Source organism: Pseudomonadales bacterium (assembly GCA_024234435.1).
Lineage (GTDB): Bacteria > Pseudomonadota > Gammaproteobacteria > Pseudomonadales > Porticoccaceae > JACKOF01.
This window is the reverse complement of record JACKOF010000001.1, coordinates 634,088-864,773: the sequence shown is the minus strand read 5'-3', so window position 1 is coordinate 864,773 and position 230,686 is coordinate 634,088. Positions and strand designations below refer to the sequence as shown.

The following is a 230,686-nucleotide window of genomic DNA, read 5'->3' as shown; positions in this document are numbered from 1 at the left end:
GCTTCACCCAGTCGCCCCGAATCATTTCCGGGCGTCCCACTGCTGCCACCAGAATATCGGCTTCACGACATAGTGCTGGCAGGTCTTGGGTTCGGGAATGCGCAATAGTCACTGTGCAGTTTTCCTGCAATAACAACATGGCAACGGGTTTACCCACGATATTAGAACGCCCCACAATCACAGCATGCTTGCCGGACAGATCATCGCCCAGATAACTTTTTGCCAATATCACACAACCCTGAGGTGTGCAGGGCACCAAAGCTCCCTTCTCACCGTTCATCAACCGACCGGAATTCATGGCATGGAACCCGTCGACATCTTTCTCGGGAGAAATTGCTGCAATAATGACAGACTCATCAATGTGCTCAGGCAAAGGCAGCTGCACCAATATGCCGTGTACTGAATCATCACGGTTGAGCTCATCAAGTTTTTTTAACAGCGCTTCCTGGGTGGTGTCCACCGGCATTTTGAATTCAAAACTGGCCATGCCTGCTTCGATAGTCTGCCTGCCTTTATTGCGAACATAAACCTGGCTGGCAGGATCTTCACCCACCAGAACCACAGCCAGCCCGGGAACAATGCCCTTTTCCACCTGAAGTTTCTGAACTTCCTGCTTAATGGATTCGCGCAATTGCGCTGCTACCGCTTTACCATCAATCACTGTGCTCAATTAAAATGCTCCCGTCACTCATATAGCTCTGCCCAACCCTCACATCAAGAGAGTTTCCAAAGACGATATTTAACCACAAAACGGGGGGATGCAGTCCGGGATTTACACAGAAAGAGCATACATATGTTGTGCTCTCAATGTATTCAGCCAGTTTTTTCCTGCTCTTTAATCACGTAGAATCAGATCCCCCAAATCACGCCAAAATGCTCATCGATGACAGTCCAGCAAGCGATATCCGAACAACACACCCCTATGATGCAGCAATATTTACGCATTAAAGCTCAACACCCGAATGAAATGGTGTTCTATCGCATGGGCGATTTTTATGAGCTGTTTTTTGATGACGCCAAAAAAGCCGCTCAACTGCTGGATGTAACACTTACCAGCCGTGGCAAATCAGCTGGCGAACCGATTCCAATGGCAGGCGTACCGCACCACGCGGCTGAAGGCTATCTGGCACGGCTGGTCAAACAGGGGATTTCTGTTGCAATCTGCGAACAGATTGGTGACCCGGCAACCAGTAAGGGGCCCGTGGAGAGGCAAGTTGTCCGCATTGTAACGCCCGGCACAGTGAGCGATGAAGCGCTTTTGGACGAGCACAGGGACAATTTGCTCGCGGCCGTATTTTCTACAGAAGATTGTTTCGGCATTGCCAACCTCGATATTGGCAGCGGCCGCTTTCAGATACTGGAAGTCAAGTCAGAAGAAGCGCTCGCCAGCGAATTGCAGCGCCTGCGTCCTGCAGAACTGCTGATAAACGACAATTTCCTGGCACCAGATCTGTTAGAAAAGTTTAAAGGCTTACGCAGACAACCACCCTGGGAATTCGAACTCGACAATGCACGACGGTTGCTAAACAAACAGTTTGGCACCAAAGATTTATCCGGTTTTGGTTGCGAGCATTTAACCACAGCAATTTGCGCGGCAGGCTGTCTGCTACAGTATGTTCAGGCAACGCAGCGCACATCGCTGCCGCATATCCGGGCCATTAGTCACGAAAATCTGGATCAGAGTGTCATGCTTGATGCCGCCACAAGACGCAATCTGGAGCTGGACACAAACCTCAATGGCGGCATTGAAAACACGCTGCTTTCGGTACTGGATAACACCACCACAGCAATGGGTGGCCGCCTGCTCTGCCGCTGGCTGAACCGACCTTTACGGGATATTCAGTTACTGCAGCAGAGACAACAGGCCATAGCCGCATTGCGCACCAATTATATTTACGAATCTCTGCGTGAATGGTTGAACCAGATTGGCGATATGGAACGTATTCTTGGCAGAGTCGCACTGCGTTCGGCAAGACCAAGGGACCTGACCCGCTTGCGGGAATCATTGGCCGCATTACCGGGTATTCAGTCCACGCTGAAAGACAGCCCGTCCAACCACCTGGCAGGTTTGTGCCGGGAAGCAAACACGTTTCCCGAAACAGTCAATCTTTTATGTCAGGCAATTGTCGATAATCCACCGGTGGTCATTCGAGATGGCGGTGTTATCGCCACAGGTTTTGACTCTGAACTGGACGAGTTTCGTAGCCTCAGCAGTAATGCCGGACAATTTCTGGTGGATCTTGAACAGCAGGAAAAAGCCCGCACAGGGTTGTCCTCCCTAAAGGTCGGTTATAACCGCGTGCATGGCTACTACATCGAAATTTCCCGCGCCCAATCCGGGCAGGCGCCTACCGAATATATTCGCCGTCAGACGCTAAAAAATGCCGAGCGGTTTATTACGCCAGAACTCAAACAATTTGAAGACAAGGCTCTGAGCGCCAAAAGTCGCGCCTTATCGAGAGAGAAGGCGCTCTACGATGAGCTACTTGAGACACTGAATGAAAATCTGCTCGCCCTGCAGATGTCTTCAGCGGCTGTCTCCGAGCTGGATGTTCTGGCAAATCTGGCAGAGCGCGCAGATACACTGAATATGGTACAACCGGAACTGGTGGCTGAAAGTGGCATAAATATCTGCCATGGTCGTCATCCGGTTGTTGAGCAGGTTCTCGACTCCCCTTTTGTCGCCAACAGTCTGCAGCTGCATGATGACCGCCGAATGCTGATTATCACCGGTCCGAACATGGGCGGTAAATCTACCTATATGCGGCAGGCAGCATTGATCGTTCTGTTGGCCCATATCGGCAGCTGTATACCAGCAGAAAGTGCTGTAATCGGCATGGTTGACCGTATTTTTACCCGTATCGGTTCTTCCGACGATCTGGCTGGCGGCCGCTCTACATTCATGGTGGAAATGACAGAAACCGCCAACATTCTCCATAATGCGACGCACCAAAGCCTGGTACTGATGGATGAAATTGGTCGTGGCACCAGTACGTTTGACGGCCTTTCCCTGGCATGGGCCTGTGCAATCCAGCTGGCCGATCAGGTAAAAGCCTTTACCCTGTTCGCGACCCATTATTTTGAGTTAACCCGGCTACCGGAACAAATCGATGCCGTTGCCAATGTCCACCTTGATGCTTCGGAATACAATGATTCCATTGTGTTTTTACATGCTGTACAGGAAGGTCCAGCCAGCCAAAGCTACGGCATCCATGTAGCAAAGCTGGCAGGGATTCCCGCTGAAGTACTGGCTCTGGCCAGGACTGAGCTGGCCGCGCTGGAAGCAGGCGCCCATTCGACCACAACTGTTACCCTACCCACATCGAATGAGATTGCTGACTTGCCGCGTCAGAATGACTTATTTGGTGACCCCAGAGCAAACGCACTATTATCCGCACTTGAACAGTTTGAACCGGATGATTTAACACCCAGGCAGGCACTCGAAAAACTATATAGCCTTAAACAGTTGATCAATGATAAGAAAGCATAAAACAGATCATTTTATTATTGTATAATTCTCCGCCGTTAAGCGGAGTCCGCTTTTGTTAACCTGAATTTCTGTTTGGAGAACAGCCACATGACGTTTATCGTTGGGGAAAACTGCATCAAGTGCAAGTACACTGACTGTGTTGAAGTCTGCCCGGTAGACTGCTTTTATGAGGGACCAAACTTCCTGGTTATTCACCCGGATGAATGTATCGACTGCGCCCTGTGCGAACCGGAATGCCCGGCAGAAGCAATTTTCTCGGAAGATGAACTACCTGACGATCAGCAACACTTCCTGGCGCTGAATGCCGAACTCGCCGAAGAGTGGCCAAACATCACCGAGATGAAAGAAGCACCGGAAGATGCTGATGAGTGGAACGGCGTACCGGGCAAGCTGGAACACTTGGAACGTTGATCGCCTTGCGATCGCCCTTTTCGTTACCTGACATTACGCTAAAAACCGGCTATCGACGCCCAGCCAACGGGGAGTCTATAAGCCGGTTGCGGCACTTGTGCCCCTCTGTTTTGTACTCACCTATTCTGCCGACTTATTTCTGGTCAAACAGTATTTTACTGTCCAGGCCATGGCGTTTCATGATGTCACGCAGCTTGCGCAAAGCCTCTACCTGAATCTGGCGCACCCGTTCACGGGTCAAACCAATTTCAAGCCCGACACTTTCCAGAGTTGAAACATCGTAGCCTCGCAGACCAAATCGGCGTGCAATGACTTCGCGCTGCTTTTCAGAGAGTTCTTCCAGCCAGATTTCTATGGAGTCGTGCAGATCATCGCCTTCTGCAAGTTCTTCAGGGTCAGATGGGTGCTCGTCTGCAATGGTTTCCACCAACATTCTGTCACCCTCCCGGCCAACGGGCACATCAATTGAGCTGACCCGTTCGCTATGCCTGAGCATACGTGAAACCACCTCAACCGGCTTATTCAATAACTGTGCAATTTCTTCTGCTGTTGGATCATGATCCAAATCCTGAGCCAGTTTTTGAGAAGCCTTGAAATAAATATTAAGCTCTTTAACGATATGAATTGGCAGGCGAATCGTTCGCGTCTGATTCATCAGCCCACGCTCAATGGTTTGCCGTATCCACCAGGTGGCGTACGTGGAAAAACGGAACCCCATTTCCGGATCAAATTTTTCCACCGCGCGAATCAGACCCAGATTACCTTCTTCAATCAAATCCAATAGCGACAAACCACGATTCACATAGCGGCGTGCGATTTTTACCACCAAACGCAGGTTGCTCTCAATCATCCGCTTGCGGGAAGATTCATCTCCCTGTAGCGCTTTGCGGGAATAGAAAACTTCCTCTTCCGCTGTCAGTAGAGGAGCATAGCCGATCTCTTTTAAATAGAGGCTGGCCGCGTCAAGAACGGTTTCCGATTTACTGACAATTTCATGATCTTCGAGAAAATCATTTTCTTCCAAGTCTGACATGACTGCTTCCTGCTGACATCTATCTGCAAAATTAGCCAATATACGCGAATGACCAGTGTAAAACACAAAGAACAACTGTGCTATGTCATTCATGTTACCGTTTAGGCAAATAATATCGCGGGTCTACCGGCTTCCCATCCTTTCTGATCTCAAAATACAAGCGGCGGTTGTTAGCATGATCACCACCAGCCTCAGAAATCACCTGACCTGCCTTTATCTCCTGACCTTCCTTGACAAGAATTTTACGATTATGTGCATAGGCGCTCAGGTAAATTTCGCTGTGCTTGATAATGATCATCTTGCCGTAGCCACGCAAACCACTACCTGCATAAACCACTACACCCGGCCCTGCAGCCACAACCGGTTGTCCGGGTCGCACCCGAAGATCGATTCCCTTAAACAAGGCATCCGCATTAAACTGCCGGGTAACAGACCCTGGTACCGGCCACTGCCAGCTCCACCGGGGCGGCAATGCGGCAGGCTTTGAAACACTGACAGCAGATGAGGCTGTTTTTACGGAGGAGTCCCTGCCAGTCTGCTGACCCGAAGTTTTATCCTTGCTAACCGGTTTACTCTCATGGCTCCGGGGAATAGCGGGTGAAGGTAATGCTGGCAAATGCGTGGTATCAAGCGTCAGGCGCTGGCCCTGGTAAATGGTATAGGGCTTTCGCAAACCATTGGCCCGGGCCAGTTTGTGTACATCTTTCTCATAAGACCAGGCGATGGAAAACAATGTGTCACCCTTTGACACATAGTGGACGTTGATTTTGTTACTGGGTGGAGGTTTACGGCTGTCTATCGGTGCCGGTGGTGGAGAGGCGCAACCTGTCAGCGTCAGTAAAACGACCAGCAAAAACCAGCCATAGCTCTTCCACCTTCTGGCCAACATGGGCTAGAGTCTCTGCTGTTGACTGCCGGTCAGCCCGCGGGCACTGCGATCACCGAGGTACTCCAGACCAAACACCAGCAAAGCGCCAATAATCATAAGGCCAATTGCCTGCCAGGTTTGCGGGGCAATACCGGTCAACTCGAAGTAGTCACCGGGCAATACCAGCCGGTGTGACAACACAACCTCCTGTCCCTTGCCATTAATAACGACCTCCAGAGATTCTTTCCAGGGCCAGACGATTAACAGCGAGCCAGACAAAAAGCCTGTCAGAACCGCAATGGTTGGCGAATGAAACCGTTGCAACAGCCATGACAAAAACCGCGAAAATAACAGCAAACCACAGGCACAACCCAGCATAAACGTTATCAGCACAGGCACGTTGACATCAGCAATGGCCTGAATCATGATCGAGTACATTCCGATCAGCAGCAAAATAAAACTGCCGGATATTCCCGGTAGAATCATGGCACAAATCGCCAAGGCACCAGATAAAAACACTACCCACAAATCATCACTAACCTGAAGCGGAGGCAAAAAGGCAATGGCCATGGCAACCAGTGCTCCGAGCCATAATCCAATCCATTCCTGCAATCGCAATCCTGGCAACTGCCTGAAAATATAGATCACAGAAGCTGCAATCAAACCAAAGAAGAATGACCATACCAGAATGGGGTGTTGTGCCAGGCCTATATTGACCAGTCTGGCGAGGCTGGCAATACTGGCGATAATGCCGGCAAATAGTGTTAACAGAAAACTACCGTTAATTGCCCGCCAGAAAGCTCTCACTCCTTCCGTTTTAAGTATTTTCAGAGCGTGCAGATTGACTGCGCGAATACTGCCCAGTAACTCCTCATAAATCCCGCTGATAAAGGCGATGGTGCCGCCAGAGACACCAGGCACCACATCGGCAGCCCCCATGGCAAATCCCTTTGAAAATAACAGCACAAACTGTTTTGCTGTTCTGCTGTTACTACTCAAAAAATGCTCCTCAATATCTATTCAAAAAAAGCCAAAAAACAGCAGCCGAAAACCTGTATCAGCGCGTTACACCACTGAGCAAGGGCACAAAGCGCACATTCTCAGCAATGCTTTCCTGAAATTCCATGGAATCGCCCTTGCGAATAATCACTCTCAATTCCTGAACACTACCGGGCCCTACCGGAATAACCAGAATGCCATCCGGAGCCATTTGCAACAACAGCTCGCCGGGAACCTGTTCCGGTGCAGCGGCGCTCAAAATGGCATCATACGGACCATACTCCGGCCAGCCAAAACCGCCGTCGCTGTGATTGAGCCTAACGTTTCTGAACCCCAGCATCCGCATCCGTGAACGCGCCTTGTCAAGCAGTGGTTTTATGCGCTCGACACTGAATACCTTGTCCACCAACTGGGCCAGAACAGCTGTCTGATACCCGGAACCGGCGCCTATTTCAAGTACCCGCTTGCGTGGACCAAGAGACAGTATTATCTGGGTCATCAGCGCCACAACATAGGGCTGGGAGATGGTTTGCGAATACCCTATCGGAAGTGCGGTGTCTTCATAAGCGCGATGGGAAAGGGCTTCATCGAGAAAGATATGCCTGGGCGTGGTTCGCATAACATCCAGTACTCGCTGATCGGTAATTCCCTGATCCTTGAGTCGCTGAATCAATCGCTCGCGTGTGCGCTGCGATGTCATGCCAATTCCGCCAACTTCGATTGAATTCAAGCCCTACCCCTGCATTTTTTAATGTGTATATATTTGCCTATCTGACCGGTAACTTCTGCAGGCCGCAACTATACCATAGCCAATTCAGCCGAGTATAAGCCCTGTTAAAGGGGTCTGGCTATTTGTTTCAACACAGCAATTTCACGCAGCACTGCGGTAGCGTAGGCACCGGCAGGCAGAGTAAAAGCAAGCTCAAGATCCTCGCCCTGTTGTTGCCATGAAAAACTGGCTGGCGTTAATACCAGCGGCCGCCGTTCCTGTTGCAGGCCGCTGAACTCCAGTCCACTGCACCAGTGTTGCCAGCCTTTCAGAATATTCTTCTCCAGTTCCGCAACGATAGCAGGTGCAGAACTTCTCCCCCGCCCCCACAACGGCCCCTCAGCCACAGTCTCGCCCTCAAGGCACAGATTCCATGTTCGCCGCTTTACCCTTTCCGCCAGCACAAGATTAAACAGGTATGAACGCGCTGCAGAAAGGTAGAGACCGCCCCGTTGCTGCCACCCATTCTTTCCCTTGCGGTGACGACGGCTCTGATCGGCAGCTTCCGACAATAACCGGTCAGCCTCCTGCAAGTTACCTGCATTGAAACCAAAGCGCTGCTCACCAAAATAATGGGGTACACCCTGCTCACCAATTGTCTGCAAACGGGCATCAAGCCTCTCAGGGTCAACCCCAAACTCGCGCAAGCGGATGACAAACTGATTGGACTGATGTATGCCGCGGCGAAGTTTTTTGTGATGCCGTGTTGTCGACAGCACGTTGATGTCATGACCCAGGGCCAGCATTCCCGGCGTCTGACGGGTATGCACACTGAACCACTGGCGGGTTACCGCACGCCGGTCTTTCAGGCCACAATAACCAACAGCATTTTCATTAACACCCAGTGACTCGGCGAGCAATCCGGCGACCCAACGGGTATTCTGATTGCGTTTTTCTATGTGCAGACAAAGATGCTCCCCCTCACCTGCCGGTGAAAAACCCAGCACCTCATTAACCTGAAAATCCTCCGGTTCACGTCGAAAAACAGCTTCTCCGCAAACAGAACCATGAGCCCGAGGAAAATCAAGGGGGCCACCCAGAAAGTCATCAGGTGAAAAACCGGCAGCGCTTCTTTCAGATTGAACAGTCATTTCCGCGCAAGCAGTACAATTGCATGGCAGGCAATTCCTTCTCCCCGCCCCTCGAAGCCAAGTTTTTCCGTGGTCGTTGCTTTTATATTCAGCTGATCCGAATCACAGCCTATATCCCCGGCCAGATTATTCATCATGGCAGTGATATGAGGTGCCATTTTAGGCGCCTGGGCGACCAGCGTCATATCGGCATTGACCAGCTGATACCCCTTACCGGTTATCAAACCAATCACCTGGCGCAACAGGGTGCGGCTGTCGGCGCCTTTATACTGAGGATCAGTATCCGGAAAGTGTTTGCCAATATCCCCTAACGCCGCTGCCCCCAGCAGGGCATCACACAGGGCATGAATCAAGACATCGCCGTCAGAATGTGCAACCAGACCCTTTGTGTACGGAATCGATACCCCGCCAAGAGTAACCCGATCACCACTGCCGAAAGCATGGACATCGTAGCCAAAACCAATTCTCATTTTCATGCCTCTTGCCGTTAAATGTCACTCGCTGTCTGTCCCTGCTGCGTCGCCTGGAACTCGATAATGGCTGTTGCTATGGCAATATCTTCTCGCCGGGTAATCTTGATGTTGTCACGGCTTCCTTCTACAACCAGAGGTGTGAGGCCCGCTTTTTCTACTGCCCCGGCTTCATCAGTCACACTGCTGTCGACACTGGCCAGGGCTTTACGAAGCACTGCGTATCTGAACAATTGCGGGGTTTGCGCGGACCAGAGCCGAGTACGGTCTTCAGTATTCCGAATCTGACAGGAATCCGGCTCTACTCTTTTAATCGTATCGCTTACCGGTGTTGCCAGAATACCACCAACCGGGTGGCCAGCAAGCGTCGCTATCAGCCGCCGGATATCGGAAATTAACACGCAGGGCCTGGCCACATCATGTACCAGCACCCAATCGTCCTCCCCGGCTTCAGCGGCAAGGGATGCCACCGCTGCGCGCACCGAGTCGGCTCGTTCATGGCCACCATGCACCGTGCGAATTTTCGGATGCCTTGACAAAGGCATTTGTTGCCAGCGCTGATCCGCCTTGTGTACAGCAACGACAACGGCCTCTGGCTCGAGCGACAAAAGCCTGTGCAACGTACGTACAATAATCGGCTCACCGGCAAGCCGGTGGTACTGCTTTGGTGTCCCGACACCAAAGCGACTGCCGGTTCCGGCAGCGGGCACAACAACCCAGGTTTTCATCGCCCGGTCTTCATTAAAGATTTCATTGGGACTTCTCACTGTTTTCTTTTTCCGGCTTTTCAATCACCATGTAGAAGGTTTCTCCTTTTTTCACCATGCCCAGATCCTTTCGGGCCAGCTCTTCGACACCTTCCAGACCATTTTTGAGGTCACTCACTTCATTGGCCAGCACCTGGTTGCGGTCCCGTAAATGCTGGTTTTCTTCAAGCTGTTCAGCCACCTTATTCTCCAGCGCCACTTTTTGGGCGAGACTGCCCTCACCAACCCAAAGACGGTACTGGAGCAACAGAAAAAGTACGGCAAGAATAATCGTCAACCAACGCATCGGGTGATTTTACCGAACATCTGTCCGAACACCACAACAACATCTTCTTTGTGAGGCCCCACGACACATTTCTCTGCATCGAATTGACAAATAACCTCGCTGGTCGAAAGAATAATATTCCTTGTATATACTCTGTACAGTCAAAAAGGGAATTGGAGCAAAAAATGAAACGCATTGTTATCTGCGCTGACGGCACATGGAACCGACCGGAAAAGAATCTCGATAAAGACCACCCCACCAATGTTCTGAAACTGGCTCGCGCCATCAAACCGACAGCACCACAGCAGGTTTCCCAGCAGGTTTTCTACGATTGGGGGGTTGGCTCTTACTACGACCCGGTCATCGGCGGAGCCACTGGAAAGGGCATCAATAAAAACATTCTCGACAACTACCGCTATATCGTGCAGAACTACTCACCTGGCGACGAGCTGTTCCTATTCGGTTTCAGCCGGGGAGCCTATACCATTCGCAGCCTCTGCGGGCTGATCAATAACTGCGGTATTGTCAAACGCCCGGATGCACGTCTGATTCAGGCTGCTTTTGATCATTACAAGAAACCAGGAAACGCTTATCACCCGGACGGCGAGAAATCTCTCGAATTCCGCGCACAGCACTCTCATCCCAGCCGCCAAATAGCCTTTGTCGGCGTTTGGGATACCGTTGGCGCGTTGGGTATTCCGTTTTCCTTTTTGGGACTACTGGACAAAAAAGACGAGTTTTACGATACCAAAATAGGCCCCAATATCGCCGTTGCCCGCCACGCCATGGCCATTGACGAACTGCGCTCTGACTTCGAACCTACTATCTGGCAACAACGCGAGAACATGGATTTAAAGCAGGTATGGTTTGCCGGAGTACACAGCAATATCGGCGGCAGTTATCCACCGGATAAAAACGGTGGCCTGTTATCAGACATTCCCATGCAGTGGATGGTCAAGGAAGCTAAGGCGGCAGGCCTGAGTATTGAGCAACACCTGGGGCAGAACCTTCAGCCCGACCCAAATGCAACACTGCACAATTCCCGCAAGCATATTTACCGTTCCAGGCGCCCCTACTATCGCCCGATTAAGCATGCTGGCGAGATACTGATACACCAGTCAGTGCAACAGCGCTGGCAAAGTAACGAAAAATACCGGCCTAAAAATCTGCAGGAATACCTGCAAGACAACGACTGGCCTCAACTGGTCAGCTAGGCGAGTCTATCAGGAGAAAAAGATGGGTACCTTTGACGTTATCATCATGCTGGCAGGCGGTCTGCTGATCATCGCAGGGCTGGTATTATTCGTTTCCGGAAAACGGGAGACCGGCAAAAACAATGTCGAAGCATTTGGCATCAAGGTAGATGTCAGCAATCCGTCCATTCTCCTGATTGCCCTCGGCGTTATTCTCCTGCTGGTACCCCGTTTATTGCCTGACAATAGCTCCGACTCATCCGTAAACACTACCGGGGAACAGACCCTCGGCAACAACGCGCACCCTGGCACAGTAATCCGGAATCAGACTGTCCACAGTCAAGCGGCAGAGGCTACTGCCGCAGAGAAACCGACACCACCATCGTTACCCGCACCAGCAGCGATACTCTTACCCAGTGGTCACTACGAATTGATCAGCTACCAGGAAAACGGCATTTTTGCCAACGGCATTGAAGGCGTCATGGCCATGCAGCCCTCAGGCAATAACGCTGTCAACTGGACAGCGCAGCTGGGCGGCTATAATGATTTCGGACAAATGATGGTCTACCAGTACGCAGGCTATATTCAGAAACGCGGTGGTAACTGGGTAATGATGATTACCGGCAGTACCGAGCCAACGTATATCAACCAGGGTGAAACCCCACTTCAGTTAAGTCTCACGGAAGATGAAATGACCATGCAATATCAGTATCTGGGATCACTGATCACCCTGGCGTGGGAAAAAACAGACTAAAAGCGCAAAATCAGTGCGCTAAAACTGGTTAAGTACCCAGCCTAACACCAGCACCTGAGGCAATGTCACCAGCGGTAAAAACAATGCCACTTTCCAGGAACGGGTCAGATCCCGTATGACCATAATCTCTGTATAGTCTGTGGCAACACCAGCCATCAAAAATGTAAAGCCGTTACCCGGCGCAGCTGCACGGGTCACCAGATCAGCGGCAATGGGTGTCGACCCCTCCGAGCAAACCTCAATCACTGTAGCGGCTATCAGGGTTAGTAATAAACCGACAACCGTTGGACCAAATAGCGTCTGGTAAGCATCCATTGGCACAAAGGCACGAATCAGTGTGGCGAGCACAATGCCAAACAAGAGCCAGCGAAAAACCATTCTTGAATCGCGAATACCATCCAGCAACACACCCGTCATTCCCTTCGGCGTAAACTTCGCGCTCTTAATCAGGGCCAGTAACTGTCGGCCAACAGGCTCGCTATCACCATCCAGCGTTATTTGATTGGGATTAGCGGGCAAAACACCTCTGGCCACAATTCTGTCGAAAATAATCCCGGAAACGATACCAATAGCCATCGATAGTAAAATATAGGCTAACGTCCATTGAAATCCGATCAAGGCAATCATAATGATCGTCAACGACAACGAGTTCCAGGGGCTGGCAATCAGAAATGCCATCAACTGTCCAAGACTGGCACCCCGCTCATAGAGCTTTGTGCCCACCATCAAAATACCGTGACTGCATAAATCGAGTAATACTCCAGCCAGCGTCGCCCTGACAATGCCTTTAGCCGTGCCGCCCTGCCCAAGGGCAGACATCACCAGTTCCCGGGGCACTCGCTCCAGCAGGCCAACAAAGATGACCGCCATCAGCAACCCCCACCACATCGTGTTGATCAGCTCGTAGATACCGGATGTCATGGTAACGAGCCAGCGCGGTAGGTCGGGATGACCATCGAGTAACCAGTAAAGTATATAGCCGGTCAGAACGATAAGACCCGAGCCCCACAGTAAATAATCGGGGTGGGAACGTCCGGAATCTGCCCCCTGCTCAGAGGGACAGCAACCCGGGGTAACTTTCTGTTTATCTTCCTGAGGCTGCTGTGGTTCTTTTGTATGACAGCAATTACTCATAACCTTTCTCCCCATCAATACGAGCAAGCGAGTCGATAATCGTACAGCTGGCCTCTTCATTGTTAGGACACTGACCACTCATTTCTTCCAGCACTCTCTTCATGCTCTGCAATTCGACGATTCGCCGCTCGATCTCCGTCAGCTTTTCAGCTACCAGCTCATGCACATCACTGCTGCGCCGATCTGGATTCTTATAAAGCCCCAACAGGGTTTTACAGTCTTCAAGACTGAAGCCAAATTGACGTGCATGACGCAAAAAATTCAGCTCGCGAATTTTATCTTCGTTGTATTCACGATAACCATTCGCACCTCTTGATGATGGCGTGATCAAACCAACACTCTCGTAATAACGAATCGTTTCGCTGCTTAGTCCACTTTGTTTTGCGGCATGGCCAATATTCATGATTTTCCCGAATAGTCTGAGAACCGAATATGTTATAAACCTTAAAGTAACTACAAGGTCAAGCAGTTGTGGTACAAATGATCAGATAACAAACCGTAGACCGAGTCGACAAGACGAACACAAACCTATAATCCACTTTAATATTTTTTAATAACTATTTATTTTATATAATATTTTTTTACTAACAATAATTTACTAAATCAACAGAGTGACACTCCTGGATTTACCTTTAATGCTCCGTCACGGCCAATCTGTTTTTGTCTGCACCGCTATTCCTTGAGAGGCCAACTGAGGTAAACTCTGCTGGCAACATAAACACCGCACACCGAGTACACAGCCACCCTATTCCTTCACCCCCCCTAAACCGAATCATGAAATACCTGCTCTGTTTTTTACTGCTTATTTCTGCCTCATCGGGACAAGCAGCAACGCTTCTTGTGCTTGGTGACAGCCTGAGTGCTGCTTATGGCATGGAGGCAGAGAAGGGCTGGGTCAATATATTCCAGAAGAAATGTGACAACGACTGCCAGATAATCAATGGCAGTGTCAGCGGCGAGACCACTGCCGGTGGACTGGCACGCTTACCCGCTTTACTCAGGGAACATCGGCCCGATTACGTGCTTATCGAACTGGGCGGCAATGATGGGCTACGCGGTTACTCCATTGCAACCATGAGTAAAAACCTGCGAAAAATAATCGAGTTAAGCCGCAAACACCAAAGCAAACCACTTTTGTTCAGCATGCAAATTCCGGCCAACTACGGCAAACGCTATACCGAGCGCTTCCGGCAAGCCTATCCCAAACTGGCAGCGCAGCAGCAAATCCCGCTGATTCCCTTTATCTTTGAAGACATCATGTTGCAACCGGAGATGGTCATGCAAGACGGTATTCATCCAACCGAAGCTGCCCAACCATTGATCGCTGAAAAGATGATGGATCAGCTGTTACCCATTCTGAATGGAACACAAGCGGCAGATATTCAGGCCAAGTAACGCGATCTCTGCTAGAATTCGCGCCTTTGTTTCTGGCCAGATGCCCTGAAAATATGAGTCTTATTCAACTTGACGATATCTCCATCGAATTTGGCGACGTGCCTCTGCTATCTCATTCAGATTTGGCTGTGGAACCCGGAGAACGCATTTGTCTGATCGGTCGTAACGGCGCCGGAAAATCCACACTGCTGAAAATCATTACCGGACAGATTCAGCCAGATCATGGAGAAATTATCAGACGCAAACACCTGCGTATCAGCCAACTGGAACAAACCTTGCCCGCCGATATAAATCGCACAGTCCCCGATGTCGTACGTGAAGGCCTGGCGGAACAGCAAGCATTGATAGATCAATTCAACGTATTGTCGGCACAAGAATTAAACAAACACGACTTGAAAGAGTTGGAAGCATTACAGACGCACATCGAATCCGGCGGTGGCTGGAATATCGACCAACAGGTAGCTACCATTATCAGCCAACTTGACCTGCCAGCAGACAAATCCCTGTCAGAACTCTCCGGAGGGTGGCGACGGCGAGTAGCGTTGGGCAAGGCACTGGTCTCCAACCCTGACTTACTGTTGCTCGACGAACCCACCAACCATCTGGATATCAGCACCATCGAATGGCTGGAACACAAAATTCGCGGTTACAAAGGCAGTGTTATATTCATTACTCACGACCGCAATTTCCTGCAAAAGCTCGCTACCCGCATTGTGGAGATAGATCGCGGCAAACTGGTGAGCTGGCCCGGCAACTACCAGAATTATCTGGAGCTGAAAGAAAAAGCCAACGAGGAAGAAGATACCCGCAACGCCCTCTTCGACAAAAAGCTGGCCGAGGAAGAAACCTGGATTCGCCAGGGTATTAAAGCCCGCCGCACCCGCAACGAAGGCAGGGTCCGTTCTTTAGAGGCTATGCGGGAAGAACGCGAAGGCCGTATAAAACGTCAAGGCAAAGCAAAAATCAGCGTCGAAACCGCCGAAGCCTCAGGCCGCAAGGTGATTGAGGCCCGCAGCCTTTGCCACGGTTACAACGGCGAACAGTTGATTAACAACTTCCGGATCAAGATCATGCGCGGAGACCGCATAGGCCTGATCGGTAACAACGGGGTCGGTAAAAGCACCCTGCTCAAAATCCTGCTGGGCCATATAGAGCCGGATCAAGGCTCGCTGAAAATGGGCACCAACCTGGAAATCGGTTACTACGATCAGGTCGCACGCGAGCTCGACCCGGATAAAACCATTGCCGAAAACGTGGGTGAAGGCAAAGACTACATTAAAATCAATGGCAAGGACCGCCACATCATAGGATACCTTCGCAATTTCCTGTTTGCCCCCAAACGCGCAATGACACCCGTTAAAGCACTTTCAGGTGGTGAGTGTAATCGCGTCGCCCTGGCCAAACTATTTACTCGTCCCACCAATCTACTGATTCTAGATGAACCCACCAACGATCTTGATGTGGAAATGCTTGAAGTGCTTGAAGAACAGTTGGTGGAATATGAAGGCACACTGATTATTGTCAGCCATGACCGGGACTTTCTCGACAACGTCGTTACCAGCGTACTGGTCTTCGAGGAAGACGGCGTAATACAGGAATATGTTGGCGGCTACAGTGATTGGGCACGACGCGGCAAACAACTGAAAATTGCTGACACTCAAGATCACCCCTCAGGCCATATCGTCGACCAGGCACGCACAAAAACCGAAACACAAAAGCAAAAGGGAAAGCTCAGTTACAAATACCAACGAGAGCTGGACGAATTGCCCGCAAAAATCGAACAGCTGGAAGCTGATATTGCGCGGCTGGAAGAAATTACCGCAAACCCGGATTTTTACAACCAGCCCTTTGCCGATACACAACCCGTTCTGGACGAACTCGCCGAAAAACAAAACTGGCTTGATGTCGCCGCAGAACGTTGGGTTGAGCTGGAAGAAATGGGGCAAGCCATAAGCTGACAGCAAAAGGTTCTTTTGAGCTGTTATAGCGACAAGTCGACTGTTAAAATACAGCCGTTATCCAACTTGATATTCGCAAGCCAGGAACCCGGATGAAGCCCCATGTCTATTACTTTTGCTATCTCTGAATGGTCCGGCTGGGCGCCTACAGACTCCTCTTACGCGGACGACACAACAGGCCTACGCATTTCAGACGCTCCTGATGTTTCGTTAATCCCTCCGATGCTTCGACGGCGGTTGAACTTGCTGGGCCGATCCTGCGCCAGCGAAATAATGAAACATAGCGCGCCCAAAGAGAACGTTCCCCTAGTTTACTGTTCACAGCATGGAGACATTACTCGCACGGTCGGCATTCTTATGGCACTGGCTAACAACGAACCCGTCTCTCCAATGCATTTTAGCCTTGCCGTTCATAACGCGATAACCGGCGTTATGTCAATCCAAAACGAAAATAGAGCAAATATAAGTGCGATCGCAGCAGGCCAGGAAGGTTTATTACCTACAATACTGGAAGCTGTCGGTATATTATCCATCGAACACCCAAAAGTGCTCTGTGTTATTTGTGACGTACCCTTGCCCGACATTTATCAAGAACACGAGGGTAAACCGGAAACAGCATTTGCTGTGAGCTTTCTCTTGACCCGGGATCAAGGGACATTGATCGAACTGAAGACAGCCCCAACAACGCCTACGGCTCCACTCTCCCCTGTTGGAAGCGCATCAATACTGCCATTAGACTTTATTAATTTTCTCTCATCCGGAACCAAGATATTCTTATTCCCTCACAACGGTTGTAACTGGAGCATCCGTAAGGTCTGAAATGCATGCTCTAATAAGAAAATTGTTCTATTACTGGAGGGTTTTAGCAACAGGTATAGCCTTCACAACATTTGGAATAGGAGGCATTACATTACCTGTTTTTGCCTTGGTTTTTTTTCGTTTTATTCCTGGATCCAAGCAGCAGCAACAGTCCCGCGCCCGACTATTAGTACACTACACCTTTAAGGCCTTTATCTACTTTATGCGATTCCTTGGCATTCTAAGGTGGAAAATCGATGGGCTTGAAAAGTTGCAGCGTAGCGGGTTGCTCATATTAGCTAATCACCCGACATTACTTGATGTTGTCTTTCTGGTGGCATTTATTCCCAACGCTACCTGTATTGTAAAAAGCCATCTGCTGCGCAACCCTGCAATGCGTGGCTTTGTGACCCTGACCGGGTATATTACCAACGATAAAGGTGAAAAATTAATTCAAAGCGCTAGAGAGTCCTTTCACCAAAGTAGCTCTCTCATTATTTTTCCAGAGGGAACAAGAACCCAGGCCAACAACCCTCGTCCGTTTCAACGGGGGGCAGCCAATATAGCGATTAGAACAAGAACCAATATCACGCCTGTCAGGATTTATTGCAACCCTCCGACATTGAGCAAAGAAAAAAACTGGTATCAAGTGCCCGAAAAAACATTCTTGATGTCATTCTATGCAGGCGATGATATTTCTATCAGTCCTTTTTTAGAGGATAATAGCTCCCTTGCAGCCCGTAAACTTACACGACATTTAGAAAACTACTTCAAAGAGGAAGAATACCCCGATGGATGTGGAAGCACTACAACTTGAACTCAAACAAATGATTATTGACACTCTGGAGCTTGAAGATATCACCCCTATTGATATTAGTAGTGACGAGCCACTTTTTAATGATGGACTAGGATTGGACTCTATCGATGCACTTGAACTAGGCGTTGCATTGCAAAAGAAATACGGGATCAAATTGGAAGCGGAGTCTGAAGATACAAAACAACACTTTGCCAATATTACCAGCTTGGCAGCATTGGTTAGCAACTACGGGAGATAACCAAGATGGAATCGAGAGAAAACATCTACAGGAAAATCGTTTCCATTATGGAAGAGTTATTTGAAATAAAGCCTGGCGATATTACTGAAAGCGCCCAGTTATACGATGACCTTGATATAGACAGTATTGACGCTGTTGACCTCGTTGTTGAGCTAAAATCCTACACTGGTAAAAAAATTGCGCCAGAAGATTTCAAATCTGTTCGCACAGTTGGAGACATCGTTGATGCAGTGTGCCACCTTTTAGACTCTGAATAGTTTAGAGGATGATCAGTTTTTCTCTCTTAACACGCACAGCAGTCGGTCTGGCATTTATTCTTTACCCGTTACTGGTTTACCTGGGGCTTCGCTCATTCGAACCACGCCTTATCTCTTTTATGCTTGTAGTGTTGATTGGCATACGTTTTGTTAGCGGGGGGAAAACTGAAAAAACCCTCATTTATTGGGCAGTCGCTGCATCTCTCTCGGTCGGGTTCACACTTCTAACAGGGTCTCGATATGGTTTGCTTTTCTACCCTGTACTGATCAATATCACCTTTCTATGCTTATTTTTAGCCAGTTTATTAAACCCTCCCTCTATCATTGAAAAGCTGGCCCGGTTGAAAGACCCTGATATTCCGCACAGTGCAATTCCTTATACACGCAAGGTAACTATTGTCTGGTGCTATTTCTTTTTTATTAATGGAGCCATTGCCTTCATTACCGTTTATCTAAATGAATACTGGTGGCTGCTTTACAATGGATTGATTTCCTACCTGCTCATAGCATTATTAGTAACAGGAGAAATGCTTTTCAGGCGAAAAATTATTGAGCGGCGCCATGATTAAAACACTGCTAGAGCTGTGCTTTGAAACCCAAAGCTATTCTCAGGATCATCCAGTTTGCTATCGGGGCAAGCAAGTGCTTTCCTGGGGGGAGCTTCAAAAGAAAACAACAGTCTGGCGCCAAAATCTCTCATCAGTATCGGATCAAAGAATAGCCGTTTTTTGCAATGATGGCTTTGACTTGATATCGGCACTGCTTGCTATCTGGCAACTGGGAAAAACCGCCATTATTCCGGCAAACACCCTCCTAACAACAATGGATGCACTTTCAGATCAAACGTCTACATTCATTGGTGATTTTGATATATCGAACAGATCAACTCTGGCCTCAGTACCCTCTGAATTACATGATGCTACCCCTGAAACAAGATCAGCAATAGACACCGCAATCATACTGTTCACTTCCGGTTCCAGCGGCCAACCAAAACCCATAGCCAAAACTTTTGCACAATTAGACGCTGAACTGGCTATATTGGAAGCTGAATGGGGAGACAAACTTAAGAACACACTCTTTTTAGGCACTGTTTCTCACCATCACATGTTCGGCCTGCCCTTTCGCTTGCTATGGCCTCTTGTTTCTGGTCGATTGTTTGTCGCCGAAGAACTGGACTATCTGGAGCAACTGGAAAAATGGGTTGATACTCCGCTGACGTTTATTACCAGCCCTGCTCATCTGGAGCATTTGCCAAAATTTGCTGACTGGACAGCAATACGACAAGCTGCAATCCGTGTTTTTGCTGCGGGGGCTCCGCTATCTGCAAATACAGCAAAAAGCAGTCTGGAGCATTTTGGCAAGCACGTTACCGAAATTTATGGCAGCACTGAAACGGGAGCGGTTGCCTGGCAGCAGCAGTTAAAGCAAGCCCGATGGACTCCAGTTCATGGGGTTGAAATAAGCAAAGCTGACATTTCCGATCACTTATTGGTAAAAAGTCCCGCCATCAACCCAGAAGCCTGGTTTGAAACATCTGATCGCTGCAAAATTTTCCCTGACAACCAGTTTGAGCTTAATGGTCGTACCGACACTATTGTTAAAGTCGCCGGGAAAAGAGTTTCCCTGACGTTGATTGAAAATCAATTACAAGCTCACCCCCTGGTCACATCAGTAAAACTGGTATTGCTCTCCAACAAAAAATCTCGTATTGGCGCAGTTGTCCAACTCAATGCAAAAGGCAACGAAGAATTGGTCGACAAGGGTAAGCGAAAACTGGCAGCGGCACTGACCAAAGATTTGGATAAATTAGTGGAGAGTGTCGCTATTCCCCGTTTCTGGAGATATGTGTCTCAAATCCCCAAAGACAAACAAGGGAAAACAACCGCACAGGCTCTCTCATCCCTGTTTTTTTCCGAGCAGCAACCGCGACTACCTACAGTTATTGAAAGCACCTGCTCAGACGACAAATGTTTACTCACTTTAACAATCCCCGAAAACTTATACTATTTTTCAGGACACTTTCCAGGAAGCCCCATCCTCCCCGGAGTGGTGCAAATAAACTGGGCAAATCATTTTGGCAACCTGTACCTTCAGGAGCTCCACAAAAAACAGCGCAAGGGGTCAAACCGGTTTCTCAGGCTTGAGGCCGTGAAATTTCAGCAAGTAATTACTGCAGGAGGAATACTTCAGCTCTTACTGACATTCAATCAAGACAGCGGGAAATTGACCTTTACGTATTATTCAGAAAAACACCATTATTCCAGTGGTCGAATGGTGTTTTCCCATGACTGACAACACCACATTGCTATCATTCAGGCCGTGCGCTATTGTTCCTGTATACAATCATCCCGACAAGCTCACAGAGCTCGCCTCTGCAATCACCAACACTTATCAGTTACCCATTATTTTTATTGATGACGGCAGTACACAAGACTGTCATCAAATTATGGCGTATCTGGCCCAACATAATTCAAATATCTCGGTTGTGACACACCAACACAACCAAGGCAAAGGTGCTGCAATAAAAACAGGATTACATCACGCTAACAACCGTCAGTTCAGTCACGCACTGCAAATTGATGCTGATGGCCAACATAGCACTAGCGATATTCCAAAATTCATTCAGGCTGCTATTGCCGCTCCTGACAGATTGATCGCAGGATACCCGGCCTACGACAACAGCATACCCAAACTTCGATATTATGGCCGTTACCTCTCCCATATCTGGGTATGGATCAACACATTGTCTACAACAGTAAAAGATTCCATGTGCGGATTCAGAGTTTATCCTATTGCAGCCAGCTGCCAATTAATCAAAGATGAACCCATGGGTAACAGAATGGAATTTGATGGCGAATTCATTGTTCGCTGGTTTTGGCGTTATGGTCAACCAACTCAGTTGGAAACAAAGGTTATTTATCCTGAAAACAACCTTTCAAACTTCCAATTATTGAAAGATAACAAACTTATTTCACTCATGCATGCCCGACTATTTTTCGGGATGTTAGTACGGCTGCCAAAGTTGATTTCGGCTAAGTGGAGAAATTCGTGAGCAGCGGGAAGCATTGGGCTACCATCACCGAAGCCGGAACACTTTTGGGCATGAGGATATTGATTTTCGCTTACCGCATCGGGGGTAATTGCTTATTAAAAATTTTCTTGGCCCCTGTTATCGGGTTTTATTTCATATTCCACCCTGCTGCCAGAAAAGCCTCTCAAGAGTTTTTAGTCCGTGCTCGTCAACAGGGCGCCGACATACCCGTCCCCCGCTGGTGGCATAGCCTGGCGCATCTGTGGCAATTCGGCATTGCTATCGTCGATAAGTTTGCCGTGTGGATGGAACGAATTACCTTGCAGGATCTGACAATATCAGGGTCCGAAATAATTGAAGACCTATTAGAGAACAAACAAGGCGCTGTCATTCTTATATCTCACCTGGGCAATTTCGAAATTTGTCAGTGCTTCTCAAAAAGACACGAGGCAATAAGAATCAGTGCATTTCACCACACCAAAAACTCGGAAAAATTCCATGCCTTTCTCAAGCAGTTTAACCAAAAGAATCAAGTGGAAATTCTCCAGGTAACTGAAATTGATACGGAGACAGCAATCCGGCTCAGCGAAAAAGTCAGTCATGGCGAATTTATTGTTATCGCTGGCGACAGAATTCCAGTTGCCAACAAGAACGGCACTTTCCCAATAGAGTTCATGGGGGCGCCAGCCCCTTTTCCAAAAGGGCCATTTGCTCTGGCCACTGCATTAAAAGCGCCTGTTTTATTTTTGACCTGTATAAAAAAAGGTAGTGGCTTTCATGTCACTTTTGAACAACTGAGTATTCCTCAGTCAACAGGCCGAAAAAGTCACAGACAGAAAATCGAGCGACTCGCGGCCAGTTACGCCTCTCGTCTGCAATATCACTGCCTGCAGTCACCATTCCAATGGTTTAATTTTTACTCTTTTTGGCAAGACACAGAGCAATTCACTACCCAAACATCCAACTCAACCTCTGTAACCGGCAGGCACAATTAATGACCAAATCAGTTTTTGCTCGTGCAAAAGTAAATATTGAAATACCATTTCACGATGTTGACGCAGCCGAAATAGCATGGCACGGCCACTACGCAAAATATTTCGAAATCGCCCGCTGTCAGTTGCTTGACCAAATCGACTATAACTATCCACAAATGAAGGAATCAGGATTCTTCTGGCCCGTTATAGATATGAGGGTTCGTTATATCGCCCCGACACGATTCCAGCAAAAAATAACCGTAGAAGCAATGCTTGTTGAGTGGGAGCACCGCCTTAAAATTGACTACCTGATTTGTGACGCGACATCAGGTCAAAGACTCACCAAAGGGTATACCTGTCAGGTAGCTGTTGGAATACATGATAGGGAAATGCTTCTGGTCTCTCCTCCTGTTGTAGAAGAAAAGTTGAAAATCAAGAGATCACTCTAATGCATCGATATTTGTTCATTATTACCATCCTTGTCTGCACCTCTCTCCAGGCAAGTGTGGTCAATCAACTTCAACAGCACTCTGCAAAAATAGCATCTGTTTCCGGCACTTTTGAACAAACACGAAAAATTGCTGTTTTACCCCTACCCCTTACGTCCAACGGTCACTTTTCCTACCATCGCGACCAGGGATTAATCTGGGAAACCCTTCACCCGGTGAAAAATACTCTAAAACTGCCAGGAGAGTCGAGCACAACCAACACAACGTTGGATCAACACAGCTTTATTTCAAAACTGATACTGGGGGTTCTCTCAGGAAACTTCCGCAACCTGGAAGACCAATTCACAATCAAACAACAGGAGCAACAACATTGGCAATTATTACTTACCCCAAAAAACAAGGATATTGCCAACCACCTGCAGCAGGTTGAGCTTCAGGGTACAGACTTCACCGAGCAAATAACGATCACGGAAACAAACGGCGATATCACCCGGATTACCTTTAAAGTTACGGCATTTGTGAACACAGACCAATAAAATGGATCGCGCCCAATTTCCTCTAAAAGCACTTTTGTGGCTAATACTGCTTTGCCTGTGTGCAGCATACAGTAGCTATAGGATTGCTAACGATGATGCATTCGATAGCAATATTTTGGGGTTACTGCCGACATCTGTTGCATCACAACAGCAAATAGAAATACAAAAGCACTTCCAACAGGCATTCGATAAAAGCTTTGTCATTCTCATTCAAGGAAAAACTGCCGAAGAAGGGCTGCTCCTGGCGGGAAACCTAAAGCAACAACTTCAGCAATCGGGCATTCTCACACTGGATGCCCTAATACCCTCCTATCCGGACTTGCTAAAAGCTACATATAGTCCTTACCGATTTCAATTACTTAACGCTTCCAGCCGAGAATGGCTGGAAAGAACCTCACCAAAGGACATCGCGCAACAAAGCCTGGAACAATTGTACAGCTTGGTTCCCGCTTACAGGCCATATAATTTCACAGATGATCCGTTTAATCTTGGTGGCCTCTGGGTAACTGGTATCCTCAACACAGGCGTGGCATTTGCCTTAACTGAAATACCTTCTATCGTTGAAAATGGAAATAACTGGTACTTAATAAAAGGAACCATTTCCGGTAGTCCATTTGATATGGACATGCAGCAAAGCATCACACGAACCATCTCAACATTCAGACAACAGCAACCCACACCCGATTATCAAATACTGCTATCGGGCCTCGTTTTTCACGCGTCAGAAGGCGCTATAACAGCTCGAAAGGAAATTTCCACTGTGGGCCTGGGGTCACTGTTTGGAATTTGCCTGCTTGTGGCGCTGGTCTTTTCATCCTGGCGCTCCACTGCAGCAATATTATTCACACTTATCAGCAGCAGCCTTATAGCTCTCACGGTTAGCCTATTACTTTACCCAAAGGTGCATTTGGTAACACTGGCTTTTGGATCCACGTTGCTGGGATTAGCCGCAGATTACTGCTTTCATTTTCTGGTAAAGTACCGTTCTACAAAAAATGCCCGAAAAACAGGCTATTTACTCAGAAAAGGGCTGTTATTTAGCGCAGGCTCCAGCATTTCCGCTTACCTGGTACAGCTGTTTTCACCCTTTCCCGGCTTACAGCAGTTCGCCATATTTCTCGCCTCCGGACTGGCCGCAGCCTGTTGTTCTGTATTTTTACTCAGTGCTGTTTTCCAGGATAAAAGCACACAAGGCTTTGCGTATTACTCATCGATATACAAACGGAAAATAGAACCGTTCTATCAAAAACTCTCTGCTAAACGAGCGGTAATCCCTGTTCTTCTGACATTTCTGCTCATAGCGCCCATCTATCTCATCTTGCAAGAAAAAAATGATGACCTTCGCCTGCTGAACAGCTCAAGTCAGTCTCTCATTCGCTCAGAGCAAAAAGTCCAGCAGCTGCTTAACGTTGCGGACGGCCAGCGATACTTCGTTATCACGGGAGACAGCAGCGACCTTGTGCTTGAAAATACAGAAAAGCTTAATGCCAAAATCAACCGGATGCTGCCAGGTACAATGACAGCCATGTTTTCCGCATCAAGCCTTATTCCTTCGGGGCAGCGTCAACACGCAGATTATAAGTTAGTAATAGAGAAGTTGTATTCAGATCAAGGGGCACTTCCGTTACTGTGTCAAAAACTGGAAATAGATTGCTCAAGCTTCCGCACACCAGCTTATCCAGGCCAATTGAAAATTGAGAATCTGCCTGCTGATATCATTCAGCAGTGGCCCATATTGTCATTACTAAAAGAAGAATACGGCGTGATGTTAATTCCATCTACAGTTCGTTTTTCGAAGGAGCAGATCCATCAGCTAATCGAATCAACAGAAATCACCTACAGTGATCGAGTCGCGGAGCTGTCCGGTGTACTGCAAGACTTTCGTATACAGGTCAGCACGTTATTAATCTGCTTTGGCGTTTTACTAGCCATTGTCAGCTGGGTATTATTTAAACATAGCGGAGTTACCATAGTGCTGCCTTTGGTTATTTCTATACTCTCAGCACTGATCGTAGCATCATTGGAAGGAATAACCCTGTTTCACATACTCGCGTTACTGTTAGTTGCAGGTATCGCAATAGATACAGCCGCATTTTACCTGCACCCTGGCCTGGATAGTGACACATGGCTGGCATCGACGCTGTCATGCCTGACATCGTTACTGGCTTTTGGTTTGCTGACGTTTAGTGAGATTCCGTTACTTCATCAGTTTGGGCTTGTTGTATTCACAGGGTTACTCAGCGCCTGGCTGATCACTCCACTTATTATATTCATTACAAATCACTATAGGCAGGCAGCACATGACGACAACTGATATTGCAATTATTGGCGCGGGACCAGCAGGAGCAGTCGCAGCAGCCCTGCTTTGCAAATCAGGGCACCGCGTTACCATTCTGGAGCAGAGCCATTTCCCACGCTTTTCTATTGGCGAAAGCCTGTTGCCACAATGCATGGAATTTATTGAACAGGCAGGCATGCTGGATGCGGTTACTGCCGCAAACTTCCAATTTAAGAATGGCGCAGCATTTGCGCGAAATGGGCAAAGTGGCAGCTTTGATTTCTCTCAAAAATTTACACGAGGACACAGTAATACGTTTCAGGTGGAGCGTGCCAGGTTTGATCACATCATCGCAGAGTGCGCGGAACAAGCCGGTGCAGACATTCGCTATGGGCATAAGATTACAGATGTTTCATTCACGGAGAGTGGTAGCTCCGAGTTGGCAATATCCTCAGATCAGGGGGCAGCATATTCGCTAAAAGCAAAATTTCTGTTAGACGCATCCGGTTTTGGTCGTGTATTACCTCGGTTACTTGATCTGGAAACACCCTCGGACTTCCCCTCACGAAAATCCATATTCACACATATCAAAGATAACATCTCTGATGAGAGCTACGACCGAAACAAAATTTTGATTGTTATTCATCCAGAATACAAAGACGTCTGGTACTGGTTAATCCCGTTCAACAACGGGCGTTGCTCAATAGGTGTCGTCGCAAAGGAGGAGTTCTTCAACGCAAGCTCTCTTTCCGAAGATGAGCTGTTAAAATCGGCTATCTCTGCAAGCCCTGACCTCTGCAGCCTCCTTCAGAAGGCTGAATACGACACGCCTGTGCGTATGATTAAGGGGTATTCCTGCAATGTAAAATCGCTTTGGGGAAAGGGGTATGCCTTACTGGGGAATGCGGGCGAGTTTCTGGACCCGGTATTTTCTTCAGGTGTCACAATCGCAATGAAATCGGCAACATTAGCGGCCCCGCTGGTAAGCAAAACACTGGCAAACCAAACAGTCGACTGGGAGAGTCAATATGCCCTGCCGCTAAAAATAGGAGTTGACACTTTTCGCAGCTACGTGAGCGCTTGGTACGAAGGTTCTCTGCAAAACATTATTTTTTCCAAAAATCATCAACCAAAAACCCGTGAAATGGTCTGCTCAATTTTGGCAGGTTATGCATGGGACACAGAAAACCCCTTCGTAGAAAAACCGGATCGACGTCTAAAAGCATTAGCCCAAATATGTCGCGCCTGATTCTTATTATTTTCTTTTTCCTGTCTGTTGCTTGCCAGCACAATCCATCGCTGCCAACAATAGCCACCCCCCCCTTGCCAGGCAGCAACCAACTGGCTTGTTGCTGGCAAGCACAAGAATCACTGGAAATTACTTTTCATGATAAACAGTTCCAACTGAACGCCGTTGTCGCCGTAGATACCCAGATGAATGCGAAAAAAAGGCAGCAAAAACTGACTCTGGTCCTATTTAATCCGCTTGGCCAACGTATATTAACTATCGTGCAACAAGAGCAAGAAATTTCCACCCTGGTTTCCCCTCAATTAAAAGATCCCCTTCCCGCAGAGCTACTGCTGGCGGGAGTTCATTTGGCATACTCCAACGATTCAGCCTGGTCCGAAATCGGGCCAAAAAACCGTACAGGCTGGAGCATGAACACTACTCATACAGAATCAGGTGATGTGGAAAAAGTTTTGAGTTACCGGAGTCGACCGATAATATCCATGGTCACCACGCCCAATGCTCAAAGTAGGCGCATTCTTTATTTTGCAGATCATAACGCAGTCATTAAAATAACCACATTAACGAGAAATCCTTTATGACTGACTGCCCTGAATCCGTATCTTCCGGACCTATTTACCTGAATGCTGTTGAGTTGATCTGCTCCCTGGGATTAGGCGCCAGTCAAGTGTCCAACAATCTATTTGGGACTATTCCACAACAAGGGTACCTGTCATTATCTGAGCACTATACTCCCGGTAAAAAACTGCATCTGGGACTTGTTAGCAACGATCTGCCAACAGTACCCATAGAAAGCGAAATCTCCCGTAACAATCAGTTTCTAACCGCCTTAGCCAACCCTCTGCTACCCGCCATTGACAAACTTAAAGGTGTGTTCGGCCCGCATCGTATTGGCGTTGTTGTAGGTACCAGTACTTCGGGAATTGCAGAAGCAGAAAAAGCACTGGTTTATCGCAACCAGAATGGCGTTTTCCCTGACGATTATCACTACAGAAAACAAGAGGTATCAGCACCGTCCCGCTTCCTGGCGGCTTATTTAGGCGTTACCGGTCCAGCCTGGACAGTTTCAACCGCTTGTACCTCCGGGGGAAAGGCACTTGCCTCCGCAGCCCGATTATTGAAATTAGGTGTTTGCGACGCGGTTATCGCGGGGGGAGCTGATACTTTATGCAGAATGACAGTGGAAGGCTTTTCATCGCTTTCCGTTCTCGATAGCGATATCTGCAATCCGTTCAGCCGCAATCGAAAAGGTATTAATATTGGCGAAGGTGCCGCATTGTTTATCGTTACCAGAGACGAAGGCCCTGTAAGGCTTGCAGGTTATGGCGAAAGTTCCGATGCCCATCATATTTCAGCCCCTCACCCCAAAGGGGTCGGCGCTGAATCAGCGATGCAGCAAGCACTGGATATGGCGGGCATAACAGCAGAAAGTATTGATTACCTGAATTTTCACGGCACAGCAACTGAACAAAACGACAAAATGGAGGCAATTGCAGCGTATAAAGTACTCGGCAATGACATCGCCTGCAGTTCAACAAAACCGCTAACGGGGCACACGCTTGCTGCAGCCGGATCTATCGAAGCCGCCTTTTGCTGGCTAGGCCTGCAACGCAACGACGGTCTCATCCCTCCCCACCTTTGGGACCATGAACCAGACCCTGACCTTCCGGTTATGCATGGTTTGGCCAAAACATCGCTCCCGGCAAAAATGAAAATGGCTATGAGCAACTCCTTCGCGTTTGGCGGCAATAATATTTCACTGATTCTGGCTGGCGAATAATGGATTCCACTTTCAATATTCTGGATGTCATTCCTCACGACCAACCTATGTCTTTACTGGACAATATACTTGAACACAACGAAGCAGGACTTACTGCTGGCGTAACTATCACCAATCAATCACTATTTGCAGAAGATCAAGGTGTACCCTCCTGGGTGGGTGTTGAATATATGGGGCAAGCCATTGCCGCATATGCAGGCGTTTGTGCCCGCAAACAAAATCAACCGGTAAAGATCGGTTTTCTGGTTAGCGTTCGGCGTTATGAACCTGGTTGTGCCTTTTTCCCCATAGGCTCTCATCTTGAAATACATGCAGAACCTATTACAGACAGCGACACTGGCTTGCAAGTTTTTAACTGCAGAATAAAAGGCACGAATATTGATATTCGTGCAAACCTCAATGTGTTTATGCCTGATGATCTCGAAGCTTTTCTTGAGGGAGAAAAATAATGGAGCAAACCGTGCTCGTTACCGGTTCAAGCCGTGGCATTGGCAAAGCTATAGCGTTAATGCTGGCAAAAAGTGGTTATACAGTGGTATTGCACTGCCGAAGTAACCGTGATGATGCTACTTCCCTAATGAGCGACATCGCCCAACAGGGTGGCAAAACACGTCTCTTACAGTTTGATGTATCCGACAGAGCACAATGTCGGCACGTTATTGAAAAAGATCTCAGTGATCACGGCGCCTACTATGGCGTGGTATGTAATGCAGGCATCATTCGCGATAACGCATTCCCGGCCATGACCGGAGAAGAATGGGACAATGTCATCCACACCAACCTGGACAGCTTTTATAACGTACTAAACCCGATTATCATGCCAATGGTACGCAGGCGTTCACCAGGAAGAATTATCACCCTGGCCTCGGTATCTGGGCTTATGGGAAACCGGGGGCAAACGAACTACAGTGCAGCCAAGGCAGGTATCATCGCTGCCAGTAAATCATTAGCGCTTGAACTGGCCAAACGGGAAATCACAGTGAACTGCGTAGCGCCAGGTTTCATTGAAACAGACATGACAGAAAAAGCACCTGTAAAAGAGGCATTGGCCCTAATCCCGGCTCGCAGAGCAGGTAAAGCTCATGAGGTCGCCAGCTTGGTTAAATATCTGATGTCCGCCGAAGCAGCCTACATTACTCGTCAGGTTATTTCTGTAAACGGAGGTATGTGTTGATGCACAGGGTTGTTGTTACAGGTATGGCAGGCATCTCTCCTATTGGCTCAGACTGGTCAACTATTGAAGACAACCTCCGTAGCCTTCGGACAGGTATTAAATACATGTCTGAGTGGGAAATGTATCCGGACCTGAGCACCCGTCTTGGTGCTCCAGTGACAGATTTCCAGAAACCCGCACATTATTCACGCAAACAAACACGCAGTATGGGTCGTGTTGCACTCATGTCCGTTGTCGCAACAGAAAATGCTTTAAAGCAGGCAAATCTGCTGGACAACCCGAATATACGGGATGGTCGCATGGGTGTCAGTTATGGCTCATCTACCGGCAGCACAGACGCTATAGCAGATTTTGGCAATATGCTTCTCAACCATGCCAGCAGCAAAATAAACGCTAACTCCTATCTCAAGATGATGAGCCACACCGCTGCGGTTAATATTGATGTATTCTTTGGACTGAAAGGCCGGGTGATCCCTACCTCCAGTGCCTGCACCTCGGGTAGCCAAGGTATTGGCTACGCCTACGAAGCTATTAAATACGGACATCAAAAACTGATGGTGGCTGGTGGCGGAGAAGAATTATGCGCTACTGAAGCCGCCGTATTTGATACCCTCTATGCGACCAGTACTCGCAACGATCAGCCAAGAACCAGCCCCCGCCCCTTTGACAAAAACCGTGATGGACTAGTAATTGGTGAAGGTGCTTGCGTACTCATTCTTGAAGAACGCGAGCATGCATTGGCCAGAGGTGCAAAAATTCTTGCAGAAATAGTTGGTTTTGGAACCAACTCGGATGGCAGCCATGTAACCCAGCCACAATCGGAGACCATGTACAAAGCAATGGAAACTGCTCTTATGGCATCCGGCCTCAACCCCGAAGATATTGGTTATGTCAGTGCTCACGGTACTGCCACGGATAGAGGCGACATTGCCGAGACACAAGCAACCTCCCGACTATTGGGTCATAACGTGCCTATTAGCGCCCTCAAAAGCTTTACGGGGCACACATTAGGCGCTTGTGGAGCCCTCGAGTCCATGGTGGCTATTGAGATGATGAACAATGACTGGTTCCACGCAACCGCTAATCTGGACGATCTGGACCCGGACTGTGAAGGGCTTGACCACATCACAGGTCGAGGTCGTAACATGCACGTAAATTATGTTATGAGTAACAACTTTGCATTCGGAGGGATTAATACTTCACTGATTTTCGCGCGAGTTAAATAAGATATCCAAATAAAGGGAGCTATTATGAATATCAGAATACTTTGCACTCTATTTTTCCTGTTATCCCATGTCACTCTGGCAGCAGAGTTAACGCCAGAGGGGTATGTCAAAGCTTATTCTTCGGGAACAGAACAAGAACAGAGTATCAACGAATCATTAGCATGGGCAGGACTATCCGACCCGGAAATATTCGATCCAATAGAGCAGCAGTTGCTCAACGCATATCTATCCAAACAAAGTAAAGACAAAATCGACTATCTTTCCTGGCTTGCAAAGGGCTTGGGGTTTTCAGGTAATCCGAAATACATTCCATCTTTAACAACCATTGCTAAAGATGCCAAAAGTAAAAAATTACGTCGTCATGCAGAAAGTGCTCTCGCTATTTTGAGCAAATATCAACAATGGAACCCGATTATTGCACCTGATGCCGGTATAGGGCTTCCCTATCCAACAACCAGCCAGCGATTGAAGAACATGCTGGATAGCAATGATATGGAATTAATTCGGGTTGCAGCGAAGAGAATGTATCTCAGCCGCATGTCAGATCACGAATTAATTTCCACTGCGAGTAAACTAATAGAAAAGCACTATCAATCCGACGGAGACAAAGTTTTTATCGATACCGTCGCCTGGCTCTGCAAGGCTGTTGCCAACTCCAAAAACCCGCAATACAAACCACTTATCGAACGTGTATCAACATCAGCCAACAACAAAAAACTGCGTAATTACGCGAGAAAATATCTCAATTACTACAACTGACAACCCGTTGTGTTACAAAGGATAATTCACGTTGAATCTGGAGCTTATTGACAATAATCTCTACACAATTAATCAAATTTCGGTCAAAAAGGGAGACTTTACCAATGAAAAAACTGATTCTGGTTATATTTATTAATCTGTTACTCATCCCCGCCTCTTTTGCAAGAGACGACATAGGAAGCTACGCCATCGCAGATGCCCTGGCCATCGAAGAATACAAAAACTTACTCGGCAACGAGATAAGATTCTATTTTGGGACCAACAAACCCAAAAATATTCAAAAAATTTATGGTGAGTTCGGAACCAACAAAAAAACAAATGCCTTCAACAAAACAGATAAAGCAGCATGCCAACGCGCATTCATATCAGCATTGATCTCTCTGCGAGATCGCGCCCTAAGAGAAGGAGGCAACGCTGTGATCAATGTCAAATCCAACTACAAAGGCACATTAACTTCAGATAACACTACGTTCCGTTGTGGTGCTGGCGCCATAATGGCGGGGGTTGCATTAGTCGGTACCGTTGCCCAGGTGAAGTAGTAACAAGCATCGCAATAAACGCTAACAGTCCGTCGTTATCTTTCCAAACAACCCGCGTGTTAATTGGTAAGAGATGATCCTGCCAACCCGTTCTGGACGAACTCGCCGAAAAACAAAACTGGCTTGATGTCGCCGCAGAACGTTGGGTTGAGCTGGAAGAAATGCAACAATAGCGAACCTGAAGCAACCCCCAACAGCAACCCGGCACCCACCCACTGCCGGGCAATGGCTATACGGAGATTAGAATGGATCCTGTCTCACAAGGCGTACTGGGCGCAATTGCTGCGCAAACACGCGGTTCTCAGGCAACTCTCGCCAAAGCCGGCTTAATAGGTGCTATTGCGGGCATGGCCGCCGATCTGGATATCCTTATCCATTCCACCACAGATCCACTATTAAGCCTGCAATACCACCGCCACTTTACCCACTCCCTACTATTTATCCCCATTGGTGGCTTGCTCTGTAGCCTGGTGCTCTACCCTTTATTGGCCAAACGATGGGGCATTCAATTCAAACTCACACTGCTCTGGTGCCTGCTGGGTTATGCCACCCACGCCCTGCTCGACAGCTGCACCAGTTACGGCACCCAACTACTGTGGCCATTCTCCAATCATAGAGTAGCCTGGGACAGTATTTCCATCATTGATCCGCTTTTTACACTACCTCTGGTAGCGCTTACCATCTTCGCCTCAATACATAAGAAACGCCGCTATGCCATTGCCGCCATCATTTGGGGAGCGACCTATCTAAGTGCAGGCTTTATTCAACATGAGCGAGCAGTCACGATGGGTTATCAGCTGGCAGACTCCCGTCACCACAACGTGCAACGCCTGGAAGCGAAACCCAGCTTCGGCAACCTGCTTCTCTGGAAAGTCATTTACGAAGCAGACGAGCGCTTTTATGTAGCCGCCGTCAAACCGGGGCTGCGTAACACCGTGGTCTGGCAAGGCAGTAGTATCAACAAACTCAATATTAGCCGCGACCTGCCCTGGCTCAGCCAGCAGTCACAACAAGCCAGAGATATACAACGCTTTAGCCAGTTTTCAGCAGGGTTCATCGCCCTTGACCCAACTAATCCGCATCGCATTATCGACATGCGTTACTCCATGCTGCCACATCAGATAAAACCCCTGTGGGGAATAGAACTCAAACCGCAGGCCAGCGAAATCCAGCATGCCCACTTTTACACAGAACATAGCAACAGAAAGCTCGCCCTGGCGCAATTATGGGGGATGGTTTGGGAATGATCATTGGCTTCATACAAATTGATAAACGCATCGCAACGAATGCACTCAGCCCCCCTAAAGAATCTCGCTATCTCCCACTTTTCTAAGCTGCCTGTGCGGCAGTGAACAGTGGTTAAGCCGGGCCAATACTCTGGCTTATTTTCTAAGCTGCCTGTGCGGCAGTGAACAGTCGGGCACAACGCCGCAGGCTACATTAGCTTTTCTAAGCTGCCTGTGCGGCAGTGAACGGTTCGATGATGCGCGCCGTGCTCATTACAACTTTCTAAGCTGCCTGTGCGGCAGTGAACTGTGCCCAACACCAGATTCAGAAATCGCAAATTTTCTAAGCTGCCTGTGCGGCAGTGAACGACTCCATCGCGTACACATATTCGACGCGACCTTTCTAAGCTGCCTGTGCGGCAGTGAACCGGTGTAGCAACTCCCAAACATATGGTTTTCATTTCTAAGCTGCCTGTGCGGCAGTGAACAATGATTTTTTTGTACGTCAGATCGGAGTCAATTTCTAAGCTGCCTGTGCGGCAGTGAACAACATTAATCCCTAAAGCAGCCAACGCCTCCATTTCTAAGCTGCCTGTGCGGCAGTGAACGTACCCGTCCCTGTCACCGAGCCATCCGTGATTTTCTAAGCTGCCTGTGCGGCAGTGAACTAGCGGCAGAATCATTGCCGCTATCTGCTGCATTTCTAAGCTGCCTGTGCGGCAGTGAACGCTCAGAGGGAAGAGCGAGAGCTGTTGATTAATTTCTAAGCTGCCTGTGCGGCAGTGAACGAAGCCAGAGCCTTCCTTATCGCCGACCGTTTTTTCTAAGCTGCCTGTGCGGCAGTGAACTTACATTCGAGGCTACCCCAATGAATGTAGGCTTTCTAAGCTGCCTGTGCGGCAGTGAACGTACATGGTGCCCATGTAGTCGGTAATGGTTCTTTCTAAGCTGCCTGTGCGGCAGTGAACCATACAGTGATTCATCAACGTCACCGGGGACATTTCTAAGCTGCCTGTGCGGCAGTGAACGCTTGAAGCATCATGTTTTATCCCTCTTTAAATTTCTAAGCTGCCTGTGCGGCAGTGAACAGCAGGCGCAGCCTCTGGCTGTCGCGCTGACTTTTCTAAGCTGCCTGTGCGGCAGTGAACTTTGCTCTTTGCTCACTACAGCGCTGTTGGGTTTTCTAAGCTGCCTGTGCGGCAGTGAACTTCGTAGTCAGGAATTTTTGTCGGCAGACCGATTTCTAAGCTGCCTGTGCGGCAGTGAACGGTCAGGGCGCTCTAGGCCGAGCCGGGTTGCTTTTCTAAGCTGCCTGTGCGGCAGTGAACTTTACAGTTTCTTTTACTCGCAGTCTTTCGTCTTTCTAAGCTGCCTGTGCGGCAGTGAACCGTCTTTAATGCCATGCTACTCTCCGCTCACTTTTCTAAGCTGCCTGTGCGGCAGTGAACAATGTCTCGCAAACCCGGCATCGGTTATCAGTTTTCTAAGCTGCCTGTGCGGCAGTGAACATTCTCACAAGCTCCGACTGCGGATATTCCGCTTTCTAAGCTGCCTGTGCGGCAGTGAACCATTCATCGACATGCCAATTTCACTGCCGTGTTTTCTAAGCTGCCTGTGCGGCAGTGAACCATACAGTGATTCATCAACGTCAACTGGGACATTTCTAAGCTGCCTGTGCGGCAGTGAACTGGGATGAAATGGATATTGAGCAACTGCTACATTTCTAAGCTGCCTGTGCGGCAGTGAACTTTGGCATGTGTTTTTCGGGCTGGCTGATGCCTTTCTAAGCTGCCTGTGCGGCAGTGAACTAATCCAGCACCAGACCGGCTACCACTGACGCTTTCTAAGCTGCCTGTGCGGCAGTGAACAATTTTGTCTCATGTCTCGCAAACCCGGGATTTTTCTAAGCTGCCTGTGCGGCAGTGAACGCCACAAGCTGGCCAGCGATGGCACCGAGTATTTTCTAAGCTGCCTGTGCGGCAGTGAACGAAGAATGCAAAAATCTCTGTGTAGAGTATCTTTTCTAAGCTGCCTGTGCGGCAGTGAACTATAACTTTGAACAATAATTAAGGATTTGAGATTTCTAAGCTGCCTGTGCGGCAGTGAACGCGGTCGTTTTCTTCTTGCGCCTGAATGTATATTTCTAAGCTGCCTGTGCGGCAGTGAACACGGTCGGCCCGTTAATTTGTTCTGTAAGGTTTTTCTAAGCTGCCTGTGCGGCAGTGAACTTCTCGTTTTGTTTCCTTGTGGCGGTTACTTTTTTCTAAGCTGCCTGTGCGGCAGTGAACTGAGAGCGGGTGGTATCAATCCGATTCTCGCGTTTCTAAGCTGCCTGTGCGGCAGTGAACATCCCGCGAATCATCAAGCACCCTTTCACACTTTTCTAAGCTGCCTGTGCGGCAGTGAACGCTGTGCTGAAGTTTTGCGGGCCTTTTGTGTTTTTCTAAGCTGCCTGTGCGGCAGTGAACCTCGGTACTGCTGGACAGGATCACATACGAATTTTCTAAGCTGCCTGTGCGGCAGTGAACATTGGCGCTGCTGATCAGGCAATGACGGTGCTTTTCTAAGCTGCCTGTGCGGCAGTGAACGACCTAAGAGAATGAAACCCTGGCCGATTAATTTTCTAAGCTGCCTGTGCGGCAGTGAACGGCCAATGGTTGACATTGAGCGCCGATCTGAATTTCTAAGCTGCCTGTGCGGCAGTGAACTTTCATCTTTGCTTGAATAGAGAACGCTGGCATTTCTAAGCTGCCTGTGCGGCAGTGAACGCAAATAGGAGGCCCGGCGGTAACGGTTTACCTTTCTAAGCTGCCTGTGCGGCAGTGAACTCATAAAAACGGCTTGCTTTGTGATCTTCATTTTTCTAAGCTGCCTGTGCGGCAGTGAACAACAACGACGAAATAACAAAAGCGCCAACAAATTTCTAAGCTGCCTGTGCGGCAGTGAACGCACAGGCACACCGGATAATGAGCGAGTATTTTTTCTAAGCTGCCTGTGCGGCAGTGAACGTCAGCGAAATCGATTCCGAATAATATTGCGTTTTCTAAGCTGCCTGTGCGGCAGTGAACGGTTGTAGGTATCTAAAGAAAAAGCCCCGACTTTTCTAAGCTGCCTGTGCGGCAGTGAACGGCGATTTCTTCGCCTTTGCTGTACAGATACATTTCTAAGCTGCCTGTGCGGCAGTGAACAGCCCGTTTAAGGCGTCCCAATGCCACGGCTTTTTCTAAGCTGCCTGTGCGGCAGTGAACAGCACATGCAGGGGTTGCTGCTTTGGTCGATGTTTCTAAGCTGCCTGTGCGGCAGTGAACAAATCGGTGTGTTCAATCGAGCGAACACGCTGTTTCTAAGCTGCCTGTGCGGCAGTGAACAATAACCTGTTGTTGCTGTCGCTGTTGAGATCTTTCTAAGCTGCCTGTGCGGCAGTGAACGCTTGCCGCGTTTTCTGAGCACATAATCAGCGTTTCTAAGCTGCCTGTGCGGCAGTGAACTTCAGTCGTCACAGCGACAACTCGATCCATGGTTTCTAAGCTGCCTGTGCGGCAGTGAACGACAACGGAATTTCGTGAAGATGTTGATAGTTTTTCTAAGCTGCCTGTGCGGCAGTGAACGACCGCCACCAAAAGCTGCACTGGCACCCGGCTTTCTAAGCTGCCTGTGCGGCAGTGAACAGCCAGTGAGAGGGCTGTAGCATGGCATTAAATTTCTAAGCTGCCTGTGCGGCAGTGAACACCAGTATAGAACACAAAAAATTAGTTACAACAAGCACTTAAGGGGTTTAGCCAGCAATAACCCAAGTTTTTCAGCTAAATTGTAACTATATGATTAAGTTGGATTTTTAAAAAACACCAAAAACATTGGTTGTTATTGGTTCATGTAATCTTCTAATAGGGTTGCGGCCCAGTCAGGCAATGGTTGCCGCTTAACTACAAGCTCACGCCCCCGTAATTCAGCCACTTGGCTAAAGGGGTTTTCAAAACGGGAGTTGTCAAGAATGTAGGCTCTATCGCACAAGGCCAGCGCCAGCTTAATGTGTTTTAAGGTGCGCGGTACTCGCTCACTGACTTTATTTGATGGAACAAAGTGCCCACCCTCTTCCACACGTTGTGAAACCCTGGCGTTGTTCAGGTCGGTATTCTCAAGATGGACAAACACTAAAATTACTTCGTATCCCAGGGCTTTTGCCTGAGCAGCAAAATCAATTTTTGAGGGATGGGAAAAAACCGTTTCAAAGCAAAATGTGCGGCCATCTTTTAATAGTTGCAGTCGAATTTGCTCGGCAATTTTCGCCGCTTCATAGCTGCGCTGTTCCATCTCTTCGGGAAACAGCTCTTTTGCCAAAACATCTGCATTTACAAAAGGCATACCAAGTGGCTGAAGCTGGGTTCTGTAAAATGTCGTTTTACCGGCTCCATTACCACCAGCAAGCAGCCATAATTGCTTTGCCTTGCTCAACGTATGGATTCTTCCATTGGGATAAATTCACCCTCTTTGAATTGGCCGACGATTACATCGCCATTTTGATCAATACGCTCCAACCAGCCGGGATATGTCGATGAGGCCTGATAACGAATGCGAGCGTTTGTAACGCCACTCGATAGTGTTCCGCTCTTGCGCTGACTTTCCAATTTGCCAAACACCGCATCCGGATCAACTCCTGTGCTCACAACCGGCTCAACATTCAATTTCGCCAAACCTGTTTTGATGGCTAACACCACATCCGGGTCAAGCGTTGAAGAAACGGACTGCCCCAGGGCAGCCCAATATTCGATCTGCTCAGCGGTACTGCGGTGGAAGCGTTTGGCTGCTAACTCCGCAGCCTGCATTAAATCCTGCTGCAAACGAATGGGGGATGAGGCTTTGGCCATAATCAGACTCCTAAAGGTTTAACCGATAAAACTGTAGCAGATTGCTACAGTTTTGGCTATAACGGTTAAAACCAGGGTACTGTGGCGGTTTTGGAGAGGCCGTAGGCATTAAATTTTCCCTCCACCTCCTCACCACTTACTCTACGTTGAATAAACAGCAAAAAACGAGACTGCCCTGTACTGTGGCTTTTCAGTGCAACATGGGGGCAGATAATGTTTTCTCGATATTTTGCTGTTACCGCTTGCTCCCGCTCTGCTGTCCAGGTGCCATTCTCCTGATTATGCTTTCGCCAGCGTTTGATTCGGCTTTCGCCTTTCACATGTAAGCGCTGAAAGATTGCATGGCCATTGATTCGATCAGGTACAGCGTTAACCTCTGTCACCAGCGCATAACTGTTAATCGTAGGATTTTGACAAAGCTGATGGCTTAGCTGTTCCAGCTGTTGCCTTCCCCCATGAAAGCGCAAAATTCCGCCTAAAGTTCTCGCTTGCCCGTAACCGGGAAAACTTAAACCTACATCACCCTCAAACGCGGGTAGTAACCCATGTACTGTCTGCATCAGTTGGGCGACCACGGCGGATTGTAGCAATTCCGCGTCGGGGATGGCTTTGAGTTCAAAGTAACTGTCCATGCTTACTCCTTGCCACTAGCGCCAAAGACTCCACCGCGAATTAACACGGCCATCACATAATGTTGTTGCTCCAGGCTGGGGAGTTGGTCATCCAGAACCCATTTGTCAAACAGGCTGTAAAAATCCTGTTTTTGTTTTGGCTGGCGAAATGCCGTACCCAAGGTCGTTACTGTGCCATAGGGTTCAGCAGCTATGGGGAATTGTGCTTCTGGGTACCAGGTATCGATGGTGCGAATGGCGTTGCTGATTTTTTGCGAGTGCATACCGGCAATATCTTTCTTTTGATAAAGCACTTTGCTTTTGTCTTTTCCAGTATCAAGGATTAACTCCTGTGAAGGGTAAACTTCCTGCCCATAGCCCATTTTTACTTCTGCCTTTATGTAGAAAATGACAAAGGCCTCGCCCTTTAAGCCTTGCGCTATCAGTTGGGCGATGGGAGCGACGGCTTCATCTGCTTGATCAAAACTGGTAAGGCTCAGATTTTTCGCATTTGCTATCTCGGCAATAGGGTTACTACCATCGGCATTCAGGGAAACGGTAAGTTTGATGGTCTCGGCACCTAAGCGGTTGCGCCATAACCAGCGTGCATTGGCAATATTACAGGCGTAACGGCGAGCGAGTTCACCAACACCCTGTCCGGCTAAGTAGCTGTCTACCACGCTCAGCAGTTTGGTTTGGTAGTCCTGATCATTACAAACACTGGGCTTGCCAGTAAATGGCAATACTTTGCAACTCCACTTCACCAATAAGGTATCGCAATCGTGGTCAAGAGAAGCTACGTCTACAGTTTGCAGATTAGGTTTTTCAATTTCAGCGTCTAATTTTACTGGGTCATTAGCGATGGCCGCTTTTAAACGGTTACTAATGGTGCCCCTAACCGATTTGGTTTGAATGCCCACCGGCCTGCGTTGGTTGCCTGATGCGCTATCTAACTGCCAAAAATAGGCATCAGAAATATCCAGGTTGCGCTCAAACGCTAGTACGGATGCTGTTGTTAAAGTCATGATTACTCTCCTTGATGGGCTTCAGTTGTTTGGGTAAAAAGATAAAGGTTGTCGCTTTGGCTATTACGCCAAAAGCAGTTTGAAAATTGATTGGGCAAGCGACGGGGGAATACCCATTTGCCTAAACTGTAAATAGTCTCAACATACTGGCTGGAATATTCAGGGTTGCGGTTGTTCTCCAGTCGTCCTGCATCAAATACGGCTGCAAGCCCCTGATAACCGACAGGCATGGGTACCAACCAGCCCCTGCCGGTTTTTTCGCTGCGTGTTTTCCAGCCGCTTTTTGTGTTGGCTACCGGCTCATGATGAAGAGCAGCCACTTCAATAAGAGCATCCAGCGCAGTCGCCTCTGGTGCTGTTGTTTGCATTTGATGGGTAATGTCAATCAAATCCTCTTGGGCGTCCATCAACACAAACGCAGGAAGTAGTGCTTTTTTAATATCCTCTTCATTGGTATAGCTATAAAGCTGCACACCCTTTATGGCGACAACGCTTCCCCCTGCTATGCGCTGCTGAAATACCAATGCTTTGCATTGCTGCTCGATGGTGGCCTGATCATCATCAATATCCCTTGCAGCTTGTCTACTGGCGGATACTTCTAACACCAGGCTAACGGTGAGATGCGCTTTTCCTTCTTCAATAATGGAAGCCGTTTTATCGTCTTTCTTGATGGGGTTTCGGCTTTGGTTGAAGGTGTAATCGGTATAGGGGTGTGGTCTATAGCGCTGAACGTGTATCTCATGGCAAGCGACCAATACACCGGAAAGGTCAACCTCCAAGCAGGATTGCATCAACTTGCGATTAAGAGCATGAATCGCCCCCATAAAACCCGATAGTGCCGGAAAGCCATAGGTGATGGGGCTTGAAATGGCATTGGCCCCTTCAATCTCAATACGATCCAACAACAGATAATGACTGGCATGGCTCATATAAATAACTCCTTGCCTGAACGCAGGCTGGCTTTAATGGCCTGCTCGATCTCACGCTGCCATTCAGTAAATTCGGTATCGCCAAAATAGCTGGCAATATTTTTAAATCGTTTTTGCAAACGCTGATTAAGCCAGAGGGAAAACAGCTCTACGATTTCCTGAACCCAGTCGCTTTGTTCACGGTTTTTGGCAAACTCTTCTTCACCTTCAAGCCGGACGCGGTATGGGTCTAGCCAGTATTTTTCGGCCATTGATAATTGGTAGTCTTTACTCCAGCCTGCGGTGTATGAGGTTTGAATGGTTTCAACTAATTTGAATATGCCTGCAATGATGAGATCCAGCGCATCTTTACGGGCATCCCGCACATCCACCGTGTTTTTTTGTTCCGCTACGACTTCATACAGTTCTTTTAAGCCGAAACTGCAACATTGCGTCAAACGCTGTTCAAATAAAGTGGTTTGAGTTTTATTGAGGCGATAACTTTGTTTGCTATCCAAGCTGGGAGGAAGCGAAGAAAGCAGGTAATTACGGCCACTTTGCTTGCTGGTAAGCTGGCTGATATTTTGCGGCTTGGTACCGCCTAAACGAACCACAGCCACATCAGGTATCGAAACATAGGCTTGGTGATCGGCCGATTTTTTCTTTCGACTCTCTCTTGCCTGCTTATTCTCATCGCTAAACCGCAAATTATTTAGGCTGCTAAAAAACTGGCTGGTCAGCGCCGATGGATACAGTGGTACCAAGGTACAGTAGTTGTCTTCTGCTATGGCCTCTTCCAGTGGCCAGAGTATCTGTTTATTACGCTCGTGAGTGGCTGGGCTTTCTACCGGGTTGGTTAGTGCCTTATAAAAATTGTCAAAGTAGGTATTTGATTTTTCTTCGTCGGCACTCAAAGCCTTTTTTACCGCGGGGTGCTGTGCCTGTATAAGGTGGCGAATTTTGATGTCTTTGGTCTCATCCACCCAGGTTTCAAAAAAGGCCGCCAAGGGCAGAGCGGCAGCATTACCATTGGCATCCACTGGCAAACTGGCCAAGGTTTGGGAGCCAATCAGGCCTTCTGGCAAAGGGTTATCGGCCTGAAAATTCAGGTTATCCCCTTTAGAATCAGGATGGATACCTTTGGAAATATGGGTGCCAAAACGAAGCTGGCCTGCCATACGCTCGGCGGCATCTTGCATCCAAACCTCCAAGCTGTATTTTTCCTTGAGCTTGGCCAGATTTTCATCAAGCTGTGTAATTTTGGTGGTATCCTTCGTCGGGTCTAACTTGGCAAGCGCCTTTAAATCCGGTTCCTGCTTTTTCTCCAACTGCTCATCGAGAAACCGCCGAACGGCTGTTTGAGCCTGATTTTCAGATATATCTTCCATCAACTTTCTCCTTTGCTAATTCTTTCATTTTGTCACCGCCAAAACCCCAAAAACGAATCATAGAGCCACCTACCTTCAATCTCTTCCAGCCGGACGCTGGCAAATTTTCTTGCGGTTTTGGCTAAATTTGGCGGGTCTTGCTGCTCGTCTATTTCCTGTAACGCTTCATCCAGATCAGTTTTTAGCCAGGAAGTAACCTGAGTATTGTCAGGTTGATATGGCGAGAACTGGATTTTTTTCGATTGATAAACACAGTCTTCCAGGCTTTCCCAGGCGGATTCGGCAAGAGTGAATTTGTAGCCGTTTGGGTCATCTGTAACAGGCAGACAAACATAATCCTGTTGCGCTCTGTCGTTTTGGCGAAAAGGGCTGATCTTTTGCAGGTGTGCCGAGGCGCGATTGCCGTTATCTTCCCGCCAAAAGGCACTGACAAAGTTATTTGAGTTATTGAGCAGGTCTTCCATTACCCCGTGCTCCAAATCCGTCAGACTGGTTTTGGTGTGCAACTCCTCGGCACGGGCAATGCGGGGTATTGAATCCACCCGGCTTAGCTGTTGTTCTGTTAATAATTCGGAGCAATTGTGGGTGCTTAGCTTAAATTTTGGTGGTTCCTGTTGCTCAAAGCCGGGGCGGGTAAAAGCTACTTGATTGTTGCCAAGCCCAAGCATACTGCTGCTCATAACGAGGATATTGGTGGCTTCGGCAACTTTGTCTGGCCTGTGCCGCCACACCCGGCCAGCTAGCTGTATCAGCGAGCGCATGGAGGATGGCTCGACGATTGCCCAATCGTAATCGTGATCGCGGCCAACCTCGGCGACAGGGCTGGCGACAACAATAAACAGATGGTTTTGGGCGGGGTTGGAAGCCAGGGCAGCCGTTACTTCGTAATGATCAAAAATGGATTGATTGCCACTACGGCTAAGGATTCTATCCAGCTTTTGTTCCAGTGTATTACGCAGTACCAGTAACTGTTTGGCATGGTAACAACAGAGGTGAATATGGGTATTCCCTTCCAGTTCTGTTTGTTCAAACAGCGCCTTTACCAGTTTGATAATGGGTTGCACATTGGCCATGCGAATCAAGCCGATACTGGCGCGCTTACCCGTTTCAGCGCAGGTTTCGGCATGATCACCGTGCAATTGAGTCGCGCCATGCAATAAAACTTTCGCCAGTGCCGCCATATTTACTTTTTCATTTTCTTTGGGCGGTGGTAACTCGATGGGTAGTATTTTCGCCTGCCTTCTCTTGGGTTGCTTCTCTAAATAGCGCACTCTTCTGGTAACAAATTGTTGGTGGACTTGAGCAAACTGGCCGGGAGCGATACACAGCTCTGTGGTTTGCTGATCTTCATCAAACCAACCACAGGGAACAGGCAGGTTTGGATTTAACCCCATTTGGCTATTCCAGATTTTTCGCCCGGCAGCATAAGCCTGATAAAGCCCGGTGACTAAATCAGGTGTTAGGGTTGCAGAGGACAGTAGTAATTTGCTGCCAAACAAACCGGCCAGATGCACTAACCGTGAGAGGGCTGGCAAATCACGCTGATCAAAATCGTCCGGCTCGTCCAGCACCAAATCACTGGTCAGCAACCGTAATACGGGAGCGATGTAGCGGCCGCCCCGGCTGCATTCCGATGCCTGCATAATGTGATCGACCGTACAGGTCACCACGGGGGCGTAGAGCAGCTGGCGGGTTTTGTGGTCAGCGGTTAACGTGTCAAATTCACTGGGCAGGCTGCTGCCATCCAGCCAATCGCCTTTATCGAACAGCGCTTCCATGGATTCACTGCCCATATCTTCAGCGTTAAGCTCTTTCGCGTCCTCTCGTCGCTCTCCCATTTCGAACAATTCACGGTTTGCTGCCCCTCCAACCAGTACTGCCAGCTGCTCGTCATCCAAGTCCAGCTTTGCCCGCAGTGCTCGCCCGGTTTGCAATGTAAGCACTCGCAACCCCAGGGCAATGGTGAAGCGAGCACCACTTTCCTGATTGCCCAGCGCATACATGATTCGCGCATTGGCAAGGGTTTTACCACGCCCAGTTGAGGCCATATTGACCCCGAAAAAACCTTGCTGTTGTGCTTGTGGCCGAAGCTTTTGCGCCAATAGAAATGACTTGTTTTGCCATAAATAACCCTCTGCTCGTGTTTGAGCTAAAAAGGGGCGATGTTTATCTGGCAAGCCTGTAAGTCGAGCATTTAGATTGGGGATCACCAAGGCTATTCGTGAAGCAAAATCCGCTACGCCGATAAGATGCTCATCCAGTGCTTGTTTGAGCGTGCGGTTTTTATCGGTATTGGCAGCCAACTTACCGATAAATTCAGTATCGCCTTGGACGCGAGCTTTATGCTCTTTGGGCAGGCTTGAATAGTTATGGTCGGCCAGCATTAAGCAGAGGCGCGATAGGTGCATCAACAAAGGATCGGAAATAGTTTGCTTGGCTAGTGCCTGCAACGGCGCATGATCGCGCGCTTTTCTTGCCCAACGTTTTATTTTTTTCTGCCAGCTTTTGCTGGCCATAATGATTTCTTTTAGCTGCCAAAAATCCTGGCTATTGCCAGCATTGGCGTTTTTTACCCATTGCTCAAATGGAGCCAGATCAGCATAGAATTCTTTCATGATGAAATCTTCACCCCAACCTCTCTTGCTTTGTTGTTGTTGAGTTCTAACTTGGGTTTTGAAGTAGTCAAGTCCATAGATGGGTAGCCTATGGTGAGTAACGATTAACCAGGCAATCAACTGAGCTAATTTAGGTAGTTGATCCAATCTCTGCGGTTTTGAACCCGCTACAGAATCATTAGGCATCCGATTTAACCAGTTTGGATTTTCAGCCATGAATACATCAAAATTGATTAGCCTATTTAGCCACGCTTCATCAGTGTTGCAGCCATCAATCATTGCCTGAAATAAGCGGAGGGAAATCCATTCATGCCGGTAGGGGTCGCCCTTTTTACCTGCAGCGCTATTCAGCAATTTTTTTTGAAAACCTACGGTGGCCTTACCAATGTCGTGTAAAAGTCCGGCCAGCACAGCAACAATTTGTATACTGCGCCCGTGCAGCCAATTGTTTTCCTCTTCCGTTGAAACATTGGGCTTTTGTGTGCTGTTCACAGGCACCATTCCCAATTCGTTAAATTTCCGACGATTCCCCACCACCCACACCAACTCACTTCTCGCCCGTGACCGTATCCAATGACAACTCACCGCCGTATTTTTGGTGGCGGTTTTACGCAGCAGTTTTTTAACAGCCAGCAGGCCTTCCTGGGTGATCACTGTTTGCCACGTGTTGTCGCCAATTCGGTCAGCGAAGGCATCCAGCACCCGGCGGGTGCGGTTGAGGGCTTTCTTTTCGCATTGTGAGACGAAGGTGACCATCATGGTTATTTACCTTTGCTCCCACTATCGTTCTTTTCATTCCATATAAAACCAATGGGTTTTTTCTTTGGCTCTGGTGGTTTCATCAATTCCCGGATGGCGTCAAACACTACTTTAAATTGTTCATCATAACGGTGTTCCAGGGCATCCAACCTTTGGTTTAGCTCTGCGTTCTCGCTTAGAATTCGCCTGATACGAACGAAGGCACGCATGATTTCGATGTTGACCTGAACGGCTTGAGGGCTGCGCAACACGCTGGATAACATGGCCACGCCTTGCTCAGTGAATGCATAGGGAGGGGTTCTTCTACCACCCCAACTTGAGGTCACAATTTGTGACCTCAAGTTGTTAAACTCTTGTTTTGTAAGGTGAAACATAAAGTCATCAGGGAATCGATCGATATTTCGCTTTACTGCTTGCAACAGAACTTTTGTCTCGACGCCATACAGTTCCGCCAATGCGCCATCTAGCAGCACCTTTTGCCCTCGAATCAGCAGAATCTGCTTTTCAATTGCGATCATATTATTCATGGGTTCCTTCCCAGTTGGTTGTTAATGCCACCGTTTTCACCTGCTCAAACATAAAATCCAGCGCTTTGTGGTCGGTAAAGGCTTGCAGGCACTGTTGGCGAAATTCCTGCTCTGTAGCGTTTTCTTTGGCGCAGATAAAGGCCCAGGGCAGTACGATGGCATCTTTAATTAAATCGGCTATATCGAATACCAGTGCGCCTCTGCGAGTCTTGCCGTGCATGACTGCAAAACCGTGAGGGATGCCAAGTACCCAGAGCGTGGTAGCGGCCAGACCATAGGCCAGATAGTTGCCGTGATTGAGAAAGGCGTTGGCACTATCGACTTGAGAGCCGCTATTGTCGCGCTCGCGGGTGAAGTCACCGTATTTTGTGCAGTTAGCGGCGTATTTATAGAGTTGCTTGGTAAGCTCGGCTTCGCCCTGTAACAGGTAGCTGACTTTTTGTGCTGCCTGAATTTTGTTGCGACTGCTATTTAAGGCGTTTTGTATTACAGGGCTGTTACTGTCGAACCCTTCTGTTTTAAGGTCGCGGTCTTTTGCCCAAAGAGTTTGCAGATATTGAATGCGTGCCGACTGAAAGTGTTTGGCGGCTTGCAGGCGTTTGTCATCTTCAAACCAGAAGCTCATCCAGCCTTGCAGGTATTCCGTGGGTCGGTATTCACTTTGGGGGCTTAGCCATTCGATTTCAGTGGCCATGAGCAGTGGTGTACCGCCACCCCCACAAAAGCCAACCATCACACCAGCCGACGCCAACATTCGCATAGCAGCCTGGGTGATTGACGTACCGGTTCCCAGTAACAGGCAGGTGGTGTTGGCGATGGGAATATTCCAATATTGGTTTTCTTCTTTCGCTTCGGTCAGGTACAACACACGTCCATCTTTCTGCATGACACGGCATTTTTCCAGGTAATAGATATTGGCGCGCTTGGAATGAAGAATGGCTTTTAAATCGGTGAGTTGTTCCATGTAAATTCCCTTTTGTAACTCATTCCTATTTTGCGCCTCATGGGTAGACAAAACTCGTCATGGATGTTTGCACAGTACTCTGGATTACTTCACTACATTCGCAATGGCGCGTTTCTTTTGGATTGCTTCGTCGCTTCGCTTCTCACAATGACTGTGTTTTTACATATCACAACCACCCCAACCCTTTGCCCAGTTGTAGCTCCAAACCCTGTTGCAATCTGCTTTGCAGTTTTTTACGCAATTTGACAGGTGCCTCCACGTAGACATGCGGTGTATGGCGAAGCAGGTCCTGAAGCAGCTCGCGATCATCGGCATAGGGAATGGTGAGCAAATATTCCCTGCCTTGCCACTCTCCTTTTTGTTCCGGATGCCACTGCTGGAGGGCGATTTCCCGGGCTATTTCTCGTGAGAAGCGTAATTTGGCAGTGTGTTTTGCTTTGCCTGCAAAAATGCCGTAGCTGTTGGTGAAGTGTTCATTGAGTAATGCTTTGTCGATCGCGTTTGCGGTTGTTTTGTGAATCTCTGCTCTGGTAATACGGGCGATGGAGAAGGTTCTCAGCTCTTGCCGGAGGTGGCACCAGGCGTCGAGATACCAGTTTTCACGGTAGTGAATGAGGGTCTGTGGGCTAACCTCTCGCTGAGTTTGAGTGCCATTGTAACTGGTGTAGTGCAGGCCGATGACTCGTTTCTTCAGTAATGCTTCGCTGACTTTGCTGAAAATTCTGCCAGGTAGTTGGCGGTGGGCAATGGGAAGCACTTTGATATGGTTAATAAATGCACTGGGGCTGATACCACGGGCTTTGAGCAAGGCATTAACTTCTTTTTCTATAACACCAATTTCGTCATTAAGTAAGCCGTTGCCCAGGTTTTCCAGCAGGTTGATTAACAGGCTGAGGGATTGCAGTTCGTCGCTGGTAAGCCAGAGGCCGGGCAGCTCAAACAGGTGGTTGGGGTCTTCTGCGTAGTACCAGCCTTTTGCAGACTGATCATATTCAAGTGGGGCATCAACAATTTTCAGGTTCTCTATCAAGCGCTGAATCTGTCGCTCAGAGCATTCCAGCTCTTCTGCCAGCACCCGTTTGGGTACAGGAAGCCGTCTGGATTTGAGTATTCGGTGAAGTTGCTGGATGCGATCAAACTTGTCCAAAAAATCTCTCCATGATCAGCTGGGGCGCTTCCACTTAACGCTTCACCTACATTAAAACCAATTCGGAAGCCATGGGGATGCTAATGTAACAGAGCTAATGTACATTCGTTCAGCCTTGTGAAATCTGAAATGATTTTTTGACCTTTTCAAAGGCGCTCAAATCTCGCTCGAAGTAATGAATGACCGGTGCCTGATAACTCACTTCGTAAAAACCATTCGCATCGACACTGCCGTACGCATGTAGACGATACCTCAGCCCGTCCGGGGCAATCAGCAAGGCACTAACCTTAAACCCCTCTTTCCCTCCAAGAACTGCTGGCTCCTTACTTTCAACTTCAATTGTTGCACCTTCATTCTGCTGGCGGAACTCGGCAATGTAGTAGTCCATCAGATCTGTTATCAGCATATCGGGGGTTAATGCTTTCTTGGTTTTTCTGAATGCTTTTTGCAGACTATATTTCACTACGGTGATTCGCTGGATACTCAAGCCATCTTTCGTCACCATAAAACCGTCCACACCCGGATGAAACCTCATCCAGCCACTTGGCAGATTCACACTAAATCCGTTTTTGCTAACAGCTTCGCTTCCGGGTTTCACCTGACTCCAAATAGTGCAGCCAGACATAATCAACACCAGAAAAACCAATACACTTTTTTTCATTCTTATTCCCCTGATTTTTTCTTGTCAATCATTCTTAAATATTGCTCGACAAAACCTCTGTCAGGCGCGTCTTGCGTCACGTTCAGGTACTGTTTGAAATCCCGTTCGGCCAGATCATAATTCCCCAGCTTCAAATGAGTAATACCTCTTGGTTTTAATACTGATCGATCACCATTGGATAATTCATATAAAGAATATTGTTCCAGTGCTTTTTCGAGGTCGCTCTCTTCTGCCCTTAGTCGGTATGCCTCACCCAGGTAAAAGTAACGTGCATGACCGTAACTCCGGGCAAGCCCGTCGTTCTCTAAAATGGCAATCACCGCGTTATAGCGACCTTTCTCAATTTTTTTATCCAGAACATCAATGCGTAGCTGCATCAGGGTATTGAGAAACTTTTCCTGAGAAATTTTTCCACCGTTGTTTTCAGTTTTGCTGGCAAGCTCGTTGAAATTCCGTATCCTTGCCTGCAATTTGGGGTGCGATGAAAAGAAAAAAGGTGCTTTGATGTCTTCGGCTTCAACCTCTCGCAGTAAGTGCTCAAATGTTTTCCTGGCTTCACTCACCTGATAGCCTGCTCGTTGAAGACGCTTAAACCCTTCCAGGTCGGCTTCGGTTTCATGCTCTCGGGAATAACCTGTCACTGCTGAAGCGAACGTCACCTCTGCCAACAGTGGTATTCCCAACATAGAGATAGCCATCATCCAGCCTGCTGCCTGATGAAAATGTTCCCTTTGACGTGCCGAATGTTTGTTAAGAAAGTGGACGCCCTCGTGGGCCAACACTGTAGCCAGTTGTGCCTCGTTTTGCATAACACCCAACAAACCGCTATTGATGTAGATACTGCCATTGGGCATGGCAAACGCATTGAGAACAGGTTTTTTCAGTGCTCTTACACGAATATACCCCCGGTACTCAGGGAACAACTCATCCATAATGCCCTGCAAGTAAGTATCAATTTCATCAGAGCCAAGTAATTGACCACTTTTGCGAATGGCCTCTTCAGCTTTTTCAGATTGATGCCAGAGTCGTATTTCACCCTCAGTAACAGGCTCTATTGTAGAACCCGGTGTATAGTTGGTAACAGTTGAAGAGCAGCTGACAATTAACAGAAATACAGCAACGATCAGGAACTTCTTCATGCCGCTTCATCAATCTTTTTCTGGTTTCTGGCTTCAAATCTGAGTCTTTTCTCCTCCGCTTTTTTTTCTCTGGCCAATTGCTCTTTGCTTTTTGGTTTTGGCGGGATTTCAGCGGGAAAACTCTCCAGGGTTTTAGACATCATGAACCTTGCTTCCCTATCTGTTCTCAACCCTCCTCCCGGATTGTAGGTAGTATTCGTCCAGATGATTTTCCCCGTATCCAGATCAATCAGGCCAACATGAATCAAGGCATGCCCCATTGGCATGGCGACACCGAATACCGCTGCCATAACTACTGCTGACGCGATTCTGCCGCCCGAAGAAACACTTTCATCCCCAATCACAACTAGCACTGCATCGGCTTCAAGCTCATCTTTCATCAAAGCCAGACCATCACCAATACGCATATCCAGCTTATCTCGATGGGCTTTCCAGGCGGGTTGCCTGTAGGTGGAAACAAATTCCAGAGAGAGTCGTTGGTAAAGAGCAAGATGCTCGTCAAGGTAATCCTGCTTGTCATCAGGAATTTCCTGCGCTTTCCTGATATCCAAAGTAGATGATGCGGTGCCTACCAGGTCCGTTAAGTAAGCATCAATATTTTTAGTGGCTTCGTCTGTCCACTCCGGCACTTCTTCCAGACTGGCAATACCCAGCTCATTAACGGTTACCTCAGGTTCGAGAACCGCCACTCTCATGCCGTCGAATTGTTGATTTTTTGCAGTATGCAGAAATGGAGATTGTTGAGCGCAGCCGGATATTGTTATGGCAACTGCTGTTAGAAATACTCTGAAATAGTACGTCATCATCATCCCCTGAATATTGTTATTTCCCGCCAGCCAGCCTATCAAATTAATTTTGCATGAGCTACACCATAATGGTATTCACCAACAATTGTAGCGATTCCCTACCCCGCCAGACATTCACATCCAGTTTGTAAACCAGACTGACTTTTTCGGCCTGATGGTTGGGCCAGCAATCTGTATCAATGTTGAATGCAATGGCATCGATAAGCTGTTGGCCATGGCTATCGAGAGCCAGCGTCAGTTTCAGGTGTTTTTCACCCACAATACGCTGTTGAACGATAAAAAACTCACCTTCAAAAAGTGGTTCAGGAAAATGTTGCCCCCAGGGTCCGGCTTCGCGAAGCTGATGGGCTGTGTGCAAATTCAATTCATCCCTCGCGAGCTCTCCGTCTGTCAGGATTTCAGCTTCAAGGTCCGAAGGTGACAATTGGCGGCGCACTTCTGTGTCGAAAGCTTCTTGAAAGGCCGTGTAATTTTCTGCGGAAAGACTCAGTCCGGCGGCCATGGCATGACCTCCAAACTTACTGATCAGCCCCGGGTTTTGACTGGCTACGGCATCCAGCGCATCGCGTATATGGAGGCCCGGAATGGATCGGGCCGAGCCTTTGTATTCTTTGTTTTCGCCGTCTGTATCAGACTCAGCAAATGCAATCACGGGGCGATGAACACGGTCTTTAATACGCGACGCCAACAGGCCAACCACGCCCTGATGCCAGTTCGGATCGAACAGACAAACACCCCAGGGCAGCTCTTGCTCATCGAGGTGCAGCTGTTCGAGTATCTGCAAACCTTCCCGTTGCATTTCAGCTTCGATCAGTCGGCGATCGCGGTTGAGTTCATCGAGCTGAACAGCATACTCCCTGGCAAGGTAACTATCCTCCTGAAGCAAACATTCGATGCCGATAGACATATCGTCGAGACGGCCAGCGGCATTAAGCCGCGGCCCAACAGCAAACCCCAAATCGGATGCGACCAGATGTTGACGATCCCTGCCCGCCAGTTCAAGTAGCGCCAGAATACCCGGGCGGGTCCTCCCGGCACGAATACGTTGCAAGCCCTGATACACCAGCACACGATTAGTTTGATCCAGAGGCACAACATCGGCTACTGTTCCGAGAGCCACCAAGTCGAGCCAGTTAGCCATATTCGGTTCGGCAATACCGTTGTCGCTGAACCAGTTGTTTTCTCTCAAGCTGGCTCGCAAGGCGCTCATTAGATAAAACAGCACACCTACTCCGGCAATATTCCTTGAAGGGAATTCACAACCAGTCTGATTGGGATTAACGATGGCGTCAGCATCGGGAAGCACATTGCCAGGCAGGTGATGATCTGTAATCAACACTTTGATTCCTGCGTTCTTGGCCGCAGCAACACCGTCAACACTTGAAATACCGTTATCCACGGTAATAATCAAATCCGGCTGTTTTTGCCAGGCCAACCCGACAATTTCCGGTGTGAGCCCGTAACCGTATTCAAAGCGGTTCGGCACCATGTAATCAACTTTTTCCAATCCCATCGCCCGCAGGGCCAGTACTGCCAGTGCGGTGCTGGTGGCACCGTCAGCATCAAAATCGCCGACAATGAGAACAGACTCTTGTTTCGTCATGGCCAAAACCAGCAGTTCAACTGCTGCATCCATGCCCTTCAGATTTTCCGGACCGGGAAGCTGGTTGAGTTGGCGACTCAGCGCTGTGTCAGAGCGGACCCCCCGTGCCGCGTAGATACGCTGTAACAGGGGTGGCACCGCATCGGAAAAAGAAACGCCGGAGGGGTCTACACTCCGGCGTTTTATAACGATTGATTGCGCGTTATTCATTCGCTAGGCAACAATATTAGCGGCCATAAATTGATGAACTGCGGCGATATCATTGGGCCGTATTTCATAACGCTCTTCACGCGTAAACAGATCGGTCATATGATGGGGTAAATCCGGATCTTTCGGATAACCTGCCTGACGAACCGCTTCCGGGAATTTAGCAGGATGTGCTGTTGCCAGGCACACCATGGGAATATCATTACGCCGACGCGTTTTTCTGGCGGCCTCAACACCCACAGCCGTATGCGGATCAAGCAGATATTCGGTGTTTTCCCAAACTTCCGCTATCACTTTTACCATGGCCTCATCATCGAGGCGGTAACTGCTGAACAGCTCACGTGCTTTCGCTAGTGGTACTTCGGCAAGTTTCAGCTGCTTCGTTTTTTTGAAGTTGGCCATCAATTCAGAAATAGCGGCGCCATCGCGATCATGCAAGTCAAACAACATCCGCTCGAAATTACTGGAGACCATAATATCCATGGAAGGCGACAGGCTGTGAATCAGTTCTTTGGTACTGTGATCATTCTCACTGATGCAACGGTGTAAAATATCGTTGGCGTTAGTTGCAATGACCAATTGATCAATCGGCAGCCCCATACGCTTGGCAAGGTAACCGGCAAAAATGTCGCCGAAGTTGCCGGTGGGCACCGAAAAAGACACCGGGCGATGCGGTCCACCCAAAGCCAGTGCAGAATAAAAGTAATAGACGATCTGGGCCATGATTCGAGCCCAGTTGATGGAGTTAACAGCTACCAGTTGGCGGCCTTCAGGCAAAAACGACTGATCGCCAAAACTGGCTTTCACCATATTCTGGCAGTCGTCAAAATTACCCTGCAGTGCAATGTTGTGGACATTTTTATCCAGCACAGTCGTCATCTGGCGGCGCTGCACATCGGAAACCCGGTTATGCGGGTGCAGAATAAAAATGTCTACATGATCACTATGGCGACACCCTTCAATGGCAGCCGAACCGGTATCACCTGAAGTTGCACCCATAATAACCACACGCTGGTTGCGCTTGGTCAGCACGTGGTCCAGCAGATTACCCAAAAATTGCAGTGCAAAATCCTTGAATGCCAGCGTCGGCCCCTGAAACAGCTCCAGAATAAATTCGTTGTGAGCTGTCTGCACTAATGGTGCAATAGCGTCGTGACGAAAAGTGCTGTAGCTTTTATCAATCAGACTGTGCAGGTCGTCATCTGTGATCTCACCGGCCACAAATGGCGACATTATCTTGAATGCCAGCTGCTGATAGGAAAGCCCGGCCCAGGAAGCCATCTCTTCGCGAGAGAACTGCGGAATGGTTTCCGGCACATATAAGCCGCCATCACTGGCCAGCCCAGCCAGAATGGCCTCTTCAAATGTCAGTGCTGGCGCCTGCCCGCGGGTGCTGATGTATTTCACTGTTTTTCCTGTCTTTGCTCTTTAAACGCTACGGTCTTTAAACCTGTATGTATGTTTCTTTCAATCTGCATCAATGCCTTCAATCCTGGCGAGTGGCGAAGACTCAGCCCAGGGATTCTACCCGAATCCGTACCACATCTTTGGCAATCGCCGACAACGACTGGATGCGGTCTACCGCGTCATCCAGCTTCTTCTCGATAGCCCGGCTGGTCAGCATAACCAGTGGCACATGATTTTGCCCTGCTTTTCGCCCTTTCTGTATAACGGCTTCAACACTGATACCGGCATCACTCAGGATCTGAGTGATTTTTGAAAGAACACCCGGCTCATCCAACGCTGAAATCCGCAGGTAATAAGCTGTTTCAACATCCGCAATAGGCAAAATATTAATGTCGTTCAGCTGATTGGGTTGAAAGCCCAAATGCGGTACACGGTGTTCAGGATCTGCCGTCAAGGTCCGGGCCAGATCAATGATGTCCGCAATGACCGAAGAGGCTGTCGGTTCAGCTCCGGCTCCGGCTCCGTAATAGAGTGTTGGCCCTACTGCATCGCCTTTCACCAGCACGGCATTCATCACACCGTCAACATTGGCTATAAGGCGCTCTTCAGGGATCAGCGTAGGGTGAACTCTCAGCTCGATACCACCGCTGCCATTTGAACTGCGACGGGCAATGCCCAGATGCTTGATACGGTAACCCAGCTGCTCGGCGTAAGAGACATCCTGCGGTTCGATTTTGCTAATACCTTCGGTAAAAACTTTTTCAAACTGCAGAGGGATACCAAACGCCAATGATGCCAGAATCACCAGCTTATGGGCGGCATCAATACCTTCCACATCAAATGTCGGATCTGCTTCAGCGTAGCCCAGCTCCTGTGCTTCTTTCAGCACATCCTCAAAAGCACGAGCTTTATCTCGCATTTCGGTAAGGATAAAATTGCCAGTGCCATTAATAATACCGGCCAGCCACTCAATCTTGTTGGCTGCCAACCCCTCCCGAATGGCTTTGATAATCGGTATGCCGCCAGCAACTGCAGCTTCAAAAGCAACCGTTACCCCTTTCTCTTTGGCAAGCGCAAAGATTTCATTACCGAATTCAGCAATCAACGCTTTATTGGCTGTTACCACATGTTTGCCATTTTCAATGGCTGTCATCACCAGCTCTCTGGCAACCGTTGTGCCGCCAACAAGCTCCACCACAATATCGATTTCAGGGTTGTTGGCTACCTCGAATATATCGCGGGTAACGAGTATATTGCCGAGGTCGCAGTTCGGATTATCCCGGCGGGCGCCCACCTGAACAATACTGATTTCGCAACCGGCACGAGCGTTAATAGATTCGCTATTGCGAGTCATCACGTTAAAAGTACCACTGCCAACGGTGCCAAGACCGCAAATGCCTATTTTGACGGGATTCAAAGTTAAACCTATAGATATGACTGGCCGGAAAAGAGCGCAACCTTAATGCTGGCAGCCTCGACTGTCAATGTGATCAATCAGTACAGAATTCAATCCGGCAGACAATGCAGCCAGATCAGGCAAGGTCATAGGGAGATAACTGTACTGTTACTGGATTCCCATCATCTTGAGTAGCTCATCCGCCGGGCGGTAACCGGGAATCAGGCTGCCATCTTCCATCACCAGGGCAGGCGTTCCTGTTACACCAAGCTCTTGCCCCAGTTCATACTGGGCAGCCACCGGATTGTTGTCACAATCCTTTGTCTCAATACTCTTGCCTGCTTTTAGGTCTGTCAGGGCGGATTGCCGATCGTCCGCACACCAGGCAGACGATATCTTCTTATAGGAGTCTGAACCGATTCCCGCGCGGGGAAACGCCAAATAGCGGACCTCTACACCACCCAGAGTCAGGCCGGGCAATGATTCATTGTGCAGTTTTCGACAGTAGCCACAATCCACGTCGGTAAAGACATAGAGAATCGCTTTGGTTTCATCAACGGCAGGAAAAACAATGCTGTCTTTGATATCAATTGAAGATATCCGCTCCTTACGCAATTTTGCCGCCTCAATATCTTCTACAGGCACAAACATGCCCGGCCGCGCCTGAAACATTTCACCACTCAGAATGTAGTTCCCGCCTTTACTGGCGAACAAAAACTGAGTGCCGTTTACCCGCACCCGGTATAACCCATCGACCGGTGTTGTTTCCACATTGCCATAGCGCAAATCGGGCCGCGACTGGGAAAGCTTACTGATAATAGCCTGTGCGACCTCAGGCGCTGCTTTTTCGGCATAAACAACGGGCGTTATCAGCACGGATAATACGAGTAAGGCCATCGCTTGTAACTGTTTTGACATGGAAAGAGTTCCCGGAATTGAAAGCAGTGAAATATCAATATTGGAGTCTATTATCTATCAGGCGTTCCCTCAACCGATTACCGCGCGAAAAATCTGTTTTAGGCATTAAGAAGAAACTGATGTCTGATGTAAGGAGATTTCAGCCCCGGGGGTGATGCTGCGCATGCAGCGACTTCATACGGCTGGAAGCAATATGGGTATAGATTTGGGTTGTGGAAAGATCACTGTGGCCCAGTAGCAGCTGCACCACACGCAAGTCGGCACCATGGTTTAGCAGGTGTGTTGCAAAGGCATGACGCAAAGTGTGCGGTGACAGCGGTTTTTCAATGCCCGCCAGAAATGCGCATTGCTTGAGGCGGTGCCAGAAGGTTTGCCGGGTCATCTCCCTGCCCCGTGAGCTTGGAAACAGTACATCACTCTGCCCTGCTTTCAATAATTCAGGGCGGGACTCTCTTAGGTAGCGGCTCAACCACGACATTGCTTCTTCTCCCATCGGTACCAATCGCTCCTTGCTGCCCTTGCCAAAGACTCTGACAACCCCCTGGCGCAAGTTTATCTGGTGAAGTGACAATCCCACCAGTTCGGAAACCCTCAAACCACTGGCATACAGCACTTCGAGCATGGTTCTATCGCGCAATCCCAGGGGTGTAGAAACATCAGGGGCCTGCAACAGGGCTTCCACATCCTCTTCTGTCAGGCTTTTGGGCAATGGCCTGCCCAGTTTCGGATTATCTACCTGCGCAGCAGGATCGCTTTTTACACGCCCTTCACGGATCTGATATTGGTAAAAACCCCGCAAGCAGGAAAGCAGCCGGGAGGTCGAGCGTGCCGACAGCTTCCGCTTAAATCGATAACTCAAATGAGATTGCAAAATAGCCGAATCCACAGATAGCAGTTGTACATCTTTCCCTTCCAGCCACCGTGTAAATAACACCAAGTCGCGTCGGTAGGAAGACAGCGTATTGTCACTTAAACCTTTCTCCATCCAGATAGCATCCAGATAGCTTTCAATCAGAGTCTCATGGTTTTTTGAGAGACCTGTAGAACGATTTTCAGAAGGTTTCATACACTGAATACCAGAATGACTTGCAGGGAATCATAGCAGAGTTCATTTCTCCGCGATCACCACCTGCATCATCGTCATCCGTGTGCATCTCTTATGGTTACGACTCGTTCCGGTGCGGTTCGCTTTGCTGAGGCGTCACCTGCTGACCGGACAGTTGTTTTCCGGTTTCCGTCTTGTAAGACTGAACCAATGGCAACAGCGCCTGCCACAGAGAGACCGATTTCAACAAACTTTCTGTGGCGTGGTGTACTTCCCGGTTGACGTTTAGCAATGTGGATAATGAAGGTAACTCGTTGTCCTGCAACTGCCCCCGCTGGTAAACACTCTGGTTCATTTTCTCTTGCTGCAAATCATTTGCCACATGCAGGACGCTCAGTTGCTCCGATATAAACTCGGTATTGTGGAATTGCACAATCAATGGTAGCAGTTGTTGATAAAGTTGCTGCTGGAATTGACGCTGCTCGGCATAAATCCAGCCTACGGAACCTGTTGTACTGCGTCTGAGTGCTTCAGAAATCAGTTCCAAATCATGGGATATATCTCTCAGCGTTTTGCAGGCATAAACAATCGCGCGGGTCATTTCTATCAATCCTGTCAGGCAGCGGGCATCCGATTCAGATAACTTTTGCTGCTGAAGCCTGAAGGAAAACTGCAGGATATCCACTTCCTGCTGTTTGATTTTCTCATACGCCTGTTGCGGATCTTCATCAGGGTCTCCATTCGATAACAGTTGCACAGCCTGCTGTATATCTGCACTCAGTTTCAGACTGGATGGGGATAAGGCAAAATATCGCAGGTTGTTGACAGCCGAGATCACCCAGAGTCTCTGTAGATGGTCGCGAAGTGCCAGCAACGCTGCTTCGGGCACCTCTACGGGAATATTTTTCAGACTGGCGGCACCGTCCTCTACAGCCGCAAATCGGCTGGCTATCCAATGTGTGTACGGTTTGAGTAGCGGCAAAAAAGCCAGGACCCCGGCCAGGTTTATCAGGCTGTGAAATGCAACCAGACTGTAAAGCGGGTCCTCAATACCCAACAGGCTGACCATGGCAGGCAATAATGGCAAAAACAGCACAAATGCCACCAGATCAACGATCAGATTAAAAACCAGATGAGCCAACGCCAACTGCCGCTTGATTACCGCGCCGGCAATACTGCCAAGCAGCACGGTGCTGGTGGTACCTAAATCCGCACCAATCACCAGCGCACCGGCTTCAGAAAGACTGATCAGGTCTGCGTGTAATGCCGCCAGTGTCATCATGACGACAGCCGAACTGGACTGAATCAGCGCAGCGGCGATGATACCGGCGAGCAGATAAATTACCGGGTGATAACCCTGTAACAGACTGATATCCCAGCTTCCAGGCAACGCGCTGACACTGTCTTTCATCAAGGACAGACCAAACAACAAAAGCCCTATCCCCAAAATAATCCTGCCCCACTGAAACAGTTTCGATTTGGCAGAAAACAACACCTGACTCAGCGCCCCAAAACCAAAAAGTGGCATCGCAATCGAAGAGAGATTCAATTTAAAACCAAGAGTGGCAACAATCCATCCGGTAAAAGTGGTGCCCAAATTGGCGCCTACCAATACGCCAATTGCGTTGTATAAGGGAATGATACCGGCACTGGCAAAAGCCAGAATCAATAAACTGACCATCGAGCTACTTTGCAGAACTGCCGTAAACACAGCCCCCGAAAAAGCGCTTGAAACGGGCGAACCGGTGGAGTGCGACAGCCAGCGCTTCAGACTCGCATCACTGAGTGATTGAATACCCTTCTCTAAGTGAAACATGCCATAGAGAAAAACACCCAGGCCGATGAACATTTGTAAAAATATCGCAATCATCACTCTTCAATATTGACACACCTGTACACAGGGCGCCAAGCATAGCTCCATTGGCGACTGTGATGTGGTGTCAGTCGCTTCACAAAGAAAAACCCCGCAACGGCACCGTTACGGGGTTTTCTGTATTTATCCATATGCCGGTACCAAGTGGTATCCGGCAACAATGGCCAGGCTTAACCGAGCTTTTCCTTGATTCGGGCTGCACGACCGGAAAGTTCGCGCAAGTAGTACAGTTTGGCCTGACGCACATCACCGCGACGTTTAACGGAAATGCTGTCCACCAAAGGACTGTATGTCTGGAAGGTACGCTCAACGCCCACGCCGTTGGAAATTTTGCGCACAGTAAATGCCGAATTAAGACCGCGTTTGCGTTTGGCAATCACCACACCTTCAAAAGCCTGAAGACGTTCACGAGTCCCTTCCTTCACTTTCACCTGAACGACAACAGTGTCGCCCGGTGCAAAAGCGGGAATTTCTTTTTCCATCTGCTCGGCTTCAATCGCCGCGATGATCGGGTTTTTGCTGCTCATTTGTATGCTCCTTTTAAAGCGTTGTTGGTGGCATGCCACCTTGTTGAGTAGCGTCGCGCTCAAGAGGAAGACGTCTGGGCTGTGGTTACAACATCTCAAAATACCTGAAACGATAATCACCAACTACCGGTTAATCTTCTTTTGCCGACTCTTCTTTCAATAACTCCGGCCTTCTCTGCCGGGTTCTCTTCAATGATTGCTCTCGCCGCCACTGTCGAATCTTTTCATGGTTGCCAGACAACAATACCTCCGGCACCTGTAAACCCTGGTACTGTTCCGGCCGCGTATAATGGGGGCAGTCCAGTAGGCCCCGGGTTCCTTCCGAGAACGAATCCTGCTGTGCAGAATCCTGATGCCCCAGTGCACCGGGCAACTGACGGATCACTGCATCGAGCATCACCATGGCTGGCAGTTCACCGCCACTCAGCACATAGTCGCCGATGGACCATTCCTCATCGACTTCCAGTTCTATCAGGCGTTCATCGATACCCTCATAACGTCCACAGACAAATATCAGGTTACCGTTCGCCACTTTTTCAGCCAGATTGTTAACCGCTCGCTGATGAAGCAACCTGCCCTGAGGCGACAGAAAAATAACCGTGCTGTCAGCCTCTGACCCTATCCACTTGCGTGCAGCACTTATGGCGTCGCGCAACGGCTCTATCATCATCACCATACCAGGGCCACCACCGTAGGGCCGGTCATCCACTGTCTGGTGCCGATCACTGGTATAGGTGCGCGGATTAAAGTGCGCCACTTCCAGCAACCCCTGTTTAACAGCCCGCCCTGTTACGCCGTAATCGGTAACAGCCGTAAACATTTCCGGGAACAGTGTGACAATGGCTACCTTCATGTTCTCAGCCTCCGCACAAAGCCCCGTTCAAGCCTGCCCCGAAGCAACCGGCTTTGAAAATATGGGATTTAAAAATCAGGGTCCCAATCCACTTCTATTTTAGAAGTGTCCATATCAACCTTCAGCACTACCTGGTCAGTATAGGGAATCAGGCGCTCCCGCTCATCAATACTGCCCGCAACACCTTCACCGGTCACCACAAGAACATCGTTAGCGCCGGTTTCCATCAGATCGGCAACAACCCCTAACTGATCTCCATCCCGGGTTATAACTGTCAAACCCTGCAGCTGGTGCCAATAAAATTCACCTGCTGGTAACTTCGGCATATCTGCTTTTTCAATGTAGATATCCTGTTTGCAACGCAGCTGGGCTTCATCGCGATCATCGATACCTTCCATGTGGATCAGCAAGCCTTTCGGTGAGACCCGGTGCTGATCAATTTTCAAAGTATCCCAACCATCAGCAGTTCTAACCCACAGCGGACGGTAATGAAGCAGGTTTTCTGCCGGCTGAGTGTGAGAAAAAACCCTGACCCAGCCTTTAACACCAAAAACCGAGGTTAAACGACCGGCAATTACCGGATCTCTCGGTTTCAACACAGCGGATACGCTACAGGCAGCAGGAGTTCAACCGGCTATCTGAGCGGTTAAGCCCCGGCGACTTCTTTGATCAGTTGATTGACGCGATCAGAAACCTGGGCGCCTTGACCAACCCAATGCTGAACACGGTCAGTATCAATGCGAAGACGCTCTTCATTACCGCGCGCTACCGGGTTGAAAAACCCCAGACGCTCGATATAACGGCTGTCACGAGCCTTGCGGCTGTCAGTTGCATTAATGTGATAAAACGGGCGCTTCTTGGAGCCACCGCGAGCCAATCGAATTGTTACCATGAAGATACTCTTCTCTAAAGCAAATGTTTAAGTTCTGTGTCCACTGTTACCGTGCAACCCGATGAATTGTTAACAAATAAAACCAGGCCACCCGAAAGGCGCGGGATTATAGCGAAAAGCCGGAATGATGTATAGCAAACACCGGAAGTATTATTCAGCAGAAAATCAGCCAGTTACCGAAACCCGAAAACAGTGCCAGGACGACCAATACCGCAACTGAAAGCACCCCTATCAGGGTATGAATGCGAGGTGCTCCAGGCAAGGCGAGCCCTCCGCAACAACGAATCATTCACTTTAGGCACCGCGAGCCCAATGGCGATTTCACCTCGCTTGCGAACAGAAGCCGGGCGGCCCGGTCACAACAGGAAAATACAGGAGCTCTCTTTCGATGACAGATTCACGATTGCAGATACAGCCTAAAAAGGAAACTTCCCTCCCGGAGGCATACCACCTGGGGGCATGCCTCCGGGAAAACCGCCAGGCATATTGCCACCCATGCCCCGCAACATTTTCTGCATGCCCTTGCCTTTCATTTTCTTCATCATCTTGCCCATCTGTTTATGTTGCTTGAGCAGGCGATTCAGGTCCTGAATGGTGGTGCCGGAGCCGTTGGTGATACGACGCTTGCGCGATCCGTTAAGAATATCGGGGTTGCGGCGCTCGGCGGCTGTCATGGAATCAATAATGGTTTCCATGCGTCCGAACTGGCTGCTCATATTCGCCTGCTGGGCCATCTGCGCCACATTACCCATGCCGGGAAGCTTATCGAGCAGGCCGGACATACCACCAAGGTTTTTCATCTGCTGTAACTGTTCGCGCAAGTCCTCCAGGTCAAACTTCTGACCTTTAACCACTTTGCGGGCAAGTTTCTCCGCTTTCTGGCGATCAACCTTTTCCTCAACCTCTTCTATCAGTGATAGCACATCGCCCATGCCGAGAATGCGCGAAGCAATACGATCCGGGTGGAAGGGCTCCAGCGCATCGGTTTTTTCACCAACACCGAGGAACTTGATCGGCTTACCCGTCACTTCCCGAACGGAAAGTGCTGCACCGCCGCGAGTATCACCATCAACCTTGGTAAGAATGACGCCAGTTAACGGCAGCGAATCGTTAAATGCCTTGGCCGTATTAACGGCGTCCTGACCAATCATGGCATCAATCACAAACAGCGTCTCAACCGGGTTCAACGCTTCGTGAATCTGACGAATTTCGCTCATCAGGTCTTCATCGATATGTAACCGTCCGGCAGTATCCACCAGCAGCACATCCATGAAGCCGGTTTTTGCTGCAGCCAGCGCGTTATTAACGATATCCACCGGCTTCTGATCAGCAGAACTGGGGAAGAATGTCATCCCTACTTCACCGGAAAGCGTTTCGAGCTGCTTGATTGCCGCCGGGCGATAAACATCAGCGCTGACTGCCATCACTTTCTTGTTGTGCTTTTCTTTAAGGTGCTTCGCCAGTTTTGCTACCGAGGTAGTTTTACCAGCGCCCTGCAGACCCGCCATAAGGATGACGGCTGGTGGCTGCGCAGCAAGATTGAGTGCCTCATTGCTCGCCCCCATCATCCGTTCAAGCTCTTTCTGAACAACTTTAATAAATTGCTGGCCGGGGTTAAGGCTGCGATTCACTTCCTGCCCTACAGCAGCCTGTTTAACCTGATCGATAAACCGTTTCACTACCGGCAGGGCAACATCAGCCTCCAACAGCGCCATGCGTACGTCGCGCAGGGCATCCTTGATATTGTCTTCGGTGAGATGCGCCTTACCGGAAATTTTTTTCAGCGAATGGGATAAACGGTCCGTCAGATTTTCAAACAATGCCATGGGAAATGATTCTCATATACCAGAATTTCAGAGGGCACGAAGTATAACCCAGTTGGCCCTCTGGCTCACCACCCCCGCCGTTCCAGAGGCAAAACCTTTCCGGCGCGCCATTTCTGTGACAAACTCACGTCCTTGTTTTCTGACCGATACCAGCGAGAACCAAAGCAGCAATGCAAGCCATGACTACCGCAGCAGTCGCCATCGCACTTTATCTCTGTGCCACCCTGTTCCTGGGGCTTCAACTACGCCGCCACCCCAACCTGAACATCAGGCCGCTGCTGGCTTTATCCTGTCTTGCACTGCTGTTTCATGCGATTTCAGGCTATCAATGGATTGTCACGGATGAGGGTTTTGATTTCGGCCTGCTGCCCATGTCTTCAGCCATCTTTCTGACGATGAATACCATTGTCCTGTTCAGCAGTCTGCGTAAACCTCTGCACAATCTTTTTCTGTTGTTATTTCCGCTCACCTCTCTGGTCCTGATCACTGTACTGCTTTCAGGCACACCTCATCTCTCATTCGAACCTTACAAGCTGGACGTTCCGGCAAAAATCGGCACCCATATCATACTGTCAGTGCTTTCCTACAGTGTGCTGACCATTGCCAGTTGTCAGGCGCTACTGCTGGCATGGCAAAACTGGCGGTTGCGCCATCGGCATTTGGGCGGATGGCTGGGCAAAACAATTCCTCCTCTGCAAACCATGGAAGAACTGTTGTTTGAAGTGCTATGGTCAGGGTTTATCCTGCTCACCCTGTCGTTGATTACTGGCCTGCTGTTTTTCGACGATTTTTTTGCCCAGAAACTCGCCCATAAAGCTGTTTTCTCGATCATCGCCTGGCTGTTTTACGGCATTCTTTTATGGGGCCACCACCTGAAAGGCTGGCGCGGCAATACCGCAATCAGACTGACCCTGTCCGGCTTTATCGCTATAGCGCTGGGCTACTGGGGCAGCAAGTTTGTACTGGAAGTACTGTTAAGTTAGCCGCAAATTGACGGTTATTATTGCCATTCGCTGCAAAAGTCTTCAACATTACCCGTTTTTAGCCCCGCGAGGTTTACCCTTCTTTGAATGACGCACCCATATGGCTGCTATTTAGCATACTCGGCGGCCTGCTCTTACTGTCAGGATTCTTCTCAGGCTCAGAAACGGCCATGATGGCACTCAACCGCTACCGGTTAAAGCATCTTAGAAAGAAGCACCGGGGCGCACGGCGTGCCTACAAACTCCTGAAACGCCCCGACCGCCTGATCGGGATCATTCTGATCGGCAACAATATGGTCAATATTCTGGCATCCGCCATCGCCACTGTTATCGCTATCAGACTCTACGGTGACGCCGGTATCGCCGTTGCCACCGTTTTGCTCACCCTTGCCGTGCTGATTTTTTCCGAGGTCACACCCAAAACACTGGCTGCGCTGCACCCAGAAGCCATTGCCTTTAAGGTCAGCCATGTATTGCGACCTTTGCTGGTGATTTTTTACCCCATGGTCTGGGTGGTCAATCATTTCTCCAACGGGCTGTTGCGCGCCTTTGGTGTCAACCCGAATGCGAAAACCAGTCACAGCCTGAACAGGGATGAATTGCGTATTGTCGTGGATGAATCAGGCGAGCACCTGCCGGAACACCAGGATATGTTGATCAACATACTCGACCTGGAAACCATGACGGTCAACGACATTATGGTGCCCAGAAACGAATTGGTTGGTCTCGACCTGGAACTCGACCTTGAGGCACTGCTGGATATCATTATCAATAGCGGCTACACCCGCCTGCCGGTCTATCAGGGCGACATCAATAATGTTGTAGGCATCCTGCATATGAAAAGGGTCACTCGTCTATTGAGAGAAGGCAGTGAAGCACTGACCAAAGAGGCCATTAAGCGCTTCTCTGTCGAACCCTACTTTGTCCCAGAGAGCACACCGCTGAATAAGCAGCTGTTCAATTTCAGGCATGCACAGAGACGCATAGGCCTGGTCGTGGACGAATATGGCGAAATCCACGGGATGGTGACACTGGAAGATATCCTCGAGGAAATTGTAGGTGATTTCACCACTAATCAGGATGAAGAAAATGCCGACGAAATTGTCCGGGAAAATAAAAACTGCTATCTGATTGACGGCGCCGCCACTATCCGCGAGATCAACAAGGCTACCGGTTGGGAATTACCCACAGACGGACCAAAAACCCTCAACGGACTGGTACTGGAGCAACTGGAAAGCATACCAGCTGGCAATGTGAGTTTTATGTTGGACCGATACCGGTTTGAAACTGTTGAAATTAACGACAAGATGATTGATAAAACCCGCATCAGCCGTATCCTGTTAGCGAACATGCAGATGAGTGATGCCGAAGAAGATTAATGCCTGTTCACCCGCAATGATCTACCGCGATTGAATGCGAACACCGGTATTTCGCCCCGGAAAAACACTATCTTGACTCCCGACTGCCTCAGGCAAAAGGGTTTTTCTTGCTGGCTCGTTCATTCGCCTTTTCAAGCACCTGCCGTTTTTCGCTATCTTCCATCAACATCCATTCAGTAATCTCTTTGGCACTGCGATAACAGCCAACGCAGATATCGTTTTCGTCCAGCGCGCAGATAGACATACAGGGGGAAGGAACTGTACTTTTACTCATAACAGCTTGATATTGAAATAGCGATTGGCGAGGCGCCATTCTACGCGGTTGTGGGCAGCCAGACCAGCGGGGCTTGGAAAACAAGCAACACAAAGGGTCAGGTTGATATGGACCGGGAAAACAGCTCGGTAAACTCTTCTGCGGCAACAGGCTTGTTAAAGTAGAAGCCTTGTAATTGATCACACACATTATCGCGTAAAAAATCAGCCTGATCCTTTGTCTCGACCCCCTGGGCCACTACCGTCAAGCTCAATTTACGCCCCATGGCAACAATAGCCTGTGTCAACTCTCTGTCAACATTGGTTGTGGACATGTCACGGACAAAATTGCGATCAATCTTGATAACGTCCAATGGAAACTGTTTGAGCATGGAGAGGGAGGAGTAACCAACACCAAAATCATCTATGGCGATACGAACCCCTATTTCTTTCAGGCTGTTCAATACCTGCACAACCCGCTCGCCCCGGCTGAGCAGAATACTTTCGGTTATTTCAAGCTCCAGCAAATTCGCATCCATTTCTGTTTCCCTTAAAACAGAGGCAATATACTCAGGTAGCTCGGGATCAAAAAACTGATGTGCAGAAAGGTTGATTGCAACACTGACTTTGGGTAATCCCTTTTTCTGCCACGCCACATTTTGTCGACAGGCGGTTTTGATTACCCATTTTTCAAGGGGAACAATTAACCCCATCTCTTCCGCCAGAGGAAGAAAGCGCAGCGGCGCAATGACACCCAGTTCAGGATGCTCCCATCGCAACAAAGCTTCCATCCCTGTAATTCGATTAGCACTAATATCCCATTTCGCCTGATAATGGAGGCTGAATTGCTCGTTTTTAAGCGCAAGTCTCAAGCTCGATTCCAGTGTCAGCCGCTCCAGTGACTGTGAATGCAACTCCTGGGAATAATACTGAAAGGTATTTTTTCCCTCCTCCTTCGCCTGATACATGGCAATATCGGCATTTTTTGTCAGGGTTTGCTCATCCAGTCCGTCAGCTGGGTAGATGCTGATACCAATACTGACTGTCACCCGACATTCCTGATCAAAAAGAATATACGATTTGGAAACGGCACTGATCATCTTTTTTGCCACAGAAGACGTGTATACCTCGTCGGTAACCGACGGCAATACCACCACAAATTCATCACCACCCAACCGAGCGACAATATCACTGTCCCGCAAACACGACTTCAGCCTACTGGATACATCCTGCAGCAACTGGTCGCCCGCATCATGTCCCAACGTATCATTGATATATTTGAAGTGGTCCAGATCAAGAAACATAACGGCCAGCTTTTCTTCACTGCGCCGTGCTTGCTTAATGCTCTGATCAAGCAGCTTGCTGAAGAGACTGCGATTGGGAAGTCCCGTCAAGGTATCGTGATAAGCCAGATACTCCACCTGCTTCGCATACGCTATTTCCGCCTCGACTTCGCGTTTACGTATGTCAGCAATCTTGTGGCTCAACCACCACAACAGACCTATGACTAACAGTAAAAAGGCATTAATAATAGCTGCCCGCCAACGATAGGTTGCCGCCTGTGCATTAACGTTTGCCATCTGCTCTTCAAACGATAAACCAGCAATCACAGCAAGCGGGAAATCATACAGTTCCCGCGCACTTGTATAGCGTGCAACACCATCCCCATGGTTATCAGTTAATTCAACCAGGGTCTCAAAAATATCTGACTCTGGCACAAAAGAGCGGTAATCCGCGAAACTGCCGGCCAGAACGGTATCCCCGATTCTCCACGCTCTGAATTGACCATCCTTGCCAAGCAATCCCAGCAGGCCGTGATTACCCATTTTGTCCGACTCATAACTGCTGGTAAAAAATGATGCTGCTAACGAAGTCCGCCTGCTCCTGATTTGAGTGAACGACACCTAGCGTACCAAAACCACGCAAGGAAAAGGCGAGAGTGTCACCCCACTGCCAGGTGGCGGCAAAGGTGTGCTGGAATCTTACAGTCAGTACCAGAATCAAAAGACACCGCAATCCGAAAGACTGGTGGCGTATACGTTGAGCTCCACAATTCTGCATCGTAATAACTACTCACTGAGGGTCATTATTCTTATGCTCTGGATTAACTCTAGACTAATGACATCCGCTCATCAATAGAGTGTTTCAAGACTGATACAGCAAACACCGATCAAAGGCACCCGGTTATTTCCATGCTTCGGCACTAAAACTGAATAAACCTTCCCAAACTAGCCATACCAAGACAGGCAGGCCTCATTCTCGTGGTGCATCAGACATATTTTCGGAACCAGCGCCCGTCTTTTCAAAGAACCTTACTACTGACGCTGATTCATCTTCACCTGTTGAGCGGTAACACTGAAATCCGGGTATGCCAGTTGAATACCGGCACCGAGGGCTTTATTGAGCACATCCACCAACACGCCAAGAGTAAAACCCCAGATGCGAAAGCCATGATAGATATAACAGGGCATGGTGAGGTTGTAATCGGCACCCACAAACTGATCTGTGGTGATATTGCTCTGGTCGAGAAAATACGACAACGGCACTTGAAACACAGCATCGAGTTCATCCGGGTTTGCCTGTAACTCTGCCTCCGGGCTCACCAGACCCACAAAAGGTGTAACATCCATATTGAAACGGGTTGTCTGCGAGGGCCAGCGTGCAATCACTTCTATCTGGTCCGCCTCCAGGCCAATTTCTTCATGGGTTTCCCTTAGAGCGGTCGCCAGCAGATTATGATCTTCCTGATCGCGCTTGCCTCCAGGAAACGCCACTTGCCCTCTATGTGAATTCAACAGCTCTGATCGTTTGGTTAAGATAACAGACGGCTCGGCGAAGTCCCGTGTCAAGGGAACCAATACCGCAGCCTGATTCGACAGCCAGTCATCGTGGTGGCTGTGACCAGTGGCATACGGTTGAAAATATTCTGTGATTCTTTGTAACATGAATTCCCTGTATTTTTACTACCCGTTTGTTTCGTACTTTCCCGCTCTACAACGTGGCAACTCAAAATAGTGACTCTGACAATTCTTCTCTCAGCCCTATGCCGTATATACTACAACTTAATTGCAGACAAATTGCAGCCGATTATTAATTGAAACCCGGAATCATGAACTATTGCAGCCAGTGTGGAAAACCCATTTCACTTAAAATTCCGCAGGGAGACAACCGCGAACGTCATGTTTGCGACCACTGCGAGACCATTCATTACCAGAACCCGCGCATTATTGCGGGCTGCATCCCCTCGCAGGAAGACAAAGTGCTACTGTGCAAACGCGCTATCGAACCTCGCCACGGCCTGTGGACGCTGCCAGCCGGGTTTATGGAAAATGGTGAGACAACCATTGAAGGCGCCTTGCGTGAATGCATGGAAGAAGCCCGAACCAGCATAGAGGAACCTGCCTTGAGCTGCATTTATGATATTCCCCATATCAATCAGGTGTATATTTTCTACCGAGGCCCACTAAGCGACAAAGGCTTTGCCCCCGGAGATGAATCCCTCGAGGTTGAACTGTTTACTGAAAGTGAGGTGCCCTGGAATGAGCTGGCCTTCCCTGTTGTTGAACTGGCACTTCACTACTACTTTGAAGATATGAAACGAGGCTTGTTTGAAGTGCGGACGGGGAGTATCGAGAGACCCTGGAAGTGGATTCGCAGCTGAGTACGTTTCCGCATCAGTGCCTGCGCGATCCCCCCGCAAAACTCACACTGAAATATGGCATAGAGTCATAACGCATGTATAAGTTGATATTTTTCGTGCCACCGGATCATCTTGAAATCGTCAAACAAGCCGTATTTGATACCGGTGCCGGACAAATCGGCAATTACGACCAGTGCTGCTGGCAAATATTGGGAGACGGACAATTCCGCCCGCTGACCGGCAGTAAACCGTTTATCGGCTCACAGGAAACTGTTACATCGGTACCGGAATATCGGGTAGAAATGGTTTGCGCCGATAGCCTTATCGCAGAGGCTGTCACCGCTCTGAAAAAAGCGCACCCTTACGAAGAACCCGCCTTTGATGTCATCAAGCTGTCGTTGCCTGCCATTGACGAGTAGGCTTTAATCCACAAACAGGCGCGCATTGCGGAACATCCGCATCCAGGCCCCATCCTGCCCCCATTCATCGGGATACCAAGAGTTGGTGACTGAACGAAATACGCGCTCGGGGTGCGGCATCATAATCGTCGCCCGACCATCGGCACTGGTGACACCACTGATCCCCATAGGCGAACCATTCGGATTGGCGGGATAGGCTTCTGTTACATTCAAATGGTTATCCAGATAACGTAACGCCACTGCACCCGATGCGCTGAATATCTGTGCGTCGTGTTCGTTTGCAAACTCGGCTCTACCCTCACCATGTGCTACCGCAATGGGCATATGAGAACCGGCCATATCGCTCAACAGCACGGAAGGTGATGCTTCCACTCGTACCAGTGATACCCGCGCCTCAAACTGTTCAGAGGTATTGCGAACAAAACGGGGCCAGTGATCCGCGCCAGGAATCAGCGCTTTCAGGTTGGAGACCATCTGGCAACCGTTACAAACCCCCAGAGTAAACGTGTCTTCCCTATGAAAAAACTGTTCGAACTGGTTGCGTGCCTGAGCATTAAACAGAATGGTTTTTGCCCAGCCTTCACCGGCACCCAGCACATCACCGTAGGAAAACCCGCCACAGGCGACCAGTCCGTTGTAATCGGCCAACTGAACACGGCTGGAAAGAATATCGCTCATATGAACATCAACCGCTTCAAACCCGGCACGATCAAAAGCAGCCGCCATCTCGACGTGACCGTTAACCCCCTGCTCTCGCAGAACCGCCATTTTGGGCCTGATACCGCGGTTGATATACGGTGCCGAAATATTGTCGTTAATATCGAAACTGAGATGCGCACTGAGCCCAGGATCACTCTGTAACAGCGCATCGAACTCCTGCCGGGCACATTCGGCATTGTCGCGCAATGATTGAATGCGGTAACTGGTTTCACTCCACATCCGTTGTAATTCGGCACGGCTGTGGCTATAGCGGCGCTCATCGTTGGCGTATATCTCGATACTGTCAGACGAATTCAGTGTCGCTACCGTGGAGACAGAAATACCTTCCGCTTCAAAACGCGCCCGCACTGCTTCAGATCGGTTGCTCGCTACCTGAATCACCGCACCCAGTTCTTCACTGAACAGACGTTTTAGCAGTGCTGAAGGCGAATCAGCCTCTAATGAGATCGTCAACCCGGTGTGTCCGGCAAATGCCATCTCCACCAGCGTTATGAATAAACCACCATCTGCCCGGTCATGGTAGGCCAGCAGCTCCCCATCGTGATTGGCGGCCTGAATCTGCTCGAAAAAGGCTTTCAGTTTCGCTGCACTGACCACATCTGGTGTCACATCACCCATTTGTCGATAAACCTGCGCCAGTATTGAACCACCGATACGGTCCTGCCTCTCACCCAGATCAATCAGTAACAACTCGGTCGGCCCACTGCCTGTTTTCAGCTGCGGTGTCAGGGTTTTGCGTACGTTCTGTACCGGAGAGAATGCCGTGATAATCAATGAAACAGGCGCTGTTACAGCTTTCTCTACCCCGTCCTCCTGCCAGGCAGTGCGCATGGACATGGAGTCTTTACCCACCGGAATGGTCAGACCGAGCTGGGGGCACAATTCCATCCCCACCGCTTCTACCGTACGAAACAGTTTTTCATCCTCACCGTTATGCCCGGCAGCACACATCCAGTTGGCTGACAGTTTGATATCGGAAATTCTGGCGATATTGCTGGCGGCGATATTGGTAATTGCCTCACCAATGGCCATCCTGCCGGAAGCCGGTGCATTCAACAGAGCTAGCGGCGTGCGCTCTCCAATCGCCATCGCTTCACCGGCATTACTGTCGTAAGTAACGGTGGTGACAGCACAGTCGGCTACCGGTACCTGCCAGGGGCCAACCATCTGATCGCGGTGCACCATGCCCGTCACACTGCGATCACCGATAGTGATCAGAAAGCTTTTACTGGCTACCGCGGGGTGCTGAATTACCCGGGAAATAGCGTCTTCCAGATCAATCGGCGCAATATCGAACTGCTCGGTCTGAGGCTCTACAGTCGTTGCATTGCGGTGCATTTTGGGCGGCTTGCCAAATAATACTGACATCGGCAGGTCAACAGGTCGGGCATCAAAGTGCCGGTCATTCAGAACCAAACACTGTTCGCTGGTAGATTCACCCACCACGGCATAGGGGCAACGCTCACGCTGACAGATACTTTCAAAACGAGTCAGATCTTCTGGCCGAACCGCCATGACATAGCGTTCTTGCGCCTCATTACACCAGATTGCCAGCGGCGACATGCCCGGCTCATCATTAGGCACATTGCGCAGCTCAAAAGTACCACCACAACCACCATCTTTTACCAGCTCAGGAAAAGCATTGGACAAACCACCCGCCCCGACATCATGAATAAAAGCAATGGGGTTCCGGTCACCCAGCTGCCAGCACTGGTCAATGACTTCCTGGCAGCGCCGCTCGATCTCCGGGTTCTGGCGCTGTACCGACGCGAAATCCAGATCCTCGGAACTGGAGCCGGAAGTCATGGATGAGGCCGCACCCCCGCCGAGGCCAATCAGCATGGCCGGTCCACCCAGAACAATCAGCTTACAACCAGCATCAAACGCCGGTTTGTCCACATGTTCTTCGCGGATATTACCGTAGCCACCGGCAATCATTATCGGCTTGTGGTAACCTCGACGTTCGCCATCAAAATCCATTTCAAAACTGCGGAAATAACCGCAGAGATTAGGACGACCAAACTCATTATTAAACGCGGCCCCGCCAATAGGACCATCAATCATGATATCCAGCGCTGTGACTATTCTTTCCGGTTTGCCGTAATTTACTTCCCAGGGCTGCTGATAACCCGGTATTTGCAAATTCGATACGCTAAAACCGGTCAATCCCACTTTCGGTTTGGAGCCCCTGCCCACCGCACCTTCATCTCGAATTTCACCGCCGGAACCGGTACCTGCTCCGGGGAAAGGTGCAATGGCCGTCGGGTGATTATGGGTTTCCACCTTCATCAGCAAATGCACAGGTTCCTGATGAAAGCCATAAATCTTTGTTTCCGGGTCCGGAAAAAACCGACCCGCTTCATGCCCTCTCACTACCGCAGCATTATCAGAATAAGCAGATAAAACGTCTTCACCACCCAGTTGATAGGTGTTTTTGATCATGCCAAACAGGGAAATCGTTTGCGCTTCCCCATCAATAGTCCAGGAGGCATTAAAAATCTTGTGACGGCAGTGTTCGGAGTTCGCCTGCGCGAACATCATCAATTCCACATCGGTTGGATTGCGGCTCAATTCAACAAAACTGGCCACCAGATAGTCGATTTCATCATCGGCCAGTGCCAACCCCAATTCGACATTGGCAATTTCAAGCGCAGATCTGCCACCGGAAATCACATCCACCGAAATCATTGGTTGCGGCTGATGGTGCTCGAACAGTGCTTCCGCCTGATTAACCGAATCCAATACAGTCTCGACCATACGATCATGCAGCTGGTTACTGATTAACCTGGCGTGCTCTTCACTGAAATTACCTACAACGTAATAGGCAACCGCCCTTTCCAGGCGCTTCACCCGATCCAGTCCGGCGTTATGGGCAATATCGGTCGCCTTACTCGACCAGGGAGAAATGGTGCCTGGCCTGGGTATCACCAAAAAAAGCTGCCCCTCCGTCTGCTGGGCTGCCACCCGCGGCCCATAACTGAGCAATGCAGTTAACTCAGCGATATCTTCCGCACTGAGTTCGCCTTCGACATCGACCAGGTGGACGTACTCTGCGTAAACACCTTCAACACCCGTTACCGTTTTTCGCAAACTTTCAAAAAGTTTCTCTTTTCTAAAGTCTGAAAGAGCTGGAGCGCCGCGAAAAGTCAGCATGTAGGCCTCGAATCTGGTTAATGGTTACAGAAATTTTGAAGGCCGATATTGTAAAGTAATTGACCGGCAAGCGGCAGTCTCAATACGGTTTTCTTTACCTTTCGGTCTTGCTCTCGTCCCTTCGAGAACAAATTGGTTGAATGGCTTCTGTTCTGCCTCTAACCTAGAGCCCTGTTAAACCACTTACCAACTCGCTGAAAAAATAAATAGTTGCTCGGTTTAAGGAGTTACAAGCAACAAATATGCGTGGCTTTCACTTTCATCTAAGGCGAACCACCAAGCGCATGCTGTACGCCTGCCTGTTGTTTGTTGCCGCCCTGACACTCTCCACCAGCAGGGCTCCGGGAACACTTGAGGTTATTCAAAACCGTGGCGTACTGAGAATCATCACCATTCCCGGGTCCACCACCTACTTCGAAGATGGCAAAGGCAAAGCCGGATTTGAATACCTGCTGACCAAAGCTTTTGCCAGGCACCTTGGTGTAAAGCTTGAAATATCGGTAATGGAAAGTGTGAACAGCGCATTGATTGCCGTTGGCACCCCTGTGGGTGATTTCGCCGCGGCCGGACTGACAATTACCCCTGAGCGAAAAAAGCGGTTTCGCTTCAGTATTCCCTATCATCACACAAGCGAACTGTTGATCTACCGGCAAGGTGAAAGACGGCCAACATCCGTCGCAGATCTGAGAAACGGGCGTTTACTGGTATTAAAAGGCAGTTCGCATCTGGAGCGATTGCAACAGCTAAAACAGCAGTATGAAAACCTGAGCTGGGAAGAGCTCGATGAAGACATGCTGAGACTGATGCAGCTGGTACACGAAGGTGAAACCGATTTTGCTATTGTCGATGCCAACGCCTACCGGGTTGACCGCAGCATTTACCCCAAAGCAAAAGCCGCATTTGACATATCCCCCCCACAACCTCTGGGCTGGGTCTTCCCGCAAAATGGTGACGGCTCACTACTGAAAGCCGCCAATCAATTTTTGAAAGAGTATGAAAAAAGCGGCAAACTGAGCAAGCTTTGGGACCAATTCCTCGGTCATACCAAGAAGTTCAGTGTGGCGGGCTCGCAGTTATTTATGAGCCGCATGAATTCACGCTTGCCTAAATATCAGGGGATGTTTAAGGAAACCGCCGACAAATATGCAATAGACTGGTTACTACTGGCAGCGATCTCTTATCAGGAGTCACACTGGAACCCCAAGGCAAAATCCCCCACTGGGGTGCGTGGCCTAATGATGCTGACATTATCAACAGCCAAAGAGATGGGGGTCAAAAAACGGCTCGACCCCGAACAAAGCCTGGACGGAGGTGCCCGTTATTTCCTGAAAGCAAAGGAAAGGATTCCTTCACAGATCAAGGAGCCGGATAGAACCTGGTTCGCTCTGGCGGCCTACAATATAGGGCTCGGTCATCTGGAGGACGCGCGAGTGTTAACTGATCGTGCCGGGAAAAACCCCAACCTGTGGAGTGACGTAAGCGAACACCTACCTCTGTTGCAACAGAAAAAATTCTATTCGACTGTCAGGCATGGTTATGCCCGCGGCAAAGAACCCGTGCAATACGTACAGAATATTCGTCACTATTACGACATTCTGAAATTACATATCAGGGAATCTGAAAAACGCCAGGAGCGGGAAAGGATGATTGACCTGCCATCCAGCAGCAACCTTGGCAGCGACTCTCTGTTATCACTCTAGGGGCTGTTCACACTAATTGGATGCCGCTCAGTCCCCAGCTTACTAAAGCCAAACGACACTCCTAGCGTCTGCGCTGAAAAAACGTTTTTAGCAACTGGCTGGATTCATCAGCCAGCACGCCACCCACCCAGGCAATACGATGATTGTAGTGACCGGCATCCAACAACTGTAAATGACTCTGCACAGCGCCCGCACGAGGCTCCGGTGCACCAAACACCAGCCGCCCTATTCGTGCATGAACCATCGCGCCAAGGCACATGGTACAAGGTTCAATACTGACATACAGAGTAGTGCCGGAAAGTCGATAATTACCCAGCTTCGCAGCAGCATTGCGCATGGCCACTATTTCCGCGTGAGCTGTTGGGTCATGACCCAAAATCGGCTGATTCCATCCCTCAGCCAGCAACTCACCATCTTTTACCACAACCGCGCCCACTGGCACTTCACCGTGCTCACTTGCCATGTCTGCAAGCCTGAGTGCGTGTTGCATCCATTGCAGATCACTGGGTGTATAACCTGAAAGCATTGTCTCTACTCGTCAACAGGCAAGAATATGGCTATTACTCAGCCTCATAAAAAGGAATCCAGAAGTTTGGGTAGATACGCCCGGGTGAACTCTTTTCATTAACTCTGGCCAAAGAATTATTCCGACATTATTACTCACCACAAACGCATCGTCATCACCGTAGAAGATATATTTACGTGCGTGCAGTACGAACCCTGGCGACAGAATCGATACTCCTTTAGCGAATGACGTATTGCACCTTTTTTTGGTCAAGGCCTGAAAACCTGCCTAAGAACCAAAATCAAAGACCTTTTCAAGACAAAGATGCCTGATTTTTCAGATTGATATTTCCTTGATACTTCTCTGACATCCTCTTGGTTCAACCTGCTGATAATTCACTCTAATCATCACGAAAGTTAGTGGTGTTCAAACACGAATTGATAGAGGCAGCCTTTTGGAAATAAAGAATTTACAGTTCCGAGCCCCCGCCAGGATATTAACCCTGATAGTTACTGTTTATCTGCTGGTTATGTTTAATGGCCGTTTTTTCAGAACAGTATACGAGCTACACGGTATTGGAGGCGTGGATAGCTGGCTGTACATAATAAGTCTTTTTTTCTTCTTGGCAGTGCTAATTAACTTTTCCCTCACCATTCTGGCAATACCCTGGCTGTTAAAGCCCACGCTTATCTTTATATTGATTGTTTCCTCACTGACCTGCTATTTCATGGAAACGTATAACATCCTGATTGATAAAACCATGATTCAGAACACGATGGAGACTGATATCAGGGAAAGCTGGGAGTTGTTAAGTTTTAACCTGCTAACCTTTGTTGGACTGTCCGGTTTAATACCCGCCGCCCTCGTTTGGAAAATCAAAATAGATTATGGCAACTCCAGAGGGTTTGCGCTTGAGAAACTGCTCATTAGCATCATCACAATTTTGATAGCTGGCTTTATTGCTCTACTGTTTTATCAGGACTATGCGTCCCTGTTTCGCAATCACCGCTATATCCGTGACCTCATAGTGCCAGTTAACTACGTTCATTCACTCAATGCCTACGCAAAACAATTTCTGCCAAAGAACACCCCGGAGTTTCAGTCCATTGGGCTGGATGCACATGTCACCGAAAGCTGGGGCTTACCTACTGACAAGAAGGTAGTCACCGTGATCGTAGTAGGTGAAACAGCCCGCAGCGCCAATTTTTCTCTTTACGATTACCCCCGGGCAACCAACCCTGAATTGAAACGACATGACATCATCAGTTTTAGCCAGGTTTCTTCCTGTGGTACCTCCACAGCCGTATCTCTGCCCTGCATGTTTTCCCATGAAGGCCGTGATATCTACAATGAGCGACAGGCCCGCAACTCGGATAACCTCCTGGATATACTGCAAAGGGCAGGTTTGGAGGCTGTCTGGATTGATAATAATTCCGGCTGCAAAGGGGTGTGCAACCGGATAAAACATCTGAACGTTTCCCCAGGGGATAACATCAATTTCTGCAAGGGTGCCGAATGTTACGACATGGTGCTAATCAGTAAATTGCAGCAAGCTATCGAAAGCTCGGAAAAAAATATGGTCATTGTCATGCATCAGGTTGGCAGCCATGGTCCAGCCTACTTCCTGCGCACACCCGAAGAGTTTCAAAAATTCAAACCCTTTTGCCATACCAATCAATTACAGGAATGTAGCCAGCAGGAAATTATCAATGCCTACGACAACACTATTTTATACACCGACCATGTTTTATCTGCCGTCATTGACTTTCTTGACTCCAGAAAAAATGTTCTGGATGCCAGTATGCTCTACGTATCTGACCACGGCGAATCACTGGGCGAGAACAACCTATACCTTCATGGCATTCCCTATTTCATGGCTCCCGAGGAGCAAACCCATGTCCCCATGATCCTCTGGCTCAGTAATAATTTTGCCAAGCGATTCTCTATTGACAAAACCTGCCTGCAAAATAAACGTCAGGAACGTTTAAGCCATGACAATCTGTTTGACTCCATGATCGGTATGCTCGGTGTTCAAACCAGTATTTATCAAAGAGAACGCGATATTTTCGACAGTTGCCGAGGGGCAAACAGCACTGATTTTCCTTTAGCAAAGCATCAAGCCAGCAAGGGTGTTGAATAATGCCAAAAAGCAACCCCCGCAACACAGATAACAGCCGGAGTCCCTACAAAGGTACCCAGGGCATCAAAAGACTGACAAATGCAACGGGTTATTCACTCAAAGGATTTTGCGCGGCGTGGCAGCATGAAGCCGCTTTTCGCCAGGAAGCTCTGCTTGTGACGGTCTTAATACCACTGGCATTTTTCGTTACTGAAAACAGTCTGGAGCGACTTCTCCTTGTGGGCAGCTTATTAATAGTTTTACTAACCGAATTATTGAACTCTGCCCTTGAAACCGTCGTAGACCGAATCAGTTACGAGCATCATGAATTAAGCGGCAGAGCCAAGGATCTGGGATCCGCGGCTGTTCTTGTCAGTTTGGCAATCGCAGGCATAACCTGGGGGATTATCCTGCTGTGAAAAAGTTTTATTTCTACCATGGCTTATTACCTCTTCTTTTGCTGCTGCTTGCTACTCTGTGGCTGGATTATTTTCACTTTGATTTTATTCTGTCAGATCACCTTTATGCGGTTCAGGGTTACAACTGGAATTTGAAGGAAAACTGGCTGCTAGAAGGCATTATTCACAGAGGCGGCCGTATTTTTGTAGGCGTTTGCATCACCCTCAACCTGTGCGCATTGATTACCACCTGGTTTGTTTCTTCAATGGCCAACTATCGCCGGGGGCTAATCTATCTATTAACCACCGTACTTGTTTCCCTAGTGGTTGTTTCCGGATTAAAGGCGATTACGCATATAGACTGCCCCTGGAGCTTTCAAGTCTATGGTGGAGAAAAACCTGTACACCCGGTTTTTGCTTCCATTTTTGGCACGGGAACCGGCCGTTGCTTCCCCTCCGGTCATGCCAGTGGAGGTTACGCATGGATCGCACTCTATTTCTTTTGCCTGCTTTGTAAACCCAGGTGGCGCTTTGCGGGTCTGACTTTTGGTTTGTTATTGGGAGCAATATTTGGATTTTCCCAACAATTTCGGGGGGCTCATTTACTGTCGCATGACATCTGGACCGTTGGCATTTGCTGGTTTACTGCTCTGATTGGTTTCATCTGGACAAGTAAAAAACCGATTCATGTGTGCCAAGCAGAGGTAGGAGGTTACAATCCGGGTTATGAGTGATTTATATCCGGCAATCCGGTGGTGTCCTGCAAGGGTTTTCAGTGAAAAACAAGTACCGCTTACTGATCGTTGAAGATCATCAAAAACTGGCCGAGAATCTTTATGAATATCTCGGTGATCAACATTATGAGCTGGATTATGCAGCTGACGGTCTAACCGCACTTCATCTGCTGGCAACCAATAGTTATGATGTTATCGTTCTGGATATTATGCTGCCCGGAATCAGTGGGTTAACGCTTTGCCAGCGAATTCGTCAGGATTTACAGTCTTCCGTGCCCGTTATTATGTTAACTGCCCGGGATTCTATCGAAGATAAAACAAAGGCATTTAATAGCGGCGCTGATGATTATCTGATCAAACCTTTTCACATGCGCGAACTTGAACTTCGCATCCAGGCTTTACTCCGCCGCGGCAGTGTCGACCAGGACTACCTGAGAGCAGAAGATCTCACCTACTGCCCCGGAACTCTTAAAGTCTCATTTCGAAATAAAGCCGAAGTCACCCTGTCAGGTTACAGTGCAACGATTTTTGAAATTCTTGTTCGGCAATATCCAAAGTTTGTCAGCTATCAGGAGTTCAGCCGAAAACTCTGGGGCATTGATGATGGTGACCCAAACACAGTTCGCACCCATGTTTACGGGTTGCGTAAAACCCTAAAAGAAGCTTTCGGCCAGGATGTTATAAAAACATTACATGGTCGTGGCTATGCCCTTCACCTCATTTAGCAGGCAAGCCATGATCAGCTCACTTTCCCGACGCGTAAAGCAAATATTCATTCGGGTATATTTGCTCAGTGTTAGCATCGTACTAATATCTACCTGGCTATTACTGGAGGGGCTGGAAGAAACCACACTTGCAATTGACAAGCAGGCAGAAATTGAACATTTCCTGAGCCGCCATGAAACCGACAAAGTCGTCCATGCTCAGTCGGCTATGCTAACCATCACCTACCTGCCAGCAGATAGTTCACCCTATGAACACCTGCCCGTTATATTCAATAATTTGCCCGTTCCTTTTGATGGCGATGTCGAAATTTTGGGTAAGGAGTACCGAATAATCATCAATCGGATTCCGGAAGGCACCTACTATCTGGCCAAAGACTTAAGCCAGTTTGAACAATATGAAAACCTGATGGTCACTGTGTTGCTTGCCCTTGCCGGGCTATCCATTATTTCAGGGATTGGTTTTGCATCATTGATCAGCCACAGGATTGCACAGCCGATCCAGGCTCTCACACAAGATATCATGCATATCAAACAGGGACGCAGAGAAACCTACCTTCCTGCTATCTATAAAGATAGCGAACTCAATGAAATTTCCCGAGCACTCAACAAATATCTCGACGAAATAGACCAGCTTGTCAAGCGTGAGCGTTCCCTGATCACCATGGCCAGCCATGAACTCAGAACACCTATCGCCGTTATTATGGGAGCCGCCGAGGTTATTGAGCGTCGTCAACAGCTTAATGGGGATGACCAGAAAACCTTGCAACGAATCATCGCATCGGCAAACACAATGTCTGCCAATGTTAACGTGCTGCTAAACCTGATACGACAAAGCAAAACGGAGGCAGACACGGAATCATTCTCTCTCAACACCCTGATCGACGAATGGGTAGCGGCTATAAAAATCGCAGACCCTGCGGCCTCAGAGCGAATAGACATTGTAGCCAAGCATGATGCCATGATCTCTGCTAACAGAAATATGGTACGGATCCTTTTTAACAATCTTGTTAATAATGCACTGAATCATAACCAGGGTAAGGTCTGGATTGACTTCTCAAATCAGCACGTAGAAGTGCGAGACCAAGGCATCGAGGCCATTAATAAGCAGGATTCTGAAACAACAGACACCACTACAGGGCTCGGTTTATATATTGTCACCTTGATTTGTGAACATCTAGGCTGGGAGTTTTCCCTGAAAACGTTACCAGGCGGAGAAACCTGTGCCAGGGTACTTTTTGAATAAAGGCAGCAAACAGCTTTTTTGATTATTCTGACAATGATTACTCCGACACTAATGCAGACATCATTACCCCGATTGTTTAAAGCTGTTCTCAATATTGACACCTGATACGATAATCCGGTTTACCTGAAAGCAGCCACCAGCTGCCGGGGCAATTCACCGGCTGAAACCGCCCTGCAACCCGACGTATTTTGCCCTGACCCTCGGCTTTAAATACAATTTTGGATCATCGAGTTACTGCTGCGGTTGAACCCGGCCTTTCTGAAAACCTCTGTACGTAATCAAGCGTAACGATCCATCCAGCCGAGAAAGCTGTTTGCGATCGTCAGTTGAAGCATTGAAGTGCTGCGTCCGCAAACCCCTGCAAAGTTAGGCAAGTTGCACGTGAACGGTTTGTTGTACGGGATAGATCGGCGGCCCAAATTGATTATAAACCGCCACATCCGCCGCATCACGGCCATACCCGACAGCTACATACCCACCCTTTTTGAACTTCTGTGTTGCATCAAAAGTGTACCAGCGATCAGCAACATAGGCTTCAAACCAGGCATGTAGCTCCATGGGTTCAAGGCCATATAAATAACCAACCACCATTCGAGCAGGAATGCTTAGACTTCTGCACAGGGCTATGCCCAGATGAGCCAGATCTCTACATACACCCGCTTTCTGTTGATTCACTTCAGCTGCAGATAAGGAAGAGAAGCTGCTGGCTGGCCGAAAACCAATACTGGTATTTAACCAGCGCTCGATTTCTGCTACCTGATCATAACCGGGTTGTTGATTTGTCGTTATTTCAGATGCCATATCGCCAAAATGATCAGATTCACAATAGCGGCTGGGCAACAGATACTTAAGCACCGCGTCTGGCAAGTTTTGAATATCAACAAAATGGCCACCAAATGCTTGATCGACATTGTCAGCCGTCATAATTCTGGCAGAGGTATAAATGGTAAAGTCACCTGAAGGGGCGATCAATCGCTGGCACAGGTTGCCATAATCATCGGTAAATTCAAAAGCTGGAACACTGGGATATAGCAGATACTCTTCACTGGCAATCCACTGTTGTGCACCGCTCCTTGGTCGAAGCATCAGAATAAAGGGCGTAGGCACATCAATGAAAAATTTTAATTCACAGCTTGTCTGCAACCACATATTGAGGCCTCTCTGTTTTAACAATACCTATGGCATCGCTGTTACCCAGACATTGACAACCATTTTCGTGCCAGATGGCCCATGAAAAGACCCTGCGATGGGCGGCACCGATTCCGGCAATCTCGCCACAGCAACAGTAATATGTTCAGCCCCGACAATGTTGCCAATGGTTGGGTCAAAACCTTTCCAACCTGCGCCAGGAATAAGCACCTCTGCCCAGGCGTGGGTAGACCCTGACTGACCGAGAGGATTGGTGGTCGCATCGGAATAAATGTAGCCGCTGACAAATCGTGCTGCAAAACCCAGCTGCCTTGCTGCAGCCATAAAAAGACAGGCTGAATCGCGACAGGAACCTGAGCCAAGGGATAGGGTTTGCTCGACACTTTGTACGCCTTCCTCTTCGCGTCTTCGGTAGGTTAAGGTTTGATAGATACGCTGGTTTAGTCGAAGCAACAAGGCGAAAGTTTGAATTTTCTCGTCAGGCTGCCAAATATCATGAATCCAGCTTGTTAGCAGGTTGGTTTCTGCCGTATCGGTTGATTGCATATAAGGCGACAACAGCACTTTATCTTCATCGATATAGCTGAAGGGATAATCGACCGCATAATCAGCAACCAGAAAGTCGTGAGGGGTCTGGTCATATTGCTGAATAATGATCTCGCTTTTTATGGTCAGATTTTGCGTGCTGCCGTTGAATGTTGCCGTGGCAACTGAATTTCCTTCCACATCCCGGTGCCAGCGCAATGTTGCCGCTGGAAAAATATCCAACGCCGAACTTTCTATACGCAACTCATGCCCCTCCCTTGGCCGCAATCGCAAGGTGTGCGGTAACAATTGCACTGACCCAGAAAAGTTGTACAGAGTCTCATGTAGAATTTTGTAACGTTTCATTTGACCTTCGCCACCCTAACCTCCACCGATTTCACATAACCCCCGGTTTTCACGATAAGGTTCATTACAGCGCCAGCCACTCCCCATCGAATCGATATGCGCATTTGCGGGGATAATAATGAGCGAGCAGACCATAGCCTTTTTTTCAAACCCTCTGACACACCGCCAATCATTGCCTCCATCTTTCAAATAAGCATTCTCCGGAAGGACAATTCTCGAGCACGTGTCTTCATTTTTTTGATACCCTCGCACACATTGCCAATTTTCCCCGCGCCGATCAAGGAAAGCGTTCTCGGGAATTTTCAGGGCAATGCAGGCACTGCTACTTTCCTTGTAACCTCTCATGCACTCCCAACCTTTATCGTAGGACGAATCGGCTGCATAAGCATTGGCGGGGATGACAACCAGCCTGCAGCTATTACCGATTTTTTTGTAACCTTGTTCGCAATCCCAACCTAAACCATAGTTTGATTCACTTAAAACAGCGTGTGCAGGTATATCAATTTTAACGCACTGAATTCCTCTAAAACCGCTTTGCTTAGGCTTGTACCCCCTCTCGCACTCCCAACCCGTACCATATTGCGCATCAACCAAATAGGCATTAGCAGGAACATTTACCCGTTCACAAGCATCATTGCTCTTTAAAAACCCCCGATTGCATTTCCAATCTGATCCAAATGAATCGAGATACGCATTTTTCGGTATTTTTATCACCAAACAGCTATTGTTGGTTTTTTTAAATCCTCTCTCGCAATACCAACCATCTCCATAGCTTTTTTTGTAGGCATTTGCTGGCAGATCCAAAACATCAGCTTGTGCCCACAACTTACCAACAGAAGTCATCAACAATACAAGGATGGTTGCCAAGGTAAATAGATGTGTTTTCAATTTCATACTGGTAATCCGTTCTTGTTAGAAGAAGAAACTAATGACGCACCTTGTCGAGAGATATAGGCTTTTGTAACAAATGGCGAGGTCATGGCACGAACCAATTCACTGTAATTAAGCGGGCATGCTTACAGCATTGTGCCAATACATCAGCAAGGTCTTTGCAAATGGGTATATTGTTGGTTTTGTCATCCAGTACCGTGCCGCTATCAAGCCCGAATTTTTCGCTGTCGATAACAGAAACGATTGTGTACTTCTCGAAATGACGTACCAGTCCGTTGGCTGTTTTGCCGTCTATTGCAGCGAAGTTGCCTTCGCAATAAACAATAGCGGTAGTTACTCGCTGATGGGTACGCGATGGCTTCAATGGCAAATGCTCTGCATCACCTTTGGGCATTACTGACTGTTCGATAATAGATAAACTGCCTAATTTTGCAGGCATGGTGGTTCCTTGAGTACAGACTCAGGAGGCAACCAGATCGTGCCGACCAGAATTAGCCGAATGTCAACGAGAAGTCCCGCTAAGTGAAAATACCGCGGGCAAGATATCCCGCTGGTTGGAAGTGAGAGTCCACCTTAACACAAGCACCGGCTGACGGATATGAGTGTGAATGATTTGTAGTTTGTATGTCAGGCGAAACACCTGGTATGGCGAATGGCCTGTTTAATCTGGGGAATCAATGGCGGTGCAATACTCAGGTTGCGTATACCAGATTGTAACAACCGCGGAATATGTTCAGATCTGCCTGCCAGTTCCCCGCACAAAGAAAGTGGTATTTCGGGTGCATCCTGGCTGGTTAGTTGTAAAAGCCGGAAGATCGCATCAGATGCATCGTTAAAGTACCGCTCCACGGCGGCATTATCCCGGTCAGCCGCAAAGGTATATTGTGTCAGGTCGTTGGTACCAAAACTGAAAAAGTCGACATGCTTGGCGATGGCTTTTGCTGAAAGTGCCGCTGCCGGTGTTTCAATCATGGCCCCTACTGATGGAAGCTCTGCAAGCCCCATGTTTTCACCGAGTTTCATTAGCTGTTCTTTCACCATTAAAATGTCCCCGGGCAGGGTAACCATTGGGATGAGTACACGAATATCGAATTCTCTGGAAAGTTCCAATATAGCGGCTAATTGCGTAGTCAAAAGCTCGGGATATTCCAATAAAAACCGAATGCCACGTCGCCCTAAAGCAGGGTTGGTTTCTGCCATAAAACCAAGAAAAGGCAACGGTTTATCTGCACCAATATCCAGTAGACGTATGCATATACTGTGACTCTTTGCCGCTGCCAGAGTCTCACGCATTTCACTGAGAAGCTCTTCCTTGTTCGGCGGAACGCTACGCCCCAGATAAGCCTGCTCAATACGATATAAACCGATACCATCAGCACCATTACGCATGGCTTTTTCCGTGTCATCCCGGCAACCTACGTTGGCCAACACAGAAATAGAAACGCCGTCTTCTGTTATTGCTGGACGCTGTGCATGAGTCCGCGCGGTCTCAAAAATCTTGGCTTTAGTTTTAATTTTTTGCTGGAAAAGCGCTTTATCATCAGCATCAGGCCTAATCGTTACCGCTCCCCTATCCGCATCCACTAATACCCATGTGTTGTCGGGTATGTTGGCAAACAATTCCGGAATACCCGTAATGGCTGGCAGTCCTATCTCCCGCGCAAACAATGCTGCGTGGGAGCCTGAGCTACCATATTGTAAAAGCACCGCAGCAATAGGCCGCCCTGCAAGAAAAATTGTATCGGAAGGCAGCAAACGCGATGTCGTAAGTACACAATTATCAGGAATTTTATCCAGTGAATGAACCGTAATACCAGCCAGGGCATTCTGCAATCTGATCGAAATGTCGTGCATATCGTCGCCTTTGTCCCTGGCCACTTGGGACTCCATCAATAAAAATCGTTTTTCCCAGCGAAGAAATACGGTCTTTACTGCACTGCTGGCACTGACTAGGTTTTCCGCAATTTCCTTGCGCAGCTCATCTCTTAGCACGCGGTCATTAACCATCAGTTGATGTGCGCCGAACACTTCGGCCAGGCGTGCATCAATCTGTTTTTCTACACGTGTGGCCAACACCAGCAGATCGTCAGAAATACTGGCTGTAGCCGTATCTAGGCGAGAGAATTCATATTCAATGCCATCCCCGGTTAGCGGTTCGGGCACATCGATTGGCCCCAGTAAACCATAGTGAAGATGGGTCAGGCCTTGGGAAAGTCCCGGGGATATGGATTTTCCCCTCAATATCAATGACGATGATGTGCGAGCCTGGTTTTCTTCTTGATTGATAATCACTATATCAATACCCCATCATGCTCAAAAGCGTCGTTGGCGGATTGTTTTTAGAGTGTCCCCATGCTGTTGATCCGATTGTTATTCTTTGCTTTTTTTGCTGCCTTTTTTTCTTTCTGGGTCAGCAATGGCTGCTTCTTTGTCTCTTTATTACTTTTCTTTTCCTTACCCATAAATTTCTACACCTGTTTATTGTAGTACATGGTTTAGTTGTAGCCGCTTAGTTGCGTTTGCCCTTAGCGGGGCTCATGCCTTTGAGGAACTTGAAAAGATCACTGTCGGTGGATAACACGATAGTAGTGCTGTCGCCGATAATAACGGGATAGGAGGCCATCGTACGGGTAAATTCGTAAAATTCAACAGCCTGGGGGCTCTGATTATAAGCACTGGCATAGATTTCCGTCGCCTTGGCATCGGCCAGGCCTCGAATTTCCTCTACCTGACGATAGGCTTCGGATTGAATTTTGTTGAGATCCCGCACCCGATTACCACGTATTCTCGCCGCTTCACCATTACCTTCAGAAAGAAAACGTTCGGCAATCTGCCTGCGCTCACTGATCATGCGGTCATAAATTTTAGGCCGCACGCTTTCGTTGTAGTTAATGCGTTTAAAGCGAATATCTAACAACTCAATACCAAACACGCCGACTTTTTCAGCCGCCGCTCGGAATATTTCCTGTTCAACCAACTTTCGCCCTTTCTCAATGGGCACTAAAGCTCCCATCGTAGGCCCTTGCTGTTCGGTAGAAGGCAAAATAGCCTCACCAAGAACCGTGGTATCGATTAACGGTACCCGATTTTTAGTCGTGCGAATAATTTCTATTAATTCGTGTTTAGCCACGGCGTTTCGCGTTTCACTGCCGAGGATATCGTCCAACCTTGACTGCGCACTGCGTTCATCACGCAAGCGTAAAAAATACTGTAGCGGATCAACAATGCGCCAGCGGGCAAACAAGTCGACAGAGATATACAATTTATCTTTTGTCGGCATATCCGAAGGCGCGCCATCCCACTCAAGCACCCGCTTGTCGATGGGATTAACCTCTTGCACAAAAGGCACCTTGAATTTAAGGCCAGCTTCCGTAACCGGCTCGCCAACTGGCTTACCAAATTGGGTGATGATGACTTGCTCGACTTCATCAACGGTATATATCGAACTACCTAAGACAAACACACCAGCAAGAAGAATGGACAACACCGCAAACATCGTTAAGTTTTTCATTGTTTGCGCTCCTTTTGCCCATCGAGGTTAAGCAATGGCAACAGGCCAGACATGGCATCGTCCATCAATACTTTTGATTCTATTTTCGGCAGCACATCTTGCATGGTTTCAATGTAAATGCGACGGCGAGTTACTTCCGGTGCTTTTTGGTATTCAGTAAACAACGCATTAAAGCGCAAGGCATCACCTTCGGCTTCATTGATGCGCTTGAGACGATAACCATCCGCTTCGCGGATACGCTGATCTTTTTCACCCTCGGCTAGAGGAATGACTTTGTTATATTCCCGCCGCGCCTCATTAATAAGTTTTTCTTTCGATTGCTGCGCCTGGTTCACCTCATTAAAGGATTCCTGCACAGGCCTGGGCGGATTAATATTTTTTAACTGCACCTGATCAATGCTGATACCCATCACATACTTGGTGGATAGCTCCTGCATTTTGACCAGCGCTTCAATTTCAATTTCCTGCCGACCGATAGTAATCACTTCGTCCACGGTTCGATCACCTACCACTTCACGCATCACCGATTCTGATACAGAACGCAGGGTTTCACCGGGTTCACGCACTTCAAACAAAAATTTGACCGGATCTGATATACGGTATTGAACTACCCATTCCACCAGTGCGGCATTGAGATCACCGGTAACCATTTGGGTTTCCCTTACTCCATCGCGTGCACCCTGATAAGGATCATAGGCACCCTGGGTGGCAAAACCAAACTCTTGTTTTAACTGCCGTTTAACAGGAACAATAGTCGCATTATCAATACCCAACGGCAGCTTAAAATGTAGACCCGGTGGCACTTCTTTGAGATACATACCAAACCGCTGCACCACAGCAACCGAATCACTGGGCACGGTGTAATAGGCCGACCACAGACTTAGACCTATTAGCAACATAATGGCAAAGGTAAATAACCCGCCAAAGCGTCCACCTGAATTTTTTCCTGAGCCACCTCCTGAAAATAATCTTTTTATCCGAGCAATAGCTTGAGCCACTATTTGGTCAATATCCGGAGGCGATTGGGGTCGAGATCCCCATTGGGTAGCAGAACTATCATTTTGAGACGGCATTAAAAAGCCTTTCGGTAGGGACAGGCAAAATTGACTGTTCCCTTACATATTGGGGCAGATAACCTGTTTACAAGGCGAGAAGTGAAAATACCCCTTTCGGGAAACAATAAACCTGGTCAACACTCCTGTTCGAAGGAAGCGGATTAACCCCTGCGGCTACGTCACTGCCAAGCGTCACCTGACGATACCAGATGAGTGCCTGCCTGTGATGGTCACTTCTGCTGCCGCAAGCGGTTTGCAGAAAACATCACAGGTTACCCAGGAAACACCATTACAGACGATGTATTTCTGCTCGCCCGCTGCGCCCAGCACTGCCTGCCATTTAATACCCGTCGGAAAAGCCGCCGCGACCACGCAGGCCGGGGTCTTTTACCTCGGTCACAATTTGCTGCGGGTTCATTGTCGGTACATTGCCGGTACATTGCACAGCCTTTCAAAACCGGCCAAACGCTGATAATTTTCCAAACAGAGTGGATCACCCTTTCCTGCCCGCGCAAAGGTTAACCGTTGCTGGTTTTTCAAATAGGGGGCCTGCACTGCCCATCGTCAGTGGTATGGCCATAATCAACTGACAACACATTAGGCTCATAGCTTTCCAGCTTGTGCCCTCTCGCCTGAGGCAGATTCAGTGCCTCGGCAATACCGGAAGTGACATCCGCTGGCACATGGCCAAACTGCCATTATCATTCGTGCAGAACAGAGAGTAACAGCCCTTCGAGTGATTCATACTACTCTCAAACAGTCGTCAACGCTTTTACATGGTCTTTACGATTCGGCTTTATGCGGGTCTGTTGATAACTGCTGATAAATGTTGGGCATGAAAACGAATATGATCTTCAATAAAGGTCGCAATAAAGAAGTAGCTATGATCATAACCTGCCTGCATTCGGATATTCATTGGATAATCTGCTTCCATTCCAGTTTTGAGTAAGAGTTCCGTCTTTAACTGCTCCTGCAAGAAATCATCTGCATCACCCTGGTCGATCAGTATTGGCAGATGTTGCGTAGCCGATCGAACCAGTTCACAGCTGTCGTACTGCTGCCAGCTTTCCCTGTCATTGCCTAAGTAATGACTAAAGGCTTTTTCTCCCCAAGGACAATTACTCGGCGATACAATAGGTGAAAACGCTGAAACCGATTGGTATTTATCAGGATTTTTCAGGGCAATAGTCAACGCACCATGCCCTCCCATCGAGTGGCCAAATATACCGGAACGAGCAATGTCAACCGGAAACTCGCTTGCCACCAAACCCGGAAGCTCATCAACGATATAATCGTACATCCGATAATATGTTGCCCAGGGTTGCTCAGTTGCATTCACATAGAACCCCGCGCCCAAGCCAAAATCATAAGCACCGTCTGGATCATCGGGCACCCCTACCCCTCTGGGGCTGGTATCCGGGGCGACAATCGCCACCCCGTACCTTGCCGCGAATTGCTGTGCTCCGGCTTTGGTAACGAAATTTTCGTCTGTGCATGTCAGGCCAGACAGCCAGAACAACACCGGCACCCTGACACCGCCTTCAACCTGTGGCGGTAGATAAACCGAAAACACCATCTCGCAATTAAGCACCCGCGACAGGTGCTTATACCGTAACTGCGATCCACCAAAGGATTTATTAGCACCAATTTGTTCTATCGTCATCAGTACAGTACCACCGAACGGATACTTTCACCGCTATGCATAAGGTCAAACGCTTTGTTGATATCCTGAAGCGGCATGGTGTGGGTAATCAGCTCATCGATATTGATTTTACCGTCCATATACCAGTCAACAATTTTGGGGACATCTGTACGCCCCCTGGCACCACCAAAGGCAGTACCGTGCCATGAGCGGCCGGTCACTAATTGAAAAGGACGAGTAGAAATTTCCTTGCCAGCACCCGCGACACCCACAATACAACTACGGCCCCAGCCTTTGTGACAGCACTCAAGCGCCTGACGCATAACCTCTACGTTACCAATGCACTCAAAACTGTAGTCGACGCCGCCACCCGTCATTTGCACCAGATGATCGACAATGTTTTCGACCTCATTGGGATTCACAAAATCTGTCATACCATACTGTTTTGCCAACGCCACTTTTGAGGGGTTCAGATCAATGCCGATGATGCGAGTGGCTCCCACCATTTTGGCGCCTTGAATGACATTCAAACCGATACCACCCAAACCGAACACCGCAACAGTAGAGCCAGGCTCTACTTTCATGGTAAATGCGACGGCACCAATACCGGTTGTAACACCGCAACCGATATAGCAAATCTTGTCAAAGGGCGCATCCTTACGTACTTTGGCGAGAGAAATTTCCGGCAATACCGTGTAGTTTGAAAAGGTCGAGCACCCCATGTAGTGCAGGATTGGCTTGCCGTCCAGCGAAAAGCGGCTGGTGCCATCCGGCATCACGCCCTGCCCCTGGGTACTGCGAATGGCCTGACAAAGGTTCGTTTTGGGGTTTAGGCAATATTCGCATTCCCGACACTCGGGGGTATAAAGCGGTATGACGTGATCACCTGGCTTAAGACCTTTAACGGCTGGCCCCACTTCGACAACAACACCCGCGCCCTCGTGACCCAGTATCGCCGGAAATGCGCCTTCAGGATCATCACCTGACAGCGTGAAAGCATCGGTATGGCAAACACCTGTCGCCTTGATTTCAACCAGTACTTCGCCCGCTTTAGGCCCGTCAAGATCCACATCTACAATTTCCAGCGGTTTTCCCGCTCCAAACGCCACGGCCGCACGTGTTCTCATCTTTTCTCCCTCAGTTAAGCCATTTTAAAAATAGCACTATAGACTATATCGTTATCAATAATTACCTAAGCTATTTTACCGACACGTATATTGAGTGACAGACCACGAGCCTGCAAGATATCGACGTACATAGTCGGGATTTTCATCACAACAAGCAAAAACGGCATGTGTGATTCGAAATCAATGTAGCGTGTTGCAAAATAAATGATAACAACCACACCAGCGACAACGCTGGCAGCGTCGTAATGAGCAGCGATAGACGCTCCGTCTGAACGGAAAAATCACCCTGGAAACTGAGGTATTGGGAAAGCAATCAAGAGCCATGTGGCACCCATTGCCATAACAACGAATGACTACATAAATAGGCGACGGTAGCGGCACTTCCGGGCACAACAGTCCAACCGCCACCCCAAACAGAAAAAGCAGGAGAACGGGGCCAAAAGGGGGCGTGTTTACAATCCTTCATCGTGTAATTATTACGGAGGATAACAGCCTGTTGAAACACCCAGGCATTCAATGTTCCGGGTAGCATTTATCCTTTACCGGCAGACACACGGGCACAACCGACTGCAACCGCGAATCTCGTCCATTCTCAGGTGAGAAGAGTGGTCTATTTGAGGTCGTTGTTGAGGTCATTGGGCATAAGATGCGTATACGAGCGATCAATATCGGTCATCACCACACCCTGCAACAGGCTACTCGGTCCGGTTAGGTTTTCAATACGAATAATTGCTTCGATTTTTTCTTCTGAAAGTAGTTTTTCCTTGCGAATGAGATCAACAACACTGGCTCCCGAACTCAATGCAAGCCCTGCAATTCGCGTGGCATTCTCATAACCTATATGCGGACTGAAGACGGTGACGATGCCAATGCTATCGCGAACGGTATTGGCGCATAATTCACGATTTGCGGTAATACCTACAATGCAACGCTCTGTCAGCATAATAATGGCGCGGGTCATCATACTGAGCGAGCCTAACAGATTGTAAACAATCAATGGTTCAAAAGCGTTCAGCTGTAACTGGCCACCCTCGGCCGCCAGCGTCAATGCGAGATCGTTGCCAATCACCTGAAAAGCTGTCTGATTTACCGCTTCTGGAATAACCGGGTTCACCTTTCCTGGCATGATCGACGAACCCGGTTGCACTGGTGGCAAATTTATCTCGTTGAAACCGGCCCGCGGTCCACTGGACAGCAACCGCAAATCATTGGCAATTTTTGACAGCTTAACCGCCAATCGCTTTAACATACTCGAGAAAATCAAAAAAGCGCCCATATCAGAGGTTGCCTCGACCAGATGAGTCGCTGGTTTTACCGGAATTCCCGAAATTTCTGCCAGTTTTTTCACTGCCAGAGCGCCGTACCGAGGGTGTGTATTAATGCCTGTACCAATAGCTGTACCACCCAGATTGATCTCACAAAACAGGCTGGCGAGCTCGCCCATCCGGTCAATATCCTCGGACAAAGTGGTCGCCCAACCGGAAAACTCCTGGCCCAGTGTCATCGGAACCGCATCCTGAAGCTGGGTTCGCCCCATTTTCAGTACATCTGCAAATTCCTCTGCCTTAGCCTCCAGCGCTTGTTGTAAGGCGGATGTAGCATCAACTAGAGGATCATCGCTAAAAATGACGGCAAGACGGGCGGCGGTAGGATAAACATCGTTGGTAGACTGAGACATATTGACATCATTATTCGGATGTAAATATTGGTACTCACCTTTTTTATGACCAAGTAATTCCAGCGCGCGATTGGCAATGACCTCGTTGGCATTCATGTTTGTCGACGTGCCCGCTCCGCCCTGAATAAGGTCAACAACAAATTGGTCGTGTAACTTCCCGTCAACAATTTCCTGGCAAGCAGCAACAATAACCATCGCCTTATGCTCATCGAGCAGCCCCAACTCAAGATTGGCCTGGGCACAGGCCTGCTTAACCATCGCCAGGGCTTTAATCAATGGCGGATAATGGCTGATGGGTACACCGGAAATGTCAAAATTTCGTACTGCTCTCTGGGTCTGAATACCGAAGTAAGCAGCGGCGGGCACGGTTTCCTCGCCCAGTAAATCATGCTCTACCCGTAGCTCTATATCTGTAGTTTCCACATCAGTTTCCACGGATTATTCCTCTTGCTAAAAGTGAATGACCAGCAGGTCTGGATATAGAACGAATAACGCTCAAACGGCTACATCGCTGTTAACTTAATCGCCAGAAACTCGCAAACTGAAGCCAAATCCTAGAGCATAATCTGGCGGTACCCTGCATCAGTTCTAACACTGCGGCTTATCATTCTGAATGTATAGCATGACGCCTCTGGTTTTCAGTTACGACACCCATGGTAATGTAAATCCTCTAAGAAGGAGTATAGTCAATCATCATCAGCTGAAATTGAATCGGGCCGCCACCCTTTGTCATACTCGACTCACTCCAGTCATTGATTTTCAAGGTTCGCCAGGTGTCATACCAATACCGAACCCAACCAGAAAGCCGCGGACACCACGGCGTAAATTTTGCAGGTGGTAGCCACCCTCCTGAATGATCACGGAGGGAAGGTGCAATGCGCCTATAGCACGACCAATATTCCGCATGCCTTCCGAAGACACATAAAATGCACCGGTGGGGTCGCCTCGCATAATATCCACTCCCAGAGACACAACCAGATAGTCGGGAGAAAACTTTTTAATGACTCGAAGCGCTCTGTCCAGCGCCGTCAAATAAGCGGCATCATCGACACCTGGCCGCAGTGGGATATTAACGTTGAATCCCTTACCTTCCCCCTCACCCCGCTCATCTTCAAACCCGGCATAAAAGGGATAGGAAGACTCAGGGTGCCCGTGAATGGATACCGTCAGTACATCCTTGCGGCTGTAGAAAATATCCTGTGTGCCGTTGCCGTGATGGTGGTCAACATCAAGCACCGCAACCCGGCCCTTGCGAGACAGGCTATTGGCTGCAAGCGCCGCATTATTGAAATAACAGAAACCACCAAACACCTTACTCTCCGCATGATGCCCCGGAGGGCGACCGGCGACGTAGGTCATCTTGGACTTACCGCTAGCGACCAGTTTAGCAGCGGTAAGTGCCGCATTCGCTGATCGAGTCGCGGCCGCAAACACCGTGTTAGTGATAGGCGTTGAAGTGTCAATACAGAAATAGCCCGCACGCATGGGCCAATTCTGCGGCAAGCGGTCTGCATAACGAATAGGGAAAATCTCCGGGTAGACAATCTGTCCGTCCGGTACTTTCGTTTGGCTCTCTTTGAGAAAGTTAACCATGCGCTTATCGTGTATTTCAAGAATCGGTTTAAGGCCAAAATCCTCAATTTCATGACGAGTAATCGGCAAATCATTAAGCGCCTTGGCAATAGCGGCGACTCTCGCCGGACGCTCATAGTAGCCTTTAAAGGGCGAGTGACTGATATCGTTGGCTACGCCAGTTTCAATGAGATCAATGGCATGTTTCAACTTTGGCAGCGGTCCCGGCGACGGCGCGGGATAGCGTGGAGGCCGAATCAACACAGGATCATCCTTGATTGAGGCAAGCAGTGTTTTCAGCGGTTCCTGATCTGGTGCGAGATTGCATTTTGCCAGCATGATCCGAGCAACAACTGCCTTCAGTTTAGTCCGCGACAGCGGTGCAGTCTGACCAAGCCCATCGTGCAACAGCAAATTGGGGTCTCCCAGATTGGCCGACGTAATCACTCGCTCATATTGAGTACCGAGTATCGGTCTCGCGCCAAGGCGTTCGTAAAAAGCCATTCTTTTTTTGTTGTTGGGTAACAGCGACGCATCTACATTGGGGCTCGGTTCATCTGGCAAGCTGTCTAAAAACAACCGGGTGGCACCACGTTTTTTCAGATCATCCCGCATCGCTTCGTAAAGTGCCGCGCCAATACCCCGAGAGGCTTTTTCGGGATCACTGGCAATGTAATCGAGGTAGGCTGCCTTCAGATCGGAAAAATAAAATGATACGGTAAAACCAAGCACTTCGTCTCGAGCGCCGGTCGCTGCCAGAATGATGCATTCCCCTCCCTGCGGATGTTCGCCTCGTGCAAAGGCCTCTATTTTGTCTTTATAGGGGGCGTTGAATGGAAACGCCTTGCTAAAGACGGCTTTCAACCCCTCCAAATGGCGTTCGTATTGGGCATCCAGCCCCACCATAACCCGAACCATCTTCAACATGGGCTGCATTTTTCTCAGTAAACGTTACAATTGCAACGAGCAAAAAAACAAGATTATCTGCTATATTTCTGCACGTCATCGAAGAGCACTTATATCATGAAACAAAATTCGGATGCATCATCTTTTGATGAGTCGGACATATTTGTACCCGAAGGCACAACTTATAACCTGTTTCCGACTCCGATAAAGTTTTTCGAACTTGCTGAACAGGATATGAATACTGATCTTGCCGCATTTTTTACAAGCCATCCGCGCTTTAGACGCCGCGATCAGGCCGAGATGTCTGACGTAACAACGTTGATGGAGCACGCGAATGAAGCACCTGCCCTTACCCGATTGGAGAGCCTTTTTCTGGCATGCCTGAAAAACTATTGCCGCGAAATTGGATGGCAGGGCGAATTTGACCTTGCCATGCAAATGTTTCCCAATGTCGCACCGAAAGGCCACTATGTTCCCTCTCACAACCACGTATCCCATATTTCCGCCGTGTACTACGTGCAGACCCGTGTTTCTGACAAGCCGTTAATCGTCAATGACGAGTCGACACAAGACTACTGGCGACCCGACGAGGGGGCACTCATCTTGCACGACCCCCGCTTCAATGCCTCACTGCTGGGCGGCTGGCAATACCATACGAAAGTATTCCCCCGACCGGGCGTCATGATTTTCTTTCCCTCCTTCCTCTGGCACGAAGTGACCCCTCATAAAGCCGATGAGCCGCGCCTGTCAGTGGCTGCGAACTTTACGCTGACCTATCGCAATGTTCCCGAATATGAGCGCCACCAGATTTTTTCCTGCTAGGTAGGCTGCAGTCCAAATAAATTGGCCTGACGCCCTGTGACACAGCCTTCTTTGTTTCACTTAGGCAGTAACCTGCCCATGCAAAGATTTAATGGTGATTGTAGTAATCGCTTGCTCTATCACCACCATTGCCTTGCTTGTGCCGCGAAGTGAGCTAGTATCCGCTCTGTGCCACCATAACCGCATTGGCGAGAACAGAGGGTAAGTTATCATCTGCAAGGTGTAACTCTGCGTTATTGAAGCGTGCCAATCGTGCTAACTACGTCGTTTGCGGGCATCTGAAATAACGGTAGCCGACTTGCTGTGCGGTTGTTGTGTTTATCCCGATTTGAGCCTGAAAGAAAATCCGGAGCACTGGCGGGATCTTAAACGGTCAGAATGCCGCCTTTTTCGCTACCTGAATAGACTGGGCTTGCCTCAGCAGCCTAGTATTGGAGGTATCAGCCCAGGGCGGGTTGAACTGTATACCTAATTTGGCATATTGATGAACAAGCTGAACAGTACGATGGACTGGATTGATTTTCTAGCTGAGGGGCAAGCTCCGGAGTAAAGTCATCACTGGTGCTCATTCATGAGAGGTCGTCGAAATATCACCGAACAAAAACTTCCTCAAACAAGATAACAAGACTGGAAAGTGAGCATGAATCTAGACAAAATCATTGAAGAGCTACCAACACATATACAACATCTGCAAGGAAAGGGTCAGGTTGCCTCCTATATCCCGGCGCTTTCAGCCATACCTGGTCACAAGTTTGGTTTTTCATTGCGTACAATTTCAGGTGAACAGTTTACTGTCGGGGCCAGCGAGGAACGTTTTTCGATACAGAGTATCTCCAAGGTTTTTACCCTGAGCCTGGCGATCAGCTTTGTTCGTGACGAGCTGTGGCGTAGAGTTGGCAGAGAGCCTTCCGGCAGTAAGTTCAATTCATTGGTTCAACTGGAGTATGAGAAAGGTATTCCTCGCAACCCCTTCATCAATGCCGGGGCGATTGTGATTTGCGACATACTGGTATCGCAACTGGATGACCCCAAACAAGCTCTGCTTGATTACATGCGTGTACTCTCTGGTAGCTTCGATATTCAGTACGATTCAGAGATTGCACAATCAGAAGCCGAAACCGGCTTCATCAACAGAGCACTTGCCAATTTCCTGAAGGGAAATAAAAATCTGGTTAATGATGTGGACACTGTTCTTGATCTCTATTTTCACCAGTGCTCACTGAGCATGTCATGTAGCGAATTAACGCAAGCAGCATTTCATCTGGCCAATAAAGGTGTTTCTGACATTCTTGAAGACTCTGTACTGACTCCGGCTCAAGTCAAACGTGTCAATGCGTTGATGCTCACTTGCGGCACATACGACGAAGTCGGCGAATTTGCATTTCGCGTAGGACTACCGGCCAAGAGTGGTGTGGGTGGGGGTATTATTGCGGTGCTGCCTGGCGAATATTCAATCGCGGTATGGTCGCCGGAGCTGGACAGTTTTGGCAACTCCATCATGGGGGGCGCTGCCTTGGAATATCTGACTACCATGACCGGGCGCTCAGTATTTTAAAGCTGCGAAGATTACCGCTACTACCGCGCGGCCAGGCTCCTCAAGCTGGGGGGTCAACCCCACGATTTGTGCGGTAATGTTAATCCAAAACCAGACGTGGAATCACTCCCACTCGATTGTAAATAAGCATTTATTTTTCTTATTTTTCATACAGTTACAAATCGCCATATTCCAAATACCACGAAAAATACCATGCTCAGAAATTACTTGAAAATAATTTCATTTTTTACTGGTTAGCCCAGCCTTAAAGGGCAAGCACCAGAACAACCGAGTGTCCCCTATGGATGGGGTTAGCAAAAAACTCACATGCTGACGATGTTACAACATCTCTCCCCTTAGCGCCTCAAAGGGATCTCAGTCATTCTCGACAACAATGGCAAAATGCTCAGAGCGCTTCCCGGGGAGGCCGTCTTTGCGGAATCGCGTTTCCTGGCCGCCTGCATCCCGCTTGAGATCTAGTCGCTGTTCTTCTGTACTGACCCGCGCATAACCAATAACGCTCAAATTCCGCCCCTTTAATTTCGTTCACACTTAGTTTCCACGCAAAATAGATAAAAAAGATCCTTTTTGTTATGGTTTTCATATTTTTTTTGATGATGAGTGCACTACCGCAGTCTACGGGGTTCGAAAGCCCCCGCCTCAACACATCCCGGCAGGCTAAAAAGGATCCATTTCCGATCTCGTATAGGAATGGGCGCACCGCAAGACATTAGAAAACCTAGCGATTTAAGTGAGGATCGAACCTATGACAAGGTACGGCGATAGTATTGAAAGGATTCAAGCAACCCTGACACTGATGGTATGGATGGCGATCCTGTTTCTGCCCCTCTCACTCCAGGCGGCAACGCTAGAAGAAAAACGTGCCACAAGACTGGAACGGATGGGTGTGATGATCGGGCGCAGCGATAATTACGAGGTCTATTCAAATCAAGCGGAATTCAACAATGGCAAAGCGGTTTGCTCTATAGGATTAGCCGTTGCTGACAGGGCAAAAGCCGAAGCTGAATTCAATACCCGCCAAGAGGCTTTACGCCTCGCCCATGAACCAGAAGAGAGGCGCATTCAACAAGCTCTCACGGATATCGGGAATACGTTAAGAAGCCAAAAACTGAGTGGGCCAGAGGTCAAACGGTTGACAGAGGACATGGCCAGATTGATGGAGGAAAATAAAGACCTCAAGGCGCGCTATTTAGAACAAACAGACGCAATAGATGCATCGCGGAATGCTGCCATATCCAAGGCTGGTGCAACCAAAGTCGATTTCAATATACTTCATACACCATCTCATCCTACGCAAACAATATTGCCATTTTCCGGCGATCAACCCGATAACAGGTTTATCAAGAGCCTGAACGATATCGTCAGTTTGTTCCTGGGCACATGCGGCAAGACCAATGGAGCCTATAGTTCTCACTATTATAAAAATGCATTCCGCTACGGGGAGAGTGACAAGCCTGTTTTATCTTTTGGCTACGAGGTCGAAAACAACCGGCTGAACTTCAATCGCTGTGATACACCGGCTTGCCGTGCTATCAGATCATCACGGGGCATCACTGCTGATCCGCAGGAAAACCCGGAGCTAACCCTCGCGGGCTTTATCAAGGGCGAACTGCAAAAAGCCGAAAGTGCCGGAGATTACCGGAAAGCATTCGCTTATGAAGCTGGGCGTCGCGAGGGCATCGTCTACAAACTCGATCCCTATTGGGGGCGCTATGACGGGTTTGATATCGCCCGGCGCATCTTCGAGGGAGAGTTTGGCGAGTACCGCAATACACCGGAATTCAAAGCTTTCTACACTGGCTTGGCCATGTCCTATTCCAAACGCTGCAAAACCCATGTAAAGCAGTGGCAAACTTTCGAGCGTAACTATGATACCTATGAGGGCACCGACCATAATCTCGACGGATCGAGAACCATCCATACCTCTGAGCAAACCAAGACCTACCGGATTGATGCGCGGTTCGGCGCGCACTGGGCGCAGTTTGACTCCGACCTCAACAGGGCCGCTCTGGATCAGGGTATCTTTCAGGGCTTCGGGCTTGTGCTTGGCCTGCGCGGGGAGATGGAAACCTTTCTCAACAATCATGCCTGCGACAGCGCAACCATTCAACAGATGACCGGGAACTTCATCCGCGCGGCAAACGGCCAACCATCGGTGCAGCAGGCCGGGCTGCGTTTTGCCGGAGCGGCAACGGAAAGCGATGCACCCACAAAGACAGGAGCACCGCCACCGCCCTTTACCCCTGTCGCGAACGTGCAGGAAGCGAATGAAACTGTCAATGCAGCGGTTGCAGCTTTTGGCGGGAGCGGTCTATTCGGAGAAGACTGGAAAACGCCAAAAATGAGCGAGGAAGAATTTAGCGAAGAAGTGGAACGCCTTACCGTAGAGGGGCAGGATAATCTGAATCGCGCCGCACGGGATACGCAGCAATCACTGGATGAGCTGGAAGAAGCTACACGAGAAGCGGCACTGGCCCAATCCCAAAACAGGCAAAACATTGAACAGCGCCTGATCGAGTTGATCAAGGAACGCAGTCAAACGCCGGAAAATTCGCAAAGGTACAACGACCTGCAAAACGCCATCGAATTCACTATGCAGTATATGGGAATAACGGAAGAACCGACAGTCCCCTCCAGGAACAAGCCGTCTGCCCCCAAAACACGGGGTCAAAGCCAACAACCCCAACAAGACAGCGCACGTCAGACAACCGCAGACCGCCGAGAGCACATCCGCCAGATTGACCAGGAAACCGATGAGAAAGTCCAGGCTCTGATACAGGCACAGCATCAAGCGCAAGTCGAAGAGGCCGCAGTATTCATGGAGAAGATAACAACGGTTTCAGCAGATGAACGTACCCGTCTGCTCAAAGACTACGAGCAAAAGCAAAGAGCCGCTGGCGATCAATTGCGTGAGCAGGTTCAGGCTCTCAGGGCTGAGGCGAATGAGCTTAAAAGACAACTCTAATGGTGACGGGTTTAAATCTGTATTCGCCATTGTCAGTCTTTGCGCCCTGAACGCTGCCTGCTCGTCCCCTGCTCCATCACCGCAGGATACTCAAGGCACTAACGGGCACGTCCTGGAGATAAAGGATGAGGGAGCGCGTTGTTTTGAGATGTATTCAGGCAAGGGAACAGACGGCGCGAAAAACCAGTCCACAACGGTCTGCCCGTTTGTTGATCTCCGCCGGAAATCAGACGAAAGGTGAAAAATGGACGACGCGTTTAGTGGCATAAAATTTTTCATATTCGATGGCAACCCAATCAAAATCGTGTGGGAAGAAGGCATTATCACGGAGTGCTATCGCGTCGGATATAAAGCCAATAAACTCGTTCGCGATGACAGGTTGGCATATTACCTAACGATAGAACTCTGCCATCGGCACGAGATCAGCCAACATGAATTTGATAACAAAAGAAAGTCTGCTACAAGGTTAGAATGATTGATCATCATGGAGAAAATCAGACAGGCTTTCCCATTAGGTAACGGCAAATGGAGAGCTTTACATGTTACTGCATAAGATCACATTTTTGGTGGTATTCGCCCTTTCACTGTCGACATTGAGCACAGCCGCATCCTCTGCCAACACAACGGCTGAGAGCAACCTTAAAGCAGGTGTTACCAGCTATCTACTGGAGCGCCAAAAACAACCGCTACCCGATGCGTTTATCAGTGATTACTCAGAGTATCTGGCTCAACAACTGTCAGGTTCCCCTTATGTTGCCAGTGTTCTAGGCCACGCTTCGCGGCCAAGGAATGGCAAGCCATTTGTCGATTTAGGCATCATTGGTGATGCCCGTTATGGCGGTCTCACCCCGGCAACAACCAAGCAGGGCCTGAAAGAGTTAATCGAAAAAATCCAACTGGCCGATCCACTGGCCAACGCGATGTTCTACGATCTCTGGTTGGTTTCATCGCGGCCCGATGGCTTGTCTTTGCCTGCCGATATTGAATCCATGCTCTTAGCTCAACGCCCTTCCGGAGCGGGCGCACTGGCCAATATTGCGCTGATTGACGGCAATGCCATGCTCAGTGATTTGATTCAGAATTTCACACCAAAAAAACAACGGCGCCCGGCTTATATTGCAGCAGATACCTATCGGCAACCGCTAAGCGATGTTTATTTTATTAAGGCAGAGTATTTCCCGGATAACGGTGATACACACTACACCGAGCAGCATTGGTTTTGGCATGAATCAACCCCCAGCTTTTGGCCAGCGTTAACGACAAAACTCACCACTGTGGATTTTAATCGAATCCATGAACGAGTGAATTTACCACCGGCTTATGCCAAAAACATTACACGCCCCTCCGGCCCGTCTCTCCGCTTTACTTCCCATGGCCTGCTTAAAATAGACGACCCCATCATCAAAGAACCGGGCCTGGAGAGTGACTTGTACACGCCTTCAGTAAAAATCCAATCATTACTGGGTTACGCCATGGTTCAACCTTTGCATAATAACCGTAATTATTTTCTGTATTTCAATGACTTTATCAATGCTTACAGTGAGCGCTGTTCCACTTTTATCGAAAATAAAATTCGCTACACCACCCGCGCAGACCAAGTAACCACTCAAGATGGCTTTGAGATAGGTCGTGTTAAAGGTAAAGAGCACACTGTTTACGTCGATGAGCGTTATCTTCCTTATTACAAGGCATACACACAGCGGCTGAATACTATGCGGGCAGGCGACCTGTTTCGATTATTATCACGAGGACAAAACCAGGACGCCATTGCCAGTGGCATGTCTTTGATTAATCGAAAAAATGGCACCGTAGAAGCACTGATTGACACCGGTTGTGACAGCAAGGTTGTGCAAGTTGTCTATCGCAATATGTTGCATGAAACCGGGAAAATCTCGGCTGATACGTCACTTCGATATTGAGAAATTATTGGCGATGATTAGTATTGAAAACCAGCACGATGGCTTCTTGGATATGGATTGCACACAGGAGGAGTTTGACGCCATTAAAATCATGATCAGCCATGCTCTGGATAATTATGATCAAACAGAATTGTTTTACGCCAATATCGACCGCCAAGATATTGAAGACTTAAAAAAGGAATTAGCCATGTTTCATGACTTACCTTTACCACTGGAAGAGAAATATTTTTTCCGCCTCTTGGCCGTTATAGACAGTGCACATTCATTGATCATCCCAGAAATTTCTGATGAGCAGAAAAAAGATATTAATCGACAACTACAAGCGATCAGTATCGATAAGCTATTTAACACACTATAACTCACCTGAATCGCACACCTCATCGTCATGAGTCATATTTTCAGGCTTTAGTGGGCAGAAAATAGGGCAAAAAATAACGGGGCGATCATCACCTTCAACCTGACGATCACAACAGCTTCTTGGACCTTTCGCAGGCTCAGAAAGTGAAGACTGGCAAGGTACACTCTTTTGAGGCACTGAATCTTGTGGTTGTAGCTGGGGTTGCGCCTGACAGGCCACCAGGCAAAAAGCGATCAGTGCAAACAAAAAATGAGAGAACAGCCACCGGCCTATTATTTCCTCTTTTAACCATCTATTATGGCTTTTCAAGTCACCCTTCCCAATAGCTCTCTCAACCAATATTGCGACTTAACGTATTCGGTTTTACCGTCTTTTTTCCTTACTGACATCCAGTGCGGCTCTACTTCAGCCAGTAGATCAATGATGACGGCTTTACTTCCTACAGGCCAAAGAGGAACGGCTAAACCACTAAGGAGATAGGCAGAATTAAGCGCCATGAGTAAATCATCAGAACACATTCCCCAGATGGCAAAGTCTCGACGGTCATTCTGATTTTTAAGCAGAGATTCCTCATGAAAGATCACCCGATCCAGAATCCTTTCTTCTACTTCCGTATAAGCCTGCGTCCGGGAAAGTGCTTTATCCAAACGCTCCGATGGCATAAAGCATCGTGCCCAGGTAATAAAACGCTGACACTGTTCCTCATTGAGGTCGATAAGCCAGTAAGAATTGGACAAGGCACGCAATGGATAATGCTGCGCGCAACTAAAAAACAGTTCAAACTCATCTTCGCCATAGAACCAGTGCGCCATGCCGATAAGATCATCGACATCTTTATAGGAGTACTCTGCCAACGCGCTGTAGATCGCACTTTTATACTCATCCTGATTGAACAGGTTGGTTAAAGACTGTATTGAAGGCTTTAACTTATCGAGATGGTCCGGCCCTTCTCCGTCGGTTTCCCAATCGAAAAAGCTTGTCACAATCTCGGTGAGATGATGCAAATCACCTAGACTCAGTTGCAGCTCAGTCACATACTCAACAAATAGCGGCAGGGCTTTAAGCGCTTGGTCATAGACCAAGTCCTCTTGCCAGAAGATAATTTCAGCAATCATGCCGTACGCTTCGGCAAGATTGCGAATCACAGCTTCTCCCGGATTCCCTACTGCTAGAGTTTCGTAAAGTCCGGCGTCGTAAAGGGCCTCCAGGTAGGCTTCCATATTATCTACGATGGGATAACCAATCTCGCCAACGGTGTACAGCGAAACAGCAAGCGGGTGATGTGGCTGACTGGTTGGCATCGCTACAACTCACCTTGTGAAATCTGAGAAAAGCCTTTTCGATATGGCTTAGTGTTTAGGTTTCTTTGTTCGGCCACTCCGCCAACGGTCTTTTGACGATGCTGGCTGTTTATCATCTCGCTCTGTCGGCAACAGGCCTTTTTTTAGACCTCTGGCACGCGCTTTAATATTGGGCACCTGATCTGTCTGATCAGCACTCAGGGCATGATCCCCTTTGCGTTCTGATTGGGTTTTAGGATGACGAAAGACTGAACGCATGGTGTTTTATCCTGTTTTCTTCCATTAGAGCCTGGAAATAATCTATTTTCAGTAGTATCTCGGTTTGAGCAGTTTACCCTCTTTCGAAAATCCAACCACCCAGTCCGTAGTAGATATACACGCTACTCCATAAACATGGAGCGATTTTTGATCCACGATAGATGCGACCGTACAATAGAATTCAGATCATCACCTTTATAACTACTGAAAGGGCGTGCTTCAACGGCAAGTGTAAAACGCATGTCAAATGTGTTCGTGCCTTCAACGTTACAGGAAACGAGAAGTTCATAACCTTCAAAAGACAAAAAAATATAATATTCAGATTGATATTGGAGACCATTAGGATTGGGGCTGACTTCCAGCGGACTCTCATACCTCAACGCGTCTTCGGGCAGGCGCGACCTGTAAAGTGGATTGGCGAGAATGCCTTCGAACGCAGTAATACACCGCGGGCGGGCCACCCGGCCAGGTGCTATTCGAAAGCTCTCCCATTTCCCGGTAAGGACCGTTTCTCGCCTAATGTTTTTGCTTTCGTTGTCAGTTTGACCTCTCGCTGGCAAGGCGATAAGTGACTGCACTAACAAAGACGCGGCGAGTATGAAAGTAGAAACTCTGTGCATAAGATGTCTCCTGTGCTTCACTGCGTAACGCCTGAATCGAGAAAAATCTGAAAATTGCGATCAAACGCGATTATTCTGTAAGGCACATTCAGTTTCGTAAACCCAATACTTCTCCGTGCTGCCAGGACAGCTTCACCACAGGCTGCAAAATCACGGCTGTGAGTCATATCACTCTTATGGTCACCCAAATAGATGACCATCAGTTTCCAGTATCCATCCTGATCTTGCTGTGGAAAGGCAACCTTTCCAAGATAAGAGCCTGCGCACTCAACATCGGGACCTACAAGCTGGACAAATCGCTGCGCGAGAGTTGAACGACCTGCGGAGTGCGCAGCCTTCGCTGCCTCTTCCATGTCACGCAGTGCTTTTTGCTTATTCCGCAGGATGTCTGTTTGCGATGGGTGCTGTTCGCCTTTCATTGGCGTGATTTCGAAAAATCTACCGCATGTCAAAGTTTGCTCTGCGCCATTTGCTTCGGCCCGCACAGCATTGTGCATGGCAGAAATCAGCGTGGAGCGGTTCGTGACTTCGACAGTGTTTGCAAGCCCACAAACGCCGAGCTCTCGGTCATCATGAGCTAATTTCCCGATACCATATTTGTAGGTCTTTTCCTGACCTTCTTCGTCAATAATTACAGTCAGATACTTATGATGGCGCGTCTGCTCCGCATATTCACCCCGCACGAACGCCATCAGTACTGAATCTCCTTTGGCGTCGATTATCTTGAACCATTTTCCTTCTGGGACAAAAGTGACAGGCTGGCCTTCTCCTGTGCCAGCTTGAGCAAGCATTGCCATGTCAAAGCTTCCATTCCACGGATCTGTAAACTCTTGCTCATCAAACAAAAGTCTGTCGGACTCCCAGCACCCAGAAATTACCAAGACTGAAAGTACAAGTAATATTCGGCTCAAAATCACGGTCACATCTTCTTTTTCAACTTGGCAGTAATATCTTTCAGATTCGTACAGAATCTATTCTCCTGAATAGTCTCTGGAATTTCACTGAATCCGTCAAATAACCTTTTCGGTTATTACTCGTTCCATATGCCGGTCATCAGCTTTATACACTGACTGACATCGAGAACAACGAGCCCTTTCCGGATGCACGCTTCAGGCCGGATCGGTTGAGAGTGCATCCAATCTATAAGGCAGCGTCTTCTGACCGACCAAGAGTACAATTGACGGAAGAACGTCAACAGTTAATATATGATAGAGTCTCACAGACAGATGGAGACTTGTCTATGTCCTCGTGCACGCCTGAATTTGCGTACTGAGATTGAGCAAAAAAAGTCAGAAAGCACAAGAATGCCTCCAAAGATCCTCCACATCCTCTGGCCGTACCGATCACCAATTATGGAGAATTTGGGTATTCGGTTGCGGACAATATCGGTGCGTATATCAATGCTCTCTACGAGAGCAAGCTCTATGAAACGCTTGCGACCGGGCATCTCGGCGAAACGATCAATTTATCTCTGCCGCTGATCAAACTCCATGAGCTCCTGCTGTAGCTGTTGTTTGATGTTGGCAAAATAGGTCTGCATTTCCTCCTGTATTGCCTGGCGCTCGCCAGGGTTGCTGGCCTGCGCCATACGTTGCTGAAACTCCTGCATTTTGGTACTGACACGTGATTGCTGATCCTGGAGGAGTTGGCTACGATCTTGAAACTCAGCCGGTGAACCGCCACGAATTTTGGGAGCCCGGGCAGCCGGTTGTGATATCGTGTTCCTGGGTTGATGCTGAATTTTGGCTTGACGCTGCTGCCATTGCTCGATTGTTTCCACCTCATTCTTTTGGCGAATAGCCTTAGCATGGCGGCGTTCTTGTTGAATTTTGGCGGTAAACTCTGGTGCTGAAGGGCCGTTTTTACCGTATTTAACTAGCGGTTTTTTGTCGGTGGGATATTGGTTAGTGATGGCTGCTGGTTGCTGGCGAGCGTAGTTGATCATATTAGTTTGTGCTGTGATCAACTTGTCACTGTTACAGTTGCCTCGGGTAATGTCTTCAAGTTGATTGATGGTGCCAGTCAAAAATCCGAAGCTGCTGAATACCGCGTTGACGGGCCCTCTGGCGCTGTTTTGTTGCTTCATAACTTTTTTCAATACATAGGCGGTAGCCCAGGATTTTGCGGAGCCAAAGTAACGGTCGTAATCTTTGGCATAGGTGCTTTCTACCCAGATCAGCCGCTCCGGACCAAAGTCTTCATCGACCAGCACGCCGTTATCGTAGGTGCGTTCAACCACCTGTATCTTACGGCCTACGGGGTTTTGTATGTGGGCTTTGCACATATCGGAGTAGGCTCCAAACCAGTTTTCGAAATAGAAGCGAAAGAAACCATCATAGTCTTTGAGAATGTCAAAACGGCCTGCCGCCAGCACTTCGAACATGTCATTAGCATCGGTGATAGGGTGGTAATATTCCTTGTGCTTGAACTGCTGGGTACTGATATTCCATGGGTCATCGTCGGCGGGATTAAACTTGGCTTCCATAAAGCAGTCGCCATCGGTCTTACACAGATAGTCATCGGGCATGGGGTTTAAGGCATAGCGTATCTGCACAATACCAGAGCATTCATTGGTGTAGGCAGTTGAGATTTTTTTTGCAATAAAAAGATAGTCACTCATGGGGATAGGCTTGGCAGCCGCCCGCTCGGTGTTGTTTTGGTAAAGCGGTTCAAGCAGCAGAATAGGGTCTTTTTCACAGCCACCTTGGTATTGAATGCCTGCGGTGCTGAAGGGGCTCCGCATGTGCAAGGTGAAGACGTAAGCTGAGTCGTAATCCGTGGCGATCTTGCCATCTTGTAGACGCCAGCCATTGTCTTTGGTGAGGGTGCCAGCGTAGGAATAATCGTGCTTACGTTCGTTAATGGCATTAAACCTCAGGCGTATCACCTGCAATTGATCACACTGTTCCGCCAGTGATTGGCTCATGGCAGCTAGCGTGGCATCAATGGGTAAATCAGCGCCGCGACGAGATTGTGCAAATTTGCTTATATCTACCTTACGAACATCGGTCAGACTAATATCGACAGCCACCACCTCTGAACATACACCCCGAAAAATACCGCTGGTGCTGGTTTGGCTATCAGTTGCACTGACAAAAAAATCGCCAGGCTCGGCATTGCGGGCAAAGTTCTTTTCCATATGCACATTCACCCGGCCAACCTTGGTGTAGACCCGCTGGTCTGATTCCCATACCTTTTGCGCCTGAGCAGTCAGAGGGCTCAGCAGGCTGACGAAGAAGATATTGAATGCCAAAAAGAGTGTGGGCCTTTGATTGTGTAGCAGTGCCATAACAATATCCTTTTTTGCTATTATGACGTGAAAGAGATGTGCCTCTGAATAATCACTAGGAGCCTGTCGGACTTAGAACTGATCTACTGCGGCGTTAAATCGCCCCCTATTTTCGCGATTTATCGGCACATAGACACCATTATTCACCTCGAAACCGCAACAATATGGTCTCAATTTACCACTCGCCTTGCTACGATCGCCTAAATACAACAGACTCCAATAGAGATCGTAAGAACTTAGGGAAGGTACGCAGGTTCAAACCCCTGCCTGCCCGTCACTTTCTTTACTTATTTCCGCATGTTTCTCGCAGGACAACCTCGATAGATTCATCCCGTGTTTTCCAGTTACGCTTATCGCAATAGAAAACATTAGAGGTGTTATAGGGCGCGCCGTGGTCGTCACAAGATGTTAAATGCGCGTCGCAATCTATAATTTCCGGGCACCCCCACATTTCACAATTCTGGTAGTCGGTGACTTTTTTACACTCGATTATGTGCTTCATAGTTTCATCGCGGCACGCTTTCACTTGTTGGCTATACTTAACAGTACCCGCTGGAGCGCTTGCGGTGTTGTTACTACTGCTATTCTTACTGCCAAACTTCAGCATCGTTCCGATAGCTTCCCCCAGCTCGTAGGCCGTCATTTCTTTTTTAGGCTGTACGTCGCGTGCTTTTTTCTTGGCGACCATCAACTCGATCGCAGCTTTGTCCATGGCATCCATATCTTCTCTGGTACCGCCAATCAGCTTCAAGCCGTTCATATAAAATGTAGTGGGCGCTTGATACCACCTGAGCGCTCTATCTGTGTCTATTTCCACACCTTTACCGTAGCGATAAATATCACCGACTTCTCTTTGTGCGCGGACATGTCCCTTATTCCCGGCTTTTTCGAACCAGAAAAGGGCCTGCTGCATATCATATCTGGGGTTATTCTTATCCGTATATTCTTTGGCCAGTTCATATTGACCAACGGGATCAGTCGGTTCAAGCACGTTTTGTTCCGCTCGGGTCTGATTGGAGCCGGTCGTCTCAGGCTTTTTTTTGATTGCCTTAGGCAGCTCCAGAAAAGCCTCAGATGATCTGTATGGGGTATCCCATCCAGCGCCGCTTTTGCGATTCTCAGAAGCAGGTGATGCCTTGCCGGCAAGCGGCGCATCGGTGCGGTCATCTGCAAACACTGTAAGTTTGCTTTGGGCAAAGGCTATACCGAGTGCACCAAGTGCGGCCACTACAATCAGTGATTTATTCAAGAAGTTTCCCGAATTCACTCTTTAATACCTCTAAGAAAAAACCATGTTCATCGTTGAGCTGTGATGCCGTAAAGAAACTATCTCGCAGGGCCGCATCTGAACGAACAAGCTGCCCTCGACCCGTGAAATGGAGCAAGGCCGAGATTTACTTCCCATTGATAATCGCAAGCGCATCAAGGCTGTTGGTCGGGCAGACCGAGATAGCATATTTCATCCCCTTATAGACATCCGTTTCTTTGGTGCGTGCAGCCAACAGGCGGTCCAGCTCGGCGGGCTTCTGCTCGTACCAGAACGCATAACTCAGGGTCTTGTACTCGCCATTGTCATAGAAGCCGGTTGGGCCGTAATTGCAGTAGAGTACGGGATAGCCGCGTTTTTCCAGTTCGAGGCCGACCGTGCGCATAGCGGGAACCTGACGCCGGCCGTCATTCGCCATGCCCATACCGGTCCGGTAGGCGACCAAATTTTCATCATAATAGGCATATCCCTGCTCTTTGGGAGCGGGGTTGCGGGCGCGCGCAGCGATGGTTTCATCCATAAAGCGGCGGACGTCTGCGCGCTCATAGTCGGCGCTGGCTGCATCCGCCCCCGGAAACGAGACGCCTGCTCGTTGTGCAGACGACCGCCCATTCGCGCTGCGCCACAGGTTTTCGCCATATTGCCGAACGATCGGAGAGGTGCAACCTTCTGTGCGCAGGAAACGGGCTGTTTCCCGATCGGTAACGAGATCCTTTGCCAGCCCCGTCAGTGTTTCACCAATAAAAGAAAAGGGATTACGACCTTCCACCTCGCCCATGGAATTGACGATCGACATCAGGAAAGCGGAAGTATCCTTCTTGTACTTGATATCCCCCATTTTCTCAAAGGCTGTCGCAAACCGCGGAGCCATTTCAACGTAAGAGGAACTGGTCTGTGAGGTTACGCCATAACGCGTTTCAAACCAGGTTGCGGTGTAGGATTTCCGGCCTGCTGGCAAGTGAGGTTCGCAGACCTCATAGTACTGATACACATAGGTAAGGTAGGCTTCAGCAAATTCGGCTGGGTGTTCAATAAAGTGGAAGTTGCCTTCAATGATGTTGCGGGGCGTGTCGAAATTCGCATATTGCTTCCAATAGGAGCCGGGCTTGTAAACGATGCCGGAACGCCGGTCCGAGACCAGCTTGCGGGCGTAGGCATTCTGCAGGTCAGTCTGTATTTTTGCGGTCGCCGTCTTGTGGCGGTCAAACATGGCGAGGATCATTTTCCGGTCATCACTCACGCCGTCATCAACACGCTTGCGGTGTTCCAGAACGCTTGCAACAGTGATGCGTTCGACGGTTTCAGCGTGGCCGAGCAAGCCGTCCACCTCATAGGCCGGACGCCATGTTCCGCCACCGCCTTGTCGCTTCAGCCACATCCAGAATACGGCATCTTCAGCGGTGTCTGAATAGTCGAAATCCCGCGTTGTTTTCAGGTGCAGGCCCTGAATGTAGAATTCGACGATCACGCGATCCTTATAGTGTTTCCACATCGGATGCGCGCGCCATTCTGGAAAAACGCGATCGATATTGGGCAGGACATGGTTTGCAATACGGGCGATCTCATCCTCCCCATAGTTCAGGCCGTCCTGGGCCGGGGCCTCCTTCTGCGGCTTTGCTTTGGCTGGTGATGCATTGAAGAAGACGCCGTTTGCATCCGGTATGCGTTCGACAAAAATCTTTAATTCCTGTTCGTAGAGATTGGCCTGACGCGGACGACCATTGCGATGGGTGACAATAGCACCGTAATATTTGCCGCTGGCATCTTGATAGAGAAGACGGGCGTCCTGAATTTTGCGACTTTCCAGGCCTTCAACACGCTGAAAAGACTCACTTTCAACCAGAACATCAGCCGCGCGCTTTTGTGCACCAGACTTGCCATAGTCATCGGCCACACCGTAGGACTTTGAGGCCGCCTGCATCAATTCACTGGCCTTATCCTGCTGTCCGGCCGTCCGGGCCTGCTTCGCCTGCTCATATTTTATCTCGGCGTCATAGAACCAGTAGGCTGGGCTTTTCGCTGGGCCGCACGCGGCGAAGGACGTCAAAGACGAAGGGTCAAGACTTTTTCTGCCTGTGAAGTACCCAAAGAGGATTTCACATTGCGCCGTCAGTTGTTCATCGGACAGAAGCATTGCCTGTCGCCGCTGGCTGTTCTGCACAGGCCGGTTACTGGCGTAGGTAACTTGCGCCGTGCGCAGCCCTTCTCCTGTTCGAATATAATGCAGCTCCACACCCGATTGTTGATCGGTGCTCACCAACTGGGGCAGATTTGCCGCTTGCGACAATGCCTTACCGTGAAAGCGTACGATCATATCGCCGACCCGTAACCCAGCTTGCTCAGCGCTGCACGAAGGCTGGATCACGTTGACGACCAGACCGTATTTGTACGCTCCAGCGTTCGTCAACTTGCTGTTCCAGGCAGAGGCTCCCAGCTTCAAACAGTGCGGCAGCGTGGCCATCATGTGTTCGGCTATCCTCTGCGCAGCAGCCTGAGCCGACTTTTCAGAGACCTCTGACTGCGCTTGCAGCGGTAACGAGGTAGCCGACAACAGTAAAAATAATGAAACGGTGGCCGCAGCGGCTGTTATGTACATCTGATATTCTCCTTTGCTCGTCGTAACGACGGTTCCCTCTTTTTTTCTGGTTAGTACATCCCGGCATACGGAATAAAACAGTCGGTTCGAACCCTAAGGAATCTGCGTGGTGCATTAGGCGCGCAAATGAGTGCTGTCAGCCCTCCACCGTGAACCGCACCGGTATCAATACCTGTGGCATAGGGAAACTCTGCTGGTCCTTCGAGAAACGGCTGATGGCCAAATACAACATGTCCAAACCGGCCATCATACGTCTCTGCCCAGAATGGATCGTCTGGGCGCTGTGCGCCGAGGGCGAGAAACTCGCCTGAGGCTGCATCGACAAAGCGCGTACGCAAAACCCTTTCAAAGCGTTTTGCTGCTCGGCCGGTCAGGCGTCTTGCCTCGTCAATTGACGCAGGAAATGTGCTCATGGTGCCAGGAATTCCGCCGTGAACGACAAGCACATCCAGCGGCTTACAGTGAAAAAACGGCACCGACCCATCCATAAATGCCAGCCTTTGCGCGTCTAACTGCTTCTGCAGTTGTGCCAATTCAGGCGCGCGGACAGCCTGCTCGGTGGCAACATCTGGCCGCAGTGTACGGTTGCGCAAGTAACGACGCATCCGGTCTTCGTGATTACCTTCAACAAGAATAACCTCAAAGCTGGCATGGCGACGAAGTGCTTCGACATAGCTGAGAACACCGATAGAGTCCGGCCCCTTGTCGATCAAGTCGCCCACAAAAACCAGCGTGTCCGAGGGCTGAATATCCAGTTCATCGACAAGCTGGCGAAGCGCATCAAGCATGCCATGAACATCACCAATAATGAGAAGCCTGCCGTCCATATCAGAGTTGAAACCTGTAGCTGTCGAGTTTATCGATACCCAGCATATTTTCGATAACGATCACGTTTGGCTCCACTTCGCCCTTTAAGTGCGTATTGCAGTCATGCCTGCCAACAATCAGCATTTGCAAAGTGTAAAACCCGTCCCAAACGTAAATTTGCCCTGAAGCACCATATGTGGTTCCACCGCCGCAAAGACGCCCGTCTGACGTAATAAACCAGTCTGAATAACCCGCCTCTGCGCCAGCAAGATCCCATATGCGGTAGCTCGCGTGCTGTTCCGTGTTTGGCTGCCAGGGTTTTACCATTTTTTGCGTCTTTTCAGATTGAGCCGCACACTTGAAACTGTATTGCTTTCCACCCGGCCTGACGATCCAGTCAATGCGTACATCCGGTGACGGCAGATGGCGGGTGTTGAGGTAGCGCTGTTTTTCGGAAGGCTTCATCTGGCCAAACCGCTCGCATGACAAGACCGCACGACGATCTGATGGCTCCGGCCACAAAGGCAGCGGCAAAATATCAGTACATTCACCGGACTTGCGACTCCAGACACGCACAAGATAATCGCGGCCCCAGGTAATCAGGCGATTATCATCAAGCAGCTCTGCGCCTACTACATCACCCAGATGATGACCCTGCAAATAGCCTGTACGCGCACCCGTTTGCGCATCCCAGATGGCCATGGGCTGAGGGGTTAGTGGTCGCCGCCAGCCGTCATCAAGAAACTCTTTGCGATAGCACTTCCAGCCAAAATCAACGCCGAGAACGGTTCCGTCACCAAGATCAAATAATTTGGATACTTCAGCGCTGCCCGCCAGCACTACAGGTTCACCTGCTTCGGGGATAAACCAGGCCGGTTTGCTTCCATCCCAGATCATTAAAAACGTTCCATCTTCCCAGTGTTTTTCATAGTCACGCTGGGCTGCGGTTAGTTTGTCTATCTGGCGGATCGCAGCCTCCATCTTTTGCCGGGCTGATGAATTGGCCGAGTGAACCGATATTTTTGGCGGATGCCAGCCGCGCCCGCCAACCGCTTCTTCAATCCATAGCAACACATCATAACCCGTGCCTCTGTCATCATCGCCGAGGCCATGATCAAGACTGAGTTCCGTTACCTCGCAAGAATAAAGCAGCTCAATGACCTCATCTGGCCAATAACATCTTACCCAACCATCGGGTGTCTTGCGTTCATCGTCGAGGTAAACTTTCATGTGCTATTTATCTTCCATACTTACGCTTTGCTTCGAGCATTCCCTCTCAAAATTACAGAGTTAAATGACATGACTTTTGACATCGCAGTTTCCTCCTCCTCGGTCAGCTCTCCATCGTCGAGATCAAATGCATGCGAGCTGTACGAGCTATAAGTCGCCCATTCACGAAAAGTCATTGGCACTATCACGGGCGATTTCGTGCTTTCATTAATCTGTTTCAGCTTTGCAACGAGTGCTACGTATTTATCCCACTCGGTGAGATCGTACATTGAGTTGTCGATGCACTCAGGGTCATCAATCATTTTCTGAAAAACCCGATTATGGGCTGAGAGTTCTTCAGGCGTAAATTCCAGAACAATATAGAGCTGATCGTTATAGTTCCGATCTTTGCCATAACCATCGTCACTACAGGCCTCGTATACCATCTCAAGCAGCACTCGATCAGTCAGTGTCTGCGCAGCAAACCCGGCATAATCCAGCAACCGGACAAAATCATCCTGTTCATCCGTGCTCATCTGCAGCTTGACACCTCGATGCGCTGTTGTAACGTAAGGTGCAAGCATTGAGATCATTTTCTGGAGATCTTCTTCGTTTATGTTCCATGCCGCATGATCGATCACCCCCGCTGTATGATAATTTTTCAGCATGTAAGAAAATGTCTCGTAAGCGACGTTAACAATGCGTTGATCGAGCCACAGCGAGACAGGTGCCGCTGTTTTTTCAGGCAGGGCTGCCACTTGATTGTGTTTACCACCCAGCAAGGCGCTCAATCGCTTTTTAATGGTGGTTAGAACACCCATAGTTAATGATTTCCCTATACAGTTTCAGAGTCCAAAAGTCTGTCATTCTGGCTCACCAGACGATAGCCGAAGTTTTCACTGACAATCTCCGGTGCGCCCTCTACGACAGACAACACACCCCGTAAACGGCTAATGGCGGTATTGATAACCGTGTCTTGCGGTGATAGGTTTTTGTAATCCGTCCACACTTCATGCCAAAGCGCCTTGCGACTGACCCACTCTCCCTGGCGTTCAACTATCGCCTTCAACAGTGAAAATGATTGCGGGCGAAGCGGTAGTGGTGTGTTGTTGACCAACGCTTGAGCACTCGATTTTCTGACTTCGAGTGTGTCAAAAATCAGCACACTCTCCGGTGCCCGATTGGACACGGCACGACGTGCAACAGCGCGCAGGCGCGCCCTCAGCTCTTCGCGTTCGAATGGCTTGTTGATGTAGTCGTCAGCGCCCGTCTCTAATCCCAGCACATGGTCACTGACGGAGGTCAGGCGGCTGGCGACGAGAATGCCAGGGCGCTTTCCCTCCAACGCGTTCAGCCACTCGATATAACCAAGCCCTTCACTGCCATCTCCCAGCATCCGGTCGAGAATAACCAGATCAGGCAGATGTGCTGCGCTCTCCCGCTTGGCCTGGTCGAGGGTTTCGGCCAGACTTATCCCATAGCCAAGTTCACTGGCCACATCCGCCATAAGCGATGCCATTGTTGGATCGTCCTCAACGATCAGTAATTGACTGCTTTCAGACATTTCCTTTCGCTTTCCTATATCATCCTGGCTAGCGTACCCCGAAAACACGCTTCCCGCACCTAACAATCGAGGTTAGATACCTTTGAGCTATTCCAGACTATTAACCTTGGGGCTGACATCCCTGCTGATCACCGGATGCGTTTCGCAAGCGAAAACACCCCCAACATTATCATCTGACGCTTTTGACCCTTATGAATCTTCGCTTGCGAGTGCTCTTTACCAGTCTGAAGTCCGCTTTTTGGAAAGGCAGACCGCAGGTGACGCCTATGGCATGGCACGCACCGCGAAATCACGCTTGAATCTGGTAAAACGGCTTGAGGCAAACCCTCCGGAAGAAGACACCCGGGGTTTTGATCTTAAATCTGACCAGCGCCGGGCTGCTATTCTGACGTCTGTTCGCAACATGATAGAGGCCGCCAACCGTATGGCTGCCGATGATGAAGACACGCTTCGCCGAATTGAACAGCTATCACCTCTAACGCCAGCTAAACGGTCCAATCTACTTGGCGGATTTACCGGCATCATCGGCGGCCTGCGGGAAGTTAAAATGACCATAGGGCTGGAATTGCAAGCAAGCCTCGCCCCCACTGAAAAAGACAGCATCATATTACCTGTTGATGGAAGTCAAGGCACAACGATCTACGCCCAACCTGCCGGCCATCAACACCTTGAAACAGCAGCCAAAATCACCATGAATATCTCGCGTTATGCCCAGAATGAAGAGAGCTGGAAGCCTGTCAGTTGCCCGAAGACGTCTGTAGCGCGGCTGCCTTGCTTTGTCCCACCCGGCGACCATTCTGAAATCGAAATCAGCCTGCAGAACAATAGCGATTCAAGGATTAACGTACTGCTCTTCATCAGTGGCAATACCAAAACCGTGGCCGCTACAATGGAACGGCAACAAGTGAACCAACCACATCGGTTAGATGACGAGTAACTAATACTTACCCCATAATAAGCAGAGATTCGTATCAGCGCCGATTATAGGGGGGACAGTGCGAGCCAAAAATCCAATCGCTGTTGCTCTACTCATCAATATACTGGTGACCCTACTGATTGCCTTGATTGCTGGCGTTACCGCCTACAGTGCAATCAATATTGCGGTTGAGCGATCAATCAAAGAGGATGTATCTCGTGACATCGCTGTTATGCTGGATCGGGCACCAGAACGCGGTATCATCCCCGATATCGCTGTTTTAACGAAGAATATCGGTGTACGCCTATCAGAAAATACAAGCGATGAAAGCGGCACAGTCTATTTTCTGGCTAATTCGGATGGCGAAAAAATTATCGGCAATGCGCAACGAATACCGAATCACCCGCCAGGCTCCTGGGTAGAACTCAATGGCATGGACATTGGAATAGCCCCAGGCCCATTGCTTCTACACCGCGTTCATATTGAACCAGATTTTACGCTTACTGTCGGCCGCCGCCTGACCGCGCGCGAATCTTTGAATCATTGGTTTGTGCCAGTGATGATGGTAGCTGTTGTTTTTCTCGGCCTTTGCAGCTCTCTTCTTCTGGGATTACTCAACCACCGCTTTCGCAGCAGAATTAAACGTATCAACTCCGTTTTTCAGCGTGTTGAAGAAGGCGATCTGTCTGCCCGGATTCTATCAACACCGGCAGATGGATCTGGTGATGAGCTTTCACAACTGTCAGTCAATATTGACAAAGCCCTGGCCGAAGTCGAGCGTCTTCTGCGTGGTCTTGAATCTTATAGTCAGGTCGCAGCACACGAGCTTAATCACGCCATATCGAATCTACGCAACCGGATAGTCGCTGCAGGCAATAGCGAAATCGCCGCGGAGGCTGACCGGCTGATTGAACTCGTCACTCATATTCTGGAGCTTGCCAAAATCGAGGCGACTCCCGGCTTTGCCATGAAACCACTCAATCTTGAGAACATCGTGCAATCGGCTATAACACTTTATGCTGAGGCATTTGAAGAAAGTGGCGTCACCTTGAAACAGGAAATATCATGCGAAACAGCAGAAATACTGGGATCTAAGCCGCTTATTGAGAGCGCCCTGGTTAACCTCGTTTCAAATGCACTGAAACACGCACCATCAGGCTCAGCAGTATTGATAAGCCTCTCGCAAGATGGTTGCCGGTTCTCGTTAAGTGTGCGTGACTATGGCACCGGCGTTGAGGATACAACACTGGATGTGCTGGCAGCTTTAGGCCGTCGCCAGAATTCAGGCGGGCATGGATTTGGTCTGCGCCATGTGGAAGCCGTTGCAATACGTCATGGCGCAAAGCTGTCGCTGGAAAATGCTAACCCAGGGCTAAGGGCTACCTTGTATTTTAACTCGGCTAAAAGATCCTAACCCAGATGGTTAGATGGCAGGGAAAGCGCAATAGTGTAAGCTCAAAAAAACAGAATCCAAGGAATTCCAACTATGTCTGCAAAAGAAATGCAAAACCGCGAAGCGTATATCATGGGCCAAGCTTATCAGGTTATCGCACAAATCGCATTGGCAGCTGACCTCTTCGATAATGAAGACGTTCAGCGTGCGTTGGATTACTTTTCCGCCAATGAATATCGGGAAGATTTCTTACCTTTCCCATCAACCCCAATGATACCATCGAATGCTCAAAGCTCCTCTGCGAAAGAGCATTTACAGAAAGGATAAGGACGTTCGTCATGACAACTCAACCAACTCTACGCACTTCTTTTTTTCTGTTAGCGTTAATGTGGCTTTCATTTACTCAAACCGCATTTGCGGAAGCAAAAATCGGTATCGGGCTCAAACAAGGGTATGACACGGCTTACATCTCTGATATTGATCCCTTTGGTAGTGGTGCGGCTTCTGGACTTATGAATGGTGACCGCATCAAAGAAATAAATGGGGTTGCTGACCTGCCCGGTGTTTTTAGGACCAGCTGATACTTGAGAGTATGGTACTCCTTGGAGGGAGTTACCATGAAGAAGACAAGATACAGCGACGAGCAGATAGTCCGGATTTTACGCGAAGCGGACGAACTGCCAGTCACTCAGGTTGCGAAGAAGAACGGTGTGAGCGAAGCCACGATCTACGCGTGGCGCAAGAAGTTCGGTGAGATGGAGGTGAACGATGTTCGCCATCTCAAGCAGTTGGAGCAAGAGAACGGTCGGTTAAAGAAGCTGCTGGCCGAGCGTGACCTTGAGATCGAAGTCATGAAGGAGGTCAGCCGAAAAAAGTGGTGACCGCGTCAGCGCGGCGACAACAAGTCGCCTATGCGGTTAAGCGCGGGCTCTCGCAACGCAGTGCGTGCCGGTTGTTCTCGGTTGCCCGTTCGACATTAGAGTATCAGTCCCGGCTGGATAAAAAAGATGCACCGGCATTGGCTGCCATGCGTCGCTTGTCGCGGTTGTATCCGCGCTTTGGCTATCGGCGTATTGCCATCCTTCTTCGCCGTGACGGGCATCCAATGAGTTTTGATCGGGCATGGCGGCTGTGGCGCAGTGCCCAGCTGCAGGTCCCGAAAAAGCGTAAGCGCCGTCGTGCACTGGTATCCAGACCGAGACCGCTACCACCGGAACAACAGGACCATGTCTGGGCCTATGACTTCGTGTTCGACCGTTGCGCCAACGGTCAGGTGCTGAAGTGCCTGATCATCGTTGATGAATACACGCGCAAATGCCTGGCGATCACGGTGTCGGGTCGCATCCGCTCTGCTTATGTCATCGAGCAGCTTGCTAAACTGATTACGGTGCATGGCGCTCCGCGCCATATCCGGTCTGACAACGGCTCGGAGTTTGTCTCTCGCGCTGTGCTGAAATGGCTAACCGATCATGGCATCAACACGGCATTGAGCGATCCCGGTAAGCCCTGGCAGAACGGACTTGACGAGAGCTTTAATGGCAAGTTCAGGGACGAATGCTTGAACATGGAATGGTTCCGGTCACGAGCGGAAGCACGTGTTGTTATCGAAGCATGGAGAAAGCAGTACAATCAGATCAGACCGCATTCGAGCTTGAACTACCTCACGCCGAATGAGTACATTAAAACCCTGCCGGCAACGGCATCACAACAGACCATACTCTAGATGACAGTGGTCCGAAGAAATCAGGCAGATCATTGCCATCTGGTTTATCGATCAAGCAGAACGCATGCTGAAGTACAACATCGCAAAAGGGCAGCCCTTTATAGTCATGGTAGAGCGTAAAGGCGGACTTAACCGTATTATGGTTGATGCCAACAAACCGTCACGTCGCCTTCCAAAGCAGCAAGGTAATAATTTTTATTCCAACTGCTACATGCCCCCTGATGCAACCTGTCTTGAAACTGTTCTCGATAACTCACAACCAACAACTCAATATAATAGTTCAATAATGCGTCACTACAGCAGTAAAGTAGAGCGTTATAGTTTACTTGGAAGACAACAAAAAGCGCTCTCAGCTTATAAAAAAATGGATGCCCTGTTTTTTCAGGATAAAAGCCTGATCGACTATGAGAAGGCCAGATTGTTTTCAGCGATGGAGAAACTGGGCCTCAAACCTGAAAAACGTCACTTCGATTACGTTTATATGAACACAAAGAAAAGTGTCATTGCCCTATCCGGTGCAGCCGACCTGTTTGCAGAATACGGTGCGATGAATCATGCCGGTGTTTTCTATAATGACATGGTTAATTTGATTAAGCAGAAACCGAAAGAACTTAAAAATAACACGACCTCAATAAAGGGCTTAGCTGCTTCGGCCCCTAGTTTTTTAATGAGTATGTATATTTAGATGTAGATAGAGAGTTATTACTCTTTGATCTTCGCTAAATCTTTGATTGCGTTACGATACTGGAATGTCTTTCCCGCTTCATAGCTCATGGTATAAATAACGCGGTTACGAGGTGCAATAACACGGACCTCTAATCGTGGACTCATTTCACTGATCATTGCTCGGCGTAATGCAGGCACACTATTCGGACACATTTTCATAGCCTCAGCTAACGGCTCCGCTTTTATGTGTGCCACTTTGCGTCCGAACTCTGCACCATATCCATACGCTCTATCCTCATTTTTTTCAATCACTTCAGCAATGCATTGGCGCCGTGCAACTTCATATATCGCATCATCCATTCTATATTCTAATGCATGAAATTTATCGCTCTGCGTCTCCGCGATTGGCGCACCAAATTTTTCACGGGCACGCTTTAAAATTTTCTCACTATTGAGTTTGCCATCTTCGTATAATTCTTCAATCTGGATCCAGGTAGCAAAAGTAACGGAGTCATTTTCTTTTTGCTCACGATGCCGCAAGATTTTTTTATGAGCAGCAGAGGTTGAAAATTTCGTTTTAATCTGTATACGACCTTTCTCGATATAAAATTCTAGCGGAGCATCGCTTTGCGGGCGAATATATTTGATCTCTTCATCAGCTATATTCTGCGCTTGATCAAGCACTTCCTGACGCGACATGCCGGGGTAAAATCCGTAAATTTCGTAATCTTTACGCTTTGCATGCACATCCTTATAGACGTCTTCAAGGATCGGTAAATCGGCACGAATGACAGAATCGTTGGAAGAAAAAACAATTTGCGGAAGGATAATCAGAGCTAAAAAGCCGAAGGCGCCATAGATAATTTGCTTGTTTGAAAATATGAATGGTAACTGCATAAACATATCCTTGATTCTGGTGCCTTTATCTGGATAAAACAACTTAAAAAATATAACCAGGCTATCAATTCATCCGCTGATAATCTAGATCAGACCAACAAAAAGCAGGATTATACTTGTATTCAAAATAAAATTTGACGAAACTCTGGTTGACCCCATAGCCCTCATCTTGCCGTTGAAATTGCAACGCCATATCCGCAACTAGATCTTCGGTTAATCCTGTACTTCCGTAAAAGCTGCCACCATAAGTATCGTAGTTACCTAATTTTTCTTCAATTTCGGCTTGCGGTTCGGAAGTCGGATCTTTAGTAATTACATGTATAACCCCGCCCGTTGTATTGCGGCTAAACAAGGTGCCTTGCGGACCTTTTAAGACTTCGATTCTTTCAATATTATTTAACTCCATCACAGCATCGATATGTCCGCTTATATAGACATCATCCAAATACATGGCCACAGCTGACTCAATCCCGAAAGTGCCACTTTGTAGTGGCATAGTGAATTTGGCCACCTGATTAGAGGTGATATTATCACCTCGGAATAAAACAGGTGACGTAATGACAAAACAAAAAAGACCCACGTTTAGCCCCGAATTTAGACTTGAAGCAGCACAGCTCGTTGTCGATCAAGGCTATACCGTTCGAGACGCTGCCGACGCCATGGGCGTTGGTAAATCCACCATGGATAAGTGGGTTCGTCAGCTTAGAGAAGAACGCGCTGGTAAATCGCCTAAAGCCACACCGATGACACCAGAGCAACAAAAAATCCTCGAGCTAGAGAAGAAAATAAAGCGCATCGAGGAGGAAAAAGAGATTCTAAAAAAGGCTACCGCTCTCTTGATGTCAGACTCCCTGAGCAATTCTCGTTAATCGAGAAAATCAAAGAGAGCCACGCGGTCACGTTAATCTGCGATGTATTTAACGTGCATCGAAGCAGTTATCGGTATTGGGCTAACCGCCCTCGCAGGATTTCGCCTGAGCGTGTAAAACTGTTGAGTGAAGTTCGGGCTGCTTATGAAAAAAGTAACGGTTCAGCGGGTGCTCGAACGATTGCTGGTATCGTCTCTGCTCGCGGCATACCACTCAGTCGCTATCGTGCGAGTAAGTTAATGAAAGCGTTAAAGCTGGTGAGCTGCCAGCTTCCAAGCCATTCCTACCGAAAGGTGAATCAGGAACATGTAGCGATACCTAATACACTCGAACGCCAATTTTCAGTAGCCAAACCCAATCAAGTTTGGTGTGGTGATGTCACCTACATCTGGACAGGTAAACGCTGGGCTTATTTAGCGGTCGTCTTGGATCTGTTTGCCAGAAAGCCTATAGGCTGGGCTTTGTCGTTATCACCTGATAGTCAGCTAACGGGTGCGGCATTAACGATGGCCTATGAGTTACGTGGCAGGCCTCAAGGTGTGATGTTCCACTCTGATCAAGGCAGTCATTATACGAGTCGAAAATACCGTCAGCTGCTTTGGCGATATCAGATAACTCAAAGTATGAGCCGTCGAGGTAATTGCTGGGACAATAGTCCAATGGAGCGCTTCTTCAGAAGTCTAAAAACAGAATGGGTTCCAACAATAGGTTATGGCAGTTTCCAGGAAGCCAAGAACTCAATTATTAATTACATTGCTGGCTATTACAGCCAAACCAGGCCCCATCAACACAACAGCGGATTAAGCCCAAATGAATCTGAACGAAAGTTCTGGATTGAATATAAAACCGTGGCCAAATTTAGTTGACCATTACACTTTGAGATCCAATTCCTCGCATAAAAGGTGATGCAGAACCAGATCTGCGTATAGGAAGAATAAACGCCCTTTTCACTCACGTCCAACAGCTTTGGATCGCAGTTGACTCTCTCGGCACCCCTGCGATGCAGCCCGAATCCGGCTGACGGGGAGCCAACAACGCTGAAAACTCACCCTCCTCTTTCCCACTAGCGGCTCCTTTTCCGACAGCCAACACGACGAATCCCTGCCGTGGTGACGTGAGTGCAGCATCCTGGTTGGTATCGTTGTTTTCGGAATCGTCAGTCAAACAGCCCCTGCGGCAACTCAACCGGCGGCGCCCGGCCTTCGGGTAGCTCCCTGGTCTCGCTGATTTCGGCTTTCTGCTTCAGGTGATCGAGGATCTGCTTGATCACCACAGAGTCTTCGATGCAGGCGATGACTTTCATTGCACCGCCGCAGGCGCTGCATGTCTCGATGTCGATATTGAAAACACGCTTGAGCCGCTGCGCCCATGTCATCGACGCTCGTCGTTGTGCTGGTGTTGCCGGTTCATCGGCTACCCTGACCTTGTTACCCCTGCCTCGCTTTGCCGGCGTGACCAACGCCCGGTGCCGACTGTTGGGCGATGGTGTGCGCCAGTTGCGTGAGCTCCTCAGTGGTGGGCGCCTTGACCCAGCGAAACCGGGCAGCCCCATCGGGACGGTCGACGTACACCCCATCGAGGAACAGCATGTGAAAGTGGATATTCAGATCGAGCGCCGAGCCAAAGCGCTGGATGAGGGTGACCGCGCCCGTGTGGGCTGCCCTGTGGGTATGCCATGACTTCTTGATCAGGTGCGTGGCAAGCACGCGATAAACGATGCCGAGCACCTGCCCCATGATCGCTGGCTGGCTGGCGAACAGAAAGCGCAACTGAAAGGGAAAGCTGCCATAAGGCCTGCAAATACCGGGTAATACTCGTCAACCATCTGATAGAGCAGGGTTTGCTCCGGCCGGTGACGCTGGTAACGACCAGCATACTCGTCCGGGCTGGCCATCCTGGCGGCCACATGATACATGATCCGCTTCCTTGCGATGTTGTGCTTTTATACAGCCTATTGCTTAGCGGAAAGTTCTTTAACCCTCAGCCGAAATACCAGCCAGTGCCAGACAATGCCTGCCAGTACCTGTCATCCACTCGATTGTAAATAAGCATTTATTTTTCTTATTTTTCATACAGTTACAAATCACCATATTCCAAATACCACGAAAAATACCATGCTCAGGAATTACTTGAAAATAATTTCATTTTTTTACTGGTTAGCCCAGCCTTAAAGGGCAAGCACCAGAACAACCGAGTGTCCCCTATGGATGGGGTTAGCAAAAAACTCACATGCTGACGATGTTACAACATCTCTCCCCTTAGCGCCTCAAAGGGATCTCAGTCATTCTCGACAACAATGGCAAAATGCTCAGAGCGCTTCCCGGGGAGGCCGTCTTTGCGAAATCTGGTGCCCCACACGCCGAACATGACACGCTCATCGGACAAATACACATTCATGCCTTCAACCTTTAGTCGCACTGTGCTCTTACCTGACTCAACCACCACGATATCACCGGTCTCGATACCCAAGATATCCTGACACAGGGCTACCGTCTCACTTTCGAGTTCCTCCCCCCACCGCTCCAGGTCGGTCTCCAATCGCTGCCAGGCGCGCCTCGCAGTCACAAACGGACCAGTTTCGGACTGAGAGAACCACAGCCGATCGAATAGAGCGAGTCGCTCGTTCGGCACCGATCTATCCATGTCATAGGTCGCATCTACCAAACCGTCATAGATTACCCGCGCTTCCTGTAATGCCTGCAGACGTTCGGCATAAGGGTGCTGCATCGCAGATCGTGAGATTTTGCCCGGCAATCGCAGCTCCGATGCCGGCACCAGGTCAATTGGACAAATCTCTCTCAGGGGTAATCGAACAGTCTCGAACTGATCATGTGACCAGGAATTGTCCAGCTGGGCTCTGACCCAGACCTCGTTAGAGGATACGCACAGCTCCGTCTTTGATTTCGAGTACACACGGGGAGAAGATATCTGATTAACTGACCACGCATGTTCCAAGGCTGACATGTCGGCGGCAACATAGGCACAGCCGTTGGTTCGCGCTAACCGAGAAAGATGAGCAATTCGCCGCAGGAAATCTTCAGTCGCCCGAATGGAGATACTAGGGTCCAGTGAACGAGAGTACCGTTCGTCCGACTGTCTATGGAAAACTAACAGCTGCTCCTTCGCGTAAGGCAGCAATTTAGCGACAAGATTACTCAGACTGCTAATGGCTCCGTTCATACTTGAAGCTGTCGTTCTCGCTTCAACCCATTTTTCATACCGAGTCTGAAGAATGATCAAAACCTGCGCAGCGAGTTCCGAGGGGATGGATCGGATGCCATCATAGGCCAGCACAGATTCACCGACCTCTATTCCCGTCGCAGCCAATTCATCGAAAGCCAACTTGAGAAATTCCAACTGCAGCTTAGAGAGCCGTATTGGGGTGGTTGATCTGGTCTGCTTTTTTAACCGCTTTTCGACTTCCGTACGGTAGGCTTGAAGTGGTGGCTGTCTTGGTTTGCGACCGGCAGCAATCTTGGCCCAATAGCCCCTCGGCGGTTTTGGCACTTGCAGTCGTTGACACAGCTTACCAAGCGCGACGTCTGAAATACCCAGTTCACGAGCTACCTCTTTGGAAGGACGATCCCAAACCGAAGCAAACAGTTCTTCACGTGACAATGCGCTATTTTTCAATTACCCGCACCAAACAATGGCAAAACTAAATATCTCTCACTCGATAGCAGATCGACGTTTTTCCTCTGCGGCCTGATAGTTTATCAAGTGCCCTTAGGCTATTGTGAAATCATCCAATACTGTTGAGTCAGCCAGCTTCTACGGCCAACCCTGTCGCATCCAATCTCCCGCATCCAGGCCCAAAAATCTGGCTTCTGCCACCGGTTTGGGGAGTCACCTGAATTTGCGTACTAATCCGCTCTTTTAATGCAGCAACATGTGAAATCACGCCAATCAACTTTCCATCCTGCTGCAGCCCCGCGAGCGTTTCTAGAGCTGTGTCGAGCGCTTCCTCATCCAATGTTCCGAAACCTTCATCTAGGAACAGTGAGTCCACCCGTACATTCTTGCTGGCCATGTGGGACAAACCCAGAGCCAGGGACAAGCTGACAATAAAGCTCTCACCACCAGAAAGGTTTTTGGTGGAGCGAATCTCTCCGGCCTGGTAGCTGTCGACCACGTTGAGTTCAAGTGGCTGAGTCTCATCGCGAATCAACAAATAGCGGTCAGTCATTTTCTGCAGCTCCCGATTGGCATGACCAATCATCATTTCGAAAGTCAGCCCCTGTGCAAAGTTTCGATACTTCTTACCGTCTGAAGAACCTATCAAATCGTGTAGGTTGTCCCACCTACTGCACTCTTTTTTCTGGGCGTCGATAGCTGCATGCTTTTCCTTTATCCGCTCCTTTGCTGCTGCATTCTCACTAATCTTGTGCTTAAGACCGGCAATGATGTCACGCAGGTCTCTCAGATTATCCTCTTGCTCTTTGAATTGAGGCTCAAGCTCCTCCAGCGATTTATCGGTGACCTTGCGTGCCATTTCCGTAGCAAGACGCATTTCCCGATCCTTCCGTCTGGCCTTCAGTTCCGTTTGACGCTCATCCAAATCCTTGGCCGTGGCTGTCAGCTCCGCCCGAGCTTCAGAGGGCAGTATGGCCGCCAAGAACTGTTCTTCATTTGAAAATCCAACTGGCGCGAGCGCTGCGGAGAATTTGGTTTCAAGACCTCTCAGTTCCGGCTCTCGCAATTCGATGCGTTTCTTTAAAGATTCAGCATGGGCCTTCGCGGTATTCCATTTTTGTTGGAGCTCATTGTGCCGCTCTCTGACCTGCTTCTCCGCATCTTCGGCATCAGAAATCGCCTTGTTTAAACGGCGCTCCTCATTGTCGGGATTCTTGTCGCCGTACAGTGCATTACGCTCATCACTTCCGGTGGCGAGTTCCTTCTTCAAGGTTTCAAGACGATCCAGCTTTTCGGCCAGGGCGGTGCCTTGAGTTTCGATAACCGCATCCAACCGCTTCAGCTCACTGTCGATGTCGGCAATCTGTTTCTCGATGTCCGTCTTTTTCTTTACCTGGGCCTGCCACGCCGTCAGCCGCGCCTTGAGTGTTTCGATCAGTGATGAAATGTCCGTATCAGGGATACCCGCAATACCAAGCGGCTGGAGTTTCGTAGTAACGGCCTGCCTGCGTTCGGCAAAATCGGCAAGGAGTTTCACCAGGCCGTCCTTCACCTCGGCGTGGGCTTTCTCGGCAGCCTTCTTGTCATTGGCCGCTGCTGACTCCAACTTCTCAGCCTCCGTCAGGTTTCTGCGGGCCAGGCTCTCAGCTTCTTCGAGTTTCTTGATGGTGGATTCCTGATTTTCAGCCTTACTGATTAGCCTAGTCAGGTCGTCGATTTTCTTTTCGGTTTCATCGGGAACAGGGGCATTCCCCTCCGCAAACGGGTGCTCGGTTGCGCCGCAGAGTGGACAGGGCTTGCCATCCTCCAGCTTTGCCCGATGATCTTCAAGCTCCGCAATCTTCGCCAGGAAGGCCATTTCACGCAGCAGGGTTTCTTTCTCGGTGCGGTATTCCCGCAACAAACGCCCCCCCAGTAGTTGGCTCAAACCATCCTTACCCTGCTGAAGCTGTTTCGAGGCACCCTCCAACTCCTGCTTCCGAATGCCGGATTGCTTGTGACAGTCGTCGAGTGACTTTGTCGCCAATTCAAGAGCCTTCGTGGCGGCTTCTTGAGTAGCCTCCTTTTGAACGACTTCATTTTGCTTGGAGAGCAGGCTGGCGATCTGTTCTTCAACGCCAGCCAGACCGCTGACTAGCCATTCGTCCTGTGCATGCTCCTTGAGATAGACATCCACGAGATCCCGTGTCTCATGAGCCTTGGATCGTTTGTTCTGCTCTTCGAGCCGGGCTTGTTTGTCTGCATCAATTTTTGCCGCAGCCTTATTGCAGCCCTCATCCCCTTCCGATACAGCTTTTTTTTGATCGGCAATTTTCTGATCAAGGGAGCGAACCTTCTGCAATGTAGCCGCAGCCGATTTCAACTCTTCTTTGGCTCGAGCAGTTTGTTGCTCAGCTGATTTCAGTGCCTCGTCCTGTTCCTTGGCGGAGGATTCCAGACCCGGAAGAGCCTCATCCTCGGCTTTCAAACCGGCACTGTCATCCGCCTGCTGTTTTCGGGTGGCGGTTAGCGTTGCGTAGGTGCCATCCAGCGAAGTAGCGCTCAAAGCCCGACCCAGCTTTTCACGATCCGGTTTGAACGTCTCGATATCGCACTGCAGCTTGCTCGCTTCATCGGCCAGGTTGACGATTTCCTTCTTCAGCCCATCGATGGTGGTGAGCCAGGTAATAGATTGTCCGATTTCAGAAAATCTAGCTGCAAGGTCTGCCTCTTCCTTCTGCCTTGTCCCCAGTACCTGCCCAATCTCCTGTTCCTGCTCCGGCTCAAGAATCACGATGCCTGCCGTTTCAGCCTGAAGCAGGTTTAGTTTTTCCCGCTCCTCGCGATGGCGCTCATGGACACGGATAGATATCTGGCTGTAGATCTCTGTTCCCGTGATCTGCTCCAGAATCGGCGCACGATCATCCGGTGCCGCCTGAAGGAACGCAGCAAAGCCGCCCTGGGCCAGCAACATGGATCGGGTGAAACGATCAAAGTCCATGCCGGTAGCCGACTCAATCTGGTCGGCTACCCCTCTGAGCTTGGATTCGAAAATCTCGCCGGAATCGGCATTGGCAATTTCGTGCTTCGGGGCCTGGAGTTCGCCATCCGGTTTCTTGCGTGCCCGGTGTTGGCTCCAGTGACAGCGGTAACGGCCGGTCTGGGTTTCGAAGGTCACCTCGGCAAAGCACTCGCCGGTCTGGCGGGACATGATTTCGTTTCCGCTCTTGGTGACCTTGTTCAGGCGAGGCGTCCGCCCATAAAGTGCGAGGCAAATAGCATCGAGGATCGTGGTCTTCCCTGCGCCAGTGGGTCCGGTGATGGCGAAAATACCATCAGACGCGAAAGCCGGGTGCATCAGGTCGATTTGCCATTCACCGACCAGCGAGTTCAGATTCTTGAAGCGTACCTGCAGTATTCTCATCGACAGCCTCTCTATTCCGCCTGCACGTCGTCTTCATAGAGAGACGAGACCGTTTCCTGGTAGGCCCGAAGCAGCTCAGGGCGCTGCTCTTCGGGCACGTCATGGACAGCGAGGCATCGTTCGAACACGTCATTCACGTTCAAATCGTCGAGTGTTTCCTCTTCATGAATTTGTCCCAGCACGCGGTCGATGATGCGGCTGTTCTTTATCCGGAGAATTTCCATTTGGGTGCCGGAAATCGCTGCCTCCAGGCGCCCACGCAGGTCGCCAATGACTTCCGTGCCGTCGTAAATAACTTCGAGCCAGACTCCTGATTGATTGGGGTCCTCCGTCGCTGACAATTCAAGGATACGATTTGAGATGCCGTCCCAGTCTCCTTTGATCCGCTCAAGTTTCTGAAAAATTGGCACGTCGATCAGCTGCACGGATGCAGCCGTGCTGTGGAACTCAACCTGGCAAATGCTCTTCTGCTGTTTTGCCTCTCCGAACCCCATGGGCAATGGGGAACCACTGTACCGAATGATTTCGGAGCCATTCACCTTTTGCGGAACATGGAGGTGCCCAAGCGCGACATAGTTAAAGCAGGCAGGAAAAATCCCTGCTGTCACATGTGCCAAGGAGCCAACGTAGAGTTCGCGCACGCCATCGCCCTCAATGGTTTGCCCGCCAGCAGTAAACAGATGCCCGGTACCAACAATAGGAATATCGACACCAAGCTCCTTTCTCCTCTGCTCGGCCAGGGCGGCGACGGTGGAGTAATGAGTGCGAATGCCTTCAATCAGCTTTCGTTCCTTGTCCTCAATGCTCTCACCCGCTTCCGCCACGCGGATATCCCTGTCGCGGAGATAGGGCACGGCACAGACAATCAATTCCGGGACGTCCTGCCCATTACGGAGCACCAGCACTTCGTCTTCCGGGTGTGCGGTGCTACTCCCGACCACGTGGACATCAAGGGCCTTGAGCAGCTCCTTGGGTGCATTGAGAAAAGACGGGGAATCGTGGTTGCCTGCGATAACGACAATATGCCGACATGACGAGGCGGCTACCCGGCACAGGAACCGGTAATACAGCTCCTGGGCGCGATTGCTCGGAGCGCTAGTGTCAAAAACATCACCCGCCACCAGCAAGGCATCAATTTCATTCTGTTGAATCGTCTCGGCCAGCCAGGTCAGAAAGGCCTCGAACTCCTCGTAGCGTTTCCTGCCATAAAGAGTGCGGCCGACATGCCAGTCGGATGTGTGGAGGATTTTCATTGAGCCTCCTGCGCCTTATTAAAGTCCTTCTCGAACAAATCATCCTTCACCCCGATACTTTGTAGAAGAGCTGAATACTGATCAGCATCATCCTTGATCTTTGAAATAATCTGCTGAGCAACAGTTTTCATTTCGGGGACGTCTATTGGAGAAGCACCACGTTCAAATACGCCACACAAATGTGAATACTCGTTATTAACTCGGTCCGTAAATATTGCCGGAACACTATCCTCACCAAAAAATTTTAATAACTTGTCGTCGCCTTCAATACCATTCGGGTATCTGTAATAGAGGTATATTTCCAAAAACTTTCTGGCATTATTCCCGAAGTTATAGAATTCGTGATAATTTCCATCACCAATAGATTCAGCGGTTGCACACTTATAAATTTGATGAAATAAATAATTAAATTCCGTAACGTAGTTTTTCAGGTAACCGGGCATTAGACATATTTGACTTGAATCGCCCGAACGCTCTACCATAAAAAACTCACGGATCTTTATCCTCTTATCTCCTTTACCCTTATAATCACTGGAAATCCTCTTTAGGTATTTCAAGAAATCAAGATTGTGTGTGGAGATAAATAGCTGCAAAAAATTCTTCGGTTTCACAATTACAGCATTGATAAGGCTGTAGACAAAAAAGATATGGTTTGCATCCAGACTGGAAATGGGATCATCGATCCAGATAATCGGCTGATTACCTTTGGTCTCAATATCATCAAGCTTTGCCATAAAGTAACAGAAAGCTATCAAACTGCATTCGCCCTCACTCAGGTGGAATGCCTTATTATCGTTGCGAGTTACTTCAAACCGGTATCCCGTTGAAATATCCTCGGCATTTTCCTCAATGGCTTTGAGTGAAAGTGACTGGTGACCAAAGAAATTGTTCAGATAATCATTTACACGGTCAGCCCCTTTACTTTCATCTTTCAGCTGAGCCTTTAGTTCATTGATCTTTTCTCGCTTAGCATCGACTTTTTCCTTTGCGGCACTCTTAACTCCCTCTGCCTCACCCATTGCCGCTCTCAAAGTATCAATAGCCGTGCATTCATCTTCGTATTTTATGTCGTTAATGAATGTGTGAACTTCATGAAGCCTTAAAGCAGCACGAGCTTCTGATTGATCCGCACTCAGTGAAGCAGTCAACTGGTTTGATTCCTCTCGAAGTTTTTCAAACGAATCTCTAACCGCATTCAGAGCATCTTCAGAGAAGTCAGGAGAATAGAATTCTAGAGGTGTAAAAATGTCATCTTTTCGTTTTTCGACCTGCTCCTTTATAGAATCAAGACTTGCACAATAAGAAGCGGCCTGATTTGAAAACCGTTCTGCCAACGATTCCAAATCATTGGCAAAATTAGAATAGAACTCTGAATTCTTGATCATCAACAGACCGGGGACTCGTTCCCGCTCACGCTCAACCGCTACAATTAGGTTATCCAGTGCTTGACGAAGCTCTTCAGACTCCCGATTAAAATGTTTATCCAACTTTTCCCATAAATCTGGAGGAAGGTCGCTACCACAAAAAGCACAAGTATCTCTCTTATCTTTGTGATACCCCCGACCAGTCCTAACCCAGGCTGACAGAGCTGCATCGTTTAGCAACTCCTGAATTGGGTCAGATGCCTGAATCTTTTTTTCGACAAGCTCTTTAGCCGCTGATGCTATCGCAGAGTACTGAAGATTGAATAACGATGGTTCTTTTACCTCCGGCTTAGGCTCTTCTTTGAGGAGATCATGAAACTTACCTACTTGTTCATCCGTAATTGGGGAATAGGTGTCTTTGATAACAGTGGCGATATCTGCTTTTATCTTGGGCACATTATAGTTGGCATCCCCAAAGGATTTATTGTGCTTAATTCCAGTCCCTGCCTTATTGGCTTTGTCCCGTAATTTACCTTCCAATCCTGAAGACCTATCATCGTGGGAGTTTTTGGCCTCTTTGTATTTTTCCTGAGCACTAAGGAGATCACCAAGAAGTCCCGACCTTTCTTCTTCACTCCCAAGTTCCGCTTCATGCTGCTCAATCTGCTCCTCTAGCTTTGTATTATCTTCCCCTAATATTGCGAACGAATTGATGGTTTGCTCATCATCAATAATGAAACGCAGGTTGTCTCTGACGAAATCTTCGTTAAAGACTCGAACCAATTGGCCATGACTGCCTAGTGAGTTTTGCGTTACATTATTGCCGCCTTCGAGAGACAACTGAAATTCAGGCGAGTTATATTTGTCTGATATAAAGCCGGTTTCTAATGCTCTAAATATCCGTGATAAAGTTGTTTTGCCCGAATAATTGCGGCCATAAAGAATGTTGATCTTCTTAAACTCCGCAATGTTATTACCCTCATCCCTGACTGACGAAGACCACCGATAATCCTGAAATACCGCCATATTTTTAATCGAGTCGATCTTCTTTATCTCACCGCTCATTTAATTCCCTTCTGTATAATTTTCGAGTTTCTAGATGACTCTTCCGGTAATCCGCCAGAACGATGCAACACTATGGTTCCTCGCCGAATCAAGTTAATCCCTACCCCAAGCACAGTATGCCCCATGCTCTGCAGCAGATTTGCGTAGCATTCCAACTGTGGCCGATAGCCATTAAATGCCGCTTCTGGATCCTCAATCTGGTCTGACTTGTGGTCAAGAATCCATAGGCCACTGTCTGTTTCCAGCACCAGGTCGGCGGTGCCAGAGACCACGGAACCGTTATCATCAAGTCCCAGTAATGGAAGTTCTCGATGCACGGCTGTTGCGGAAAAGTACTCTGCCACCCATTGCTCGAAACTATTCACACTGGCAGCGATGTTCGCGGCGGTACCGTCGGTGAGCTCTACACCAGTAACACCTGAGATGTTTGCAGCGTGTCCTGGATTAGCGCCGAGGATCTCAAAGCAGCGGTGCAAAAAGGTACCGAGTACCGTGCCGGTGAGCTCGATATCCAGGTCCAGCCCTGTGTGGTAGCGGATCAACTCCAGTGGCTGACTGGCCGTATCTGAGGGCTGAATACTTTCCATTCCCGACGGCACAACGCTGTCCGGAATCAATCCCTGCGGGACGGTTCCGCGCTGTATCGCCCGGCGGCCGATGGTGGCCAACAGGTCAGTGGTTGTCTCTCCGACTGTCCCGATAGCCTCTGGCAACTCTGACTCCCCCTCCCTGATCACACAAGGGAACGAATTGTCACCAATGCTTATGGTCGCGTCTTGGCGCGATGGGGTGAGGCCTGCTGCGAGAATTGACCAATAGGTGAGTCCATCTTTATCCGCCAAATAGCTCGGCCATTCCAATACCAGTTTTTCCCGTGCTCGGGTCATGGCGACATAGATCAATCGTCTGGATTCAAGCTCGGTGGCTAGCCCCAGCGCTTCAAGGAACTTGTCGTCGGACTCGGGGGCGGCAAACTTGGGGGAGTACTCAATTTGCGCCTTCTCGATCAGCTGGGAGAGATCCTCAAATGTGCTGTAGCCGAGCGCCATGTTGGGCAATCCCGGGCTCAAGCTCCTATCCATGCCACACACAAACACCACGGGCCACTCCCGGCCTTTGGAGCTGTGCCAGGTCACCAGCTGAATGGCATCTTCATCGATCACTAGCGGGTCAGGCTGATGGTTCTTATCCTTCTGCTCGACCTTGGCATTCAGCCAGGCCAGAAAACTCTGAATGCCGGAACCGTAATAGCCACCACTGGCGAGTGCTTCACGGTTGGCATCCATGTATTCGCCCGCCTCGGCCTGCAAGCGAAGCAAGTTTGCCCGAGCCTGATCGGCATCCGGCCAGACGGACACCTCATCAAAGAGATTGAGTGCCGCACAGGTGTCAGCCACCAAGGCAAATAGAGTTCGGTCCTTAACATTCGCGGCCAGCGCATCCAACCGAGCCAACACCGGATCGACGATTTTCCCATCGGCAATCAGCTGTTCCAGGGCCGTTTTCAAATCGAGGCTACCCAATTCGGTGACGGCCAGGTACAACGCGGCATGGCGATCATTAGGGTTGGCGACATAGGCCATGGCCTGGCAGGCCAGTTGCACCACCCGTGAAGCGTGCCAGCCGTCCTCTTGCAATCGCACCCGCAGCCCCATTGCCCGCAACACATCGGCGTAATCTGCCAGCATCCTGTGGGTGGGACAGAGCACCGCAATATCCCCACCACGCAGTCGACGCAGCTGCTTTGTGCGTCGATCCCTAATCTGCTGAGCAGGATCTTCCAGCATCACCTGTAGCCGCTCACCAACAGAAAGTGCCCGAACGGCATGCTGACCTTTTTTGGCCTTCACCGGAAAATCAATCAGCTCGATCGGTTCCTGGATGCTCGCAGCCCCCTGCGGAGCCAGAGGCACGTATTCATCACCGCACAAGCCGGGGCCAACTGCATTGATAAAGTGCATCAGGGTTGGCTGGGATCGCCAGTTGCTGGTCAAGGGCTTGGCGACATCCTTATTCTGGCGGATCAGGGCATCAAACAGGCGCGGGTCGGCGCCCTGGAAGCCCATAATTGCCTGCTTCAAATCGCCAACGGTGACAGTGGGTACACCGGCGTCCCTCAACTGCCACAGCAAGGCAAACTGCAGCGGGTTGGTGTCCTGAAACTCGTCCACAACCAGGCAATCGATGCGCTGGGCCAGGGTATTCAATACTTCCGGGCGGTTGCGCAGCATGTCTGCGGCCATGGCGATCATGTCGCCGTAGTCGACCAGCCCCGCTTCACGCTTGGCTTGCGCATAGTGGACCAGCACTTCCTGGCCGGCGGCGATCAGGGATTCAATGTGCAATACGGCCTGTTCACGCGGGCCGGGATGCGTAGGCAAAGCGTTCGCAGCCTCGATAACTGTATCGGCCAGCTCGTCATAGCCGTCGGGCAGCTGGCAACCCCGCTTGGATTTGCGCAGCGCGCGCAGCTCTTTCCACAGTTTCCAATCGGTATTTAAACCTTCACCTGCCGCCGCGGCCCGCAAATTTCGATAGTCGCGCTGAAACTCTTTTGAAGCCGTGGCGTTATTGCCAAATTCTCTGGATAAATTCTCCGGGAAGGCCTCCAGCAGACGACTTGCCGCCTGCTGCAACCGTGCCGTCATTTGGTCACCGTCTCCGGTGACGCCGTAGCGCGCTCTGATCCAATCGGCAGCAAACGCTGAGTAGCTATCGCTCTCTTCGGACCAACCGGCAGATCGCAGCAAGGTGACAATTCTCAGCAGATCATCGCGAAATCCCTCTTCGGCGCTCTTCTGGGAGTTAAAATCAAAGCTGTAGCCAAATCTGGCCAGGTCTGAGGTGATGACATCTGCCTTTTCAGTGCGCGCCAACGCCAGCCGAATCAGCGTGTTTTCTTCGTCCTCATTCAGCAGTCGGGGTCTGGGAGACAGACCCGCATCAAATGCAAATTCCGTCAGCAAGCGCAAGCCAAAACCGTGGATGGTGGAGATGTAGGCCTGATCCAGCTTTAAGGCTTCTTCCAAGCGACCAAGACTCAGCAACTTGGCGCGAATCCGCTCCCGCAGCTCTGCTGCAGCCGCTTCGGTAAAGGTCACCGCCACGATACGTTCGGGAGCAATCAACCCGGCAACCACCCACTCACCTAACTGCTGCTGAATGGTGTAGGTCTTACCGGATCCCGCGCCGGCGGGAATAATTGTGAGTGCGGGCAACATCATTCGGCCTCCCTGGCTTCACCGGGAATGGTGAATAGCGGAATCAACGGGCTGTTCTCCAGGGCATAGGGCTTCACGCCCGCCTGTTTATCGAAGAACGCGGCATCGCCGTCCCGATTCAAATACAGCTGACCTGCCCTCACCTCGCCCAATCGCTCCCGGATCAGGGTCATCGCCTGTTCGGCCACATCGCCATCCAGCACCTCCCAGCCCGGAATAGCTCCAGACTCGACCACCAAGGCATCGGACAGCGACGTCTGGTCGTTAGTCATGAAATAGACGATACCGGTGGTATCCCCAGCCTTCAGTCTCTCCAGCAAGGCCGTATTGTCTTCGCTCCTGGCCCCTCCCATTTTAGGCCCGCCGGTTTGCAGCATGGTGCGGTACAGGTTTGCCTGACTGTCGTAGCCTTTCTGCATGCGGGGCCTGCGGCTGTTGGCACTGGAGCGCTTGTAGTCGACCACCAGCAATCGGCCATCGGGCAGGCCCAGCAATATATCGGCCTGGCCATGAATGGGCAGACCTTCCAGGTGCCCTTCCAGCCACTCTTCGGTACCGAGGATTTCGGCGTTCAAGGTCACCAACACGTCTCGCCAGGCCAAGGCGGCCTTGGTGATGCCAGTGGCCAAATGCCGGCGTTCAACCTGCCACTGCGCAGCGCGGAGGAAGGGTGCGTGGGTTCTGATGGCCGCGTCCAGCAGTGGCTCCACTTGTGCGCTGATGGCCTGTGGGTCGGGTATCGGGCGCGATGCCTGAAACAGCTCCTCCAAGACCTGGTGAGTCAGCGTGCCCAACAACATGACATCGGGCCGCTCCGGCTCCCAGCCCTGGGGCTCCGCGTTGATGCGACGTAACAGCCAGGCCAGCCTGGACACCATCAGTGTCTCCAGGCTGCTGGGAGACTCGGGCCGAAGATTACCCTCAGCATCGGTGCGCAGTGCCAGCAGATCGCACTCGAACTGCATATCTTCCGCGACAATCGCACGAGGTAGCCGCGGCGACTGTGAACCGGCCTGCGGCAGGAAACGAATGCGATCGCGGTCTGCCGCCACATCCATCTCCATAATCAGGGACTCGCCATCATCGATACCGCTGTACAACTGCCCCATAAATACCAGCGATTCCGACGGCGACTGCGATGCGCCACTGGCGTCCCTGCGGGGGATCGTGAAACAGACGAACTCGGCAACAGATGCCAACTGGCGTTTAAATCGCGCCCGTCGATCACGCATTTGGTCAGCAGGTGTTGCCAGCGATAAGCCGAGCACGTCCCGAAGCGCCAGTAAATCCTCAGAGACAAATACCGCGGAATCGCTGCTGGCCACCGGGTAATGCCCTGAGGCGAACCCCAACACCATCAGTAACCGAACCGGGCGCCAGGCCTCGTGGGATTCACGCCATACGGTAATCCCTTCCAGATTGAAATCGGGCGATTCCCCGGTACTGATGTTCTTTGGGCTGGATAGGCGCCGCAGTAGGCTCCAGTCGATGTCCGTCTTTCCGGTTAATGCCGCACACAACTCGTCGGCCGCTGCCTTCGCGTGATAGACGTGGGATTCCAATTGCTCGCTGCCGTCCAGCAAGCCGACAAAGTCCTGAATCGCCGCTGCTAAGGTGTCGGGACGCTCATCGCCCTCACGCAACAGCTCCAACATCTGCCGGGCAGCCCATGTCGCCGCCGGAAATGGGCGCAATCGATAGTCGCCATCCATCACGGCCTGGGCCAATTCGGCACCCTGCTCTTTCGACCAGGGCATTAAGGGAGACGACAAGCAAACGGCCAGAGCCATGGCCGGTGAAGGCTTTTGCCGGCAGTACAGAAAGTGGAACAGGGCCTCACGCCCCAGATCCCGCTGCCAGTGATCCACAGGCAAACCGGAAAGCGGCAGACCCGCCGCTGAAAATGCATCATTGACGGCCAGTGAATACTCAAATGTATCAGGCAACAGCAAGCCAATGTCAGCTGGCGCTAGCCCCGGGGTTTCTGCCAGCATTTGCTGAGCCATGCCCGCCGCCACTTCGGCTTCTTCCAGAAAATCCCTGACACCCACCCATTGCACAGTATCATCCAGCGGCGCCGTCTCCTCTGGCACAGCAAACAGACGTTGCTGTAAAGCATCAAGACTGGTCTGTGGCGCAGCTGAAGAAGGATCGAGCAAGAGCGACGCTATCAGTCCCGTCAATGCCGGGTCAGGTTCTATGCCAGAATCCGCGTTGAGCTTGTCAATCAACGCCCCCTGCCAGCGTGTCAGCGACGGAAATCCCTCTAGGTGATAAACCACGATCTGTCGTATGGCGGCGGATGGATCGGCAGAAAGTAGTTGCTGTATGCCCTGTAGTTCGTCGGGTAGCAGACCATCCAACTTAACCAGTAAACGCACGATATCTTCTACGTGCTTTCTGGGGCGATCAGGGATTTGGTCAAATTTTAGAAAGGCATCACTAACGTTGTAGCTAGGCTGCGTAGCAGAAACCACCAGGGATAGCGCGGCTTCAACTTCTGCCGCCACTTCTTGAGGCGCCACCTCAAAACTGTTCGACCAGAACGCATCAGGCAGCTGTTCCAGCGCCGTATGAAATTGAGACTTCCAGTCACTTACCTGAGGTGGAATGACATACGCGCTGTTGGCCTGTTCGATCAGTTCTGGCCAGGTACCAACCATGATTCCCATACACGGGGATTGTGTCGCCAATAATCGGCGAAGCCGGCGTGCTGCGCTGCCATCGGGCACCAAAAGAAACTGTATTAATTGACTCAATATCTACGCTCCCTTTGAAACATCCACATTTCATCCAAATGTTTGAAGTCAGAAACCGCTTATTCTCTCTCAATAGCGATTTCAAACTGAGGGTACTTTTCGCTGAGCAAGTCCACTGCCTCCAGCGTTCTTACCCCCCACTGATTGGTCATGGCATAGGTCTTACCGTCAATATGAAACAGTTCGTCCTGCTTGCAGAAATAACGCTTGGTCTTCGGTAACTTGCCACCGGTATCAAGCGTCATTAGTTGTTCTGCGAATTGCTCTTCATCGAGTGAGCCATCAAAGCAAACGAAGAGGTTCCCTTTCCGCCAGCTAATAATATCCGCGACCTCTTCTGGCTTGGCTCCTCCCTGGATGACCTCACTCACTAATTGATGCATAAGATTACGCTTATTCAGTCCGTGGTAAGAACGCCCTCCAATCGAGAGATTGAATTTTGAAAAATCCCGAGATGATGTTCTGGACTGTTGCTCTTTTTGCTTCTTCTGTCTCACCTGGACCTGAAATTGTTCGGTCTCAGGTAAAGGGATAACCTGCTGAATGTCCAACAGGATTCGTTGCCCGTCGTAGAATGGTTCCATCTTGACGCAGCGAATATCAATTCCCTTGTCGTTAAGCCATAGCACTGCACTGGTGAGCTCTTTGGAAAACTCAGCTGAAGCCAGAACAATCCGAACATCCTGAGCAAAAGAGTCCTCATCCGGCTCTTCCCAGTCGAGGAACTCAAGGATTCTTTGCTGGGCATCTTCGTCCGATCCGATACTGGTCAGGAAGGACTTATGCGCCTCAACAACCTGGTCAAAGGTCATAGTTGAGATCATGGCACTATAACGAATAGCCTGAAGTTCCATATGCCCACCGTCTTCGGTGCGCTTCAGCTCAATAACAACCAGGTTGGCTTCTTTGTCGATGCAAAGCAGATCAATCCGCCTCCGGCTTACGTCCCAATCGCCGAACTCTTCCGCAATCACCATTGTCTGGTCGGAGATGATTTCGATCTGGTCTCTCAACAGTCGCTGAATATCCTGCCGCTCACGGATACCCCGGTCAGCAAAGGTTGTTTTCTGTAGGCGTTTAATACCGGTATCGCTCAATTCATAAATTGGCAAAGTAAAAACCTCGTTATCAATTTTCTTCTTGGCTAAACAGTCTTACCAAAGGACCGTAATCTCTTTTTTTCATATGCGTATCATGGCTTTGTAGGTATGACTCGAATTTTCTATGGATGCGATCTATATCTGATTCATCTGTCGTGATGAACCCAAAAGGGATAGATACTGATTCACCTGGCTTTTTTAAGTAAAAACAGAGCATGGAAACTACTCCTGGCACTGAAATGACTTCTACTGATCCACCCAGAAAACCTTCAGAAACCTTTATGGCCTTGTCCTTCATAGGACCAAGTGCTTTTTTCCATAACGATTCCTGGTGCTTGTCCTTGCTACCTGCAACGGGTACACAAAGTTGGGCGTCAAGCCCTTTGGTGGAATTGATTAATTCTGAGGTTCGGCTAAAGGATTGATTGCTCATTAGCCAAAAACGATCTGAAGGTGCCAACCAGATACATGACGCAGTAGATTTACCATCTTTGAGGTGCTTCTTGACGATAGTCGTTAGCTGGTTCCAGTTAGCACTATATGTAGGTGAGCCTAAAAAGTAAGATCGACCAGATGAAGAAACACTTTTTTTGACCGCCAATATGGCTAGTGCCGTAAGGTCAATGCCATCCGGTGTAAAACAATCTAGTAATTGTGTTTCTTCTAGCGAATCTAACGCGGAAACAATATCCTGAATGTTAGAGGCGTTAAATGAGTTGAGAAGCACCTCGTTCAAATTCTTTTGGATTTCATCGACATCAAAAAATCGGCTGTCTGAATGCCGTTCGATTGAATTACGTTCAGTATCCAGTGAAAAAGTAATGGAAAATTTGGCGTTATAGTCTTTATTTTTTCTGACATCAGATAACTTATACAGCTCTACTTTACGAATATCATTAATGCCGTCGAAGCTGATCGACTCTTCCTCAAAAATATCAATGTAATTCCGTAGGAATACCGATTTAGCATAGTTGACACTGTTGCTGAGCTTTTCCGTTTCTGGAGAAAGACGTATGGCATTAAGAGGAGGACTTATCTTATCATCAGATCGAATTAAACCAAATGACAATAGATCAAACTTGAAGGTACTGGTGCCTTCGAACAATTTAGTGATTTTCGGGCGATTACCAGAAGGCCCATCAAAATATTTATGGGCCTCAGCTGTCAGTTGAATATTGCCTTCGTTGTCCACGGAGATTTCATTCAGGCTGACTAATTGTGACACGGCTATGCCGATCTCTTTTTCAGTGAGACCAAGAAACTTCGTCAACTGGGTAGCTGACATATTCCCCACTTTCAACAGGCGCAGGATAAACTCGCGGATGAAGGGTAGATCACTTCTTCCCACCAGTGTGTATTCAAACCTAAAGGCCTGAATAGGTAGCGCAATATCTATCGTCATTAGAGGAATCAAAGTGAGATTTGCCATTATCGTTTCCCTCCTTTCTTCACCGTCTGTTTCGCTGGTACGATGCGATATTCATCGTTTTGGTGATTTTGGATATACGAGGTGACTTGTCCAAGTGGCAAGGAGGCGTTTTCGCGGTTCCACATTTGCATGGAGCCAACAATCAACAAACGATCCATAGCACGGGAAATGGCAACATTGATCCGGTTGGGTTCTTTCAAAAATTTAGGCTTTCGATCTTTGCCATTGCGGGTAATAGACACAATGATGATGCGATTCTCTTTTCCCTGATAGCTATCAACGGTATCTATTTTGATCAGGGACCTGAACTCTGGACTCCAGGCTAATTCGTTGAACTTTCTTCGTAAGAGTCGTTTTTGAGCGCCATACATACAGATAATGCCAATGGCAGGTTCGCCTGAAGAGACCAGGGAGGCAAGCTGTTCAACATAGTCGCCATTGGCTTCAATCTCTTTTAAAACGGCTAGGATCTGATTGATTTCTTCAAGATTAACGAGACTCGTACCATCTTCACTGTCGAATCCGAACTTACATTCTGACGTGTCCAGCCAAGTCACAGGTGCTTTCAAAACATCAATGCCGTCATTATAAAATACAGGGATTTCTCGATCTCCGGTGATCAACGGTTGTTCATAGAAAGTATCTGAAACCAGTCGGCTAATCGGTTCAGCCATGCGGTATTGGGTTAAAAGGCTCTTCCCGACTGCTTTGCCGTATGGAGACAGAAATGCCTTTTCAAAATCACTCTTGAAAACTTCCTTTTGGAATGGCTCCACTCTTGGAACACCCAGTTTTCTCAATATGGCGTTTTTATGCTCCTCTTGGAATAGAGGCGGTAATTGCTTGTGATCCCCAACCAGTAAAATACGATTGGCAGATTGCATTGCAATAGCAAGCTCTGATGATATAGAACGTGCCGCCTCATCGATAATCACCCAGTCATATTGATTCTGATTTAAGCCTAGATGCCCGAGCCCCATTCCTACGCAAGTACCACATACCAAAGTTCTGGATCTGGCCAGAAACTCCTCATAGCTTCCAGGGTTTGAGGAAAGCCGGTCTCTGTAATCATTAACCAGCTCTAACAGGGCGCTTATACGTCTATGTTCATGAGGGCCAATACCATAAAGCGCATTAAGGTGTTTATCGACTTTCTCACCGATACTCCCAAGCTCAATCTGACTAACCTCAATGGAGTAAGAGTCGTTGAGTTCAGATATGATTTGATCACAAAGCGCTTCCAGGCTAGACGATAAGCTGGCTGACAGTTGCTCGTCCGATGAATCAACAATATCCGCCTGCAAACGAAGTGCGTTTTTTACTTTCTTCTTGATGCCGAGTTCGGCATTGAGAATGGCATCAATATACTCAGGCTCTAATTTCAGTGACGGCTGAATAAATTTAATCCGCTCCCTAAGTTCTGCAATAAATGACTGTATTCTTGATTCGATCAGATTACGCGAATAGACATCTTTAAGCCCCTGGGAAACAGATGCTTCGGAGTTGCTGAACCGAACAATATCGATTGGCGATTCCAGTCGGGTACAGTGTTTCCGGATACGCTCAACAGCCGTATTGACAGCTTCATGTGATTGACTAACAAGCAGTATGTGCTGCGCATTACCTTCAGTAAGTAAGTAATGCACGAACGCTGAGATAAACTCGGTTTTACCGGTACCTGGTGGCCCTTGTAGAAGTGACAATGGCCCTTTGCTAAACAGGGTCTTGAACGCATCCCGTTGCGCTTCGTTTAGACTAACTGTTAAATTGCCCTCTTCGTCATATTGATCATAGCGATCCAACTGTTCTTCAGTAGGAATGATTTTATAATCGGTGAATGGTTGATCTATAGAGGGTTCAAAATAGGCCGTCAGGTCGGGTATGACAGCATTTTTATTGAGCACTCTCTCCATCGCCTTTTTACGGCGATTGTAGGAAGCTCTGTCTCGTTTGGTGCGAAGGTATAAAACTTCGCCGGTTTTAGGATAGCTCTTACCAGAGCTAAGCGGGATTCGCATTTCTGAGCTGGTGGACTGGTCAATATTGACCTTTCCTACGATAAACTCCTTGTCATCGACCTTTCTGATTGCGATAACATCATCCTCTTTAGAAAAGCGATCGAGCACTTCGTTATCTGAATCATAGGGAATGACCAATTCATTCTTTCGAATATCAGGCTTCGGTTCATCGGCGACTTCAATGCTTGGAAGAGCTTCGGTTTCCGTTTCTAAAATGGCCTTCCATATATTCTTTGTTGCAATCTTTTCATTCTTTATTGAAACAGCAGATTCTTCATCGCACTCAACATCAGCAAGCAGTTTTTTTAGTTGTTCATCAATGTCTTTACTAAGCTTCTCATCGATCTCTTTGTTTTGAGTGTTTTCCTTGATGGCTGCTTTACTATCAATAAGGAATGTTTCGTGAGCGAGCAGATAGGACTGAAGTGCTGAGGTATCCGTATGGTAGTCAGTGGGTTCGATGTTGATTTTGATGGGGAGCGTTAACTGACTTTTATCCCGAATCCAGGGCGGAATATCATCGGCTTTTCGAGGTGCTAGTCCACCTTCGATAGCTTCATTTATAGGGTTAAAGAAAATCGTCCAGGAAGAGTCCACACCAGACAGTAACACCTTCACTGAATCTGAATTCGTTGTTGAGGGTTCATAAAAAAGAAACAGCTCACCGTTATCAGGTAAAAGGCTAATAGCCTCGTTGAAGTCCTGGCGAGATAGTTGGACGTTCAGCTCTTCGATACACTCAAAGGAGGCTTCGTATAGCTCTTTTAGTGACTGACTAAACCTCTCCAATGAAATAAACCCAGAGCTGTCAGATTTCTCTGCTTTGATGATTTCAATTAACTGTGGATGTGTATTTTCTTCATCGAGGCTATCCCAGTCGAGCCCAAGAAGTTCACAAGACATACGAATAACTGCATAGTTATCGCGAACAATCGCCGTTGCGTTATGGATCGTTTCTGGGCTATACCTATGGTTCTTAACTTCTGTTGTCCCAAGCTTAAAGTCAGGTAAGTCTATGATGTAGAGGTTTAGTTCGTCACCTTCGGTCAGTACAAGTATATTCCCAGGGTGTATATCACCATGAGTAACCTCACTTTCATGCAGGAAGCTAACATGGCTGATAAGGGCGTTGATGGCTTTGAGTTTCTGTTCTTCTGAAACATTATAATTCGCCCATGTGTCCCATGAAGGCGCGTCAATAAAATCTTGGATCAGAAAGAGTTCAGATTTATGGGTAATACCCTTGTCGCGAATGCTTGGGATAAACCCCGTTCCGAGCCCTTGGATTTTCTCGACTTTTTCGATAAAAGCTTTGCAAGAAAAGATATTGCTGGAATCTTCATTATCGATGGCATTGTTCCAGATCTTAACAAGTAACTGACCTGAGCGATAAACCTCCTTTACATCGTTAGAAGATATTTCCTGATCTTCGGCGTATGTTTTATAGAGTTTCACCTCGGTTTTGTACTGCTCAATAATAGAACTATCAAATAGCTCTATGGCATTAACCTCTGGCTGTGAATCGGAAAAAGCTATTAAAAATTCGTGCGCATTCCTGTAGCGCTCCTGCGGATCGGGACTGATAGCTTTTTGTATGGTAGAGGCATACCAAGCACTGGAATCTTTAATATTTTTTATAGCATCATTGGTTGATGCGAGATTGAGGCGTTTCCCCTGCATTATCAGCCAGGTCAGAATACCCAGAGAATATATGTCACGGTCATATTCGGTGCCATTATGTTCCGAGTTCTTTTCCTCAGGGATTGATATAATCCCTGAGCTAATTACCTTGCGTCTTTCCCCGACCGTTCCTGCTGGCTTATGGTAAGCCGACATAAAACTGGACATGGCCATTTTCATACCAGGAGAAAGCCATAAACTGTGATCACCAATATCTCGATGAGCAATTTTTATATCATGTAGAGAAGCAAAATTATTCAGGATAATTTTGATAAGTGTCGCTCGTTCTTCTTCGTTGTACTTGGTAACAAAGGAGGAAATAAATTCGTTCAGACGAGAGTAGTTATGAGGAAGCTCAAAAAGCTCATAGAACTCTTCGGTAATATTGTTTGGATCAATATTGGTCAGAGATCGAAGACAGGCGTTGTATAGATCCCCATCGTTAGAGCGTATGAATGATAAAACCTCTTTCTCGTGGCTGACAATCTTGTAGCGTTCGTCTCGTGTTTTGCTGCCGACATCATTCAACTCAGAGAAGTTCCATCTTCTAAGAAGCGCAAAGTCGTCCTTATTGTTCTTATTTTTAGATAAGAACTCCGTGTATATCGAGTCGATATTCTCAGGCGGGAATATTTTTTCGATGGCTTCGTAGCCATCGACGATTAAGCTTTTGGGCTTGGTCTCACCTTCGGAGAAGATTTGATCAAAAACCGGGATGTCTTGGTTTAAGCTTTTATTTGCTTGTGGATGTGGTCGGAAGCGTTTGTTGTAAACACCTTCGTCCGCAAGCTGGAGAAATTCATTAAGTGTTAGGACGTGCTCCTGTTCTCTAGGCGGTAGTTTGGAGGCATCAGCAGTGCCTGTTAACACAACTAGAAAGTCTACCTTGGGACGGTCAAACTTGTGCCCTTGGAAGCTAGGAAAAGCCCTCCCACACTTGGCAAGTTTCGAGGTGAGTAGATGAACCTTGTCTTGTGTTTTGCTGACAGCTGATCGTTCTCTGAGCTCTCCATTTTGATACCAATTATCACCAGACGCAGTAAGCTCGCCATTCCAATGCTTCAGCTCAACGATGATGACGTTATAGTGCGTTACGATGACAAGATCGAATTCTCCTTCGCGGCCAGCACCTGCAAGGCGAAACCCTGCATAGCCTTTCCAGGGCAACATGGCATTGCCGCCGGGCTTTAATACCTTAAGGTCACACAAAGAACCAAGTTTTGCTGGCTTTTTCTCTTGGTTTTGGGCAGATCCTCCAAATGCGTGAGCTATCTTTTCAATTGCTCTAACCTCGTGAAGCGTTAACCCACCTTCCCAGTATTTAACATCCATTTTGTTTTTGTGTTCATTCATAGAATGGCTGTCCCGTAATTCGAATTGTTGCTGATGATTGATCCTCAAAGTGGAGTACGCACCGTGCCCTAGTCCACCCCAAGAGCCTTAAACACCGCATCAACCGGATCGGCATAGAAGCAGGTCTGAAACTTGGTAAACAGTTCAGCCGGAATCGTTGGGATGTCTGCTGCACTGCTCATCGGCAAGGCAACTTTCTTGGCCCCTGCATCAAAAGCGACTTGCAGGCACTCAGCGAGGCTTTCTACCGGCGTAACGGAACCGCCCAGACTCATATCTCCCAGCACCACCATCTGGTTCTGAAGAGGCTTACCAAGGAGGCCTGACGCAAAGGCAACGAGGCTGGAGAGGGCCAAGTGGCTGAATGGCCCAGTGTTCTGAAGCTCGACTGCGTGCAAATGGAAGTCATGTTCACCCACTTTGCTGCCGCCGCTGATCCTGGATGCGTTCGCCTTGAAATAATCAAAGGCAATCTTCACCTGCTCTTTGGCTGCACTGGAGTTCCATAGCCCGGAAGTGGCCAGCTTGCCGGAGCCCTTGGTAACCTGAAGTTCAAGCCGGTATAGACCAGGCATCCCTTTGTTACTGAGACCAATGGTGTGAAGGAATCCGGGCTTACCAGGGCCTTCGGGAATCAGGCCGCCACCACCCTGCTCTTTGACTGATACGAAATGCTCTTCCAGCGAGTCATTGTCGATGTAACTGAAGTGGACATCGTAGAACTCCATACCACCAATCTTTTTGAGTTGTTCCTTCACCCGGCGTCGAACCTGAAGGGCATACTCCAGGCACTGGCGAACATCCTCTTTCTCGAACTGTCCATGCGGGAATAGCAATTTCAGTAGGCCAGAAACTGTCTTGCGTACCGCGATCACATCACGCTGGTTCAGGTTGTTCCCCAGCTTGAAGTATTTCTCGATAGCATCTGCGAAGCTGCGCTTGCGCATCTCCCGATAGAACTCTGCCAGGTAATCAACAATCAAGCCGTAACGGTTGGTGAAATACTCAGGCCGCATCTTGGGGATTTCCCAGCCTGGGATGTAGGCATGGAAACGGTCAAAGAAAGCGGAGTCGATCATGGCATCCGGGAATGGTGCAAGCAGATGACTGGTTTTCACCAAGGACTCAACGCTCTGGTTGATATTGCCAACAAACACCATAGAGGCGGAAGCTTCCATCTGTTCACGGCCACGGGCAAAGGAACCAGAGGCCATATAGTCCTTCATGATCTGGACACCATCTTTATCCTTGAAGGAGATCCCTGCCACCTCATCGAAGGCAACCAAGTCCCAAAGCCCGACCAAACCAATTCGGCGTGAACTCATGTTGTAAAACAGGTTGGCCACGGTAGTTTGGCCGCCAGATACCAAAATGCTGTTAGGGGAGCATTCCTTGTAAATATGGCTTTTACCTGTCCCGCGTGGACCCAACTCACAGACGTTGTAGTTGTTCTCAACGAATGGAATCATCCGGGCCAGAATGTGCCACTGCACATCGACACCCAATGCCGCAGGCTCCATACCAACTGACCGTATCAAACACTCGCGCCACTGATCTGTAGTTAATGCAGCTCTCCCTTGGAAGAGCTCGTCCATATTCATGTTCGGCATCTGGATTGGCTTGAGCAGCGTTACTCCGAAAGGCGAACCGGTCTGCCCTTCCTCGTGGTAATAACTCAAAGTGGCAATGACCCAGATACCACCCACCAGCAGCTTCTCGTACTCTTTGACGATACCAGAGGAAATTTCAGCGTCCTTGATACCCAGATTGCTGAAGGAGGCCTCATACTTATCCTTGCGCTCATTCAGTTTCACGGTTACCCGGTCGATGACCTTAAAGGTGCCGCGCTCCTTCACCAGTGACTTGACCTTTTCGGCTTCATCAGGGCGAACGTAATTCTCAGCCAGCACGGTTTTGACGTTGTTCAGCCCTTGAACGATGATGTCTGGATCATCAGACGCGCAGTACATGCCAAGCAGGTATTCGAGCACATAGACAGGGACATTCGCCCCTTCCTTAATGAGCTTGGTGAGATCCTTGCGAACCACACGACCCGCAAAGTGCTCATTCAGCAGTTGATCTAATTCTTTATCGTTAGCGGATTCCATACTCGGCACGCTCTATCGTCAAATCATGGTTAAAAGAAGTCATCGGTAAACGCCAAGTCGATGGTGACCTTATAGCGTTCCATCTCGGTATTCAGGTCCTTGTCCTTGAGCACCAGGAAGTAATCCTTCTTCCGATCGAAGTCCGTCCCAGACAGTGAGAGTCGTACTTGCTTGACCCGCTCTGCGACTGAATCGGTTGCGCAGTCAAAGGTCACCGTCTCTTCGCTGGAGATCTTGCTATCACCGTCATAGATGGCCACTGACACCGTGACCGGCGTAACCAAATCACTGACCACTTCGGTCTGCATCAGGTCGAACTTCTGGATGTTGTTCACCATCTTCAGGGTGGACTTGGTGGAAATGACCCCTACCTTTCGCTTGGTACGCTTCTCAGCTTTTTCGCCACGAAGCTGTTTGACGGTCAATACCGGCACGACAATCTCTTGCGGCATAACCCCACCGTGGACAAAACGTGAACCGCCCACGAAATGGAATCGGTTCGCACCCTTCGGCACCCAGAAATCCGTATCTGAAGCTGTTCCGGCTGTTGACTTGGTAGAACCATTCCAGGCTTCTTTGGTTTCTGGCAGACCAAAGCCCACCACATAGCGCTTTTTGTTCTTCAGGGCATTGGTTGGCTTTTCAGCCAGAGACGAGCGATCGGCAGCCTCCAGCTTGCTTTGCTGGAACAAGAACCCATGATCTGCCGTGATGAGCACCGTCGATGTATTGAAGTGCATCAGGATCTTGCGGCTCAACTCGGTCAACTCCTCGATGGCGTGTTCAACGGCCATGAAGGTTTCTGATTCCGTTGATGAGCTATCGCCTCGCGCATCCACTACATTGTGGTAGACATAGACCAGCTCCTGATCTTTGAGGGCTTCCCGCCCTTCATCACGCGACCAGGCCTTGACGGTTTCCGCTGTGACGGCCAGACCGCCATGCGCTGCGAGTATCTTGGTTCTTGCCGCTGTGCCCTTACTGGATTGTCCATCCACAAATACGTCATCTGACGCTGTTTCACGGTACTCCAGCGTTTTATGCGGCAAGAGGGAGGCCATCCCCAGTGTCGTATAACTTGGGACAACGCCCAGTTGGGAAGACAGGGTAGCTTCAGAGTAGCGCTTGTTGTTGATTCGATCGCGAAGCTCAACTGCCGCCTCATAGCGGAAGGCATCACTGATAATGACCACAACCCGGCGCTTTGTAGCCTTGGAAAACAACGGTTTCACCAGCCCCTGAAAGAAGTCCTGCTGATTGGGTATTCCAGAAAAGCGCCACTGAGATAGACGTTGCTCCGCCTCGATGCGGTCACCCCAGTTCTTCGCCAGGTTGTCGATGTACCAGTAGGCGTAGCAATTCTCCACTTCGTCATCGAGCTTCTTCAGGATCTCAACATGCGCACGCTGGGACGCTTCACAGTAATGACGGTAGGCCATATCGAAGCGGTATAGGTCTCGCTCGTACGCCTTGTATAGAGCCTCACTCGACTCAAAGTGGAATCCGCTATCATGCTGAATACGCAAGCTGAAGAGGTCGATAGCAGCCTGCAATGCGGTATAAACGGTGCGGTACTTCCGGCGCGTCGTGTCGTCTTTATGCTTGGAAGCCCAGTAGCCGTCCAGGCGCGACGCTATCATTGCGCGGAAACGCTCCAACTCCCCCTTGGGAGCATGAGGAATTGCCACGGCCAGATCGACAATAACCTTCTGCTCCACGGCCTCAAAGGTGACGACATCGCTGAGTTGGTCGGTATCGAATATACCCATCTTGTCTTTGATGCGCAGCGCGATCGCCACCCATCCGGACACGGCATCGAATGCCTTGTAATACCGTGAGCTGTCTCGCCAGCGTGAAAGCAATGCTCTGGCCGTCGCACGGGAGCTGGCCGAAGACATTACCAATTCTTGAGCCCAGCCGGGTACATCACCGACGCTTTCGCAGAAGCCGGTAACCAGCAGCCGGATGAAGAAATGCCCCAGCTTGAACTGTGCTTCTCCCTTCAACTCCTCTACCGTAGCCGGGTAACCAATTTCGGACTGAAGTGCAGCTACCAATGCCGGGATTAAGTCGTACTTTTCAAGTTCGTTGAGAGAAGCTGGATTGGCCTCCAGTCCAAGGTCATCCGCAACTGTTTCTTCAGCAAGCGCCAGGATCACATGCGGGAGATCACAGCTTTCCGCCTTAACGACAGAAGCAATCATAGCCATGTCCAGGTCAGACTCATCAAAGTCCGGCTGAGCATAGCGTTGCAGTGCTGTCAGCCTTGCTTTGCTGGCAAGGAATTTATCTCGCTTGGCAAGGTGCTCTCGCAAGCTTTGCTGGTGCAGTCCAAGTTCATTAAAGATGATTGAGAAGCGATCGGCGTAGAAGCATCTGGAGTACAACTTGATGTCGAGCAACCAGTCTCTTTCTACATCTGGTTCGGCAAATGGGAAGTACAGGAGATACTTACCGGCTTTATCTTCCAACTCCAATTTGAGCTTGGTACCCAATGCTGATTCATTGGCCATGTTGAGGATCTGTACGTCCACGAGAGACAGAGACGGTAGCTCATCCACAAACGACCGCTCCGGGTCATACCAGAACACCAGACGATGGTTCTCTTTGTAGAAGGCCTGCTCAAGGCCCTCTCGAAGCTGGTTCAGATTCATGACAGATCTCCCGAAGGAGAAAAGTCGATGTCTGCAAGATGGAGTAACTGCCCTTTAAAATCATAATCTCCTAATACAATACTCCAACGCTGTTCCATAAAGCTCAGCAAATCCAACCCTCTCTTGAGGATTTGGGTCGGGGTCCACTCCTGGCACTGAGCTACTTCGTTTTCTGACACTGAACCGTTGTAATAGCCAACACCGCCTCCGTTGTTAACCTTCTTGGGAAAGCCGTCATTTTGCAGGGCTGAGTTCTTTGAACGCGATAGTGGAAGCAAATTTCCCAAGGAATGAGTTAGGTAGCGCCGCTCCAATTCAGCCAAGTGACCAAAGCGCTCATTCCAATAGGCGTCATCTGGTGTCTGCGGAAAAATGTGTTCGAGAGTCACATGATCCTTTTTGTTCGATTTCAAAACGTCCCAAGAGAGTTTGCTGGTAGCCTGCCTACCCTTCTCTCTAAGCCACTGTTCGTGTTCAAACAAGAAATATCTAACGCCATCCCAGTGATAAAATCCATCCCTATCAAGCTCGTACTTTTCTTCAATGTGTGCCAGAAACTTTTCTGGATCATAGTATTTATTGATCCAGCGATTAATGGTCTCCAAAACTTCAACGATGGTCTTTTCACCCGTCAACAGATCACGAGACATACTGAAAAACTCAGTATCACCAGTGTTTGCTCTTCTCTGGCTTAAATTGAATAGGGTAAAGTTGTACCTTTCCGCAGTCTTTAATAACTCTGTTATTTGCTCAGGGTCTTGCTTTGAAACAAAAGCCGAAAGAATCAATGGTTTGAACGATCTAAAACTGAGACGCTCCAATCTATCAAGCCAAACCTTTTGAGAATCGGTAAGCTCATTAGACTGGGCATAATATGGATTATGCATGTAGAACCAGTAAACGATCGATTGCTGTAGACTGCGTACATAATCAGATATTTCTTCTATCTTGAGTGCATCATCAGGCGATTTTGGATGTGTAACATTTCTTGCACTGAATTTATCATCAAGCAGGAATTTTATGTAATCATCACCTTTTTTTCGCGTGTACTTAAAATACATCGTCCAATGATTACGAAGGAAAAGATTATCACTTAGTGGAACATCCGGGTTTTTCCCCAAATATTCATACATGGTCTTCCATGCATCGTTTATGTTGATTCTAAGCTGTTCTCGCCCATCGTTATCTTTGAACAAAGTCGAAATGTAAATCAATCTGTTTTTAAGTAGCTCTAAACTCGTAAGAGGCTTACCACGATTATTCATCGTTTCAAAAGTGACAAAGACATCAATTTCTTCATCAATTTCATACAAGTTGAACTTCAGCTTCTGGGTAAGCTTTTTATATATCAGCGCTATTTCATCAACTGACATATCTTTCAGGCGGTCCTTAAAGTAATTCTTTGCAAAGCTTAGGTTTCTCGTATACAACGTCTCCACAAACTGATTTGAGCCAGAATACTCACCAAATACCTTGGTCTTCATATACTCATCACTTGGGTTATCTTTTTCGTACCCAAATATAAAACTCTGCTGGAGCTTGTTGTCAGCCTCAAAAAATATAAACTGCTTTCGGATAGAGTTAATCGACTGATAGTTCAGCTCGGCATCTTTTGGGACAGATTCCAAGATGGCTTGCAGTAGGATCATCGACGTAGTTAGTCTCTGCTGCCCGTCAACCACATAAAACGGCCTGAATCCAACACCTTCTATTAACCAAAGATCCTTCTCCCATTTCTGATATAGGTTTGCTTTAACAGGCTCAAGGGTGATAACTCCTGTGTAATGAATTCGATCATTTTCAAGCTGAAGAATATCTTCCCAGAAGTCTTCAACTTGGTGCTCCTTCCAGGCATACCCCCTCTGATAATCTGGGATGCGGAGTAGACGGCGCTCAAAAATATCGCTCAGGCTATTTAATTTCATGACAGAACCTCCGGAGCCTCGCCGGTAATGGCCTTCACTTCTGCTAGAAGGTCACCGAACTTGCCGTAGTTGACCTTTACACCATCATCCAGATCCAGGCTTATTCTCTGGTCAGCGTAGTGGCGTAACTTTTCGTCGAACTCGCTCAACTCAGCCTGCTGCTTGTGCAGTTGGGCAATTTCTTTTTCAAGCCTCTTCACCTCTGCTGCCGAACCGCTGGCCTCTTTATCGTTTTCCAGCTTTTGAGCATAGGCAGCCATCTTCGCTGTCAGGGGAATGACGTACTCAGTACGCATACGCGCCAGCGTACCTTCGTTATACCGGTGCAGATAAACCAGGCATTCGAAAGCCTTTTGCTTGCCAGAGCTAAACAGCCAGTAAATTGGCCGTTTTTTGTAGGTCTTTAGATGGTCTTTATAGAACTGGGTAGACAGGTACCGGCGAATCGTATCCATCGTCGATTCGGATTTCTTCGGTTTGATCGCGTGCAGACAGAGGGACTCTGCTACAAAGTCGAGATTTTCATGAAGGTGCTCTTCTCCCCAAACGACTTTGACAAACTCTCGGAAGCGATTGGTTGCATCATCGGGGAACCATTCCTGGTCAGTTAGAGGGATGATTCCATCATCGTCGGCAGGGAAGGTTCTATAAGCACCTTCAGCTACCAGATCAGAAAAGCCTTCGTTGCCTGAATGGGCATAAACAAGACCATTACAATCCAGCGAATAACGGCCAATCATGCATCCAATCGAGTAAGATAATAGCTCTTCAATAAAATCCGATTTAGCAACACTATCTATAATCTCAGATTTGGCATTATCGCCATACTGGTAATAGATGTTTCTTCCCAAAGTGATTTCCGACATACGGACTTCAGGATTTAGCTCATTAGAAAGATTGAAATATTCTATAAATAATTCGTTATTCCTCTCTTCCAAGAATTTCATTCTTTCAGCAAGGCGTAACCAATTAACTCTCGCCTTTTCATATGAATCAAATATCGAGAATGAAGAACCTTTCAAACAAGCGAGCACAGGTAACTTTTTAAAATCCCACGATGTTTCGAAAGAATCCCAGTCATTTCTCGCTATTTCAACAAGCTCATTGCAATTCTCGTAAACCCTATCCTCATCAATAGCAACAATCGCTGGTAAAGAGGCAATATTTCCAGCTTGAACATGCAAGGTAGGATTTAGTGCACTTGTGATCACCGAAGTAACTTTAGATGCAAGATAACCGAGTATAACTAGGGCTTCACGATCTGATTTTGGAAATAGAGCCGGACCACTTGCATCAAAGGCAAACCCTGCTGGATAGTACCGCACACCAAGTTGTGAAAAACTGGTAACGTCAGTCCAACCGATCATCTCTTTGAAATAAAGCTCTTCAGATCTAACAGATGCTCGCCCCGTTGATTTTATAGCCGCGCCATTATCTTTCCAAAAGACTACCCAGTTCTGGTTGCCATACCATTTTCTGTACTCCCCGCCCTTGTTATAAGGCACCCAATCTTTGTTAGATAACGAGATAATGGAAATCTCGTGCCACAACCTGACAAATCTTTCGTTATCGGCAGTTGTCATGCCCCCTCGAACAGGCAGAACATTCCCCAATGAATTTGAATCTCCAAAAACGTTGACCACAGACTTACTAAGCCAATACGCAATCGGACTCCCTGGAATCTTTTTGAAATCATCTGGCTTAGCCTCATAAAACCAGCCACATTCAGGATTAGCTATTGCCTCCAGAGTTTTTGGCCCCTGATTCGCTGCGCCACGAAAATCTGAAAGACGGATATAAGAACCTGTATAGCCAGGCACATGTCCTTTTGTTATGGTAAACGTACAAATAGGAACCGTCGCCCCATCAAACCCCGAATATTCAAGCTGTATTAGCGTCGAGATAACCTCATCATCAATCAATTTGCTTCGTAACTGTTCGTAGCTTGAAATAAACATCCAAACAAATGGCGTCATGAAGCCAAGCTGCCCATGATCCTTAGCTAGGTGCAGATTTCTTATGATAAAGGCTGAAAATAAATCCTTTTCGTAACCAGAGAACCTAGCTTTTAATTCCTTCTTCACGTCTGGAGATTGGTACTTGCTGCCCATATAGGGAGGATTTGCCACAACTGCTTCGTATTTTTGCGCTAACAATACTGCCTGATGGACATATGGAAGCAATTGGCTCGCTGCCGACTTTTGCATCGAGTCGCCTGAGTTATCCAATTCGCGTAGAGTGACAAAAAGCTTCTTCAACTCCTCGCAATCATCATGGGGAACGTCAATCAAGGAGCCAAACGTCTTGGCTTGTTTAAATCTCTCTAAGGTTCTCTGAAGCAACTGGTAGCGGCTGTCTGCTGCAAAAGAACTAAGGTCATGCTGCTCCTCTTCAAAGAGCCCTTGCGAAGTTCCGCTCTGCCATTCTCCGGTCAAGTTCAGTGATTTCCAGAGAGAAGGCAGATTTACATTGGCACTTTCCTGTAACGACAGTACGTTCAAACGGATGTTACGACTGAAAATTCGACGATCGTCTTCTCTCGCCAGCATCATCAACGCGAATCCAGCCAATTGTCCGGCTCGATCATCAATATCCAGACCAAAAAGATTGTTTTCAAGAATGAGTTGAGGAATATCGCGAGTTCGGTAGCCTCGCTCTTCATAAATAGCCTTTAACACCTTGTAGGCCTCAATCAAAATATGACCGGACCCACACCCGCTATCAAGTACTTTCGTTGACTCTGGTGTAATCTGAGAAGGAGTAATTTCAGAAAGGCGAGCTTGAACTTCCGAGGTTTGCTTGGCAGGTTCAATGTAGTATGGCATCTTCTCCTTGAGCGGAGAATCGGGATACGTCTGAAGCCACTGGCGACCCACAGTGTTTTGAACCATGTACTGAACGATCCAGTTAGGCGTAAAAAGCTGTGTCGCGGCTGGAATATCTTCGTTCTTAACTACCTTGCCAATAACCTGATCTTTTTTCTCGGAAATATAGAACTGGTAAAGCCAGCCAATAATCTCAATGTACTCCCAGTCTTCATCAGGAACACTGGCAACAAGGTCACGAATCAGTGAGTCGGTCTTGGTCAGATTTTCTGGCAACAGCAGCTCGGATTCATCTGCTACCGCCTCAAACAGAAATGGCATTGCTTGGTGCAAGGCATGGCACTGGGCCAGTAACAGCTCACGGTAAAGCTCTTCGTCTTTGGTGCCATCAAGCTTCAGTTCTCTAACCTTGGCCTGGTCCAGGCCGGGCAACTCGACATCCAGACATTCTTCCAGTATTTGGGGCACACCGGCACTGCCGTCAGCCGCGCTCCCCTCTGCACTACTAAGAACGCGACGCCCATGGTCAAGAAACCCTTTGCGTTCCATGTAGCGAATAGCGCACAGCCGGTTGAACCAGCTATAGGCCACATGCTCCATTACCTGGTCGAAGCCTTGCTGCTCGATGCGCTTTACCAAGCGTTCACGAGGTTTGATAACCAAAGCCGGAAACGGTCTATCACCAATTAGAACCAGGTCGCCCTTCTGCTCCGCTGGCTCGATTTTCTTTTTCGTGATCCCATACTTCGCAGCCTGTTTACTCATGGCCTCAATAAAGGCTTTCCGGGCTTTGGGTGCGTATTTTTTTACGTTACTGGTGTTCATAGTCTTCCAAATATCCGTTTTGTCACTGGGTGTAAGTGATCAATAAATTGGGGGTATCGGTTTGCAGGCTCAACGAGCGCTTGCCAGGGGTTAGGGTTAACACGCTGGCGTCATCTTCCAGTTCATCCATGGCAGTGCCATGGCGCAGGTGTTCGCACCAATAGCCATCGGTAGCAAGTGCTATGGCTGTGTCAACTGGCCATTGGGCGGTGATCAATGTGGGCCGAGTAAACCGGCGTGCATTCAGTGATTGCGTCAGGGTATGGTTAGCCGCCTCCTGTTCTGCCACTGTCAGAACTGCGGCCTCAGTGCCCTGCCACGCCTGCAATAACGGCGAGCTTTCCAGCCGGTGCGGTGTATTCAGCCACTCAATCGCACCGCTCTGGTCGCGCAGACCAATACGACAATCGCCGCTATACCACCAGCGCAACTCCCCGGTTGTGGTATTGAGGATCAGCACGCCGTAGCTGGCGATGTCGTGGAGATAATCGGCCTTTAACGCCTTCTGTTGTTGCGACAACAGCGTGAGCAGGGGCTCTTCGGTGGTTAATACCGTATCCGGCCCTCGATCAGCTCGATGGGCTTTTCGCATTGCTGCCAGGCAGCTATCGGCCCAATAGGTGGCCAGACGCTTACCCTGGCTGTTAATTCCAACCCGTAAACGGCCCGCTACCGCTCGCTCGGCGGCGTCCACAATCACTGCTACGAGGTATGGCCCGGTATAACCCAGCGCGACGGCATCGCTGTTGTAGTGCCGTTGTTGTCCTTTGCGACTGGTCCATGCAATCTTCATCCTGTCGCGCTACCCCTGACTCTCTTCGGGGTAGGCCGCCAGTGCCTCCAGCCTTTCAAAAATGAGGCTTTCCCGATCCTCACTGCCTCGCGCCTGACTTTGAACGGCATATTCGAAATTGCCATCCTCCAGCAATTGTGCCAGCTCTGTTGCGATGTACTCCTGCACCTCTGCCGACGCCTGGCGGACCTCACCCAGTAATTCTTCACGGCCATCCACCAGGTTGAGGATGTCTTCAATATCGCGACTACCCAGGGCATAGCCATCACCCCGGCCCTTGTAGGCCTCCAGCTTGGTGGCCAGAAAATACACAGGGGTGACGAGCTGAATGGTCAGATCGGGAGTCAGTGCGTGGGCAGTTGCCGTATCCATGGCAGCCTGATACCAGCGATTGCCGAACCCCAGCACCTCTTCGTCATCGGGCATGAAATCGACCCTCAGATCCCCCAGTTGCATGGCACAAATGGGGTGAGTTTCACCGGGAATGGCCATGGGGATGGTAAAGCCCTGCTTCTGGAGTCGCTGCTGTAGCGCATGGAAGCCCAGGTAACCCATGGTATGTACGATCAGATCAACATCATCGGTGTGCCGCACCTGCTCCTTGGTAAAGTCATCAGTCAGCAGTAACCCTGTGGTACAGCCACCCACAAAGGTCATCTGCTGGCACAGTTCTGGCCCCAAGGCTTTGGCCACCTGCTCTAGCATTTTTTGAAGCACCGGTAATGCCGCCATTATTTAGCCCCCAAGCGCTGCTTTAACAGATCTGCCGCCAGATTCGCCTCGCGAGGCTGCCCTATGCGAATGGCATCCACCAGAGCCAGAAGCGCATACATTTCCGGGTCCCGCCTGACCGCATAAGCAACAGATTTACACAGTGGCTCTATGGCCTGACCTTTGGTGTTGCCCCTGGCATCGGGCCATACAGGGACAAATTCCCCGGCACTCATGAGTTGCTGGTTCAGTACCGGAGCAGCAAAGGCCGTGGCAATACCTCGGGTGATTTCACCCGGCTTGGCAGGAAAGACATATTTAAGACCGTGCACAATAAAACCATACAGCGCCTGCACATTCGCCCGTGGTACGCCAGACTTACGGTCTTTTTTGGCCAAGCCCACATCAATGCAGCGGTTAAGGGCCAGGTTGATCTGGGATTTGCTGATGCCAGTCTCCTCTTCCAGGCTCCGTGCGGTATAGCGGGATGCGATGTCTTTTTGCTCATAAAACCGATGCTCAGGCAGGATCAAACGACTGCCATCTGCATCCCACCCCTCCCAATCCTGCCAGTCTTCCCAATCGACAGACTCAACAGGCGCTTGCTCGGACGCCCCCGAAGGCAGTTCTTTCCGGTGCAGAGAAACCAGCTTTAGCAGTAGTACGATGTCTTGACCTTTCACTGGGGGCTCATCCTCTCTATCTCTTTCGCTAACCCAATTCCATCCCGACCAGCATTGTCCCACGTCCTAGGACGCGGGACAATGCTTTAAGGCTGCACCGAGATTTAGCTAATAACAAGCAGGTCACAACCATATAGCCTCCTGCTCCAAGGCCGCGCCTTCGGTCCTCAAGGTTGTAATCAAGCGGTGAAGTTCGGCACCCTGTGCCGTTTGAGAGGGAATGGCTTGGCTTAGGTAGCTCACTGCGGCATCAAAGTCGCTTTTGGTATCTCGCCATATGGTATTGCTGCCAAAGGTTTTCAGCTTGGATTGCCAATCGGGCATGAGCCACAGGCTACAGCGATCCCCTAAGCGCTGATGTAAGCGGGCATAATTCTGCAACCCCACGCCATCGTAATCCGGGAAGAGAATGACCTCTGGCACCCGCTCAGATGCGCCAAGCCAGTCCAGCAGGTTGTTATTGATCTGCCCGCGATACCAGTGAACCGAGGCTTGGCCGTTATGTGGCAGGCCGATTTTTTGCCGATCTGAGTTTGGCAACCAGTCGAGACGGTCAAATAGCGCCTGGTTTTCCACCAGCCACAGGGGTTGAGCGCTACGCCAGGTGTCACTTGGCTCAACTGCCAGTGCCGCCACACCATAACGTGCCGTAGCATCGCTGAGGTCCAGTTGGCTGTCATCATCACGCCAATTCACTCGCTCACCACAGGCGCGCATCAGCAGGTAGTACGCCGCATGCCGGTGCCCCCCGCTCTTACTGTTGCGGTAGGCAGCAATATTGGCCGCCCGATTGGGCACGGAATCGGACAGCTCCTCCAGACAGCCAGGACTGAGGGAGCGCAGATGCTGTTCAATCACCTGAGGCTGGACGACCTGATAGGTTATACCTCGGCCAGATGTCCGGCAGGCAATGGCGTGGGTCTGCTGGATAAATTGATCTAAAGCCTTTCTTTGTGCCGCAGTGAACTGCGACGCAGCAACCGGTCCATCGGTGGCTTTAGCCATACGCTGTAATGCTGCCAACAGCGCTTTCATGAACCCACTCCAGACCGGGTTCCACCGCTATCCGTTGCTAGAGGCTCCAGAATGTGCCAGCTTTCACGACTGATATGGTTTCGGCCTTGATGTTGGCTGATAGGCACGCAATAACGCGCCGTGGTCAGCGGAGAAGGAGAAGCAAAAATGAGCGAGAAGCCAAACTCTGCTGCCGTCTCAATGAGACTGGCCTGGTTACGGGTATCGAGAGCCAGCGCTTCGTCCAGGTAACAGATGGCTTTCACCCGGTGGCGCTTGTCCTGCATAAGGTGCAACATGGCCAGTCCGGTTATGAGCTTGGCCATTAATACCGTGCCATTGGATGCAGCGCTATCAAGATCGTCAAAGGATTCCGGGGCCTGATCTTTCTTACCAACAACGAAGCTGAGCCGGAAAAGGTCTGCCACCCTCAGCCCCTGCCGTGCGTTGCACTCATCGATCAGACGCTGCCGCGCTCTGTCCAGCTGTACGTCATCCAATACGCTGGCCTGATTGAACAAGGTAAAGGTTTCACCTGACTCCACTTTTTCAGCGGTCTCAATCAGAGTATCAATGGCAGACACCAGGCTTTCGTCATCTTGGGCTTCAATCTTAAAGACGGTGAGATCCGATAACTGCCGAGCGCCGATGAGCGAGTTAAATTCACGCATTCTCCGCTTTAAGCTATAAAGCCCACTACGTAAGTCGCGCAGGCTGGCGGTTACATTCACCACTGCACTGCGAGCACGGCGCTCCAGCGCTTCGGCTTCACGCGAAAGCTGATGACGGAAATTGATCAAGGCATCTATTTCAGTTTCGTCGTTCTCGGCATACTGAAATTTGGTCAGGCCTTTGTGGTGAAGCTCGCTTAGCATCCCACTGATCTCGCCATCCAACCGTAGTAACTGTTGGCATAAGCGCTGGTAATCCGTCAGGGCCTCAGCAAGATTCTCAAGTTGTACCTGTGAGTCACCCACCCATGGCCTGTGGGGTTGATCAGCCAAATAACTGAAGCGTTGATCGGTATCCACACGGCGATTGCGGAGTTCACTGATTCGCTGATGCTTACCATTCAGCGATGACTCGTCCTGGTTTAGCTTAGTCGCCTTTTCATCCAGCGTTTTACTAGCCTGCTCCGACTGAACCAGCAGGTTGTTAATCTCATGCTGCCGTGCTTCACCAGAAGCTAAATGAATCTCACGTTCTGGCTGCTGCTGACGCAAGAGAAGTAACTGATCAAACGCTTTAAGGGCTTGCTCTACAGAAGTGAGCTGGCCATACAGCTGACCCTTCTTTTCCTTGGCTTTATCTAAAGAGTTGGCGGTATCTAACTGCTTAAGTAGATCGCTATGCTGCTCTGTTAATTCACTATGGCGCTGCTGAATTTCCGCAGCACTTTTGACAACATACTGGGGCGTGAGAGATTCCAGACTGAAAGACAGCCCCTCCATTTTCCAGTGATTGGCATCCATTTGTGTCAATGCACGACTTAGCTCTTTCGTATCAAGATCAAATTGGTTAGCACCCAGCGTCATCACTTCCCGGTTAAACAGGCGGTTTAACACTCCTAATTGATCTTCAGGCAGATCCACACTTAGACGTTGCCAGAGATTATCTGACAAAGTATCCAACTCTCGAGCCAATGCCTCTTGCTCTGACAGGTTGCGCTTAATATCTCGCTCAATTTGACTGGGTGTTCGGCTGCTCACCAGACCAATTTGCGTGGTTATGGCATCATATTGTTGTTTGATTTCCGCTTGCTGCTGCTCCAGATCCTCCCGGCCCGAGATCAACGCAAACTGCCGCTCCAGCTCGTTTTGACTCTCCTGCTGACTAGCCAGAGACTTTAGCTTTACAGCCAACTGAGTTTGTTCCGCAATCAGTTTCCGATCATTACCCAGCCTGTCTCGCCGTTCATCGTCCAAGAACTTTTGGGCTTGCGCTATCTCACTGCATTTATCCGTATAGAATTGCTCCCACCCCTCCAGAGCTACCTCTATATGGGGGCGCACAGCCAGAATTTGGCCCCGCACTTCAAGTCGCTGATCACGGTTTGATTCTAATGCATCAATACGAGCTTGCTGATTGACAGCAATTTGATACTGCTCCCGCTCAACATTGATCTCGGCGAATGCCTTATCCCAGGCTTGCTTAAAGTCGATAGCGGAATCAGTGACATCATGCTTAAAAATTTGCAGCAGGTGCTCTTTCACATCCTGTGACTTTAGTTTATCCAGACGTAGAGTCCGGGTTAGCACTCGCTGATAAGCATCGGAGTCTCTGCTATTTTCCAGGCGAAACACGGTAAAATCCGGCTCATTAGCAGCGCGTTTAACTCGCCCACCGTAAAGAATATTGGCGAAATCACTCGGACTATAGGTAAAAACGGATTTACCGTATTGAGCAAGATGTGCGATTAACTCAGGCTGAGCGACCAATTTCCCGTCATTGGTCCGAAACTCGTCGACGTTGAGCTGCCCTTTGTAGGCAAAATATTGATAGTCATGGCTGACACCTTTGCCGACACACCCAAGAACGACTGTGCCGATATTAGGCAGAGTCGCCTCCAGCAAAATATAAGCACTGTTATTGGGGAAATAGAACTGGCGGCTTTTATCCACATCATGAGCACCAAAGTCCATGCGCCGCTTATTAATGATCAGGAGAAATTGTAGAGCATTAATCAGACTGGTTTTGCCGGTATTATTGGGGGCGATGAGGGAGACAGATTCATCCAGAGGCAATTCCGCTCGGGAGTACCCGGCACTGCCCAACAACACCAATCGCTGAAAACCGGAAAAGTCGAATCGCTGCATGGCTGTGTCTACGCGCATGGTCTTTGCTTTATCGCTCACAGCTGTTGTCTTATCGCTCAGGGCTGTTGTTTTATCGCTCAAGGCTGTATCACGACTCACGGATTTCCTCCTGATCGCTATCCAGCGCAGTGCCTTCATCGCCCAGCCCAAAATCATCATCAATGCCAGCTGCCAGAGCTTCGAAGTGATCAAGGTATCGGTAAACGGCTGGCAGCAAATAATAAGCACCAGCGTCGTTAGACATGAAGCCAAATCGCTCTGCCGTTTTCGCTATATCCGGAAAATCGTCCAATGATACCCCTTCCGCCGCTAAGACTTCTTTATGCTGACTGTAGGCTTCTTCCAATAGCTCTCGATCAATACGCCAATCCGTAAACCGACGTAGTGGCTTGCCTGCATCGCCTTGAAACTCAAATATCACCATGAAAAAAAGTGCTAATCGCCGCGTATTCTGATTAGACGATGTACTGCTCTCTGTATTGTGAAACCAGGCAAAACCGCGACTATCGACCCTCAAGTCATACCCCAACGACGAGAATAGTATCTCGTAGGCGTCACGCTCCTGCTCCAGGTTCGCCCACAACAAGGGCTTGGATGCGCGGTTGATATGCTCACCATTTTTGCTAAGCCGAGTGAAAATTTCGGCCAAACAACTTAGTTTTTCTAGGTTAACCGTTGTCATGAGGCCTCCAGCTTGTGCGGGTGGTGATAAACCCGCAGGCTATTCAGTTCGGTTACCACTTCTTCGGGTTGCAAGTCGCTGCGCCAGTCTGAAGAGCGAACCAGCTCGTGATAAAGCTGTAGTACTAAAGCATCTGGCAAGTGACCATAATGTTCACTCAGCCAACTCATCAGGTGATCAACCGGCAATGATCGCTTTAAATGTTCGATCACAGCTGCTTGATCTACCCACTCGTGGAAATCCAATTGGGCAGATTCATCAGGCTCTGGAAACGGCTCTGCCACAGGCTGGTAGTTTTTCGCTTCGGTGATGATCGTCAAGACCTCATCACCTACAGAGATCCTGGAAAATCGCTCCTGACGGCACGAAGGCAATCTTTGCCCCTCAAACTCCAATGGAATAGAGCGACGCAGGCCGCGCTTTCTGACCTGACCAAGTAGCTTACTGATCGATGAGGCGAGATTGCTGTGAGCCCGAAGCTCTTCCCTGAGGGGCAACAAGGTATCCGCGCATTGCTGAGAAATCGTCCGGCCTATACGCCTTAATTCCTTCGCCTGATAGGAAACCTGCCTGATTTGGCGGCGATGACTGTAAAGCGCACCCTGAACACTGAGTTTCTCATAGATCACTTCCAGCGCTTCATCGGCACCTTCCAGGTACCGATAAAAGGTTCCATCTGGTCCTGAGTCCATCATTTCATTCATGGGCTCGATGTATTGATCGTATGCTTCCAGTACCCGGCGGTAGCGCCTGGCGAGAGGCATAGCACTATCGGCAGACCGTGCCTGCTCGGCAATATCCAAAATGGCGTCACGATCCTGGTGAAGCTGAAGACTGATTTGCCGGAATAAATCCCCCAGCTGTCTGGCTGATTGACGCAGTTGATCATTATCACCGTCGGCCAGCGCTTGGTTCAGAGATTCAGTTGCCGTGCGTATGGCCGCAACCCTTGCCGCCAATACAGAAGACAAACCCAATTCATGCTCATGGGTTAAGCCACGAACAAACTCAAGTACCGTAGGGTTAACAACAAGATCCCCTGAGCGGGGAACAAGTTGCAAGAGATCCGCATTGAGCAGTGAGCGCAATACTGCACTTGGCTCACTGTTATCCGGGTCTACTTTACCGACCAAATGTAGTGCCTGCTCTTCATCCAGCTCTGGATGGTCACGACTGACACGCACCATGACCTCAACCAGCTCCCAGTGCTGGTGCAATTGGTATACAAGACTTCGAGGATTAGCCACTATTTAGTCCCTTATGGCAGAGTTACGGTGCTGGATAGGATTCGATAACCGTTATCGAATCCGCACTCGTTTACCCATTCGTACCGTGGTTATGAGTTCCAACTTCATTGCCTCAACAAACTTCTCGACAGAGGCTTCATCTTCCAGAAAAACCCCTGCTCCTATCTTGTCCACAAAACTTGCCGCGTTAACTTCTGTAATCGGCTTCGGTTCAGCAACCTTAGGTGGAACAGGTTCGGGGCTCGGGGAGGTTCCGCCTCCTGACACGCCACCTGTATCAACGGGAGAAGGGTCAACTTTGCGCTGACGCTCAAGCTCTGCTTTTACTGCCATGCCCAGCTCATAGAGAGCTTCGTCAAATCGCTCACCAGCGATTTCTGTTTGTAGCATGAAAATGGAGGCGATACTGGTTTCAACCTCCAGATCACTTTTAACCAACTGTAAGGGGCGCAGCAGTCGATTACTCAATTCTGGAGTCGCGATACCACTCTTTTGAATCTCGTCAGAAAGCTGACTGATTTTCAGATCAACTCGCTCCATAGCGTACTGACGCTTGTCATCGAGCAGTTGGTTGTTTACACCATCGACCGTGCTAATGAGAGGTGCCACACGATGCAACATACCGTAAGGCGCCGAATTGGATTCAATTGAACGCAATTCTTCCAGTGCTTTTTTGGCCTCAGGCTCCTTTTCCAGCGCCTGCCGATTTTTGTCAAAATGCGTTAGTGCTGACTGGAGTTGCTGCCAGGTATGGAGCTGATTCTTAAAAAACTCATGAAGGTCGCGATAGTCCTCTTCCAGATCCAGATAATCATCTTTCTTCGCGACAACCTCTTTGAAAAAGTCGAAGCTATCATCATGGTGTAGTAGGCGCTGTAAGATGAGTATGGACTGTTCTATAACGGACCTGCCGGGAAATCGGCCAACGTCGGTTTTACTTTTATAGGATTTAAGATTCCTGAGCCATTCGCCCAGGTGGGTATTATAAAACTCAAAAAGCTCTTTTTCGGGCGCAGGCCCCATGCTGGAAAACAGGTCCTGCGTGAGATTTCTCGCCTGTTTGAGTACGGCCTCGTCCGTTTGACGTTTCTTGATAATGGAAACTTCACGGCGGCGGCGGCTATTCTGCAAAGGCTCCAACGCCTCTTTAACTGCCAAGGTACCACCACCCAACTGGAAAGAAATACGACCTGCCGCTGCCAATCGCCCAGTAATTAACAAGATTTCCGCATCAGGCCAGCCGAATGGGCGTTTGGAGAATCGATCAACCAAATCAGATACCAAAATACGATCAGAGCCAGAGGCCCTCAGTGAGATGTACTGTTCTACCTCTTGAGTCGCTTTAGGATTACCCTCCTCGCCATTGAGCAACAACCCCATTTGACCAACATCATCGAGTGTCAAAACAACGTTGAGCTCGCGCCAAGGATCTTGCTGGTAAACCTTGATATAGCTCAGCTTGGTGTACGTATTCTCCAGCAGGTAGCGGCAGGCCTCATCAAGCTTGGTAAGTGCATTGGATGAAGACAGTGAAAGGTGCTGACCAAGGGCGTAGACTTCCGCTTTCAACAGCATGTCTTCCATTCGGGCACGCAGGCGCTTTTTACGCTCTTGGTTCTCCCGGCCACGATCGGCAAGAATACGGGTAATGTCCGCCTGGGTTCCGTCGTCATTCAGACGAATAAACTTGTTGGTCTTCAGCCAGGTGCGGAGTTCACTGAAGAACTGCTTATCATCACCCAGCTTAATGAGGATTTGACCTTCGCCCTCTGCACTCTTGTTAATGCAGCCAGCCTCAGAGTATTGGCTGTAATCAGTGTCCAGCGGTGACACCACTTCCACTTTCAGGTCAGCTTCGTACTTACCGTCCAGGGTATGCCCATCCAGGTACCGGCCAATGCTGTAGTCCATCTTGTTGGGCTGATGCCGGTATTTATTAGTGTCTCGCAGAAGGTCTTTGAAAATCAGGTTGCTCAGTTCTTTGTTTTCTTCCGAGCTGGCAACGTCAGTGGCCTTAATCTTCTGAGTAATATCCCGCTCTTCGTTGGTCAGGAACAGGAACTCATCACCATTACGGGTAATCAGGCTTTCCTTCTCCAAACGCTGGAGGCTCTCCTCGATACGTTTGCGTAGCGCCAGCTTGTCATCGTCGATTTTCTCAATCGACAGGGTGACCAGGTTATCGAGCGTTCCTTTGATCAGATCTACATACCGGATCATGAACAAGGTGCGGAGCATCTGAACATCGAAACTGTCCAGCGTGGGATTTTCACCAGCCTGATCGATGGTACGCTTGACGGCTGTATCCAAGAAGCCCTCAACGGCGCTATAGAAGCGATGCATGGGCACGAGGGCTCCCACCTCTTCCTTGGCGATGGAGCTGGCGGCCATTTGGAAGGCGTCCAGCATCGACCGTTCACCGTATGCCAGGTGAGCCCCGGTGGCTCCAACTTTACGGATCTCCTCAAAAACCTTCTGTACCAACTGGAAATGGTATGGCGCAAACGGATAGTTATTGACGAAGCTATCTGGACCATCAAAGTTCTTGAGCGTAGGCCCGGAGCGATCGAAGGTAATTTGGTTCTTCAGAATGTCGCCTTTCTGGTCGAACACGGACTTGAGCATGTCCGCCGCTTCCGGTGTTTTGCGCAGCAAACGCTTCTGGATAACCTCATCGGTATTCGAGCTGGACAGCGACAACCTGGTCTTGAACCGACCGGCAATCTTGGAGAAATCGTTGGCTTTTGAAGATGACAGCTCTCCCAGTACCGCATCCATATCGGCCTGAGAGGTCACTATGATCCAGGCTCTGCCCTTACAGATAGTGCCCAGGTTTTCCGTAATAGTTTGCAAGGTCAGCATCAAGCGAGTATTGCTGCCAATGAACTGACCGACTTCATCCACCAGGAACAAGATCCGGTGTTTCGGATCTTTGCTGTCCAGGTACTCTTTGACCCAGTGACAGAAATTCTCCACGGAAACGCTGAAAGTCTCTTCGGACTCTTCAAACCATTTATGGGCAGCATCTGGCGACAGGTTCAATGCCTTGGAAATGGCATTTTCTACGTCGTCCTGATAGAACTGATAGCCGTCACGCTCTTCGAGCCAGGAATGGCCACTGGATTCTTCAAAAGCGACTTTGAAGGTTTCATAGGCGCCTTTCTGTGCCAAATGGCGCTCCATGTGCGCGATGTGCGGGTGATCGCCGCTAAAACCCTGATGTTCATTGAAAACTCGCAGGAAGACGTTGAGGATAGGATTGCCGTCATCGTTTGAGCTGGCCTTACTGTCAATATTGAACAAAATGACATCAGCATGACCACTAACCGCTTTATCAATATCAGCCCGGATAAAAGCATCGCGGATCTTGTGCTCATCAAAAAACTCAACGGCACTGCGCTCATTATCTTCTGCATCCCGCGCCACCTTATTGGCCAGAATGTAGGATAAGGTCTTCAGGAAGTGCGATTTACCAGAGCCAAAAAAGCCAGAGATCCACACCCCTACCCGGTTGGCAATGGAGGGGTCGTTGAGATCGGTACCATAGGACTGGAAGAAATCCCGAAAATGCTTCTCCAGCTCATTAGTGACCACGTACTCGTCCAGTTCCTGGTAGACCGTAGCATCGTCATCCTGGTCAGCCTTAACAACACCGTTAATTGAGCGGTCCAGTGGCTTTAAAAAGAGTTCTTTGATGTTCATAGTGTGTTGATTCCCCTGAAATTCCTTATTAATTGGTCGCTATCGCTTACGGAACCAACCTGAAAGCTCTGTAGTAATTGTTGCTGGGTATTCTCCCGAACAGGCTCATTGCCTGGCCGTTGTATTGGCCGGGATAAAACAGGACGACAGGCTTATGCCCCAACAGTGAATGAAGGCTGTTTAGCAGGTTGTGTGCTCGCAATAACGGCCAAACAGAACCCACTCCAGTAATGAAGATGATGTCCTGCTCGGTAGCGGAATGTTTTTCTGTCAGGTAAGGCGCGAATTTGTCCATGTGCAGCGGCCCTTTCAGGGCTTTCATCAAGGCCTCATCACCTTTGACCTTCTGCATCTCTATGGCTTTATCAACGAAGTTGCGATCGGCAAGATAACCGACCAGGCACTTGAGAAGATTGATGTTAACCACCTTCAATTGGCTATGCTTCTTGGCCAACATGACTTCAAGGAATTCGATGTACTCTCGAACCCCAAGCTCTTGCTCAGGCTCGTAATCAAATATCCAGAAGCCAATTTCATTTCCCAGTCCCTGCCCACTCAAAAACTCTGGGGACAGAATCTTGTCTGGTATCTGATTCAGCCGGTCATGTAGTCGTTGATCCATAGTACTTATCCAATAAAATCTGCGGTCAATGCACTTATCGCGTCCATGCCGACACTTCCATGCACTTTTTAATTCTGTGTTTGTAATGCTCTTCGAGCATGGTTTTGACTTCAGGCCTTACCACAACATGCTGTAGTTCAAGCTTTCGTGTGCTCTTCAGGTACCCAACCTCAGCGAGCATACGAAACACCACCTGCCCCATTTTCTTTTTCGTAGATTCCTTCCAGTCGCAAATGGCCGGATCTCTATGCGACCGGTCTTCGAGAAATTCCGCCCAAACAAACGCATCAAGATGCTCAGCTCTCGACATGTAGGCATCACGAAGTACCGTCTCCATAAACTCAACCAACAAAAGGTTTCGCTCCAACGCGCCACAGAAGGCAACCTGTGTGGCCAACTCGTCATCACCATCTCTCAACGCTCGCCAAAACTCCGGCTCCAGACGCTCAAGTCGCTTGCGAATCGCCGTGGCATTTCGCTTTGCTGACGCTGGCGTGCGTTTTTGCAGCACGTTTTCTACACGGATTGCTTCATCCCACTGTTCAGGTGTTAGACTGTCCATTAGCAAACCAGCAACGATACGGCTTTCCCTCACCATCAGTGAGCCACCCGCCATGTCACTGTCATAATGGAACTGCTTTATCAAACTCAACCTCCCCTAAGACTCTGAGTCAAACAAAAAAGGACTCAGCCTCTTTCGATCTGAATCCAGTAGGATGATGGGGAACTTAAACTCATCGGCTGCTTCATCAACGGTGATTGCCGCCTGATAACGCTGCAAGGTATAGTGTGCCAGTGCTTTTCTCACCGAAATCTGTAACCGACCATCCGGCATACCAAAGTCCTTCTCTACCAGCGCCTTCTGCCCATCGTTTAACTTCGGATTTGGCACAATGGTCAAAAGGATCTGCTCATTCCACAATGAGTCTTGCAAGGGGTCTGGAGATCGCTCTGTAGCAGGTTTTGGTGTCCGGTCTATCCTGGACAGAATGAAGTCACGGAATTCACCACGCTTGTGGCAGTACGCACGAACATGCCAACGGAACCCTGTGTAAACCAGTGTGTGCGGAGAGATAACTCGCTCACTCCATACCGGGTTGGTCATCGAGGCGTAGAGAACTCTAATGCTCCCTTTGCAACGACAAGCCTTGATAACCTCTCTAACAACCTCAGGACGGACCGACCTATCCGGTAGTTGTACAGATGCGAAATTCAAGTCTGTCTCTAACGTGACTGCCATTGATTCACTGACCAACCCCGAAACCATATCCAGATATTCGTTGATATGACCAGTGGTCAAAACGGGCCGAAATCCCGGCTTTGGGACATAAGCCTTAACAGCCCGGTCGTGCATCAGGGAGTCAGGATTATGGTTAGCCATATACCGCTTAATATCGGCAGATGCCTGCTGCCTGCTGACCCCAAACCAGTCCACAAGCCTATTGGTCACAAGCCTTCCTTCCCAATAGGCCAATAGCTCAATAGCCCTCAGTCGAAGTAAAACTTCGTGCTTTTCAGCTCCCATATCCCCAACCCTACATTTTATTGTTCGCCATTGTGCCAAAGGGTTGACAACATGTAAAATAATAGTACAGTAAAGTTTCTTTACATTAGATTGAGGATATAACCATGGCAACAAATCCCCCCAAGGGCGACGGTCACCGCAATGGCGCGGTTCGTGGTCGCTCCCAGACTCAAACCCCGTCCGGCAATTATGTAAAGCGGGATACGGCAACCGGCCGTTTTATGGATGTGAAGACCTCCAGCAAGGGCCCGTTTAAGGGCGTAAGGAAGGAAAAGTAGTGAACTGCCCCCGCAGTTCTGGGGGCTAACCTAATGGCGGATAGCGGAGGCTTCCCAATGGTTAAAATCCAAGGTGCGGTCGTCAAAGAGCAAGGCGTAACGTTTGCGATCACGATAGTGAAACAGCACATCTTGAATTCACAGATGCAGTGTCAGCAGGCGGCTCAATCCTTTCAGCCCCTGTTTCCGGGCATGCCTATTGTGCTGATGGGGCAAGACTCACGCGGCACTCCGAGCTACTGGGGCCGGAGAGATATTGTGAATTTTCTAAGGAACGTCCATCCAAGTCGCATCCCTTGGAAAGAATATACATTCAACTGAGGGAACTGTGATGATCGATATTTCTTTTGAAATAAACGGCAGAAAGGTGTCACCACGCAATATGGGCAATGCCCTGGAAGCAGCTGTTTTACAGTCTGTACAGGAGTCGATCAAAAAGACTGTTGGCTCAGCGCGATGCCCTACTCACGGCCAAACGCCGAAGATTAAAGTGAAGGGGCGCAAACTCGACTCCCTGAGCTTCGAAGTTTCCGGGTGCTGTGACCAACTCATCGAAACCGTAAAGAAGAAACTGAAGTAGGTATTGGAGAAAAATGAACGGACCAACACACCAATTCGCCGGTGCAATTGCAGCGCTGGCTATCACTCAGAGTGACGCGGAGGATAAAACCTCAGTGTTGCATCATCCAGCCGCGGCGGTACCCATAGGTGCTTTTCTCGGCAGATTACCCGATATGATCGAGCCGTCATTGGGTAACCCTAACCATCGACAATTTTTTCACAGTGTCGCCGTGTTGGGCTTGCTGGGAACCGGGATGTACAAGCTCTATCACTGGGACCCGCAGGACAACCTCGAAAGGGCACTAAGAGGATTATTGTTGCTAGGCGGGGCCGCGTATCTGAGCCATCTGGCGCTGGATGCTTTAACCAGCAAATCGCTGCCAATTCTCGGCAAACTATAAGTGGCAGAGCTAAGATTTTTAGTCCAACAGCGCTATGCTCAATCTGAGCTGGAATAGCCTGCAGATGGAGTCTGCCGATGAATACTGCCACCCGCATTGCCCATATTCTCAGAGCCAGTGCTGCTTTGCTCGTAACCGCTGTGGGCATTCTATTCAGCGCCGATGACGACGAAAGCGAAGACCGCCCCTTAGGAGATGGCTCAGACCGTTTTGGGGATCACAATTTTCGTACTGGACGTATGGATTCTGGAACTGATCCAGATGGCTGGTATGAGGAAGACTTGTAACAACACCCTATTTCTTCTTCATCCCTTTTGAGACGGCTATTTTGCCCAAACTGCCGCCCTGCCTTCCTGCATCATCAGCAGGCCTTGCGAGCGGGGAAGTAGCTGCAGTGATAGAGCGCCCTATATTCACCCCCGCCCACGCCATCATCCCACTCCACAGCAGCGGCAATCCCAGATAGAGGCTGGTGGTAATCATATTCAGCAGCATGCGCTTGGCATCGTGTTCGCCGGGGTTGGCGAAGATCTGCAGGAAGACGTTGACGTCCGGGTACATGGACAGAATCAGGTTCTGATCCACCCACATGGCCAGATACCAGAGCACTGTCCAGAATTTGATGGTGAAGATCGCCATGCCGCCCACCACCATCATGGCGATGGAGTAGCGGGACAAGACCACCACCAACGGTAACAAGGCATAGATGCCCAGCAGCATAATGGCCTGCACCATGGGCAATGACTGTAGCACGGCAGTCATGGTGACGGAAAACAGGGCCGAAGCGGTGACCACACCACCGGTCGCCAGGCCGCCTTTGACAATATTTCCTGCCGTATTGAACAAACCCGAGCCGGAGGCATTATTGGCGATCAGTTCATTGCTCGACCAGGAGGGTGGCGCATTGGTGAGAACAGTTTTGGCGACGGCGTCATTTTGCTGTTCGCTGGCCAGTGCCGGTGCGATGGCGACTACCAGACCGGAGAAGCCGGCCGAGGTGGCATCCGCCTCGTTGATCAGCTTTTCACGTAAGCCGATGGCCCCATCCTCCCACCACTGGTTGCAGTAAGGTTTACCCCAGGCTGGCGGAGTCGTCAGATCGTATTCCGTATCCCTGGTCGCGTTGTAAGCCCAGCCGGCAATTTGGTTGGCCGGGCGCAGGGTGTCGTAATAACCCACTGTATCCCGGTAGACGTGTGAGCCCATCCAGTCGGGGTCATCGGCGCCATAGGTGGTGAGAATGCCATTGATGGCCGCTGTGTTTGGTCGTTCAGCCTGGTATTTGGAGCGGGCCGGCACATAGCACTGGCTGAAGAAATCACTCACCTCCTGCCTGAGTCGCGGATCGGCAATGGTGGCCAGGTGTGCTTGTTGCTCGAAGGTGCGCATATCAGCCACGGTTGGCAGGCCTTCGACAATGGCGTGATTCAGGCCGGAGCTGAGGGCGATCACGCCGTACCACCAGACGGGAACATTGACGGTTGCGGCAGAACCCGTGAAGCCGGTCGTGCCATAGGTGCTCTGTGGAGCCGCTACGGTCGCGGTTGTTGGCGTTGGATTCAGCAAGGTCGGCGGCGGCGAGTAGGACAAGGTACCGGCATTGAGTGTCGTGAGGGCAGCGGGTTGCCCCGCCAGCACGACTACCAACAGCGCAATGAACAGCTCGATCTCCATGCGCCGCAGTGAGAGGACGCTGGCATGGCCAACTTCACCGCCCTGCGCCGGTTCGCGCCAGTTGTCGATCAGGATGCCCAGAAACGGGAGATAGACGATGCCGGTACTGACCAGCACATCCCACAGAATGCCGTAGAAGGTCCAGCCAAAAAGGGAAGTAAAGAGCTCCAGATAGCTATCGACACTCATTGCCCTGCTCCAACGATCAAGCTCTAACCATCAGGTCAACGGCATTGACCAATACACCCTGCCCTAACACCAATTCGAGCAAAACCAACCAGGTGACGGCGCGCCAGCGTATTCCTGTTAGTCTGGTTGCTTTGGCCCGGCTCAGGATTGTCGCATCAGCCAGCCAGGCAACCAGATATTTCCAGCCAAGGGCAATAACAGCGATCACTGTCCAGCGCATGGCTGCCAGTGTCGTCCGCCAGTCGTCGATGCTCTGTTGAACGGATTGCACGGAATCCGTTTGTAATCGATGTATCAGGAGATACCCCACCAGCGCTGTCAGCAACACGGCCATGGTGGTGAATAGCAGAAAGTTTTTTCGCCGTGATCGGAGGTTATTGAACACGCCCACCTCGCAACGGATTGGGATCCAGGGTCGGCACTTCCGGTACGGTAAGTGAACTCTGCCGTTTGGCAGCCGCTCGCTCCAGTAATGTGGCAACGGTGTCGGACACCACTTCCTTGCGCACACGGGTTTCAAACAGCAGGTTTTCGATTTCTTTATCGAGCTCGGCGATGGAGTTGTCCGCATGCTCGCGGGCCACTTCGGTGGCGTAGACCTCTGGGACCTGCCGCCCCGACAGTAGCAGACGTCGGGCGTACAGTGCCTTCTCGACCGTGCGCGCGGTGCTGATCTCGGAGACCAGGCGGCCCATGATCAGACTCTGCTCTGAAGCCGGCATCTCGCGGATCGCTTCGATCACTTGCCGGGTGATGGCCACGCCGGGCGCGGTGATCTGGTCGAGATTGGTCAGGGTGAGTGGTGTCGCGCCACTGACCAGGTTCTGGATCTCGGTGGTGACGGCAGCGGATTCCTGATAGAGCTTCGGCAGCAGGCCTGTACCGGGAATGCTGTCTTTGCGGCAGGTATCGCAGGTGGTAACGATATTCTCGCCCACCACATCCACGGTCCAGTCCCGGGCTTCGCCGGGCGACCCCCAGATTTCCGAGAGCCGGGTGGCCGATGCGGCTGGTACCGGACTGGTGTCAGTCACGGCGCGATTCATATTGATGTTGTAACCAGCCTCGACGATATCGCCGGTGAACTCCAGCACTGGCTGGCCGGTTCCTCCGGCCTGCCCACCGATCCAGGGCACACCGTTATCGCCGTTAGAGGATTCCACCGTGTCTTTGGCGGTGACGGCATCATTGCCGCCTATACCCATTTGCACCTTCCAATCGTTACCTTTGGATAGGGTGATCAGATCGGCGTAGGGGTTCTTGCCCTGGGCGATTTCCGCCTCCATCTGCTCGCAGGACTTGGTCGCCAGCTGCATGGTTTCTTCGGCCTTGATCAGGGCATTCTGGAAGAGATCGTACAGGCCGGGGTTGGCTCGCTGCAGAATGAGTGCCGGTAACGACGCTATGGCGCTGGTGGCCGCTGCCGTCATGGCATTCATCATGTTGTCGACACCGGAACCGATGTCGTTCAAGGTATTGGTGACCGCTGCCACCGGATCGAACTTGCCGCAGCTGTAGCCGAGTCCCAGTTGGGCAGAGCCTCCCAACGTCGTGGAAACCACAGCAGGATTGGCCGGTACCGAGACCGGTTCGGCGCCACCGATCTCGTAATACCACAGCCCATCTTCCGTGGGCGCCTGAGCGGCATAGCTGTCGGGGCCAATGGCGACCACCAAAGCGATCAGCAGACAGTGAATAGGATTGTGGTTGATCATGGCGGGTAATCGATCCAGTTGATGTCGAACAGAAAAAACTGACCTTCTTTTTCACAGCACTGATAAGGCCTCCACAGGTTCCAGGCGTAATCACCCTCCTCGTCCACGCGGCCACCACCCCAACCAGTGGCGCTGGCGAGATCGTTGGTGCCAAAAACAGCGCAGCTTGATTCTGCTTTGGGGAGCAACATCTGCCACTCACCGGTGGCAGGATCGTCTTCAACCAATGGACCCGGCGACCAAATCCGCTGGTCGGAGCTGGAAGACGGTTCGATCTGATCGTAAATGTGCGGCTGACCGTTCCGGGTCACGATATCCCCGGCTCGCTGCGCATTGATTGCTGCGGCCTTGGGCTCCTCTGCCTGTGTGGTCCAGCCTGTTCTGGGGTAGACACCACCCCAGGTCTGCAGAGGCCAGGTGCCGATTTCCCGCATGCCGGGTATCAGACTCGCTGGATAGAACATCTCCGGGATTTCCATACGCCAGGAGAGCGCATCCAGGCTCGACATGAAGTAGGGATAAAAGGAGGTGGTTTCTGATTCACACAAATAGCCGGTACCCGCCAGGACACCCGACAGCGAACCTAAAGGATGGCCGATGACATCGGTCTCCCGAAAGATCAGATTGCGGTGATCCTTGTTGCCCTGCCCACCTTCCGTTCGATTCCCGGCGCTCTCGATGGGCACGGCCAGCAAGCTGCCGAGCAGTCCTGTCGCGGCGGAGCTTTGGGCGGCTCCAAGAATGCTGCGAATCTCTGTCCAGGGATTGCTACCGAGTTCGTTGTAACTGCTCACCACCGCATCCGGCTGGTAATGGCCAACTTTGATGGAGGTCTCGACATCGCATTCGTAAATGGAACAGCGTAGCCAAAAACACATTCCCACCGGCATCCAGCGCATGCAGCTGAGTGCTGCACTGGTGGTCTGGGAGACAATCTCCGTGGTGGAGATGGTTCCAGCATGGCTTATGAGGGAGGCCCACATCAGCAGGAGGAGCCCACAACGGCTGAGGGAGCGCATCATGATCTTGGCTCTCCCGCCTGCCACTGCCGATACACTTGAGTTGCTGCCCGAATGTCGGTGATGCCATACACCACGGCTTTGCCATCGAACACAATGGCCGGGTAGCGATCAATACCATACTGCATCGCTTTAATTAATCCGTTAGCGGCATTTTCCAATTGTTGACCCACCGCTGTATTCATTAATTGAAAACGCCTCAATACCAATTCCTTGGCTTTGTCTGGATCCGTTGGCAAACCATGAGACAGCTCACGTTGCAATCGATTGATTCGATCGAGTTCGTAGCGTGTATATTTCACGCCCGGCAGCTTAACGGAAGAACGATTATTGCCCGTGTTGGGCGGTGCCTCGGAAATGGTAAAGCATTCAATAGTGAGCGGTGTTTTATTACCCGCCGCACCGCCATAGCAGCTGATTGCAATTGATAGCAAAAAACCAAATGCGATAGATCGGGGAAACTGTTCAATGGTGGCGTAAGGCATGGCTATCGACCCAGGGTTATTCTCGACAGTCTGATTGATGCAACGTTATAAAAAAATAGAAAATTCCAACAGGTACTTGCGTAGTTATTTCCTAACCGCGCCAACATAAGCGCAGCGACTCTTAAACTAAGCGAAGCCGATGGCGTTACCTTACTGCAGTATAATTGGCAGATAATAAACCCAACGTAAGCAGAAGCGGATGCCTGGAAAGCCTCACGTTCACAACACGGTAAAGGCTGGGGTGGAAGTTTCGAAATGCTTGCTGCTTATCTTAAAAATTTAGATATGCGCTCAGAAGTTGATAAGATTACTCATCCTTAGTGGATAACCTGGAGTAACAAGGCATTTAGCTATTGACATTAAAAATCATCTCAACGGATGTTGTTCCTGAATGATGACGCGGGTTAACGTCCCCGAAAATATCAATACTGCCTTGCCCGTATACCTTTCAAGTCATTGGCTGCCTAATAATCGTTTTCCATTTTTCTGGTTCTGACCGCCTAATATCGCTCAAATAAATTTCATGATGTTTTCCCCTTAGTATGCTTTTACTTTCGTCGATAAAGGCGTGAACTTTCTCTACTGCCGGGCCTTCATCTGAAAATGGGCCGACATGAAGTATTTGTGCAGCCTTCCCCTCGTTAAACGTTTCAAACCTTACTAGCGGAAGCGCCGTTGGATTTTTCTTTTCTTTAACCTGTTCGATCGCATCTAACACCATCGACTCCGTAACCAATACTGGCTGCATAATCATCAGCGTCCATTTCCAGTCATCTTTGTTGTCAACACTAAAAGATGTCATGTCATCAGCCCACCACAAACCTTCCAGTGGCATCACACCATAATCAACAGCGATATCACTTCGCTTGATCATAAATTTCAACGTATATGAAAGCGGGTATAAAACACCAATAGCATCTTGATAGGCTTGTGCGTTATTTGGATCACCCTCACCGTCGATCATCAAGTAGTTCATTGCAGGGACATCAACAATGGCCACGTCCCTGGCCGAAGGCCTATAAAGGTGTTTTAGTTCTTTCTTAAAATCAATTTTCTTCATCGCTGCCTACTCTGGCATAACATCCGCGTATGACGTCTTTGTATGGAGGTTCCTTTTCCTCATAGTGCTTCTAAATGAGTGTGGACACACATCTTTCTCCAGGACATTGAAAAAATCTCAATCGCCATCATATTGGGCGCCAAGTTATGAAAAAGGCACTCTATTGCGCCTTCAAATGCGATGCAACCTAGCTCCGACATTTCGTGGCAATGATTTTTTCTTCCTTTCCTGTAAGCCACATCCATTGTATGCCTCCTTTAGATAAGGTGTATTTTGCTATGCTTCACGTCTGTTTAACCTTAGGAGCCAAATGTATCATGTAGTCAAACTTACCCACTGGCACGCCTTTCATTCGCATAATGTTATAAGCGGTAACCAAATGAAAATATAGATTAGGAATTAGGAAATCATTAACGTATTCCAGCCCCGGCAGCTCTATGTATTGCTCCTCGCCTATATCTATACGCATCACCTCCTGTAACTTTTCGTCATTTACAGTTACGCTGATTAACTTCGATCTGGTATCGTCAATAATCTTTCTCGCCTCACTCAGCGATTCAACGTCTGCTGACAGATTCTCCATCGCGGCACCTTCGCACCAAAGTGCAAAATTTCGTGGTTGATTGCATGCGTAAGCAATCTGGGTACCCAAAGGAAGCATGTCGTCAATGAGACGGTAGCCTAGTATTGAATCCGCTTCTTTCTGAAGATGCTCAGATGAAATATCTATAATATGAGATAGCGTACTAAGCCGTGATAAAAACAATTCCCGAAAAGACTTTATTTTATCTTCTGGCATATTGAATCCTATTTGATGACTTAAAACATAACTGGGTATAATTTCGATCTCACCTTCAAAGCTTTAACTCCAGAGTCCATATTCACATAGTGCCACAGCGTTTATTCGGTGATTACTCTCCAGAAAACTGTGCAAAAACTTCCTCACCGGTCAAATTTTTGGTTTCATTTGAAAATTGATAATATTCAGGTTTTTCATCAATGAATATCTGATGACTAAAGTTGTATGCCGATTCTGCGTCCAATAATCCTGCGGGGAAATGGTATTGATTATTTGGCTTCAGAAAATAAAACAGATGCGTACCACACGTAGTACAGAATCCCCTCTCGGCCCATTCTGATGATGGATACCGGGTTATCCCTGATTCATTGGATATTTGATCTTGCCCCGTTTTCTCGGACAACAAGCTAAGCGACTTTTTTAGCTTCAAACGCCTCCGGGCTCAGGTAGCCCAGTTTCGAGTGAAGCCGCTGGCGATTGTAGTACACATCGATGTATTCGAACACGTGGGCCTTAGCTTCGGCGCGCGTGGCGAATCGTTCACCATGGATGGCCTCAACTTTGAGGCTGTGGTTCCAGCTTTCCATGGCCGCGTTGTCGTAACAGTCACCTTTTTTGCTCATACTGCAAATCAGTTTGTGGTCGCGCAGGAGCTTTTGATAAGCACGACCACAATATTGACTACCGCGATCCGAGTGCACGATTACGCCACCTGGCCGCTTGCGTCGCCACAGAGCCATTTGTAGCGCCCCACATACCAAGTCAGCCGTCATGCGCTCGGACATGGCCCAACCAACCACCATGCGCGAGTAGAGATCCATGACAACAGCCAAGTAAAGCCAGCCTTCGTCGGTCCAGATATAGGTGATGTCGCTGACCCACTTTTGATCAGCGCTCTCAGCCTCAAAATTTTGCTCCAGCAGATTGGGCGCGACTGGCAGGCTATGGTTGCTGTTGGTGGTTGCCTTGAACTTCCTCGCTGCCTTGGCTCTTAAACCTTGCGTGCGCATAACTTTGGCAACCCGCTTGCGGTCGGCTGGCTTGCCTTGGTCGCGCAACTCCCGAGTGATTCTGGGGGCGCCTGCGCGGCCTTTGTGTGCAGTGAAGATCGCTTTGATATCCTCCGCCAGTGCTTCATTGGCCAGTTGGCGGACAGTAGGTTGACGATGCCTCCATGCATAGAAGCCGCTGCGCGATACCGTCAATAGCCTGCACATGGTGCCGATCCGGAAATCGGATTCTAATGACCTGATCATTGCGTACCTCACTTCGGTTGTTTCGCGAAGTACGCCGCCGCCTTTTTTAAAAAGGCGACCTCTTCCTCCAGACGGGCGTTCTCCCGCTTCAGCCTCGCCATTTCCGCCTGTTGAAGCTTTTGCTCTTCGAAGCTCTGGCCAGTTTGTAACCGTTTGGCCCGCCAGTTATAAAGCATCGTCTCGGCGATACCCAGGTCCTTTGCGGCCTTGGCCACTCCCTCCCGGCCGGCAAGCTCCAGCGCTTGCTCTTTGAACTGGGGTGAATATGTCTTGCGCTCTGTACGTTTTTTGGTCACTTTGGTTTTCATTGAACACCTTGGGGGTTAGAGATTACTCTCTTAGCCCGGTGTCCGGGAATTGGGGGCAGGATCAATTTTCTTTAACTCCCCGCTGTCGATAACCAGCATTGGGCCACCGGACCACGTTCTACACATACTACAATGACAAGCAGCGACTTCAGTATTTGATAGCTCAACTTCCAGCTCAATAGAGCCACATAGACATTTTCCCTTTGCTTTCATCGTTTTTTCTACCCTCTTAATTGGTTCATAGTTCACTGAAGTTTAAGTTGCACCTCATCGAGATAGGAAGAGACCCCGCTAGTGCAAAATTTGATCCCTTCCAGTTGTTATGCCACGCCTCTTTATTGCGCTGTATATCCGCCATCAATTGAATGAACACTACCGGTAATAAAGGAAGCGGTATCGCTAAGGAGATATGCAACCAACTCAGCGACTTCTTCCCGAGTCGCCAGTCTCTTCATTGGATGCACACTTGCCATCCAGTCAGTGACCTCTTTGCCGGAGTCAAGAATTCTTGGCGTTGCAACGTAACCTGGCGCAACCGCATTAACTCTGATATTGGAGTCCGCCAACTCCAGCGCGGCAGACTTGGTTAAGCCGATAATGGCATGCTTGGCTGTTGTATACGCCGACATTCCCGCCAGCCCCACCAAACCATTCGCCGATGACATGTTCACAATCGCGCCACCACCACTCGATAACATCGCCGGTATTTCATATTTCATGCAATAAAAAACGCCTGACACATCGATATCAATGACCTCCTTCCAAACATCGATATCAACATCTTGTATAGGTACCCCTGCCGTACCGGTCACACCCGCATTATTGACAGCGAAATCAAGACGACCGAATCGATCAATTGTTGCTCTGACAGCCTCTTCAATGGCTTTTGGATCTCGCACATCAGACTCAATAGCCAGTGTTCGCTCGGCATTGGGGTCAATTCTTGCGCAGACTTTTTGTATAGGTTCCAAATGTCGGCTCACCAACACCACAGAAGCCCCACCTTTATGGAGTCGTTCCGCTATCGCTTCACCATTGCCTGTTCCAGCTCCAGTGACGAGCGCTACTCTTCCTGTAAAAGTCATTCTGAAACCTCCGATTTTTCTCTTGTGTGCTTACTGCTATCTACTTACCGCCCTGTTCGTATAATGCCTTAGCACGCGCTGAAATTTCCTCAGGGTTAAGATCTTCTATGTGAGTGGCAATAAACCACAAATGCCCAAAGGGATCTTCCACCGTTCCGTTACGATCACCATAAAACTGATTTTCAACAGGCTTAACCACTTTGGCACCCGCCTCAATTGCTCGTGAAAATATTTCGTCAACATTCTCTACATAGAGGTGAATCCCTACAGAGGTTCCCTCCAATTTTTTGGGGTTACGAAACCCGGATTCTTCGCACGACTCCGCTAACATGATGGCGGAGTCACCTATTTTTATTTCAGCGTGCATGATGTCTCCATTGGGTGCCGCTAGGCGAAACAGCTCTTCTGCACCCAATGCACACTTGTAAAATTCTATGGCTTCTGCCGCGCCACTAATACTTAAGTAGGGCGTTATCGCATGGTAGCCTTCGGGAATGGGCCTAACGGACATAAATCCTCCTTTTTATGTGTCAGCTTAAAAATTATAGGCAAGTGCAAGGCTATCACATGATACTGTATATGCAAACAGTATTATGGTGTGATTTTGACAGAGCGCCAAAAAGGGTCAAACGGCGATTGACGAGAACAACTCGTTTCACGACACTGCGTTACGCTTGCCCGCGAACCTTGTTCAATAAGATACTTGCTTCATTATTGCCAGATACTCACACCAACAACACAAGGTACCAGCGTCTGGTGACAGATAAAAAACGATATTGATGCGCTTTTATGCATTTCTCAACATTTCTTTGAGTTTGTTAACTGTATTCAAATTGCGCCCCGTTGCTGGGACACCCAAACAAGCTTCTATACCCACGACCAATTTAGAACGCCCAATCCCATCGGGATCATATTTTTACCCCCGACATTCACACCTCTCAGTAAAATAATGTAGGTATTCCTATTATCCCGCCTATACATAACATCAGTTACCAATCCTGCTGCTAGTTCTTCTAATTATCCGACACACCAAACATCTTCCGACAATAAATCAAAAAAATACCATAGGGGCGTCCGGAAATGACAAGGAATAAGAGTATTGAAAGCCCTGCTTTTACCGCCTGTATTATTGTTGCTCCGCTCAGAAAAAGAAGGATTAAATACAAGGTCATTTGAAAAGTTAAGTTCGCGAAAGTATCTATTATTGCCACTTTTAACTGCCCCGAATTCTCATCACCTAAAAGCTTAAGCAACCAATCTCTGTAAATGCCATAAGGCCTTCCGGCAAAGAGCATAATGGGTATCGCTGCGAGACGGATTCTCATGGATTGATCGAATGATAGCCCGGCGATAATGACCTCGATAAAAGCCCCACAGACGGTGGAAAATACAACCATCGCAATGGTATCTGCGAGATAGTGCCTCATATTGATTGTCATATCTTATTTTCGTGTAATGAGGCGGAAACACCCGTCCTTTGGTCCAAACCCAAGCTTGGTTCGCACCCCCCCCCATTCATGCGGTAAATACCTTCATACAGCCCGGCAGACGCGTCAAAAGCCTACGATATTAATTAATTTAGCCCTTTAATTGATTGAACAAAAAACATCGTAGACGCGTATTCGCTCTTATATTTTGTTAAACAGCCCTTTTCTCATGATCATAATTCACTCATACATTTGATCAAAGCCTTATACTATTTTTTTCCGAAATCATTACCGTTTGCATGCGATTCTTTGCGCCACTTCATACACCGCTTCCAACTCACTACAGTTTTTTTCGCGCATAATGGCGGCGCGCTCGGCCTTTTCGTGCTTTTCGGTCATGGCCAGGGCGAGCGATAAGGCTGGCGGTACGTTGCGGAACAGCGCTTCGACCTTGTCGGCCAGTACCACACCCTCTACGTATTTCCCCGGCTCCTTGCGGGCAGACAACAGCAGGTTGCGCTGTTCGTCATTGAGATCCTTGAAGCGGGCGATCTGCTCCACCTCCTCTTTCGGCATGACCAGGCACAGCCACCACTCCATCATATTGAGCATCTTGCGGCTGGCATCCGGAAAGTCTTCCAGATTCTGGGTGGCAATCCAGAACCAGGCACCGAGCTTGCGCCACATCTTGGTGATCTTGACCACGTAGCGCGCCAGCAAGGGATTGGTGGTAATGATATGGCCTTCGTCAGTCACCACCAGCGTGGGCCGATCGTCGTGTTGATGACGTTCCACCAGGTCGTTGATGTGACTCATCATGGACAGGTAAGCGACGGTGAGTTGATCTTCGTAGCCTTCCCGGGCCAGCATGCCCATTTCGAGGATGGTGACATCGGCTTCTGGCCAGGACTGCCCCGGCCGGTTGAAGAAGTGGCCCGCCAGGCCCGAACAGAACAGCGCCATACCATCCCCCATTTCCAGTGCTCGATTACGCCGGTGTTCGGGCAATTCCCTGTTGGTGGCGATGGTCTGGAAGGCGTTGACCACATCCTGGGTAATCACCTGGGGTCGACTGGTCTCTTTCACGGTTTTTGCGGCAAGGAATATGGCATTACGGATCAGCAGTCGGTCGGCCCGGGTCAATCGCGCGTCTTCACGTTCATCGCCACCGGTGATCATGATACGTGCAGCAATCTCCATTTCGCCGAGAATATCGCGCCCGCCGCCCTCTTCGTCCATCTCATCATCTTCGTCTAACGTCTCCTCCATTGTGGACTCATCGACGTCGAGCGGATTAAACGCATGGCGACGATCCAGCAGTCGAAGCGCATCGGCAAAGGGCGGCAGGCTGACATCGACATTGGGGTTCAGGGTGATCTGGTTCACTGACAGACCGTGATGCGCAAAATGCTGCCCCAACAACGAAAACGAAGCCCCGGCCTCGATGATAAAAATCCGTGGCCGGTGTCGTGCCATCATCTGCTGCAACAGATACACTAGCAGTGCTGACTTGCCCGCCCCCGTCGGCCCCAGGATCAGCATGTGGGCGTTCTTCTTGCGGTCATCCCGGTGCAACGGATCGAAGACCAGCGGTTCGGCACCCCGGTTGTAGAACACCAGGCCGGGATGACCGGTGCCACGGGAACGGCCGTAGAACGGTACCAAATTGGCAATATGCCGGGAGAAGATCAGGCGCGAGCGACGGCGGGATTTGTCCAGGTCGGCGTCGTAGGCCATGGGCAGGTTACGGATGTAACTGTCGAGCGACAGCAGGTCAGCTTCCTGGGCAATGGGCTGCAGACCATTGGGCAAAAGCAGCGCGTGGAGACGATTCAAATTGTTCCGTAGCGCCTTTTGATTATCTCCGCGCACATAGAAGGCCATGCTCACGGGATACAGCTTGTTGCCCTGCGCCATTTCCCGCTCCACGTGTTCCGCATCTTCCCGGGTGATCGACGCCTCTGCGGAATCACCCACCGCTGCGCGCTTGATCTGGGCAATGTGATTGCGGGTGGTGTCTTGCGGTTTGAGCGTGAGTGTTATTGCCATGATGGTGTGCTCGGGCAAACGATCGAACAGCGAATACACCTGATCCCCGGCCTGGCGCTCCGCCGTGAAGTGCCCGATGTCCGGGGCCCGCCGCAAGCTTTGTACGGTCACGACGGTGTGCGGCATATTATCGAAAATCCAGCTCGAGGTTGCCTCATCGGAGTGTGGCATCGACAGCGTCAGCTGTTCGGCAAAGTCATAGCCGAACGGCAAATTGTCATCACCCGGATAGGGTGCCAACTGCATCAGTGATTCCGGATTGCCGTCTGCCAGCGGTGGATTGGGATTGAACCAGCTCAGCAACCACTGATAAAACGCCTGACCACTGGCCCGTTGGGCGTTGATTCCAGCAGAGGCCAGTGAGGCGATCCATTTGGTGGCCACGTCATTGAGCGCTTCCTCCACTTCAACAGCGGGTGGCGTTTTGCCATTGCTTGCTAAACGACGATAGAGCACAACGCGGATCCGCCGTTGCTGCCCCTGCCAACGCGAACCGGTGACGGTGGTATCGTCAAACAACCCACCCGGCCGGGAAATCGCTTGCAGGTGCTTCGACATCACCGACAGGTAATGTTGAGAATAATCCGATGCACGAACCGCCGGCGATGGATAACTGGCCAACGACTCATTGAATTGAGTTAGCCTGGGCTCGTCCTGTACATAGATCTGTAAGACCCAAGGCGCATCGTCGCGCTCGGGAATGGCCTCATTGATTGCCGTTTGAATGGCGTCTCGCAGCTGGGCCATAAAGGCCGGCGTCCTCGCCTCGCAACCGACCGGCTGCACCTCGAACATGGCGCCGAGGCTGACCCCGTCCTCTAACAGAAAAGCTCTACTCTCGGGAATGTATTCCATCCAGGGCAGCAAATCGGTAAACGAAGGCGGGCGGGTATAGTGTTGTTTGACCGCGGCAGCGGTTAAGGGCTCACCCTCAGGAAGGTTAGGTTTATGTTTTGGCATCAGGCGTTCCTACTGATCCAACGTCGAATGATTGACCGCTGCGGACGCTTCACCGGGCACTTCCCCCGGCACTTCTCCCGGTAAGGCGTACTCCACCTTTTCATAAAAGGGAAAGGTGGTGACATAACCTGGTACCGGAGTGCGTCCACTGCCCGATAAGTGAGGAAAGATATACATCACCAGCGTAGGATTCGGCAGACGGGGAAATACCGTGTCGATTTCATTAGCAGCCTCTCGAACAAAGCCCTGGTAGTGGTCGATGCCAGATTGCGGTAACGGCTGACCACCGATGACTCGCCGATGGTCTGGCTTCTGAACATCCACCATGTGCTGATCGTAAATGGACTTCATGGTCGGGCCGTCCTGCGGTAGTACTGTCTCTTTAGTGCTGGCGCAGCCGACCATCAGAGCGCTAGTCCAGACCAGAACCAGTGGTAAACGTCGCTTGCTGGAAAAGATTGGTTTCATGATGAAGTTTCCTGCCGTTGGAATGGAAATCGATGGGGAGTTCATGATCAACGTGAATTGCCAGCTGGACACCGGCGGGCACGAAGACCGCATCGAAGCTCTGTGCCTGACGCTCCCGCAACCACTGGGCGACTTCGTCGCTACCGCCGCTCAGGGTTTTGCCCAGTACGTATTTACCGGTCTCACCGGAGACCACACTGGTGGCCGAGCCTGAATCATTGATCAGCGTTGTGGTTTCGGCCTGTGATGCCGCTTCACCGGCGGCTTCGAGGGCCATCACACCAATGCGTTGTGCCAGGAATGCGGAAGCGTTGGTCTTGCGTTCGCCCGTGATACAGGGGATACCCCGCGCATCGGAGATCCAGCCCAGCGGTCTATCGCTGCTTCCACTGGAACCACCCCGTTGGTTGTCATCGCTGGAGAGGGTCTGAATGGTGCCGTCCTCGAACACGAAGGTCACCGATTCCAATTTCCCGGTCACACAGGAGAGCGTCCAGTCGCCAACAGCCGTTCCACTCCAGATCATGCCTTCAATGCCTGGAATGCGCAGTCCATTGGCGGCCAGGTTTTCTTTGCCGGTAATCACCTTGAACGGCATGGGATCGCGCACCTGTCCCTGAATTGGCACCCTGCCCACCAAGGCGGTCATGCCAGTTGATCCAATCAGGGTGGCATTGCGCGGCACGGTGTAGACCGGCAGAGCAGTATTGAGGGCTTCGGATCCTTTCGCTACCAGCGATTTCACTTCCGGACCGGCGCTATCTAACGCATTGCGGCTGCCGCGAGTGAAGCGGTTAAGCAACGTCTCCTTATCAGCATCAGGCGATGGCGCAAGCTCTAGGGGGTTGACCCACACCAGTGATTCCGCTTCCGACGCCGATGTGCTGACTCCATCCAGACCGAGCCCGACCGGAATATCAGAACCCGTGGAAGACCGCTGTGTCGATGATGTCCCAAAGCGGTTGGCCAGGGAATCCACCCTCGCCGTCAACGCGGCGATAGCCGACGTGGTTTCGCTTGGCGCGGCGTCGGTACGTTTTGCCTCCAAGGCTGTCTGCACTCTCGACAGCACGTTGTTTTCGATCTGCTTTCGGTCTTCGATCAAATCGCGGTTTTCCTGCTTGAGTGCGGTGTTATCCCGGCGCAGGGCATTGAGCTCCGAAGTCATGGCGCTGACATTGGCCGTCAGTGTCTTGATGGTATCCGCCGGTGTATCGGCATCCGGTTTCGGTGCCTGTGGCACGGCTTCCAACAACTGAGGTTGCTCGTCACTCGGGGAGCAGGACTTCACCGCGACGAGCACCGCCATCAGCACAACGGAACCGGCAAGAAGTGGTAACAAACGATTACTGGTGACCATCGACATGGGGTAGATTCCTATCCTCTCTCAAAGCGCCACATCAAAAGGCCGCATCAAAGCGCCGATCCGACACCAGATAGACGGCTGTGGTATCGGCCTCACTGCCAGCGGGTAACAGGCGATTGTGCTGAAAGGTCGCCGCCAGCCATGACCCGCGCAGTTCGCGTGGATCCAGCACCACGGGTCTTTGGGTACGATTGATCAGCTTGACGGCAGTGACGTACCGCAAACCCGCCTTCCAGGCGGCAACCGGCACGGCTTCGATCTTGCCGCCAACCACCAAGTCGACCGGTTCGGGGTTCACGGGTATGGCAACCACGCCCGGCTGCCGGGGGATCAGTCGTGTTGGCGCATAGAGTTGTTGCGCGGCATATCGGGTTAAAGCGGCATACCCCAAAGGCTGTGAGCGGTTGCCCGATGTTGACTGATCGGCACCGGCGTTTTCCGACGAATCCTGCGGTGGCTTTTGTGGTGATTGGAGCAGCACCTGTACATCCGGCAATGATCGACTGTCTGCTCCGCCTGGCGCCGCTGATATATCGAGGACGTAGATCGGGCCGTCGGTTTCCGGGCGCACCATGACACGGGTGGGCTCAAAGGCTTGCCTGGCCAACAGGTATAGGGTGCCGTTGATGCTTTGGCTGCGCAGCAACGGTGTCAGTGACTGCGGCAGGCCGATGCTCACCGAATCCGGAAAATGCACCAGGCGCTCTTCACCGACGACCAAGGGAATTGCGATGGGCGCTTTGTTCCAGACAACGCGTTCCTGAGTGCTCAATGCCGCGTCATCGACTTGTGCAAAGGACAGCAGCGGGAAACATAGCCCTAAAAAATGAAACCAGAGCAGAGCGATGCATTTCACTGGGGAGTAAAAATACCGAGTATTCATCTTGAGGATTCCTTACCTGTGTTGGTGCCCGTTGCGCTGGATTCGGCGAGTTCGGCATCGGTTAATCGACGCGGGCCGTCACTGGCGTAGCCGTCGAGTGCCAACCCCCAGGGATTGGCTTCCGGATCGATAGCCTGACGCACCACGCGAATCGGGTAGCGAATCGTGGTTTGCTTGACGGTCATGCCTTTCACGGACTCCAGCAGATCCAGATCCAGCCAGACAATCCAGACATCGGGCGATAACACATCGACGCGGCGCTCCTCGTAGCCGTGCCCCGGCACTTCATGGACACCGCGCACCCGGTAGGCCAACTCGCCGCGCCGGGCTTTGAGTTCCATATCGGCGATCAGGTCATTGCGGTAGCGCGGTGTCAGGTAGGGCGAGATCCGAAAAATTGCGCTGCCGTAATCCGTTGCGCCGTTTTCGGGCCAGCGATTGAGTTGCTGAAAGATATAGAACGCAAAGGCATAGACATTGGCCGGAGGCACCTCCTCAGCCGCCAGAACTGCACCCGAGCGCAGATCGGGTGGCACATAAACCCGCAGCTGCTTGGGTGCCTGGCTCCAGCCGATCCAGAGCGCGAGAATGATCATCCCTTGCAAGCCAATCACGATCCACAGGGAGCGCAAATGGGACCGCACGTTATCGATTTCGAGTCGGTAGCGGCGCATAGTGCGTTCTCCCTATATCCCAGGACCCGCTGCGTAGTACCCAGGGCGTGCGATACAGCCCCATCGTCTGCAGACGGATACGCAGCCATTGCTGGTAATAGCCTTCAGGTCGGCCGCGTTTGATACGCTGAAACAGCGTCGCCAGAGCGACCACAGTGGCCACCACACCGACACCGGCGATACCAAAACCCATGGTGATGGCACCCAGCAACCAGGCCAGTAACAGACTGAGGGGCAGCCATATCACAATGGCCAACCCCACAATCATGCCCAGCTCTGAAGAAGAGCAACCTTTAAAGATGGCGGGCTCGGCATTGAGCCGATCCGCCAGAATTTCATGGTCGTTGGACATTCGCGTCTCCTACGGCAAGTTGATATTGACGTCGGGTGTTAAATAACCCCAGCCGCTTCTGTGAGCAGATAGCTGGCGAAGATCAGCACGATCGCGCCGACAATCCCCAGCACACCGACTTCAGCCCACTCCGCCTTGCCCTGGCGAGCTTCATTGAATTTTGCGAAGCCCAGGTAGGCGATCCAGAGAAAACCCAGCACTGCGATGGCCAGGCCGAGCACCAAGCCACCATCTTTGATGTAGCCTTGAATCAAGCCGATCCAGTCACCCGCTGGTGGCGCGGTACTCGGCGCAACCGGTGTCGGCAACGCCGCCCAGAGCGGCAGTGGGAATAGCACCGCGACCACTGGCGATAGCGACTTGCTGATAACAACAGACTTTTTGCTAAAACCGCTTTTTGTATTTGATGTGCCCATAACAAATGTCCTCTTCTGTAACGCTGATAAAAAGGGGAACCATCCCCGCATCCCACTGCGCTGCATCGCCGTTTGCCCTTACCGGACTTTCTCGGTCTCAACTCGATCGACTCACCGCAAATAGAAACCCAAAACCATCAACACAATGCTTGCCCGCAGGGTGCTCCAGGTCAGATCAAAGAGCGTGGCCTGCCCTTCCTGCCAGGCCCGAAAAGTGCCTAACGCTACCCAGATCACCCAGACAAACGCCAACACCAACACCATCGACGCGATGGCCGTCAGCATGGTGGCTGGGGTAATACCGGAACCGGCTTGAAAAGCTGTTTGTTGTGCGGCGTTCATGACGAAACCTATCGACGGTAATCGCCGCGCAATGGCGGAAATGAGCGAGGCTGAGCACGGGGAGAGTCGATGTGTGACTGGATGCCGTCCTTGATCTGCTTCAGATCCTGACGCAGCCAGTCATAGCGAAATCGGATACGGGAATCCTGCTCGGCGTTGGCCTCTGCGCGCTTAATTAGTGGCTCGAGGGCATTGAGCTCATGGATGATTTTGGCGAGCGCCTCGCGCTCGGCGTCTGCATCGGCAAAAGCCGACGGCGTGACAACCAAGCCTATAATCAGAAAAGAAGGTAGCCAGAGATGGCGTTTCATGGCACTGCTGCTCCCGTGAGTTGTTACGGGGCATAGTGCGAGAATTAGCTGGGAAGGACGATGAGAAATCTATTCGGTGGGTGGTGTGGTTTTTAGATCCTCAGACAAAATCTATTCACGACCATTAGCAAACATTCAGTGAATAAAAAATCAAAGACCTGCCCCCAAATCTCCAGGGTTTTACGCTCCAGGTGGGGTAGTGCTGACACCGAGACAGTATGGAATTTTGGAAGCCGTTAATCAGCGCCTATAGAGATTCACTCTTATATCGTCAGTAAAGAATCCACCCTCACTCCATGACGAAATAATGTTTCTTGAATCAAGCCATCTGACCAAATTCTGATTCTCGAGTGTGTTTTCCAGTCTCGGCTTATTGTACCCAGATTTTATTTCGGAAAATGGTTTCGGTAAATTGGCCAAGACATGACGCACTTCGTCATCGGTCATAAGAGAGTGATATTTGTTAAAGAGTGAAATTTGCGTTGCTATGAGCGTAGAATGCGTTATTAGAGATTGCACAATACTCCCATTAAGGTTGGATATATTGGCGTCGGTGTTGTCAATAATCGAGCCGACAAGTGCTGACCGCTCGGGAAGGCCTACTAGCGCCTCTAGATCCATCAATTCGACTAACCGGAGCTTGGCTACACTATCAATTTCAGATCGAAGAAGCTCCTCTCGGAAACCATCGTCGAGTGCAAAGTTGTCTGGATCTGTCAGATATGTGTCGATGTTGGCCGCGACGAATAGTACCTGCAAATTCCTGTTGTCTGCGAGAGCGTCGAGACTTTCCTTAGATAATGTGATTTTTCCTTCATTTATCAGGATTCGAAGCTTGGCTGGCTCGAGTCCTTCGGGTGGCTTTTTGAACGAGTTCGGCAGGGCGTGAGCATATTCACTATAGGCGGTATCAGACAGCGAACCTGCCCCGACGATGAACTGACGCAGCTGCAGTGAATCTGAGTCACTTGGTATGGGGTGTTGCAGGATAGCCGAACGAACACCATCTCGATCAAGATAGCCAACCAAGCTATCTGCCTCGAATCCCTCACTTTCTATAAAATCACGACAGTTCACCCAAGTTGGTTCGATCATACTTAGCTTGAACAGCACCGCGTGCAATCTTTTAGGCACGTCCTCCAGGCTTGGCAATAATGTTGTCTGCCGTTCTAAAAACTCCCGAAGATCATCCTCATCAAGTGTATCGTGGCGAACCACGGAAAGAATAGCAGGTGCATCCTCTTTAGAGTTTTCTTCCATCTCCAAAAGTACATCGCTAAAGTAGCGGTCGAAATCGCGTTCGACCCGCTCCATCAAGATAGCGTTGTTCGTCAAACGTATGGCAGTGAAGTTTCTCTCGCGCAGTGGCTCGAGATCGTTCTCTCCCAATATCGACCCGTAGATGTATTCCAGGTTCGCTATCGTAAGTTCGAAAAGTCCCGCCTCGAACATGAACCTTACAATTCCAAAGTGTTTTTTGATTGCAGCCAGATCTTTGACCTCGAAGTCGAGGCATTTAAGGCGTTCCGGTGCTAGTTCGGGTGACTGCTCCAGAATTTCAGGAAGGTTCGCCGAAACAAATTCCGGTAGTTCGTCAAAATCCCTTGCGAGCGTTTTGAGCGAGCCTTCAGGTAGGCCCGCAAGTAGTTGGGTGACGTGAAGGATATTCTTGGGGCTGGCAATGGCTGTTGGGACGAGACCTTTCCAAGCGTCGGCTAATCCCGATAGTAATCCTGCAACATAGCGGCCGCTGTCATAATAGGCATCGAAAAAGCCCTCGCAGCTCTCAAACTCGGCCGAGAGAAACTCGAAAAGCTTCTGCGTTTGGTCAAGATAGCGACTCCGATCACTCAGGAGGCTATCAACGAGCTTAACGTTCAAAACGTAACTTTGCCGGAAGTCTTCATCTCGCATCGCGGCAATGACCTCTTTGGGATTATCAATCGGAAAACCCGGCTCAGGCGTGACGAATGCCCGTATTTGGATCAGAAACTTGTTGTCATTGGGCGACAAACGGCCCGAGTGAAAGAGTGACGTGTATTGGTAATAGGTATCGTCGAGATGGCCTTCCAGGATCAAAAAACGGGCAAGTTCTCCGTTTTCCCCGAAGTCCTCGAAAAGATCTTGGACGCGATCGGTGTTCAAACGCAAGAGCTCGTTGAGCTTAGTGGTGCGAAGCGTTGCGATCTTTGATTTAAGGTCGCGTACTCGGCGCAAGCTCTTGTTCTTACTGTCAGTCGCCTTGCTTTCGATCTCGTCCTTGCGTTGCTGATAGGATTTCTGAGAATCCACCTCATTTTGCAGATTAGGAATATTGTGCTGTTGTTGATGTCCCTGAACGCTGCGACAGATAAGACGCGGAGCGTCTAGCAGCTGTTCAAACGCATCGTGCGCGACCATCTGCTGAAGGCTGATCCATATTCGCCCGTCAAGACTGACGCTTGCAACATTCGCGGGCAGCTTTTCAAGCAGAGCCATAGCGTAAATTTGGCGCAATTCTCTCACGTCTGAAGGCGTCTGTCGTTCGGCGGCGTTGAGCCGCTCTTCGAGTTCCGCGATCTCGTTCCTGTAAGTGGTCTCACCATGTCTGATCAACTCGTCTTGGTGGTTCAAGATTTCGGCGAGAGCACCCTCGCCGCGGTGCAGTTGCTCAAAGTCCCTTGGATAGACGTTTTTATAGATCAGGATCGCGAGGAGCTTGTTGGCGTCGAGCAGATTCTCTCCATCAGTTTCCAAATTAGCCACATAAATGGCGTATTCATTAAAGATGTTCTGAATCAATCTCAGGTCGTTCAAGTATCGTGAGACTTCTCTCAGAAACTGCCGATCAAGGCGCCCGTCGAGTTCAAGTCTCCTTCCCTGTTCCAATACCATGTCGATCGAATTCGATGTGTTGATGATCGGTATGACGGGAATGATGAATTCGAAGAACTTGGTTCGATCGGTGTTGACAAACATGTCGTCGCGCAGGGCGTAGAGGAATCTGATGGTGCGTTTCACGCCAGCGTTCTCGTTCACGAGGCTATTAATTTCGCGCAGTGTGACGAAAATTTCGGCATTTTCAAATCGATCTATATCCTCAATGACTACAAGGTCGTAATCGGTTGATTGAAAGAAGTAAACTATTTCGTCTAGGTGACGGTTCAATATGGACGACTGGTCATCATGTGCGGCTTTATCTCAACGTCCTTCAACGAGATGCTCTTGAGTGACAGACCGAAGCTCGCGACATAAAGGTGATGCAATGCCACCCAGAGGAATGATGCCGCGAGCAGGAAGATCCCCAGGTTAAGCCAATTGCTGAGCGCGAGCGGAACGAAAAAGGAGCCGCTGATGATGTCTTCTCGCTGATGAAACACGTACCAAAGCGCGAGAGTTCCAAGCATTATGTAAAGAGATTTGAAAATCGACCCAACACCGGGCGACTGAATTCTTTTAAACCGCGATAACGGAAGCTTGTTTGCGTCAGCACCATACAGCATCTGCTGCAAGATGCTTCTCTCTATCTCTTGACGGCTCACCTTCTCGCCCCCCGAATCGGCCTCGGGAACGAACGCAGCGAGAGAAATATGAAGCGCAGGCCGCCGATACTTCTTCAAGAAGGATTGGATGATGCTGCTCTTTCCCGACCCATAGGGACCCGTTAGGGCAATGTTGGAGACCTTCGCATTGTTCGTGGCAAACAGAATCGCTTCGGAATATACGCCAGCCTTGTCCGCCTCATCAGTTGGCGCAAGGTCCACGAACTTCGATTGCATGTCGGCGGAGCGGTCTTTGCTTTCCAGCCAAGACACAATGCTATAGATGCGATTGGCAAGCCAGCGTGTTAGTGAGGTGATTGTCTTTATCATACGATACTGAACTAACCTTAAAGATCTATTTCCATCAATCGTGACTCAAGATTTAAGCCTGATCTATATTACCATTGTGTCTCATCACCTCTGAAACTTGAGCCGCTTGCTGACTATCTATCTGCGCCCCATGAATTCCACCAAACTTTGCTCTGAGGTCTTCAATACCCAGAACTTTCGTCAGCGTATCTAACGACGGTCCTCTGTGGCTGCACGGCAGGTTCATTGCCTGCGCCCAGGGAATGGCTGCTTTCTGACTGCAAAATACACCTTGAATTGGCGGCATTGATAAACCGTAGCGGGCAACGTGATCCAGCATAATCGGCCAGTCAAAACTGGCGTTGTGAATGACGATAAGCCGATCTTTCAGGTATTCGGCAATCTGGTTCCATTGGGCGTCGAAGGATTCGAATTCAGCGGCCTGTTCATTGGTGATCCCGTGTATTCTTTGTGCTTCTTCTGAAATGTGTTTTTGTGGCCGTGTTTTAAATTCGACGGATTCCGCTATCTCTCGATTTCTTACCACGGTGATACCGAGTGTCACGATATCCGGCGGGCCGTTTTCGTCAGGGAGTCCGGTGGTTTCGGTATCAAGGACGATGTAATCGTCCGGGAGTTGGGTGAAGATCCACAGCAGTTCTTTGTACATTGCCATCACCTCCTGCCACTGCCATCGAGGGATTCAACGTCAACGATCGTCCCTTGGTCATAGTGGTAGCGCAGATAGCGCCAGTGGATCGCATCGGACAGCGCTCGAGCACGCATCACCCCGTAGCACTCCCCTTGCGCTCTCACGCTTTGGTAGTGAACGCCGAAACTTTTGGCATCACGTAACGCGTAACCGAGCTGCTGGGCTTCACCGTAGTCATCGGGATGGTAAATGGCATGTCCAACCAGGCGCCTTACATCGTGAAGGGTTGTCTGCCCCAGCTGCGCGCGGATAACGCGCATTTCCTGGGTAGTTTTGTCGATTCGGGATTCCCGCAGGAAGCGCGCCCGGTGGAAAGACGATTCAGCGATGGCGACCGCTTCATCGGCGGCGCAGTAATAGATACCGAAGTCCCGGTTGAAGCGACCACCTCGCCCATCGACTGGCGGGTGGGTAAAGGCCGCCATGATCCAGGATGCACCATCGCCATAGACGCGGTCTTCCGGCGGCACCAGGCGAATATCACCGACTTCATCCCGTAGCCTGGGATTCGTCAGGGACTCGACAGCGTAGAGCACCTCCCAATCCTGTGGGTTGGAGACGCGCTCAAACAGGTTGATCTGCGGGTAGCGCGACAGTATGACCCGATAGACCGGTTCATTGACCTCGCTGCTGGGTAGCGTATCGATTGCAATCACCAGCCACCCCGCTCCGCATCGAGAAAATCCCTGACCACGGCCAGGTCGACCACCTGACCAGCAAGTATCCGGTCCAGCGGCGCCGTGCCATTGAACAGCGGGTTGTCGTTCGGTGTGGCCAGCCACTGGTCAGCCAGCACCTGATCAGGCAACAGGATTTGCAGGGACTTGTAGATCCCCAAAATGTAGCTGGCCCGTTCCAACAGGTCTCGCGTCAGCTTGGCCTTCTCGGGTTGGCTCTTCCAGTTAGTAGAGGGTCTTCTCATTACTGAGCCCCAATAGCGTCATCTGCTGGGCACCAGTGAGGCGCCACTGGCTGAAGATATTGAAAATCGCCGGCAGCAGTGAACTGGTGACACTGGAACCACGTTGCAGCAGTTGTTCGGCTTGAGCGATCATGATTACCTCCTAAACAGCATTCAGACTGTACCTTTACAGTGCTTAAATGCAGCCTAGCAGACTGTAACGGTACAGTCAACTGGTTCAATGACTTTGTATTAAAGGTACTTTTTAAAGGTACTGGCGGTGGTGACGGCGAAGGCAAAGGCCAGCGCGAATGGCAGGATGATCCAGGACGGGTGCAAACTGAACGGCAGCGCCAGGTACAACACCCAGGCCATGATGATCAGCGGTATGGCGGCTTTCTTGGCGTAGTGGTACACGAAAGAACTTTCCCTGCCGCCGCCCCAACGCCGCAGGTCGCGCCGCACCAGTCCATCCACCAGCGCCACCAGGGTGAACAGTCCAAATACCGGCGTGGCCAGCGTCAGGATGGCGAGTCGTACCGCAAAGACCTGGGTGATTTGCATACCCGCCAGCACATAGTCAGCGACGGGGCGGTAAAACCGGTGCAGCACCGGTCTCAGACCGGTTTCCTCCGCGGACGGTACCGGTGTGATCCAATGAATCAGATCCACGAGGCCCGTCCACTCGAAGGCAAACTGGTAGATGCGATCCGAGAGGTTACTGGCGAACACCATCGGCTGGGCGGTTAACCAGCTGCGATGAAAGTCGGTGCCGAGGAACTGAAGCTCATTCACCAGCATCTGCCGACTGTGGCCAAGTCCTTGCTCTTCCCACCAGAACACCATGCCGATCCACTCCACCAGGATGGAGAACATCAGGGAGAGAAACAGCCATTTAAGGCACTGGGCGATACCCGTCAGCAACCGGGACACGGTACCCGGCTGTGCAACCGGCCGTCGGGGATCACGGGGCTCCACCGTGCTCAAGCCTGCTCACCGGCGTCTGAGGGTCGGATCGCGGCCTCGGAGACGGCGTGCCACCAGTGGTCGGTGACCCGGTACCAGTGATCGTTGGTGATATAGCTGCGGCGCATGGCCTCGGCTATCGCCTCAAAGTCATCGGGCATGGCCGTATCCTCGCGGTCGTCCGGCAACGGGATACGGATTTTCCAGAGCTGGCCGCCTTCCAGCAGGGCGAAGGCCTGCCCTTTGGGCAAGGTGACCATATCGGCGGCAGTCAGCATCGGCACTTCCGAAACACTGATCCGGTCTTCGTTGCGGGATTTGAAGTCGACCCCGGAACCGGGATCCGACGAATCATCGACGCCGGAGACACTCATCAGGGTGAAGACCTCAACCCGCGGTAACTGTTCGGTCAGCATGGCGGCGGTGTCCAGCTCTTTCACCCGCAGCATCAGCAGGGTATTGAAGTTACCGGCCACCTGCCCCGCTTTCGCCCGACTGCCGATTCGCGCTTCCACGTCCGACCAGGTCTGGGTATAGGCCGTGACCTGAAAGCCTGCCCCGCCTGCCTTGTTCAGCAGTGGCACGAATTCATCACCGATCAGCTCATTAAACTCATCCGCATGCAGTGAGATGGTGGGGGTCGAGCGTGATGTGGTTTCCGGGTCTGGTGCATCAGTACCCTTAGCCGCGACACCGTGCTTGTAGATATGCCCCGCAACGGACACCAAATCCGCAAACATGGAATTGCCCACCGCACTGGCCACGGTGGTATCGGTGAGTGCATCCAGTCCCACATACACGATGCCCTTGTGGCGCACCACATCCATCCACTCAAAGATCGGCCTGGCATCGTGCTCATCCTGGTAATCCGGTGAGATCAGCCCGGCAATGGTGCCGGTGGTCAGCTTTTCCATCAGCGGGCCGACGGAGCTGACGATCTTGTCGAAATAGGTCTTGTCGTATTTGAACGCGGAAATCAGTCCGTCCAGCACGGGATCGTAAATGGCCTTCTCCTGCAGCAAGCGCATGCAGGCGATGGCTTCCATCGACCGCCCACGTAGGGCATTGGGCAGGTTGCGCTCTTTAATATCCGCCGCGCGCGCTTCAACCAGAGACGCCCAGGCTTCTATGCCGGCAACGCCAGCACAATGGCCGGCGTATTCCACAAACAAGGGCTCAATGTCGTTGATGTAGCGACGGATCTGCTGGTAGTCCGGCCGGCGTTTCAGGGCCACCAAGGCGCGCGCAATGATATTCACGAAGCGCCAGGCGAACTCCTTGAAGGCAGCGGAGTTGCCCTCGTTGGGCAGCTGATTGGCGATGCGGGTCGCGACCTCGGTAATGCGGGAGAAGTTACCGATGGCGTTGTAACGTGCCGACAGTTCCGGAAAGCCGAGATGAAACAGATAAAAATCCTCCAGCCGACCGGCGCGCTTCGCCTCGGCGTAGATACGACGCAACAGATCGGCATCCCCTTTGGGGTCGAAGACAATGACCACATCACCCCGGCGGATGTCCTGGGTAATCAGCAGTTCTGCCAGGCGTGTCTTACCGACGCGCGTGGTGCCCAACACCAGCGTGTGCCCGACCCGTTCACCCAGATCCATCCACACCGGCTGCTCTTGCGGTTCAACCGCGTGCAGGGCGGGCTTACCGCCGACGGCTGGTAGTGGCGCCAACGGGTTCCAACGGCTGCGACTGCGGAGGGCTTTGGCCAGCAAAGACAGGACAGGAATCGATTCCCAGGCCACTTCCTTTTGTCGCGCCCACTGGTAGAGTGCGCCCGGCTGAACGTAACGTTGAACCTCAGGCTTCAGGGTATCGCGCAGACGCTGTGTTGTTGGGTCCAGCGAAAGCCTTTGCCCAAAAACAGCTTATGGCGACTGACGGGGATCTGGTTGGCCCGCACTTGGTAATCCGGCAGCCGCTTCATGTGATGCTGATAGCTCAACACACGCCATGCTTGACGGCCCCGCCACAAGCCAAAACCGAAAAAAGTCAGGCTGGTGGCCATTGCGATACCCGGTGGCATCATCAAGGCCCAGGGGGCGAGCCAGGCCAGCGTACCCGCCGCAAACGCCGTACAGGTGGACCACAACTCCACGGGAGGCCGCAACAGCGCTTCCATCGGATGCGAACTCATTGCCGGATGCCATCACGGGTAATCAATACCGGATAATGATGAATACCCAGTGCGGCGGCCAGATCACTCCCGGCCCCCAGAGTGATGGATAAGTCCTGCGCCACTTCAGCAACCCGTCGAACATCCGCCTCGGTATCGGCTTGTACCAACATGCCCACCGCACCCAGGGCTTTGAGAGTGTCGTGGTGAGTCGCCAGCCATTGCACTGACACCGCATCCGAGCCGATGAGAAAGAAGGGACGAGGATTCCCTTGTGCCAAACGCGCCAGGGTCTCGGGATTCAGTTGGCTATCGGCAGTATCGCCGACGGCCAATCCGGGTGACCGTATGGGCAATAAATTGCTGAGAGTCGCCGGACCGAGTAAGGACTTTGAAGATAGATTCTGATCGCCCGATTCAGCCGGGGCGGTCGATTGAGTCTTCTTTGACAAAAGTGGGCTGAGTAACGGCGCTAAAGGCCGAGTATGACGACTGTCATAAATCACCGCCAGCTCAGCCAATACGGAGGAGTTCATGACCAGCCCGAGCACGAGCCCGAGCACCAGGACTGGCAACAATCTTTGTTTACGGATACTCAAGGTGTACCTCCTGTGGTGTATCGGTCAACCGCATCCAGTGCGCCTTGACCCGCTGACCGTATCGATCAGCTCGGGCAGGATCGTTGGGTGCGTGATAGCAGCCGGCGCTTTGAATCCAGTGGGTGTGTTCGACGAAGCAGTCGCGCAGGATCGCGGCGGCCACACGCAGGTTGTGGTAGGGATCCAGCGCTTGCCAAGATGAGCCGAGGACTGAACGGTGGTAACGCCAACTGATTTGCATCAGCCCGATATCCACCGAGGTTTTGGTTTCCGTCAACACCGCCTGCAGGGCCTGCCATGCCATCTGACGCGACGGGAAATAGTGCCCTTCCCCATCAATATTGAGCGCCCACGGCCAGGGGCGGAACTGTCCATCGCTGAGCGAGCTTTGTCCGCTCTCGGTCAAGGCCACCGCGTAGAGCAGGCCCGGAGGCAGGCCGTATTCGCTCGCGACTTGCTGATACCCCACTGGCACGGATTGCGACTGCGCGGCCGTCGACCACCACAGCAAACCGATGACACAAGGTATGATCGGCCAACTCCCCATGACCGGCGCCCGCTAGAATCGTGATACCGGCAAGGGCATCAAGCGATCATCCCGCCGCAGTATCAATACGGGCAAATCTTGTCCTTGCAGACCCGTATGTGCGGAGACCTTACCTAGCGCACCGGCGTCGATGTTCAGGGTAATCTTGTGCTCACTCACCCATTGGGGGTCAATCTGTTTCGAAGCCGCCCAGTCACGTATGCGAGATTCATCACCGGCAAACACATCGATCAGGTACAGATCGATGCCGGAGAACTGTTTGATCTGGCTGACCAATCGCTCCAGCACCGCATCGCAGGTCGGGCATTGGGTATCGGTAAAGAACAACACCCGGTCCGACGACTGCCACACGAATTTTCCAGCCAGACCTTGATCCGGCTTGGTGGACGCTGCAACACCGGGGTCGATCAACAAACCGTTGGGGAACAGGCGCCGCTGGGCGTCGTCGTAAGCCCGCTGAAACGCCAGGATGCGCTCGGCATCGTCACGCATCATCACTGCCCACTGTTCAGCGTAGCGCCGACGTTCATCGGCACTACGCGCGTGAATGCCCAGCACTTCGAGGGGTGACAAGGTCGCAGGACTCACGCTGCCCCGGATACCCTGCAGCAAAGATTGGTAACGCTGCCATTCCGATTCATCTAATCCCCACTGGTCAGCACGAAACGTCTGAGAGTCGATACGTTCAGTCTCAGATTGCTCGATCGCCAGTGCGTTCGAAGATGGTGATTCCGCTGCCTGTCGGGTATCCGCGTTCACAGGCAACGTGATGCAAAGACAGAACCCGATTAATGCGATGGCAGGTTTTCTCATGCGATGCTCAATGGCCATCTTCATTGACCTGTTGATCAACGGGCACGGTCAGATCGCGCTGAATGATCAGCTGATACTCCTGATCACAAATACGCACGGAGCATTCTCGATCGTCTATCTGATCGCCGATCGAAACCGCCTCACTTTCAGCACGCGGTTCCGGATCAACTTGCCTGGACTCAGCACCCAAAAACCATGCGGTAACAAAAACGATGGCAATGACAAAGGCTTCCATTACTGCAGCACCTCCCGTCGCATTGGGGGCGGAAATATCCGCGCAACGCTCGAACGCAATGAGGCGGTGAACGGGATCCTGGATGAGATGAAAAGCAGGACCGATCATAAGTCCCATCACGGTTTGGAGTGGCATGGGCTCAAAGCGACGATGCACCGCTGGCAGTGGCAGCGCCAGCATGGCTTTCGCCTCCTCCGACAGCACAACATCGGCCGCCAGGCGATAGCCGGAATCTCGCAACATCCAGTGGAAGGCCTCCCCCACACTTTCGATGTCGCCTGGAATGGTGATCGCTCTCGTCACCGATAACAGATCCCGCTGCCCGGCGGTCGGCTGAGCGGACCATCACGGAATAGCGACCCGTTTGGGTCAGCGTGGTCATTGTTGTGACGGGCCGCTCTGCCGCCACTACCGAATGGCTCCCGACGGCAGCACCAGAACAGCACACCAGTATCGTTAGGAGACGAGGGATTCCGTGATGTTTAAACGAAGACATGTTTTGGCCTCGATCGTGATGAATGGCATCATGATCGCCAAGTGATCTTCTGGCGTGAATGGTTAATCCACTCGGTGAGTGTCGTGCTTATCCATGAGACATCTCGACCCAAACTCATCGACCTAAATAAACAGCGCTGATCTGCTCGCGGGCGTGGCCCAATTCGCGACTGATGGTGAGTCGTGCCTGATGGTCCTGCTGTCGTTGCTCGATGCTCAAACTGTTTGCGACCGGTCCACCCGCCGCAGGACAGGCCCAACCCGTCAACGCCTGATAGCGTGACTGGGCATACGCATGGCGCAGGCCATGCAGTTTCGATAAACCTGCCTGAGTGGTATGACGTTCATAGGTCCGCAACTGTTGGATGTAGGTTTTCTGCGGTGGAATCAGGGAACCAGATCCCACCAGTCGGTGGGCACGATTCAAGACGGCACGCTGTTCCTGGGTGAGCACCGGCACGATCCGCATCTTGCCCCCTTTCGTCCAGGTAGCTTTCAGGCGAACGTGATCACCCTGGTCGGCATAAGCTGGGATAAATTTGATCGCCTCCTCCCTGCGCAATCCGAAGGCGCGCTGTAACTCCAGAGTCATTCGCACATGCTCATCTTTAACGCTGCTCAACGCATCGTTACCGACAACCACCGCCTTGGAGTGTTGACTGACGAACTGCCGATCGGGAATGCCGTAGAACTCATTCGATCGGGCAATAACATTGCGCCTATCCACCTTGGCGGCCCACCAGCGCAGGCAATTCATACGGTTTTTGATGGTACCGGCCGCCATACCCTCGCTGAGCCATCGTTTCACCAGGGCGTCCACGTGCTTCGGCTTCAGGGATCGGGTAGTCATGCGCCGATACCCCATCTCCTGCAGTTGATTGGCAATCTGGTTAAGTATGCGCGCGCGATTGGCTTGCGTACTGTAACTGCCATCGCGATTGCGTTTGCACAACTGTTTCAATTGGTAGTTCAGGTCTCTCATCGTGTACTTTCCAGTCTGGTAAGTGTTTCTGACCAACCACAGGCTCGTAGCCTGACTGGGTCCGCCGAAGCGGAAGGGTCAAGGGACACTACTCCCCGTTCGACCTGATAAGCCTGGTCGCAGGCAACCTGGCTGCTCTTCTGCTGAAGATGGTGCCGGGTAAACCAATGGACTCTAAGAGTCAGTTGCGATGGTGAGTACTTCACCTCCTTTTAAATGAGCGGAACCATCGGTCCGCGAGTTGAAAGAAACCGTCGGTGAAACGGCGCGTTGGTAGTCGGCTACTTGCAAGCCGGGTTTGAGGTGGCATTAGCCAGATTGAAGCGAGGACGAACGTCCTGCTCTTGAGGAAATATTGAAGATGAGCTGCAGCTGATGCTGTGCGCCAGGGTAGCTCGGCTGGCGCCGTTGCCGTTTTTGCCATTTTTGATGGCGAGGGCGACAATCCTCATCCACGTTACCGCCGTGGCCGCGTATGGAACTGTTTACGTTTCTTGGCCGCTAGTATAGTTAGAGCGAACTCGCTGGGAACGCATCAATCCGAGCGCAATCCGTTGTCGTTCCGTGCTCCGCCGCCCTCGTCACTACCCCGCTTCGCTAAGCAGTGACGAGGGCTTCGTTCGCGTCAACCACCACGCCAGGTCTGCGACCTGTCATGGCAGTTGAACAGACAAATCTGTTCGACCCATGGTTACAGTGGAACCATAAGCAAAACGTCAGTTTGATGCAGTGTTGGCACTTTCGATTGAAAGCAGGATTAAGCGAAACGGCAGGCGGGAGCAGAAGAGGTGCCACTTTATCCCAAGTGGCCAGGGCAAGGAGCCGATTCGATCGGCGACATTAATCTTCGCTGGGCAGCATGATCGTGACGACCGGTTCACCGGCATCACCGGGGCCAACCATCAGTTTCAAACTCACCTCGCCGGCTTCTGTCGAATGCCCGTCTTTCGGCACGCGGTACAACGAGAACAGCAACCGATCACCAGGAGCAGTAGCCGTTCGAATGGCGTAGAACGCCATAAACAGCACGTCCCACAAACGGCCAGACTCGTCCTGGTGCACTTGAAAGCGGTTATCCCGCTCTGTCCAGGCAACGCAATCACACCAAGCGGTATGGGTAAGTGCGACTGGCCATTTGAAGCCAGCCTCACGTGCCATAGCGGTGACATCGATCAGGACGCCATCTTCGATAGCCTGTGCACGACTGTAACTTGCGACAACAGGACCGAAGACATCTTCCAACGACTTGTGCTCTGAATTTTTCATAAGGTTTCTCCCTGGAGAAATGAATTAAGAAATTCAGGGAGCACCTCCTTCCCATTGGGGAAGAAGACTCCCCAATGGGTTAAGTAAATGGCGTTACAGCAATCCGCGTTCGGCGAAGGAAACTGATTCCCCCACCGTGACCACAAAGTGATCCAGTACACGAATATCAAACGAGTGCCAACGCTTCTTGTAGGCGCTGGGTAATCGCTCGTCCGCGTGACTGCTCGGCGACACCACTCGGGTGATTGTGAAAAAACATCACCGCTGCCGCGTTAAGCGTCAACGCCTGTTGCACCACCACGCGGGGGTACACCGAGGCACCATCAATGGTTCCCTGGAACAACTCTGCGGCTTCGATTACCCGATGCCGATTATCCAGGTACACACAACCAAAGACTTCCGCTTTGCGTTCAGCCAACAACATCCGCAAGTAATCACGGGTGGTTAGCTCAACTGCCGCCCGGCTGGTGCAGGTCCTGCAATATCGCAAAGGCCAGCTGCAGCAGGGATTGCTTTTCAGGATCGTTCAATGACGCTATGCGAAATGGCCGCAAAAGCGGTTTTAGGAACCACCCGGAAGGTGAGGATTTGATTGAGCGGTCCCTGAAGAGTCGAGGAGACCTGCCCGCAAGGGAGAATCTCCCTCGCTGGGTTGAAAGATTGATCGCATCACAAGATGCGATCAGATTTGGTCGTCAGGCTACGGCGTTGTGGGTCTCAGCCGTCGGCGCCGGAAAGGGCTGACCTTCGACTTGATCCACTGAACCGCAGTAACCGGACTGCGGTTGATGCCCGTCGTACCGGTCGATCACCGTTTTGAAGATGAAGGTTTCGGCTTGCAGATCACCGAGGTGGAAACCCACTAAGACTTTAAAGTCAGCTTCCACCGCAGGCATTAGCTGACGCACCATCCTTCGCCTCTTTCACTCCACCACCACGCACTCGAAATGCGTGTGCTGAATGTTATCGGTTGGCCTCGTGAAGTGCTGCGATGGTGACACTGGCAGGAACCCATTCCGGGTGTCACTTCGCGAACCCGGTTGAGGTAACCGATGCCGTGGATATCAAGATCGAAATACTTCGGTTTTTCAGGGGTAGTTTGTTCATCATTGGCAACAGTTTCTCCTTGAACATAATGGAAAGCCGGAGAACACGATTCCCTGGCGGGAAGGTGTTTCCCGGCAGGGTGAGCAAAATCAGACAAGCCCTGATACTGGATTGACGGTAAAACCGCGATGTCACTTGCACAATCCGCTGACATCTTCTTTGCTACTGAGACCGCAGTGGCCACGTACAAAGTCGTTACCCCTCCTCACCGGGGGCGTCGCAGACAAACCGGTACTTGAGCATGCCTCTTGCGTTAGCAAAAGCGGCATGGTCGGGCCGGCACTCATTGGGAAACCAGCGGCACACAGCGGCTAACGCAGCACTGCCACCGCCGACGAACAGCACACGATCCAACTCCACACCGAGTCCAAGCTTGCGGCGGGTTTCGGTATAGAGTCGTTCCACCAACTCGCGTTTTGCTTCCGCCACCATGGCCGAGACATCATGATCCTTGCCATGCAAACGCAACCGATGTGTATCGACGGCCCGACTGATACTCTGCTCGCCAAGCTCGTTGGATATCGAACTGTCTTGTATACGGTTCGCCACGCGAATCTTGACGTTCAGCATGCCGCGATTCAGAGAGCTGCGAACTGTGCACAATGCCCCGGTCCTGAACCACTACATAATCTGTGGTGCGGCCACCGATAATGATTAATAAGCGATGTGGCGTTGACGCGATCCGCGTCCAACGTCACACCATCATCGGCTGGCAATAACTGGCGTCGTGGCCCAGGCAGCCAGCGCCCTTCCGAATAACTTCATGAAAGGCGATGCTCACCTTTAGGAGCCCCTGTTGCGCTGACCTTTGCGATGCTTTTCTGGCAACAACAGGCTCAACCGCCAATTTCAAACCATCTCTTTTGGCATGGATCGCTTGTCGCCGTTGCGACCATCACAGTGGTAAAAAGGAGACCGGCAACCCTGTCAACATACGGACGGATCGGCCCGACAACCCGCCTGTTGCGTGCATGCTGGACGATCACCTGATTCAGGTTGAGCCAGGGTATTCATCGAATTGCGGCTCACCATCGACCGTAACGACGGAATACACACTGCCACCTGTTTCCTGTACCAAAATTTTCGCCCCTCATCCCGTATCCAGGTGACACCGGCCGATCCCATGCGTGCCCGCGAAGGCACCGCCAGGAGGCGACCATCCGGTAACGCCACTTTGGTATAGGCATAGCCGTCATCGAGGCCCACCTGTCCCACCGCCATGGGATTAGTGGTCGGAGGTTTGGTCTTCGTCAGAAAATTTCTCATTGGTCAGTTCTTGTCATGAAAAGGATTCCTGATATCGGTTAGCTGTCTTTACTCACCGGATCACCGTCTCAGGTGCGTAAAGCGCCTTCGGTGTCGTTTGGGGGAGCGTCTGGCGCGTCTGCCGTTGTGTGAGCTGTTGTGTGACCGCGAGCGTGATCGACCATCGTCCGGTTGTTCGCGGCTGACGGAACCCGATCCGTTTCCGTTTATCTGGTGATGTACGGCTGGCTCATAGGAATTGTGTGGTGCCGGCAGCGCTTGCTCAGATCTGATGGCCTGACACTTCGCTTCCCTGAATCCCACTCAGCAACAGCTGCCGCAACCACTGTTTTGTCTGGTTGTTAGGCAGGCGGCGTAAACGCTGAAGCACCATCGCTTCCAGCAGTGGAATTCGCGTATCGAGCGAGATGACAAGCTGCTGAAGCGTGCTGGTGGCCAAGGCGTTCAGCCCTCGTCAGAATCTGCGATGGCGTTGTTATTCAGCTGTTGAAATGCCAGGGGACGCAGAGACGGCAACCGCTCACCATTGAGGATGTCCTGGGGAATCTTGCCCATCCGCTCTCTCGCTTTGATGGCTGCCGGTGTTCCCTGCCGGATATCGGAGCGACGAACGTCCAGGCAGTGATACCCCTGGGGCAACGCAAACACCCGGCGCACCCATCGCCCACTACCCGACACCTGCTCAATGAGGTCAGTGGGCATGTCGAGACCTAAGTAATGCAACGTCATGTCTGCGCACATCAACCGGTCGTACTCACCCAGCAACTGTGCTGCGCGAAAGGCGTAGGGATTGGCGAACTGTAACGATACGCGCTGTGGTCGACTCGATTGTGCGACGGTGAATTCGAGAGCACTGTTGGATTCAGTGATAAGGGCGTCCATCCTTTGCTGCAATCCCTGCAGCTGTGCTCGGATATCGGCAACGCCCTCTTCCACTTTGAGCAACCACCAGTCGGCATAAGGGTCGTCGAAGCGGACGGCCTGCCATAGCGACTTCAGCCGATCTGCAAAACCGATCAATCCCATAATGGCAGGCTTGCCATCGGCTGCACGGCGGCCGCGGATCAGGCTCTGGGCCTGATAGGTCTGAATCGTCAACCAGACTTCACCCTGCAGGGCGCCTGGCACTGACTCGTTTTGATTTTCGGCTGTACTCTCGTGTGACTGCTGTGCATCTGAATTCATTTGCGTCATTCCCTTCAAGGTCAACTCTGACGTTCTATGAATCCACGAATGGGAAAATGACACCACGGAATATCCATCCGACTGATGCAGTGTTTTGTGTTGTTGCGATCAGATGGTTCCAGTGGAAACAGTGCAGGGAAGTAACGACGGAGGGGTGTCACATCGTGTGTGATAACGGGCGGTCGCGCTATTTATCCATATTCAATGATGCTCGTAACTTGGCCAGCTGCTCACGCCCATAGGCTTGGTTTCGTGCTCGCTCTTCAGCCGCTTTGCTTTTCTGTTCTTCGTTTTCTGGCGGCGGGACGTGAAGTACCCGATCTTGTCTTGCCTCGGCCACCTTGATCCCGAGGTTGGGCACAAATTCGCCTTGTTGTGCCGCCTTGCACAGCGAATGCAAGAACCGCAGCTCGTCATAAACCGGCTTCATGCCTTTTTGCTCAGACTCCAGACGACCCTGAAGTTCGTCGAGCACCAACTGCCGATCATCAGGATCGATCATGGCAAGATACCTGTCCGCCAAGTGTTTCTGGTTATCCGACAAGCGCGGCGGATAAATCAGCGCTCGCTCTGTTGCCGACGGGACTGATGGATTGGATTCAGAAAATGTTTTCTCTTCATGGTTTGTATTTTGTGTAGTGGTTGTTGTAGTTGTTTTTTTATAATGACTACTACAACGACTACTGTAGTGTTCCTTAGCCTCCGCCTTTGAATTTTGGTCCTGGACGGATTGTGCTGATGCGCTGGCCTCGGATGAATTTTTCAGTTTCCCAATGGTCGCGGCGTGAAAGGTAAAATAACGACCGCTTTTGCTGTGGTTTCCGCTGGAATCTGACAATTGTTGCGCGGCCTGCAGGCGACGCTCAATAGTTGACTCCTTCCGTCCTAACGACTCGCCTTCCTGAATATCCTTATCCAGACTCTCCAACACAGCTTGCGCCACGCGCCGGACGCGGGCGTGATGATGTTCCTGGGATTGGGTGACGAATGCCATGTAGGCCTCATCCAGGTACAGGGCATCGACCAGAGGCAGGGGTTCATCGTGAAGACTGTAGACATTGCCGGTGAAACGGCCGCTTTTTTGACGCACTCTGGCGCACAGCGTGAGCCAACGCGTCAAGCGCAGAATGGCAATAGCACGAGAGACAGTGGAGGTTGAGGAAACGTTAGTTTTAGCCGCAATGGTATCGTAATCGGGAAACGCCGTTCGTCCTCCAGTCTCTCTGGCATGGAGCATGATAACCATCCATACCAGTTTATCGACGGGTTCCAACACCGGGTCCTGGATGACCATGGCCGGCACGGCCTGATGCCAATTCCCCATGAACAACATGGCATCCGGTAACGATGGATCACTCTGGGCACGAACCTTGGCAACAGTTGCCTTGATTAAAGCGTCGAGAGCAACAGTTTCTGGTCGCAGCGCATCCGCATCATGGGCCATTCTCGACAACCCGCCCGGACGTCGCGGCACTGCTTCCCTCACCGTAGGTTTCCCAACGCTGCACCAGCGCCCAAATCGATCGCAATCCAATGCCTGTCTGTTGCTGTAGGTCGAGATAGTCCTCTGCAGTTAATGTGGATTTGTCATCCGCCTGTACCTTATCCTGCCAGGCATACCAGAGCGCGTGGGTATCGGTTTCATTCAGTTCGGGAGGCCTGCCCACGGCCGGCGCCAGCGTCAACAATCGGCGCCATCGCGTGTACTCCCGAGAACTCACACCAAACAGCTGCTGCATCATCTCTAACGGTGCGTCCGCGACCAGCAATGTTCGCTGCAGATCCTCAGATTCCCGCTGATGACGCAGGTGATCGAGCATCGGCCAAAAAACATCACGATTGAGACCAATCTGCAGACAGTGCACACGCAGTGCATCGGCCCGATAGAGATCGGCCAGATTCATCTCTTTCAGTGCGTCCAGCTCTTTGGGGCCAAAGTTCATGGCACGCAATGCCTGCTGATCCCCCTCTGCCAGACAGCGCATGGCGTACAACAGCACGGCGGTGGTGAGGTCGGCTTCCTTATTGGACGACATCGCTTTCACCTCCTTGTTGCGCCCAAAGCTCGACCCCGGTATCGAAGGCTAACCGTTTAATGCTCCGGTAGGACTCCATCATTTGCAGCAAACGCTGCCAGTCTGGCGGGTTCAATTGTTGCCAGAGCTGGCTGTTGAGATGGCCGGGATCAGGCGTCCAGACACTGCCAAAGAGCAGACCGGCATCATGGGATGCCAAGGCCTGGTATAGGGGCGAGTCTTTATCCAGGTAGGCCAGGACAATGTCCGTGGGAGCGACGGTCAACTCTGAGCTCGCAGCCAACTGCCACCAGAGTGCGGACACTAAATCCAGCATGTCCTGGTCAAGGGATTCCCGCAGCTCCGGTGAAGGCACATCAATCAGCAGAAAGCCCAAGCCCTGATCCGGCAGACGAATGACTGTCTCGTGCAGCCCGTGGGATGTCGCCAGGGTTACTGCGCAGTCCCACAACTGGCTCCGCAAAACGTCAAGATTTCTTTTCTGACCGCCTTTTTGGGCATTCGGCGCAGAGGTCAACTCAGCCGCAGTACTGTGTTGGTCTCTGCTTTTGTCGTGACAACTCGACGGTGAATCGATATCAGCAGGCTGCTTTGCCAATGTCGTCGTATTCGATGACGGCCCACTATCAGAATGCTCCGGGTGTTCCGAGTCCCTGTCCGCCCCCGGCTCTGTATCCTCTTCGGTATGAGCGGGGAGGCTGAATGCGCGGCCCGATAGTTGCGCCTCCATCTCCAGATGAATCACTTGGCGATTCAGTTCGGACTCCACGGCGATCTCATTTTCCAATGCATCGCGCAGTGGCTGAATGTCCCATTCGGCGCCATCATGACGGCGACACAACTCGGCAAAGATCGCATCGAAGACGGTGTTATCCCCCAATTGGCGACGATCCCAGATCGCTCGGGCAGCGCGTTCAAGGGCTCGGATCTTTTCCACCTGTGGCCGACCCAATCCGGCAGCCAAGGCTTTTGGCATCAATGGCCACAAGGTCTCAACGGCATATCCCATTTTGGAAATCATGCTGTGGCTGAGCCCGAAACCTCGCTCTCTGAACAACTCTTCCAGTTGGCGCTGAGACAGGCTCTCAACCTCCATCTCGCTTTCGAGGAGAGACTTTGCTTCGAATACGGCCAACGCTTTATCGATGAAAGGCAAACCGCCGCGCAATTCGTTTTCCCGGAGGTGGGCAAAAAGTACATTGGACTCCTGCGACCAGGGCTTGACGACGCAATCGATCCAGCGAAATCGCTCATCGCCGGTTTCGTCCAAAAGCTCCTTCAGTATCCTCAGCCGTGTATTGCCGCCACTATGGAGCACATAATCAGTAGCCCCCGGCTCCTGTGATAGCACCAATGGTTGATCTAGGCCTTCAGCCTGGATCGACGCCTTTATTCGATCATATTCCGGGTTCTGCTGCCGGCGGGGATTGCGGGAGTAATGGTGGATACGAGTGACGTCTACACGGGTGATCTCGTGGACGGATGGCGATCTCTCAGGCGTCATCGTTACCACCTGCTTCTTGTGCACCCGATTCAGGCACGACGCCGTAGAAAATCTCTGGATGTCGAACCATGCTCGCCCGAGGCACAGGCTCCAGTCGACCATCCGAAAGGTCCGCCACAGTACGGGTGTAATGCTCGATTTGCGTCGCCATCAATGGACTGGCATATCGATGCTGGCCGGCAATCTGATACAAGTAGGAGACTGAGTCGCCACACGCTGCTGCGACGTCGGCCCGCTCCCGCTTGGTTGCCACTTTGAGAAAGTCCTTTAGCTCCATGCGTAAAAACATTAGCACCGTGCGAATCATCGGGCAACGACAAGCACCACGTTTTTGCTTAGCATTCTGCTAAATTATCTGCTAAAGTATTTCGCATGACGCTAAAACTTAACCAGATCCGGCTCCACAATCTTGAGGTTTTGATTGCCGAAGCGGGGTCAGCTGCCAAGTTGGCGCGCGCGGCTGGGACCAATAGCTCCTACCTCAGCCAGGTGCGCAACCAGCTGCCAACCAAAAAAGGAACGCCCCGCTCTATCGGAGATGAGCTGGCGGAAAAACTGGAAAAGGCTATGAAAAAATTCCAAGGATGGATGGATACGCCCCATGCGGAGGGGGTGATACAGGAAGAACACAACGCCCACGATGGCCCCGACCTTCGCAGCCTCCACCCGCTGATCTCTTGGGTTCAAGCTGGAAATTGGTATGAGATTTCTGAAAGTTTCGTGCCGGCCTACGGTTCAGAGCTTTTACCCTGCCCGGTGTGCTGTAGTCCTGAATCCTTTGTACTTAGGGTCCGCGGCAGCAGTATGGAACCCAAATTTCATGAGGGCGACCTGATTTTTGTTGACCCCAATGTTTCACCTGACCACGGAAAGTACGTGGTTGTTCGACTCGATGAATCCAATGAAGCCACGTTCAAGCAGTTAATTATTGAAGAGGGCAAGCAGTACCTGAAGGCGCTCAACCCTGACTGGCCGAATCGCATTATCGAAGTGGATGAAGAAGCGACAATCTGTGGAGTCATTGTCTTCAAGGGGGAGGTAGTCTGAATACTGATCGTAGACTTAACCGCCTACACCAAAAGATGACAAGAGAATGATTTGTATAGACAGCACGCAAAAGATAACAACCTTGATTAACCGAAAAACATTGTTGGCAATGATACCGCTTTCAGACCGCGCCATTTACAACATGGAAAAACGTGGAGAATTTCCCCGCCGTATCGTTTTAACAAGCCGCAAGGTGGTCTGGGATTTAGCTGATGTAGAGCAATGGATCGAGGAACGAAAGCAGTCCAGCGATAAAGCCACCAGACCGGCCTCTACTGCCACATCAGAAATCCCATGCTTAACAAAGTGACGGCTTTCACAAAGGCCATGTTTAGCTCCCTGATAAAAAGATAGCTTGGATTCTAGCTTGTAATAACAATTAGCTTAATGCTAATGTTTTTACAGACTAACATGAGCTTCTGACTCTTTCGGGAACTAAAATATGAACGACAGCGCAGCGGTTATTTACGACCGCGAACTTACAACTAAAGAGGCGGCTTCGCTACTAGGCTTATCACCCAGCACACTGCGAAAATGGCGCTGTACAGGAGAGCGTCCAGAATTGCCGTGGTGTAAGCGGTTTCGAAAGGTTTTCTACCTGGAATCCGAAGTTATCCTTTTCAAGAAACAAAATACAACATCCAATTGTGAAGAAACTTACGTCTAGCCGTTATTTCAACTATCCAGCTTCATATCTGTTAGCGTTTATCGGGCTTGTCTAGATTCGCTAGTCACTCATTCCCAATTTAGAACGCCCTAGAATTTTGGTTTAGCAACTTACCAAGCAGCTGTTAGCTCTTTCATTAGATCCAAACAGGATTTTCCAATCATATAATCAGCGACCTTCTGACTAGCCTCTCGTAGTTTTGTCATGGATGGATGAATATAGTGTGCATCCACACCTTCCCGGGCATGACTCAACAGCTCATCAATAAGGATTGGACTGATCTCCAATTCGGCCCCGATAGATTTGTAGGTTCGGCGCAAATCATGATTAGTGACAGATACCCCAGATACCTCCTTGACGATCTTTCTGACATCTTTTGTATCCCTGTAATGCCCGCTGCCAGTAATTCCCGGAAATAAATACTCCGTCTGTTCAGGCAAATTTGCCAATCGATTACGAACAATCGCTTCCGTGGCGGAGTTCAGGGGTAATTCCGCCTGCTTTCCGCCTTTCTTGATAATTTTGAAAGTATGCCTGTTAAGATCAATATCAGCGATTCGGATAGTCATAGTACCCATCAGCCTTACACCAGAGAACAACATAAATAGCAAAGCGTCCCGTCCATTGCGAAAGGCCGAAGTGTGATCATGCTCCCGGAGCCCTAGCACCGCTCTGAGATAGGGTTTGAAGTCGCTGTCATCCAGGCGTTCTGTGCGACGGTTAGAGCGGTTAATGTTAACGCCTAGCTGTTTCATCGCTCGACTAACCGGGTTTCGGATAAAAAGGTCAGACTCATCATATTTCGCCTGAGCCCAATTCCATACCGACCTCAAAATACGCATTGCATTATGTAGCTGGGTTTCGCCCTTACCTACTTGCTGGAGATATACGGCCTTTACCTGCTCTGCCGATATGCGGTAAAGATGCTCATCTAGTAAGTCCGCCAACAAAACCTCACATTTGTTTTTGATATCGATCAGGTAACGGTCACCGGGGCGCCTCTCCGCGACAAAACCATCAGGCAAAAACTCCCCGTCCTTACCTGTCGGCGACCCAAAGATCATATCTCTGAACGTTCGCTTAGCCTCGGATAGTTGTTGCTCATTTGCTTGCTCAGCAGCCAGCTGTTGAGCAAGCAAATGAGGATCGCGTCCCTCTTGTATTTCCAGGAACAGGCTATCTGCTTTCTGTCTCAGTTCTGAAATCGGAACTTGTGCATTTCTCGCTTCACCAACCTTCATGATTTGCCGCTTATACAACTTACTTTTTTGCTGTCCGCGAATACGAATCCTTTCGTATAGACAGAACGCACTGTCTGAATACGATTGACTGGGTCTGATTCTTATCGCCAGATGGCTGGCATTGTCGTAAAGGTAGGATTCTTTTGTAAATTCACCGTTATTAATTCGGCGCTCAATAACGGTTAAGGTCGGCTTGCTAAACTTGACCCTGTTCTCTGATGATCTTCCCATGAACAAGAACTCCTTTTCAGGCGATGGTAAGGTTAAATCTGGGATACACCTGGGATACAAAACAGCGTAATTTTTGTATCCCAGAGGAAATATCAAGTAACAGTGAAAATTGAAGAACCAAGAAAGAATAAAGGATTAAATACTAATATATCAACAACATGGGTATCATAAATCAACTTTTAGGAGCATCAATTAACACTGAGAAATGATTATACGAGAAGGATTCAAAATCCCCCGCTAGCGATAGTGTGCCGGTTCGAGTCCGGCCTCTGGTACCAAATATAAAACCCCGCCCTTGTGGTGGGGTTTTTTGTTTCTACAAATAAAACGAAAACCGCAGGTTCGATAAATTCCGCCTTAGGCGGAATTTGGATAAGGAGTGAAGCGACGAAGCCCTTCAGGGCGGCTACAGTCAAAAACTGAAACCGTCAGCCAGACTGACGGTAGACGCATAATAGACCGAAAGTTTTACCCTCCCATCAACGCCCCTCTTTATAAGTCTCGTCACAAACACACCGCTCAAAAAACTTAATATTTGCGCAACCTCATTAGGCTTCTAGCCTTAAGCCTAGAGCGATGCCCTGGATTTCCTATTGTTCAGCTGGTCGCTGACTGCGATACCCACTTAGCGAGAATAACATTGCAACAGAGGAATCAACCAAACTTACCAAATACTATCAATAGCGAGGACTTTGGTGTTTTGAGGAGAGGCGTAAATGTTTTGTTGCCAGCCAAATGCGTTTGGCGGATTTATGTTTTGGAATATAGAGTGGCGTTCGCACCAGATTAGTAGGTCTTCAAACAATACAGCTACTAGTTAGTAGCCTTTTCGGGATAGGTATATGTGGGATAAGTATATGCGTTATAGAACACAAACTTTCGAGTCAATGGCTAACATCGTGTATAACTTGTTTCTGAACGGTTTCCTGAACGCAGAAACAACCACAACGCAGCCATAACCCTCGGTGTTACGGTAAAGCACCCCGGCACCATTGATTGCATACTGAATCCAGCAGCCTCTCCTGAAGCGAGAGTTAGATACCAGTATTTTCTAAAAATCGAACCTTGGGCACGCCTTCGATCATTGAAGCGAGCTTTTCAAACACGCCAGTTTCAGCTCGCCAATTAAAATATTGCTGATAGGCCTCACGACTCTCCCAGCATTCCGAAATGACCAGCTCGGTTGGGTCGTCCAGGTTTTGGAGAACGTCGAGACTGATATAACCCTCGTAAAGGCGTGTCGCTGGAAGAATTTCGCGAAAGAAGTCTTTTACTTCTTCAATTTTCCCGGTAGAAGCTTTAATTTCAAGAATAATATTGGCACTCATTGTTATCACATTCTCCATGTTTTTACGCGTCGGGTTACAAGAACCGGTGGCCGTAACCTGCGCTAACCGCTACGGGCGACCGTCTTAAGATACAGCGTTGGTAAGGAAAGGTAAGGAAATAAAAATTAGCCCTAATACGCGCCACTAATGGCCTCGTCCATTGTTGGCAATTCATCCGGTTTGGTATCAAGCCCCAAAGGTTGACACCAACTTCTTTGCGCCGGGAAAAAATCTTTTTGCCGCTGCAAAATCAGAGTGTCCAGTTGCTTTTCATAAGGCTTGCCATTTGAACATTGAGTCGCTTCCGCAATAAGCTCGCGTAATTGGCGGCTGACCATCAGGTAGTCTTCAACCTCGGCTTCAGGACTTGCTAACTGTTTACTCCCCTCTTCTTCAGTATTCTTCAGTTGCTGCGCAATATCCGGGCGATCTGCATCAATAACTTCACGAACATCAGCAGAGAACTCCATAAAGTGCTGCAATTCCGAACGGTGAAAACTGCGCGCATACGGCAGCCGTTGACGAGTAAAATCCAATGTTGCTAAGGCAAGATTAAACTGTTCCACAACGTGGCTCTCGGCATTTTCCAATGCGGGAGCAACCACTTCACGCAGCGCGCGCAGTGAAACTTCCAGCTGGGTATCAAATGTCTGAATCATTGTGTCACCTCCTTAAAGAAGTCGCAGAGCTCGGACAAGTTCTGATAGCCCAAACCGGTGAGATAGTTTGTTAGTACATCTTGATGGGTTCGGGCGCCATAGGAAGAACGCGCCGATGACCCCATAATCAGAGTGAGCAACAGGTAACGGTTGTATACGCTGTAGTAAGTCAGTCGCACCGGGTCAACCTTCAAACCGGAAGCTTTCTCATAAGCAGCAAACAACTCTTCGCTGGACATCATGCCGGAAGCCAGAAGGGTTTCACCGTCTTCTGCGATATGCCCAAAAGTATCCAGGGTTGCATAAGTAAGGTCCCGGTGCCGATCACCCAGAACCGCGCCCTCCCAGTCCAGCCAAGTGGTAATTTCCCCGGAATCCTCATTAAACAGAAAGTTGCCATTGCGGTAATCGCCGTGGATCAGGGAAACGTGGTCAATGGGAGGCGCATGCTTGATCAGCCATTTATAGACAACGTCCATAATCGGCTCTTCCTCTATCCGGTCTTCCTCCCACATCCTGCGAAGATAATTAACCTGCTTAATGACAGCTTCATTGGAGCCAGCCACAGGCCTGTCATAATGTTCCAGACACTCGAAATGTGCGCTATCCAGCGTGTGCAATCTGGCTAGCAACTCGACAAATTGTGGGGCTAGTTTCTGCCGTAATTCCGGGCCGTAATTCTGACCGAGACCAGATACTTTGTCTGCATCGTGAGAGGGTTTAGCAACGCCGTTACAAAACCCCATAATGATGCCGGGGTATGGCAAATAGCTTCCATCCTCATCTACCCAATAGACCTCGGGGGCAGGAATGACACCCTCTACTGCTTTAAGTACCTCAAATTCACGCAATCGGCTTGATTCGGTAATTGAGGCTGCAGGCTCTGTACGGAGTACCATTTTGGCTGCTTCATTACCCTTGCCGTCAGCACCTCGCCACTGCAATACGAAAACAGCTTGCAGTTTTGAAGCACCTCCGGACAACCATTTGGCTTCGGAAATACCCACCTCATAACCAAGGTTGGCTTCTATCAGTTGCTTCGCACCACTGACCAAACGATCCAGAGTTAACTGCTGAAAGGGCGGCCCATTACGACGCTGCATTTTGCGGGTAAATACAGCATCAACTTCTTTTTCTGTTGGATACTTATCTCGAATTTGCTCAATCAGTGCATCACTGGGAGATTCACGAATATCACTCGTCTTCAATCGTTCTAGTGCGGTCATAACAAACAAGCCTTATGGAATAGTTGTTCTTTATTAGTATTTTATTTATTTTTTTTAAACTGAAAATTTATCCGCCATACCCCTGGAAAGGAATCCATGCCCCACAAAATCAGCAATATGACTATAGCCCGAGAGATTACCGCTCTCCCAGCGCATTAGGGTCTGAAATCCGCAGGTTGCCGGATTAAAGTTATACCAGGGAGCGCCAGCGATGGTAGTACCCCTTGCACAAAAGGTGTCGCCGTTACTATCTTCCATTTCAACAATTGCCCGAGTGACCAGCATATCCATTCGCTCCGCCGTCATCGTCGCATTGACAATAGGCCGCCGTACGCCCCCTTGAGCGATGTAACCATACCGAAATGGGCCATACACCATTTCCTTGTTTTCAAAATCGACGTCCAGCACGAGAAAGGCGTTTAAATCCTCACCCAGATCAATGTGTACCCAGGTAGCGCCCCTGTTACCCCAATCATTTCGGGGACCCCAGCTTTTGTTAATACCGTCAACACAGTCGATACTATACTCCGTACCGTGCAACAACAAACGTCCGGTCGTCCGCCCCTTGCCTTCCATATGGCCGTTGTTCCAACCATCGTAACCCTTGACCTTGGCTTGCCCCGCCAGAGGATTATCTTGGGGATCATGGGTATCAATCAGCGGACATACTGCCTTGAACGCAAGATCCACTTCGCAATGACCATCCAGCGATTTGTAATGCCACTCAAGCTCAGAAGCGCTATGAGCTTTGAAGCGCAATCCGTTTTCCAACGTGAAATCAGAGTAATCTTCAGGACAGGGCAAATGCATCTGGGCATCGTTGTGGTCTATCTGCCAGGGCTGAAAACAAAACCCTCTATGAATTTCAATAGAGCTGTGCAACACCCCCATATTAGGGCGGGCAACACAGTACAGGTTTCCGCTTACCGCATGTTCTGCATTTGAAAAAATAATAAACAGCGTTTCTGTCCACGTGCGGTCATTTGGGTCTCGCTCATGAAAATTAAAATCGTCTAGCGTAATCATTGTTATTACTCAGCCGATAACTCAGTTGGCGTATTCGATATGCTGTTTGGCGAAATCCAGATAATTCTTATTCCAGCAAAACTCGCACCACCCCGATCCTTTTTCGCCTTCTATCTCTACCGCTGTTGCTGATTCATTCAGTTGAATCATGGGATCAACAGGGTAAACAAACTTCGCAATGGTTTTGCACTGTAAGGTTGTGGTTCGATTCGAAGAATCTTCGATAACCACATAAATAGATGTGTGGTGCATATCGTCATCAAAAACAAAGTCATATTTAAGAGAGGTAATTTCTGCCATATGACCTTCTTTAAAGACATAGCCGAGCTGATGAACTCGTCCGAATGACTGCATTTCAAAAAAGTGTACCGCCGTACTCTCGGTAGTGGCATGAAACCATTTATAATGTTGATTCAAGCCCCAGATACGCGGCCCCCATGAACGATCCCGCTGGCAAAAGGTATCCAGCGCATATTCCTTGCCATCTATTTTAAAATTACCTTTTATACGTCCATGTTGCTCGGTGCGATCAATGGCGTAATAAGGTGGGCAGCCTTTTCTAAAAGCGCTAAATGGATAAGCCGGATGTGTTGCTTCAAACCTGAAATCCAGTTCGATGCGTTTGCCCCGGTAAGAGACGTTAGCGGTTTCAAAAGGTGTATCAATTTCCAGCTTTAGACCACCGACATCCCAATTATAAAAATCCATCGTAGATGGCACATCTACCTGATCAACACGCTCATCAATTTTCTCACCAATACCCGGCCCGAAAAACGACATAGATGAACCGGCCTTACCTTCACAATCAACCCACGTGTAAATAATTCCCGCACAGTCATACTCAGGCAAAGGCAGCATATAAACTACCGCTTCACGCGTGCCGGGCAATGAGGAAAGATCATGCCGATTCTCATCGTCAGGGTTACAGGGTTTTATATCTGAAGTTATATTGTTAAGCATCAATGGCTCCTAGTAATCATTCTTGTTAGGTATTTGGAAATACCAAGGATTGTATATCTACTAACCTTTGGGACCAACTCGGCCCCAAAGGCACTCCCCTTTAAAAGCGGCTAAAAGTGATAGCCAACAGTTAAACCGGCAGTCCTGGGTTCTGCAAAGTTATCCTGTCCGTAATCGAGAAGATCGGTAATTTCAATACGGTAGGTAGCAACTTCCTTATCATTGAGATTTCTTACCCAAAGTTTGGCAAAAAACTTATCGTCTTCTGCAGTGTAGGTAATATTACTGTTCCAGATTGAATATGACTGCAGTGTGGCCGCTGTCTGATTGAGAATATCCCCGAATCTTTCGCCGACATAGTTGCCATCAATCTGTACAGAAAGATAGCCATTTGCTACCGGCCACTCGTAGCGAACGACCAGGTTCGCGGTCTTGGCGGGCGCCTCACCCATTTCCCTGTCTTCAACTGTTGAGACCAATACACCTCTCTGCACATCTTCTACTTCAGTGTCCAGGAAGCTGGCTCCCAGGATAATATCCAGGCCTTCTATTGGATTGGCAAAAAGTTCAACCTCCAGGCCTGTAATGGTGGCTGGACGGTTTACAAAGAACTGCCCCAGGTTCTGAAAGCTCAGCGCCTGATAATCCTTGTAATCGTAGTAGAAGGTCGCTGCGTTCAGACGCATACTCTCTGTTAATTGCAATTTGGCGCCGATCTCGTAGGCATCCAGTTTCTCCTGATCATAGCCCCACTGATTAGCGGCTAGGCCGAGCGGAACAACCCCTACATTAAAACCGCCTGCCTTGATGCCGCGTCTGAATGAAGCGTAATACAAAGAGTCATCCGTTGGTTGCCAGTTGAGCTGCAACGTGCCACTCACTCCGTCTTCATCCAGTTCGGTAAGACTACCTGCGGTGGCCGGCGTGAAGTCATTGACAGGAGCAAGCAGTATTTCGTTGCCACCTACCAGGATTGGTGTCAGGTTAGCTGAGGTGAAACTGCGCGGCCCATCAAAGTCAAAATCGTCAACCAGCACCGCTATCTGCGCGTCCTGCTGTTGGAAATCTTTCTTGTCTTTTTGCAGGCGCAGGCCGCCGATCAGGGTTACCGTATCAGTCAGGGAGTATTCCAACTGGCCAAAGATTGCGTAAGTCTCCACTTCGGTCTCGAAAACTGAGTGCTGCAACGCACCGGCGTTAGCTGGGAACGATGGATCAAGAAGCGCAAGGAGGCCGTTGAAAGCATTAAAGTTATAGCCGCCGTCGGCATCCTGCTTCATATAGTAGGCACCAACCGTCCAATTAAGTGATTCTGTGCTGCCGTTAAGCCTGACCTCTTGCGACCAGTGCTCAGATTCATAGAACCCGTTGAAGTTGCAGACGCTCAAGGCAGAAGCATCGCAGTCTTCTGTCAGAACGTAATCCTGATCCAGATAACCGGTAATTGAAGTAACGGTGAAGTTGTCAGTATCCCAAGTGTTGGTCCACAGGTAATGAGTTACATCGTTCTCTGCCCAGTCCTTACTGTTATGGGCAACATCAAACGGGTCAGAATCTTTAGATAGCCCCGTTAAGGTTGTCGCGGCAAAAACAATATCATCACCTGATTTCATCATTGGGTTCAGGTTATCGCCCACCAAGTGACCTTCGGCCTTGCCGTATTCTACTTTAAGCAGTGTTTCCCAGCTATCGTTCACCTGGTATAACGCTTGACCTCGGTAAGCTTCGAAACCCGACTCCCGAAAATCACTTTGTCCTGGATAGTTGTTTTCGGTAAAACCGTCATGGCTGTCATGATAAGCGCTGAAACGAAGCTTTAGATCATCGCTAACCGGCATATTCAGGCGAACTTCGCCCCCCAGAATGCCGTCCGTGCCCGCAGTACCTTCGACATATGCTCCAAACTCTTCTTCAGGCTTTTGAGTCACGAAAGAGAAAGCTCCGCCGGTGGCGTTACGTCCAAAAAGTGTACCCTGCGGCCCCTTAAGAACCTCGGTTCTTTCCATATCAAATAAAGAAAAGTCCACCGTGCTGCTGGAAATCATGTAGAACTCATCCACAAAAGCTGCAACGGGTGATTCTGCACCATTGTTCAGGTCGGTATTGCCTACACCGCGAACAAACAGGTTGGTGGTCAACCCACGGCCAACAAAGTGGCGGCGAATTTCCACATTAGGTGACTGCATGGATACGTCAGCGGCACTGCTAAAGTTCAGCGCTTCCATCTGGTCGCCCGAGAAGGCCGAAATGGCAACACCGACGTCGTCGGCGGATTGCTCACGCTTTTGTGCAGTGACAACCACTTCCTCCAAAATAGATGTTCTTTGCGCGGCCATACCTGGCGAGGCCACAGACAAAGTCGCAAGCGAAACCATAGAAACAAGAAAAGATCGATTGAATATTCTTTTTTTCGTGCTGTTATCAAAACGAGACATAACACTTCCCCATAATAATTTCTGTTGAGCTAAAAAACCTGCTATTTGGCAACGCTGATTAACCATCTCCGTTAATTGCGCCAGATCGCAGATTTTTACCTAGCCAGTGCTTGGAATGACCATGTTGTTGTAACCAGAAGCCGCCATGTTAATTCTGTTTATCACACCGCAGCTCGACTCCTGATTGAGCCGAGACAATAGCAGCTACAATAATTCACTTCAAGCCTACCACTTGATTTTTTTATTTAACAAAAAATATTCATATTGTTATATTTCAATAACTTAAATAGCAATCAAATAATATTTATTATTAACCAAGTGATATTTTTATATTAAAATAATTTAACGACGATCTATAAGGTGATAAGTTTTTAGATGTTATTCGGAGAAATTAATGTGAAATACCTGAGCGCCAGGTAGAGATTAAACTTGTTCGAAAAGGAGTTCAGCCGCAGAAAAAAACATCTCCTCAGGGATCATGCCGGAATCTGATAACGCTTCATTTAAAATAGCCTGGCCTTTCATCCAAACAGCAAATACGCTTGCCGTGCCTCTTTTTACAACGAGAGAGTCGGGCCAAAATGTTTGCCCTGATTTAAAGGTTCCCCACCCACCAATTCGCCTCAAATGCTCAATCAGCGGATAAAGTGATTCCTGCCGCGACGCCAAAAGGCAGGCCTGGCCAGTGAGCTTTGCATAATCAGAATAAAAGCCGGCTTTGGTATTACCTGTTTTTGGGCGGGTTAATCTTTTTAAAACCCTGGCCCACTCAACCTTGTTTTTTTGCTTAATGCTATTCAAATCCTTAGCATTAAACTCGCTTGGCTTCTCTCGCAGCAAAGCGTGCCACAACGCTTCGTTGACAAAATTCGCCATATTATCAAAGTGATACGCAATCATTGCTGACGAAACGCCTGCCTTTTTCGTCAAACGCCGCTGACTCAAAGAGCCCAACCCCTTCTCTTTGATTTCATCCGCAGCTATCTCTAACAACTTTTCCGCCAGATCGTCAGGCGGGTGTTTATCAAACTCAGGGAATGCTTCCCCCCCACTATTGAGCCAAAGAAAAACATCACCCTCGACGGCGTTATCCTGAATGCCAAAACTCCCTGCCAACAACGCCCGAACGTTCTCCTGCAATAGCATTCGGTAGTGTATATTCGGCCAGAGTTGATAGGCGAAAAGCTCTTCCATGGTGATATAAGTCACTATCAGCTCCGGAAGAGCAGATGAAAAACTTCGTTCTGTACCCTTTAAGCGATCAGACCAGAATTTAACCCGCATTTGATGCCAGTGCCGCAATAAATCGCGTGAGAAGGCTCCTGGCTCCAGCTTCAATAATACTTCTGACCAAAACCGAGCGGTTTTAAACTTCGTGCGTTTTTCAATATATAAAATAAGAACTTCTACCAGATTCTCATAACTCAGGGGCATGCTCTCAAGTTCTGCAGCAAGGTTTCGATGGAATTTGAGCTCTTCCCCATACGCATGATTTTGAACAGCCAACAAAAGGTCTGCTTTGGTTTCGAACCTTCGGGAGATCGGCGTAACAGAGCACCCGGCTTCACTGGCGATATTTCTGATAGAAAACCCATCAAGACCGGAGCGGCTCACGGCATCCAGGGACAGATCCAGCACCCGATTAACCAGCGCGTCGTTGTTATCGATAGAGGCCATTGAATTCCCGAGTCATTTCCATCACTACCTAATCTGGTAGTCAAATTGGCAAAAATCAGAACGCTTTAAGCACCGAATAGCCATCCAGATCACGTACCTGAGCAGCCGTGCGCTCTATCCACGACTTCCACATTTCATCACCGCGCGCTGTACGTTTTACCGCACCAAATCCAAAAGTACCAACTTGCAAACCATAGATAGAATGCATTCTGTAATCATTCCAGCACTGCTCCGCGTCGTAATCGGTTACTCCGTAAGCCTTCATCGCATTATGGTAATGAGTAACCAAATCACGTTCATGAGCGCGGCGATCTTCTGTTGTCATACTCGTACCAATATAAAGCGCGATATCCATCGTGCCCCGACCAAAAGCCAACCCCTGCCAATCAAGAACAACGACAGGCCGCTTACCATCCTGCGCATCAAAAAGCACATTATCAGCGCGCAAATCGCTATGCCATAAGCATTGTGGATCATTGAACACTCGTTTCCAGACATCGGCGTACGGTATTAACTTGGATGCTTCGGCCAGGTCAGCCTCAGGCACCAGATCTCCTGCAATTTCAGGAAAATTCTTGATGATTTCACCAAAAGAATCTGTAACATTATCGTAAATAGTCAGCACGCCCTTTTGCCACTCGCTGATATTTAGCCATTCAGGATTACCCCAGCTTCCCGCATGAAATGCAGCGGCCTGTTCCATAACCAGTGCAGCTTCATCTGCTGTGCACCCTTTCAACTGATCAACGCCACGCGCAGGGGCCAAGTCTTCCATCAAAAGAATAAAGTCGGTTTGGTTGTCAGCTATTGCGCCGTGAATAACCTTGGCCACCTCTACAGAAAGGTGCGGCTCCAGCTCGTTATAAAACTTAATTTCATTACTGTAATAGCCAGAATCACGTCCGAACTCACGGCTTGTTTTGTCAACTGATGGAAACTTCCCCACAATAGTGGAAGGGCCAGCTAAAGGTACGCTGTAGGTGAGGTTGAAACGGAACGAGTCTCCCAGCTGACCGGTGCCACAAGGCTCTTTTGTAACGCTGGTAACCTCACCATCTTTAAGGTAACCCGCTTTAGAAAACACCTTTGTCAACCATTGAGCGTCGATAGACTCAACAGGTATAACGGCAGCAAAATCGTTCATTCTTATTCCCCATTTTGTTCAAAATTTCAGTTTTTATTTATATTGTTAACTACCACACTCACCCTTCAGAAGAAATTTTAATGACCGCCTTTTGAAGAATCATATTGTTCGGGTAAGTAATCAGATCACCATTTTTACGAATCATAACGTGAAACAATGAAATTTCTTCAATCACACCCGAAATATCATCATCTTTATCAACCACCCTTACCTTATCCCCAACACGGTAAGGAAACGCAAAGAAGATAATCAAACTGGCAGTAATATTGCTCAAGATCGACCATTGGGCAAACAGCGCGACACCAATAACGGCAAAAACTGAGGACAGGAATAACGAAACCTGAGAATACTCAATACCCAAAACCAGAAATACAACGATGAGAAACACCAGACTCATTGCGATATTCAACGTCTTATTGATATACGTTATTCGATAATCAACAACATCTCGAGAACGACCAATACTGGAGATAAGCCTTGAAAGAGAAGCGGTGCAAACCAGATACGTTACCAACACCCCGACAATCAAAAGAAATTTCATTAATTTTTACCTAGAGAACAAATAATAGGAAACACTGTAAAGCCGGTAATTCCGACGCAATTGTGCCGCTTCAACCAGTTTTTCTCCAGTGCAAATTCGATACAGACACTAAATTCAGATTTACAGGCCCGAGACTAACTCTTGTGTCAGAACAGCTGCTGAAACCTCGCGGCAACCCGTCGTATTCTGTCCGGCCCACATTGATGAAAAATCACCAGCCCCCTGCGCCTCCACGTAAGAGCGCAGCGGAGCAAGTGCCGCAGCTGCCATCGGAAACTGAGGTGCAGTCTCATTGATAGGCCCCTGCTCCCGAATCAAACGGTTCACAATGCCTCGCGCGGGCCTGCCAGTGAACACGTTTGTGATAGCGGTATGACGAGCAGCTTCAGATTTCAGCGCCGCTCGGTGGATTGCAGTGCTACTGACTTCTGGACACAGTAAATAACTGGTGCCAACCTGCACTCCAGCAGCACCCAAGTTCATCACTGCGGCTACTTCTTGCGCTGTGGCAATGCCACCCGCCGCAACAACTGGCACCTTCACTCGCGCCACAACTTGTGGAACCAGAGCAAAGGTGCCCATTTGCAGGCTCAGATCGTTAGAGAGAAAACTACCGCGATGCCCGCCAGCTTCGGTGCCTTGAGCAATAATGACATCGGCACCTCTCGATTCCAGCCACACAGCCTCGTCAACAGTTGTCGCCGACACCAGCACTTTCGCCCCCCAGCTTTTAACCCGATCAACCAACTCTGGCGCTGGCAAACCAAAATGAAAGCTGACTACCGGTGGTTTGAATTCCGCCAGCACATCCGCTATTTCAGCTGAAAACGGCTGTCGTCCAGGTCCGGGCTTAATCTCGTCAACGTTAAGACCAAGCTCTTCAAAATAGGGCTTGAGCGCCTCACGCCAGCGTAATTCGCGCGCGGCATCGATAACCGGCGGCGTGTGACAGAAAAAGTTCACATTAAACGGTTGCGCTGTCTGCCCCTTAATTCGGCTAATTTCTGCAGCCATCGTTTCAGCGTCCAGCATGGCACAGGGAAGAGAACCCAAACCACCGGCGTTGCAAACGGCTATAGCCAGTTCACTGCCCTGCACACCCGCCATGGGAGCTTGAATAATGGGTCGTTCTATACCTAAAGTTTCCGCTAGCGTCATGTTGCTACTTCTCCTTGTTCTTAGCCCCGCTCTTCAGCACGCATCGACTCTTTGAACCCGGTCACCGCATCATTCAGAGTCGGGCATTTCTTTTAACAGCCTGGCATAAACACCCTGTGATTGAATAAGTTCGGCGTGCGAGCCACGCTCGATGATTTGCCCTTTGTCCAGCACCAGTATCTGGTCGGAATGCTGGATAGTACTTAGGCGGTGGGCTATGGCAATCACCGTTTTTTCGACAAATACGTGATCAATCGCTTTTTGAATCAGTTGTTCGGTCACCGAATCCACCGAACTGGTGGCCTCGTCCAACAACACCACCTCACTACCAGAAGCCATACTGCGAGCAAACGCGATAAGCTGACCCTGACCAGCTGAAAGGTTGCCGCCATTATTCTCTAACTCAAAGTCATACTGCCCCGGCAAGCGCTCGATAAAGCTGTCGGCATACACATAGCGTGCAGCATCCATTATCCGGGCTTTATCAATTCCCTCACGACCAAGGCCGATATTGAAAGCTATCGATTTGTTGAACAAAAACACTTCCTGCTGCATCAGGGAAAAGAACTGCCCAACCTGAGCCACAGTCAGATCTCTCAACTCAATGCCATTCAAACGGATAGAACCTTCGTAGTTATCGTAGGTTTTGGTAAGCAGACGCAGAATGGTGGATTTACCGGAGCCAGTGCTGCCCACAAGCGCGATCTGATCGCCCTTGCTCAACTCAAACGACACATCCTTCAGAACCAGAGGTCCACTCGGGTTATAGCGAAAGCTCACCCGTTCAAAAACCAGCGACTGAAATTCACCCAATGGTGGCTGCTGTGTTGACGCAGCCGTCGGGCCCTGCCCTTGATTGTTTTTAAGTGCGCGGCCATCTTGCAACGGTTGCTGAAAAATTTCATCGATATGATCAAACGCCGCCAGTGCACGCTGAATAGAAGCCATTTGGGACGTAAAATCCCGGATCGGCACAAAAATTCGATCCAGCGTTTGAGTAAAGCCAATCAACACCCCGAAGGTAATCGTAGTCGCGAGTATTTCTTTGGCGCCAAACCAGATAATCAACGCCATGGCGATGGTGGTAACCCCTTCGATAACAGCAAACAGGGCAGAGTCATAAAAGTTCGACCGGGATTGGGCTTTGAAAAAGCCCTGATTGTAGCCCCGGTACTTGCGTTGCACCGGGTCCTCGGCGGAATAGAGCTGTACCGTTTTAATGCCGTTTAAACACTCCTGAAGGTAGCCTGCACCCTGCGACAACACTACCCGTCCCTTGGCGTAAGACTCTCGCAAACGGCGGCGCAGCACTTCGGTAATAAAATAGGTTGGCACCCCCATTACCAGTACCATCAGCGCCAGCTTCCAATTAATCACGAACAGGAAAGTTAGCAATGCCAGAGTAGTTACCACATCTCGAATCATTGCCAGCAAACCTTGAGAGAACGATTCACTCACCGCTTCCAAGTCACTGGTAAGACGCGTCAACGTGACGCCAATGGGGGTTTTGTCGAAGTACTGCCGCGGAAAAGCCAAAATGCGAGCAAACATATCTGCACGCATATCCATGAGCGCATGCAGTGCCGATTTCTGTAAAAAATAGTTGAATACCGCATCGGTAAGATAGTTACCCAACAATACCAAAACCAATAACCCGGACCACCAATACAAACCGGTTAGTTCACCAGGCACGATCTGAGTATCGATAATATGCATGATCAACCAGGGAAACAGCACACTGAACGCAATCGACAGCGGTACCGCCGCTGCGCCAATAACAACCTGCTTGCGATACGGCTTTAGATACCCTAAAAAGCGGCTGATCAAGTGCCAGTCAAATCCCGGCTTGCTGTTTTGTTTGTCCGTCTTATTGGGAGGTGTATTAGCGGCATCCGATGACGATGTGGCAGCATAGTGTCTCATTGGCTGCGCTCCCCGGAGCTGATTGTTTCTACAGCTTCGCTTTCAGAACCTTCACCACCACTTTGTTGTAACTGCCAGGTCTCCCGGTAAAGCGGTGAACTCTTCAGTAACTCTTCATGGGTTCCGCGAGCAACAATCTCGCCGTTATCAAGCACCAGAATATAATCCACCTTTTCCAGCACTGTGGCCCGATGGGAAACAATCAGAATACTCTGGCTGCGCATGTTCTCGAAAATCTGTCGCAGCAGGAAGCGCTCGGTTTCGTTATCAACGGCAGAGAGCACATTGTCCAGAACCATCAACTTGGAAGGCGTGTACATGGCGCGCGCCAGACTCAAGCGCTGCTTCTGACCGCCCGAGAGCAGGATGCCCTTCTCGCCAACCAGGGTATTTTCTCCCTCTGGGAACTGTTCAACCTCATCCTTCATATCGCTCTGATAGAGCACATCGTCTATCGGTTGATAGTCTTCGTCACCACCACTGAAGCGGATATTGTTTACCACCGAGTCAGAAAACAAAAACGGCTCTTGAGTAATGGTGCGCACCGCACTGCGTAAGTCTCGCCTGGACAACGCCGTAATATCATAGTGATCGATAAATATAGTGCCGGGCGCAACCTCCAAATGCCGGTTAATGCAGTTAACCAGCGTAGTTTTGCCCGCGCCAATCTGCCCGAGAATACCAATGGTTTGCCCGGGGCGAATTTCAAAACTGATGTTTTTCAGCGCAGGGGACGATTGCCCCGGATACGTAAAGTTCAGGTTATTCACCCTAACCCCGGAGCTGAATAGTTGCTGCCGCTCGTCTTCAGGCAGGTGGCTGGTATCTTGAGCGGGAACCTCCTGATCCAGGATTTTTCGCAAACTGTCGATACTGAGAAACCCGGTTTGAAACGCCGAAAAAATCATCGCCATTGAAAAGAATGGCATGGCCAGCAAGGTCGCATACGACAAAAATGCAACCAGCTCACCCAGAGACAAGCCCGACTGAATCAGGTAGCCGCCACCCACTGCCAAAATCAGTATTTTCATGATTCTGTCGGTATAACCCAAAATAGGCAGAACCAGCGTTCTCAGCCTCGCCAACTTCACCG

Annotated in this window: 199 protein-coding genes, 11 pseudogenes and 1 CRISPR repeat array (2 of these 211 cut by a window edge); of the genes and pseudogenes, 57 read left to right on the top strand and 153 right to left on the bottom strand. The window is 49.9% G+C overall.

The genetic code is table 11. The annotated features are described in order from the left end of the window. A protein-coding gene (folD, locus tag H7A02_03990) for a bifunctional methylenetetrahydrofolate dehydrogenase/methenyltetrahydrofolate cyclohydrolase FolD (protein ID MCP5171415.1) crosses the window boundary here: on the bottom strand, window positions 1-670 show its 5' portion. 191 nt of this gene lie to the left of the window's left edge; the window shows 670 of its 861 coding nt (coding positions 1-670); its start codon is at window positions 668-670; its stop codon lies off the left edge, out of view. Window positions 671-922: 252 nt separating this feature from the next. On the opposite strand from folD, the gene mutS reads away from it, so the two are divergent. Further along, window positions 923-3,490 (top strand): DNA mismatch repair protein MutS, encoded by a 2,568-nt coding sequence (gene mutS, locus H7A02_03985; protein ID MCP5171414.1) that lies wholly within the window; start codon window positions 923-925, stop codon window positions 3,488-3,490. Window positions 3,491-3,577: 87 nt separating this feature from the next. Then, window positions 3,578-3,901 carry a ferredoxin family protein gene (locus H7A02_03980; protein MCP5171413.1) on the top strand — a complete coding sequence of 108 codons (324 nt, stop codon included), beginning with the start codon at window positions 3,578-3,580 and terminating at the stop codon, window positions 3,899-3,901. A gap of 133 nt (window positions 3,902-4,034) precedes the next feature. Here H7A02_03980 and rpoS read toward each other — a convergent pair whose 3' ends face one another. The 8 genes from rpoS to ftsB form a co-directional block, all read right to left on the bottom strand. Continuing rightward, window positions 4,035-5,027 carry an RNA polymerase sigma factor RpoS gene (gene rpoS / locus H7A02_03975; protein MCP5171412.1) on the bottom strand — a complete coding sequence of 331 codons (993 nt, stop codon included), beginning with the start codon at window positions 5,025-5,027 and terminating at the stop codon, window positions 4,035-4,037. A 1-nt stretch (window position 5,028) separates the two neighbouring features. Then, window positions 5,029-5,823, bottom strand: a complete 795-nt coding sequence (locus tag H7A02_03970; protein ID MCP5171411.1) for a peptidoglycan DD-metalloendopeptidase family protein — start codon at window positions 5,821-5,823, stop codon at window positions 5,029-5,031. Window positions 5,824-5,826: 3 nt separating this feature from the next. After that, window positions 5,827-6,741 (bottom strand): DUF368 domain-containing protein, encoded by a 915-nt coding sequence (locus H7A02_03965; protein MCP5171410.1) that lies wholly within the window; start codon window positions 6,739-6,741, stop codon window positions 5,827-5,829. 118 nt (window positions 6,742-6,859) lie between these two features. Further along, a complete protein-coding gene (locus tag H7A02_03960) occupies window positions 6,860-7,531 on the bottom strand; it encodes a protein-L-isoaspartate(D-aspartate) O-methyltransferase (GenBank protein MCP5171409.1) in 672 nt (223 codons plus the stop codon). A 104-nt stretch (window positions 7,532-7,635) separates the two neighbouring features. Beyond that, window positions 7,636-8,661: a tRNA pseudouridine(13) synthase TruD gene (locus H7A02_03955; GenBank protein ID MCP5171408.1), complete on the bottom strand. Its 1,026-nt coding sequence runs from the start codon at window positions 8,659-8,661 to the stop codon at window positions 7,636-7,638. Next, the gene (gene ispF / locus H7A02_03950; GenBank protein ID MCP5171407.1) at window positions 8,658-9,131 is read right to left on the bottom strand and encodes a 2-C-methyl-D-erythritol 2,4-cyclodiphosphate synthase; all 474 of its coding nucleotides are present in this window, start codon (window positions 9,129-9,131) and stop codon (window positions 8,658-8,660) included. Before ispF ends, H7A02_03955 begins: the two co-directional genes overlap by 4 nt. 17 nt (window positions 9,132-9,148) lie before the next feature. Beyond that, window positions 9,149-9,859, bottom strand: coding sequence for a 2-C-methyl-D-erythritol 4-phosphate cytidylyltransferase (locus H7A02_03945; protein MCP5171406.1), 711 nt, complete (start codon window positions 9,857-9,859; stop codon window positions 9,149-9,151). 22 nt (window positions 9,860-9,881) lie between these two features. Then, on the bottom strand, window positions 9,882-10,184 hold the full coding sequence (ftsB, locus tag H7A02_03940) for a cell division protein FtsB (protein MCP5171405.1): 303 nt from the start codon (window positions 10,182-10,184) through the stop codon (window positions 9,882-9,884). A 164-nt stretch (window positions 10,185-10,348) separates the two neighbouring features. Between ftsB and H7A02_03935 the strand changes: the two genes are divergently transcribed. Both H7A02_03935 and H7A02_03930 read left to right on the top strand, forming a co-directional pair. Then, entirely contained in the window at window positions 10,349-11,377 is a 1,029-nt protein-coding gene (locus H7A02_03935; GenBank protein ID MCP5171404.1) for a DUF2235 domain-containing protein, read from the top strand. Between the two features lie 22 nt (window positions 11,378-11,399). Beyond that, window positions 11,400-12,110: a hypothetical protein gene (locus H7A02_03930; GenBank protein ID MCP5171403.1), complete on the top strand. Its 711-nt coding sequence runs from the start codon at window positions 11,400-11,402 to the stop codon at window positions 12,108-12,110. An 18-nt stretch (window positions 12,111-12,128) separates the two neighbouring features. Here the strand turns inward: H7A02_03930 and H7A02_03925 are convergent, their stop codons facing one another. Beyond that, window positions 12,129-13,244 carry a permease gene (locus tag H7A02_03925; protein ID MCP5171402.1) on the bottom strand — a complete coding sequence of 372 codons (1,116 nt, stop codon included), beginning with the start codon at window positions 13,242-13,244 and terminating at the stop codon, window positions 12,129-12,131. Next, complete coding sequence (cueR, locus tag H7A02_03920) at window positions 13,237-13,647, bottom strand: Cu(I)-responsive transcriptional regulator (GenBank protein ID MCP5171401.1); 411 nt, start codon at window positions 13,645-13,647, stop codon at window positions 13,237-13,239. Before cueR ends, H7A02_03925 begins: the two co-directional genes overlap by 8 nt. A 371-nt stretch (window positions 13,648-14,018) precedes the next feature. On the opposite strand from cueR, the gene H7A02_03915 reads away from it, so the two are divergent. From H7A02_03915 to H7A02_03810, 22 genes are all read left to right on the top strand, one after another. Beyond that, the gene (locus tag H7A02_03915; protein ID MCP5171400.1) at window positions 14,019-14,639 is read left to right on the top strand and encodes an arylesterase; all 621 of its coding nucleotides are present in this window, start codon (window positions 14,019-14,021) and stop codon (window positions 14,637-14,639) included. A 53-nt stretch (window positions 14,640-14,692) separates the two neighbouring features. Further along, window positions 14,693-16,597 carry an ATP-binding cassette domain-containing protein gene (locus tag H7A02_03910; protein ID MCP5171399.1) on the top strand — a complete coding sequence of 635 codons (1,905 nt, stop codon included), beginning with the start codon at window positions 14,693-14,695 and terminating at the stop codon, window positions 16,595-16,597. Between the two features lie 102 nt (window positions 16,598-16,699). Beyond that, on the top strand, window positions 16,700-17,416 hold the full coding sequence (locus H7A02_03905) for a beta-ketoacyl synthase chain length factor (GenBank protein MCP5171398.1): 717 nt from the start codon (window positions 16,700-16,702) through the stop codon (window positions 17,414-17,416). A gap of 1 nt (window position 17,417) precedes the next feature. After that, the gene (locus H7A02_03900; protein MCP5171397.1) at window positions 17,418-18,212 is read left to right on the top strand and encodes a 1-acyl-sn-glycerol-3-phosphate acyltransferase; all 795 of its coding nucleotides are present in this window, start codon (window positions 17,418-17,420) and stop codon (window positions 18,210-18,212) included. Continuing rightward, on the top strand, window positions 18,187-18,450 hold the full coding sequence (locus H7A02_03895) for an acyl carrier protein (protein ID MCP5171396.1): 264 nt from the start codon (window positions 18,187-18,189) through the stop codon (window positions 18,448-18,450). Before H7A02_03900 ends, H7A02_03895 begins: the two co-directional genes overlap by 26 nt. Window positions 18,451-18,455: 5 nt before the next feature. Further along, entirely contained in the window at window positions 18,456-18,707 is a 252-nt protein-coding gene (locus H7A02_03890; protein MCP5171395.1) for an acyl carrier protein, read from the top strand. An 8-nt stretch (window positions 18,708-18,715) separates the two neighbouring features. After that, window positions 18,716-19,276, top strand: coding sequence for a hypothetical protein (locus tag H7A02_03885; GenBank protein ID MCP5171394.1), 561 nt, complete (start codon window positions 18,716-18,718; stop codon window positions 19,274-19,276). After that, window positions 19,269-20,999 (top strand): AMP-binding protein, encoded by a 1,731-nt coding sequence (locus tag H7A02_03880; protein MCP5171393.1) that lies wholly within the window; start codon window positions 19,269-19,271, stop codon window positions 20,997-20,999. Before H7A02_03885 ends, H7A02_03880 begins: the two co-directional genes overlap by 8 nt. Continuing rightward, entirely contained in the window at window positions 20,992-21,759 is a 768-nt protein-coding gene (locus tag H7A02_03875) for a glycosyltransferase family 2 protein (GenBank protein MCP5171392.1), read from the top strand. Before H7A02_03880 ends, H7A02_03875 begins: the two co-directional genes overlap by 8 nt. Then, a complete protein-coding gene (locus H7A02_03870) occupies window positions 21,756-22,733 on the top strand; it encodes a hypothetical protein (protein ID MCP5171391.1) in 978 nt (325 codons plus the stop codon). Before H7A02_03875 ends, H7A02_03870 begins: the two co-directional genes overlap by 4 nt. Continuing rightward, a complete protein-coding gene (locus H7A02_03865; GenBank protein ID MCP5171390.1) occupies window positions 22,733-23,161 on the top strand; it encodes an acyl-CoA thioesterase in 429 nt (142 codons plus the stop codon). Before H7A02_03870 ends, H7A02_03865 begins: the two co-directional genes overlap by 1 nt. After that, window positions 23,161-23,697, top strand: a complete 537-nt coding sequence (locus H7A02_03860) for an outer membrane lipoprotein carrier protein LolA (protein MCP5171389.1) — start codon at window positions 23,161-23,163, stop codon at window positions 23,695-23,697. Before H7A02_03865 ends, H7A02_03860 begins: the two co-directional genes overlap by 1 nt. A 1-nt stretch (window position 23,698) precedes the next feature. Next, window positions 23,699-26,011, top strand: a complete 2,313-nt coding sequence (locus H7A02_03855) for a hypothetical protein (protein ID MCP5171388.1) — start codon at window positions 23,699-23,701, stop codon at window positions 26,009-26,011. Continuing rightward, the gene (locus H7A02_03850; protein MCP5171387.1) at window positions 25,998-27,224 is read left to right on the top strand and encodes a tryptophan 7-halogenase; all 1,227 of its coding nucleotides are present in this window, start codon (window positions 25,998-26,000) and stop codon (window positions 27,222-27,224) included. Before H7A02_03855 ends, H7A02_03850 begins: the two co-directional genes overlap by 14 nt. Further along, window positions 27,212-27,805, top strand: coding sequence for a DUF3261 domain-containing protein (locus H7A02_03845; GenBank protein ID MCP5171386.1), 594 nt, complete (start codon window positions 27,212-27,214; stop codon window positions 27,803-27,805). Before H7A02_03850 ends, H7A02_03845 begins: the two co-directional genes overlap by 13 nt. Next, window positions 27,802-29,004 (top strand): beta-ketoacyl-[acyl-carrier-protein] synthase family protein, encoded by a 1,203-nt coding sequence (locus H7A02_03840; protein ID MCP5171385.1) that lies wholly within the window; start codon window positions 27,802-27,804, stop codon window positions 29,002-29,004. The genes H7A02_03845 and H7A02_03840 overlap by 4 nt, the downstream gene beginning before the upstream one ends. Continuing rightward, window positions 29,004-29,453 carry a hypothetical protein gene (locus H7A02_03835; protein ID MCP5171384.1) on the top strand — a complete coding sequence of 150 codons (450 nt, stop codon included), beginning with the start codon at window positions 29,004-29,006 and terminating at the stop codon, window positions 29,451-29,453. Before H7A02_03840 ends, H7A02_03835 begins: the two co-directional genes overlap by 1 nt. Then, complete coding sequence (gene fabG, locus H7A02_03830) at window positions 29,453-30,178, top strand: 3-oxoacyl-ACP reductase FabG (protein ID MCP5171383.1); 726 nt, start codon at window positions 29,453-29,455, stop codon at window positions 30,176-30,178. Before H7A02_03835 ends, fabG begins: the two co-directional genes overlap by 1 nt. Further along, entirely contained in the window at window positions 30,178-31,404 is a 1,227-nt protein-coding gene (locus tag H7A02_03825; GenBank protein ID MCP5171382.1) for a beta-ketoacyl-ACP synthase, read from the top strand. The genes fabG and H7A02_03825 overlap by 1 nt, the downstream gene beginning before the upstream one ends. Before the next feature lie 24 nt (window positions 31,405-31,428). Then, window positions 31,429-32,163 (top strand): hypothetical protein, encoded by a 735-nt coding sequence (locus H7A02_03820; GenBank protein ID MCP5171381.1) that lies wholly within the window; start codon window positions 31,429-31,431, stop codon window positions 32,161-32,163. A 104-nt stretch (window positions 32,164-32,267) separates the two neighbouring features. Beyond that, the gene (locus tag H7A02_03815; GenBank protein ID MCP5171380.1) at window positions 32,268-32,702 is read left to right on the top strand and encodes an excinuclease ABC subunit A; all 435 of its coding nucleotides are present in this window, start codon (window positions 32,268-32,270) and stop codon (window positions 32,700-32,702) included. A 245-nt stretch (window positions 32,703-32,947) separates the two neighbouring features. Then, window positions 32,948-33,949 carry a metal-dependent hydrolase gene (locus H7A02_03810; GenBank protein ID MCP5171379.1) on the top strand — a complete coding sequence of 334 codons (1,002 nt, stop codon included), beginning with the start codon at window positions 32,948-32,950 and terminating at the stop codon, window positions 33,947-33,949. 79 nt (window positions 33,950-34,028) lie between these two features. Continuing rightward, window positions 34,029-37,656: direct repeats of the CRISPR family, unit length 28 nt; unit sequence TTTCTAAGCTGCCTGTGCGGCAGTGAAC. Window positions 37,657-37,789: 133 nt separating this feature from the next. On the opposite strand, the gene H7A02_03805 is transcribed toward H7A02_03810, so the two are convergent. The 24 genes from H7A02_03805 to ffh all read right to left on the bottom strand — a co-directional run bounded on the left by H7A02_03805 (window position 37,790) and on the right by ffh (window position 63,890). Beyond that, window positions 37,790-38,380, bottom strand: coding sequence for an AAA family ATPase (locus H7A02_03805; GenBank protein MCP5171378.1), 591 nt, complete (start codon window positions 38,378-38,380; stop codon window positions 37,790-37,792). After that, window positions 38,377-38,793, bottom strand: coding sequence for a hypothetical protein (locus tag H7A02_03800; GenBank protein MCP5171377.1), 417 nt, complete (start codon window positions 38,791-38,793; stop codon window positions 38,377-38,379). The genes H7A02_03805 and H7A02_03800 overlap by 4 nt, the downstream gene beginning before the upstream one ends. A gap of 65 nt (window positions 38,794-38,858) precedes the next feature. Further along, window positions 38,859-39,425 (bottom strand): type I-F CRISPR-associated endoribonuclease Cas6/Csy4, encoded by a 567-nt coding sequence (cas6f, locus tag H7A02_03795; protein ID MCP5171376.1) that lies wholly within the window; start codon window positions 39,423-39,425, stop codon window positions 38,859-38,861. 2 nt (window positions 39,426-39,427) lie between these two features. Further along, window positions 39,428-40,432 carry a type I-F CRISPR-associated protein Csy3 gene (gene csy3 / locus H7A02_03790; GenBank protein MCP5171375.1) on the bottom strand — a complete coding sequence of 335 codons (1,005 nt, stop codon included), beginning with the start codon at window positions 40,430-40,432 and terminating at the stop codon, window positions 39,428-39,430. Beyond that, window positions 40,432-41,358, bottom strand: coding sequence for a type I-F CRISPR-associated protein Csy2 (csy2, locus tag H7A02_03785; GenBank protein MCP5171374.1), 927 nt, complete (start codon window positions 41,356-41,358; stop codon window positions 40,432-40,434). The genes csy3 and csy2 overlap by 1 nt, the downstream gene beginning before the upstream one ends. Next, complete coding sequence (gene csy1, locus H7A02_03780) at window positions 41,355-42,725, bottom strand: type I-F CRISPR-associated protein Csy1 (protein ID MCP5171373.1); 1,371 nt, start codon at window positions 42,723-42,725, stop codon at window positions 41,355-41,357. Before csy1 ends, csy2 begins: the two co-directional genes overlap by 4 nt. A gap of 32 nt (window positions 42,726-42,757) precedes the next feature. Continuing rightward, window positions 42,758-46,099 carry a type I-F CRISPR-associated helicase Cas3 gene (gene cas3f, locus H7A02_03775; protein ID MCP5171372.1) on the bottom strand — a complete coding sequence of 1,114 codons (3,342 nt, stop codon included), beginning with the start codon at window positions 46,097-46,099 and terminating at the stop codon, window positions 42,758-42,760. A gap of 2 nt (window positions 46,100-46,101) precedes the next feature. Further along, window positions 46,102-46,626 (bottom strand): ORF6N domain-containing protein, encoded by a 525-nt coding sequence (locus H7A02_03770; GenBank protein ID MCP5171371.1) that lies wholly within the window; start codon window positions 46,624-46,626, stop codon window positions 46,102-46,104. Then, window positions 46,619-47,590, bottom strand: coding sequence for a type I-F CRISPR-associated endonuclease Cas1 (cas1f, locus tag H7A02_03765; GenBank protein MCP5171370.1), 972 nt, complete (start codon window positions 47,588-47,590; stop codon window positions 46,619-46,621). Before cas1f ends, H7A02_03770 begins: the two co-directional genes overlap by 8 nt. Before the next feature lie 166 nt (window positions 47,591-47,756). Then, window positions 47,757-48,737 (bottom strand): WYL domain-containing protein, encoded by a 981-nt coding sequence (locus tag H7A02_03760; GenBank protein MCP5171369.1) that lies wholly within the window; start codon window positions 48,735-48,737, stop codon window positions 47,757-47,759. Between the two features lie 109 nt (window positions 48,738-48,846). Next, window positions 48,847-49,398, bottom strand: coding sequence for a hypothetical protein (locus H7A02_03755; GenBank protein MCP5171368.1), 552 nt, complete (start codon window positions 49,396-49,398; stop codon window positions 48,847-48,849). Between the two features lie 2 nt (window positions 49,399-49,400). After that, window positions 49,401-50,537 carry a M48 family metalloprotease gene (locus H7A02_03750; GenBank protein ID MCP5171367.1) on the bottom strand — a complete coding sequence of 379 codons (1,137 nt, stop codon included), beginning with the start codon at window positions 50,535-50,537 and terminating at the stop codon, window positions 49,401-49,403. Beyond that, window positions 50,534-51,340, bottom strand: a complete 807-nt coding sequence (locus tag H7A02_03745; protein MCP5171366.1) for a hypothetical protein — start codon at window positions 51,338-51,340, stop codon at window positions 50,534-50,536. The genes H7A02_03750 and H7A02_03745 overlap by 4 nt, the downstream gene beginning before the upstream one ends. A gap of 61 nt (window positions 51,341-51,401) precedes the next feature. Then, window positions 51,402-53,156 carry a single-stranded-DNA-specific exonuclease RecJ gene (recJ, locus tag H7A02_03740; GenBank protein ID MCP5171365.1) on the bottom strand — a complete coding sequence of 585 codons (1,755 nt, stop codon included), beginning with the start codon at window positions 53,154-53,156 and terminating at the stop codon, window positions 51,402-51,404. A 3-nt stretch (window positions 53,157-53,159) separates the two neighbouring features. Then, the gene (locus tag H7A02_03735; protein ID MCP5171364.1) at window positions 53,160-54,560 is read right to left on the bottom strand and encodes a threonine synthase; all 1,401 of its coding nucleotides are present in this window, start codon (window positions 54,558-54,560) and stop codon (window positions 53,160-53,162) included. Window positions 54,561-54,663: 103 nt separating this feature from the next. Beyond that, window positions 54,664-55,977 carry a homoserine dehydrogenase gene (locus H7A02_03730; GenBank protein MCP5171363.1) on the bottom strand — a complete coding sequence of 438 codons (1,314 nt, stop codon included), beginning with the start codon at window positions 55,975-55,977 and terminating at the stop codon, window positions 54,664-54,666. A gap of 147 nt (window positions 55,978-56,124) precedes the next feature. Then, complete coding sequence (locus H7A02_03725; GenBank protein MCP5171362.1) at window positions 56,125-56,874, bottom strand: DsbC family protein; 750 nt, start codon at window positions 56,872-56,874, stop codon at window positions 56,125-56,127. 139 nt (window positions 56,875-57,013) lie between these two features. After that, complete coding sequence (gene xerD / locus H7A02_03720; protein MCP5171361.1) at window positions 57,014-57,940, bottom strand: site-specific tyrosine recombinase XerD; 927 nt, start codon at window positions 57,938-57,940, stop codon at window positions 57,014-57,016. Window positions 57,941-58,037: 97 nt separating this feature from the next. Continuing rightward, window positions 58,038-59,789, bottom strand: a complete 1,752-nt coding sequence (locus H7A02_03715; protein ID MCP5171360.1) for a Na/Pi cotransporter family protein — start codon at window positions 59,787-59,789, stop codon at window positions 58,038-58,040. A gap of 173 nt (window positions 59,790-59,962) precedes the next feature. Then, the gene (gene rplS, locus H7A02_03710; protein ID MCP5171359.1) at window positions 59,963-60,319 is read right to left on the bottom strand and encodes a 50S ribosomal protein L19; all 357 of its coding nucleotides are present in this window, start codon (window positions 60,317-60,319) and stop codon (window positions 59,963-59,965) included. A gap of 130 nt (window positions 60,320-60,449) precedes the next feature. Continuing rightward, entirely contained in the window at window positions 60,450-61,172 is a 723-nt protein-coding gene (trmD, locus tag H7A02_03705) for a tRNA (guanosine(37)-N1)-methyltransferase TrmD (protein ID MCP5171358.1), read from the bottom strand. 68 nt (window positions 61,173-61,240) lie between these two features. Beyond that, window positions 61,241-61,771, bottom strand: coding sequence for a ribosome maturation factor RimM (rimM, locus tag H7A02_03700; GenBank protein ID MCP5171357.1), 531 nt, complete (start codon window positions 61,769-61,771; stop codon window positions 61,241-61,243). A gap of 47 nt (window positions 61,772-61,818) precedes the next feature. Then, complete coding sequence (rpsP, locus tag H7A02_03695) at window positions 61,819-62,064, bottom strand: 30S ribosomal protein S16 (protein ID MCP5171356.1); 246 nt, start codon at window positions 62,062-62,064, stop codon at window positions 61,819-61,821. 416 nt (window positions 62,065-62,480) lie between these two features. Next, on the bottom strand, window positions 62,481-63,890 hold the full coding sequence (ffh, locus tag H7A02_03690) for a signal recognition particle protein (protein ID MCP5171355.1): 1,410 nt from the start codon (window positions 63,888-63,890) through the stop codon (window positions 62,481-62,483). Window positions 63,891-64,069: 179 nt separating this feature from the next. Between ffh and ccsA the strand changes: the two genes are divergently transcribed. Then, on the top strand, window positions 64,070-64,873 hold the full coding sequence (ccsA, locus tag H7A02_03685) for a cytochrome c biogenesis protein CcsA (protein MCP5171354.1): 804 nt from the start codon (window positions 64,070-64,072) through the stop codon (window positions 64,871-64,873). 83 nt (window positions 64,874-64,956) lie between these two features. Beyond that, entirely contained in the window at window positions 64,957-66,252 is a 1,296-nt protein-coding gene (locus tag H7A02_03680) for an HlyC/CorC family transporter (GenBank protein MCP5171353.1), read from the top strand. Window positions 66,253-66,340: 88 nt separating this feature from the next. Here the strand turns inward: H7A02_03680 and H7A02_03675 are convergent, their stop codons facing one another. The 4 genes from H7A02_03675 to H7A02_03660 form a co-directional block, all read right to left on the bottom strand. Then, window positions 66,341-66,526 carry a DUF1289 domain-containing protein gene (locus H7A02_03675; GenBank protein ID MCP5171352.1) on the bottom strand — a complete coding sequence of 62 codons (186 nt, stop codon included), beginning with the start codon at window positions 66,524-66,526 and terminating at the stop codon, window positions 66,341-66,343. A 97-nt stretch (window positions 66,527-66,623) separates the two neighbouring features. Beyond that, window positions 66,624-68,084: an EAL domain-containing protein gene (locus H7A02_03670; protein ID MCP5171351.1), complete on the bottom strand. Its 1,461-nt coding sequence runs from the start codon at window positions 68,082-68,084 to the stop codon at window positions 66,624-66,626. Between the two features lie 256 nt (window positions 68,085-68,340). Continuing rightward, window positions 68,341-68,565: a hypothetical protein gene (locus tag H7A02_03665; protein ID MCP5171350.1), complete on the bottom strand. Its 225-nt coding sequence runs from the start codon at window positions 68,563-68,565 to the stop codon at window positions 68,341-68,343. A gap of 254 nt (window positions 68,566-68,819) precedes the next feature. Further along, a complete protein-coding gene (locus H7A02_03660) occupies window positions 68,820-69,449 on the bottom strand; it encodes a CoA pyrophosphatase (GenBank protein MCP5171349.1) in 630 nt (209 codons plus the stop codon). Between the two features lie 164 nt (window positions 69,450-69,613). On the opposite strand from H7A02_03660, the gene H7A02_03655 reads away from it, so the two are divergent. Then, a complete protein-coding gene (locus H7A02_03655) occupies window positions 69,614-70,165 on the top strand; it encodes an NUDIX hydrolase (GenBank protein MCP5171348.1) in 552 nt (183 codons plus the stop codon). Between the two features lie 74 nt (window positions 70,166-70,239). Then, window positions 70,240-70,563 carry an NGG1p interacting factor NIF3 gene (locus H7A02_03650; GenBank protein ID MCP5171347.1) on the top strand — a complete coding sequence of 108 codons (324 nt, stop codon included), beginning with the start codon at window positions 70,240-70,242 and terminating at the stop codon, window positions 70,561-70,563. 3 nt (window positions 70,564-70,566) lie between these two features. Here the strand turns inward: H7A02_03650 and purL are convergent, their stop codons facing one another. Then, window positions 70,567-74,436 carry a phosphoribosylformylglycinamidine synthase gene (purL, locus tag H7A02_03645; GenBank protein ID MCP5171346.1) on the bottom strand — a complete coding sequence of 1,290 codons (3,870 nt, stop codon included), beginning with the start codon at window positions 74,434-74,436 and terminating at the stop codon, window positions 70,567-70,569. A 242-nt stretch (window positions 74,437-74,678) separates the two neighbouring features. Between purL and mltF the strand changes: the two genes are divergently transcribed. Beyond that, on the top strand, window positions 74,679-76,136 hold the full coding sequence (gene mltF, locus H7A02_03640) for a membrane-bound lytic murein transglycosylase MltF (GenBank protein ID MCP5171345.1): 1,458 nt from the start codon (window positions 74,679-74,681) through the stop codon (window positions 76,134-76,136). Window positions 76,137-76,197: 61 nt separating this feature from the next. Here mltF and tadA read toward each other — a convergent pair whose 3' ends face one another. Then, window positions 76,198-76,662 carry a tRNA adenosine(34) deaminase TadA gene (gene tadA, locus H7A02_03635; GenBank protein MCP5171344.1) on the bottom strand — a complete coding sequence of 155 codons (465 nt, stop codon included), beginning with the start codon at window positions 76,660-76,662 and terminating at the stop codon, window positions 76,198-76,200. A 433-nt stretch (window positions 76,663-77,095) separates the two neighbouring features. Between tadA and H7A02_03630 the strand changes: the two genes are divergently transcribed. From H7A02_03630 to H7A02_03610, 5 genes are read left to right on the top strand one after another with little or no spacing between them, the layout of a single operon-like run. After that, window positions 77,096-78,781, top strand: coding sequence for a phosphoethanolamine--lipid A transferase (locus tag H7A02_03630; protein MCP5171343.1), 1,686 nt, complete (start codon window positions 77,096-77,098; stop codon window positions 78,779-78,781). Continuing rightward, window positions 78,781-79,179 (top strand): diacylglycerol kinase, encoded by a 399-nt coding sequence (locus H7A02_03625; protein MCP5171342.1) that lies wholly within the window; start codon window positions 78,781-78,783, stop codon window positions 79,177-79,179. The genes H7A02_03630 and H7A02_03625 overlap by 1 nt, the downstream gene beginning before the upstream one ends. Next, window positions 79,176-79,892, top strand: coding sequence for a phosphatase PAP2 family protein (locus H7A02_03620; protein MCP5171341.1), 717 nt, complete (start codon window positions 79,176-79,178; stop codon window positions 79,890-79,892). Before H7A02_03625 ends, H7A02_03620 begins: the two co-directional genes overlap by 4 nt. A gap of 41 nt (window positions 79,893-79,933) precedes the next feature. Then, window positions 79,934-80,617: a response regulator transcription factor gene (locus H7A02_03615; protein MCP5171340.1), complete on the top strand. Its 684-nt coding sequence runs from the start codon at window positions 79,934-79,936 to the stop codon at window positions 80,615-80,617. Beyond that, window positions 80,598-81,860, top strand: a complete 1,263-nt coding sequence (locus H7A02_03610; GenBank protein MCP5171339.1) for a HAMP domain-containing histidine kinase — start codon at window positions 80,598-80,600, stop codon at window positions 81,858-81,860. The genes H7A02_03615 and H7A02_03610 overlap by 20 nt, the downstream gene beginning before the upstream one ends. 366 nt (window positions 81,861-82,226) lie before the next feature. Here H7A02_03610 and H7A02_03605 read toward each other — a convergent pair whose 3' ends face one another. The 14 genes from H7A02_03605 to H7A02_03540 form a co-directional block, all read right to left on the bottom strand. Then, window positions 82,227-83,009, bottom strand: a complete 783-nt coding sequence (locus tag H7A02_03605) for a transglutaminase family protein (GenBank protein ID MCP5171338.1) — start codon at window positions 83,007-83,009, stop codon at window positions 82,227-82,229. A 27-nt stretch (window positions 83,010-83,036) separates the two neighbouring features. Next, window positions 83,037-83,900 (bottom strand): transglutaminase family protein, encoded by an 864-nt coding sequence (locus H7A02_03600; GenBank protein MCP5171337.1) that lies wholly within the window; start codon window positions 83,898-83,900, stop codon window positions 83,037-83,039. 15 nt (window positions 83,901-83,915) lie between these two features. Then, a complete protein-coding gene (locus tag H7A02_03595; protein ID MCP5171336.1) occupies window positions 83,916-84,794 on the bottom strand; it encodes a hypothetical protein in 879 nt (292 codons plus the stop codon). Between the two features lie 82 nt (window positions 84,795-84,876). After that, window positions 84,877-85,230: a hypothetical protein gene (locus H7A02_03590; GenBank protein MCP5171335.1), complete on the bottom strand. Its 354-nt coding sequence runs from the start codon at window positions 85,228-85,230 to the stop codon at window positions 84,877-84,879. Between the two features lie 188 nt (window positions 85,231-85,418). Next, on the bottom strand, window positions 85,419-87,077 hold the full coding sequence (gene ptsP / locus H7A02_03585; GenBank protein ID MCP5171334.1) for a phosphoenolpyruvate--protein phosphotransferase: 1,659 nt from the start codon (window positions 87,075-87,077) through the stop codon (window positions 85,419-85,421). Window positions 87,078-87,300: 223 nt separating this feature from the next. Beyond that, complete coding sequence (gene hflC / locus H7A02_03580) at window positions 87,301-88,302, bottom strand: protease modulator HflC (GenBank protein ID MCP5171333.1); 1,002 nt, start codon at window positions 88,300-88,302, stop codon at window positions 87,301-87,303. Next, complete coding sequence (gene hflK / locus H7A02_03575; protein ID MCP5171332.1) at window positions 88,299-89,375, bottom strand: FtsH protease activity modulator HflK; 1,077 nt, start codon at window positions 89,373-89,375, stop codon at window positions 88,299-88,301. Before hflK ends, hflC begins: the two co-directional genes overlap by 4 nt. Before the next feature lie 174 nt (window positions 89,376-89,549). After that, a complete protein-coding gene (locus tag H7A02_03570; protein MCP5171331.1) occupies window positions 89,550-89,729 on the bottom strand; it encodes a hypothetical protein in 180 nt (59 codons plus the stop codon). 164 nt (window positions 89,730-89,893) lie between these two features. Further along, a complete protein-coding gene (locus H7A02_03565; GenBank protein ID MCP5171330.1) occupies window positions 89,894-90,040 on the bottom strand; it encodes a hypothetical protein in 147 nt (48 codons plus the stop codon). 113 nt (window positions 90,041-90,153) lie between these two features. Continuing rightward, on the bottom strand, window positions 90,154-91,014 hold the full coding sequence (fghA, locus tag H7A02_03560; GenBank protein ID MCP5171329.1) for an S-formylglutathione hydrolase: 861 nt from the start codon (window positions 91,012-91,014) through the stop codon (window positions 90,154-90,156). 5 nt (window positions 91,015-91,019) lie between these two features. Beyond that, complete coding sequence (locus tag H7A02_03555) at window positions 91,020-92,126, bottom strand: S-(hydroxymethyl)glutathione dehydrogenase/class III alcohol dehydrogenase (GenBank protein ID MCP5171328.1); 1,107 nt, start codon at window positions 92,124-92,126, stop codon at window positions 91,020-91,022. A 65-nt stretch (window positions 92,127-92,191) separates the two neighbouring features. Beyond that, on the bottom strand, window positions 92,192-92,383 hold the full coding sequence (locus tag H7A02_03550) for a sodium-dependent bicarbonate transport family permease (protein ID MCP5171327.1): 192 nt from the start codon (window positions 92,381-92,383) through the stop codon (window positions 92,192-92,194). Between the two features lie 353 nt (window positions 92,384-92,736). Next, entirely contained in the window at window positions 92,737-94,212 is a 1,476-nt protein-coding gene (locus tag H7A02_03545; GenBank protein MCP5171326.1) for an aspartate ammonia-lyase, read from the bottom strand. A gap of 351 nt (window positions 94,213-94,563) precedes the next feature. Then, on the bottom strand, window positions 94,564-96,303 hold the full coding sequence (locus H7A02_03540; GenBank protein MCP5171325.1) for a histone deacetylase family protein: 1,740 nt from the start codon (window positions 96,301-96,303) through the stop codon (window positions 94,564-94,566). A gap of 96 nt (window positions 96,304-96,399) precedes the next feature. On the opposite strand from H7A02_03540, the gene H7A02_03535 reads away from it, so the two are divergent. Beyond that, window positions 96,400-97,104: a hypothetical protein gene (locus H7A02_03535; protein ID MCP5171324.1), complete on the top strand. Its 705-nt coding sequence runs from the start codon at window positions 96,400-96,402 to the stop codon at window positions 97,102-97,104. 640 nt (window positions 97,105-97,744) lie between these two features. Then, window positions 97,745-98,659, top strand: a complete 915-nt coding sequence (locus tag H7A02_03530; protein MCP5171323.1) for a glutaminase — start codon at window positions 97,745-97,747, stop codon at window positions 98,657-98,659. A 354-nt stretch (window positions 98,660-99,013) separates the two neighbouring features. Here H7A02_03530 and H7A02_03525 read toward each other — a convergent pair whose 3' ends face one another. Further along, window positions 99,014-99,163, bottom strand: a complete 150-nt coding sequence (locus H7A02_03525) for a hypothetical protein (GenBank protein ID MCP5171322.1) — start codon at window positions 99,161-99,163, stop codon at window positions 99,014-99,016. 241 nt (window positions 99,164-99,404) lie between these two features. Here H7A02_03525 and H7A02_03520 point away from each other — a divergent pair, with 241 nt between their 5' ends. From H7A02_03520 to H7A02_03505, 4 genes are all read left to right on the top strand, one after another. Beyond that, complete coding sequence (locus H7A02_03520) at window positions 99,405-101,624, top strand: hypothetical protein (protein MCP5171321.1); 2,220 nt, start codon at window positions 99,405-99,407, stop codon at window positions 101,622-101,624. Next, window positions 101,602-101,865: a hypothetical protein gene (locus tag H7A02_03515; protein MCP5171320.1), complete on the top strand. Its 264-nt coding sequence runs from the start codon at window positions 101,602-101,604 to the stop codon at window positions 101,863-101,865. Before H7A02_03520 ends, H7A02_03515 begins: the two co-directional genes overlap by 23 nt. Window positions 101,866-102,163: 298 nt before the next feature. Next, window positions 102,164-103,543, top strand: coding sequence for a hypothetical protein (locus H7A02_03510; GenBank protein MCP5171319.1), 1,380 nt, complete (start codon window positions 102,164-102,166; stop codon window positions 103,541-103,543). 13 nt (window positions 103,544-103,556) lie between these two features. Beyond that, window positions 103,557-103,901, top strand: a complete 345-nt coding sequence (locus H7A02_03505) for a hypothetical protein (protein MCP5171318.1) — start codon at window positions 103,557-103,559, stop codon at window positions 103,899-103,901. A gap of 305 nt (window positions 103,902-104,206) precedes the next feature. On the opposite strand, the gene H7A02_03500 is transcribed toward H7A02_03505, so the two are convergent. The 11 genes and pseudogenes from H7A02_03500 to H7A02_03450 form a co-directional block, all read right to left on the bottom strand. Next, window positions 104,207-105,202: a hypothetical protein gene (locus H7A02_03500; GenBank protein MCP5171317.1), complete on the bottom strand. Its 996-nt coding sequence runs from the start codon at window positions 105,200-105,202 to the stop codon at window positions 104,207-104,209. Between the two features lie 48 nt (window positions 105,203-105,250). Then, entirely contained in the window at window positions 105,251-105,460 is a 210-nt protein-coding gene (locus H7A02_03495) for a hypothetical protein (GenBank protein MCP5171316.1), read from the bottom strand. 122 nt (window positions 105,461-105,582) lie between these two features. After that, on the bottom strand, window positions 105,583-106,080 hold the full coding sequence (locus tag H7A02_03490) for a hypothetical protein (protein ID MCP5171315.1): 498 nt from the start codon (window positions 106,078-106,080) through the stop codon (window positions 105,583-105,585). A 17-nt stretch (window positions 106,081-106,097) separates the two neighbouring features. Next, on the bottom strand, window positions 106,098-106,925 hold the full coding sequence (locus tag H7A02_03485; GenBank protein MCP5171314.1) for a hypothetical protein: 828 nt from the start codon (window positions 106,923-106,925) through the stop codon (window positions 106,098-106,100). Window positions 106,926-107,545: 620 nt separating this feature from the next. Then, window positions 107,546-109,369: a hypothetical protein gene (locus H7A02_03480; protein ID MCP5171313.1), complete on the bottom strand. Its 1,824-nt coding sequence runs from the start codon at window positions 109,367-109,369 to the stop codon at window positions 107,546-107,548. 283 nt (window positions 109,370-109,652) lie between these two features. Continuing rightward, the gene (locus H7A02_03475) at window positions 109,653-110,618 is read right to left on the bottom strand and encodes a sel1 repeat family protein (GenBank protein MCP5171312.1); all 966 of its coding nucleotides are present in this window, start codon (window positions 110,616-110,618) and stop codon (window positions 109,653-109,655) included. A gap of 145 nt (window positions 110,619-110,763) precedes the next feature. Further along, window positions 110,764-113,232 carry a hypothetical protein gene (locus tag H7A02_03470; protein MCP5171311.1) on the bottom strand — a complete coding sequence of 823 codons (2,469 nt, stop codon included), beginning with the start codon at window positions 113,230-113,232 and terminating at the stop codon, window positions 110,764-110,766. Window positions 113,233-113,282: 50 nt separating this feature from the next. Next, window positions 113,283-114,059 carry a serine/threonine protein phosphatase gene (locus H7A02_03465; protein ID MCP5171310.1) on the bottom strand — a complete coding sequence of 259 codons (777 nt, stop codon included), beginning with the start codon at window positions 114,057-114,059 and terminating at the stop codon, window positions 113,283-113,285. A 928-nt stretch (window positions 114,060-114,987) separates the two neighbouring features. Beyond that, window positions 114,988-115,269, bottom strand: a pseudogene (locus tag H7A02_03460) (hypothetical protein). Window positions 115,270-115,289: 20 nt separating this feature from the next. Then, window positions 115,290-116,069: a hypothetical protein gene (locus tag H7A02_03455; GenBank protein MCP5171309.1), complete on the bottom strand. Its 780-nt coding sequence runs from the start codon at window positions 116,067-116,069 to the stop codon at window positions 115,290-115,292. A 14-nt stretch (window positions 116,070-116,083) separates the two neighbouring features. Then, window positions 116,084-116,812, bottom strand: a complete 729-nt coding sequence (locus H7A02_03450) for a response regulator transcription factor (GenBank protein MCP5171308.1) — start codon at window positions 116,810-116,812, stop codon at window positions 116,084-116,086. 82 nt (window positions 116,813-116,894) lie between these two features. Between H7A02_03450 and H7A02_03445 the strand changes: the two genes are divergently transcribed. The 6 genes from H7A02_03445 (at window position 116,895) to H7A02_03420 (ending at window position 121,529) form a co-directional block, all read left to right on the top strand. After that, complete coding sequence (locus tag H7A02_03445) at window positions 116,895-117,749, top strand: hypothetical protein (protein MCP5171307.1); 855 nt, start codon at window positions 116,895-116,897, stop codon at window positions 117,747-117,749. A 58-nt stretch (window positions 117,750-117,807) separates the two neighbouring features. Beyond that, entirely contained in the window at window positions 117,808-119,142 is a 1,335-nt protein-coding gene (locus H7A02_03440) for a HAMP domain-containing histidine kinase (protein ID MCP5171306.1), read from the top strand. Between the two features lie 72 nt (window positions 119,143-119,214). Next, window positions 119,215-119,448 carry a hypothetical protein gene (locus H7A02_03435; protein ID MCP5171305.1) on the top strand — a complete coding sequence of 78 codons (234 nt, stop codon included), beginning with the start codon at window positions 119,215-119,217 and terminating at the stop codon, window positions 119,446-119,448. Window positions 119,449-119,459: 11 nt separating this feature from the next. Then, a complete protein-coding gene (locus tag H7A02_03430; GenBank protein MCP5171304.1) occupies window positions 119,460-119,702 on the top strand; it encodes a PDZ domain-containing protein in 243 nt (80 codons plus the stop codon). A 36-nt stretch (window positions 119,703-119,738) separates the two neighbouring features. Then, window positions 119,739-120,844 (top strand): IS3 family transposase gene (locus H7A02_03425; GenBank protein MCP5171303.1). Its coding sequence is split into 2 segments (ribosomal slippage): window positions 119,739-119,988 and window positions 119,988-120,844, totalling 1,107 coding nucleotides; the frame shifts between segments, so codons are not numbered across the junction. Window positions 120,845-120,908: 64 nt separating this feature from the next. Beyond that, window positions 120,909-121,529, top strand: a complete 621-nt coding sequence (locus H7A02_03420) for a hypothetical protein (protein MCP5171302.1) — start codon at window positions 120,909-120,911, stop codon at window positions 121,527-121,529. 17 nt (window positions 121,530-121,546) lie between these two features. Here the strand turns inward: H7A02_03420 and H7A02_03415 are convergent, their stop codons facing one another. Continuing rightward, a complete protein-coding gene (locus tag H7A02_03415; protein ID MCP5171301.1) occupies window positions 121,547-122,407 on the bottom strand; it encodes a hypothetical protein in 861 nt (286 codons plus the stop codon). A 64-nt stretch (window positions 122,408-122,471) separates the two neighbouring features. After that, on the bottom strand, window positions 122,472-122,903 hold the full coding sequence (locus H7A02_03410) for a TonB-dependent receptor plug domain-containing protein (GenBank protein ID MCP5171300.1): 432 nt from the start codon (window positions 122,901-122,903) through the stop codon (window positions 122,472-122,474). A gap of 61 nt (window positions 122,904-122,964) precedes the next feature. Between H7A02_03410 and H7A02_03405 the strand changes: the two genes are divergently transcribed. Next, window positions 122,965-124,142 (top strand): IS3 family transposase gene (locus tag H7A02_03405; protein MCP5171299.1). Its coding sequence is split into 2 segments (ribosomal slippage): window positions 122,965-123,232 and window positions 123,232-124,142, totalling 1,179 coding nucleotides; the frame shifts between segments, so codons are not numbered across the junction. Between the two features lie 56 nt (window positions 124,143-124,198). Here the strand turns inward: H7A02_03405 and H7A02_03400 are convergent. From H7A02_03400 to H7A02_03275, 26 genes and pseudogenes are all read right to left on the bottom strand, one after another. Continuing rightward, a pseudogene (locus H7A02_03400) lies at window positions 124,199-124,403 on the bottom strand (hypothetical protein). Window positions 124,404-124,432: 29 nt separating this feature from the next. After that, window positions 124,433-125,078 (bottom strand): annotated as a pseudogene (locus H7A02_03395) (transposase). Between the two features lie 475 nt (window positions 125,079-125,553). Continuing rightward, the gene (locus H7A02_03390) at window positions 125,554-126,909 is read right to left on the bottom strand and encodes a hypothetical protein (GenBank protein MCP5171298.1); all 1,356 of its coding nucleotides are present in this window, start codon (window positions 126,907-126,909) and stop codon (window positions 125,554-125,556) included. A 127-nt stretch (window positions 126,910-127,036) separates the two neighbouring features. Continuing rightward, on the bottom strand, window positions 127,037-130,312 hold the full coding sequence (locus H7A02_03385) for an AAA family ATPase (protein ID MCP5171297.1): 3,276 nt from the start codon (window positions 130,310-130,312) through the stop codon (window positions 127,037-127,039). An 11-nt stretch (window positions 130,313-130,323) separates the two neighbouring features. Continuing rightward, window positions 130,324-131,565, bottom strand: coding sequence for an exonuclease SbcCD subunit D C-terminal domain-containing protein (locus tag H7A02_03380; protein MCP5171296.1), 1,242 nt, complete (start codon window positions 131,563-131,565; stop codon window positions 130,324-130,326). Next, complete coding sequence (locus tag H7A02_03375) at window positions 131,562-133,994, bottom strand: AAA family ATPase (protein MCP5171295.1); 2,433 nt, start codon at window positions 133,992-133,994, stop codon at window positions 131,562-131,564. Before H7A02_03375 ends, H7A02_03380 begins: the two co-directional genes overlap by 4 nt. Beyond that, window positions 133,991-137,218 carry a UvrD-helicase domain-containing protein gene (locus H7A02_03370; protein MCP5171294.1) on the bottom strand — a complete coding sequence of 1,076 codons (3,228 nt, stop codon included), beginning with the start codon at window positions 137,216-137,218 and terminating at the stop codon, window positions 133,991-133,993. The genes H7A02_03375 and H7A02_03370 overlap by 4 nt, the downstream gene beginning before the upstream one ends. Then, window positions 137,215-139,974: a PD-(D/E)XK nuclease family protein gene (locus H7A02_03365; GenBank protein ID MCP5171293.1), complete on the bottom strand. Its 2,760-nt coding sequence runs from the start codon at window positions 139,972-139,974 to the stop codon at window positions 137,215-137,217. The genes H7A02_03370 and H7A02_03365 overlap by 4 nt, the downstream gene beginning before the upstream one ends. Window positions 139,975-140,033: 59 nt before the next feature. Continuing rightward, window positions 140,034-141,086, bottom strand: coding sequence for a hypothetical protein (locus H7A02_03360; GenBank protein MCP5171292.1), 1,053 nt, complete (start codon window positions 141,084-141,086; stop codon window positions 140,034-140,036). 16 nt (window positions 141,087-141,102) lie between these two features. After that, window positions 141,103-142,503, bottom strand: coding sequence for a hypothetical protein (locus H7A02_03355; GenBank protein MCP5171291.1), 1,401 nt, complete (start codon window positions 142,501-142,503; stop codon window positions 141,103-141,105). Continuing rightward, entirely contained in the window at window positions 142,503-147,554 is a 5,052-nt protein-coding gene (locus tag H7A02_03350; protein MCP5171290.1) for an AAA family ATPase, read from the bottom strand. Before H7A02_03350 ends, H7A02_03355 begins: the two co-directional genes overlap by 1 nt. 68 nt (window positions 147,555-147,622) lie before the next feature. Continuing rightward, on the bottom strand, window positions 147,623-149,662 hold the full coding sequence (brxL, locus tag H7A02_03345; GenBank protein MCP5171289.1) for a protease Lon-related BREX system protein BrxL: 2,040 nt from the start codon (window positions 149,660-149,662) through the stop codon (window positions 147,623-147,625). Between the two features lie 29 nt (window positions 149,663-149,691). Next, window positions 149,692-152,316 (bottom strand): BREX-1 system phosphatase PglZ type A, encoded by a 2,625-nt coding sequence (gene pglZ, locus H7A02_03340; GenBank protein MCP5171288.1) that lies wholly within the window; start codon window positions 152,314-152,316, stop codon window positions 149,692-149,694. Beyond that, window positions 152,313-154,241, bottom strand: coding sequence for a DUF262 domain-containing protein (locus H7A02_03335; protein ID MCP5171287.1), 1,929 nt, complete (start codon window positions 154,239-154,241; stop codon window positions 152,313-152,315). Before H7A02_03335 ends, pglZ begins: the two co-directional genes overlap by 4 nt. Continuing rightward, window positions 154,238-157,891, bottom strand: a complete 3,654-nt coding sequence (gene pglX, locus H7A02_03330) for a BREX-1 system adenine-specific DNA-methyltransferase PglX (protein ID MCP5171286.1) — start codon at window positions 157,889-157,891, stop codon at window positions 154,238-154,240. The genes H7A02_03335 and pglX overlap by 4 nt, the downstream gene beginning before the upstream one ends. A 22-nt stretch (window positions 157,892-157,913) precedes the next feature. Next, window positions 157,914-158,684, bottom strand: coding sequence for a hypothetical protein (locus H7A02_03325; GenBank protein ID MCP5171285.1), 771 nt, complete (start codon window positions 158,682-158,684; stop codon window positions 157,914-157,916). Window positions 158,685-158,693: 9 nt separating this feature from the next. Then, a complete protein-coding gene (locus H7A02_03320) occupies window positions 158,694-159,416 on the bottom strand; it encodes a hypothetical protein (GenBank protein MCP5171284.1) in 723 nt (240 codons plus the stop codon). Then, window positions 159,416-160,078, bottom strand: coding sequence for a hypothetical protein (locus H7A02_03315; GenBank protein ID MCP5171283.1), 663 nt, complete (start codon window positions 160,076-160,078; stop codon window positions 159,416-159,418). Before H7A02_03315 ends, H7A02_03320 begins: the two co-directional genes overlap by 1 nt. 123 nt (window positions 160,079-160,201) lie before the next feature. Continuing rightward, window positions 160,202-161,083 (bottom strand): hypothetical protein, encoded by an 882-nt coding sequence (locus H7A02_03310; GenBank protein MCP5171282.1) that lies wholly within the window; start codon window positions 161,081-161,083, stop codon window positions 160,202-160,204. Window positions 161,084-161,109: 26 nt separating this feature from the next. Next, a complete protein-coding gene (locus tag H7A02_03305; protein ID MCP5171281.1) occupies window positions 161,110-163,908 on the bottom strand; it encodes a hypothetical protein in 2,799 nt (932 codons plus the stop codon). 88 nt (window positions 163,909-163,996) lie between these two features. Further along, window positions 163,997-164,590 (bottom strand): hypothetical protein, encoded by a 594-nt coding sequence (locus H7A02_03300; protein MCP5171280.1) that lies wholly within the window; start codon window positions 164,588-164,590, stop codon window positions 163,997-163,999. Beyond that, the gene (locus tag H7A02_03295) at window positions 164,587-165,837 is read right to left on the bottom strand and encodes a hypothetical protein (protein ID MCP5171279.1); all 1,251 of its coding nucleotides are present in this window, start codon (window positions 165,835-165,837) and stop codon (window positions 164,587-164,589) included. The genes H7A02_03300 and H7A02_03295 overlap by 4 nt, the downstream gene beginning before the upstream one ends. 51 nt (window positions 165,838-165,888) lie before the next feature. Next, window positions 165,889-169,539, bottom strand: a complete 3,651-nt coding sequence (brxC, locus tag H7A02_03290) for a BREX system P-loop protein BrxC (protein ID MCP5171278.1) — start codon at window positions 169,537-169,539, stop codon at window positions 165,889-165,891. A gap of 46 nt (window positions 169,540-169,585) precedes the next feature. Beyond that, window positions 169,586-170,161 carry a DUF1788 domain-containing protein gene (locus H7A02_03285; protein ID MCP5171277.1) on the bottom strand — a complete coding sequence of 192 codons (576 nt, stop codon included), beginning with the start codon at window positions 170,159-170,161 and terminating at the stop codon, window positions 169,586-169,588. Window positions 170,162-170,195: 34 nt separating this feature from the next. Then, on the bottom strand, window positions 170,196-170,807 hold the full coding sequence (locus H7A02_03280; GenBank protein ID MCP5171276.1) for a DUF1819 family protein: 612 nt from the start codon (window positions 170,805-170,807) through the stop codon (window positions 170,196-170,198). Window positions 170,808-170,819: 12 nt separating this feature from the next. Continuing rightward, window positions 170,820-171,686, bottom strand: a complete 867-nt coding sequence (locus tag H7A02_03275) for a WYL domain-containing protein (GenBank protein MCP5171275.1) — start codon at window positions 171,684-171,686, stop codon at window positions 170,820-170,822. A 104-nt stretch (window positions 171,687-171,790) separates the two neighbouring features. Here H7A02_03275 and H7A02_03270 point away from each other — a divergent pair, with 104 nt between their 5' ends. The 5 genes from H7A02_03270 to H7A02_03250 all read left to right on the top strand — a co-directional run bounded on the left by H7A02_03270 (window position 171,791) and on the right by H7A02_03250 (window position 173,213). Further along, complete coding sequence (locus tag H7A02_03270) at window positions 171,791-171,964, top strand: hypothetical protein (protein MCP5171274.1); 174 nt, start codon at window positions 171,791-171,793, stop codon at window positions 171,962-171,964. Between the two features lie 57 nt (window positions 171,965-172,021). Further along, the gene (locus H7A02_03265) at window positions 172,022-172,285 is read left to right on the top strand and encodes a hypothetical protein (protein MCP5171273.1); all 264 of its coding nucleotides are present in this window, start codon (window positions 172,022-172,024) and stop codon (window positions 172,283-172,285) included. 10 nt (window positions 172,286-172,295) lie between these two features. Further along, a complete protein-coding gene (locus tag H7A02_03260; GenBank protein MCP5171272.1) occupies window positions 172,296-172,544 on the top strand; it encodes a hypothetical protein in 249 nt (82 codons plus the stop codon). 13 nt (window positions 172,545-172,557) lie between these two features. Next, window positions 172,558-172,926 (top strand): metal-dependent hydrolase, encoded by a 369-nt coding sequence (locus H7A02_03255; GenBank protein ID MCP5171271.1) that lies wholly within the window; start codon window positions 172,558-172,560, stop codon window positions 172,924-172,926. 77 nt (window positions 172,927-173,003) lie between these two features. Beyond that, window positions 173,004-173,213, top strand: coding sequence for a hypothetical protein (locus H7A02_03250; protein ID MCP5171270.1), 210 nt, complete (start codon window positions 173,004-173,006; stop codon window positions 173,211-173,213). Between the two features lie 7 nt (window positions 173,214-173,220). Here H7A02_03250 and H7A02_03245 read toward each other — a convergent pair whose 3' ends face one another. The 45 genes and pseudogenes from H7A02_03245 to H7A02_03025 form a co-directional block, all read right to left on the bottom strand. Beyond that, window positions 173,221-174,789: a conjugal transfer protein TraG N-terminal domain-containing protein gene (locus H7A02_03245; protein MCP5171269.1), complete on the bottom strand. Its 1,569-nt coding sequence runs from the start codon at window positions 174,787-174,789 to the stop codon at window positions 173,221-173,223. 16 nt (window positions 174,790-174,805) lie between these two features. Next, window positions 174,806-175,123, bottom strand: a complete 318-nt coding sequence (locus H7A02_03240) for a hypothetical protein (GenBank protein MCP5171268.1) — start codon at window positions 175,121-175,123, stop codon at window positions 174,806-174,808. Window positions 175,124-175,163: 40 nt separating this feature from the next. Next, window positions 175,164-176,504 carry an integrating conjugative element protein gene (locus H7A02_03235; protein MCP5171267.1) on the bottom strand — a complete coding sequence of 447 codons (1,341 nt, stop codon included), beginning with the start codon at window positions 176,502-176,504 and terminating at the stop codon, window positions 175,164-175,166. Continuing rightward, window positions 176,501-177,526 (bottom strand): TIGR03756 family integrating conjugative element protein, encoded by a 1,026-nt coding sequence (locus H7A02_03230; protein ID MCP5171266.1) that lies wholly within the window; start codon window positions 177,524-177,526, stop codon window positions 176,501-176,503. The genes H7A02_03235 and H7A02_03230 overlap by 4 nt, the downstream gene beginning before the upstream one ends. Beyond that, window positions 177,523-178,008 (bottom strand): TIGR03757 family integrating conjugative element protein, encoded by a 486-nt coding sequence (locus tag H7A02_03225; protein MCP5171265.1) that lies wholly within the window; start codon window positions 178,006-178,008, stop codon window positions 177,523-177,525. Before H7A02_03225 ends, H7A02_03230 begins: the two co-directional genes overlap by 4 nt. A gap of 448 nt (window positions 178,009-178,456) precedes the next feature. Beyond that, window positions 178,457-179,068, bottom strand: coding sequence for a GyrI-like domain-containing protein (locus tag H7A02_03220; protein ID MCP5171264.1), 612 nt, complete (start codon window positions 179,066-179,068; stop codon window positions 178,457-178,459). 283 nt (window positions 179,069-179,351) lie between these two features. After that, entirely contained in the window at window positions 179,352-179,867 is a 516-nt protein-coding gene (locus H7A02_03215) for a DUF1993 domain-containing protein (protein MCP5171263.1), read from the bottom strand. Window positions 179,868-179,979: 112 nt separating this feature from the next. Further along, a complete protein-coding gene (locus H7A02_03210) occupies window positions 179,980-180,297 on the bottom strand; it encodes a GFA family protein (protein MCP5171262.1) in 318 nt (105 codons plus the stop codon). Further along, window positions 180,275-181,431: pseudogene (locus H7A02_03205) on the bottom strand (IS3 family transposase). Before H7A02_03205 ends, H7A02_03210 begins: the two are co-directional and overlap by 23 nt. A 335-nt stretch (window positions 181,432-181,766) precedes the next feature. Then, window positions 181,767-182,516: an SDR family oxidoreductase gene (locus tag H7A02_03200; protein ID MCP5171261.1), complete on the bottom strand. Its 750-nt coding sequence runs from the start codon at window positions 182,514-182,516 to the stop codon at window positions 181,767-181,769. Window positions 182,517-182,556: 40 nt separating this feature from the next. Next, window positions 182,557-183,027 carry a VOC family protein gene (locus H7A02_03195; protein ID MCP5171260.1) on the bottom strand — a complete coding sequence of 157 codons (471 nt, stop codon included), beginning with the start codon at window positions 183,025-183,027 and terminating at the stop codon, window positions 182,557-182,559. Window positions 183,028-183,383: 356 nt separating this feature from the next. Then, the gene (locus H7A02_03190; GenBank protein MCP5171259.1) at window positions 183,384-183,497 is read right to left on the bottom strand and encodes a DUF1697 domain-containing protein; all 114 of its coding nucleotides are present in this window, start codon (window positions 183,495-183,497) and stop codon (window positions 183,384-183,386) included. Window positions 183,498-183,529: 32 nt separating this feature from the next. Beyond that, on the bottom strand, window positions 183,530-183,955 hold the full coding sequence (alaE, locus tag H7A02_03185; protein MCP5171258.1) for an L-alanine exporter AlaE: 426 nt from the start codon (window positions 183,953-183,955) through the stop codon (window positions 183,530-183,532). Window positions 183,956-184,231: 276 nt separating this feature from the next. Next, complete coding sequence (locus tag H7A02_03180; protein ID MCP5171257.1) at window positions 184,232-186,952, bottom strand: conjugative transfer ATPase; 2,721 nt, start codon at window positions 186,950-186,952, stop codon at window positions 184,232-184,234. A 9-nt stretch (window positions 186,953-186,961) separates the two neighbouring features. After that, window positions 186,962-187,420: a TIGR03751 family conjugal transfer lipoprotein gene (locus H7A02_03175; protein MCP5171256.1), complete on the bottom strand. Its 459-nt coding sequence runs from the start codon at window positions 187,418-187,420 to the stop codon at window positions 186,962-186,964. Beyond that, window positions 187,365-188,786 carry a TIGR03752 family integrating conjugative element protein gene (locus H7A02_03170; GenBank protein MCP5171255.1) on the bottom strand — a complete coding sequence of 474 codons (1,422 nt, stop codon included), beginning with the start codon at window positions 188,784-188,786 and terminating at the stop codon, window positions 187,365-187,367. The genes H7A02_03175 and H7A02_03170 overlap by 56 nt, the downstream gene beginning before the upstream one ends. Window positions 188,787-188,820: 34 nt before the next feature. Continuing rightward, the gene (locus H7A02_03165; GenBank protein ID MCP5171254.1) at window positions 188,821-189,669 is read right to left on the bottom strand and encodes a TIGR03749 family integrating conjugative element protein; all 849 of its coding nucleotides are present in this window, start codon (window positions 189,667-189,669) and stop codon (window positions 188,821-188,823) included. Beyond that, a complete protein-coding gene (locus tag H7A02_03160) occupies window positions 189,666-190,343 on the bottom strand; it encodes a TIGR03746 family integrating conjugative element protein (GenBank protein ID MCP5171253.1) in 678 nt (225 codons plus the stop codon). Before H7A02_03160 ends, H7A02_03165 begins: the two co-directional genes overlap by 4 nt. Beyond that, a complete protein-coding gene (locus tag H7A02_03155; protein ID MCP5171252.1) occupies window positions 190,315-190,695 on the bottom strand; it encodes a TIGR03750 family conjugal transfer protein in 381 nt (126 codons plus the stop codon). The genes H7A02_03160 and H7A02_03155 overlap by 29 nt, the downstream gene beginning before the upstream one ends. Before the next feature lie 38 nt (window positions 190,696-190,733). Further along, window positions 190,734-191,111, bottom strand: coding sequence for a TIGR03745 family integrating conjugative element membrane protein (locus tag H7A02_03150; GenBank protein MCP5171251.1), 378 nt, complete (start codon window positions 191,109-191,111; stop codon window positions 190,734-190,736). A gap of 111 nt (window positions 191,112-191,222) precedes the next feature. After that, window positions 191,223-191,453, bottom strand: a complete 231-nt coding sequence (locus H7A02_03145; GenBank protein ID MCP5171250.1) for a TIGR03758 family integrating conjugative element protein — start codon at window positions 191,451-191,453, stop codon at window positions 191,223-191,225. A gap of 8 nt (window positions 191,454-191,461) precedes the next feature. Further along, complete coding sequence (locus H7A02_03140; GenBank protein ID MCP5171249.1) at window positions 191,462-191,764, bottom strand: RAQPRD family integrative conjugative element protein; 303 nt, start codon at window positions 191,762-191,764, stop codon at window positions 191,462-191,464. Window positions 191,765-192,004: 240 nt separating this feature from the next. Then, window positions 192,005-195,615 (bottom strand): annotated as a pseudogene (locus H7A02_03135) (ATP-binding protein). Window positions 195,616-195,667: 52 nt separating this feature from the next. Next, complete coding sequence (locus H7A02_03130) at window positions 195,668-196,264, bottom strand: 3'-5' exonuclease (GenBank protein MCP5171248.1); 597 nt, start codon at window positions 196,262-196,264, stop codon at window positions 195,668-195,670. 5 nt (window positions 196,265-196,269) lie between these two features. Then, window positions 196,270-196,962: an RES family NAD+ phosphorylase gene (locus H7A02_03125; GenBank protein MCP5171247.1), complete on the bottom strand. Its 693-nt coding sequence runs from the start codon at window positions 196,960-196,962 to the stop codon at window positions 196,270-196,272. Next, a pseudogene (locus H7A02_03120) lies at window positions 196,959-197,361 on the bottom strand (DUF2384 domain-containing protein). The gene H7A02_03125 and the pseudogene H7A02_03120 overlap by 4 nt, the downstream one beginning before the upstream one ends. A gap of 98 nt (window positions 197,362-197,459) precedes the next feature. After that, complete coding sequence (locus tag H7A02_03115) at window positions 197,460-198,185, bottom strand: TIGR03747 family integrating conjugative element membrane protein (GenBank protein ID MCP5171246.1); 726 nt, start codon at window positions 198,183-198,185, stop codon at window positions 197,460-197,462. A gap of 5 nt (window positions 198,186-198,190) precedes the next feature. After that, window positions 198,191-200,316 (bottom strand): annotated as a pseudogene (gene traD, locus H7A02_03110) (type IV conjugative transfer system coupling protein TraD). Beyond that, complete coding sequence (locus H7A02_03105) at window positions 200,313-200,873, bottom strand: integrating conjugative element protein (protein ID MCP5171245.1); 561 nt, start codon at window positions 200,871-200,873, stop codon at window positions 200,313-200,315. Before H7A02_03105 ends, traD begins: the two are co-directional and overlap by 4 nt. A 7-nt stretch (window positions 200,874-200,880) precedes the next feature. Further along, entirely contained in the window at window positions 200,881-201,441 is a 561-nt protein-coding gene (locus H7A02_03100; protein MCP5171244.1) for a lytic transglycosylase domain-containing protein, read from the bottom strand. 12 nt (window positions 201,442-201,453) lie between these two features. Further along, on the bottom strand, window positions 201,454-202,272 hold the full coding sequence (locus tag H7A02_03095) for a TIGR03759 family integrating conjugative element protein (GenBank protein ID MCP5171243.1): 819 nt from the start codon (window positions 202,270-202,272) through the stop codon (window positions 201,454-201,456). Further along, window positions 202,262-202,489 (bottom strand): hypothetical protein, encoded by a 228-nt coding sequence (locus H7A02_03090; GenBank protein ID MCP5171242.1) that lies wholly within the window; start codon window positions 202,487-202,489, stop codon window positions 202,262-202,264. Before H7A02_03090 ends, H7A02_03095 begins: the two co-directional genes overlap by 11 nt. A gap of 6 nt (window positions 202,490-202,495) precedes the next feature. Beyond that, a pseudogene (locus tag H7A02_03085) lies at window positions 202,496-202,898 on the bottom strand (pili assembly chaperone). A gap of 201 nt (window positions 202,899-203,099) precedes the next feature. Continuing rightward, a complete protein-coding gene (locus H7A02_03080; GenBank protein MCP5171241.1) occupies window positions 203,100-203,966 on the bottom strand; it encodes an integrase domain-containing protein in 867 nt (288 codons plus the stop codon). A gap of 281 nt (window positions 203,967-204,247) precedes the next feature. Then, complete coding sequence (locus H7A02_03075; GenBank protein MCP5171240.1) at window positions 204,248-204,418, bottom strand: hypothetical protein; 171 nt, start codon at window positions 204,416-204,418, stop codon at window positions 204,248-204,250. Window positions 204,419-204,806: 388 nt separating this feature from the next. Continuing rightward, complete coding sequence (locus H7A02_03070; GenBank protein ID MCP5171239.1) at window positions 204,807-205,232, bottom strand: hypothetical protein; 426 nt, start codon at window positions 205,230-205,232, stop codon at window positions 204,807-204,809. 93 nt (window positions 205,233-205,325) lie between these two features. Beyond that, window positions 205,326-205,825 (bottom strand): annotated as a pseudogene (locus H7A02_03065) (DNA repair protein RadC). A 102-nt stretch (window positions 205,826-205,927) separates the two neighbouring features. After that, window positions 205,928-206,493: pseudogene (locus tag H7A02_03060) on the bottom strand (DUF3577 domain-containing protein). A gap of 41 nt (window positions 206,494-206,534) precedes the next feature. Beyond that, window positions 206,535-207,612: pseudogene (locus H7A02_03055) on the bottom strand (ParM/StbA family protein). Window positions 207,613-207,867: 255 nt separating this feature from the next. Next, on the bottom strand, window positions 207,868-208,044 hold the full coding sequence (locus H7A02_03050; GenBank protein ID MCP5171238.1) for a hypothetical protein: 177 nt from the start codon (window positions 208,042-208,044) through the stop codon (window positions 207,868-207,870). Between the two features lie 5 nt (window positions 208,045-208,049). Beyond that, entirely contained in the window at window positions 208,050-208,790 is a 741-nt protein-coding gene (locus H7A02_03045) for a TIGR03761 family integrating conjugative element protein (protein ID MCP5171237.1), read from the bottom strand. 187 nt (window positions 208,791-208,977) lie between these two features. After that, complete coding sequence (locus H7A02_03040) at window positions 208,978-210,234, bottom strand: helix-turn-helix domain-containing protein (GenBank protein ID MCP5171236.1); 1,257 nt, start codon at window positions 210,232-210,234, stop codon at window positions 208,978-208,980. Next, window positions 210,224-210,826, bottom strand: coding sequence for a DUF2857 domain-containing protein (locus H7A02_03035; GenBank protein MCP5171235.1), 603 nt, complete (start codon window positions 210,824-210,826; stop codon window positions 210,224-210,226). The genes H7A02_03040 and H7A02_03035 overlap by 11 nt, the downstream gene beginning before the upstream one ends. Further along, window positions 210,813-212,330, bottom strand: a complete 1,518-nt coding sequence (locus tag H7A02_03030; GenBank protein ID MCP5171234.1) for a ParB N-terminal domain-containing protein — start codon at window positions 212,328-212,330, stop codon at window positions 210,813-210,815. Before H7A02_03030 ends, H7A02_03035 begins: the two co-directional genes overlap by 14 nt. After that, window positions 212,320-212,637: a hypothetical protein gene (locus tag H7A02_03025; GenBank protein MCP5171233.1), complete on the bottom strand. Its 318-nt coding sequence runs from the start codon at window positions 212,635-212,637 to the stop codon at window positions 212,320-212,322. The genes H7A02_03030 and H7A02_03025 overlap by 11 nt, the downstream gene beginning before the upstream one ends. 65 nt (window positions 212,638-212,702) lie before the next feature. Here H7A02_03025 and H7A02_03020 point away from each other — a divergent pair, with 65 nt between their 5' ends. The 3 genes from H7A02_03020 to H7A02_03010 all read left to right on the top strand — a co-directional run bounded on the left by H7A02_03020 (window position 212,703) and on the right by H7A02_03010 (window position 214,044). Then, on the top strand, window positions 212,703-213,377 hold the full coding sequence (locus tag H7A02_03020) for a LexA family transcriptional regulator (protein ID MCP5171232.1): 675 nt from the start codon (window positions 212,703-212,705) through the stop codon (window positions 213,375-213,377). 46 nt (window positions 213,378-213,423) lie between these two features. After that, on the top strand, window positions 213,424-213,687 hold the full coding sequence (locus H7A02_03015) for an AlpA family phage regulatory protein (protein MCP5171231.1): 264 nt from the start codon (window positions 213,424-213,426) through the stop codon (window positions 213,685-213,687). A 132-nt stretch (window positions 213,688-213,819) separates the two neighbouring features. Beyond that, window positions 213,820-214,044, top strand: a complete 225-nt coding sequence (locus tag H7A02_03010; GenBank protein MCP5171230.1) for a helix-turn-helix domain-containing protein — start codon at window positions 213,820-213,822, stop codon at window positions 214,042-214,044. A 110-nt stretch (window positions 214,045-214,154) separates the two neighbouring features. Here H7A02_03010 and H7A02_03005 read toward each other — a convergent pair whose 3' ends face one another. From H7A02_03005 to H7A02_02945, 13 genes are all read right to left on the bottom strand, one after another. After that, window positions 214,155-215,516 (bottom strand): tyrosine-type recombinase/integrase, encoded by a 1,362-nt coding sequence (locus H7A02_03005; protein MCP5171229.1) that lies wholly within the window; start codon window positions 215,514-215,516, stop codon window positions 214,155-214,157. 1,034 nt (window positions 215,517-216,550) lie between these two features. Beyond that, entirely contained in the window at window positions 216,551-216,844 is a 294-nt protein-coding gene (locus tag H7A02_03000) for an antibiotic biosynthesis monooxygenase (protein ID MCP5171228.1), read from the bottom strand. Window positions 216,845-216,975: 131 nt separating this feature from the next. Then, a complete protein-coding gene (locus H7A02_02995) occupies window positions 216,976-217,503 on the bottom strand; it encodes a hypothetical protein (protein ID MCP5171227.1) in 528 nt (175 codons plus the stop codon). Further along, window positions 217,500-218,729 (bottom strand): phosphotransferase family protein, encoded by a 1,230-nt coding sequence (locus H7A02_02990; GenBank protein MCP5171226.1) that lies wholly within the window; start codon window positions 218,727-218,729, stop codon window positions 217,500-217,502. Before H7A02_02990 ends, H7A02_02995 begins: the two co-directional genes overlap by 4 nt. A 54-nt stretch (window positions 218,730-218,783) precedes the next feature. Next, window positions 218,784-219,755: a hypothetical protein gene (locus H7A02_02985; protein ID MCP5171225.1), complete on the bottom strand. Its 972-nt coding sequence runs from the start codon at window positions 219,753-219,755 to the stop codon at window positions 218,784-218,786. 21 nt (window positions 219,756-219,776) lie between these two features. Further along, complete coding sequence (locus H7A02_02980) at window positions 219,777-220,715, bottom strand: hypothetical protein (protein ID MCP5171224.1); 939 nt, start codon at window positions 220,713-220,715, stop codon at window positions 219,777-219,779. A gap of 110 nt (window positions 220,716-220,825) precedes the next feature. Beyond that, window positions 220,826-223,150, bottom strand: coding sequence for a TonB-dependent receptor (locus H7A02_02975; protein ID MCP5171223.1), 2,325 nt, complete (start codon window positions 223,148-223,150; stop codon window positions 220,826-220,828). 423 nt (window positions 223,151-223,573) lie between these two features. Then, a complete protein-coding gene (locus H7A02_02970) occupies window positions 223,574-224,764 on the bottom strand; it encodes a TetR/AcrR family transcriptional regulator (GenBank protein ID MCP5171222.1) in 1,191 nt (396 codons plus the stop codon). 118 nt (window positions 224,765-224,882) lie between these two features. Beyond that, window positions 224,883-225,971, bottom strand: a complete 1,089-nt coding sequence (locus tag H7A02_02965) for a DUF1679 domain-containing protein (GenBank protein MCP5171221.1) — start codon at window positions 225,969-225,971, stop codon at window positions 224,883-224,885. 58 nt (window positions 225,972-226,029) lie between these two features. Further along, window positions 226,030-226,512: a mechanosensitive ion channel gene (locus H7A02_02960; protein ID MCP5171220.1), complete on the bottom strand. Its 483-nt coding sequence runs from the start codon at window positions 226,510-226,512 to the stop codon at window positions 226,030-226,032. A gap of 120 nt (window positions 226,513-226,632) precedes the next feature. After that, window positions 226,633-227,670 carry a nitronate monooxygenase gene (locus tag H7A02_02955; GenBank protein ID MCP5171219.1) on the bottom strand — a complete coding sequence of 346 codons (1,038 nt, stop codon included), beginning with the start codon at window positions 227,668-227,670 and terminating at the stop codon, window positions 226,633-226,635. Between the two features lie 69 nt (window positions 227,671-227,739). Then, complete coding sequence (locus H7A02_02950; GenBank protein ID MCP5171218.1) at window positions 227,740-229,593, bottom strand: ABC transporter ATP-binding protein; 1,854 nt, start codon at window positions 229,591-229,593, stop codon at window positions 227,740-227,742. Further along, window positions 229,590-230,686: the 3' portion of an ABC transporter ATP-binding protein gene (locus tag H7A02_02945; GenBank protein MCP5171217.1), read on the bottom strand. 631 nt of this gene lie beyond the right edge of the window; the window shows 1,097 of its 1,728 coding nt (coding positions 632-1,728); the start codon falls outside the window, past its right edge — the gene reads right to left on this strand; it ends in the stop codon at window positions 229,590-229,592. The genes H7A02_02950 and H7A02_02945 overlap by 4 nt, the downstream gene beginning before the upstream one ends.

What these genes read in the sequence shown, in the direction of transcription:
- H7A02_03435 (MCP5171305.1), top strand. Translation starts at nt 119,215, where the DNA reads ATGTCTGCAAAAGAAATGCAAAACCGCGAAGCGTATATCATGGGCCAA.
- H7A02_03155 (MCP5171252.1), bottom strand. Translation starts at nt 190,695, where the DNA reads ATGTCCAACGACCATGAAATTCTGGCGGATCGGCTCAATGCCGAGCCC.
- H7A02_03265 (MCP5171273.1), top strand. Translation starts at nt 172,022, where the DNA reads ATGGTTAAAATCCAAGGTGCGGTCGTCAAAGAGCAAGGCGTAACGTTT.
- H7A02_03840 (MCP5171385.1), top strand. Translation starts at nt 27,802, where the DNA reads ATGACTGACTGCCCTGAATCCGTATCTTCCGGACCTATTTACCTGAAT.
- brxC (MCP5171278.1), bottom strand. Translation starts at nt 169,539, where the DNA reads ATGAACATCAAAGAACTCTTTTTAAAGCCACTGGACCGCTCAATTAAC.
- H7A02_03515 (MCP5171320.1), top strand. Translation starts at nt 101,602, where the DNA reads ATGAGCTTAAAAGACAACTCTAATGGTGACGGGTTTAAATCTGTATTC.
- H7A02_03420 (MCP5171302.1), top strand. Translation starts at nt 120,909, where the DNA reads ATGCTGAAGTACAACATCGCAAAAGGGCAGCCCTTTATAGTCATGGTA.
- ccsA (MCP5171354.1), top strand. Translation starts at nt 64,070, where the DNA reads ATGACTACCGCAGCAGTCGCCATCGCACTTTATCTCTGTGCCACCCTG.
- H7A02_03835 (MCP5171384.1), top strand. Translation starts at nt 29,004, where the DNA reads ATGGATTCCACTTTCAATATTCTGGATGTCATTCCTCACGACCAACCT.
- H7A02_03825 (MCP5171382.1), top strand. Translation starts at nt 30,178, where the DNA reads ATGCACAGGGTTGTTGTTACAGGTATGGCAGGCATCTCTCCTATTGGC.
- purL (MCP5171346.1), bottom strand. Translation starts at nt 74,436, where the DNA reads ATGCTGACTTTTCGCGGCGCTCCAGCTCTTTCAGACTTTAGAAAAGAG.
- H7A02_03095 (MCP5171243.1), bottom strand. Translation starts at nt 202,272, where the DNA reads ATGGCCATTGAGCATCGCATGAGAAAACCTGCCATCGCATTAATCGGG.
- recJ (MCP5171365.1), bottom strand. Translation starts at nt 53,156, where the DNA reads ATGAATAACGCGCAATCAATCGTTATAAAACGCCGGAGTGTAGACCCC.
- H7A02_03895 (MCP5171396.1), top strand. Translation starts at nt 18,187, where the DNA reads ATGGATGTGGAAGCACTACAACTTGAACTCAAACAAATGATTATTGAC.
- H7A02_03905 (MCP5171398.1), top strand. Translation starts at nt 16,700, where the DNA reads ATGTCTATTACTTTTGCTATCTCTGAATGGTCCGGCTGGGCGCCTACA.
- H7A02_03270 (MCP5171274.1), top strand. Translation starts at nt 171,791, where the DNA reads ATGGCAACAAATCCCCCCAAGGGCGACGGTCACCGCAATGGCGCGGTT.
- cas3f (MCP5171372.1), bottom strand. Translation starts at nt 46,099, where the DNA reads ATGATGGTCACCTTCGTCTCACAATGCGAAAAGAAAGCCCTCAACCGC.
- H7A02_03610 (MCP5171339.1), top strand. Translation starts at nt 80,598, where the DNA reads ATGCCCTTCACCTCATTTAGCAGGCAAGCCATGATCAGCTCACTTTCC.
- H7A02_03310 (MCP5171282.1), bottom strand. Translation starts at nt 161,083, where the DNA reads ATGGCTAAAGCCACCGATGGACCGGTTGCTGCGTCGCAGTTCACTGCG.
- H7A02_03350 (MCP5171290.1), bottom strand. Translation starts at nt 147,554, where the DNA reads ATGAATGAACACAAAAACAAAATGGATGTTAAATACTGGGAAGGTGGG.
- H7A02_03510 (MCP5171319.1), top strand. Translation starts at nt 102,164, where the DNA reads ATGTTACTGCATAAGATCACATTTTTGGTGGTATTCGCCCTTTCACTG.
- H7A02_02960 (MCP5171220.1), bottom strand. Translation starts at nt 226,512, where the DNA reads ATGAAATTTCTTTTGATTGTCGGGGTGTTGGTAACGTATCTGGTTTGC.
- H7A02_03650 (MCP5171347.1), top strand. Translation starts at nt 70,240, where the DNA reads ATGTATAAGTTGATATTTTTCGTGCCACCGGATCATCTTGAAATCGTC.
- H7A02_03535 (MCP5171324.1), top strand. Translation starts at nt 96,400, where the DNA reads ATGAAACAAAATTCGGATGCATCATCTTTTGATGAGTCGGACATATTT.
- H7A02_03530 (MCP5171323.1), top strand. Translation starts at nt 97,745, where the DNA reads ATGAATCTAGACAAAATCATTGAAGAGCTACCAACACATATACAACAT.
- H7A02_03590 (MCP5171335.1), bottom strand. Translation starts at nt 85,230, where the DNA reads ATGCCTGCAAAATTAGGCAGTTTATCTATTATCGAACAGTCAGTAATG.
- H7A02_03495 (MCP5171316.1), bottom strand. Translation starts at nt 105,460, where the DNA reads ATGCGTTCAGTCTTTCGTCATCCTAAAACCCAATCAGAACGCAAAGGG.
- H7A02_03910 (MCP5171399.1), top strand. Translation starts at nt 14,693, where the DNA reads ATGAGTCTTATTCAACTTGACGATATCTCCATCGAATTTGGCGACGTG.
- H7A02_03200 (MCP5171261.1), bottom strand. Translation starts at nt 182,516, where the DNA reads ATGACTTTTACAGGAAGAGTAGCGCTCGTCACTGGAGCTGGAACAGGC.
- H7A02_03750 (MCP5171367.1), bottom strand. Translation starts at nt 50,537, where the DNA reads ATGAAGAAGTTCCTGATCGTTGCTGTATTTCTGTTAATTGTCAGCTGC.
- H7A02_02995 (MCP5171227.1), bottom strand. Translation starts at nt 217,503, where the DNA reads ATGATTCAGACATTTGATACCCAGCTGGAAGTTTCACTGCGCGCGCTG.
- H7A02_03490 (MCP5171315.1), bottom strand. Translation starts at nt 106,080, where the DNA reads ATGCACAGAGTTTCTACTTTCATACTCGCCGCGTCTTTGTTAGTGCAG.
- H7A02_03100 (MCP5171244.1), bottom strand. Translation starts at nt 201,441, where the DNA reads ATGGGGAGTTGGCCGATCATACCTTGTGTCATCGGTTTGCTGTGGTGG.
- ftsB (MCP5171405.1), bottom strand. Translation starts at nt 10,184, where the DNA reads ATGCGTTGGTTGACGATTATTCTTGCCGTACTTTTTCTGTTGCTCCAG.
- H7A02_03180 (MCP5171257.1), bottom strand. Translation starts at nt 186,952, where the DNA reads ATGCCAAAACATAAACCTAACCTTCCTGAGGGTGAGCCCTTAACCGCT.
- H7A02_03170 (MCP5171255.1), bottom strand. Translation starts at nt 188,786, where the DNA reads ATGTCGATGGTCACCAGTAATCGTTTGTTACCACTTCTTGCCGGTTCC.
- H7A02_02990 (MCP5171226.1), bottom strand. Translation starts at nt 218,729, where the DNA reads ATGACCGCACTAGAACGATTGAAGACGAGTGATATTCGTGAATCTCCC.
- H7A02_03165 (MCP5171254.1), bottom strand. Translation starts at nt 189,669, where the DNA reads ATGAATACTCGGTATTTTTACTCCCCAGTGAAATGCATCGCTCTGCTC.
- mutS (MCP5171414.1), top strand. Translation starts at nt 923, where the DNA reads ATGATGCAGCAATATTTACGCATTAAAGCTCAACACCCGAATGAAATG.
- H7A02_03025 (MCP5171233.1), bottom strand. Translation starts at nt 212,637, where the DNA reads ATGATTCGCACGGTGCTAATGTTTTTACGCATGGAGCTAAAGGACTTT.
- H7A02_03080 (MCP5171241.1), bottom strand. Translation starts at nt 203,966, where the DNA reads ATGAGAGACCTGAACTACCAATTGAAACAGTTGTGCAAACGCAATCGC.
- H7A02_03800 (MCP5171377.1), bottom strand. Translation starts at nt 38,793, where the DNA reads ATGGCCAAAGCCTCATCCCCCATTCGTTTGCAGCAGGATTTAATGCAG.
- H7A02_03010 (MCP5171230.1), top strand. Translation starts at nt 213,820, where the DNA reads ATGAACGACAGCGCAGCGGTTATTTACGACCGCGAACTTACAACTAAA.
- H7A02_03430 (MCP5171304.1), top strand. Translation starts at nt 119,460, where the DNA reads ATGACAACTCAACCAACTCTACGCACTTCTTTTTTTCTGTTAGCGTTA.
- cas1f (MCP5171370.1), bottom strand. Translation starts at nt 47,590, where the DNA reads ATGGAACAACTCACCGATTTAAAAGCCATTCTTCATTCCAAGCGCGCC.
- H7A02_03335 (MCP5171287.1), bottom strand. Translation starts at nt 154,241, where the DNA reads ATGAAATTAAATAGCCTGAGCGATATTTTTGAGCGCCGTCTACTCCGC.
- H7A02_03500 (MCP5171317.1), bottom strand. Translation starts at nt 105,202, where the DNA reads ATGCCAACCAGTCAGCCACATCACCCGCTTGCTGTTTCGCTGTACACC.
- H7A02_03275 (MCP5171275.1), bottom strand. Translation starts at nt 171,686, where the DNA reads ATGGGAGCTGAAAAGCACGAAGTTTTACTTCGACTGAGGGCTATTGAG.
- rpoS (MCP5171412.1), bottom strand. Translation starts at nt 5,027, where the DNA reads ATGAATGACATAGCACAGTTGTTCTTTGTGTTTTACACTGGTCATTCG.
- csy2 (MCP5171374.1), bottom strand. Translation starts at nt 41,358, where the DNA reads ATGAGCCATGCCAGTCATTATCTGTTGTTGGATCGTATTGAGATTGAA.
- H7A02_03770 (MCP5171371.1), bottom strand. Translation starts at nt 46,626, where the DNA reads ATGAATAATATGATCGCAATTGAAAAGCAGATTCTGCTGATTCGAGGG.
- H7A02_03355 (MCP5171291.1), bottom strand. Translation starts at nt 142,503, where the DNA reads ATGGCAAATCTCACTTTGATTCCTCTAATGACGATAGATATTGCGCTA.
- H7A02_03240 (MCP5171268.1), bottom strand. Translation starts at nt 175,123, where the DNA reads ATGGCCGTGTTGCTGACAGCGCTGGTGGGGTATCTCCTGATACATCGA.
- H7A02_03505 (MCP5171318.1), top strand. Translation starts at nt 103,557, where the DNA reads ATGATTAGTATTGAAAACCAGCACGATGGCTTCTTGGATATGGATTGC.
- H7A02_03160 (MCP5171253.1), bottom strand. Translation starts at nt 190,343, where the DNA reads ATGCGCCGCTACCGACTCGAAATCGATAACGTGCGGTCCCATTTGCGC.
- H7A02_03140 (MCP5171249.1), bottom strand. Translation starts at nt 191,764, where the DNA reads ATGAAACGCCATCTCTGGCTACCTTCTTTTCTGATTATAGGCTTGGTT.
- H7A02_03385 (MCP5171297.1), bottom strand. Translation starts at nt 130,312, where the DNA reads ATGAGAATACTGCAGGTACGCTTCAAGAATCTGAACTCGCTGGTCGGT.
- H7A02_03815 (MCP5171380.1), top strand. Translation starts at nt 32,268, where the DNA reads ATGAAAAAACTGATTCTGGTTATATTTATTAATCTGTTACTCATCCCC.
- H7A02_03005 (MCP5171229.1), bottom strand. Translation starts at nt 215,516, where the DNA reads ATGGGAAGATCATCAGAGAACAGGGTCAAGTTTAGCAAGCCGACCTTA.
- xerD (MCP5171361.1), bottom strand. Translation starts at nt 57,940, where the DNA reads ATGAAACCTTCTGAAAATCGTTCTACAGGTCTCTCAAAAAACCATGAG.
- H7A02_03670 (MCP5171351.1), bottom strand. Translation starts at nt 68,084, where the DNA reads ATGGCAAACGTTAATGCACAGGCGGCAACCTATCGTTGGCGGGCAGCT.
- H7A02_03655 (MCP5171348.1), top strand. Translation starts at nt 69,614, where the DNA reads ATGAACTATTGCAGCCAGTGTGGAAAACCCATTTCACTTAAAATTCCG.
- H7A02_03955 (MCP5171408.1), bottom strand. Translation starts at nt 8,661, where the DNA reads ATGACTGTTCAATCTGAAAGAAGCGCTGCCGGTTTTTCACCTGATGAC.
- H7A02_03015 (MCP5171231.1), top strand. Translation starts at nt 213,424, where the DNA reads ATGATTTGTATAGACAGCACGCAAAAGATAACAACCTTGATTAACCGA.
- trmD (MCP5171358.1), bottom strand. Translation starts at nt 61,172, where the DNA reads ATGAAGGTAGCCATTGTCACACTGTTCCCGGAAATGTTTACGGCTGTT.
- cas6f (MCP5171376.1), bottom strand. Translation starts at nt 39,425, where the DNA reads ATGGACAGTTACTTTGAACTCAAAGCCATCCCCGACGCGGAATTGCTA.
- rplS (MCP5171359.1), bottom strand. Translation starts at nt 60,319, where the DNA reads ATGAGCAGCAAAAACCCGATCATCGCGGCGATTGAAGCCGAGCAGATG.
- H7A02_03755 (MCP5171368.1), bottom strand. Translation starts at nt 49,398, where the DNA reads ATGAAAAAAAGTGTATTGGTTTTTCTGGTGTTGATTATGTCTGGCTGC.
- ffh (MCP5171355.1), bottom strand. Translation starts at nt 63,890, where the DNA reads ATGGCATTGTTTGAAAATCTGACGGACCGTTTATCCCATTCGCTGAAA.
- H7A02_03595 (MCP5171336.1), bottom strand. Translation starts at nt 84,794, where the DNA reads ATGAAATTGAAAACACATCTATTTACCTTGGCAACCATCCTTGTATTG.
- H7A02_03045 (MCP5171237.1), bottom strand. Translation starts at nt 208,790, where the DNA reads ATGAATTCAGATGCACAGCAGTCACACGAGAGTACAGCCGAAAATCAA.
- H7A02_03665 (MCP5171350.1), bottom strand. Translation starts at nt 68,565, where the DNA reads ATGCAGAATTGTGGAGCTCAACGTATACGCCACCAGTCTTTCGGATTG.
- H7A02_03885 (MCP5171394.1), top strand. Translation starts at nt 18,716, where the DNA reads ATGATCAGTTTTTCTCTCTTAACACGCACAGCAGTCGGTCTGGCATTT.
- H7A02_03850 (MCP5171387.1), top strand. Translation starts at nt 25,998, where the DNA reads ATGACGACAACTGATATTGCAATTATTGGCGCGGGACCAGCAGGAGCA.
- H7A02_03260 (MCP5171272.1), top strand. Translation starts at nt 172,296, where the DNA reads ATGATCGATATTTCTTTTGAAATAAACGGCAGAAAGGTGTCACCACGC.
- H7A02_03660 (MCP5171349.1), bottom strand. Translation starts at nt 69,449, where the DNA reads ATGTTACAAAGAATCACAGAATATTTTCAACCGTATGCCACTGGTCAC.
- ispF (MCP5171407.1), bottom strand. Translation starts at nt 9,131, where the DNA reads ATGAGAATTGGTTTTGGCTACGATGTCCATGCTTTCGGCAGTGGTGAT.
- H7A02_03480 (MCP5171313.1), bottom strand. Translation starts at nt 109,369, where the DNA reads ATGGCACTGCTACACAATCAAAGGCCCACACTCTTTTTGGCATTCAAT.
- H7A02_03030 (MCP5171234.1), bottom strand. Translation starts at nt 212,330, where the DNA reads ATGACGCCTGAGAGATCGCCATCCGTCCACGAGATCACCCGTGTAGAC.
- H7A02_03925 (MCP5171402.1), bottom strand. Translation starts at nt 13,244, where the DNA reads ATGAGTAATTGCTGTCATACAAAAGAACCACAGCAGCCTCAGGAAGAT.
- H7A02_03890 (MCP5171395.1), top strand. Translation starts at nt 18,456, where the DNA reads ATGGAATCGAGAGAAAACATCTACAGGAAAATCGTTTCCATTATGGAA.
- H7A02_03380 (MCP5171296.1), bottom strand. Translation starts at nt 131,565, where the DNA reads ATGAAAATCCTCCACACATCCGACTGGCATGTCGGCCGCACTCTTTAT.
- H7A02_03675 (MCP5171352.1), bottom strand. Translation starts at nt 66,526, where the DNA reads ATGAGTAAAAGTACAGTTCCTTCCCCCTGTATGTCTATCTGCGCGCTG.
- H7A02_03305 (MCP5171281.1), bottom strand. Translation starts at nt 163,908, where the DNA reads ATGCAGCGATTCGACTTTTCCGGTTTTCAGCGATTGGTGTTGTTGGGC.
- H7A02_03300 (MCP5171280.1), bottom strand. Translation starts at nt 164,590, where the DNA reads ATGACAACGGTTAACCTAGAAAAACTAAGTTGTTTGGCCGAAATTTTC.
- H7A02_03900 (MCP5171397.1), top strand. Translation starts at nt 17,418, where the DNA reads ATGCATGCTCTAATAAGAAAATTGTTCTATTACTGGAGGGTTTTAGCA.
- H7A02_03190 (MCP5171259.1), bottom strand. Translation starts at nt 183,497, where the DNA reads ATGTATAGGCGGGATAATAGGAATACCTACATTATTTTACTGAGAGGT.
- H7A02_03020 (MCP5171232.1), top strand. Translation starts at nt 212,703, where the DNA reads ATGACGCTAAAACTTAACCAGATCCGGCTCCACAATCTTGAGGTTTTG.
- H7A02_03230 (MCP5171266.1), bottom strand. Translation starts at nt 177,526, where the DNA reads ATGATGCGCTCCCTCAGCCGTTGTGGGCTCCTCCTGCTGATGTGGGCC.
- H7A02_03820 (MCP5171381.1), top strand. Translation starts at nt 31,429, where the DNA reads ATGAATATCAGAATACTTTGCACTCTATTTTTCCTGTTATCCCATGTC.
- H7A02_03235 (MCP5171267.1), bottom strand. Translation starts at nt 176,504, where the DNA reads ATGATCAACCACAATCCTATTCACTGTCTGCTGATCGCTTTGGTGGTC.
- H7A02_03035 (MCP5171235.1), bottom strand. Translation starts at nt 210,826, where the DNA reads ATGTCGTCCAATAAGGAAGCCGACCTCACCACCGCCGTGCTGTTGTAC.
- H7A02_03455 (MCP5171309.1), bottom strand. Translation starts at nt 116,069, where the DNA reads ATGGGTGTTCTAACCACCATTAAAAAGCGATTGAGCGCCTTGCTGGGT.
- H7A02_03880 (MCP5171393.1), top strand. Translation starts at nt 19,269, where the DNA reads ATGATTAAAACACTGCTAGAGCTGTGCTTTGAAACCCAAAGCTATTCT.
- mltF (MCP5171345.1), top strand. Translation starts at nt 74,679, where the DNA reads ATGCGTGGCTTTCACTTTCATCTAAGGCGAACCACCAAGCGCATGCTG.
- H7A02_02975 (MCP5171223.1), bottom strand. Translation starts at nt 223,150, where the DNA reads ATGTCTCGTTTTGATAACAGCACGAAAAAAAGAATATTCAATCGATCT.
- H7A02_03075 (MCP5171240.1), bottom strand. Translation starts at nt 204,418, where the DNA reads ATGAGGATTGTCGCCCTCGCCATCAAAAATGGCAAAAACGGCAACGGC.
- H7A02_03625 (MCP5171342.1), top strand. Translation starts at nt 78,781, where the DNA reads ATGCCAAAAAGCAACCCCCGCAACACAGATAACAGCCGGAGTCCCTAC.
- H7A02_03225 (MCP5171265.1), bottom strand. Translation starts at nt 178,008, where the DNA reads ATGCCTTACGCCACCATTGAACAGTTTCCCCGATCTATCGCATTTGGT.
- H7A02_02985 (MCP5171225.1), bottom strand. Translation starts at nt 219,755, where the DNA reads ATGATTACGCTAGACGATTTTAATTTTCATGAGCGAGACCCAAATGAC.
- H7A02_03255 (MCP5171271.1), top strand. Translation starts at nt 172,558, where the DNA reads ATGAACGGACCAACACACCAATTCGCCGGTGCAATTGCAGCGCTGGCT.
- pglX (MCP5171286.1), bottom strand. Translation starts at nt 157,891, where the DNA reads ATGAACACCAGTAACGTAAAAAAATACGCACCCAAAGCCCGGAAAGCC.
- H7A02_03175 (MCP5171256.1), bottom strand. Translation starts at nt 187,420, where the DNA reads ATGAAACCAATCTTTTCCAGCAAGCGACGTTTACCACTGGTTCTGGTC.
- H7A02_03810 (MCP5171379.1), top strand. Translation starts at nt 32,948, where the DNA reads ATGGATCCTGTCTCACAAGGCGTACTGGGCGCAATTGCTGCGCAAACA.
- H7A02_03970 (MCP5171411.1), bottom strand. Translation starts at nt 5,823, where the DNA reads ATGTTGGCCAGAAGGTGGAAGAGCTATGGCTGGTTTTTGCTGGTCGTT.
- csy1 (MCP5171373.1), bottom strand. Translation starts at nt 42,725, where the DNA reads ATGGAAGATATATCTGAAAATCAGGCTCAAACAGCCGTTCGGCGGTTT.
- H7A02_03715 (MCP5171360.1), bottom strand. Translation starts at nt 59,789, where the DNA reads ATGATTGCGATATTTTTACAAATGTTCATCGGCCTGGGTGTTTTTCTC.
- hflK (MCP5171332.1), bottom strand. Translation starts at nt 89,375, where the DNA reads ATGCCGTCTCAAAATGATAGTTCTGCTACCCAATGGGGATCTCGACCC.
- H7A02_03000 (MCP5171228.1), bottom strand. Translation starts at nt 216,844, where the DNA reads ATGAGTGCCAATATTATTCTTGAAATTAAAGCTTCTACCGGGAAAATT.
- H7A02_03875 (MCP5171392.1), top strand. Translation starts at nt 20,992, where the DNA reads ATGACTGACAACACCACATTGCTATCATTCAGGCCGTGCGCTATTGTT.
- H7A02_03605 (MCP5171338.1), bottom strand. Translation starts at nt 83,009, where the DNA reads ATGTGGTTGCAGACAAGCTGTGAATTAAAATTTTTCATTGATGTGCCT.
- H7A02_03930 (MCP5171403.1), top strand. Translation starts at nt 11,400, where the DNA reads ATGGGTACCTTTGACGTTATCATCATGCTGGCAGGCGGTCTGCTGATC.
- H7A02_03070 (MCP5171239.1), bottom strand. Translation starts at nt 205,232, where the DNA reads ATGAAAAATTCAGAGCACAAGTCGTTGGAAGATGTCTTCGGTCCTGTT.
- H7A02_03250 (MCP5171270.1), top strand. Translation starts at nt 173,004, where the DNA reads ATGAATACTGCCACCCGCATTGCCCATATTCTCAGAGCCAGTGCTGCT.
- H7A02_02955 (MCP5171219.1), bottom strand. Translation starts at nt 227,670, where the DNA reads ATGACGCTAGCGGAAACTTTAGGTATAGAACGACCCATTATTCAAGCT.
- hflC (MCP5171333.1), bottom strand. Translation starts at nt 88,302, where the DNA reads ATGAAAAACTTAACGATGTTTGCGGTGTTGTCCATTCTTCTTGCTGGT.
- cueR (MCP5171401.1), bottom strand. Translation starts at nt 13,647, where the DNA reads ATGAATATTGGCCATGCCGCAAAACAAAGTGGACTAAGCAGCGAAACG.
- H7A02_03040 (MCP5171236.1), bottom strand. Translation starts at nt 210,234, where the DNA reads ATGGCCCATGATGCGGATGCGCTGCGACCAGAAACTGTTGCTCTCGAC.
- H7A02_03855 (MCP5171388.1), top strand. Translation starts at nt 23,699, where the DNA reads ATGGATCGCGCCCAATTTCCTCTAAAAGCACTTTTGTGGCTAATACTG.
- H7A02_03725 (MCP5171362.1), bottom strand. Translation starts at nt 56,874, where the DNA reads ATGTCAAAACAGTTACAAGCGATGGCCTTACTCGTATTATCCGTGCTG.
- H7A02_03865 (MCP5171390.1), top strand. Translation starts at nt 22,733, where the DNA reads ATGACCAAATCAGTTTTTGCTCGTGCAAAAGTAAATATTGAAATACCA.
- pglZ (MCP5171288.1), bottom strand. Translation starts at nt 152,316, where the DNA reads ATGAATCTGAACCAGCTTCGAGAGGGCCTTGAGCAGGCCTTCTACAAA.
- H7A02_03915 (MCP5171400.1), top strand. Translation starts at nt 14,019, where the DNA reads ATGAAATACCTGCTCTGTTTTTTACTGCTTATTTCTGCCTCATCGGGA.
- H7A02_03845 (MCP5171386.1), top strand. Translation starts at nt 27,212, where the DNA reads ATGTCGCGCCTGATTCTTATTATTTTCTTTTTCCTGTCTGTTGCTTGC.
- alaE (MCP5171258.1), bottom strand. Translation starts at nt 183,955, where the DNA reads ATGACAATCAATATGAGGCACTATCTCGCAGATACCATTGCGATGGTT.
- H7A02_03320 (MCP5171284.1), bottom strand. Translation starts at nt 159,416, where the DNA reads ATGGCGGCATTACCGGTGCTTCAAAAAATGCTAGAGCAGGTGGCCAAA.
- H7A02_03935 (MCP5171404.1), top strand. Translation starts at nt 10,349, where the DNA reads ATGAAACGCATTGTTATCTGCGCTGACGGCACATGGAACCGACCGGAA.
- H7A02_02950 (MCP5171218.1), bottom strand. Translation starts at nt 229,593, where the DNA reads ATGAGACACTATGCTGCCACATCGTCATCGGATGCCGCTAATACACCT.
- H7A02_03410 (MCP5171300.1), bottom strand. Translation starts at nt 122,903, where the DNA reads ATGCCACTACAAAGTGGCACTTTCGGGATTGAGTCAGCTGTGGCCATG.
- H7A02_03325 (MCP5171285.1), bottom strand. Translation starts at nt 158,684, where the DNA reads ATGAAGATTGCATGGACCAGTCGCAAAGGACAACAACGGCACTACAAC.
- H7A02_03370 (MCP5171294.1), bottom strand. Translation starts at nt 137,218, where the DNA reads ATGATGTTGCCCGCACTCACAATTATTCCCGCCGGCGCGGGATCCGGT.
- brxL (MCP5171289.1), bottom strand. Translation starts at nt 149,662, where the DNA reads ATGGAATCCGCTAACGATAAAGAATTAGATCAACTGCTGAATGAGCAC.
- tadA (MCP5171344.1), bottom strand. Translation starts at nt 76,662, where the DNA reads ATGCTTTCAGGTTATACACCCAGTGATCTGCAATGGATGCAACACGCA.
- H7A02_03965 (MCP5171410.1), bottom strand. Translation starts at nt 6,741, where the DNA reads ATGGGGGCTGCCGATGTGGTGCCTGGTGTCTCTGGCGGCACCATCGCC.
- H7A02_03520 (MCP5171321.1), top strand. Translation starts at nt 99,405, where the DNA reads ATGACAAGGTACGGCGATAGTATTGAAAGGATTCAAGCAACCCTGACA.
- fabG (MCP5171383.1), top strand. Translation starts at nt 29,453, where the DNA reads ATGGAGCAAACCGTGCTCGTTACCGGTTCAAGCCGTGGCATTGGCAAA.
- H7A02_03150 (MCP5171251.1), bottom strand. Translation starts at nt 191,111, where the DNA reads ATGGGCACATCAAATACAAAAAGCGGTTTTAGCAAAAAGTCTGTTGTT.
- H7A02_03245 (MCP5171269.1), bottom strand. Translation starts at nt 174,789, where the DNA reads ATGAGTGTCGATAGCTATCTGGAGCTCTTTACTTCCCTTTTTGGCTGG.
- H7A02_03980 (MCP5171413.1), top strand. Translation starts at nt 3,578, where the DNA reads ATGACGTTTATCGTTGGGGAAAACTGCATCAAGTGCAAGTACACTGAC.
- rpsP (MCP5171356.1), bottom strand. Translation starts at nt 62,064, where the DNA reads ATGGTAACAATTCGATTGGCTCGCGGTGGCTCCAAGAAGCGCCCGTTT.
- H7A02_03130 (MCP5171248.1), bottom strand. Translation starts at nt 196,264, where the DNA reads ATGTACAAAGAACTGCTGTGGATCTTCACCCAACTCCCGGACGATTAC.
- H7A02_03220 (MCP5171264.1), bottom strand. Translation starts at nt 179,068, where the DNA reads ATGAAGAAAATTGATTTTAAGAAAGAACTAAAACACCTTTATAGGCCT.
- H7A02_03555 (MCP5171328.1), bottom strand. Translation starts at nt 92,126, where the DNA reads ATGAGAACACGTGCGGCCGTGGCGTTTGGAGCGGGAAAACCGCTGGAA.
- H7A02_03215 (MCP5171263.1), bottom strand. Translation starts at nt 179,867, where the DNA reads ATGCCAGAAGATAAAATAAAGTCTTTTCGGGAATTGTTTTTATCACGG.
- H7A02_03375 (MCP5171295.1), bottom strand. Translation starts at nt 133,994, where the DNA reads ATGAGCGGTGAGATAAAGAAGATCGACTCGATTAAAAATATGGCGGTA.
- H7A02_03600 (MCP5171337.1), bottom strand. Translation starts at nt 83,900, where the DNA reads ATGAAACGTTACAAAATTCTACATGAGACTCTGTACAACTTTTCTGGG.
- H7A02_03470 (MCP5171311.1), bottom strand. Translation starts at nt 113,232, where the DNA reads ATGTACATAACAGCCGCTGCGGCCACCGTTTCATTATTTTTACTGTTG.
- H7A02_03745 (MCP5171366.1), bottom strand. Translation starts at nt 51,340, where the DNA reads ATGACGTACTATTTCAGAGTATTTCTAACAGCAGTTGCCATAACAATA.
- H7A02_02980 (MCP5171224.1), bottom strand. Translation starts at nt 220,715, where the DNA reads ATGCTTAACAATATAACTTCAGATATAAAACCCTGTAACCCTGACGAT.
- H7A02_02965 (MCP5171221.1), bottom strand. Translation starts at nt 225,971, where the DNA reads ATGAACGATTTTGCTGCCGTTATACCTGTTGAGTCTATCGACGCTCAA.
- H7A02_03285 (MCP5171277.1), bottom strand. Translation starts at nt 170,161, where the DNA reads ATGGATCAACGACTACATGACCGGCTGAATCAGATACCAGACAAGATT.
- H7A02_03090 (MCP5171242.1), bottom strand. Translation starts at nt 202,489, where the DNA reads ATGGAAGCCTTTGTCATTGCCATCGTTTTTGTTACCGCATGGTTTTTG.
- H7A02_03540 (MCP5171325.1), bottom strand. Translation starts at nt 96,303, where the DNA reads ATGTTGAAGATGGTTCGGGTTATGGTGGGGCTGGATGCCCAATACGAA.
- H7A02_03415 (MCP5171301.1), bottom strand. Translation starts at nt 122,407, where the DNA reads ATGCAGTTACCATTCATATTTTCAAACAAGCAAATTATCTATGGCGCC.
- H7A02_03465 (MCP5171310.1), bottom strand. Translation starts at nt 114,059, where the DNA reads ATGGACGGCAGGCTTCTCATTATTGGTGATGTTCATGGCATGCTTGAT.
- H7A02_03945 (MCP5171406.1), bottom strand. Translation starts at nt 9,859, where the DNA reads ATGAAAACCTGGGTTGTTGTGCCCGCTGCCGGAACCGGCAGTCGCTTT.
- H7A02_03145 (MCP5171250.1), bottom strand. Translation starts at nt 191,453, where the DNA reads ATGAACGCCGCACAACAAACAGCTTTTCAAGCCGGTTCCGGTATTACC.
- H7A02_03450 (MCP5171308.1), bottom strand. Translation starts at nt 116,812, where the DNA reads ATGTCTGAAAGCAGTCAATTACTGATCGTTGAGGACGATCCAACAATG.
- H7A02_03195 (MCP5171260.1), bottom strand. Translation starts at nt 183,027, where the DNA reads ATGTCCGTTAGGCCCATTCCCGAAGGCTACCATGCGATAACGCCCTAC.
- H7A02_03860 (MCP5171389.1), top strand. Translation starts at nt 23,161, where the DNA reads ATGCATCGATATTTGTTCATTATTACCATCCTTGTCTGCACCTCTCTC.